Annotated in this window: 188 protein-coding genes; 17 read left to right on the forward strand and 171 right to left on the reverse strand. The window is 37.7% G+C overall.

Annotated elements, in window-relative coordinates; genetic code table 11:
- Positions 1–213 precede the first annotated feature (213 nt).
- Entirely contained in the window at positions 214–1,230 is a 1,017-nt protein-coding gene (locus tag M2139_RS00005; protein WP_280736722.1) for a branched-chain amino acid aminotransferase, read from the reverse strand.
- A 180-nt stretch (positions 1,231–1,410) separates the two neighbouring features.
- Here M2139_RS00005 and M2139_RS00010 point away from each other — a divergent pair, with 180 nt between their 5' ends.
- Entirely contained in the window at positions 1,411–2,337 is a 927-nt protein-coding gene (locus M2139_RS00010) for a mechanosensitive ion channel domain-containing protein (protein ID WP_280736899.1), read from the forward strand.
- A gap of 52 nt (positions 2,338–2,389) precedes the next feature.
- On the opposite strand, the gene M2139_RS00015 is transcribed toward M2139_RS00010, so the two are convergent.
- The 8 genes from M2139_RS00015 to truB form a co-directional block, all read right to left on the reverse strand.
- On the reverse strand, positions 2,390–3,535 hold the full coding sequence (locus tag M2139_RS00015; protein WP_280736724.1) for an N-acetyldiaminopimelate deacetylase: 1,146 nt from the start codon (positions 3,533–3,535) through the stop codon (positions 2,390–2,392).
- Between the two features lie 128 nt (positions 3,536–3,663).
- The gene (gene dapD, locus M2139_RS00020; RefSeq protein ID WP_280736725.1) at positions 3,664–4,365 is read right to left on the reverse strand and encodes a 2,3,4,5-tetrahydropyridine-2,6-dicarboxylate N-acetyltransferase; all 702 of its coding nucleotides are present in this window, start codon (positions 4,363–4,365) and stop codon (positions 3,664–3,666) included.
- An 84-nt stretch (positions 4,366–4,449) separates the two neighbouring features.
- Positions 4,450–4,911 carry a cyclic-di-AMP-binding protein CbpB gene (gene cbpB, locus M2139_RS00025; RefSeq protein ID WP_280736726.1) on the reverse strand — a complete coding sequence of 154 codons (462 nt, stop codon included), beginning with the start codon at positions 4,909–4,911 and terminating at the stop codon, positions 4,450–4,452.
- A gap of 131 nt (positions 4,912–5,042) precedes the next feature.
- Positions 5,043–5,555: a metallophosphoesterase gene (locus M2139_RS00030; RefSeq protein WP_280736727.1), complete on the reverse strand. Its 513-nt coding sequence runs from the start codon at positions 5,553–5,555 to the stop codon at positions 5,043–5,045.
- 63 nt (positions 5,556–5,618) lie between these two features.
- The gene (gene rph, locus M2139_RS00035) at positions 5,619–6,968 is read right to left on the reverse strand and encodes a ribonuclease PH (RefSeq protein ID WP_280736728.1); all 1,350 of its coding nucleotides are present in this window, start codon (positions 6,966–6,968) and stop codon (positions 5,619–5,621) included.
- Positions 6,969–7,030: 62 nt separating this feature from the next.
- Positions 7,031–7,861 carry a glutamate racemase gene (gene racE, locus M2139_RS00040; RefSeq protein ID WP_280736729.1) on the reverse strand — a complete coding sequence of 277 codons (831 nt, stop codon included), beginning with the start codon at positions 7,859–7,861 and terminating at the stop codon, positions 7,031–7,033.
- An 80-nt stretch (positions 7,862–7,941) separates the two neighbouring features.
- The gene (ribF, locus tag M2139_RS00045; RefSeq protein WP_280736900.1) at positions 7,942–8,880 is read right to left on the reverse strand and encodes a riboflavin biosynthesis protein RibF; all 939 of its coding nucleotides are present in this window, start codon (positions 8,878–8,880) and stop codon (positions 7,942–7,944) included.
- 39 nt (positions 8,881–8,919) lie between these two features.
- Entirely contained in the window at positions 8,920–9,843 is a 924-nt protein-coding gene (gene truB, locus M2139_RS00050; RefSeq protein WP_280736730.1) for a tRNA pseudouridine(55) synthase TruB, read from the reverse strand.
- A 225-nt stretch (positions 9,844–10,068) separates the two neighbouring features.
- On the opposite strand from truB, the gene M2139_RS00055 reads away from it, so the two are divergent.
- Both M2139_RS00055 and M2139_RS00060 read left to right on the forward strand, forming a co-directional pair.
- Positions 10,069–11,187 carry a carbohydrate kinase gene (locus tag M2139_RS00055; RefSeq protein ID WP_280736731.1) on the forward strand — a complete coding sequence of 373 codons (1,119 nt, stop codon included), beginning with the start codon at positions 10,069–10,071 and terminating at the stop codon, positions 11,185–11,187.
- Entirely contained in the window at positions 11,184–12,095 is a 912-nt protein-coding gene (locus tag M2139_RS00060; RefSeq protein ID WP_280736732.1) for a pseudouridine-5'-phosphate glycosidase, read from the forward strand. The genes M2139_RS00055 and M2139_RS00060 overlap by 4 nt, the downstream gene beginning before the upstream one ends.
- 177 nt (positions 12,096–12,272) lie before the next feature.
- Here the strand turns inward: M2139_RS00060 and rbfA are convergent, their stop codons facing one another.
- The 12 genes from rbfA to M2139_RS00120 form a co-directional block, all read right to left on the reverse strand.
- Positions 12,273–12,620 carry a 30S ribosome-binding factor RbfA gene (gene rbfA, locus M2139_RS00065; RefSeq protein ID WP_280736733.1) on the reverse strand — a complete coding sequence of 116 codons (348 nt, stop codon included), beginning with the start codon at positions 12,618–12,620 and terminating at the stop codon, positions 12,273–12,275.
- Between the two features lie 33 nt (positions 12,621–12,653).
- Complete coding sequence (infB, locus tag M2139_RS00070) at positions 12,654–15,446, reverse strand: translation initiation factor IF-2 (protein ID WP_280736734.1); 2,793 nt, start codon at positions 15,444–15,446, stop codon at positions 12,654–12,656.
- A gap of 12 nt (positions 15,447–15,458) precedes the next feature.
- A complete protein-coding gene (locus M2139_RS00075; protein WP_280736735.1) occupies positions 15,459–15,761 on the reverse strand; it encodes a YlxQ-related RNA-binding protein in 303 nt (100 codons plus the stop codon).
- Complete coding sequence (locus M2139_RS00080) at positions 15,754–16,050, reverse strand: YlxR family protein (RefSeq protein ID WP_280736736.1); 297 nt, start codon at positions 16,048–16,050, stop codon at positions 15,754–15,756. The genes M2139_RS00075 and M2139_RS00080 overlap by 8 nt, the downstream gene beginning before the upstream one ends.
- Before the next feature lie 27 nt (positions 16,051–16,077).
- On the reverse strand, positions 16,078–17,199 hold the full coding sequence (gene nusA, locus M2139_RS00085; RefSeq protein WP_280736737.1) for a transcription termination factor NusA: 1,122 nt from the start codon (positions 17,197–17,199) through the stop codon (positions 16,078–16,080).
- Between the two features lie 22 nt (positions 17,200–17,221).
- A complete protein-coding gene (rimP, locus tag M2139_RS00090; protein ID WP_280736738.1) occupies positions 17,222–17,695 on the reverse strand; it encodes a ribosome maturation factor RimP in 474 nt (157 codons plus the stop codon).
- Positions 17,696–17,880: 185 nt separating this feature from the next.
- A complete protein-coding gene (locus M2139_RS00095) occupies positions 17,881–18,672 on the reverse strand; it encodes an FxLYD domain-containing protein (RefSeq protein WP_280736739.1) in 792 nt (263 codons plus the stop codon).
- A 99-nt stretch (positions 18,673–18,771) separates the two neighbouring features.
- Entirely contained in the window at positions 18,772–23,124 is a 4,353-nt protein-coding gene (locus tag M2139_RS00100) for a PolC-type DNA polymerase III (RefSeq protein ID WP_280736740.1), read from the reverse strand.
- Positions 23,125–23,285: 161 nt separating this feature from the next.
- The gene (locus M2139_RS00105; protein WP_280736741.1) at positions 23,286–23,885 is read right to left on the reverse strand and encodes a class I SAM-dependent methyltransferase; all 600 of its coding nucleotides are present in this window, start codon (positions 23,883–23,885) and stop codon (positions 23,286–23,288) included.
- An 87-nt stretch (positions 23,886–23,972) separates the two neighbouring features.
- Complete coding sequence (locus M2139_RS00110) at positions 23,973–24,380, reverse strand: Rrf2 family transcriptional regulator (RefSeq protein ID WP_280736742.1); 408 nt, start codon at positions 24,378–24,380, stop codon at positions 23,973–23,975.
- A gap of 78 nt (positions 24,381–24,458) precedes the next feature.
- Positions 24,459–24,716, reverse strand: a complete 258-nt coding sequence (locus tag M2139_RS00115) for a TfoX/Sxy family DNA transformation protein (RefSeq protein ID WP_280736743.1) — start codon at positions 24,714–24,716, stop codon at positions 24,459–24,461.
- 22 nt (positions 24,717–24,738) lie between these two features.
- Positions 24,739–25,179, reverse strand: coding sequence for a MerR family transcriptional regulator (locus M2139_RS00120; protein ID WP_280736744.1), 441 nt, complete (start codon positions 25,177–25,179; stop codon positions 24,739–24,741).
- 148 nt (positions 25,180–25,327) lie between these two features.
- On the opposite strand from M2139_RS00120, the gene M2139_RS00125 reads away from it, so the two are divergent.
- A complete protein-coding gene (locus tag M2139_RS00125) occupies positions 25,328–26,356 on the forward strand; it encodes an aldehyde reductase (protein ID WP_280736745.1) in 1,029 nt (342 codons plus the stop codon).
- 67 nt (positions 26,357–26,423) lie between these two features.
- On the opposite strand, the gene M2139_RS00130 is transcribed toward M2139_RS00125, so the two are convergent.
- From M2139_RS00130 to M2139_RS00195, 14 genes are all read right to left on the reverse strand, one after another.
- Positions 26,424–26,879 (reverse strand): VOC family protein, encoded by a 456-nt coding sequence (locus tag M2139_RS00130; RefSeq protein WP_280736746.1) that lies wholly within the window; start codon positions 26,877–26,879, stop codon positions 26,424–26,426.
- Positions 26,880–26,913: 34 nt separating this feature from the next.
- Positions 26,914–27,747 carry a helix-turn-helix domain-containing protein gene (locus tag M2139_RS00135; RefSeq protein ID WP_280736747.1) on the reverse strand — a complete coding sequence of 278 codons (834 nt, stop codon included), beginning with the start codon at positions 27,745–27,747 and terminating at the stop codon, positions 26,914–26,916.
- 18 nt (positions 27,748–27,765) lie between these two features.
- A complete protein-coding gene (locus M2139_RS00140; RefSeq protein WP_280736748.1) occupies positions 27,766–28,446 on the reverse strand; it encodes a hypothetical protein in 681 nt (226 codons plus the stop codon).
- Between the two features lie 26 nt (positions 28,447–28,472).
- On the reverse strand, positions 28,473–28,691 hold the full coding sequence (gene dmpI / locus M2139_RS00145) for a 4-oxalocrotonate tautomerase DmpI (protein WP_280736749.1): 219 nt from the start codon (positions 28,689–28,691) through the stop codon (positions 28,473–28,475).
- Between the two features lie 21 nt (positions 28,692–28,712).
- Positions 28,713–29,666, reverse strand: coding sequence for an alpha/beta hydrolase (locus M2139_RS00150; RefSeq protein WP_280736750.1), 954 nt, complete (start codon positions 29,664–29,666; stop codon positions 28,713–28,715).
- Between the two features lie 134 nt (positions 29,667–29,800).
- Positions 29,801–31,246, reverse strand: coding sequence for a 6-phospho-beta-glucosidase (locus M2139_RS00155; protein WP_280736751.1), 1,446 nt, complete (start codon positions 31,244–31,246; stop codon positions 29,801–29,803).
- A gap of 9 nt (positions 31,247–31,255) precedes the next feature.
- Entirely contained in the window at positions 31,256–33,103 is a 1,848-nt protein-coding gene (locus M2139_RS00160) for a beta-glucoside-specific PTS transporter subunit IIABC (protein ID WP_280736752.1), read from the reverse strand.
- A gap of 135 nt (positions 33,104–33,238) precedes the next feature.
- Complete coding sequence (locus M2139_RS00165; RefSeq protein WP_280736753.1) at positions 33,239–34,072, reverse strand: PRD domain-containing protein; 834 nt, start codon at positions 34,070–34,072, stop codon at positions 33,239–33,241.
- A gap of 335 nt (positions 34,073–34,407) precedes the next feature.
- A complete protein-coding gene (locus M2139_RS00170; protein ID WP_280736754.1) occupies positions 34,408–34,707 on the reverse strand; it encodes a GNAT family N-acetyltransferase in 300 nt (99 codons plus the stop codon).
- A 48-nt stretch (positions 34,708–34,755) separates the two neighbouring features.
- A complete protein-coding gene (locus tag M2139_RS00175; protein ID WP_280736755.1) occupies positions 34,756–36,579 on the reverse strand; it encodes a recombinase family protein in 1,824 nt (607 codons plus the stop codon).
- Positions 36,580–36,643: 64 nt separating this feature from the next.
- A complete protein-coding gene (locus tag M2139_RS00180) occupies positions 36,644–36,790 on the reverse strand; it encodes an SHOCT domain-containing protein (RefSeq protein WP_348522584.1) in 147 nt (48 codons plus the stop codon).
- Positions 36,791–37,198: 408 nt separating this feature from the next.
- Positions 37,199–37,426: a helix-turn-helix domain-containing protein gene (locus M2139_RS00185; protein WP_280736756.1), complete on the reverse strand. Its 228-nt coding sequence runs from the start codon at positions 37,424–37,426 to the stop codon at positions 37,199–37,201.
- The gene (locus M2139_RS00190; RefSeq protein WP_280736757.1) at positions 37,419–37,847 is read right to left on the reverse strand and encodes a sigma-70 family RNA polymerase sigma factor; all 429 of its coding nucleotides are present in this window, start codon (positions 37,845–37,847) and stop codon (positions 37,419–37,421) included. The genes M2139_RS00185 and M2139_RS00190 overlap by 8 nt, the downstream gene beginning before the upstream one ends.
- A gap of 255 nt (positions 37,848–38,102) precedes the next feature.
- Positions 38,103–38,522: a pyridoxamine 5'-phosphate oxidase family protein gene (locus tag M2139_RS00195; protein ID WP_280736758.1), complete on the reverse strand. Its 420-nt coding sequence runs from the start codon at positions 38,520–38,522 to the stop codon at positions 38,103–38,105.
- 95 nt (positions 38,523–38,617) lie between these two features.
- Between M2139_RS00195 and M2139_RS00200 the strand changes: the two genes are divergently transcribed.
- A complete protein-coding gene (locus M2139_RS00200; RefSeq protein WP_280736759.1) occupies positions 38,618–39,559 on the forward strand; it encodes a YafY family protein in 942 nt (313 codons plus the stop codon).
- A gap of 40 nt (positions 39,560–39,599) precedes the next feature.
- Here M2139_RS00200 and M2139_RS00205 read toward each other — a convergent pair whose 3' ends face one another.
- The 65 genes from M2139_RS00205 to M2139_RS00520 all read right to left on the reverse strand — a co-directional run bounded on the left by M2139_RS00205 (position 39,600) and on the right by M2139_RS00520 (position 102,509).
- Positions 39,600–40,511: a conjugal transfer protein gene (locus M2139_RS00205; RefSeq protein WP_280736760.1), complete on the reverse strand. Its 912-nt coding sequence runs from the start codon at positions 40,509–40,511 to the stop codon at positions 39,600–39,602.
- Positions 40,512–40,527: 16 nt separating this feature from the next.
- Entirely contained in the window at positions 40,528–41,535 is a 1,008-nt protein-coding gene (locus M2139_RS00210; RefSeq protein ID WP_280736761.1) for a bifunctional lysozyme/C40 family peptidase, read from the reverse strand.
- Positions 41,532–43,685 carry a hypothetical protein gene (locus M2139_RS00215; RefSeq protein WP_280736902.1) on the reverse strand — a complete coding sequence of 718 codons (2,154 nt, stop codon included), beginning with the start codon at positions 43,683–43,685 and terminating at the stop codon, positions 41,532–41,534. Before M2139_RS00215 ends, M2139_RS00210 begins: the two co-directional genes overlap by 4 nt.
- Positions 43,686–43,831: 146 nt before the next feature.
- Entirely contained in the window at positions 43,832–46,282 is a 2,451-nt protein-coding gene (locus M2139_RS00220; RefSeq protein ID WP_280736762.1) for an ATP-binding protein, read from the reverse strand.
- Complete coding sequence (locus tag M2139_RS00225; protein ID WP_280736763.1) at positions 46,266–46,661, reverse strand: conjugal transfer protein; 396 nt, start codon at positions 46,659–46,661, stop codon at positions 46,266–46,268. The genes M2139_RS00220 and M2139_RS00225 overlap by 17 nt, the downstream gene beginning before the upstream one ends.
- A gap of 61 nt (positions 46,662–46,722) precedes the next feature.
- Positions 46,723–48,906, reverse strand: a complete 2,184-nt coding sequence (locus M2139_RS00230; RefSeq protein WP_280736764.1) for an AAA family ATPase — start codon at positions 48,904–48,906, stop codon at positions 46,723–46,725.
- A 78-nt stretch (positions 48,907–48,984) separates the two neighbouring features.
- Positions 48,985–49,485 carry an antirestriction protein ArdA gene (locus M2139_RS00235; RefSeq protein ID WP_280736765.1) on the reverse strand — a complete coding sequence of 167 codons (501 nt, stop codon included), beginning with the start codon at positions 49,483–49,485 and terminating at the stop codon, positions 48,985–48,987.
- Between the two features lie 11 nt (positions 49,486–49,496).
- Positions 49,497–49,718 (reverse strand): hypothetical protein, encoded by a 222-nt coding sequence (locus tag M2139_RS00240; RefSeq protein WP_161900620.1) that lies wholly within the window; start codon positions 49,716–49,718, stop codon positions 49,497–49,499.
- A gap of 3 nt (positions 49,719–49,721) precedes the next feature.
- Positions 49,722–49,841: a DUF3789 domain-containing protein gene (locus M2139_RS14265; RefSeq protein WP_348522585.1), complete on the reverse strand. Its 120-nt coding sequence runs from the start codon at positions 49,839–49,841 to the stop codon at positions 49,722–49,724.
- 62 nt (positions 49,842–49,903) lie between these two features.
- Complete coding sequence (gene mobT / locus M2139_RS00245; RefSeq protein ID WP_280736903.1) at positions 49,904–51,100, reverse strand: MobT family relaxase; 1,197 nt, start codon at positions 51,098–51,100, stop codon at positions 49,904–49,906.
- 169 nt (positions 51,101–51,269) lie between these two features.
- The gene (locus M2139_RS00250; protein ID WP_280736904.1) at positions 51,270–52,667 is read right to left on the reverse strand and encodes an FtsK/SpoIIIE domain-containing protein; all 1,398 of its coding nucleotides are present in this window, start codon (positions 52,665–52,667) and stop codon (positions 51,270–51,272) included.
- A 60-nt stretch (positions 52,668–52,727) separates the two neighbouring features.
- Positions 52,728–53,153, reverse strand: a complete 426-nt coding sequence (locus M2139_RS00255) for a hypothetical protein (RefSeq protein WP_280736767.1) — start codon at positions 53,151–53,153, stop codon at positions 52,728–52,730.
- Between the two features lie 68 nt (positions 53,154–53,221).
- Positions 53,222–53,596: a YdcP family protein gene (locus M2139_RS00260; protein WP_280736768.1), complete on the reverse strand. Its 375-nt coding sequence runs from the start codon at positions 53,594–53,596 to the stop codon at positions 53,222–53,224.
- Positions 53,597–53,615: 19 nt separating this feature from the next.
- Positions 53,616–53,930, reverse strand: coding sequence for a YdcP family protein (locus M2139_RS00265; RefSeq protein WP_280736769.1), 315 nt, complete (start codon positions 53,928–53,930; stop codon positions 53,616–53,618).
- Positions 53,931–54,111: 181 nt separating this feature from the next.
- Positions 54,112–57,990, reverse strand: a complete 3,879-nt coding sequence (locus M2139_RS00270; RefSeq protein ID WP_280736770.1) for a SpaA isopeptide-forming pilin-related protein — start codon at positions 57,988–57,990, stop codon at positions 54,112–54,114.
- 506 nt (positions 57,991–58,496) lie between these two features.
- Positions 58,497–58,868 carry a hypothetical protein gene (locus M2139_RS00275; protein WP_280736771.1) on the reverse strand — a complete coding sequence of 124 codons (372 nt, stop codon included), beginning with the start codon at positions 58,866–58,868 and terminating at the stop codon, positions 58,497–58,499.
- Between the two features lie 20 nt (positions 58,869–58,888).
- The gene (locus M2139_RS00280) at positions 58,889–61,717 is read right to left on the reverse strand and encodes a DUF4268 domain-containing protein (protein WP_280736772.1); all 2,829 of its coding nucleotides are present in this window, start codon (positions 61,715–61,717) and stop codon (positions 58,889–58,891) included.
- On the reverse strand, positions 61,717–61,932 hold the full coding sequence (locus tag M2139_RS00285) for a helix-turn-helix transcriptional regulator (RefSeq protein WP_280736773.1): 216 nt from the start codon (positions 61,930–61,932) through the stop codon (positions 61,717–61,719). Before M2139_RS00285 ends, M2139_RS00280 begins: the two co-directional genes overlap by 1 nt.
- Before the next feature lie 140 nt (positions 61,933–62,072).
- Positions 62,073–63,644, reverse strand: a complete 1,572-nt coding sequence (locus M2139_RS00290; protein WP_280736774.1) for a recombinase family protein — start codon at positions 63,642–63,644, stop codon at positions 62,073–62,075.
- Positions 63,644–64,060 (reverse strand): recombinase, encoded by a 417-nt coding sequence (locus M2139_RS00295; RefSeq protein WP_280736775.1) that lies wholly within the window; start codon positions 64,058–64,060, stop codon positions 63,644–63,646. The genes M2139_RS00290 and M2139_RS00295 overlap by 1 nt, the downstream gene beginning before the upstream one ends.
- Positions 64,060–65,619 carry a recombinase family protein gene (locus M2139_RS00300; RefSeq protein ID WP_280736776.1) on the reverse strand — a complete coding sequence of 520 codons (1,560 nt, stop codon included), beginning with the start codon at positions 65,617–65,619 and terminating at the stop codon, positions 64,060–64,062. Before M2139_RS00300 ends, M2139_RS00295 begins: the two co-directional genes overlap by 1 nt.
- A 53-nt stretch (positions 65,620–65,672) precedes the next feature.
- On the reverse strand, positions 65,673–65,894 hold the full coding sequence (locus M2139_RS00305; protein ID WP_280736777.1) for an SHOCT domain-containing protein: 222 nt from the start codon (positions 65,892–65,894) through the stop codon (positions 65,673–65,675).
- A gap of 153 nt (positions 65,895–66,047) precedes the next feature.
- The gene (locus M2139_RS00310; RefSeq protein ID WP_280736778.1) at positions 66,048–66,956 is read right to left on the reverse strand and encodes an N-acetylmuramoyl-L-alanine amidase; all 909 of its coding nucleotides are present in this window, start codon (positions 66,954–66,956) and stop codon (positions 66,048–66,050) included.
- The gene (locus tag M2139_RS00315; RefSeq protein WP_280736779.1) at positions 66,953–67,363 is read right to left on the reverse strand and encodes a phage holin family protein; all 411 of its coding nucleotides are present in this window, start codon (positions 67,361–67,363) and stop codon (positions 66,953–66,955) included. The genes M2139_RS00310 and M2139_RS00315 overlap by 4 nt, the downstream gene beginning before the upstream one ends.
- An 86-nt stretch (positions 67,364–67,449) precedes the next feature.
- Positions 67,450–69,915 carry a glycosyl hydrolase family 18 protein gene (locus tag M2139_RS00320; RefSeq protein ID WP_280736780.1) on the reverse strand — a complete coding sequence of 822 codons (2,466 nt, stop codon included), beginning with the start codon at positions 69,913–69,915 and terminating at the stop codon, positions 67,450–67,452.
- The gene (locus tag M2139_RS00325; protein WP_348522588.1) at positions 69,912–70,427 is read right to left on the reverse strand and encodes a hypothetical protein; all 516 of its coding nucleotides are present in this window, start codon (positions 70,425–70,427) and stop codon (positions 69,912–69,914) included. The genes M2139_RS00320 and M2139_RS00325 overlap by 4 nt, the downstream gene beginning before the upstream one ends.
- A gap of 124 nt (positions 70,428–70,551) precedes the next feature.
- The gene (locus M2139_RS00330; RefSeq protein WP_280736782.1) at positions 70,552–70,692 is read right to left on the reverse strand and encodes a hypothetical protein; all 141 of its coding nucleotides are present in this window, start codon (positions 70,690–70,692) and stop codon (positions 70,552–70,554) included.
- The gene (locus tag M2139_RS00335; RefSeq protein WP_280736783.1) at positions 70,661–71,170 is read right to left on the reverse strand and encodes a hypothetical protein; all 510 of its coding nucleotides are present in this window, start codon (positions 71,168–71,170) and stop codon (positions 70,661–70,663) included. Before M2139_RS00335 ends, M2139_RS00330 begins: the two co-directional genes overlap by 32 nt.
- 10 nt (positions 71,171–71,180) lie before the next feature.
- The gene (locus M2139_RS00340; RefSeq protein ID WP_280736784.1) at positions 71,181–71,648 is read right to left on the reverse strand and encodes a helix-turn-helix transcriptional regulator; all 468 of its coding nucleotides are present in this window, start codon (positions 71,646–71,648) and stop codon (positions 71,181–71,183) included.
- 70 nt (positions 71,649–71,718) lie between these two features.
- A complete protein-coding gene (locus M2139_RS00345) occupies positions 71,719–71,913 on the reverse strand; it encodes a hypothetical protein (protein ID WP_280736785.1) in 195 nt (64 codons plus the stop codon).
- A gap of 13 nt (positions 71,914–71,926) precedes the next feature.
- Positions 71,927–74,437 (reverse strand): phage tail protein, encoded by a 2,511-nt coding sequence (locus M2139_RS00350; RefSeq protein WP_280736786.1) that lies wholly within the window; start codon positions 74,435–74,437, stop codon positions 71,927–71,929.
- Positions 74,438–74,443: 6 nt separating this feature from the next.
- The gene (locus M2139_RS00355) at positions 74,444–75,217 is read right to left on the reverse strand and encodes a distal tail protein Dit (RefSeq protein ID WP_280736787.1); all 774 of its coding nucleotides are present in this window, start codon (positions 75,215–75,217) and stop codon (positions 74,444–74,446) included.
- Between the two features lie 14 nt (positions 75,218–75,231).
- The gene (locus M2139_RS00360) at positions 75,232–77,835 is read right to left on the reverse strand and encodes a phage tail protein (protein ID WP_280736788.1); all 2,604 of its coding nucleotides are present in this window, start codon (positions 77,833–77,835) and stop codon (positions 75,232–75,234) included.
- Positions 77,836–78,040: 205 nt separating this feature from the next.
- On the reverse strand, positions 78,041–78,424 hold the full coding sequence (locus M2139_RS00365; RefSeq protein ID WP_280736789.1) for a hypothetical protein: 384 nt from the start codon (positions 78,422–78,424) through the stop codon (positions 78,041–78,043).
- Between the two features lie 3 nt (positions 78,425–78,427).
- Positions 78,428–79,018: a major tail protein gene (locus M2139_RS00370; RefSeq protein WP_280736790.1), complete on the reverse strand. Its 591-nt coding sequence runs from the start codon at positions 79,016–79,018 to the stop codon at positions 78,428–78,430.
- A 4-nt stretch (positions 79,019–79,022) separates the two neighbouring features.
- Positions 79,023–79,364 carry a hypothetical protein gene (locus tag M2139_RS00375; RefSeq protein ID WP_280736791.1) on the reverse strand — a complete coding sequence of 114 codons (342 nt, stop codon included), beginning with the start codon at positions 79,362–79,364 and terminating at the stop codon, positions 79,023–79,025.
- Positions 79,361–79,792, reverse strand: a complete 432-nt coding sequence (locus M2139_RS00380) for an HK97-gp10 family putative phage morphogenesis protein (RefSeq protein ID WP_280736792.1) — start codon at positions 79,790–79,792, stop codon at positions 79,361–79,363. Before M2139_RS00380 ends, M2139_RS00375 begins: the two co-directional genes overlap by 4 nt.
- A complete protein-coding gene (locus M2139_RS00385) occupies positions 79,779–80,120 on the reverse strand; it encodes a head-tail adaptor protein (RefSeq protein WP_280736793.1) in 342 nt (113 codons plus the stop codon). Before M2139_RS00385 ends, M2139_RS00380 begins: the two co-directional genes overlap by 14 nt.
- Complete coding sequence (locus tag M2139_RS00390) at positions 80,117–80,428, reverse strand: head-tail connector protein (protein ID WP_280736794.1); 312 nt, start codon at positions 80,426–80,428, stop codon at positions 80,117–80,119. Before M2139_RS00390 ends, M2139_RS00385 begins: the two co-directional genes overlap by 4 nt.
- A 23-nt stretch (positions 80,429–80,451) precedes the next feature.
- Positions 80,452–81,636, reverse strand: a complete 1,185-nt coding sequence (locus M2139_RS00395; protein WP_280736795.1) for a phage major capsid protein — start codon at positions 81,634–81,636, stop codon at positions 80,452–80,454.
- A 15-nt stretch (positions 81,637–81,651) separates the two neighbouring features.
- Positions 81,652–82,401 carry a head maturation protease, ClpP-related gene (locus M2139_RS00400; RefSeq protein ID WP_280736796.1) on the reverse strand — a complete coding sequence of 250 codons (750 nt, stop codon included), beginning with the start codon at positions 82,399–82,401 and terminating at the stop codon, positions 81,652–81,654.
- A complete protein-coding gene (locus tag M2139_RS00405; RefSeq protein ID WP_280736797.1) occupies positions 82,319–83,665 on the reverse strand; it encodes a phage portal protein in 1,347 nt (448 codons plus the stop codon). The genes M2139_RS00400 and M2139_RS00405 overlap by 83 nt, the downstream gene beginning before the upstream one ends.
- Positions 83,662–85,263 carry a terminase TerL endonuclease subunit gene (locus M2139_RS00410; protein WP_280736798.1) on the reverse strand — a complete coding sequence of 534 codons (1,602 nt, stop codon included), beginning with the start codon at positions 85,261–85,263 and terminating at the stop codon, positions 83,662–83,664. The genes M2139_RS00405 and M2139_RS00410 overlap by 4 nt, the downstream gene beginning before the upstream one ends.
- Before the next feature lie 110 nt (positions 85,264–85,373).
- On the reverse strand, positions 85,374–85,553 hold the full coding sequence (locus tag M2139_RS00415; protein WP_280736799.1) for a DUF5049 domain-containing protein: 180 nt from the start codon (positions 85,551–85,553) through the stop codon (positions 85,374–85,376).
- Positions 85,546–85,773 carry a DUF4314 domain-containing protein gene (locus M2139_RS00420; RefSeq protein ID WP_280736800.1) on the reverse strand — a complete coding sequence of 76 codons (228 nt, stop codon included), beginning with the start codon at positions 85,771–85,773 and terminating at the stop codon, positions 85,546–85,548. The genes M2139_RS00415 and M2139_RS00420 overlap by 8 nt, the downstream gene beginning before the upstream one ends.
- A complete protein-coding gene (locus M2139_RS00425; RefSeq protein ID WP_280736801.1) occupies positions 85,757–86,452 on the reverse strand; it encodes a virulence protein in 696 nt (231 codons plus the stop codon). The genes M2139_RS00420 and M2139_RS00425 overlap by 17 nt, the downstream gene beginning before the upstream one ends.
- A gap of 86 nt (positions 86,453–86,538) precedes the next feature.
- Positions 86,539–88,380, reverse strand: coding sequence for a DNA cytosine methyltransferase (locus M2139_RS00430; protein WP_280736802.1), 1,842 nt, complete (start codon positions 88,378–88,380; stop codon positions 86,539–86,541).
- Positions 88,373–89,608, reverse strand: a complete 1,236-nt coding sequence (locus M2139_RS00435) for a site-specific DNA-methyltransferase (protein ID WP_280736803.1) — start codon at positions 89,606–89,608, stop codon at positions 88,373–88,375. The genes M2139_RS00430 and M2139_RS00435 overlap by 8 nt, the downstream gene beginning before the upstream one ends.
- Complete coding sequence (locus tag M2139_RS00440) at positions 89,608–90,390, reverse strand: S-adenosylmethionine synthetase N-terminal domain-containing protein (RefSeq protein WP_280736804.1); 783 nt, start codon at positions 90,388–90,390, stop codon at positions 89,608–89,610. The genes M2139_RS00435 and M2139_RS00440 overlap by 1 nt, the downstream gene beginning before the upstream one ends.
- A 2-nt stretch (positions 90,391–90,392) precedes the next feature.
- Complete coding sequence (locus tag M2139_RS00445; RefSeq protein ID WP_280736905.1) at positions 90,393–90,935, reverse strand: P27 family phage terminase small subunit; 543 nt, start codon at positions 90,933–90,935, stop codon at positions 90,393–90,395.
- A 120-nt stretch (positions 90,936–91,055) separates the two neighbouring features.
- A complete protein-coding gene (locus tag M2139_RS00450; protein WP_280736805.1) occupies positions 91,056–91,415 on the reverse strand; it encodes an HNH endonuclease signature motif containing protein in 360 nt (119 codons plus the stop codon).
- Between the two features lie 131 nt (positions 91,416–91,546).
- Entirely contained in the window at positions 91,547–91,954 is a 408-nt protein-coding gene (locus M2139_RS00455; RefSeq protein WP_280736806.1) for a DUF1492 domain-containing protein, read from the reverse strand.
- 64 nt (positions 91,955–92,018) lie between these two features.
- The gene (locus tag M2139_RS00460; protein WP_280736807.1) at positions 92,019–93,377 is read right to left on the reverse strand and encodes a DEAD/DEAH box helicase; all 1,359 of its coding nucleotides are present in this window, start codon (positions 93,375–93,377) and stop codon (positions 92,019–92,021) included.
- Positions 93,358–93,654 carry a VRR-NUC domain-containing protein gene (locus M2139_RS00465; protein ID WP_280736906.1) on the reverse strand — a complete coding sequence of 99 codons (297 nt, stop codon included), beginning with the start codon at positions 93,652–93,654 and terminating at the stop codon, positions 93,358–93,360. Before M2139_RS00465 ends, M2139_RS00460 begins: the two co-directional genes overlap by 20 nt.
- Before the next feature lie 122 nt (positions 93,655–93,776).
- A complete protein-coding gene (locus tag M2139_RS00470; protein ID WP_280736808.1) occupies positions 93,777–96,020 on the reverse strand; it encodes a phage/plasmid primase, P4 family in 2,244 nt (747 codons plus the stop codon).
- A complete protein-coding gene (locus tag M2139_RS00475) occupies positions 96,017–96,442 on the reverse strand; it encodes a DUF4406 domain-containing protein (RefSeq protein WP_280736809.1) in 426 nt (141 codons plus the stop codon). Before M2139_RS00475 ends, M2139_RS00470 begins: the two co-directional genes overlap by 4 nt.
- Positions 96,429–96,647: a hypothetical protein gene (locus M2139_RS00480; RefSeq protein ID WP_280736810.1), complete on the reverse strand. Its 219-nt coding sequence runs from the start codon at positions 96,645–96,647 to the stop codon at positions 96,429–96,431. The genes M2139_RS00475 and M2139_RS00480 overlap by 14 nt, the downstream gene beginning before the upstream one ends.
- Before the next feature lies 1 nt (position 96,648).
- Entirely contained in the window at positions 96,649–97,314 is a 666-nt protein-coding gene (locus tag M2139_RS00485) for a Rha family transcriptional regulator (RefSeq protein WP_280736811.1), read from the reverse strand.
- Between the two features lie 82 nt (positions 97,315–97,396).
- The gene (locus M2139_RS00490; protein WP_280736812.1) at positions 97,397–99,388 is read right to left on the reverse strand and encodes a DNA polymerase; all 1,992 of its coding nucleotides are present in this window, start codon (positions 99,386–99,388) and stop codon (positions 97,397–97,399) included.
- 61 nt (positions 99,389–99,449) lie between these two features.
- Positions 99,450–99,605, reverse strand: coding sequence for a hypothetical protein (locus tag M2139_RS00495; protein ID WP_280736813.1), 156 nt, complete (start codon positions 99,603–99,605; stop codon positions 99,450–99,452).
- Positions 99,606–99,618: 13 nt separating this feature from the next.
- Complete coding sequence (locus M2139_RS00500) at positions 99,619–100,185, reverse strand: DUF2815 family protein (protein ID WP_280736814.1); 567 nt, start codon at positions 100,183–100,185, stop codon at positions 99,619–99,621.
- Between the two features lies 1 nt (position 100,186).
- Positions 100,187–101,329, reverse strand: a complete 1,143-nt coding sequence (locus tag M2139_RS00505) for a DUF2800 domain-containing protein (RefSeq protein WP_280736815.1) — start codon at positions 101,327–101,329, stop codon at positions 100,187–100,189.
- Complete coding sequence (locus M2139_RS00510) at positions 101,319–101,687, reverse strand: hypothetical protein (RefSeq protein WP_280736816.1); 369 nt, start codon at positions 101,685–101,687, stop codon at positions 101,319–101,321. The genes M2139_RS00505 and M2139_RS00510 overlap by 11 nt, the downstream gene beginning before the upstream one ends.
- On the reverse strand, positions 101,653–101,853 hold the full coding sequence (locus M2139_RS00515; protein ID WP_280736817.1) for a hypothetical protein: 201 nt from the start codon (positions 101,851–101,853) through the stop codon (positions 101,653–101,655). The genes M2139_RS00510 and M2139_RS00515 overlap by 35 nt, the downstream gene beginning before the upstream one ends.
- A gap of 140 nt (positions 101,854–101,993) precedes the next feature.
- The gene (locus M2139_RS00520) at positions 101,994–102,509 is read right to left on the reverse strand and encodes a hypothetical protein (protein ID WP_280736818.1); all 516 of its coding nucleotides are present in this window, start codon (positions 102,507–102,509) and stop codon (positions 101,994–101,996) included.
- Positions 102,510–102,942: 433 nt separating this feature from the next.
- Here M2139_RS00520 and M2139_RS00525 point away from each other — a divergent pair, with 433 nt between their 5' ends.
- The gene (locus M2139_RS00525; protein ID WP_280736819.1) at positions 102,943–104,127 is read left to right on the forward strand and encodes a hypothetical protein; all 1,185 of its coding nucleotides are present in this window, start codon (positions 102,943–102,945) and stop codon (positions 104,125–104,127) included.
- Positions 104,128–104,166: 39 nt separating this feature from the next.
- On the opposite strand, the gene M2139_RS00530 is transcribed toward M2139_RS00525, so the two are convergent.
- The 25 genes from M2139_RS00530 to M2139_RS00650 form a co-directional block, all read right to left on the reverse strand.
- A complete protein-coding gene (locus M2139_RS00530) occupies positions 104,167–105,447 on the reverse strand; it encodes an LlaJI family restriction endonuclease (protein ID WP_280736820.1) in 1,281 nt (426 codons plus the stop codon).
- A gap of 16 nt (positions 105,448–105,463) precedes the next feature.
- Positions 105,464–107,134: an AAA family ATPase gene (locus M2139_RS00535; RefSeq protein WP_280736821.1), complete on the reverse strand. Its 1,671-nt coding sequence runs from the start codon at positions 107,132–107,134 to the stop codon at positions 105,464–105,466.
- A 4-nt stretch (positions 107,135–107,138) separates the two neighbouring features.
- Positions 107,139–108,197, reverse strand: a complete 1,059-nt coding sequence (locus M2139_RS00540) for a DNA adenine methylase (RefSeq protein ID WP_280736822.1) — start codon at positions 108,195–108,197, stop codon at positions 107,139–107,141.
- Entirely contained in the window at positions 108,190–109,830 is a 1,641-nt protein-coding gene (locus M2139_RS00545; RefSeq protein WP_280736823.1) for an N-6 DNA methylase, read from the reverse strand. The genes M2139_RS00540 and M2139_RS00545 overlap by 8 nt, the downstream gene beginning before the upstream one ends.
- A 23-nt stretch (positions 109,831–109,853) precedes the next feature.
- On the reverse strand, positions 109,854–110,066 hold the full coding sequence (locus tag M2139_RS00550) for a type II toxin-antitoxin system prevent-host-death family antitoxin (RefSeq protein ID WP_280736824.1): 213 nt from the start codon (positions 110,064–110,066) through the stop codon (positions 109,854–109,856).
- A 215-nt stretch (positions 110,067–110,281) separates the two neighbouring features.
- Positions 110,282–111,166, reverse strand: coding sequence for a GIY-YIG nuclease family protein (locus M2139_RS00555; protein ID WP_280736825.1), 885 nt, complete (start codon positions 111,164–111,166; stop codon positions 110,282–110,284).
- A 259-nt stretch (positions 111,167–111,425) separates the two neighbouring features.
- Complete coding sequence (gene rlmD / locus M2139_RS00560; protein WP_280736826.1) at positions 111,426–112,799, reverse strand: 23S rRNA (uracil(1939)-C(5))-methyltransferase RlmD; 1,374 nt, start codon at positions 112,797–112,799, stop codon at positions 111,426–111,428.
- A 142-nt stretch (positions 112,800–112,941) separates the two neighbouring features.
- Positions 112,942–113,322 carry a RidA family protein gene (locus tag M2139_RS00565; protein ID WP_280736827.1) on the reverse strand — a complete coding sequence of 127 codons (381 nt, stop codon included), beginning with the start codon at positions 113,320–113,322 and terminating at the stop codon, positions 112,942–112,944.
- Positions 113,323–113,466: 144 nt separating this feature from the next.
- On the reverse strand, positions 113,467–113,898 hold the full coding sequence (locus M2139_RS00570) for a Fur family transcriptional regulator (protein WP_280736828.1): 432 nt from the start codon (positions 113,896–113,898) through the stop codon (positions 113,467–113,469).
- A 406-nt stretch (positions 113,899–114,304) separates the two neighbouring features.
- The gene (locus M2139_RS00575; RefSeq protein ID WP_280736829.1) at positions 114,305–115,801 is read right to left on the reverse strand and encodes a PASTA domain-containing protein; all 1,497 of its coding nucleotides are present in this window, start codon (positions 115,799–115,801) and stop codon (positions 114,305–114,307) included.
- Complete coding sequence (locus M2139_RS00580) at positions 115,794–116,468, reverse strand: ABC transporter ATP-binding protein (RefSeq protein ID WP_280736830.1); 675 nt, start codon at positions 116,466–116,468, stop codon at positions 115,794–115,796. Before M2139_RS00580 ends, M2139_RS00575 begins: the two co-directional genes overlap by 8 nt.
- A gap of 242 nt (positions 116,469–116,710) precedes the next feature.
- Entirely contained in the window at positions 116,711–118,204 is a 1,494-nt protein-coding gene (locus tag M2139_RS00585) for an ABC transporter permease (protein WP_280736831.1), read from the reverse strand.
- Between the two features lie 189 nt (positions 118,205–118,393).
- Positions 118,394–119,080, reverse strand: coding sequence for an ATP-binding cassette domain-containing protein (locus tag M2139_RS00590; RefSeq protein ID WP_280736832.1), 687 nt, complete (start codon positions 119,078–119,080; stop codon positions 118,394–118,396).
- On the reverse strand, positions 119,080–120,336 hold the full coding sequence (locus M2139_RS00595; RefSeq protein WP_280736833.1) for an FtsX-like permease family protein: 1,257 nt from the start codon (positions 120,334–120,336) through the stop codon (positions 119,080–119,082). Before M2139_RS00595 ends, M2139_RS00590 begins: the two co-directional genes overlap by 1 nt.
- A gap of 449 nt (positions 120,337–120,785) precedes the next feature.
- Positions 120,786–122,309: a PASTA domain-containing protein gene (locus M2139_RS00600; protein ID WP_280736834.1), complete on the reverse strand. Its 1,524-nt coding sequence runs from the start codon at positions 122,307–122,309 to the stop codon at positions 120,786–120,788.
- On the reverse strand, positions 122,302–122,976 hold the full coding sequence (locus tag M2139_RS00605) for an ABC transporter ATP-binding protein (RefSeq protein WP_280736835.1): 675 nt from the start codon (positions 122,974–122,976) through the stop codon (positions 122,302–122,304). The genes M2139_RS00600 and M2139_RS00605 overlap by 8 nt, the downstream gene beginning before the upstream one ends.
- A gap of 30 nt (positions 122,977–123,006) precedes the next feature.
- Entirely contained in the window at positions 123,007–124,443 is a 1,437-nt protein-coding gene (locus M2139_RS00610) for an ABC transporter permease (RefSeq protein WP_280736836.1), read from the reverse strand.
- A 156-nt stretch (positions 124,444–124,599) separates the two neighbouring features.
- A complete protein-coding gene (locus M2139_RS00615; RefSeq protein WP_280736837.1) occupies positions 124,600–125,691 on the reverse strand; it encodes a HAMP domain-containing sensor histidine kinase in 1,092 nt (363 codons plus the stop codon).
- On the reverse strand, positions 125,682–126,350 hold the full coding sequence (locus M2139_RS00620; protein WP_280736838.1) for a response regulator transcription factor: 669 nt from the start codon (positions 126,348–126,350) through the stop codon (positions 125,682–125,684). The genes M2139_RS00615 and M2139_RS00620 overlap by 10 nt, the downstream gene beginning before the upstream one ends.
- A gap of 102 nt (positions 126,351–126,452) precedes the next feature.
- Positions 126,453–127,379, reverse strand: a complete 927-nt coding sequence (locus M2139_RS00625) for a manganese-dependent inorganic pyrophosphatase (protein ID WP_280736839.1) — start codon at positions 127,377–127,379, stop codon at positions 126,453–126,455.
- A 308-nt stretch (positions 127,380–127,687) separates the two neighbouring features.
- The gene (gene pflA, locus M2139_RS00630; RefSeq protein WP_280736840.1) at positions 127,688–128,452 is read right to left on the reverse strand and encodes a pyruvate formate-lyase-activating protein; all 765 of its coding nucleotides are present in this window, start codon (positions 128,450–128,452) and stop codon (positions 127,688–127,690) included.
- A 120-nt stretch (positions 128,453–128,572) separates the two neighbouring features.
- A complete protein-coding gene (pflB, locus tag M2139_RS00635; protein ID WP_280736841.1) occupies positions 128,573–130,819 on the reverse strand; it encodes a formate C-acetyltransferase in 2,247 nt (748 codons plus the stop codon).
- Positions 130,820–131,102: 283 nt separating this feature from the next.
- Complete coding sequence (parC, locus tag M2139_RS00640) at positions 131,103–133,565, reverse strand: DNA topoisomerase IV subunit A (RefSeq protein ID WP_280736842.1); 2,463 nt, start codon at positions 133,563–133,565, stop codon at positions 131,103–131,105.
- Positions 133,566–133,621: 56 nt separating this feature from the next.
- Positions 133,622–135,688: a DNA topoisomerase IV subunit B gene (parE, locus tag M2139_RS00645; protein ID WP_280736843.1), complete on the reverse strand. Its 2,067-nt coding sequence runs from the start codon at positions 135,686–135,688 to the stop codon at positions 133,622–133,624.
- Between the two features lie 472 nt (positions 135,689–136,160).
- Entirely contained in the window at positions 136,161–136,586 is a 426-nt protein-coding gene (locus M2139_RS00650) for a CoA-binding protein (protein ID WP_280736844.1), read from the reverse strand.
- An 87-nt stretch (positions 136,587–136,673) separates the two neighbouring features.
- Here M2139_RS00650 and plsY point away from each other — a divergent pair, with 87 nt between their 5' ends.
- Positions 136,674–137,309 (forward strand): glycerol-3-phosphate 1-O-acyltransferase PlsY, encoded by a 636-nt coding sequence (gene plsY, locus M2139_RS00655; RefSeq protein WP_280736907.1) that lies wholly within the window; start codon positions 136,674–136,676, stop codon positions 137,307–137,309.
- A 36-nt stretch (positions 137,310–137,345) separates the two neighbouring features.
- Here plsY and M2139_RS00660 read toward each other — a convergent pair whose 3' ends face one another.
- The 17 genes from M2139_RS00660 to M2139_RS00740 form a co-directional block, all read right to left on the reverse strand.
- Positions 137,346–138,221 carry an aldose 1-epimerase family protein gene (locus tag M2139_RS00660; RefSeq protein WP_280736845.1) on the reverse strand — a complete coding sequence of 292 codons (876 nt, stop codon included), beginning with the start codon at positions 138,219–138,221 and terminating at the stop codon, positions 137,346–137,348.
- Positions 138,222–138,308: 87 nt separating this feature from the next.
- Complete coding sequence (gene codY, locus M2139_RS00665; protein WP_280736846.1) at positions 138,309–139,100, reverse strand: GTP-sensing pleiotropic transcriptional regulator CodY; 792 nt, start codon at positions 139,098–139,100, stop codon at positions 138,309–138,311.
- A gap of 42 nt (positions 139,101–139,142) precedes the next feature.
- Positions 139,143–140,534: an ATP-dependent protease ATPase subunit HslU gene (gene hslU, locus M2139_RS00670; protein WP_280736908.1), complete on the reverse strand. Its 1,392-nt coding sequence runs from the start codon at positions 140,532–140,534 to the stop codon at positions 139,143–139,145.
- Positions 140,535–140,553: 19 nt separating this feature from the next.
- Positions 140,554–141,102 (reverse strand): ATP-dependent protease subunit HslV, encoded by a 549-nt coding sequence (gene hslV, locus M2139_RS00675; RefSeq protein WP_280736847.1) that lies wholly within the window; start codon positions 141,100–141,102, stop codon positions 140,554–140,556.
- Between the two features lie 82 nt (positions 141,103–141,184).
- Entirely contained in the window at positions 141,185–142,084 is a 900-nt protein-coding gene (gene xerC, locus M2139_RS00680; RefSeq protein WP_280736848.1) for a tyrosine recombinase XerC, read from the reverse strand.
- 230 nt (positions 142,085–142,314) lie between these two features.
- Entirely contained in the window at positions 142,315–143,619 is a 1,305-nt protein-coding gene (gene trmFO, locus M2139_RS00685) for an FADH(2)-oxidizing methylenetetrahydrofolate--tRNA-(uracil(54)-C(5))-methyltransferase TrmFO (protein WP_280736849.1), read from the reverse strand.
- A gap of 80 nt (positions 143,620–143,699) precedes the next feature.
- Entirely contained in the window at positions 143,700–145,778 is a 2,079-nt protein-coding gene (topA, locus tag M2139_RS00690; RefSeq protein ID WP_280736850.1) for a type I DNA topoisomerase, read from the reverse strand.
- Between the two features lie 259 nt (positions 145,779–146,037).
- On the reverse strand, positions 146,038–146,898 hold the full coding sequence (gene dprA, locus M2139_RS00695) for a DNA-processing protein DprA (RefSeq protein ID WP_280736851.1): 861 nt from the start codon (positions 146,896–146,898) through the stop codon (positions 146,038–146,040).
- An 83-nt stretch (positions 146,899–146,981) separates the two neighbouring features.
- Positions 146,982–147,749: a ribonuclease HII gene (locus M2139_RS00700; protein WP_280736852.1), complete on the reverse strand. Its 768-nt coding sequence runs from the start codon at positions 147,747–147,749 to the stop codon at positions 146,982–146,984.
- Positions 147,739–148,605, reverse strand: coding sequence for a ribosome biogenesis GTPase YlqF (gene ylqF, locus M2139_RS00705; RefSeq protein WP_280736853.1), 867 nt, complete (start codon positions 148,603–148,605; stop codon positions 147,739–147,741). Before ylqF ends, M2139_RS00700 begins: the two co-directional genes overlap by 11 nt.
- A gap of 287 nt (positions 148,606–148,892) precedes the next feature.
- Positions 148,893–149,168: an HU family DNA-binding protein gene (locus tag M2139_RS00710; protein WP_280736854.1), complete on the reverse strand. Its 276-nt coding sequence runs from the start codon at positions 149,166–149,168 to the stop codon at positions 148,893–148,895.
- A 244-nt stretch (positions 149,169–149,412) separates the two neighbouring features.
- Positions 149,413–150,723: a ribosome biogenesis GTPase Der gene (gene der / locus M2139_RS00715; protein WP_280736855.1), complete on the reverse strand. Its 1,311-nt coding sequence runs from the start codon at positions 150,721–150,723 to the stop codon at positions 149,413–149,415.
- Between the two features lie 313 nt (positions 150,724–151,036).
- Positions 151,037–152,257 (reverse strand): 30S ribosomal protein S1, encoded by a 1,221-nt coding sequence (rpsA, locus tag M2139_RS00720; protein ID WP_280736856.1) that lies wholly within the window; start codon positions 152,255–152,257, stop codon positions 151,037–151,039.
- A gap of 298 nt (positions 152,258–152,555) precedes the next feature.
- Entirely contained in the window at positions 152,556–153,227 is a 672-nt protein-coding gene (gene cmk, locus M2139_RS00725; protein ID WP_280736857.1) for a (d)CMP kinase, read from the reverse strand.
- A 71-nt stretch (positions 153,228–153,298) separates the two neighbouring features.
- Complete coding sequence (locus M2139_RS00730; RefSeq protein WP_348522589.1) at positions 153,299–153,838, reverse strand: SAG1386/EF1546 family surface-associated protein; 540 nt, start codon at positions 153,836–153,838, stop codon at positions 153,299–153,301.
- Between the two features lie 92 nt (positions 153,839–153,930).
- Positions 153,931–155,349 (reverse strand): RecQ family ATP-dependent DNA helicase, encoded by a 1,419-nt coding sequence (locus M2139_RS00735; RefSeq protein WP_280736859.1) that lies wholly within the window; start codon positions 155,347–155,349, stop codon positions 153,931–153,933.
- Positions 155,342–156,364 carry a helix-turn-helix domain-containing protein gene (locus M2139_RS00740; RefSeq protein ID WP_280736860.1) on the reverse strand — a complete coding sequence of 341 codons (1,023 nt, stop codon included), beginning with the start codon at positions 156,362–156,364 and terminating at the stop codon, positions 155,342–155,344. Before M2139_RS00740 ends, M2139_RS00735 begins: the two co-directional genes overlap by 8 nt.
- A gap of 132 nt (positions 156,365–156,496) precedes the next feature.
- Between M2139_RS00740 and M2139_RS00745 the strand changes: the two genes are divergently transcribed.
- Entirely contained in the window at positions 156,497–156,745 is a 249-nt protein-coding gene (locus M2139_RS00745) for a ferredoxin (protein WP_348522586.1), read from the forward strand.
- A gap of 79 nt (positions 156,746–156,824) precedes the next feature.
- On the opposite strand, the gene tnpA is transcribed toward M2139_RS00745, so the two are convergent.
- From tnpA to obgE, 5 genes are all read right to left on the reverse strand, one after another.
- Complete coding sequence (tnpA, locus tag M2139_RS00750; protein WP_280739524.1) at positions 156,825–157,280, reverse strand: IS200/IS605 family transposase; 456 nt, start codon at positions 157,278–157,280, stop codon at positions 156,825–156,827.
- Between the two features lie 210 nt (positions 157,281–157,490).
- Positions 157,491–159,356: a carbohydrate-binding domain-containing protein gene (locus tag M2139_RS00755; protein WP_280736862.1), complete on the reverse strand. Its 1,866-nt coding sequence runs from the start codon at positions 159,354–159,356 to the stop codon at positions 157,491–157,493.
- Positions 159,357–159,373: 17 nt separating this feature from the next.
- Complete coding sequence (locus tag M2139_RS00760; protein WP_280736863.1) at positions 159,374–160,060, reverse strand: DUF4956 domain-containing protein; 687 nt, start codon at positions 160,058–160,060, stop codon at positions 159,374–159,376.
- 45 nt (positions 160,061–160,105) lie between these two features.
- Positions 160,106–160,894 (reverse strand): polyphosphate polymerase domain-containing protein, encoded by a 789-nt coding sequence (locus M2139_RS00765; RefSeq protein WP_348522587.1) that lies wholly within the window; start codon positions 160,892–160,894, stop codon positions 160,106–160,108.
- Between the two features lie 136 nt (positions 160,895–161,030).
- A complete protein-coding gene (gene obgE, locus M2139_RS00770) occupies positions 161,031–162,344 on the reverse strand; it encodes a GTPase ObgE (protein WP_280736864.1) in 1,314 nt (437 codons plus the stop codon).
- Positions 162,345–162,724: 380 nt separating this feature from the next.
- On the opposite strand from obgE, the gene gap reads away from it, so the two are divergent.
- Entirely contained in the window at positions 162,725–163,735 is a 1,011-nt protein-coding gene (gene gap / locus M2139_RS00775) for a type I glyceraldehyde-3-phosphate dehydrogenase (RefSeq protein ID WP_280736865.1), read from the forward strand.
- Positions 163,736–163,888: 153 nt separating this feature from the next.
- On the opposite strand, the gene M2139_RS00780 is transcribed toward gap, so the two are convergent.
- The 7 genes from M2139_RS00780 to pcrA all read right to left on the reverse strand — a co-directional run bounded on the left by M2139_RS00780 (position 163,889) and on the right by pcrA (position 173,366).
- Positions 163,889–164,479, reverse strand: coding sequence for a hypothetical protein (locus tag M2139_RS00780; protein WP_280736866.1), 591 nt, complete (start codon positions 164,477–164,479; stop codon positions 163,889–163,891).
- Between the two features lie 136 nt (positions 164,480–164,615).
- Positions 164,616–165,650: a diacylglycerol kinase gene (locus M2139_RS00785; protein ID WP_280736867.1), complete on the reverse strand. Its 1,035-nt coding sequence runs from the start codon at positions 165,648–165,650 to the stop codon at positions 164,616–164,618.
- Positions 165,651–165,661: 11 nt separating this feature from the next.
- A complete protein-coding gene (gatB, locus tag M2139_RS00790) occupies positions 165,662–167,092 on the reverse strand; it encodes an Asp-tRNA(Asn)/Glu-tRNA(Gln) amidotransferase subunit GatB (protein ID WP_280736868.1) in 1,431 nt (476 codons plus the stop codon).
- Positions 167,092–168,561 carry an Asp-tRNA(Asn)/Glu-tRNA(Gln) amidotransferase subunit GatA gene (gene gatA, locus M2139_RS00795; protein ID WP_280736869.1) on the reverse strand — a complete coding sequence of 490 codons (1,470 nt, stop codon included), beginning with the start codon at positions 168,559–168,561 and terminating at the stop codon, positions 167,092–167,094. Before gatA ends, gatB begins: the two co-directional genes overlap by 1 nt.
- A complete protein-coding gene (gene gatC, locus M2139_RS00800) occupies positions 168,561–168,866 on the reverse strand; it encodes an Asp-tRNA(Asn)/Glu-tRNA(Gln) amidotransferase subunit GatC (RefSeq protein WP_280736870.1) in 306 nt (101 codons plus the stop codon). The genes gatA and gatC overlap by 1 nt, the downstream gene beginning before the upstream one ends.
- A gap of 192 nt (positions 168,867–169,058) precedes the next feature.
- A complete protein-coding gene (gene ligA, locus M2139_RS00805) occupies positions 169,059–171,086 on the reverse strand; it encodes an NAD-dependent DNA ligase LigA (RefSeq protein WP_280736871.1) in 2,028 nt (675 codons plus the stop codon).
- Between the two features lie 15 nt (positions 171,087–171,101).
- Entirely contained in the window at positions 171,102–173,366 is a 2,265-nt protein-coding gene (gene pcrA / locus M2139_RS00810) for a DNA helicase PcrA (RefSeq protein WP_280736872.1), read from the reverse strand.
- A 221-nt stretch (positions 173,367–173,587) separates the two neighbouring features.
- Here pcrA and M2139_RS00815 point away from each other — a divergent pair, with 221 nt between their 5' ends.
- From M2139_RS00815 to M2139_RS00825, 3 genes are read left to right on the forward strand one after another with little or no spacing between them, the layout of a single operon-like run.
- The gene (locus tag M2139_RS00815; RefSeq protein ID WP_280736873.1) at positions 173,588–174,355 is read left to right on the forward strand and encodes a DeoR/GlpR family DNA-binding transcription regulator; all 768 of its coding nucleotides are present in this window, start codon (positions 173,588–173,590) and stop codon (positions 174,353–174,355) included.
- Positions 174,356–175,267, forward strand: coding sequence for a 1-phosphofructokinase (gene pfkB, locus M2139_RS00820; RefSeq protein ID WP_280736874.1), 912 nt, complete (start codon positions 174,356–174,358; stop codon positions 175,265–175,267).
- Between the two features lie 21 nt (positions 175,268–175,288).
- Complete coding sequence (locus tag M2139_RS00825; RefSeq protein WP_280736875.1) at positions 175,289–177,184, forward strand: fructose-specific PTS transporter subunit EIIC; 1,896 nt, start codon at positions 175,289–175,291, stop codon at positions 177,182–177,184.
- 133 nt (positions 177,185–177,317) lie between these two features.
- On the opposite strand, the gene M2139_RS00830 is transcribed toward M2139_RS00825, so the two are convergent.
- Positions 177,318–178,604 (reverse strand): hypothetical protein, encoded by a 1,287-nt coding sequence (locus M2139_RS00830; RefSeq protein WP_280736876.1) that lies wholly within the window; start codon positions 178,602–178,604, stop codon positions 177,318–177,320.
- A gap of 144 nt (positions 178,605–178,748) precedes the next feature.
- Between M2139_RS00830 and M2139_RS00835 the strand changes: the two genes are divergently transcribed.
- Complete coding sequence (locus tag M2139_RS00835) at positions 178,749–178,904, forward strand: SPJ_0845 family protein (RefSeq protein ID WP_280736877.1); 156 nt, start codon at positions 178,749–178,751, stop codon at positions 178,902–178,904.
- A gap of 62 nt (positions 178,905–178,966) precedes the next feature.
- Here the strand turns inward: M2139_RS00835 and M2139_RS00840 are convergent, their stop codons facing one another.
- From M2139_RS00840 to M2139_RS00870, 7 genes are all read right to left on the reverse strand, one after another.
- Complete coding sequence (locus M2139_RS00840) at positions 178,967–179,197, reverse strand: hypothetical protein (protein WP_280736878.1); 231 nt, start codon at positions 179,195–179,197, stop codon at positions 178,967–178,969.
- Positions 179,198–179,211: 14 nt separating this feature from the next.
- Positions 179,212–179,784 carry a flavodoxin family protein gene (locus M2139_RS00845; RefSeq protein WP_280736879.1) on the reverse strand — a complete coding sequence of 191 codons (573 nt, stop codon included), beginning with the start codon at positions 179,782–179,784 and terminating at the stop codon, positions 179,212–179,214.
- Positions 179,785–179,837: 53 nt separating this feature from the next.
- Positions 179,838–180,419, reverse strand: a complete 582-nt coding sequence (gene yihA / locus M2139_RS00850) for a ribosome biogenesis GTP-binding protein YihA/YsxC (protein ID WP_280736880.1) — start codon at positions 180,417–180,419, stop codon at positions 179,838–179,840.
- A gap of 86 nt (positions 180,420–180,505) precedes the next feature.
- Positions 180,506–181,756 carry an ATP-dependent Clp protease ATP-binding subunit ClpX gene (gene clpX / locus M2139_RS00855; protein ID WP_280736881.1) on the reverse strand — a complete coding sequence of 417 codons (1,251 nt, stop codon included), beginning with the start codon at positions 181,754–181,756 and terminating at the stop codon, positions 180,506–180,508.
- Between the two features lie 235 nt (positions 181,757–181,991).
- Positions 181,992–183,275: a trigger factor gene (gene tig, locus M2139_RS00860; RefSeq protein WP_280736882.1), complete on the reverse strand. Its 1,284-nt coding sequence runs from the start codon at positions 183,273–183,275 to the stop codon at positions 181,992–181,994.
- Between the two features lie 151 nt (positions 183,276–183,426).
- Entirely contained in the window at positions 183,427–184,377 is a 951-nt protein-coding gene (locus M2139_RS00865) for a hypothetical protein (RefSeq protein ID WP_280736883.1), read from the reverse strand.
- A gap of 28 nt (positions 184,378–184,405) precedes the next feature.
- Positions 184,406–184,699 (reverse strand): hypothetical protein, encoded by a 294-nt coding sequence (locus M2139_RS00870; protein WP_280736885.1) that lies wholly within the window; start codon positions 184,697–184,699, stop codon positions 184,406–184,408.
- Positions 184,700–185,172: 473 nt separating this feature from the next.
- Here M2139_RS00870 and glmS point away from each other — a divergent pair, with 473 nt between their 5' ends.
- Positions 185,173–186,981 (forward strand): glutamine--fructose-6-phosphate transaminase (isomerizing), encoded by a 1,809-nt coding sequence (glmS, locus tag M2139_RS00875; RefSeq protein WP_280736886.1) that lies wholly within the window; start codon positions 185,173–185,175, stop codon positions 186,979–186,981.
- A 72-nt stretch (positions 186,982–187,053) separates the two neighbouring features.
- Here glmS and M2139_RS00880 read toward each other — a convergent pair whose 3' ends face one another.
- From M2139_RS00880 to cdaA, 4 genes are all read right to left on the reverse strand, one after another.
- Positions 187,054–187,599 carry a GNAT family protein gene (locus M2139_RS00880; protein WP_280736887.1) on the reverse strand — a complete coding sequence of 182 codons (546 nt, stop codon included), beginning with the start codon at positions 187,597–187,599 and terminating at the stop codon, positions 187,054–187,056.
- Positions 187,600–187,694: 95 nt separating this feature from the next.
- Positions 187,695–189,044: a phosphoglucosamine mutase gene (gene glmM, locus M2139_RS00885; protein ID WP_280736888.1), complete on the reverse strand. Its 1,350-nt coding sequence runs from the start codon at positions 189,042–189,044 to the stop codon at positions 187,695–187,697.
- 132 nt (positions 189,045–189,176) lie between these two features.
- Positions 189,177–190,343, reverse strand: coding sequence for a CdaR family protein (locus M2139_RS00890; RefSeq protein ID WP_280736889.1), 1,167 nt, complete (start codon positions 190,341–190,343; stop codon positions 189,177–189,179).
- A complete protein-coding gene (gene cdaA, locus M2139_RS00895; protein ID WP_280736890.1) occupies positions 190,340–191,251 on the reverse strand; it encodes a diadenylate cyclase CdaA in 912 nt (303 codons plus the stop codon). The genes M2139_RS00890 and cdaA overlap by 4 nt, the downstream gene beginning before the upstream one ends.
- A gap of 200 nt (positions 191,252–191,451) precedes the next feature.
- Here cdaA and M2139_RS00900 point away from each other — a divergent pair, with 200 nt between their 5' ends.
- A complete protein-coding gene (locus M2139_RS00900) occupies positions 191,452–191,973 on the forward strand; it encodes a thioredoxin domain-containing protein (protein WP_280736891.1) in 522 nt (173 codons plus the stop codon).
- Positions 191,974–192,013: 40 nt separating this feature from the next.
- Here the strand turns inward: M2139_RS00900 and whiA are convergent, their stop codons facing one another.
- From whiA to uvrB, 5 genes are all read right to left on the reverse strand, one after another.
- Positions 192,014–192,946, reverse strand: coding sequence for a DNA-binding protein WhiA (gene whiA / locus M2139_RS00905; RefSeq protein ID WP_280736892.1), 933 nt, complete (start codon positions 192,944–192,946; stop codon positions 192,014–192,016).
- Between the two features lie 30 nt (positions 192,947–192,976).
- Positions 192,977–193,969, reverse strand: coding sequence for a YvcK family protein (locus M2139_RS00910; protein ID WP_280736893.1), 993 nt, complete (start codon positions 193,967–193,969; stop codon positions 192,977–192,979).
- Positions 193,966–194,850: an RNase adapter RapZ gene (gene rapZ, locus M2139_RS00915; RefSeq protein ID WP_280736894.1), complete on the reverse strand. Its 885-nt coding sequence runs from the start codon at positions 194,848–194,850 to the stop codon at positions 193,966–193,968. Before rapZ ends, M2139_RS00910 begins: the two co-directional genes overlap by 4 nt.
- Positions 194,851–195,041: 191 nt before the next feature.
- A complete protein-coding gene (gene uvrA, locus M2139_RS00920) occupies positions 195,042–197,864 on the reverse strand; it encodes an excinuclease ABC subunit UvrA (RefSeq protein WP_280736895.1) in 2,823 nt (940 codons plus the stop codon).
- Between the two features lie 45 nt (positions 197,865–197,909).
- Positions 197,910–199,904 carry an excinuclease ABC subunit UvrB gene (gene uvrB / locus M2139_RS00925; RefSeq protein WP_280736896.1) on the reverse strand — a complete coding sequence of 665 codons (1,995 nt, stop codon included), beginning with the start codon at positions 199,902–199,904 and terminating at the stop codon, positions 197,910–197,912.
- Positions 199,905–200,146: 242 nt separating this feature from the next.
- On the opposite strand from uvrB, the gene M2139_RS00930 reads away from it, so the two are divergent.
- A complete protein-coding gene (locus M2139_RS00930; RefSeq protein WP_280736897.1) occupies positions 200,147–202,324 on the forward strand; it encodes an amino acid ABC transporter substrate-binding protein/permease in 2,178 nt (725 codons plus the stop codon).
- The gene (locus M2139_RS00935; protein ID WP_280736898.1) at positions 202,325–203,062 is read left to right on the forward strand and encodes an amino acid ABC transporter ATP-binding protein; all 738 of its coding nucleotides are present in this window, start codon (positions 202,325–202,327) and stop codon (positions 203,060–203,062) included.
- Positions 203,063–203,175 lie beyond the last annotated feature (113 nt).

Raw genomic sequence — 203,175 nt, forward strand, 5'->3', positions numbered from 1 at the left:
TTGGTTCAAATGAAGTTGTAATATCCAAAGATAATTGATTTATGTTATAATTATTATGCATTTGTTTAGTCCTTTCAGGATTAAATAGTAGAAGTTTGGGGTGCGACCTGTACTTCTTTTTTATTTTACTAGAAAAAACGCATGAAATGAACGATTTTTCGTTATTTCATGCGTTTTTTGTTAGAGACTTTTGTCACAGCCCCTTTTATAATTTTAAAGTGCTACATCATAAATCCAGCCAGCTGGTGCTTCAACATCGCCATATTGGATTCCTGTTAATTCATGATAAAGTTTAGTTGTCACCGGCCCGACTTCGGTTTCACTATAAAAGACGTGGAAATTATCGCCATATTGAATCCCACCAATTGGTGAAATAACTGCGGCTGTTCCACAAGCACCAGTTTCAGCAAATTCATCTAAGTTTGCTAGATAAACATCTCTTTCTTCGGTTTTTAAACCTAAATTTTCTTTTGCTAAGTACAACAGTGAATATTTGGTAATACTCGGCAAAATTGAAGGAGAAACTGGCGTAACAAAAACATTATCTTTCGTAATACCAAAGAAATTCGCTGAACCAACCTCTTCAATTTTAGTATGAGTTAATGGGTCTAAATAAATACAGTCAGAGAAGTTTCGTTCATGAGCTTCTTGCCCTGGTAACAAACTCGCTGCATAATTCCCACCAACTTTAATCGCACCAGTTCCTTGCGGTGCTGCTCGGTCATAATCAGATACTACAAAATTAGTTGGCGTTAAGCCACCTTTAAAGTAAGGCCCTACCGGCATACAGAAAACCGTAAAGATATACTCTGGTGCTGCATGAACACCGATGCTATCGCCTACCCCAATTAGCAATGGTCGTAAATATAAAGTGCCGCCACTATCTCTTGGTGGTACAAATTCTTGATTGGCTTTAACAACTTGCATCACAGCATCAATAAATTTTTCTTCCGGTACTTCTGGCATTAACAAGCGACGCGCGCTAGTGTTCATCCGTTTACTATTTTCATCAGGACGGAAAAGATTAATACCACCATCTTTACGACGATAGGCTTTCATCCCTTCAAAACATTGTTGGCCGTAATGTAAAGCCGCTGAGCCTTCACTAATGTGCAAACGATTATCTTCTGTTAACTGCCCTTCATCCCACTTGCCATCTTTCCATGTAGAAATATAGCGAAAAGGCGTTTTTATATAAGCAAACCCTAAATTATTCCAATCGATATTCATACTTTCACCCCAAATTTTTTATTGTTAGAATTTTTACACAATTCTAACACTTTATTAGAAAATTGTCATCATTTTTTTATAAAAAATCTTAAATCCTAATATTTAAGAAACTTTCAGCTTGCAAGTTTCTTTTTTTTTATGAAACTGATAAAATTAGCCTGTATCACTTAATGTATTAAAATTGGAGGTCTTCTCTTGCAAGTTTTATTAACCGCTACAACTGATTCTAGCTCCCTTGATTTAGCTCAAGAAGCAACAAAAAAATTAAATGCTTTTCAGCGTTTTTGGCAAAAGATTGATTGGGATAGCCTTTCACTAGTCATCATAGAAAAAAGTCTTTACTTAATTTTATTACTAATTATCTTTTTACTTTTTTCTCGAATCGGAAAAAGAATTATTAATCATGCCTATAAAACTTATTTGCAAAGAAGTAATTTAAGTGAAAGTCGTGCCAAAACCATTCATACGATTATTCGTAATCTTTTTCAATACACTTTATACTTCTTTTTCATCTATGCCTTTTTATCAATTATTGGCGTCCCTGTTGGCTCCTTATTAGCTGGTGCCGGAATTTTAGGGGTAGCGATTGGTTTAGGCGCTCAAGGCTTTATGAATGACATTATTACGGGTTTCTTTATCTTATTGGAAAAACAGATGGATGTTGGTGATTATATTCAATTAAGCAATCTCAACATTGAAGGCACGGTGATTTCTGTCGGGATTCGTACCGTTCAAGTGAAATCTTCCAACGGGACATTGCATTTTATTCCTAATCGCAATATTACTACCATTAGCAATCTTTCCCGTGGCAATATGCAAGTGATTGTCGATGTGCGAATTAATCCTGAAGAAGATGTAAAAAAATGCACTACCCTAATTGAAGAACTTAATTTAAATTTGGCTGCTACCTATCAAGAAGTCATCCAAACGGGTCCGACTCTATTCGGCTTAGTTGATTTAGGAAATTCTAATTTCGCTTTACGAACCATTATGTATGTTACTAACGGTCAACAGCATTTAATAAAAGAAACTTTTTTGGCTGCTTACGTTAAAGAACTCACAGCAGCAGGTTTTACTATTCCTAATACACCGATTGCGAAAATTTAAAAAGATAATAAAAAATGACTACTCCATATTTTAAAATGGAATAGTCATTTTTTTATGCTTGATCTAAAAACGTCATAAATTTGCTGATTTGTTTCACTGCAAAAGGTAAAGCTTTTTCTTTAGGATTAAACTGTGGATGATGTAAAGCATAGGGTGAATCCACACCCAACCAAAACATCGTGCCAGGAATTTTATCTAGCAGATAACCAAAATCTTCGCCAGTCATAGCAGGCTGTGCTTCACGAAAATCAACATCAGTTTGCTTTTCCATAAAACTCATAAATTTTTCTGTCTTTTCTAAATCATTTACAACTGGTAAATAGCCTTTTTGATCTAAAGTATATTCTACTTTGCAATTATAAGAAATTTCTATCCCTTTAATAACTTCTGCAATTCTTTGTTGGGTTAGATCATTCATTTCTTGTGTTAACGTGCGAATCGTGCCTGATAAATGCGCTTCACCAGCAATAACATTGGTTGTAGTGCCGGCATTAAAAGTTCCTAACGTAATTACCGCTCCTTGAATCGGATCCACGCTACGACTGACAATCGTCTGCATTTGTTGTACAAACTGACTCGCAGCCACAATCATATCATTAGCTAACTGAGGAAAAGCAGCATGACCACCTTTACCAATAAAAGTAGCTTGAATCTCACAAGTACTTGCAAATAAAGTGCCTGTTCTGGTACTGATTGTCCCTACAGGTAGCTCAGGAGCTACGTGCAAAGCATAAAACTCATCTGGCTTAAAATCATCAGCTAACACACCAGCTTCGTACATCAGCATGCCACCCGCTTCATTTTCTTCTGCTGGCTGAAATAAAATAATAAAATTATTTTTCGGCTGCTGTAAACTGAAGTTTTTCAATAAACCTAAGGCAATCGTCATATGAAAATCATGCCCACAAGCGTGCATTTGCCCCTCATGTAGTGATTGATAGTCAGAAATTACTTCTTCAGTAATTGGTAAGCCATCAATATCAGTACGCCAACCAATCGTTTTTTCAGGATTAGTTCCTTGAATTTTGACAACAATCCCTGTCTGCCACTGACGAATTTCCATATAGTCAGTTTGCATCTCAGAAATCCATTTCATCAATAATTCATTGGTTTTAAATTCCTCTAAACCAATTTCTGGAATTTGATGCAGTTGTTGCCGCATCGCAATTAATTCTTCTTCAGTAAAACCTAATGTCATAACTTTCTCCACCTTTTATTGCTATTTGATTCTGCATTTTTCTCGGCTGCAGAACAAGCTTCTTCACTTTTTTATCTATAAAAGAGCTGAAACGATAATAATTACCGTTTCAGCTCTTTAAGTAACTATTATAGTTTGCGTAAATCTTCCATAAAATTAGTTTTGTCTTTGGTTTTTTCATCAACATCTTTAATTTTACGGGCGGGAATCCCAGCAACAACAGTATTGGGGGCAACATCATCAATAACAATCGCTCCAGCTGCCACTACCGCACCTTTACCGATATGAACACCTTCAATGACTACCGCGTTAGCACCAATTAAAACATCATCTTCAACGATTACCGGTTCTGCACTCGGTGGTTCAATTACGCCAGCTAAAACAGCACCAGCGCCAATATGGCAATTTTTACCAACCGTCGCTCGACCACCAAGAATGGCACCCATATCAATCATGGTATTTTCACCAATCACAGCGCCAATATTAATAATCGCACCCATCATAATAATCGCTTGATCACCAATCTCCACTTGATCGCGAATAATTGCACCAGGCTCAATGCGAGCATTAATTTCTTTTTTATCTAACATGGGAACGGAAGAATTGCGAGCATCATTTTCAATCACGTAATCTTCAATCAAATCCTTGTTAGCTGTTAAAAAAGCTTTAATATCTTCCCACTCGCCAAATAAAACACCGGTTTTACAATTAGTGAAATTTTGAATGGTTTCAGGAAAATCAAGGCCTTTAAGTTGCCCTTTTAGTGTTACCTTAACTGGCGTTCTTTTTTTTGAATCACCAATGTATTTAATAATTTCATAAGCATCCATATAAAAACATCCTTCATTTTTTTGTTTTTTAATAGCATAACAAAACTTCTTAAAAAAATAAACTATTAATACTTAGACAAAAAATTAGTTTCCATTAGGATAGTTTTTATCAAGTTCATGGAAAGTTCGATTGACAGCTTTTAAAACTTCTTTACGAGTGACAATCCCTTTAAAAGTTTTTTCTTCATCCACTACAGGTAGAAAAGCGGCATCTACTAATAAGTGCAATAAATCTTCTAATTCCCACGTTTCAGATAGTGTCGGAACACCAACTTCCATCACATCCGCCACGGTAAAGCCGTCAACACTTTCAATATTAATGGCTTTTAACTCTAGCATTTTTTCAACCACATCAGATAAACTTAACAAGCCAACAAAACGATCGCCTTTATCTAAAACCGGAATTTTACTATATTTGACTTGTGATAAAACCAGCAAGGCATGGTTTAAAGGATTGTTAACCATAACATTAGCAACATTATCAGCAGGAATTAAAAACGTATCTTCATTTTCTAACATAAGATTCTGGACAGCAGAACTTATCATGAAAAAAATCCTCCATTCATTTTTCAAGCAGCAGGAACTTGCTTAGTAATCAGAGCTTTTGCTCTTACTACTATATTGTACTAAATTTTTGGCTATTAACGGAATAAAAAAACTGATTTTATAATAATTTTTTATTTTTTGAAAAGAAAATGTAGCTCAGGAATTTTTTGATGATTGCGACGATAGTATTGAACTTCATAGCTTTCGTCAGTAGCATCAATGATTGCATAGGCAGGAATCATAATCTTCCCTCTTGGCTGTGAAACACTACCAGGATTTAGGAAAAGGGTCTGATTGTGCATTTCACAACCGATTTGATGCGTATGACCAAATAGTGCAATCGTCGCTTGGGCTTCTTCTGCTTTCAATTCTAAACGATTTAAGCCGAAACCAACATTAACTAGATGACCATGCGTGATAAAGACGCAATCCTCACCAGTTTCAATTGTTAAACTTTCAGGATATTGTGGATCATAATCACAATTGCCACGAACTACTTTAAATGTTTGCCACAACTCATCTTGTGGACTCAATTCAGAATCACCGCAATGAAAAAAGTAATCTATCTTTCCTTGATAAGTTGTTTGAATATCAACTAAAATTGGCCGATTTCCATGATTGTCACTAACAACTAAATATTTCATCAACTATTTCCTACCTTTCATTATAAAAACAGTAACATCCTTTTAGTCAGCATATTTAAATGCTTATGCTTCTAACCATTCTTGCCAAACTTTTTTTAGTTTTTCAACAGCTAAACCGCGATGACTGATGCGATTTTTTTCAGCTGGTAATAATTCCGCTGATGTTTTATCTAACTCAGGAATCATAAATAAAGGATCATAACCAAAACCATTTTCACCTCTAGGAATACGTCCGATTAAACCTGGCCATTCCGCAGAAACAACGAGACTTTCTTTATTAGGCGCCGCAAATACCAAGGTACAATGAAATTGGGCAGTTCTTTTTTCATCAGGAACTTCGGTTAATTCATGAAGTAATTTGGCATTGTTACTAGCAGCTGTAGCTTTTTCTCCAGAAAAACGGGCAGAATAAATTCCTGGCATACCAGCTAAAGCATCAACTTTCAAACCAGAATCATCCGCTAAAACTGGTCTTTGCAAGATTTGAGCAATGGTTTCTGCTTTTAAGCGGGCGTTTTCTTCAAAAGTTTGACCCGTTTCTTCAACATCAGGTAATTCTGGAAAATCTAATAAGGTTTTCGTTTGATAACCTTTATCCGCAAATAAATCCGCAAATTCTTGTGCTTTACCCGCATTTCTAGTCGCGATAACAATCGTTTTTTCAGGTAGTTCGGCTTGCGCCCTTTTAACTGAAGTCGGTAATAAAATTTCTTTTTGATAAGTAATTAAATCTTCAATGGCATGTTTCCCTGTTAACAACATATCGTTTAACTCACTGCCAGAAAAAGTCGCTTCTTCACCCGTTCCTTGGATTTCAACGAAATTACCTGATTCCGTCATAACTAAATTCATATCAACTTTTGCAGAAGAATCTTCAACATAATCCAAATCTGCCACACAAGTGTTATCAGGTAAAATCCCCACACTAATGGCTGCTAAATGCTCTTTAATCGGATCTTCTGTTAATAAGCCTTGTGCCATTAATTGATTAACCGCTAATTTCAAAGCTACAAAAGCGCCAGTAATGCTGGCAGTTCGTGTGCCGCCATCAGCTTGCACGACATCACAATCAATAATAATGCTACGTTCCCCTAATTTTTCTAAATCAACTACTGCCCGTAAAGAACGACCAATCAAACGTTGAATTTCCATCGTCCGACCTGTTAATTTACCTTTACTGCTTTCGCGGCGATTACGGGTATTCGTTGCTCGTGGTAACATGCTGTATTCTGCGGTCACCCAACCAGTTCCTGCGCCTCTTAAAAATGGCGGTACATTTTCTTCAATCGTAGCGGAACAAATCACTTGTGTATCACCAAAAGCAATCACCACGGAACCTTCTGGATGTTTATAAACATTCGTTTGAATCGCAATTTTTCTAATTTCTTGTGGATTTCTGCCATCATGACGCATGCATTATTTCCCCCTATTTCATATCGTTATCATTATTTTTTATATTTTATCTAATTCACTTGTTAATCAACTTTAAAAGTGTTCAGCTCTATTTGTTGAACATTAGCCTTTTCAAGCTGTAGCGAGCTGCTGGCAATTTCTTCAAAAAGTTGTGGCGAACCTGTTGTATAAAATTCCTTAGTGGGTGCTGTATTCGTGGGATTGTTAGCGATATTGAAATAATCCAATAGCATACTGACTTCACCAATCGTTTCAGCACCAGAATCAATTAGCTGAACTTCTTGCCCCATCACATTTTGAATCACTGGTCGCAATAAAGGATAATGAGTACAGCCTAAAATTAAGGTATCTAATTGCTTTTTCAAAAGTGGTTGCAAGGTTTCTGCAACGACTTTTTTAGCCACTGAAGAAGCATACTGATTGCTTTCAACAATCGGTACGAATTTCGGGCAAGCCAAACTTAAAATTTGACTATCTGGTACTTTCGTAATTAAAGCCAACTCATACGCACCGCTATTCACTGTGCCAGTGGTACCAATCACGCCAATTCGTTGATTATTAGTGGCTTTTAAAGCTGCTCGGGTACCTGGTAAAATAACCCCAACAACCGGAATTGGCAGCGCGTGTTTTATTTTCTCTAAAGCGACAGCCGTTGCTGTATTACAGGCAATAACCAACATTTTTATACCTTTTTCCAGCAAAAAATGCGTCATTTCCCAAGTAAAATCAATAACTTGCGCAGCTGGTCGTGGGCCATAAGGACAACGAGCTGTATCACCTAAATAAATGATATCTTCATTAGGCAACTGTTTTAAAGCTTCCTTAACTACCGTTAACCCACCAACACCGGAATCAATAAAGCCAATCGGTCTTGTACTTGCCAAAACTATCATCCTTTAATCTTTTTATTTTCATCTCTTTATTGTCGCTTTTTTCAGCTCATTTTTCAAGTTTTTCAGTTGGAAAATAGCGATTATCCTTCAAAATACAAACGAGTGGTTTCTTCGTCTTCTTTTAACTGTTGAATTAATGCTTCAGCACCATCAAATTTAACTTGCTCACGAATCATTTGATGCCAGCGAACACTCACTTGTTCTCCATAAATTTCTTCTTTGAAATTCAAAATATAAATTTCAACAGTTAACTCGCGATTATCACCAAAAGTATCGTTATGGCCAATCGACCCCATCGCCGGATACCACTTTCCGGCAACCTTGATTTCACAAACGTAAACAGCTTCTTTCGGTAAGCGGACTGTGCGTTTACTTTGAACATTAGCAGTAGGAAAACCTAACAAGCGGCCACGAGCTTCTCCGTGAATGACTACACCTTCTGTTTCATAAACATAGCCTAATAGTTCATTCGCCATTTCCATAGCGCCTTGCGCCAACATTTCGCGAATCCGCGTGGAACTAACTTTTTCGCCAGCCACTTCTTTTTTATCAACTGTTACAATTTCAAAGCGACCTTTTGCATATTCAGGTAAGTGAGCAATATCAGCTATCTCTTTTGGCCCATAAGTATAGTCAAAGCCAGTTACCACTACTTGTGCCTGTAAAGCCACAATATACTCATCCACAAAGTCTTGTGGTGGCAATTTAGCAAAAGCTGAAGTAAATTCCACTTCATATAAAAAATCTACGCCTAAATCAACCATTTTCGTTTCTTTTTGTGAAAGGCTCGCTAAATATTTCTGCTCTTCTGCTTGTAGTTTTTTAAATACAATTGATGGATGGTGATTAAAAGTCATTAAAGCTAACTTCAAGCCCCGCTCATCAGCAATTTTTCTACCTTCATTAATTACTGCTTGATGTCCTAAATGAATGCCATCAAAAAAACCTAGTACTAACACCACCGGCGTTTGAATAATTTGTTCTTTTCTATAAGGGTGGTGAATTTTGACCGTTTTCATCATATAAACTTCTTTCTAACAGGTTTATTATTTTTCTATTTATAAACTATTTCTTAAAACTTTACTTGGTTTCAAAATATTAACTTTCGTTGGATGTTCTTTATAAACACTCACCAATAAATCTTGATAAAATAAAGCTACTTCCTCTTGATAATCTGCTTCAATTCCTAAAATAGATTTAGCTAGCGGCACGCCATTTTTAACTTTCTCCCATAATTCAAGGCTTAAATCAACTCGCGGAAATTCTGCCATAGCAGTTTCAATCGGCAATAAAATATCGTCAATCCTTTGATTTTCCATTGCGGCTGCAACTTCGGCTAAAGTTTTAGCTTGTTCTTTCGTAAAGCCACCACTGGCAGTTCTTGTTAAATCTGACATGTGAGCTGCTACTCCTAATTTTTTACCAGTATCAACAGCCAATGTTCTAACATAGGTACCTTTACCACAAACGACTTCAAAGCGCCAAGATTGTTGTTGCTTTTCAGGTAACCAAACAGCCGCGCCAATTCTGCGGAAACTTTCAATTTTAGCTTTTCGCTGTGGGCGTTCAACCGTTTCACCATTACGAGCATATTCATAAAGACGCTTGCCATTAACTTTAACCGCTGAATACATTGGCGGAATTTGCGTAATTTCACCAATAAAACTGGCCATCACTTCATCAATTTCAGCTTCAGTAAAGGGTTGTTGTAAAGAGGTTATTTCCACAATTTCGCCGCTAACATCTTCGGTCGTCGTTGAAAAACCAAGCATGATTTCCCCTTGATAAATTTTACCGCTATCAGTTAAATATTCAATCACTTTGGTCCCCTTACCAATACAGATAGGCAGCACGCCATCAACATCAGGATCTAAAGTACCACCATGACCAACTTTCTTCGTTTTTAAAATTTTTCTTAATTTAAAAACACAATCGTGGCTTGTCATACCACGCTCTTTCCATAAAGGTAAAATTCCGTCCATTATTTCTCCTCATTCATACTAAAAAATCTAGCTACATATAGAATAAATGTAACATATCTCCTCGTTGATTTCACCTATTGACATCACTTTTAAGAAAGTAATCATATTTTTCAAAAAAAATTCAATTAAAATCAATTGACTATTGTTAGTAAAAGGATTACAATACTTTTAAACATTTGTTTTTAACTAAAAACTTTTGTCCTTTAACAGAAATGAGGTGAATTCGTGAAATTGAATATCTCTCTTAATGAAAACGAAGAAAAAGTCTTGGCTTTAATTAAAAATAATCCTTTTATCCCCCAGCAAGAACTAGCCAATCAAGTGGAATTGTCTCGCTCGGCAGTGGCTAACATCATTTCAAGTTTAGTGGAAAAAGATTATTTATTAGGAAAAGCCTATGTTGTTAATGAGAATCAGCAAATTGTCTGTATTGGTGGCGCAAATGTCGATCGTAAAATTCACAGTCAAGCTGCAATTCAGCCTTATACTTCTAATCCCGCTAATTCCAGCCAAAGCGTTGGTGGCGTTGCTCGAAATATCGCTGAAAACCTTGGTAGACTCGGTTGGCCAGTTGCTATGCTAACTGTTGCTGGCAAAGATGCTGATTTTAATTTGATTCGACAAGAATCTGAGCATTATATGGATTTATCCTTTGTCGAACAAAAAGAGACTGTCGCTACCGGCTCTTACACTGCCGTTTTAGATGATACTGGCAATTTATTTGTTGCTTTAGCAGATATGGATGCTTATCAATTATTAACACCAGAGCTATTCAAGTCAAAAGAAAAGCTTTTACGTAATGCTAAATGCATCATCGCCGATTTAAATTGTTCTTCAGAAAGCTTAGAATATTTATTAACTTTCGGCAAAGAATTACAAAAACCAGTAATTTTTATCCCAGTTTCTTCTCCTAAAATAAAAAATCTACCTAAAGATCTATCTGGTCTTACTTGGTTAATCACTAATTGTGATGAGTCTGAAACTTATTTTAATTGCAAAATTAAGTCACAGGCAGATTGGCAACAAGTCGTTGAAAAATGGCTGGCTTTAGGCATTGAAAATGTGATTGTTACTAAAGGAACTGACGGTGCTTTAGCTGGCAACCAACAAGGTGAACGCATCCATCAACCTGCCTTAACAGTGGAGCATTTAGTGGATGTAACCGGCGCTGGCGATGCTTTTTGCGCCGCAATTGTTGATGCTTGGCTAGATAATCATTCCTTAAAAGAAGCTTTACAGCAAGCAACTGTTAACTCAGTTAGAACGATTGAATCAAGTTTTACCGTACGTCCTGAATTATCAAAAAATCAATTATTAAATGACATGGAGGAATTAATAAAATGAAAGAATATATCGTATTATCAGAAGAAGTAAAAATGGCTAAAGAAAAAGGTCTACCAATCGTTGCATTAGAATCAACAATCATCTCACACGGTATGCCTTATCCTCAAAATGTACAAACAGCTCGTGAAACAGAAGAAATCATTCGCAAATATAACGCTGTTCCTGCAACAATTGCTTTAATCGACGGCAAAATTAAAATTGGGTTATCTGATGAAGAATTAGAAATGTTCGGTAGCAGCCAAGGCGTTGCAAAAGTTTCTCGTCGTGATATGGGTTACCTTTTAGCAACAAAACAATTAGGTGCTACTACCGTAGCAGCAACGATGATTTGTGCTGATTTAGCTGGTATTCGTTTCTTCGTAACTGGCGGTATCGGTGGCGTTCACCGTGGTGCCGAAACAACAATGGATATTTCTGCCGACTTAGAAGAATTAGCTAAAACTAATGTTGCCGTAATTTGTGCCGGTGCGAAATCAATTTTAGATTTAAACTTAACAATGGAATATTTAGAAACAAAAGGTGTACCGGTCTTTGGTTATAAAACAGATGTCCTACCTTCATTCTTCTCAAGAACAAGTAATATTAAATTACAATACAACATCGATAACCCAGAAACTGTAGCTAAAGCTATGAAAGCCAAATGGGATCTTGATCTTGATGGCGGTGCAATTATTGCCAACCCAATCCCAGAAGCTTATTCAATGGATGAAGCCTTCATTAACGGCGCTATCGAAGAAGCCCTTAAAGAAGCTGATGAAAAAAATATTGCTGGTAAAGACGTAACACCTTTCTTACTTGGTAAAATCAAAGATATTACAGACGGTAAGAGCTTAGAGTCTAACATCGCATTAGTAAAACACAATGCTGAAGTTGGCGCACAAATCGCTGTTGCATATAACAATTTATAAAATAAATATTTATTAGAAAAAAACCGCAAATTTGCGGTTTTTTTTACAGTTATTATTCGACCTACTCTTAAATGCTTTACAACTAATAACTAAAAGAGAATAAAAAATTAATAATTAAAAAATCCGTAACCCTAACTTAGCAAATCAGCTAAGCTTGAGGTTACGGATTTCTTTGTTTTAATCTTTATTTAGATTTCTTAGTAATTCATCAATGTGATTACCATATTTTACTGATTCATCCATTTCAAATAATAACTCAGGGGTTTTGTAAAGCGTTAAAGCTTGACCTAATTCACGACGAATTAAACCTTTGGCTTTCTCTAAACCATCTTGAGCTTTCTTTTGATCAGAAGCTAAATCAGAAAGCAAGCTATAATAAATAGTTGCTTGTTGTAAATCACCAGTTACGCGGACATCAGTAATTGTAACGTCCTGCACACGGGGATCACGAACTTTTTTTCTTAAAATTTGATTAATCTCTTTGAGAATTTCTTGACCGACTCGGCGATCACGATAATTAGCCATCTTTCGGCCTCCTTATTTTATAGTCAAATGATCCTAATCGTTTTTAATTTCTTCCATAACATAGCCTTCGATTACATCGTCAACTTTTAAGTCGTTGAAGTTTTCAACCATGGCACCACATTCAAAGCCTAATTTCACTTCTTTCACATCATCTTTGAAGCGTTTCAAGCTAGCTAATGTTCCTTCGAAAATAACGATACCGTCGCGAATCACACGAACGCCACTCTCTCTTTGAATAGAACCTTCAGTTACGTAACAACCAGCAATTGTGCCGACTTTAGAAACTTTATAAAGTTCCCGAACAACCATTTGACCAGTAATTTTTTCTTCAAATTCAGGATCAAGCATACCTTTCATGGCTGTTTCGATTTCATCAATAGCTTTATAGATGATTCGGTGTAAGCGAATATCAACTTCTTCACCTTCAGCTTGTTGTTTCGCTTGTGGTGTTGGACGAACATTAAACCCGATAATAATCGCGTTACTTGCTGCGGCTAAAGTAACATCACTTTCATTAATTGCTCCTACTGCTGAGTGAACAATTTTAACTCGTACGCCTTCAACTTCAATTTTTTGTAATGAAGCGGCTAAAGCTTCAGCAGAACCTTGAACGTCGGCTTTAATAATTACATTAACGTCTTTCAATTCGCCTTCTTTTAAGCTTTCAAACAAGTTATCTAATGTTACCCGGCTACTTGCAGCACGTTGTTCAAGTAAAGCCCGTTTGCCACGTTCTTCACCTGCTGCCCGTGCAGTTTTTTCATCTTCAAAGACTACGAAACGATCACCGGCTTGTGGTACATCGTTCAAACCAGTAATTTCAACTGGTGTTGCTGGTCCAGCAACTTTATCACGACGACCTAAATCATTAGTCATTACCCGTACACGACCGAAAGTATTACCGACAACAATTGGATCTCCTACATTTAAAGTTCCTTGTTGAACTAATAAAGTAGCAACTGGTCCTTTACCTTTATCTAGGCGCGCTTCGATTACAGTTCCGATTGCGCGTTGTGTTGGATCAGCTTTTAAGTCTTCCATTTCAGCAACTAATAGAATCATTTCTAATAATTCTTCAATATTTTGATTGAATTTAGCTGAAATTTGCACGAAAATTGTATCGCCGCCCCAATCTTCAGGAATTAAACCATGTTCACTTAATTCTTGCATCACGCGGTCTGGGTTAGCACCAGGTTTATCAATTTTATTAACTGCTACAATAATTGGTACATTGGCAGCTTTAGCGTGGTTAATCGCTTCAACTGTCTGTGGCATTACACCATCATCAGCAGCAACAACTAAAATTGTGATATCAGTGATACTTGCGCCCCGCGCCCGCATACTTGTGAAGGCCGCGTGTCCTGGTGTATCTAAGAAAGTAATTGGTTTGCCGTTAATATCAATTTGGTAGGCACCAATATGCTGAGTAATTCCGCCAGCTTCGCCACTAGTTACGCGAGAATTTCTTAGCGTATCTAACAAGGTTGTTTTACCATGGTCAACGTGCCCCATAATCGTAACAACTGGTGGACGAGAAACTAAGTTTTCTTCTTTTAATTCTTCTGGTTCAAAGAATTTATCAATATCAGCGATATCAATTTGAATTTTTTCTTGTGCTTCCATGCCGTAGTCAACCGCTAATAATTCAATCGTATCTTTATCAAGAGATTGATTTTGGTTAACCATTACACCCATCATAAAGAGTTTTTTGATGATTTCAGCTGGCTCGCGATGAATTTTCTTAGCGATATCAGCCACGTTCATACCTTCAGTATATTCTAAAACATCTGGTAATTCTCTAAATTTACGTGGTGGCACAGCAGGTTTTTGAGATTGTGGTTGCTGTTTGCCTTTTTTACCTTTTTTGTTAAAACGATTACGATTTTGGTTGTAATTGTTATAGCCGCCACGTTGTTTTTGTTTATTTTCACCAAAGTTCTTTTTCCGTTCGTTAGCAGCTGCATTTTCAGTTGCTGGACGAGCTGGTGCTGTCGTATTTTGCGGACGGTTTTGAACTGGCGCATTATTTTGTGGACGATTTTGTCCTTGATTGTTCTGTGGACGATTCTGTTGCCCTTGTGAATTTTGTGGTCTGTTTTGACCTTGGTTCCCTTGCGGACGATTATTTTGATTCTGTCCTTGTGGGCGATTTTGATTTTGACTCGTTTGATTTGGTCTGTTTTGTTGTGTCATAGGGCGATTAGTCTGTTGTCCTTGCTTTGAATTTTGGTTCTGACTTTGTTGGTTACGGTTTTGATTTTTAGCTTGGTCCCCTTTAGCATAGGGTTGTCTAGGTGCAACTGTTTCTTGTTTCGATAAGTTAGAAACTTGTTGTCTTGCTCTTTCCAATGACTTAGCAGCTACACTTGGATCTCTTTGTGGTTCGCTTGCTTTTTGAATTGGTTTTTGATTTGGCTTTTGATTTTGAACAGGTCGTTTCCCTTGTTCTTGTGGTCGTTGATTTTTATTTCCAGGTTGTCCATGTTGAACTTTACCATTTTTATTAACTGAAACTGCTTTTGTTTGGTTACGATTAACAAAATTAGGATTGTTCAGAGAACTTCTCCCTTGGATTTTTTTCTCTTTTGTGCCTTGTTGCGTCGCATTTTGGTTAGCTGGTTGTTGTTTTGCTGGTTTTTCTTGCACTGACTGATTGCTAGTAGTTGGCTTTTTACCAAAAGCTCCTTTTAGCTGTGTTGCTTCCGCTTCAGAAATAGCTCCCATGTGATTTTTCACAGACATCCCCATTTCTTGTGCTTTCGTCACAATATCCTTGCTAGACTTATCTAGCTCTTTTGCAAGTTCGTAAATTCTTATTTTCCCCATGCAATCACCTTCCTAACCTTGAATTAGTTCCTCAAACTTTCTCCCGAAGCCTTCATCAACGATAGCAATAATCATACGCTTTCGTCCGATTGCTAGGCTTAGTTCGGTTTCATCAAAAGTAAAATTGATTGGAACTTTATAATAAAGACATTTATCTGTAAGTCTTTTTCTTGTATTTTCACTGGCGTCATTCGCTACAAAAACAAATTTTGCTTGCTCTTTTTGAATGGTTTTAATTACCATTTCTTCACCAGTAACCAGTTTACCTGCACGCATGGCAAGTCCTAAAAAATTCAACACTGCTTGTTTATTCATTACCAAATAGCTCTTTTCTTGCTTTTTGATGAGTGACATAATCTAACAACTCTTGATAAAATTCATCTGTTAAAGTTGTTTCTAAGACTCGATCAAGGATTTTTTTATCCCAAGCTTTTTGGACTTCAGCAGGCTCGATAGCCACATAAGCACCACGTCCGGGCATTTTTCCAGTCGGATCAATTGAAACAACGCCTTCTTTAGAACGAGTAATGCGAATCAGTTCTTTTTTTGGTTTCATTTCACCAGAAACAACTGATTTACGTAAAGGAATTTTTCTTTTCTTCATTGATCAGCCCTCCTATATCCTTAAGCTTTATTCTTCTGTATCAAAGACTTCTTCTTCAATAATTGTTTCTACAACTTCTTCAGCAACTTCAGCTTCATAAGCGGCATAAAAATCAGCCATATCAGATTCAGATTTAATATCAATTTTATGATTTGTTAATTTAGCTGCTAAACGAGCATTTTGTCCTCGTTTACCAATCGCTAATGACAATTGGAAATCAGGTACGACAACGGTACAAGCTTTAGGATTTTCTTCATCAAAGATAACATCCACTACTTGGGCTGGATTTAATGAATTAGCGATAAAGACTGCTGGGTCTTCATTCCATTCAACAATATCCATATTTTCGCCTTTAAGTTCATTAACAATTGCTTGCACACGTTGACCTTTAGGACCTACACAAGTTCCTACTGGGTCAATGTTTTCATCATTAGAACGAACCGCAATTTTTGAACGGTCGCCAGCTTCACGAGCGATGCTAACAATTTCAACAATTCCTTCATAAACTTCAGGAACTTCTTGTTCAAATAAACGACGTAATAAATCTGGATGACTACGACTTACAAAGACTTGTGGGCCTTTAGAAGTGTTTTCTACCCGAGAAACGTAAACTTTAATCCGATCATGGGGTTGATAAAACTCATTTGGCATTTGGTCTTGTTTAGAAAGAACAGCTTCGATTTTACCTAAATTTACATAGATATAACGATTGTCTTGTCTTTCAACAATTCCTTGCATAATATCTTTTTCATATTGGCTAAATTCATTGTAAATGATAGTTCTTTCAGCTTCACGAACTCGTTGCAAAATAACTTGTTTAGCTGTTTGCGCTGCAATCCGACCAAAATCTTTTGGTGTTACTTCAAAACGAATTTTGTCACCAATTTCATAAGCCGCATTAATTTTAATCGCTTCTTCTAAAGAAATCTCTAATTGTGAATCCATTACTTCTTCGGTAACTTCTTTAACAGAATATACATGGATGTTGCCTTTTTTATTATCAAATTCTACTTCAACATTTTGGGCTTGACCATAATGTCTTTTATAAGCAGAAACTAAGGCTGCTTCTAAAGCTTCAATAACGATTTCTTTTCCAATTCCCTTTTCAGCTTCTAAAGCATCTAAGGCATTTAACATTTCTTTACTCATTTTCTCTTATTCCTCCACCGGTTTAAAATTGAATCGCTAAACGAGCTTTTGCAATATTTTTTCGATTAATTGTCAATTCTTTTTCTCTAGTTTTAATACGAATCTTCAACACAAGGCTTTCTTGGTCAAGACTGACTAAAGTGCCTTCTAATTGCTTCTCACCTTCAACAGCTTGGTAAAAAGAAAGATGAATATACTTATCAATAGCATTTTGATAATCTTTTTCTTTCTTTAAAGGACGCTCTGCACCAGGAGAAGAAACTTCTAGAAAATAGGCTTGAGGAATTGGATCAGGTTCAATGCTATCTAGTTTCTCACTGAGTTGTTCGCTAACAAAGACGCACTCTTCAATATCAATGCCACCTTCTTTGTCGATATACACACGTAAAAACCAGTTTTTACCTTCTTTAACAAATTCTACTTCTACCAGTTCAAAATTTTGTTCTTCCACGATTGGTAACACTAAATCAGTAACTGTTTCTACTACGCTACTCAATTGTTTCCGCCTCCTTCTGTTGAGTTCCGTATTTCCATTAAAAAGAGTGAGCGAAAAATCCGCTCACTCACAATTAGTATCATTACCAAGGATTAGTATATCATAGATTTAAAGATAACTCAATGCTGGAAACCGCTAAATAAGTAAGTGGCTTACCTATTCAACAGGTTAGCTTATTTTGTATGTTAATAAACATTTGGATTAACAATTTCGTAACGAGCTATGTCTTTGTCAAACATAAACTCAAATTTCACTTTCTGTCCCTTTGTCCAATTAGCCGCATTAATGTATTGAGTACCAATAATTACATTATCAGCATCAAAAATACTTACTGATGCTGAAAAATTCATAATATCTTTAGAAGTTGTATTTTCAACAACAGCTTCATAGTTTTTCCAAGTATCATCATATTCTTTTGGAACATAATTAAAAACTACAGATGCCAATAATGCTTCTAACTCTTTATTAAAAGTAATATCCTTTTTAACTTCATTACCTTTAGCTCTCAAGTCTTCGAGAGTTGATTGATATTTTTCATCAAGAACTACTGAATAATTATCTGTAATGTCTAAAAGTAACTCTGTCCGATTAGCATAATGTTGATTCCATTCATCATTAAAAGAATCAGCGCCGTAATTAGAAATAGTTTCTATACCAGAAGTCAGCTCATTAATATAGCTTAAAGCTTTTTCTTGTAATTTAGAGTCTTCAAATTTTTCGTCTTTAAATGCTGCTAGTTCATCTAATTCCATTTGAGTTGCTTTTCTAAGACTTTCTTTTTCATTATCAGTATAACCGCTCGCTACATAGTCCCATCTAGTTTCTAACCCTTTAGCAATTGATTTTAAAAATCTACTGTCTGCATAATTTGGTCCTGTTGATTCTGTGGTTTCTGTTGTAGCCTTTCCTGAAGTACAACCAGACATCACAAATAACAATGTCAATAAAGCAAACCCAAACTTTTTCAATTTATTCATTTTTTTCTCCTTGTATTCAATAAAATTTTCTCAAGTAGTTTAACATATTAATAAAAATATTGCACTATTTTATATAGTACCTCATCTAGTTTCTATTTATTAAAGCATATCAAAAAGTGACAATTGATTTTCATCCGGCAAATCTTTTAATACACCATTATCGTTCATATACTCTATTAATGTTTTGGAAACTTTTCCCCGGGTAGCTAAGTCTTCTTTTGATAGAAATTCTTCTTCTTCCCGTGCTGCAACGATTTGTTTCGCCACGTTTTCTCCCAAACTCGGTACTGCTCTAAATGGTGCAATTAATTTATTACCTTCAATCACAAAGTTTTTCGCATCAGATTTATATAAATCAATCATGCCAAACTCAAAACCTCGCTCCAACATTTCATTAGCTAACTCTAGTACCGTTAACAAATTCTTTTCTTTAGTAGAAGCTTCAAGACCTTTATCAGTGATTTCTTGCATGCGAGCTTTAACCGCCGCCTTGCCTTTCGACATAGCAACTAAATCAAAATCATCTGCTCGAACTGAGAAATAAGCACAATAATATAAAATTGGGAAATAAACTTTGAAATAAGCCACCCGCAAAGCCATCAATACATAAGCTGTCGCATGGGCTTTCGGGAACATATATTTAATTTTAGAACAAGAATCAATATACCACTCAGGCACATTATTTTCTCGCATCGCTTTTAAATAAGTTTCCCGCAACTCATCATCAATTTTATTCCATTGACCTTTACGCACTGTCTCCATAATTTTGAAGGCCATACCACTTTCTAAGCCAGCATGAATCAAGTAAACCATAATATCATCCCGACAACCGATTACTTCAGCAAGGTTGGCTTCACCACGCCGAATTAATTCGTCAGCGTTACCTAAATAAACGTCGGTCCCATGGGAAAGCCCAGAAATTTGTAGTAGTTCCGCAAAAGTTGAAGGATTAGTTTGATCTAACATCCCCCGAACAAAACGCGTCCCAAATTCAGGGATTCCTAAAGTTCCTGTTTTTGAATAAATTTGCTCTGGGTCAACGCCTAAAACTTCAGTTCCAGAGAAAATCCGCATCACTTCAGGATCATCAGCTGGAATCGTTTTAGGATCAATCCCTGATAAATCCTGCAACATCCGAATTACGGTTGGATCATCATGTCCCAGAATATCGAGTTTTAACACATTATCATGAATGGAATGGAAATCAAAATGGGTAGTTTTCCATTCGGCATTTTGATCATCAGCAGGAAATTGAACAGGTGTGAAATCATAAACATCCATATAATCAGGAATTACAATAATCCCCCCCGGATGCTGACCCGTTGTTCGCTTCACGCCAGTGGCGCCTTTCGCTAAACGATCAATTTCCGCTGAACGAATTTGCATATTATTATCTCGTTCATAACCTTTAACGAAACCATAAGCTGTTTTATCGGCAACCGTACCAATAGTTCCTGCCCGATAAACATACTCTTCACCGAAAAGCACTTTTGTATAGTCATGGGCTTTCGCTTGATATTCACCAGAGAAATTTAAATCAATATCGGGTACTTTATCTCCGTAAAATCCTAAGAAAGTTTCAAATGGGATATCGTGACCATCTTTAAAGAGACGAGTGTCACATTTCGGACAATTTTTCTCAGGCATATCAAAACCAGAACCATATGTTCCATCTTCATAAAACTCAGAATACTGACAATTCGGACAGTGATAATGTGGCGCTAACGGATTAACTTCCGTAATCCCCGTCATAGTGGCAACAAAACTAGAGCCTACCGAACCACGAGAACCTACCAAATAACCGTCTTCCATACTTTTATGCACCAGTTTTTGTGAGATTAAATAAATTACTGAGAAACCATTACCAATAATGGAATCCAATTCTTTTTTCAAGCGTTTTTCAACAATATCTGGTAAAGGATCCCCATATAATTCTTTGGCGCGATTATAACTTAAATCCGTAATTTCTTGCTCAGAACCGGGAATTTTTGGCGTATATAATTCATCTTTAACAGGGATAACTTCTTCACAAGCTTCCGCCAATTGATTTGGTGCTTCCACCACAATTCTTTTGGCTATCTCTTCTCCTAAAAATTGAAAAGCGGTTAGCATCTCATCTGTCGTTCTAAAATGCACAGCCGGTAAGGAATGCCGATTTAAAGGATTCGCTCCCCCCATAGAATTAATTAAAATTTTACGGTAAATCGCATCTTCTTCATTTAAATAATGCACATTCCCCGTTGCCACCACTGGTTTTCCTAATTCATCACCAATCGCAATCAAATTACTAATAATTTCTTCCAAATCTTTTTCAGATTTCACCATTTCTTGCTCTAACAAAGGTGCATAAACAGCTTTGGGCATCACTTCAATATAATCATAAAATTTTGCCCGCTCTTTTGCTTCATCCACCCCTTTTTGCATCATGGCTTCAAAAACTTCCCCTTGACTACAGGCTGTTCCGATTAGTAAACCTTCACGAAACTTGCTTAGTTGTGAGCGTGGAATCCGTGGTACTCTTTCAAAATATTCAACATTTGACATGGAAATCAATTTAAATAGATTTTTCAAACCGGCTTGCGTTTGCGCTAAAACTGTTGCGTGAAACGGTCGCGCCCGCTTGTAAGAGTCACCTTCACCAATATGAGCATTTAATTGATCGTGGAAAAGCATCTGATGATTTTCCATCGCTTCTTTAATAAAAATCCACGCTAAATGACCGGTTGCTTCCGCATCAAAAATAGCTCGGTGATGCTGCTCTAAGCTGACACCAAATTTTTTCGATAGCACCCCTAAACCAAAACGTTTAAAATCAGGATATAAATAACGCGCCAATTCTAACGTATCGATTACAGGATTTTCGGCATCAAGTATGCCATATTTTTGATAACTAGTGTTTAAGAAACCCATATCAAATGCGGCATTATGGGCAACTAAAATACTATCTTTTGAAAACTCTAAAAACAGCCGCAGCACTTCTTCTTCACTCTTGGAACCTCTAACCATTTCATCCGTAATACCAGTTAAATTAATAGTTGTTGCCGAAAGTGGATGACCAGGATCAATAAATTCATCAAAGCTTTCTAAGACATTCCCTTTATGCATTTTGACAGCGGCTAACTCAATAATCGTATCGTAAACCGCAGATAAACCAGTGGTTTCCACATCAAATACTACATAAGTGCCATCGCTTAAATTTTCATGAGCATCATTATAAGCAATCGGTACTCCGTCATCAACAACATTGGCTTCAATACCATAAATAATTTTCACACCGGCTTTTTTACCAGCATTATGGGCATCAGGAAAAGCTTGCGCACCGCCATGATCCGTAATCGCTATCGCTTTATGCCCCCACTTACCCGCTTGAGCGACTAAATCACCAATATTATTAGTGGCGTCCATCGTACTCATATTACTGTGAAGATGTAGCTCTACTCTTTTTTCGCCCTCTGGTGCATAATCTTTCCGCGGGGCTTTTTTCACTTCGGTAATATCATTAGCGTTCATGACTAAATCCCGCATAAAAGTGTCTTCTTGCACACTACCACGAACTTTTAACCAATCGCCAGTATTAATTGCTTCAAAAGCAGCTTCGTCATCATCACCATTAGAAAATTTCTTAATACTAAAGGAAGAAGTGTAATCGGTAACTTTCATAATAAGCAACTTCCGTTTGGATTTTAACTCTCTGATTTCTTTAGAGAAAACCATACCTTCAATTGTTACGCGCCGTTCTTCTTCAATAATTTCGCTCATTGGCGTAATGACTTCATCATTAGGAATCGTACGTCCTAGTTGCAAGGGACCACTAGCAGCAGGTCCTTGTGATTGTTGGACTTTCTTCCTTTGTTCATGATTAGCCAAATTCTCAGCCGCTTGGCGCATGAATAATTCTTGTTGCTCTCTTTGTTTTTCTTCAAAAGCAATTTGAGCTTGCTGTGCTTGCTCGTGATCAACTTCAGGAATAATTTGAAATTTTGGAAAACCTAATTGTTGATAGTAACCTTGCACTTGGGGTAAAAATTGTTGCCGCAAATAATCAATCATCGCTTCATTGCTAACCGATATCATGATTTTTTCTTCTTTAATTACTGGTAACTGCTGTTTGATGGCTTGTTGCGCCACTTTATTATCATTACAGTAGTCTTGTAAAATGACTTGCCAATAATCTTGTAAAAGACTTTCATCATAACTATTATCTTCAGTCTTAATTTTTAATTGGACTTCCGCAATTTCTTGAAAAGCTAAACTTAATTGCATCTGAAAAGAGCGGTATAAAGCAATTGGTAAAATTTTCGGAAACTGTAAAGTAAACTCCCAGATTCGCGATTTTTGATGGACAACCACACCAGCAATTTCCCCCGCCTTAATCAACGAATTTTCTCGCTCTTCAGGATTTAATTGCATTTGATCTAATAAATTATTAAACATTTCTATCTTTTGGGACAAAAAAGCAACTCCCTTCTTTTAACTTTCAGCATATTCTAGTATACCTTTTTTTCTTAGCTTTTTCATTAAAAATCAAGGCAAATTTATTTTCTTTACTACAGTAATTTTACAAGAACAGTGAAAACTAAAAAAGTAGGCTTTACAGTATCTCTGTTAACTTCTTAGCAGTCATGATATAGATTGATTCTTTCGGGCTGATTTTCTTCTCTACCTGAAAGCCAGCAGCTATTAAACTTTTTTTCCATCGTTGCCGATGAAATTCGTATTGCTAGCGGTGGTCCTTGGATTGAACTTTCTTCTTTTTCATATTCTAAACAAAGAAAATAACCGCCAGTTTTTAAAACACGATTAAATTCCTTTAATACGTTTGGCAAAGAGCTTACTTCGTGTAGAATCAAAGAAGCTAACACAAAATCCACTTCTTTCTCTGCTAAAGGCAACTCTTCAATTTTTCTTGCAAGCAATTGAATGTTTTTGATATTTTCCGCCTTAGCTTTATTATCAATCACTTCAAGCATCTGTTGATCCATATCTAATGCAAAAACCGTTGCTTCTGTTTGTTTGGCTGCGGGAATTGTTAAATAACCTGAGCCAGCCCCTGCATCAAGAATCTGACTGTCTGTTTTAATTGGTAAATGATTAATTATTTCTTCTGGTGGCAATGTTCTTTGACGCATAGCACTATCTAAAAAAGCTATTTTGGATAGAAATGCTTGCTGATTACCCCCTGGATGATTTTCTTGATGACTATGATTTGACATATGTTTTCTCCTTACTGTTTTTAATCTCATTAATTAAAGAGTGTATTTATCTTTAATTAATGTAAAAATAAAACATAACCTTAAACACTAATGAATATGGTTATGTTCTGTCGCATCTTGAACTACTTGATAAATTGTTTTTTCTGCTAAAAAAGTGGTTAAGCTAGTTTCTGCTTCTCGCATAACTTTTTGCAACTGGCAATCTTCGGAATCACTATGACAAGTAAAAATCGTCCCACTGCCTTCAATTGCTTGGGTTACATCAAGAAAAGTAATCTCTTCTTTCTTTTTCCTTAAGCTGTAACCACCATTTACTCCAGGGGTAGATTGAATAAGATTAGCTTTAACCAATTGCGTTAATATTTTTGAAAGATAAGTTGGCGACATCGCTAAATGCTGCGCTAATGGTTGTAAACTCATATTTTCATGACCTTCTTGTTTCACCATATAAGCAACAATATGAAGCGCATAATTGGTAGCTTTCGTATATTTCACTCTAACACCTCTCTTCGCGGATATTAACGACACTATTTATCTACAATAGTAAATTTCTTGCATTTTGTCAAACTATTTTTAAAATTTAAGACTATCACTAAAATTTTTCAACTCTACTTTTTTGTTTTCTGTCAGCTGATTAAATTCAATATTGGCAACAGCTCCTTCTAGTGCATAAAGGTGAACTAAACAAACTTCTGGATAATAAGCTTTAAGTTTCATAAAAGCTTGTTGTGAACCTACTTCTCTTAAATTTTCCGCTGAAGTAATTCCTACTGTCGTTAATTTTTTCTGCATTTCGGCACCAATGTTAAGCATTTCTTTTAATTCAGTCATTTTATCTGATTCCTCCCTATTTTTAAACTTTATCAAAAGCTGATTGTAAACCTAGTTGATTCTTTTCAAGAGACATCCATTTTATTTGTTTATTAATAATTTCAGTTGCATTTGGAGATTGGTAAACTTCAATTTTTTCATCAATTTGTGTTAGATTATCTTCTAAACTTTTAATTTGGCTAACAACCGCTTGACGATGTGTTAGGAGCAGCGCTTTTCTTTCTGTAACAGTCTTAGAGCCCTCCATAACTAAATTGATGTAAGTTCTGATTTCTTTAATCTGCATCCCTGTATCTTTTAAACAACAGATTGTTTTAAAAATATTAATATCCGAATCGGTAAATTCACGATTGCCAGCTTTATTTCGCGTGACAAAAGGCAATAACCCTTCTTTTTCATAATAGCGAATTGTATAGGCTGAAATATCAAATAACTCGGCTACTTCACTAATTGTATAGCTCATTTTGTAATTCCCCTTTAATAGCTATTGTAAATTTATTTACAAAAAGCCTTGACTTAGACTTAACTCTAAGTGATAGCCTAAATATATCGTACAAATGATACAATTTCAAGTTCGATTTTATCAAAAATCTTTAGGAGTGATTTATGTAATGAAAAACAAAGTATTAGTAACTGGTGGAACTGGCTTTTTAGGGCTACAAATCATTTTTCAATTGTTGCAACAAGGTTATCAAGTAAGGACGACACTACGTTCAATAGCTAGTAAAGATAAAATAATTGAAACTCTGCAAACAAACGGTCTGACAAATTTGGAACAACTGAGCTTTATTGAAACTGATTTATCAAAAAATGCTCACTGGCCAGCAGCAATGGCCGACTGTGAATACGTATTAAGTGTGGCTTCCCCAGTCTTTTTCACGATTCCAGAAAATGAAGAAGACGCCCTTCGTCCTGCGGTGGACGGCATTACTCGGATATTAAAAGCTGCTAAAACAGCTGGTGTTAAACGCGTAGTTATGACTTCAAATTTTGGTGCTGTTAGTTTTAGTAAAAAGAACGCTAGGATTGCCACTACTGAAGATGACTGGACAAATCCTGAAGAAAAAGGTTTATCTATTTATGAAAAATCTAAACTTTTAGCAGAAAAAACTGCCTGGGATTTTATCAAAACAGAAGGTGGCGCTTTAGAATTTACTACAATCAACCCAGTAGCCATTTTTGGTTCACCACTAAGCAACCATATTTCTGGGAGCTTTAATCTTTTAAAGAATTTATTTGCTAATCCTGCAAAAGCTTATCCTAATTTGCCATTAAATATTGTGGATGTAAAAGATGTAGCTGATTTGCATATTCGCGCCATGATAAGCCCACAGGCTAAAGGCCAACGATTTATTGCTACCGCTGACGGTCAAATTTCAATGTTAGAGATTGCCAATTTGATAAAAGAACAACGGCCTGAACTAGCTGATAAAGTTTCTACCAAAACCCTATCATCTACTCTGATTCGTATAACCGCCCTATTTAATCAACAAGCAAAAGAAGGTGCGCTATTTTTAAATATGAGCCGCAATGTCAGTAATGAAAAAGCGAAAAAACTTTTAAACTGGCAACCGACAACTAACGAAGAAATTGTCCTTAAATCCATTGATAGTATGGTAAAATACGGGATAATTAAATAAATTCATGCAAAAAAAGGAATCAACTATAAAAGTTGACTCCTTTTTCTTTGCTAAAGATATTATTTTTCTACACAAATCCCATTACATATTCAGCTGGATACATGGTAATTTCTGCTGTTTCTGCAACAGTTAAACCTTGTTTAAGGCAATTTTTGATTACCGAATCCATACTTTCCGCAATTTCGATGATATTTTTATCAACATCATAAATTCTAATTGAGCGCTGTTTCCAAGGATACGCCTTTAGGTTATGCAGAAAAGTTACTTGGGGATTTTCTTTAAACCGCTGCTCGCACTCCTCAATATCTACTACTTCAAAATACAATTGAAAATTATTAGCCCTTTGAAGTTTTTTCAAGGGTTGACCAACTATCCCTTCATAATTCGCTTGTAGCGATAACCCATTTTCAAAAGCTGCGTGTTCTCCCAAATCCATCGTAACTGTTTGCTGTAAAATGTCTTGGTAGAATTTTTTGGCTTTTTCAATATTCTCAACAATCAGTAAAGTGCCGCCAAATTTCATGATTCATCATCCTCTCTTCAAATGAATTATAAAACTAGAACTTAGCAACTTCACTGTAAAAATCGGACATATTTTTACGATATTCTTGTGGTGTAATACCACAAACAATTTTGAAATCTTTAATGAAATGCGAGCTATCATAATAACCTAGCGCAACAAATATTTCCATCAATGATTTTTGTGCTTGATTCAGCAGCCGTAAGGAATGATTGACTCTGACAATTCGCGAAAAAGCCTTCAAACTTATCCCTAAATACTGATTGAAAAATCTATTTAACTGGCGTTCACTGTATGAAACCCTTTGAGAAATACTTTTTGAAGTCAACTTCCCTGAGTTTTCCGTAATCAATTGAATTGCGGCTGTCAATTCAACAGGATATTTTTCTTGAATATTATCTGCTAATAATTTTTCAACCTTAACAAACAAACTTTCTGCCAGTTCTTCTTTTAAGAAAAATTCTCTGAGAGTCTTATCTATTAAAGGATTTATCGTTGCCAAAGAATCAATTGTATTTAATAATTGATTTTGCTTAATACCACTAAAAGGAAAAAAGCCCGCTGGTTGAAATTCAATAATGAAAATAACATCACACTTATTAGCGATTTCCCCCACTTTTTTTGGTTCCGTTGTTGCCCCAAAAAGCATATGCTGTAAACCACTTTCATTATGATAATAAACTAAAGTCACACTGCCATGAGGCATAATCGTATACTTATCAGAAATGCTCTCTTCATCAGGAAAAGATAACGTAAAATTAGAAATCCACGGTCTTAATTCCTCACAAGGTAAAGCATAGACAAATTTTTCACTACCATCAATAATTTCTCTTTTAGGGTTGATAGCATTAAGACTTTCTTGTTTAATCATAAGCTTTCTCCTTTATTACTAAAAAGCATTCCACAATAGGCAAAAGACTACCACACAGCCCCAAGCGTTTTTAGTTTTTTCAGAAACCTCTACCATTCCGTAAACAAAGATAAAGGTTGTTAAAATTTCAATCAAACCCCAAAAAGAGGTGCTGAAAAGGTGAAATAAAATACAAATAAGTCCACAAGTAACCCCGCCAACATTGATTTTATGATTAGGATATCGTTGATTAATTTTTTGACTAATTACAGCATAATTAAAACCTTCAAAAAATCCCCAAGCTAAAGCAACTAACAGCATTCCGATAATTTTGACAGGTAAAGAACTTGCCAATAGCTCTGGCGTAACCATAACAGATAACGGCTGATAGCCACTAAATTGTCCAGACACGACAATATAAATAATATAAGGAATATAACAAAGAGTTGTACCTATGATTGAAAGTAACGCTCCTTTTTTCCATAAGCCAAACTCCGAAAATTTTTCTTTCCGATAGAAACAAACTGCTACAATACCTAGTCCAGCCAGCGAAAATTGCATCAAAGAAGCAACTACAGTGCGTAAAAGAATCGTAACTTCTTGATTTTTGATAAACGCTAATAATGGCTGACTAAAAACTGTACATATTATAAATCCAACTAGCGTAGCTAAAGCAATAATCCAAATATCCTTATCTAACTTTTTTTCATTATCCTTCATTGTCTAATACTCCTTTTAAATAGCCCTTAATTTTCAAATTTAGTTTTTTCTTTATATTCGGCTTTGATTTTATCAATACTTTTGCCGCCAATACCAAAATTAGTGTCATCTAATTCCTTAATTGTAATTGAAAAAAATTCTTGGGGAACATTCATAATTTCAGAGGAAACTTCTGTTAATTTAGCAATTAATTGTTCCTTTTGAGCAATTGTTAAATGGCCACTTTCAATTGTAATATAAGGCATTTTCTATCTCCTTCACATATTTTATAATTTATCTGCCAACGCTGCTTTGTTTTGTAAAACATCTTTACACAGAATATCTCGCATTTTTTCTGGTTCTTCAAAACACGGGCTATGAGCTGAATTTTCAAAGGTATAAAACCCAATAAGTGGTGCTTTGATGGTCTTAGCAAATTCTTTTGCCAGCGCATAAGATACTTGATAATCAAATTGCCCCTGCATGATATAAATCGGCACCTCAACTTCAGGTACTTCTTTTATAAGATTCATTTGCAAAACAGTTTCCCAAAGATATTTGACTGAAAAAGAATTTCCCTGCATAAAACGAACTTTTTCTTTGAAAGTATAACCTTTAAAACGTAATATCATTTTCATAATCGGCATCATGCCAATTCCTAAATCCATCATTCCTTTACTTCTGAGAGCAAGATAGTCATTGCTAATTTCAGCACCTTGGTCAATCGGAAATTGCTTAAGCTTACGAACCATTTTCTGATTGCCACTATTTTGAAATTCATTCAACATAAAAGTATAGGCTAAACGTTCTGATTCTGCTTGCTGACTCACCTGTCCGATACCGATATAGGCGTGAAACAATTCAGGCTTTCTTTGAATTATCATTATGCCCAGCAAACTTCCCCACGAATGCCCCATAACATAAATTTTTTCTTTTCCAAATCGCTCACGTAAATAATTAGTCACTACTATTGTATCCGCAATTATTTGTTCAAGTGTCATGCTTTCTTTGGCAATATTTTTTTGATACGAAAGCCCACTACCACGCTGTTCCCACCAACAAACGGTAAATAAATCCTCCAGCCCTGTAGGATTATCTAAATTGAAAGCAATCTCTGGTGTGCCCGGCCCACCATGCAAAAATAGCAATACAGGATTTTCAATATTCTTGCTTTCAATAAACATACCTTGTTGACTATTATTAACATTTAAAAAGATTTTTTCTTTCATACTTTTTCTCATTTATTTATGCTCTCCATTTTTGTTTAGTTTCTTACAATTTAATACTACCATATAAAATAAATTGAGCTACAATAATTTAAATACAAAAAAAGACGTTTCCTTTTACAGAAACGTCTTACTCGTTCATATTTTTGTTAGTCTTTTATCATTCCATTTGTTGCAATAATTTTTTTATACCAGTCAAAAGAATCTTTTTTGATTCTCTTGCGCGTTCCTTTTCCTTCATCATCTAAATCTACATAGATAAAACCATAGCGTTTCGACATCTGCCCTGTTCCAGCACTAATTAAATCAATACAGCCCCATGGCGTATATCCCATAACTTCTACACCATCTTTAAGAGCTTCTTCAATTGCTTCAATATGCTGTCTTAAATAATCAATGCGATAGCTATCATGAATCTTTTGATCTGCTTCAATTTTATCAACTGCTCCTAAGCCATTTTCCACAACAAATAGTGGTAATTGATAGCGATCATAAATTGTATTCATCGTGATTCGTAAGCCAAAAGGATCGATAATCCAGCCCCATTCACTTTTTTGTAAATAGGGATTTGAAAGGCTAGCATAAATATTGCCATCAGTTTTTTCTGATTCTGAACTTGAATCAAGTTCTTTATCGCCTGTAACTACTTTTGTAGAATAATAACTGAAACCAACAAAATCTATTGTATTTTTCAGATTTTCAATATCTTCTGGATTAATATCCAACTGAATATTGTTTTCTTCAAAGATACGTTTGCTATATGAAGGATATTTCCCTCGCACTTGAATATCAATAAAGAAGAAACCTTCCCGATCCATCATTTTAGCTTCCCAAATATCTTGAGGATTGCAAGTATTAGGATAAGCTTCACCAGCTGCTAACATACAACCTACTTTATTTTCACTATCAATTTGATGAGCGGCTTTTGTTGCTAAAGCTGAAGCAACTAATTGGTGATGAGCCGCTTGATATTGAAGTTGTAAAGGATTAGCTACCCCATCAATATTCATGCTACCGCCCATAAAAGGTACCACCATTAAAATATTAATTTCATTAAAGGTAATCCAATGCTTTACCAGACCTTGATATCTTGCAAATACCGTTTTTGCATATTTAACAAATAAATCAATTACTTTTCGATCTGCCCAGCCATTATATTTTTCATATAAAGCCATAGGCGTATCAAAATGGTTAAGAGTAACAACTGGTGCAATCCCATATTTTTGGCACTCTTTAAAAACATCTTCATAAAAAGCCAAGCCTGCTTCATTAGGTTCTGCTTCTTCTCCAGTAGGAAAAATACGGGGCCAACTAATTGACATACGCAGACATTTAAAACCCATTTCCGCAAATAAAGCAATATCTTCTTTATAGCGATAATAACCTTCCACGGCTTGATGACTAGGGTAATAAGTATACTTTTTTGATAAAGCAAGCTCTGGATGATACATAGCATCGATTCTACAGTTTTTTATATTGGGCAAGCAATCAATCGGTCCTAACCCTTTACCGCCTTCAGCATAACCACCTTCATATTGATTGGCAGCAATTGCACCGCCCCATAAAAAATCTTCATTAAACATATTTTCTTTCATCTTATCCACCTATTCTATTTCAAATAAATATTCGCCCACTGCGACTTGTTCTTTAGTTGTTACTTTCGTTTGATTATCTTTTTGAGCATTAGTAACAACTACCGGAGTAATGATAGAGATTCCTTCGTTAGTAATGAACTCTTTATCAAATTCTAACAACACATCACCTGGTTTGATGATTTGTCCTTTTGTTACTTTTAGAGTAAATCCTTTTCCTTGTAATGAAACGGTATCTAAACCAACATGAATTAACAATTCAATGCCGTCATTAGAAGTAATCCCAATGGCATGATTGGTTGGTGTTACCATTGTTACACTTCCGTTAAAAGGTGATATTACTTGATTATTTTCTGGTAAAATCGCTACACCCTTCCCGACAACTTCTTTGGCAAAAATTTCATCTTCAACTTCTGATAAAGGAACAACACTTCCTTGAAGTGGTGATTCCACAATAATCCCAGTATTATCTACAATCTTGATAGCTTCAACAGATTGGCTTTTTTCAGGTTGATCTTCCCAGTTTAAAAGCATGGTTCCAATAAAACCAATAACAAAACTTGCTGTAACACCGATAATCGCCCACATAAAGTTACTTGTACCTTTTTCAATATAAGAAGGAATCGCTGTAATCCCAGGAATCCCGAAACCAAAAGCTTTAACAGTAAATGTCCCAAAAATTCCACCACCAACAGCACCACCAAGAATCGCTGCATAAAATGGTTTTTTGAAACGTAAAGTTACACCATAAATCGCTGGCTCTGTAATCCCAAATACAGCTGAAATCGCAGCTGAATAAGCAATTGATTTAGTTTTGCTATTTTTAGATTTAATTGCTACCGCTAAAGTTGCGCCACATTGTGCTAAGTTTGAAACTAAACTCATCGGCAATAGCACCGTATCGTAGCCTAAGCTACCTAAACTCGCCAAAGTTGAGGGAATAAAGGTATGTTGCATCCCTGTAATTACAATAATTGATAAACTTCCCCCCATTAAGAAACCTGCAAATGGACCAGCCACATCAAATAAGGTTGCAAAGAATTTTTCAACAAAAACACCAATTGTATTACCTAATGGTGCAATTGCAATCAAGGAGATTGGAGCCATAATTAATAAAACAATCAGTGGTGTAAAGATGATTCTCACCACTGCTGGGATAAATTTATCCACCCATCTATAAACATAACTTAATAACCAAACGCTAAAAATAATCGGTAACACTGAAGAACTATAATTTAAAACCTGTAATGGTATCCCTAAAAAAGTAATTGCACTTACTTCTCCAGCAGTAGCCAAAGCAATAAAACTTGGATATAGTAATATTCCTGCTAAGGCTAAAGAGATATATTCATTAGCTTTAAATTTCTTAGCAGCCGAATTAGCAATTAAAAATGGCAAATAGTAAAAGGCGGCATCAGAAATCATATTTAATACAAAATATTCATTCCCTGCGACATTTATTAAATTGAAAGTTGTTAAAATTGCCATAATTCCTTTAATTAAACCCGCACCAATAATTGCTGGTAATATCGGGGTGAAAATCCCCGCAATCACATCCATAATGGCTTCTAATGGTTTTTGTTTCACTTTATTTTCAGGAGCAGCTTTTTTTATTCCCCCTAACAATGCCAGTAGTTCGTCATGGACTTTAATTACTTGATTACCAATTACTACTTGATACTGCTCGCCAGACAAGCGAGTATCAATCACTGCATCCATCTTTTTAAGAGCATCTTCGTTAATTTTACTTTTATCTTTTACTTGAAAACGTAATCTAGTGATACAATGCCAAGCTTCAACAATATTGTCTTTGGCGCCCATATTTTCTAAAATTTCTGTTGCTACTTTTTTATGATCCACTTTTCCTCATTCCTTCTTCACTTATTTATCAAAAAAACCACCCAAATATAGCGTGAGAAATACGGCCGTAATTTCTCGCTACACTCAGGTGGTGCCTGATCGAATCAGTAACACTCCTTGTTCATTTTATGGTATTTATTGACTCTCTTGAATCAATCTCTCAATGTGTAAAACTAAATAAATAATTTCTGTTTCACTCACGCGCCAATTATAAATTTCTGATAAGTACTCTGCAATTTTTTGAGCACATGCAAAACTTTTTTCATGTTTGGTTGAAATCGTATCATATAATTCATGATTTAATACTTCATCTGAATGAATTTTTTCTTTTTGGCGAATAACAAAGTAACGTAAATGAGTCACAAATCGCGAATAATTCATTCCTAATTCATTAATTGAAATATGATAATGATAGTTAACGATATTGATGATTTTACTAATGGTTTCAGTTAAACGCATCGTATAATCCATATCGGTATTTTCAAATTGAGCATTAATAATATGCATTGTAATAAAAGAAGCTTCTGCATCAAATAAAGTAATATCATACTTTTCTCTAACCAGTTTTAAAGCTAATACACCGACTTCATATTCTTTCGGATATAAATGAGGAATTTCCCATTGTAAAGGATTTTTCACTTCTATCCCTCTTTCAACTCTCTCAATGGCATAGCGAATATGGTCAGATAAACTGATGATAGCGATGTCATTTACTTTCTTATCCAATTTTTCATCGGCTAATTTTATAATATCTTCAGTTATATCGATGGCTTGTGAAGATATTGTGCTTAAGATTTGAGATAAACGATCTTCTTTTTCGATAACAAATTTTTTCTGAATCACTTGATCAACAATTACATCGTCTTTTTTCTTTTTAAAACCGATGCCTGTACCAAATAAGACCACTTCTTTTCCATTTTCGTCAATCGCCAAAATAATATTGTTATTTAAAGCTTTCAATACTTTCATAGTTTCACCTTCTTTCTGTAAAAAAAATAACCAAAAAGCAAAATACTATATTAGTACTTAGTTTTTGGTTATGCCTGATCTAGTCAGTGACACTCTATTCTTATATGCCCATGATAATTTAAATAATTAAAATTGTCAATCATCAATTATAATTATTTTAGATTCATGAGAAATTGCATCTTCAACTATACTCTTTGTGATTATAAGAATTTTTTTAACACATATAATTTGATATCATCGGCAAAACCATCTATTTCGCCACAAATCGAATACCCTTGCTTCACATAGAAATGTGGCACTTGAAATGAATAGGTTGTTAAGTGAGATACACGGCATCACGCTGCCTTTGCTTCAGCTTCGATTTCAGCTAATAACCGAGTAGCTATTTGCTGTCCCCGGTACGCGTCATCAACCCAAAGCACCTCTACTTCAAAGGAAGAAAGATAGGTAGAACCTAATGCTCCGCCGATTATAACATGATTTTCATCTCGTGCCACCCTAACAATTTCAATATCCGGCACTTTGAGCTTACCAGCTGTTTTATCCATATTACTTTCTAATAAACCATTAATCCGCACAGTGCTGAGAAATTCCGCTTTAGTACAATTAGCTGATATCGTGATGCTTTTTGACATAGACAGCTATACCTCCTCAATATAAAAATGAAATAATTGTGAAAGTATCTAAAAATAAGGCTTGATAAGCCTTATTTTTTTTCTAACAAAGTCACACATTCCACATGTGTGGTTACTAGCATGTGAACACAGTTTATTATCCTCGTCACTTGCTTGTGAACACAAATCAGTATCCATTGTAACAATGTCATTTGACTTCTTCGCATTCTTTCGTTTCGGTTTAAACTTACCGCCATCTTGGCTGTCTGTCAATCCTGTTTTGTAAATGAATACGAGTTTATGAGGGTCAATCGTGCCGTCTTCTTCGACACCACCCACAATTACTTTTTCGACAATGCTTTCAAAAACATAGCGGTCAAATTTATCAAGGACTTGGTTGTTTTGCAACGTCTTTCTAAATTCAGCCAACCGCTTTTTCATAGTATGTTCGTTATCCAAGGAATTTTCTAAAGATGTACGTTCCTTCAATAATTCATCTAGCTTCAAGGTTATTTCAGTGAATTTCATCTCGTAAGTTTCTTTGTCGATTTTTTCATCTAATCTCATATCAACAAGATTATTCTTTTTCTTATCTAAGGTCGCAATCTTCTTTTGGATTTTATTAAACTGTTTCTCGACACTACTTTCATTCAGTGTTTCATCTAGTTTTTTCAAGAAATCTTCCAATATATCCTTATTGCCATTGCACAACTGACGATAGCTTTCGACAAAGGCTTTTTCTATGGCTTCTTCTGGGATTCCCTTACTATGGGGACAATGTTTCTTTCCCTTTTTCGTAGATACAACACATTGCCAAATATCTTTTTTATATTGGCTACTGCTGTGCCACTTTCTTCGTGTAAGTGTTCCTCCGCAAAATCCACATTCCAACATACAACTAAAGGCATATTTACGACTATACTTTTGACGTTTTACAGTGCCGTCATTTGAAGCGTGTGATCCTCTCTGAATACCACGCTTCTTTAGTATCTCTTGAGCTTTCTCAAAAACTTCCTCTGTGATAATTGGTTCGTGATGATTTCTCAAATAGAACTGGTCTTCTTCACCATAATTGGCAAGTCGGCGTTTAGAGATAGGGTCAACTGTAAATGTCTTACCTAATAGTATATCTCCTTTATACTTTTCATTTTTGATAATGCCTAAGACTGTTGATTCAGCCCAATTACTACTACCACGCTTTGTCTTATATCCAAGATTTTCAAGTTCTCTCCCAATAACACTTCCGCCTGCTCCCTCTATATATCTATTAAAAATATACTTCACGATTACAGCTTCTTTTTCATTGACAGAAATACTTTTATCCTCTGGGTGATAATCATAACCAAGGCAACCTTGGAATCCAACCAACTCACCACGGCTCATCTTCATTTTCAAACCCTTTTTAACATTGGCAGATATATTTTCTACTTCCTGTTGTGCTACTGAACTTAGAACTACAAGTAACAATTCACCATCCATAGTTAAGGTATTGATTTTTTCATCTTCAAAATAAACCGCAATATTCCTTTCCTTTAGCATACGAACATATTTCAATGTATCAAGCGTATTCCTAGCAAACCTTGAAATAGACTTGGTTATCACCATATCCAGTTCGCCGTTCATACAATCGTTAATCAGCCGTTGAAAATCTGTCCGCTTATCAACTTGTGTTCCTGTGATAGCTTCATCAGCATAAATATCCGCAAATACCCAATCCTTATTCTTCTTGATTAGATTTGTATAATAGGTAACCTGTGACTTATAACTGTTTAGCTGGTCTTCGGAATCGGTACTAACACGACAATACGCTCCTACTCTCAACAATTGAAGACTATGGGTTTTATTTCTGTCTGTTATTGTACGATTCGCTTTAATAATTTCTATTTCTTTCATAAATATTCACCTCTCTTTTGTATTCCTTTTATAGTGTTTATTATAATGCGAATCAAGATACAATTCAAGCAGTAATATTAGAAACAATCCCATAGTCCTTTTTTAGTCGCTGTTCCATCTTCTGATATTCCTTATCGTTTATTAGACCTTTATTGTAAAGCTGTTTTAACATAGCCAATTGCATACTATATTCTAACAACTGCATTTTCATAAATCAGCTCCTTTCTTTTTGGCAGTCTTCATACACAGCCAGATGGTCTAGGAGAACCCACAGGAATTTCACCTCTGCTCAAACTCGGAGTAGCTACCCAATGCGGTGAAGCGTTCAAGGTAGGAGTATCATTATAGCAATCTATAAATCACGGCTACTTCAATTTCCAAGATTGAAGATTGTAAATCAAATAGGTGTCGCTCGTTCAAAAAAAGTCATGGCGTATTTGCTTACACAGCTTATTACAGATTGAATGTATCTGGCTATGCTATTCAGTTGTCAAAGAACGAATCGGCGTTTATTTGCCTATCAAGGAGCACAATGGCTTGTGGAACTTGATAGACAAATAATTTTTAATAGTTCCCCATGCACCAACGCATTTTCTTGACACATGGGGAGGGATATTTGTTAAATCAGCTCAAAATTTAAAATCGCCATAATCAGCTTGGTTTCCAATGTCCGTTTGATTTCTGGCTCAACATGAATGTAGGGATTGCCAAATTCATCAAACAAGGTTTTCTGTGAGAGCTTAATCATGTAATGTTCAAAGTGCTTTAAAATCTGGTTCATAGCCATAACATCGCCTTGAACCGCCAACACAATGATTGGGAATGGTAATACGTTCTGCTTATTCATTAGTGTGTTCCTCCATAAATTTCCGTAATTCGTCCAGAGCATTTTCTTTATGATAATGCACGGTACTTTGAGCAAGATTCATCATTGAAGCAATGTCTACTTCTTTCATATCCAGAAAATACGAAAGAAGGATAATGTCTTGCCGTCTTTTTGAAAGAGATTCTAATGCTTGTGCAATCAAAATATTTTCAATCGGTATCTCGTAATCAAACGCTGTAAAGAAGATACATTCGACTTCATAGTTATCCAGACTACATAGCTTTGCTAAATCGTCTGGTGTAAGTACTTCCAAAGAAACGAAACGTTTTTGCCAACGTCGATTATCTTCATAAATAGTTCTTGCTTGATTTCGTAGGACTGTTTTACAGAAGCTATCAAATTGATGTGCGATAGTCTTTTCATAATCAGAAATATTCACCATAAGATTCACCCCCTTCCGCTCTGCAAAGGCGAGCTATCCTTTGCTCACTCCTATCACTGACGAGAGGGGGTAAATTATCGAAAAATCAGAAAAAAGTTTAAAAAAATACACACTTGAACCTTTCGGTAAAAATGTGTATGGATTAAGTATTTAAGTTTAATTATTAATAAAAACATAGCAGTACCTCCTTAGTGAGCTACTGCTATAAATCCGTTATAAATCAGCCCTATAACTAACAAGTTTAGTTTTGATTATTTACAACTTGAGAGTTTTACTATTCGATAAATCTAAAGTAACGGTTGCTGTTTTAAAGTGTATTTCATATACTATCAGTGATTTTCCACCATATTCTATCGTTTCTCGATAATCAGGTATCTTCTCGCAAAAACAATCCGCCAAATCAAAAATAGTTTGCTTGCTCTTGATAGCAGTTCCTCTTGCTTTTATATGTTCATTTTCTTTTTTGGGAATTGTTGTAAAGGCAACATTCTGGTTTTGTTTCATTTCTTTTACTTTGTCGTTATTTTTAAACGTTGCAAAGTACACAATATTATTTTCGGGATTGAAATAATAATTGACGATTCTAACATTCGGAATGCCGTCTGTTCCAACGGTTGCCAAAGCAAGGTCAGTCTGTTCTGCCATCATTTTTTGAAATTCTTTTAGTGTATCCATAGAAATCCTCCTTTTGTTATTGATACACACATAGTATAATATAAAAAGGTGTCAGAATATGATACCATTCAAATAAAGTAAGGAGGTTTAAGTGAATGCGTAAATCTACACGATTGAATGATATGATGATTTTTCTAAACGATAAAATTTTTTTTAACTTGAAAGATATTATGCAAGAGTACGGAATATCTAAAAGTACAGCAATTCGAGATATACAAGCTTTAGAAGAAATCGGTATGCCCATATTTTCAGAAGCAGGGAGAAACGGAAGATATGGGATTTTGAAAAATAGACTTCTTTCACCAATTATTTTTACTGTTGATGAAATGTATGCTCTTTATTTTGCTATGCTTACTTTGAACGCTTATGAATCAACTCCATTTCATTTAAGTATTGAAAAGTTAAAGAAAAAATTTGAAACCTGCTTATCTTATGAACTTATTAGTAATATTCATAAGATGGAACGTACGTTAAGTCTTGAGGGAACTAAACATTATAACAGTAGCCCATTACTAAAAGATATTTTGGAAATGGCAGTGAAAGATACGGTGTGCTGTATCTCTTACAAAAAAAGCGAGTCTATATCAGAAGTACATGTGCAGTTTTTTGATGTATCTTCATCTTTTGGCCAATGGTATGTTACAGGCTTTAACCATGATAGGCAAAGAGTGCAAGTTTTCCGTTGTGACAGAATTATTGATATTTCAGAAAGTGAATGCTACGTATCGAAGCCAAGAGAAGAGCTTCTAAATTATTCAACAAACATATTCAAGTCTGAAAATGCTACGGATTTTGAAGTTCAAATATCAGATAAAGGAGTAGATTTGTTTTATAAAGAAAATTATCCGTCTATGGAATTAGTTAAATGCGATGGACAATATAAAATAAGAGGATTCTACAATGTAGATGAAGAAAGATTTATTGCTGATTATTTCCTCTCATATGGGAAATTGATTAATTCTATCTATCCAGAACAGTTAAAAATCCTCGTATTGGAACGTGGAAAGGAACTGTACCAGTATTATGAGAATCTATAATAATAAGGCGTACAATGTTGAGAGCTGTACGCCTTGGGTATTATTTTATAATCTTCCAATTCTCGGCTTTCTCTAGCACTAATTCATACTGTGAGAACTGTGTCACTTTAGTTTCTTGTTCTAAGTATTTCACGGTCACAATCGCCGTCACTTTATTATCTTTCATAGCATAGACAGGATTCACCAATTCCACAAATACATAGTCCTTATTGATAGTAGGTAAAGCGTTACTGCTGACATAGTATGCCAGTTCCTTATCGGTAGCCTTTGGATAGAGTTTGAAAAATGTTTCTAAAAAGCTGTTGATTTCTTCACTCATCATAGCGTCCACTGTGCCATCACTTTCTACCTGCTTGGGCTTGTAGTTGGATTTTTCTGGTTTGCTACTCATAGTTGGGTTTTGCACAATTACCATATCACCAGCCTTATCCATGTGAACAATTACAGTATAGGTAGATAGCACATTCTTCTTGGCTTCACCCTCGGTTAGTTGCTGTTCCACCGAGAATAACACCTTAAAGTCGGTGTTGTTTACCTCTGACACATTCCATATCTGCACCTTTATAACTGCGGAACTGGTTGGAATATCCACTCGCACCATATCAGCGTTTAATAGCTGTAAATCCTCTGTAAGATAATGCTTTAAGCGTTCATTACGCTTATCAATGGATTCTTGGCTTTGTTTCCATGAGAAGTATTCACTAGCGAAAGATTCCACATAGCTTTCCACCTTATTGGTATCAACTATCTGTTTCTCAATGACTTCTTTCTCATGGACGGTGTGCATATCAATAGCGGTGAAGTTCTTATATACCCCAAAGCTAACACTACCAATGAGTAGCACCCATAAAGCGATTGTCAGCTTCTTATGCGTTCCTATTTTGATAGTGTGGGGCTCTTTTTGTTTCTTCGGTTTCGGTTCTTTTTTGGTTCGCTCGATTTTTAGTTTCATCTTATCAAATCCTTTCTTATCGGTTTATCACTCGACCAGCTCCAATTAAATGAGCTTGCCAATAACTACTGTTCAAATCGGCATAACCAATCGGATCACCTGCGTGAAACATTTGGTTATTGCCTACATAAATGCCTACGTGCGTAACATAACTACCTGCGTTATAGGTAGAGTGAAAAAATACCAAGTCGCCAGCTTTCGCTTCGGACATGGGGATATGCGTTGTTGCGTCATATTGTGCTTGGGCGACACGAGGTAACTGGATTCCAGCTTTGCCATAACACCACTGGACAATGCCAGAACAATCAAAGCTGGTACTTGGTGACGAACCGCCAAAGACATACGGATAGCCCTCGTATTTCAGAGCTTCATTCATGATGGCTTGGACAGTTTCATCATCAAAGTGGGCTGGACTTAGGTATTGCTTTACCAACATGACATAAAACATATTTCCATAGTTGTACCGCCAACCCCCATTGATAGGGATTGCGATGGTGTTCGGATAATTCACTTTCTTGCCACCAGCCTTATCCCTAGAAAAACTTTCTGCCTGTGCAAAGGTATATTTCTTGCCGTTCTTCACCACATAGTTTAGGAATACACCACCATAGTTATAACTTTGAATCACGGAATCAATGTCACAGCCAAGGCTTTCGGCACTGGCTAATAATTCACTGAAATACTTACAGCCTTGTTTGATTGATTCCTCGGTACTCAAACTATTAGGCGGTAGTCCAAGGGATTCACTGGATTGCATAACATCTTCGGCAGTACCGCCAGATTCCACCTGCATAATTGCCAGAATGTAATTAACGTATTCCTCAATGCCAAATTCCTTACAATATTTCACCACCATAGGCTTGTGTTTCAATACTTCCGCTGATACATTTAGACCACCATTTTCTAAATCAAACCCACCACTGGAACTATCGTCAGAATCCGCAAATACCACCACCATAAAAAACAGTAAGCCAAAGAACAGGGAGAACACCATACCAGAGATAGCCACATATTTTAGCTTCATTTCTTACGTCCTCTGGTTGTGGTTTTCTTCGTCATTCTGGTTGTCTGTTTCGTAGTCGATTGATTCTCCTTTACTTGATTTACTCTGGTTGATTCCTTTGGCGTTGTCGTCCAATTATCAGACGGACGGTTCTTAATCACTGGCGGTTTTGGTGGGTGTTTGTCAACCTGCCCATTCTCACGGCTAATGGTTGGTGTACGACCAGTGCTTTCCGTTTTTGGCGTTGGTGGTGTCGCTGTCACAGGTCTAGTCGGTTTGCTTTCCGTGGTTGCTGGTTTTGTTCTAGTATCAGTGGTAGTTGGAACAGGCTTATTCCGATTCTCATAGTCACGCTTATACTGACGTTGACGCATAGAATACATAGGTTCAGTCTTATCTGTAGCCTGCTTTGCCTTATCCAGTTCAAGGCGTTTCTGTGCAAGATTGGCTCGTTTCTGGTTACGGTTTTCGGCTCGTTCTTCTTGTTTTTGCTTTCTGGTTTCCGTCACCGATTGGGTAAAGTCTGACGCATTTTGTACAAGGTCACGCTTGCCCTTATGAAGTGCATACTTCACGTTGGTAGGAGCGTTTTTCACTTGCTCGGTCATATCCTTGGCTTTGTCTACCACACGATTTTTGATGTCCATGACTTGACCTGTTTTCTCACCAGCTTTTTGTCCCATAGAGCGAGGGTCGCTTGTTGGCTTCGCCGGATTTCTTCTTGTAGTTGAACCACCGCCAGCGGTAGAATCGTTTGTTCGTTCAAGGTTGGCTTTCGTGGTTTTCGCTGTGGTATCTTTGGGCGACTTGCTACTTGGGGATTTCCCAATGGCGTGATTGACGCTTCGTTGTAGTTTCCTTGCTTGGCGGTTCATAAACATACGAGGTCTACGGAACATACGCCGACCGACGTTCTGGGAATCATTTCCTTGCAGGGCAAACATACTCATGATGTCACCTAACTTAAAGTAGATTCCAGCAAATGTGACTATCTGTAAAAACATAATCATAAAGAATGGTGAACTGGCAGAGATACTATAAAGCATGGTGGAAATACTAAATGCCACCGTGATAATCAGCGTAATACCAGCTCGTGTCATAATCACATTGAATAACTTGGTGATGACTCGTTTGCTCATACCCTCAAAACTGGGAATCATACTTAGTAAAAAACTTATCGGTAGGAACATGGTAAAGATGATAAAGAGTACCTGCGAAAATATCATGATTCCAGTCAGCAAGAATACAAATATTGAGATTCCGATATTGAAGATAAAGAGGAAGAATACCGTACCAAGTCTAGAAATGGTATTCGTAATCGTGAGATTTTTGTTGTCCTTATCCTCGATTTCTTCAATGACAATATCTTCTCTATCTTCGCCGTTGTTGGTGTCTGGGCTGGTGGATAGTAAACTCTCCACACGATCAGCACCAAGAGCGTCAACGTCGGTTGAACCGAATTGTAAGAGTAGCCACGGTTGTTTTACTTGTACCGAAAACAAGCTGTCACGAATCATATCGACACTATCTTTACCTTGGCTGTTGGTATCTGGTAAGACAATCTTAGTACCCACATCAAGGCTGGCATTACTCACATCTTTGGAAAAGTCATTAATCTTTCCAATATAGTCTGGAGCATAGGCAATAAATGAAGCCGATACGATAAAGACAACCACAAAGTTTAAGACTGCTCGGACTGCCTTGGTAGTTTCTCGCTTCAATAGTCCTGTGTACGCAACGTAGATTCCTAGAACCAGAATCAAGATAAGTAAGAATCCTACATAAAAGCCAGAACTTGAAAAGCCAGCTCGTGTCACACCAGCTATCGTTTGAATATTTTTACCGATAGAATCCGCCGTCTTACCTACGAAATCTAGGCTGTATGCTTCTTGTACCAAGTAGCCTGTGGCATTAGATAAGTACAATGAGATTGTCCAAATAAAATTGGTAATGGCATAAAGCCCATACATCACACTTTTGCCTAAACCGTCCGACCAGTTCCACGGTAGCCAGCCCCAGCTATTATCAACGTAAAAATCTAGCTGGTAATTCGATAGCCCATACTTGGAATACTCATTAGCCGTATTGATAGTATCGTCTACCAGACCAGTCGCATGAACTACCGTACCAACGCTGGCAAGCATAAAGATAACGGCAACTACTGCGACCATTGCTAAACTTGCGAACCTCAAAATCTTCTTGGGTAAGGGCTGTTGCTTTCTTGCCTGTTTTTTCTCGGCTTTCTTTTGAGCTTTTTTTTGAGCTTTTTTCTGTCGCTTAATCAATCGTTCCTTTCGTTTACTTTCTTTGACTGTCATTATTCCACCTCATTTCTCACAGGAGGTCTGGTATCAAAGGCATGGAGCAGTTCTTCAAAGATTGGGTGGAACTGGATAACCCCTACACGACCATACAAATCGGAAATCAAACACTGTCCGTTTTCCAATTCTCGTAGCCGTTTTTGGTTGCTTTCATCTTCCTTATCCACACCGAAGAACTCTAGCGTTTTCTTAATTTCCACTAAGTCCGTAGAACGGAACGCAAATTTCAGACCGATATTGTTTTTCATTTTCTCGTCCAGTAAATCGTCCGCATTTTGGGTAACAAAATAGACCCCAGCGTTCATGGCTCGTCCAGCTCGGACTAGCTTCATGGAAAGGGTCTTTCCTTGGGCGACTTGCAAGAAGCTCCACGCTTCGTCAAGGTCTACGATTTTAAAGATGGAACGGTCAGAATGAATAAAGTCTAGGGCAAAGGTACTAATGACAATGAGCATTGCCACACTTAATAATTCCATTGTTGTGTATTCCTCAAACGAGGTGTCAGCATCTGGCAGTACCAAATCCGCTACTTGAATGATGTTCAGTTGTTTCTCTAAGCTGATGGACTGTTTTACATTGCCGTCACTAAATAGCAGGTGTGCAAAATCATAATCCACAAAACTTTCGATATGGTCGGCAATGCTATTACTAATAGTGGTATCTTCCTTGCGAAGTTCATCAATGACTAATAGTAATCCACGTTGTTTACTCTGGGTGACGTTCCGAATGGCTTTTCTAAGCACAGGGAATTTGTCACTATCCCTTGATGAAATGCCAGTAAGGAATGTGAGAATATCAATCGCCAGACTTTCCGAATCTTTTTTGCGTTTCAGAATCACATATGGGTCAAGTAAGCCTTTGTTTTCCTCATCGCTGGTAAGGTTGACGATATTAATTTCATGGGCGATTTCTGGCAAGGTTTCTTTCCAGTTGCCACGTTCCGCTTTGGGGTCAACAATGACCGCTTGACCGCCAAATAGTACAGCATAATAGACCAGCGTATTGTTACTAAAGGATTTACCACCACCCAGCGAACCAAGAAACGCCGACGCTAACGCATTGGTGACTGAACCTTTTACTCCTTGGCTGGCAAGGCTTGGTTTTAAATAAATGTTTCGACCAGTATCAAGGTTATAACCGACGTAAATCCCCTCGGTTTCTCCTAACATCTGGGTCGCTCCAAAACCAAGTCCAGCCAAAAAATCAGAAGTCACATACTGGATATAGTCATTTAAGTATCGTTTGGACGCTGGGATAAATTCGCCGTGTAGTCCCAACATATCCCCAAAGGGACGCACGAGTTTAATAGATAAGTCGTCGTAGAAGTCTTTGACTTCATCACACCGTCTTTTCAACTCGTCGAGATCCTTTGCGGATACTCGGATAACATAACTCAACTTATACATGGATTCTTTGCTTTGGTCTAAGCTACTTTCCAGCTCATTCACCGAATCCAAAGCGTCCACCACATTAGAACTGGTTTCGTTCTCACTTTCCCAAGCATGGCTATCTAAGTCTTTCAGTTCTTTCTTTTTATTCCGAACGGTAGTCAGTGCCTTTTTATTAGCGACGATTTCCACATTCATGCTGGTGTCGATAGGAAAGGTGAATTGTTGTTGCTGATAGTAGAAGATTTCACTGCTTGGGAAATCCAGCTCACCCACAATGGAGTTAATGGTGAAGTAAGCAACATAGGTTGTCGTATCCTCATGTTCCAATCGTAAGTACCGTTGATTTTCTTCAATCAAGCAACGAGTAGGTTTTAGAATATCGTATTTCTTTACCATCACTTCCTTATTGCGGTAGCGTTTTGGCAAATGATATTCATATTCCTCATAAGGTGTGCCAGTTTGACCGTAGAGGTGTTCAATGATATAGCCAAAGTCGTTTTTATCCAGCTTGCGGATTTTAAAGCGTCTGGAAATTTTACTTTCCAGCAAGTGTTCCATCTTAGAAAATCGGTCAATTTCATCATTGCTCATAGATACAAAGTCGCCCATCAGTTTGTGATTGACACCGTGAATAAATTCTTCAAAGGCTTTCTTGATTTCTGCACCAATGCTTTTGATGGATACTTCTTGGTCGTTCAGTAATAACTTAAAGCCAATAAAAAAGCGATAGTCTACTTGATTGTCACCAATCATAGAAACTAACGCTTCTGTTTGTTCATCAATTTTTTTGTGAGCTACTTCTTTCAGCCGTCCAGTGACTTCCTGCTTTGAGCGTTCTTGCGTTGCTCGAATGCTGGATTCCGTCGCCAGTTGTAAGGCATGGATTTTTCCATCACGGTTTTGAGCGATAAGTTGACGGAAGTTATCATGCACTTGGTACTTTTCATCTGGACTTAAAAAGCTGTAATTGTAGGGTATCAACTCATAGTAGGCGAAGCACTCGCTGTCATGGTTGAACACCAGGTTATTTTCAATATATTTAATTGGGTACGCCATAATACATTTCACTCCTTACTATGGTGATGGTTTCATATAACCGTTGATTGTGTAGTTTTACAGGTTTTCCTGCATAGGTGACCTTTGGTTTCACCATGTAGGTAATAATAGATTTCAGGAATCCATAGGGCTTTTTCCCATCAAAGGTTTTCTGGCTCATAAACCATGTCAGTCCAACAGGGATTCCCACGTATTTTAGTAATGCACCGTCAATCATGGATAACGGCGGTAAGTTTCCAAAGAGTATCACCAAGAATAACGACACCACAAACCATGTCATTTGGGTAAAGGTGACAGGGAATGGAAGTTGCAAATCATTGATGGCATAAATGACCTTTTCCACCGACCAGATAGAGGTATAGCTTTTGATTTTTTTCACTTCATCACGTCCTTTCTGTTTTTACATAGAAAAAGGAGCCACAATTGCGACTCCCCGTCTATTAATCTGAAATTTTCATCATCATTTTGTAATGTGGCTCATGACCTAGTTTTTTGAATATCAGCTTAAAAATTTCTTTGTAATTGTCAATATTCTCATAATCGAAAGTGATAACAAAATCATCACTAATAAAATGCGAGCCATCATTTATACATGAAACAAGGGATTTACATACCAACTTGTCTTGTCCATCAAACTCATCAACACATTTCTCATAGTCAACATCTCCAATAATTTTGAAATAATATTCTAGTATTCTTCGCATAGTGTTAAAAGAGGTGACGGTAGATAAATTATCTTCTGATAATTCTTTCCATAATAATTGATATGTTGATTCTATAGGGTTATCTGGGCATTCAATAAAACTAGAAGTATTATCTGTTTTCCTTATAATACCAAATAGAACAGCATTTGGAGAGTAACTATCTCTACTGCCTAAAAAGGTTACTTCTTTATGGAAATATACATTGTGTGTAAGAATAAACGTTTGTAAAATGCCATTTTGACCCTTACGACAATCATTTAGCAGATTCTTAACTAACGTACTAACAATAAATAAAACATTACTATCTAAACTAGAAATAGGGTCATCAATCACAATAACTTTTTCTGCTGTAATACCTGTCTTTTCTTGACTACCATACACTAAGTGGTAAAAATACAAGAAAGTTATAAAATTATATTCACCCTCACTAAGAGTATTTTTAGCATTAGTACCATCATCTCTGACAATTTCATACGTTCCTTTAAGTTGTGGATTCTCCTTTAAGCTAAAACCTTTAAAATCAAATTTTTCTAGTAAGTTATTAATATCTGTAACGGTTGGAGCCACACTAGTCAAAGAATCTTCAATGGCTTCAATTTGTGATTTATTATCTCTAATTCCCTGCTTTAAAGTGCGGATTTGCCCGCTTATTGAAGTTTTTGCATTTTCTTTACCTCGTACAAAGGTTAGATAAGATTCTATATCTACTTTTAATTCTGAAACAATGTATTCCCACAGTAGATTGATACATTTTTTCTTTTCTTGCTCTCGATTTCTTACAATCTCATTATTTGACTTAATAGCGTCATTGAATAAGTTAATTATGTCATTGATTTCTACAAGTAAATCTTTAGCAGTATCTATTGATATTTTATTTGAGGGAGATTTTTTCTTCTTGCCTAATTCTTCAAGGTTTAACGCAATCAAGTTTTCCAAGAGTTGGTATTTCACTTCTAAATCAGACACATCAATAATTGATATGTCCGATTCAATAATTTCCTTTATTCTAACAAGTACCTGCGAATAATAATTACTATACTTTGTAATGAAGTCATTTAAAATTTGGCAATCTATTTCGTAGGCTTCATCAAAATAGTTTTCAATTTCTTGTTTCAACTCGTTGCTAATTTCTTGCTGACAGAAAGGACACTTTTTCTCGTCATTGTTCATATATCCTAAACCTTGGCGAACCCAATCACTGCTATTTAATAAGTCAATAAGTTGACCTATTGGTGAATCGGTGCTTCCAGTAATAACTTTTGTCAATAAATCCGATATCTCATAAGTTAAACTTCTTGCCACATCAATAGTTGAAAATAGTGAATGAATTGTACTGTTTTGGGAATAGGCAATATTGTATTTTGCTTTTAATTCCTCTAATTCAACAACAGTAATCTTATCCCATTTTTCATAGACAGATAGACATTCAGCAGAAAATTTTTGCTTGCTATTCCGATATCCTACGAGTGCCTTGCTAAAACTCCCTCCAATTGCCTGTTGTATTGTCCAACTTTTTTCTGCAAGTTCATCCCTTTTCGTTTCAATATCACCATCAAAACCTTTAATAGTTTCAGTTTTAGTATCAATAAGTGTTTGCTTATCGCTATTTTCTTTTTGTAACGATTTCAATTGTTCTTGTTGTTCAATCGAATCTTGTCCTAATGTGAAAATTCCCTTTAGGTTTTCGGATTGCTTAAAATTGTCTTCGACAAATTGTCTATTATAGACAAGTGTCCTCACATCATCATTATGACTAACTTTTACCTCACAAGTATCTGGAAGCGACTTAGAAGCTAGCAATTTTGAAATAGTGGTTTTTCCGCTACCGTTGCTACCGTAAAAAAAATTCAGTTTCCTAGGTGTTATTTCAACAGGATTTGTGTATGTAGCGATATCGTGAATCTTAATTTTTTCAATCAATTTTCTATCCCCCTCATCAAAGTTTATATTCACATTATCCTACAAATTTCACTATCCTACAACATTATATAACAAATATTATCCCATATATTCAAACACACCATGAGAGGTCACAAGGTAGTTGCCCTCGATTTCCATATCACGACCAAGAGATTGATAGTCGATATAATTTTGTAGGTTGCTTGGTACTTCCCCAAGCTGTCCAGTTTCTTCCACATAATAACGTGCGACATCTTCCATAGAATCGCAATCGCTATAACATTGAATATCCTCTACGTGTTCCAGCAATTCTTCCAAAGAGCCAAACCACATACCTTGAATTTCTTTTAGTTCATCAAAGATAGGTGAACCATCTAATTCCATTACCAGCTCACACAGACGGTTGATTTCACTAATGGACGTATATTCGCTGATTTCAAAGGGCAGTTCGTAATCGTGAATGGCGTATTCTTCATACTCACCATTTAAGCCGATACGTTCTTCCATTTCTTCGTAATCAATGGGAGGGGTGAACCATGCTCCTACCAGTTCACCCTCGTTGTACTTGCCAAGATTGGCAATATAAACTTGCATTTCCATAGTTACACCCCCTACGCACCGATAATCTGGTTGAATAGACGAAGTAGTACATCTTTCACACCGCCAGCGTTGAATACTAGACCTACGGCAATCAAGGCGATAATCACAAAACCAATCAGCTTTGAGAATTCACGCTTGAATCCTAAATACAGACCAATCACCACAATAGCTAATAGCACCAGTGATTGAGCGTTGTTTAAAAACCAGTTGTAAAGATTTTGTCCAAAATTCATTCTTCATTCCTCCTTTGAATTTCTTCTAGTTGCTTGTTTACTAATCTGCATTAGGCACATCAGCACTACACCAATAAGGACACCTAACCCAATCAGTAGAAAACGGCTAATCAGTAGCCACATAAAATCCTCCTTTCCATCAAAAAAGCGACCTCTGTCTTAGAAGTCGCAAGTTACGCTATCCGCTAGACAATCACCTCCTCTGCGGATAAGTTTTGCTGTTTAATTAGTTTTTCGTGTTTCTCGGTAAGTTTGGCTTCCTTTATCATTTCTGGCAGAACGCTCGTTTCATTTAATACATCAAGAATATTGGTTACTTTAAGCGTGGGTGCTACTTGATGGCGTAACCAGTTGAGCGTTCGCTCATAGCTGTATGGTTCTGGTTTGGTGGTTAAGCGTAATTCACCTCGATTCTTACCATTGAAGCATTCCCAGCGTTCGTTTGTTTTCCAGTCACTACGGCGTTTGTTATCCACTTTATCCACAAATCGGATATACCGATTGATAATACGAAATGCCGTTCGTTCCGCATTTTCATATTTCAATAAATCTTCGATAGCTTTCGTGGCTCGCTCATTTTTTAAGCGAATCTCAAAGCGGTTCTTCACTTCTGATTCATCAAGTGGGGTATTGTTCTTGACGTATTGCTCGTAGTCTTTTTCGTAGATACAGAAGTAGACCTCACTTTTCAATGAACCAATGTAGAGAGTGTTTCCCATGTCTGGCTTTTCGTCACGGTGGACTAACTCACCGCTACGATAGTTTTTAAAGCTACGAAAGACAGAGATACATTCTTCTTGCTTACATTTCCTTGCCAGTTCTGGAATATCTAAGATTCCTACCTTGTCATTGATGGCAAGGTCTACTCGCTTGAATACGGCTTTGACATTTAAGCAATCTCGGAAGAAGTCATACCAGCTACGGTGCTGTGCCAGCAGGAAGTTTTCATACTGGCGACAACCTTTTCCTTTCAGTTCCAGCAACACACCTTTGGTTAAGTCATGGGAACAAAGCACCATGACATCACCGAAGCGGTAATGCTCTGGATAGGAGTAGTAACCGAAATCTTCATGAATCATGTAGTCAATATTCAGCCGTAAAATATCATGAATGACAAAGGCGACATTATCTGTGGGAAACCGAATCCGTACATAGTCGAATAACATTTCTAAGGGGTTATCTGGATTGAATCGTTCTAATGATTCCAGTAAGTCTTCTTTAACTTGGGTAGTTGGAATTACTTTTCCTGTTTCAATATCCGATAGATACTGACGAGTGATTCCAGAAGCTATTGCCAGCTTGTTTTGCGATAGTCCATAAGTCAGCCGTTTATCCTTTAGTTCCTCAATCCAAGTGGGTTGTTTCAATCGCATTCCTCCAATCAAAAAGGCAGGTGTCAACTTTTAGGGTCTAGTTGACATCTGCCGTAAAATCGTAAATCCCTTGTACTGTCTGGGATTTTCTTATTAAAATCACTGTTTCTTAGTGTTTTTGTGCCCCCCTGTTAGGTATAAGGGGCTAGTCGCTTGGCGTGGCTGACGCCACACCAAGTCAACGCTCGTCTGCACCTGTGGCTTGCACTTCGTCCGCCACTGGCACAGTCGGCGTTCTGGTGGTTATATTTCCTATATTTTTTAGGAAGTCATATTTCTTTGGTACAAGCGGGGTGTAAAATTCACTGATGACACTTGTTCCAACATCTACATAGCCACGCCCTTTGATTGGCTTTAAGAAAAACTGCTTTTGCACGTCTGAACCAAACATCATGCCATATCCTAGCTCACTCATACGCCCAAGAGCAACACGGAAGTTGAACTGGTCACGAATCCCATCGCCTAAATATTTTGCATCTGGACGCTGGCACGCTAAGATTAAAAAGAATCCTGCTTGTCGTCCAAGCATGACGATCTGTTTTAACTTATCGACCACCTTGGTACTCTCTTTTCCCAGCATATCCATAAAAGCGACATACTCATCAAAGATAAGAAAGTTTGCTGGCAAACCTAAGTAAGCGTAGTTTTCACCAGTCTTATAGTTGGGGTGACGTTTCATTTCCTCACTACGAGCCAGCATATCTTCATAGAATCGGATAATACAATCCATCATATCGTCTTTGCGGTAGTAGACGTTATCCATCACCGTTTCAAGGTCAGCCAAGTCAGCGTTCTTTGGGTCTAAAATGTATAACTTGGAATCGGTACGCAATAAGGCTTCAATAATGGTAAGGATAAAGTAGGTCTTACCGCCACCAGTACCACCAGCGATTAACATATGGGGCAATGAATCATACGCCCAATAGACGTTATCCATTAGTTTTAAGTGTCCACCTTTGGCGACTACTTCATCAATGGCAATACGGCTGTTAATGGTATCGTATAGCAGGGTGTATTCCACGTAGGATTCCTTTAGCTCTTTGTCTACCAACTCACAGAATAAGCCTGTTTCCAGCTTCTTTTCTAACTGTAAAAGTTGGTCTTGATATTTTCCCATCGTAATTTCCACGTTGATATGGATAAGCCCATCTTTCAAGTAATAGTACATCTTAGGAAAGTGGCTTATTTTCTCTTTGGTTTTAGAGCTCGGCAGGTCTTTGAAGAATCCATCATCTTGAACCTGTTCGGATTCATACCAGCCATTTTGAAGTACCATGAGAGCCAGCTTTTGGCGGTGTTCCAGTTGCTTCACAGAATCAATGCGGTATCGGTAGTAAAGAAAACCGATAAGTAGACATACAAAAAGGGCAGTGATTACACTACCCCAAAAGTATGGTCTATGAAGTTGATTGGTAAAGCTGTCAATCGTGATAGTCTGCCAATCCATTGTCATGAGTGGCAAAAGATGAAATGGTGTAAGCACTAGTAAGAAAATGAAGCTAAATCCTGCTAGGGCTGTATGATAGACTAGGTTTTTATCGCTAGCACGGATTCGTTTGCCTTTGTATTTAAAGATTGTATCACTCCTTTCAGTACGTAAAAAGGCAAATAGACTTTTTCACTATTTGCCATTACATTATTTTATTCGTTTAACTTTTACTTTAGTTCCTGCTACGTGCATATATGTTCCAGAAAAACCTTCATAAATTACAACATCAGGAGAATATTCATATTTATATTCATATTTGTATTCGGCTTGTTTCCATTTCTGTCCATTCATTAATACATATGATGTTTCACCCTCCCAACCTTTAAATTCACCATTAATTTTAGTTTCAATAGCGGTATTTAGTTTCCGTACTTCGATTTTTTCATTAGCTACAGATAAATAGTATCGTCCATGTTCTTCTGTAATGATAGCTTCTGGTCTGTATGCATAATGATACCAATACTTATAATGAGCTTGTATCCAATACGTACCATTACTCATTTTAAATATCTGTTCATCATCAAATCCTTCAAATTCACCATCTAATTGACCTTGGTATATTATTCTACTCATTTTTTCTCCCTTCATAGTGTTATAAGATAGAATAATTATACAGCAATTTTTAGTAAGTGAATAGATGATTATTTTTTATCTGAATTTTGTTTCGGTAGGGTTGGCTGATTGCCAGCAAATTTTTTTAATACAATATCATCCGCCTTGATATACCAGTCCACATCAGCCCCCATGTAGGTGGCAGACGCTACCGTATCCGCTACTGGATTGATAAGTTCCACCTCGGCGTTATAGTCAAAATTTTTCTCGCCAGCAGAAGCAGGGATACTCACTTGAATCATACGACCTTGTTCTTTCGATTTAAGGTCATAAGTCCGTTCTTTTATTTGTTCTGTTACATTGCCCTCCTCGTCAGTGATACGGACTTCACGGCGTAGAGCGGAGAACTTCAATAATCCAAATGTCTTTTCTTTTTCAATAACAATTCCTTGTGCTAATCTCATATATTTTACCTGTCCTTTCTTATGCCTTTACCATATCATCAGCGTGCATGATGTAATTGGTAAATCCTCGATTGCCAATCTTATAACCCTCGGCAGTAATCTTAGGATTAATCAAGCGGATTTTATCTTCTGATTCAAAATGCTTTTCTCCAGCTTCGACAGGTAAGACGACCACAATATCGTCTGCACGCTGAACCGTTGAATATAAATTGTAGCTTCGTGAGAGAATGGTCTGTTTGCCATTAATGCGGCGTTGTTCGACCTTGCCCTCGCCAGCGTATTCTAATGCTCCAAAAGTCTTTTCCATGTTGGGAATGACATGTTTTAATTCCATATAGTTTTACCTCGCTTCTTTCTGTTTTTATATAGTTGGTTATTCAGTTGTTAGTGACAGTATTTAAGCTGTCGGAGAACGGACAGGAGATATAACTTCTCAATCCTTTCATGTATTTGGGGATAGAAAAACGCAAGGGGTAGTCATTGTTCATGACTGATCCTTGCGTGAGACGTTTCCTTTATTCCGCTTTTGCTTTTTTACGGCGGAAGTATAAGACACCGATTGCCGTAGCGGATACGGCTAAGCCAATCAAGGCGAAACCGATATTGCTGGTATCGCCAGTCTTTGGTAATGAGCGGTCTGGTGTTGCTGGGTTTTCAATTTTCTTATTTGTCATTTCGCATTTCACAACCTTTCCATTTTCTTTGATTTCAAACTGCATAGGGGTTTCATCTAACTGGTAGCCTTTCGGAGCGTCGAACTCTTGGAAATAGTAGATTCCCTTTGGTAACTGCTCGAAAGTAAAGATTCCTTTATCATTGGTACGACCCTCAACAATCACATTCTTTTCTTTGTCTATGATACGAACGCCTGTATCTGGTAAAAGTTCCCCAGTGGATACATCTTTTTTGGTTAATTCCGCTGTACCTTTGATAAGGTAGTTCTTGACCTCAAATAGAATCGTAGCTTCTGTTTCTTCTGATGAAGCAGGCTGTTCACCAAGTAATTCATTTTCGGTATTAAAAGCCTTGATACCCTCTTTGGTCGATTCAATACGAAGCACATCTTTGGATGCCAAGTATTGGTCGGAAGAAGAAGCCATTTCTTTTAGATAGAATGTGCCCACTGAAATGTTTTTAAAGACACCTAAACCATCTTTTGTGATAGTGACTTCCTGTAGGACTTCGCCATCTTTGTTTTTTAATGCAAATACTGCACCAGTACCCAAAGCGTCATAAGCAAACTCCACGCCTGTTTCTTTATCAAAGTGAGCTGTTTCATTCACTTTCTTGATTGTAAATCCGTTGAAATGTAATTTATTTAAAATAGGATTACGTGTAATCTTTTGCATAGTTTCACGACCATAAGCCACCGTATCTTGATAGATATGGATAGGGAACGTCGCATGGTTGTTTTCAGCGGTAAATTCAAAATCATATACGGTATCATCAGCCACATGGGAAGAACCAGCGTCAATCTCTTTTAAGTAGTATTTTCCTTGTGGTAACTGCAAGTCAAAGGTTGCTTTTCCATCTTTGACAGCTTGATAAGCAATCAAAGCATTTTCTGGTACTTGGATAGTTTCGGATACGTTTCGAGTTTCACGAGCGAAGATACCAAAGACCTTGTTATTACCTTTGATAGCTTCAATCTCTGGCTGGTTATTGTTCCAGCTAGAAATAGATTCTTCATTTTTAAATAATTGAATATCTAAGGATTGGAAGTCATTGGTTGCCGTAATAGAAGTAGAAGTCAGTTCTACTAATTGTCCAGCATATTTCAACTCAAATGAAATCGGTCTGTCATCTAAGATAAAGCCGTTTGGAGCTGATACTTCAATCGCTTGGTATTTTCCAAGGTACAATTCTGGCGATTGCCATTCGCCGTTTTCATCAGTGGTAATGGTAGCGACTGTTTCGCCTTTTTTAACCCGAACCGTACCATCATTGGTTTTAATATCCTCAACCGCTTCAATACGGTAGGTAACCTCTGCGGTTGGTTTATACTCATAGACAAACTCATACACTTTTCCATAATCGGATTCTTTCACCCTCACATCAATCGGTGTCTGTCCAGTCTTTTCAAGGGTCACGATTCCTTTTTGGGATTTATCCTCAAAGTGAATTTCAATTAGACCACTATTTGAGCCGTCAACTTTGAATTTGGATGGTTCTTTGGCTAAAACATATCCTTCTGGTGCTTGGACTTCGATTAGTTCGTAATCGCCATATGGTAATGCTTCTGGGGTAATTAAGTAACCCTCTTCATTGGTAAAGAATGTATCTGTTTCGCCATCTTCGTTGAATTTTGGCATAGATACCAATTTCCCTGTTTGCATACTTTTAATCTGGAAGCCAGCGTCACTTCGTGGAATGGTTTTGCCAGTTTCAGCGTCTACCTTAACGACTTTTAGCTTTTCTTCAATGACCTTATTTTCAATGGCATAGTGATGGGTTTCATTCTGCTCACGAATGGTTACCTTGAAAGCTTTAGCTGGCTCGTAACCCTCTGGGGTTTTAGTTTCCTTAACGGTGTAGCTGTCATAAGGCAAGTCCGTAAATTTCAAATAACCCTCTTTGTCGGTCAATCCTTTTTGAACCAGTTTTCCAGTGGTATCACTGAATACGGAAAATTCTACATTTTCCAGTGGCTTGATTTCTTTCTTATTTAATAGATAGCCTAGTTTTCCTTTCCAGTCGTAGTTCCCAAACTTCACAAGGTCAAAGCCACCAGTAATTACAGTTTCTTTCACAGTAGTGATATGAACCGCTGTTTCTACGGTTTGACCTGCGTATTTCAGTGTAAATGGGTGTTCGTCTTTATCAATCAAATATCCCTCTGGAGCTTTTGTTTCAATCCAGTAGTAATCATCAAGGTAAAGACCTTGCACGGTCGCTTTGCCGTCTTTGATAGTGACTTCTTTCATCACTTTATCATCAGAAGTACGACGTAATTCATAGACTGCACCATCTAACTTCGCACCGCCTTGTGGTTTTGAGCCTGTTTTGGAATCCTCTTTGATTAAAGTAGCATTTCCTTTTTGTTCCTGTTCTTCTTGTGCAATCGTAGCAGACGTGATTTCCACGGTTTGACCTGCATACTTTAATTCAAATGGAATCTTGTTTTTATTTAGCAGATAACCGCTTGGAGCTTTGGATTCCAAGGCATAGTATTTGCCTAATTTCAATGGGGAAGAAGTGGCGTTCCCATAGACATCAGTTGTCATAGAGGTTACTTTTGTGCCATCTTCTTTGTAAATATCATAAACTGCACCTTGTAAAGAGTAGTATTTGTTCAACATAGAAGAACCGAACTCTTTACCAGTCTTAGTTAATAGCACCTGTCCAAGCTGTTCTTTATTGTTCAAGGTCACGGACACTGTAGTGTTTGGTTTGATAACTACTTTCTTGATTTCGCCTTTGTTAAAATAGCCATTCGGAGCGGTAACTTCGGTTACAGTAACAGTCGTTCCCTCTGGAATATCATTGATAGTCGCAAAGCCGTTTGAATCCGTCACGATCTTCTTAGACGTGCCGTCGTATTCAAACTTCAATTTAGCATTTGGTAAAGGTTTGCCAGTTTCTTCATCAATCTTTGTGGCTTGAATATTTCCAAGATGAATCACATCAACCTTGACCGTAGCTTGTTTGGAACTTTCTAAATGGAACTCAACCATAGACTGTTCATGTGGTTTCTTGTAAACAATCGACGTACCGACTTCATTTTTGGGTACTTTACGGAATGTAATAATACCGTCATTGGAATTAGCATTTGGTATAATTTTCAGGCTATTTCCATTGTGGTTCGCTGTTGCATTGGTAGTGTTGGATTCCATTGGCATATCACTTAGGACACCATTAGAATCGATTAATGTGATACTATCGCCAACCGTTACAGATATCGACTGACCGTTAAATGAGGGTAAGGTATCATGTTTATTTACCAATGCCATAATTTCAGCTTTACGCTGATAATAATTTGGAATTGTGGACGAAACATACTGGTCGCCAAGTTCTTCCCATATCATGACTTGGGTTACGGCATAATCATAATGGTTCTGACCTGTAGCAGTATAACCGTAGTAGGCAATCTTGGATAATAAATCCTTTTTTGCATTTACGTAGGTTTCTGGAACAAATCCCTCGCCACTATTAGCAGGCACACCAGATTCAATACAGAATACTTTTTTGCCGTCCATTTTTAACACGTATACATTATGGGTAATGGCATAACCAGTGTTAGGACTAACACCTGTATAATAATATTGCGTTGGTTCATCTAATTTCAATGAACTAGCATGCACAGGTAATACATTTGAGAATAATGTTCCGCATAAGGTCACTAAGACCATGATGAAACTTACTACTTTTGGTGGTATTTTTGATTTTGTTTTCATACTCATTTCCTTTCATTGTTTTTCTCTTTTAATTTTGGGTACAAAAAAAGACGCTTCCTTTTACAGAAACGTCCAATTCAAACGAGTAAATAAAAACTATCTACTCCAATATTTAGTTTTTATTTGTTGCGTTCCCACTTACTAGGTCTATAACGACTGACACATTGATGTAGTCACGAATCTCCTTATTTCGGATTTTATCACCATCACCAGTAAAGACGATATGTTTGTAAAACTGCCTAAAATTAAGGATTTCCAGCCTTAACATCGTTGTAGCAACACTATTGTCTCCACATGGCTCGAGCGGGTCGCTTTAATAGCACTTCTAGTGCCTAACTCCTTATTTCTTGTGGTAACAAGTCAAAGAAATCCATTGTATTTGCGTGAACAAGTCAAAGGCAAAATCCCTAGAAAATGCCTGTATTTCAGTAAATAGGTCAAGGGCGATTTTAGGGAAGTTCTCGTTCTTTTTTGCTTGGCTGTTTGTAATGGGTCAAGGGGGGTTCTTATAATAAGTTTTCGCTAGAAAGCAGCATCAATCTGCCTAGAGCTAAAATAAACCACTCACGGTTCTTTGGCTCCAAGATTTCTGCCCCTGTATATGCCCAATGATTGAAATATCGCCACCTTGAATAAATCGCTGACCCCAGTAAGTTAATATCAACCACAGAATCAATAATTTTTGTAAGCTCTCTATCATCGTACACTGCACTGCCATACTTTGTTTCAAAGGCCTTTCCACAATCCATTTCAAAACAGAGAGCATCGCAATCATCAGCCATAAAGCGATCGACCAATTCTATGTAATTGATGTCTTGGTCACGAAACTTATCGCTCCATTTGACAGCAAAGTTATGTATCTGCGTCATATCTGCCACTGTGGTACACCTCCATTCACTCAATTTCTCTTTGCTAAGTCAATCCTTTTTGATGTCAAATCTACCGATATAACCTCATATCCCGCTGCAACAATTGCATTTGCCATAGTATGTGTTTTCGATGGTTTCCAGTAAACAGGGTAAGTATATGCTGATCTGCACAGTTCGTTTCCGATAATATTTTCGACTTCTGCAAAGGTCAATGCAATCTCGCTTTTACCACATGACTCCAAATACTTTTTTATTGCTGAAAACTTCTCACCGAATGGCTCTTCATTATCTAACTCATCGGCAGATACAAGTGCTTCCACCAATGAATCAAATTTTTCAAGCATCCATGCGAATAATTCATCTTGTTTTTCAGGATTAAAAATATCGGCTTCACGCTTGAACATAATTCTCTTTGCATTACTCTTTTCTCTGCTTGAATACCAGTCTAGCTTATCGCCAAAAACATCTTCTATCTTTTGCTTTTTACTTTCCAGTCTTGAAAAAACATCAGAATTCTCAGCATAAATTAAAATAGCTAAAAACTTACTACGCGTAATAGTAAATTCGATATGCAAATCAGCAGTTCCTACAGACACTGCATACCAACCATCGAACGATGGTTTTCTAAGTGCTACCGTGTCTCCATAGCCTTCCTGACTGCAATAATCAACAAAGTTTGTCCAGAATTTTATTCTTTGATTTTCAAGTTCCGTACCACCAGCAATGTGTTCTACTGCTTTAGGAGATTTTTTATTGACAGCATCAGTTTCTTCTGGTTCTTCTTTCTCAATTTCATGCGGAATCTCTCTCCCGTCCACTGCAAATGAAACATACACCAACTTTTCAAGCTGATCTTTATTAAAACTGAATTCCCATCTGTTTTCCATAAATTGCAACAACATCTTGCTACGCTTATGTATTCTTTCCGCTGTCCAGTCTGTTTCTTTTGAAACTTCAATTTCGGAATGGGAACCGTTTTGATATCCTCTTCTTCCCGTAGATTTAGAAGTTTTCTTATCTTCAAAGCTATCATTCTGCAAAGCTGAGTTAATGCTTTGCGATAACGGCAATAAGTTTCCTAGTGCGCATGATAGCAACTCGATTTCCTCATCATCAAACTGTCTGAACTGATTTCTCCAATAATACTTAGTTGGTGTCTGCGGAAGAATATGTTCAATAGATACTTTGTCTTTTTCTGTTTTTGTAAACATCTCCCAGCTAACCTTGTCTATATTATATTTCTTTGCCAAATGTGATTCATATTCGTATAAAAAGTACTTGATAGAGTTCCAATAATAGAACCCTCCCATATTATCAAAATGCTTTTCAATTTTTGTAACAAAACTCGGTAGGGCATATTCGATATTGGCATTGGTAGTTTCATTGATATCATCTATTAAATCATCAATATCCATCTGTTGTAAATAAATGCTACGTGCAGCACGGTAGTATTCACTGCTTCTAAATGTTGCATTATAATAACCAACCCTAAAGCAGATAAACAAAAATCTCTCTACTGCTTTAAATACTTCTACACGTTTTTCTGCAGGCAAATCTCTGCGACTGATGATTACCATAACAAGCGGTCTGAAGTGACCAATACCAATACGATTCAAACGGTCAACCCAGATTTTTTCATCGGCCATCAAATTATTACTCTGCATAGGGAAGAAAGTGTCATACCAGTATTTAGCCATATTCTTAAGACTATTTACGTAGTCTGCGATTTCAGTAGGTACTAATTTTGAAACTTCTATGGTTTCCGTTTCTGTATTATCTACATCATCTTCCTCTTCGTAATCTGTGTTTATAACATACCCCTTTGGCAATTCGCTCATAAGAACAGTTTTCTTTTCAAATATGTTCTTAGCAGAAAACTTATTCAGCAGGAAACGAATATAGTCATCGCCCTTCCTTCTGGAATAAGTAAAATATATTGTCCAATGTGCTCTTAAAAAATCGTCATCAGAAAGAGGAACATTTTCATTTCTGCCAAGTTGAAAGTATATTTCCTTCCACGCATCATTGATTTGTTTTCTCAGGTGGGACTTCTCCATCTCATCGAATTTTTCGTCTGAATACAGTGTAGTAAGATATATAAGCCTGTTTTTCAGCAACTCCAGATTCGTCAGTTTCTTGCCACGATTATTCATGGTTTCAAAAGCCACAAAAACATCATAATCATCGTCTATCTCATGTATATTGAACATCAATCTCAATGTGAGTTTCAAATAGAGATTATTGATTCCTTCAATCCTATCGTTTTCATAGAGAGCCGTTAAGTTCTCCCTAAAGAAACTCTTTGCAAATTTGAGATTTTTTGTGTAATAGGTTTCATTGACCGTACCGGAATACGGCTCACCAAAGATCTTATACCTTAAGTAATCCGCACTCGGATTGTCCACCTCATAACCAAACAAGTATGTTGTAATCTGGTTCATTGGTGGTCTGCTTTGATAGATATATTTAGCCACTACATCTTTCAAGGTGTCATATCCAAGTACGATTTCATCGTCTTTCTTTCCTTTATTTTCATCCAGCTCTCTCACAAAACAAATTATTTCATTCAGTAAAATTACGAAAGTAGTCAAACGTTGCTGACCATCTACAATGTGACAAGCCTTAAATCCTTTACCTACCATCCAGAGGTCAGAACCCCAATCCTTTGTCTCTTTTCGTTCAAGTGATTTTAAAGACAAAAGTCCTGTATAATGATATCTATCCTGTTGTAAGTTAATCAGGTCATCCCAAAAATCCGCAAGTTGGGACTGCTGCCAAGCATAGCCCCTCTGATAGTCCGGAATTCTAAAAAGTCTGTTTTGAAAAAGTAAAGAAAGCGATTGTAATTCATTTGCCATTATTCCGCACCTCTTTTCACATAAGTAAGTTCAATATCATACCCCAAAGCCTCAAGCATCTGTACGAAAGTCTTGTTCACCACACCGTCCCGCTTTTTGATGATGCGATTCACATACTGGCTTGTCGTTCCAATTTCTTCTGCAAGTTGTGCTTGAGTTATCTCATGCTCTATACATTTAACCTTTACGTCTACTTCAATATTGTTTTTAATCATCTTCGCACTCCTGTTCGTAACGCTTGATTATTTGTAACACAAATTAGATGATTTATTATACCATACTTCTCCCCAAAAATCAATGCCCCGACAACCACGAAAAAGCACCCTGCCATAGCAGAGTGCCGAAAAAATAATTTTTACCCTTTAATCTCAATCTTTATCCCCGACTTGAACAGGAAGTCCAAATGGTCATCAAATACTGTGATTTTTTGGGTCAGCTTGCGAACCAACTGCTCATCGTAGGCGGTGACACGTTTTGGCTGCGATTTCAAGTATTCAATCATCTCTTCTATACGTTCTTTGCCTGCGTTATAATTCACATTATTCGCTACCTGCTCTTCCTTTTCTCTTTGCAAAGCGTATATCTTATCGACCACCTTGGAATAATCCTCTGACGCAGTGGTTAGCTTTACAAGAAGTGTTTGTTGTTTTTCGATTTGACTCTCGATACGTTTCAGTTCCTCGCTGTGAGCATTACCGAGCACTTCGGAGATGTTAGTTTCCAGCACCTTTATGGCTCTTTGCTTTCCGCCAAGTACCTTATTGATTGCCTCAAGCACCAAGTTTTGAAGTTGCACCTCTGTGAGCGTTCGTGCTGGACATTCTACCCCCGGTGCGCTAAGCCTAGTCACGCACCGCCAAACAATCTGCTTTTTGCCACGATTATTCCAATGGGTTCTACGATACATATCGTTGCAATGTCCGCAAAAAACAACGCTCGATAGAGCATATTTACTACTATAGACTCGCTTTTTGCCGTCCATTCCACTTCGAATATTCGCTCTGCGTTTTATCTCTTCCTGAACTCTTGCAAATAGTTCTCTTGGAATAATCGCTTCATGGTCGTTGTTCACGTAATACTGGGGAACAGTGCCGTCATTTGCAACTCGCTTTTTTGTAAGGCAATCCACTGTATAAGTCTTTTGCAAAAGTGCATCGCCCATGTATTTTTCATTGGTGAGAATCTTTCGGAGTGTGCTTGAGTGCCACTTTGGGTTGCCTGCCGCTGTCAAGATTCCATCGGATTCAAGTCCTGACGATATTTCCTTATAATTTGCCCCATCAAGATATTCACGATAAATGCGTTTGACAATCTCTGCTTCTTCTGGAACAATCACAAGATTTTTATTCTCGTCCTTTGTATAGCCTAAAAAGCGATTATGATTCACCTGCACAATGCCTTGTTGGTAGCGAAACTGAATCCCTAGCTTAACATTTTGCGATAAAGACTCGCTCTCTTGTTGAGCAAGGGAAGCCATGATGGTAAGCAGAACCTCGCCTTTAGAATCCATCGTGTTGATATTTTCTTTCTCGAAAAACACCGCAATATTTAACGCTTTCAGTTGCCTGATATATTTTAAGCAGTCAATCGTGTTTCTTGCAAAACGACTGATTGATTTTGTGATAATCATATCTATATTTCCGATTTTGCATTCTTCTATCATGCGATTGAACTCATCTCGCTTTTTGGTATTCGTGCCAGAAATACCATCATCGGCAAATATACCTGCAAGCACCCATTCAGGGTTATTTTGAATAAATAGCGTGTAATGCTCAATCTGTGCTTCATAGCTACTTGCTTGCTCATCGCTGTCAGTTGAAACACGGCAATAGGCAGCCACTCTTAATTTTATTTTTTCTTCCGTCTTGGTTTCTTCCACTTTCCGATTTAACCTCGGTGGAAAGATTGTTACACTTTTTTCTCCCATCAAAACCACTCGCTTTCTATCATGCTGTAGGCATATTCAGCTTGCTTGAATGGATCATCAAACATAATCTCCCGTGACCTAAAACTAAACTTGGTAGGTGCTAGTATCGGCAAATCTTCTGTGGCTTCATGAACTCTCCCAAGTTTAACCGCACGATGTTCTCGCTCTAGCTGTGCCTTTTGAAAAGTTTCCTCATCAATAATGGCAGGATAATATTCTGTACCCATATATTTTTGGTTTTTTAGCATTCTGCCTGCACTACCGTGAAATGTATCAATTCCTGCTTCAAGGGCGGCTGTTCTTAGTGTCATTCCGCAGATATAACCATCAAATAGTTTTTGCACCCGAGCGGCCTTCTCCTTGTCGATATAAGCTTTCCCATTTTTAATTGTATAGCCAAATAACGTAGTTCTCATCAAACCACCATCCTTTCCCTGAGCGTAATTCCACAGTTTAATCTAAATCCAACCTCGCCCCTAGAGAATATAATCACACCATTTACAAACCTTTTGAAAATCTCCTCGTCATAGATTGTTTTCATTTCGGATTTTGAGCAGTGTGCAAAAAGGTCTCTTGCTGCTGAGAGGTAGGTAACTCCTCGGTTTTGATTATGCAAATAATCTTCTCTCATTTGAGCCAAGGTTCGCAGTTCCTGTTCAATGTCTGCCATACTTCGGCTGAAAATATCCTGACTGAGCAAATTCTTATGAAAATGTTCACGCAGAAGTTTTTCACGCTCCTTGATTGCGTTATGTTGCTTTTCAAAATCGCTCTGCTTTTCGGTATTCATATAATTCAAATCTTCGTCTAAGCCCTCAAGTAAAGGGGTTAGAACTTCCTTATAGCCAAAGGTCAGCTTGTTCATCATTGTCGTAAATGCGGCTTTGATTGCATCATCTCTGACATAGAGCATGGAGCACTTGGTCTTATCATCAAGGTGTGTCCCACAAGTCCAAGCAATATATTCTTTTCTGCCTGTGTAGTGGGTTCTGCGTTTCATAATTGCTCCGCATTCGCCACATTTTAATATTCCAGAGAAGGCATAGCGCCTGTTGTATTTCTGCGTACTTCTACTAATGTTCTTCTCATCGGCTCTGCGTCTAATCTCTTGCCCTGCTAATTCAAAAATCTCATGGCTGATAATCGGTTCGTGATGATTCCTGCAGTAATACTGCTGTTCCTCTCCGTTGTTGGTGTGGCGAGTAAAACGATCATCTGTATAAGTCTTTTGAAAAATGGCATCGCCTGTGTACTTCTCATTTTTGAGCATTCCACGAATGGTTGTACTATTCCACTTGCCGCCTTTCTTGCTTTTAATTCCTTCCTCTGTCAACTCTCTAGCAATTTGCGATGAGCCTTTTCCATTAATGGTGTCATTGAAAATTCGTTTGACAACCTCTGCCTCTTCTGGAACAATCCTCATTTCACCACTATCGTTGATGTAACCGTAAGGCGGATAGCTGATTACATAAGTGCCTTGTTCAAATCGCTTCTGAATTGACCACTTATTATTCTTTGAAATGGAATGGGATTCTTCCTCCGCCATGCTACTGAGAATAGAAAGAATTAGTTCGCTCTCCATCGTCATGGTATTTAAGTTCTCTTTTTCAAAATACACAAAAACTCCATGTTCGATTAAAAAGCGTACCATTTCAAGGCAATCCACTGTGTTTCTAGAAAATCGACTGATGGACTTCGTGATGACCAAATCAATCTCTTTTCTTTCACAGGCATCAAGCATCTTCAATAGTTGCTTTCGTCTTTCTATCTTTGTTCCAGACTTGCCTTCATCGTAATACAATCCTGCATACTGCCACGCAGGATTGCTTTTGATATAAGTTTGATAGTGTGTTTTTTGAGCTTCTAGGCTTTCGAGTTGCTCATCGCTATCTGTAGAAACACGACAATATGCAGCGACCTTTAGTTTTTTATTATCGTTTGACGATTCGCCGCCGATTTTTGTAACTTTTGCCACCTTAAACACCTCCCTTCGTTAGTGTGACATATTACCGCCAAACTCCTGATATATCAAGCGTTTGTGGGCATTATTGATGTCAATTCAGGAGAGAATATCTCAAGATTTAAAACCGTGATTTTGTCTAGTTCTGACAAAGAAATCAACCCCTTTTGAGCCATATCTCTTAGCATTTGCTGTGCTACGATATAGTCAAATTCATTTTGTAATTGCTCCCTCGTTATGATGAGTGGCTCATCATCTAAATGTGCCAGTTTTTTAATATCGACCGCCATAATGTCAACCTCCATTTCCGAGTTGTAACCTCTAATAGTGAAAGGACATTAAGGAGTACTTTAAGAACCAAAAAACGAAAATTTGCGTCTATTCAATTCACGGCAAAAAAATAATGCCTGCTCACACTCCGAAGAATGCAAGCAGGCTTATACTTAATTAGGAATCTTCAATTTTTGACCGCTGTAAATGACATTAGAGGTAAGTCCGTTCAGTTTCACAATCTCTGTGTATCTCGTTCCATTGCTAAGTAATTTCTGTGCGATGCCCCAAAGAGAATCGCCTTTGACAACGGTGTATTCTTTGTAAGTAGCAGCGGTAGGATAAATCTTTGTGCCGCTTTCATCAAATACAAAGTAACCATCATTTTTATCTGCTTGTGCTTTTGCATTGCTTAACACCTTATACGCACCAATCTGTGATTTCTTATCGTTCCAAGACTTGCGAACACGATAATAACCTGACGATGGTTTGTCCGCAGGTGATGCAGAAGTATCATTAGACATTTTCGCTTTCACATCTTTACGGAAAGTGTCCATCGTGTAAGACATACCAAGCTGTTGCCATAAATGTTCTGGGTCACCATGATTTGATGCAATTCCTCGTTTGTAACCCTCTGCATGAGAGATGATTACTCCATCAGCCAACGGATCAAGATTAAACTTTTGACAAAGGTAAGAAAAAAGTTCCACTGCTGAGTTATAAGTTCTTGTTGCCACAGCCTTTGCAGTCGCTGTATCAGAGCAAGTAAATGTAGCACCACCAGTATATTTAATACAAACAGGTTCACACATCTCAATTCCGATATGCGTGTTATTGGAATCACCACCGCCATGCCAACCACGATGATTCCAAGGTAAGGTCTGATAGATGATGCCGTCATTACCATCAATAAATCCATGAACACAGGCACGGTCATAACTAGCCCTATTCCAACTGTTGATAAATACTGAGGCTTTTGGCTGCGGGCAACCTACCGAGTGGAGCATTAATCCTTTTACCGTTATGGTTCGACCTGCCGTATAGCATGGATTTTTCGTTAAAATGCTTTCTACGATTTTCATGAATTGTTTCCTCCTTTGTCGTGCAATTGTGCGAGGATATCCTTTAGCTTCTGCGGTACTGGCAATCCAAGATGCGTAGAGTTTTCAAGCAATGAAATGCCCTCGTTGGAGAGATAAAAGAAGATCACTGCAGTGCGCAGAACTCCACCTTGTCCAAGAACATATACATCAAGAATATTGCCAATACCGACTAGGGCGAAAATTAGTACCTTTCGGCAGATACCCTTGAATCCAACTTCGCTTGAAAGATTTTTGTCAGCAATGGCACACATCACACCTGTGATATAGTCGATTGATACAAAGGCGATGAGGGCATAAAGAAAGCCATCTGCACCGCCTAAAAACCAACCAAGGAATCCTCCTAGTGTGGCAAAGCAGATTTGAATATAAGACCAGATTTGTTTCATGTTGTTGTTCCTCCTGTAAGATTATTTTTGTGTATTACAAAACGCCTGCCATTTCTGACAAGCGTTCGTATCAAGTATAGTTTCAGCTATATTTGTTTTGGCAGTGCCTGCCACAGCCGCATATCCTCTTGACCGAGTGACCAGAACGCCACACCCCGCAGATTCCAGCGGTAGGCGGCTTCATTCGCCCAATAAACCAAGCTATCTACATCTTGAAAATAGCAGATTCCAAAACCATCTGAATCACCGAAGAACAACCTTGAAATCCAAACATTAATATCCCTCGGTGTCACCAGTGCTGTATAATCACCGCCACAGGCAACAGGGATAATATCGGAGTGGAAGAAGTCATAATCCATAGAAATATCTTCACTGCGAGTGGCAGTTTCCTCCACATCAGAATTGACGGTGAATACTTCAAATTCATTATCCCAAGTGACGTTATTGCGGGCAATCCTTCCATAGCTTTTTGAGGTACCATCAGGCATGGTCACATCGAATGCCTCATACGGCTCATAAGTCCATGCATCACCCAAACGGAGCAGCTCACATTTAATCTGCCCATCAGACTGTATCCCCGCATAACCACTTGTTGATGAGATATTTGCCGTAAAACGCAGCGTATAACTGTTACCAGAATAGACTTTTACGGTATTGCCACGCTTTCGTATTTCAACGAGGTACATATTGGGATTGGTGCGGATATTGGCATCAGTGGTGCGGGAATATTCGCCCTGCCAACTGCCAAGGAGCGTACTGCCTTGATAGAGTTCGATTCGCTGATTATTAATGTTGATACAGCAGAATACATTTCCAATGAAAACACCCGCTCGACCAGTGCCATTTGATGGGAAAGCTATTCTCGTCCTTAAATGCACATCGGTAAAGCCTGAATACTTCCACGCAAGCTGACCACTGCCTTCAAGCTGTGAGTAAACTCGGCTCGTGGCATATTCATCACTTCGCCAAACCTTCCAACTGCCTGAAAGCGTTGTCCAGTAACTATCAGGAATCGGTGGATTATCTCTGAAATCCTCATACCAAGCCAGTGCGGAGTCAGGCTTTCTTCGGAGAACCTCTGTTGTCAATCGAAACCCCTCTGCAGGTGCCCTCATAATCCCGTCCACATCTTTGAAATGGCGAGGCGATAATCCAAAGGTGGCATTGCCTGCCCATGGTTTCTGCAAAGATGCGTTGCACACTCGAAATCCATAGAAAACCGAACCCGGCACGCCGCCAGTAATCACAATGGTGTGCTGTCCTGCAGAAAGGGTACGCTTTGTTGCCAAGGTTCGCCAGTGGCTTGTTTTCCAATACGGCCACCACAGACGGTTTTCACTAAAGGATACTGCCGTGCCGTCTAAAGTCAGATTGATGCCATTCTTATCCCAAAAAGGAAACCCGATTTTAACAGCCACGTCATAAACACCTGCTGTAGAAATCGTAAAATTATAGGTAGCCGTGCTGTTAGCTGCAACAGCCACCGAGGTATCGCCGATAATCATATTTCCTGTGTAACTGTCAGGCTTACCGTTGCGGTCAATATAAATCGTGCCAAACTCGGACTTTTGCTCTTTGCCGTAGCAGGTCAGATAATTACGGCGGTTATAGGTTTCGCCTGTGATAGGAGCATTTCTTGCAACAGCATCTTGCCCTTCCATGTAGTCATACACAAAAGGCAAAATCCACGGCACTTTATCGTAATCATCCCAATAGGCAGCGAAAGGAATATATGCTTGTCGGTCGGCAAAATGATAGCCGCCGTTCATCCAAATTTCTGATGCGTAGTAGGTGTTGGACGTTCCACGATAGGTCTTGCCAATATCCTCTGGTTTCTGATAAATCTGCCACTCCCATCCGTAAGCAGGTAGCCCCATGAATATCTTTTCAGGATTCATTACCCTTGCGGCATAGTCATACGTTCCCTCAAGCCAACTGCGTGGTGAAACAGGACCGGGAGCAGAACCCGCCCAAGCCATGCCGTAACTCATAATGGATGCGGTATCGCAGTAATTATTGAGGTCAGCGTACACGCACCAATTTTCTCCACCGACTGAACCCTGCACACCTGTCATGCCGGGCAGACAGATATTCATCAGCTTAGTGCGGTCATAAGCTTTGACGGTGTTGTAAATATCACGAAAAAGAGCATTTGCCGCATCCTTATTTTCATAGCCACCGCCACGCTCTAAATCAATATCCACACCAGAACACCATGGGTATTTCTGCATAATACGGACAATTTCCGTGAGGAACTTATCCTTTGCACCATTTGTATTATTGCGAAGTGCAGTGAAAATAGAGGCCGTGCCGTGGTTCATGATAGTCAGCAGCCAATTGATATGCGGCCATTTGTTGATGTAGGGCATCATACCGCTGATGGAAGTTCCTGTTTCGCTGATTGTTCCTGTGATATCCACTTCAAATGTAAAAATGCCGACTGTGTCAAAACAATCTCCATGATTATTCAGTGCTTGGAACATTCGAGAATTGCCCATGAACGACCATATCATGCACTTTTTACCCTTGAGATAATCTCGTTTATTACTCATAGGCTGTGATCTCCTTCCATCATTTCTTTAAACTCAAAATACACCCTTGCGGATTTTCCTTTTTCAAGCTGAACTTGATGCTTATCATCATGAACGGCTGTATATTGGTAGAATCCATTTTTCGGTGTGGTATTGCCATTTTTAAGGCATCTACGCTCCGATGCAAGCAGAGCGAATTCATCGCCTGCATTTGCTGAAAATAAAAATACAGCCTCGTGAGAACCTGCCCCTTGTGACAGCTTAATACTTCCTGCCGCCATTGCTTGATTGGGGTAAATGTAGCAATCAAGTCCTGTGGTAGTTCCACCGCTTGTATGCAAAACCAAGGTATCGCCAGATCGAACCACGGCATTGAAATACCTAACAGGATTCTCACTGTTCTTCAGCATGGTGATTGTGTGAGGTGTGTAGCCAGTAAGTCGAGAGCCTTCTTGTAGCTGTAGGTCGGTGAAATAAATATCGCCAGTACAATCAGAGATGAGCGGTCGGATGGTAACGCTGACCACTCGCATATCCTCACGGGTCTTTATGCTTTCGCTGAAACGGATGAAGTTATTAATCTGCACTGGCATCACCTCCTAAAAATGCGCAGAAAAAAGCACTCTACTGAGAGAGTGCTTTGGCAGGATTTATAATTTAGTATTCTGCTTGATCCTCGTTTTGAAACGATGATGTTAATTCCATCATTTTCTGAGAATAAGTATCACCATCGATTTCTTCATCTGAATATTGTCGCATCAATTCATCAATTTGACTCTTCAATTCCGCTCTGTCCATTTGGATTTCCTCCTTCCGAGTCCTCGTTCAATTCTTCTTGACTCTCATTGTCTGTATATTTTGCATAATTTCTTTCACCACATTTTTTGCAGATAATATAGGGGATGTTTTCCTCAGGAACCAATTCTGATTCTGTCAAGGGTTCTCCACAATGTTCGCATATTCCGATATTAGGAATTTTAATAATATTTTTCTTTTTGAGGAGTCGGTAAGCTACATATCCACCTGCGGCTGTAATTGCAGCTATGATTAAGGTCGGAATAATCCATTTGCTCTTCGTGCTAATTTTCACCGTCTTTGGAGGATGGGTAGTAGTATTCGATGATAGTTTATGTATTATTGTTGACTCAGAAACAGGAACTCTTGACATCCGCTCTCCAACTTCTCGTGTTAAGCCTTGGGGAAATTTGAAAGAACCCGTTATATATCCACCATCAGTGTATTGATTCCCAAAAAAGGGATGTGTTGCTCCTGCCATATGACTCCTCCTATTTTAAAAGTTTTTTCATCCAATTTGTAGAGCTACCAATTATTGCGCCTATTATAGGAATAACAATCGGCATTGATTTTATAAGCACATTGAAAAGTGCATCAAGTTTTGCTGTTGGAGTTCCTCCTGCGGCAGATGCTGCGACAGTACCTACAACTTCTTGAACCTTTGAATAATCATCTTCATCAAGCCTATCTTCACTATCTAACAAAAGTGCCACAACCTTATGGAGAACTTCATTCTCTTGGTTTTTTTCTATTTCAGAATCAATAACTGCTCGAATAGCAATATACTGAGTGAAGTTCATAGAAGATTTTTGGTTTTCAAGATTACTAATGGTTTGCTTCGTAACACCTATTTTGTTTCCTAAAGTTTCAGCAGTCCAACCCGCTATTTTTCTGATTGCTGAAAGGTTTTGCTGTAATTTTCGTATTTGCCTGTCTCTTTCATCAAAATCATTTGTCATGGTATCGCCTCCAATGATACAAGTATAACACATAATCTTTACCTTGTCAATATATTTTACAAGGTAAAAATTATCCATCTAAAGTCCACTGAATCTCACAAACATGACCAACCCATCCAGTAGCCACTGAACCTGCTTGCAGCATAATATCCGTAAAGTACACCTCACCAGTACAATCCGTAATACAGAGCCGAATAGTGATGGAACGGAGTTTGCCGTAACCCTTGGGCGAGGCATCTCTTGCGATATGCTGAAAATATGCCATAGTCACCATCCTCTCAAAATAAATCAATAAATCTTGTTTCTGTAGTTCCGTCCTCATATTCAAACACTACCTCTATGCCAACCTGCCCATTCGTACCTTTCTTCAAGTTCTCTGAGCCAATCTGCGCTGAAATCGTGTAACTTCTCCTTGATGCAGGATAGACTGTCTGTGCAATGCTCTTTGTGCCGGATACTCCAGTTGCTTTAAAAGATGCCGTACCGCTTACACCATTTTCCGCATCCACTTCAAAGCCTGAGTTCTGCCAATACGCAAAGCCGTTGTCAGCACGAGAATTACGAAGATGATTGAACGGCACCATGTCCTTAACCTCCTGCTGAACAACCAAGGATTGGTCAAGCTGATCAGCAACCACATCGGTGGAGGAATCACCAAGTTCACGAAGTTTACTGGATAATTCCAGCACCGTTTTCCATGGTTCTTGCAGATTGTATTGCCTGCGGATGACACGGGTTTTAATCGTCATATCCAAATCTCTATCATCCACTGTTACAATATCGCCAAGTGACCACTGCTCATGCTCATAGCCAGTCAGCACCGATAAATCCATCGCTGAAAGCACATAGGATACACGAGGCTTTGCATATTCGGCAAGACGCATATTGGCAAACTCAAGCATCTGATAAGGGTTTGTGAAGTTGGAGCAATCCAAAGTTGATACCCTGACTTCGCTTGAATAAGTGTAGTCCTCTACATATTCTTTGCCGTCGTTGATGGATGCAAAAGTTATTCCATCTTTTCCATAGGCGTAGAGCCGAGTAACAAGACTTCTGGTGTCAACCACTCGCTTAATGCTGGTGAGGTTTTTCTTGTAAGCAAACAATGCACCGCTGTCCTTACCGCTGAATGTCAGCAGGCTCACCAGACGGTTTCGGCTGTCAAAAACCAAATCGCCGCCATGAATGTTCTGCATCTGCCGCAAAATAGCGAGGGCATTCTTTTCCTCACAAGTCCAAGTCCGAAGTGTACTGACATTCACTGTTCCAATCGACCAACCTGTGCCTTGCAAAGCATAACGCATCGCTTCATCGGCACGAGCAGCATTGAATTCAGTCGGTTGTTTTTCAGCAGAGTAAGTCAGATCATAAAAGGCAGCTTCTGCATACACCGAAGTCAAGATACTGCCATCCGATGCCTTTTCATCCGTCAGCGTTCGTACTCGATAGATTTCATCTGCTATCTGCACTTGCTTTTCATTATCCAAAGACACGCGCTTGCCATCATTGAAGGGAATCTTGAAATCCAGAGTATCTGCACCGTTGACTTCACCAGTGGCGATAATGTCATAGGCATTTTCAAGCACGGACTCCCATGCACCATTGGTATCAAGCACCACTGGACGAGCAAATCCCAGTCGCTCATACGGCGATTTTGGAATGTCATGTAGCTGAATATCAAGCAAGCGTGGAGTTTGTTTTGTGTCTGTTGTAGTCAGCGTAATGCGAAAACGGATAAACTCACGATTTGGAGATTGCAATTCTCCATTTGTGCCGACAGCCTGCCACATAGACCAGTCCGTCATGTTGTTTGATGTCGAAGTTTCTATCAGCGATATTGCCGTTACTCCTGCAACATATTCAGAACTTACCGAAACACGACCAGAGCCTGCCAAAGCACAAAGCGTAGCCGTGGTTTCTAGCACACCACTTTCAGCATAGGCGGTATCCGTTCTCTTTAATAAAACACTGCCTGACTCAGTGAGTGCATCCACATCAGCAGTAGAATCCGCACCATTAGCAAGTAGTGATTGTCTGAAATACTGTGTGAAATCATCAATACTTAGCTGTGAGTTTGTTTCAAAAAACCAATCCTCCACACCGCCTGCATACCAATAAGTGTTTGTGTGCCTGCCGATTTCAATATTCGCCACACAAGAGCGGTTGATTTCACCTGTGAATGTTCTAAGCGGTGCAGTCCACAACGTTCCGTCACTGCGGTCACCGAGGATATATTGCGAGGTCTTGTTTGCCACATCAATAATCGCAGCCATGAAATACCAGCCATTGTTCTTCATGGTGAATGATGGTGTTTCCGTCTGGTCAAGTATTAGCGATCCAGATGAATTATAAATCATCATACGAGGCCGGCCACTAAAAAGGGAAAGATACAAAATCGGCTGCCCCGGACCGTTGCGGGTATTGAATATTGGTGTATAGGTGTTACCAACTGAATAAGTTGTTGGGTTTATCCAACCGCCCACCACGACTTTATCGCCCAAATCTGAAAAGAAACTGCCGTCATTGGTAGCAATGAGATGCGTTTTCTCCGTAGTAGGGTTACTGATATTCATACGAAAGTATCTGCCGTGAAAGCCGTCACGAAGTCCTGCTGTTGTTCCAGACCAACCCGATACTGTAAGATGTCTTCCGTTACCAGATGAGTCCGCAAGCTGTGAATTGCTATCAGGTTCTGATTCGTTGAACCTCCACATGGCAGAAGTATGCTCAGTGATTGGAAATTCTCCTGTGAAATCTTCCTGTATTGTTAGAATTGATTTAATCGCCAAAATTACTCACCTCCATCTGCTTTGTGCCTGAATTTTAAGTTCCGTAAAGGTTGCCCCTACGGTTGATATTTGAATAGTGTTGATACCTTTTGAAAGCACAGGGAAATTCAACTCCTGTAAGCAAGGCAGACCGTTTCGGAGCGTTTCACCCGCAGAATCCACTACCTTTGCCGTCACTTTGCCTGTATCAATTACCAGTGTTTCAGTTGATGCCAATGCCCCAACGATGCGTAATTCCTCATTATTGGTGATCAGCGAAACATAGCTTGATGTACCAGATGGAATCACTCCCTTTAACAGATACACAGGCTCGGAGTCGGTATTGCCCTTACGTCTGCGAACCTCGTGACTGCCTGTTGCAGTTAGCGTATATGCTTCATCGGTTAAAGCATAAGCGTGAGGGTCAGGGCAGACAAATTTCAAATCAAATGCCCCTGCCGATAAAATAAGCCGTTCACAGTCCACCGCCTCGGAAAGTCTGGCAGTAAAATATCTATCTGGAACATCATCAAAAATCACTTGCTTTGCTCCATGGGCAGGGTCGAGCCACTCTGCCATATCATCAAGCACCGACACAAGTGATGCGAAGTTATACATCGGATTGATATTACACCGAACGGTTATAACACGCTCGGCACTATCACTGCCAAAGTCAGCAACCCCATATTTGCCGGGGATACTAACAAACGAGTTACGCAGCGAAGGAGATGCCTGCCAGCTTGTAAGCCTTGCTTTTATTTTCATACTTTGCGAGGATATTCCGTTATATATAAATCCCATCTTATTGGCACCTCCTATGCTGGACTAAATTGACCTTGTGCTCTTGAGCTGGTCTGCATTAAGTTATATAGTTCCTGTGAAATTCTGCGGATATCGTCCTCACTGCGAACGATCATTTGTTGAACCGTAATGAGTGAACCTGCAATTCCCACAGATGTCGCAGGACTTGTCATTACCCCACCAACAGTCGATGTATCAACAGAAAAGTTTGTCGGCAAAGCTGTGCTCATATCCTCAGCAAGGCTATGCATAACATCATCAATGTCAGCTGCCATACCCTCAGCCGCTTTTACGGCTTCATCGCCATTATCTTCAATCGAGCCTGCAAGACCTTTTACAAGCATTTCACCAATCCAACCCATTTCTCTTGACGGAGAGCGAATGCCAAAGAAGTCGCAGATTCCGTCCCAAATAGATGAAATCCAACCAGACACCTTATTCCAAAGCCAAGATGCAAGCGACTGAATACCTTGCCATAAACCTTTGACGATATTTCCACCAATCTCTGTGATTTTGCCCATGCTGTTTGTGAATGCCGATACGATGCCGCTTATAATCTGCGGCACAGCTTTTACAATCTCCACAATAATCGTTGGCAGGTTCTTAATCAGTGCTACAAACAGCTGAACACCTGCCATGATAATTTTATCAATGTTACCCACCAAGGCATTTACGATGCTTGAAATGATTTGTGGGATAGCATTTACGATGGTAGTAATGATAGTCGGCAAATTCTGAATCAGCGACACAAGCAAATCAATGCCTGCCTGAATAAGCAGCGGAATGCTATCAAGCACAGCAGTTAATATGCCATCAATAATGAGCGGAATCGCCTCTACAATTGCAGTAATAATTTCAGGCAAAGCCGAAATTAGCGAAGTCAAAAGCTGAATACCTGCGTCAATAATTTGCGGTATTGCACCGATGATAAATTCCACAAGGGAAGTAATAATTGCAGGCAGTGCTTCGATTAGCTGTGGGATTGCCGCAAGCAAACCCTCTGCTAATCCAAGAATCAATTGCAAAGCGGCATCTAGTATCATCGGCAGATTGTCAAGTAACCCTTGAACAATCGTAATAATCGCATTTACAGCAGTAGGTATCAGTTCTGGCAGTGCCTCGCCTAAGCCTTGCACCAAAGTTGCAATTAACTGAACAGCCGCCTCGATAAGTAAGGGCAGGTTTTCAATAATCGTATCAACAATCATAATAATTGCATCTACCGCTACGGGAATCAGTTCAGGAAGTAAGGTTAAAAGTGTATTTAACACCTGTGAAAATAAATCCGTTACTGTCTGAATGAGCGTTGGAAGTAAATCCATCACCGCTGTTAGCATAGCGTCCACAGCAATCGGCAGAGCCTTAACGATATTCTCGATAATAGGGGTGATGTTCTTCATCACATCTCCAAACGCACCAACCACATTATTGCAAAGCTGTGCTATATCTGCATCAGCATTGCCAAATCCAACAACCAAGTTGCTGATAGCAGAACTAAGCGAATTAATTGAGCCGGAAATGGTATGCTCCGCTTCAAGTGCAGTTGTTCCTGCAATACCCATACTTTCCTGCATTACATGAATGGCTGAAACCACATCGGCATAGGACGAAATATCGTATTTGATGCCGCTGATTTTTTCAGCATCTGCAAGCAGTCGTTCCATTTCGCTTTTTGTTCCGCCATAGCCAAGCTTGAGGTTATCAAGCATGGTGTAATTCTGCTTTGCAAAACCTTGATAGGCATTTTGAATTGCTGACATATCCGTACCCATTTTGTTGGCATTATCGGACATATCGGTAATTGCCATATCTGCATATTCCACCGCTTTTTCTGTGTCACCGCCAAGCGACTGAATAAGGCTTGCAGAAAATGAGGTGACTGTTTCCATGTAATCATTTGCGGAAAGACCTGCGGTTTTATATGCATTTGATGCGTATTCTTGCAGCTTTAATGAAGAATCCTGAAAAAGGGTATCCACACCGCCGACAAGCTGTTCGTAATCAGCATAGGCAGAAATGACTTCTTTACCAAGCTTGATAGCGGCTGCACCTGCCGCTACTGCAACAGCACCCATTGCGGCACCAATGCCTTTTAAGACACCGCCCAGTTTCTCAAATTTCCCACTGCCTTTATCAGCAGAATCAGCGGCATCATCAATTTCCTCGCCCATATCATCAGCACTGTCAGTGACATCGTCCATTTCACGACTCATATCATCAAGTGCATCTTCCGCATCGTCATAGTTAGCGGTTGCCTCTTCAAGAGCAGAATTGTTATTATTCAGTTCACGCTCCATATCGTTGAGAGTTGCGGTCGCATTGTTAAGCTGAATCTGCCAATTCTGCGTTCTGCGGTCATTCTCGCCAAAGGAGGTAGCGGCATTTTCAAGAGCGGATTTAAGTGTTTCGATTTTTTCTTTTTGTGTGTCAATCTCTTTGTTTAGAACTTGATTTCTTGCAGTGAGAGCCTGAACGGATTTATCGTTTTTATCAAACTCCGATGATACAAGTTTCATTTCAGAGCCTAAGACTTTAAACGATTGATTGATTTCAGATAAGGCTTTCTTGAACTCTTTTTCGCCCTCAAGACCGATTTTCAAACCAAAATTGTCAGCCATGCGTTAACCTCCTCTCGCTAGATTCCGTCTGGAATAATGTCATCAATAAAATGCTCACGTTTTGGACGAGCCAGTCCGTTATACTGCTTATGGCACTCCCATAAATCAAGGAGCAAACCAAACGGCATCAGCCAAAACTCATCTCTAGAAAGATGAAGTACGCTGATGCCGTAATAGAAAAGTCGAGTAAACAGTTCTTCATCTGTTACTCGACCACCACGTTTTTTGGATCTTGCTCACTCTCTATATTTCGTTTTGCACCTTTATAGAGTGCTGTCATAATCGCTTCTTTGTACTGTGCCAAATCGGCAGGGGTGGTGAGTATTTCCACCTCGTCCTCTGTGAGCAAGTCCTTTTTATTGTCCTTGTTCTTAATGTTGTGAATCAGAATGCTTTGGTTTGCCAAAATGGTAATCAACCATACGATTTCAGAAAGTGCCATTTCAACATTTTCAGATTTCATTAGCTTATCGCCTAAGTTTTCAAGACCACCGTATCTTGCAGCAATTTCTTTTGTTGCTCTTGTGGTGAGAAGAAGTGTGAATTCATCTCCACCAATTAAAATAGTTGCACTACGTTCGTTTTCCATCGCTTAACCCTCCTCTGCAAATGCAGGTTCATAAACTGCCGTATACCAACTGCTGATAACAGATGGGGTAACACCTGTATCGCCCTCAGTGACTTCTGCTTTCCATGGATGTTTACCGCTTGTATCAGGCTTATTTCTGCGAAGAACAGTACCCTCAATAGTCGGAGTGGAAAAGGTAATGCTGTCACCTTTGGTTGCAAGGTTTGTGGCAGGCACACCGAATTTCACTCGGTATAACCAATAGTATCTGTATTTCCCATTTGATTTCCTTGCACGAAAGCCAACAGCCACAGGACTGCCACCGTCCTCGCTTGCAGAAATTACAACGTTGTTATTATCCACCGATACACCAGTAAGAGCGGCGGCAGTTGCTGTTCCTATATCATCAACGCCAAGAGAGAGCGTACCGCTTTTAAATTCCTTGATGATTTCTGATGCACCATCATCAGCATAAAGAGTCGCCTCGGCAAGTTCAACCGATAATTCAGCTGAGATTGCCTTAGCCAGCTGAACAGGCGTGCCATAGGTTTCTTCTTCGTTTTCGCCCTCAGTAATAGGGGCATAATAAAGTTTATCAAGACCAATTGTAGCCATAGATTCATTCCTCCAATTCGTAATATTTTGCCACGTCCACATTGTAGTGGTGGTAGCCAGTGTCGGTTTCATAACCGATATATTGTCGTGCTGTTACTGTAAAGTCAGCTTTTAATAATGCCCGCACGATAGTATTTTTCGCTTTTGTGTAATTGCCTTTTGAATACAGGGAAATTCGCACTTCCTGCACGTCAATTTTAGGTTCGTTATCTGCATGAAGTTCAAATATATCATTCATAGGAACAAGGACGATATATTCCGATGGAGCATTGTCAGAGAATATCCCAGTTTCAAGGGGAATTCCAAGCGGCTCTAATGTGTTTTGTAAATCAGATAAAATGCTCATCTTTTATCGACCTCCTCCTCAAATTTGTTTTGCATGGCAGTAATGCATTCATTCTTTGATGCACGTTTTGCAGGCTTTAAGAATGGCTTTGCAAGCTGACCGTGTTTTCCGTATTCGATGATGTTGGCTATTTTAGCGTTAGAATCACCATCAGAACGAGGTTCAGCAAAACCTATTTTGATATTGTGATTGCCTTGTTTATCCATCTTGACAGTGGTCATACCTAAAGCCGATTCTAATTCACCCGTGGAGCGTGATTCGTATTTTGTGCCTTTGCCGATTACAGCAGAAAGGTTGCTTTTTGTTCTTGCAAACACAACCTCACCACCAGTTTCAAGTACAGTTTCAGCAATAGAATCAAAATCACTGCCAACCTTAGAAATACGTTCTAAAAATTCATCAGGCATTTTAATATCAACTTTTCCCATTCGTTGCCACCACCTTTTTCGCAAGTACCTCGATATACATTCCACGTCCTTTGACGTTTTCCACGGACGTGATATGAAAGCGTTCTCCGTCGCATTCAATGAAATGCTCAGTAGTTATAGTAAGATTAGGAATTACGCGAAAGCGGAATAAATCAGTTGCTTCTGAAAAAGCGGCGAGATTTGCCCACCGCACACTTCCGTGCCGACCCTCTCGGTAAACCCTAATTGTAGCAAGTGTTGTTTCTTCGCTTACTGTAAATCCCTCGCTGTCCTTCGTTGTTACAATCGCCTTTATATCAGCAAAGACGTTCATTTTGCCAAAACTCATACCTGCCACCGCCTATCTAGTCGGAGCAGAAGATTAACCGTATTCCAAACTTGAGCACTTGCACCAACGTTATCAGCAAAGAAACCACCAGTTGAGCCATCTCGTGATTCATAGAAATGGCTCGCAAGCATAATGATAGCTTGTTCAGTGGTTGCAGGCATTGTATTTTCGCTATAAAACCCTTCTGCAATATGCTGATAGCTTTCCGCATAAGAAACAGCGGCAGTGATGAAACTTAAAAGCAATTCATCATCTACCGCATGATCGAGTATTAAATTCTGTTTTACTTTAATTAGTAAATTGTTCATCACTGCCCGTTCCTTTCTTTAGTTTAAGACCCGGCTTTCATTTTGAGTAGCTGAATACCCTCTGGCAGAATAACCTTACCGTCAACACGCTCGGTTGCAACATAACCAATCTGCCCATTTGTCGCATAAAGTTCGTTAAGTCTTTGCACTGTTTTTCCTGCACGATCGCCAATCCAGTAATTATCAAAATCACCAAAGGCAATAGCAAGAGCACCTGCCGCCACAGTTGGAGCATATGGACTGGTATAAATCTCATAGCCAAGAAGTCTATCAGGCTGACCCGCCTGAACAGATGGCTGCCATAAATACGCACCATTGCTGTCCTTTAGCTTACGAAGAATAGAAACAGTTGCATCGTTCATAAGGAATTTTGCGTTTCTGCGGTATGGAGATTTGAGTGCATACACAAGAGCGATGATTTCATCAACGGTAATTGCAGTCGCACTTGCAGCAGTAACACCAACTGTACCGCCATTTGCTGTAAAAATACCAGTCGGCTGATTTGTGCCAGTGCCAACGCAGAAAGCCTGCTCCTCAGCAATGCCAAAAGCACGAGCGAATTCTTTGGCGATATAGCTTTCAAGGTCAAAAGCACTGTCCTGTAAAAGTTCTGTGCTGACACGAACAAGGTCAGTTAGTTTAAACGCATCAATCTGCTTTTGCCCAAATGTAGGATTGCTTTCAGTGTAGGCAGCATTTTCCGCTGTCCACTGAGCCACAGAATGTCCAGTCGCAATCGGAATTTTTCTGTCATTGTGGGTAGTGATTACTTTCGCAAGCTTACGAATAACGTTTTCCTCATCAAGTGCCGACACAATTTGATGTTCAAATTCTTCTGGCACAAGAAAACCACCGTCTACATCAGGAGTAGTGGCAAGCACATTGTGGAGCGGTGCTTTTCCACGAAGATGCAAAGCGAAATCCTCTTTGTACGCATTTGATGCACGACCGCCTTTTTCTTTTTCAGCACTTGCTGGCTTTTCGGTAATTGGTTGATTTATAGGCTTTGAAAGTTCCTGTAGAGTCACATCTCTGCGTTCCATTCGCCTGATTTCGTTGGTTAAATCACTCAGTTCCTTTTCCATGTTGGTATAGGTGATGTCATCATCGGTTGAGAGAACACCTTTATCATTTCTGTGGGTGTCGAGGAAACCCTCCATAGTTGCCCACAACTTTGCACGTTTTTCACGCATTTCTACAATATTCATACTAAAATACCTCCGTTAAATTTGATTTTTGTATAGGCTTAGTTTCAGTTCATCAACTGATCGCCCAGTGGGTTTTGTGGCAGTTGCCACAGGTTCTTTTTCTTTTAACTTGTTTAATAGATTAACAGCTACTGCCTTTCTCGAAAAAGCATAAGCAGGAATTGAGGTGGATTTCTTCTCGTCCTCAATAATTCCATCAGCAAATCCAAGTTCAATCGCTTTGTTTGCATTCATCCAAGTTTCACTGTCCATCAGATGTGAAAGTTTGGCACGAGATAGACTTGTCTTGATTTCATAAGCGTTGATGATGCTTTCCTTTACTTCATCAAGCATGGAAATTGCCTTTTTCATATCCTCATGGTCACCCATAGCAAGGGTCGCAGGGTTATGAATCATCATCAGTGCTGTTGGTGCCATAAGCACCTTTGTGCCAGCCATTGCAATAACAGACGCTGCACTTGCCGCCAAACCGTCAATTTTTACAGTCACATCGCCTTTGTAGTCCATCAGCATAGAGTAAATCTGACTTGCCGCAATGCAATCGCCACCGGGCGAGTTAATCCAAATGGTGATCGGGGGTGCGCCTTCGCACTTGCCAGTTCCGCTAAATAGTTCCTCGTGAAAGAGTTTCGGTGTCACATCATCGTCAAACCAACTTTCCTCAGCAATTGTGCCGTAGATTTCAAGCACTCGGTCTGTAATTTCTTCGTTTTCTTGATTTAGTGTCTTTTGGCTCTTCCAACTCCAGAATTTCTTGTTCTTCATCAGCTTCGTCCTCCTTTCCATCGTCAGTAGGTATATTTGCAAACGCTCCTGCTTTATCAAGTGGGAGCATATTGCCATTAATAAGATAAAGGTCACCACCACTTTCGGCGGGAATACGGTCGAGATTTTCCAGTTCTCGTATATCATTTGCACTCATCCAACCGTTCTGCCTTGCTGTGGCATAGCCATTCATACGGCTTTCATAATCGCCACGCAGTAGCCCCTCAACATTAAATTTGAAAAAATACTCCTGTTTCTCAGGCTCTGTAAAAAGAATGCGAGAGAGGGATTGTTCCCAACGGACAATCCAAGGGTTTAAGGTGTACTTCACAAATTCAAGAGATTGCTGTTCTATATTAGAAAAGCTCGACTTTTCAAGGTCACCGACCATATGCGGTGGCACTCTGAAAATTCGAGCAATTTCATTGATTTGAAACTTCCTTGTTTCTAAAAACTGAGCCTGTTCTGGCGAGATAGAAATAGGGGTATATTTCATTCCCTCCTCAAGCACAGCAATTTTGTTTGCGTTCCCACTGCCGCCAAATTGTGACTGCCAAGCTTCACGCACTTTGTTTGGGTCTTTAATCGTTCCCGGATGTTCAAGCACACCACCGGGAGCCGCACCATTTGCGAAAAACTTCGCTCCATATTCTTCTGTGGCAATGGCAAGTCCTATCGCATTTTTCGCCATCGCAATGGGCGAGTAGCCAACAAGACCATCAAAACCAAGTCCGGGGATATGAAGAACATCAGAAGATGCAAGTTTCACTGTAAAGCTGTTTGTTTTCATGGTTGGTGCATCATCAGAGGAACGGTTGTATAAGTAGCATATCTGTCCGTTTTCATCTCGATCCACTGTCATTTTGTTTGGCATAAGCGGATAGAGAGCCACAATATCGCCTTTGCCATTACGAATAATCTGTGCGTAGGCATTGCCCCATAAAAGTAGATGCGTCATCAGCGTTTCCCTGAACACAAATGAACTCATCTCAGGGTTCGGTTCATCATGAAGCAGACGATACAGTGGGTGGTCGATTGCCTTTTCTTTTCCATTGTCGCTGTATTTGTATAAATGAAGTGGCAATTCTGCCACCGTTTCTGACAAAATTCGCACACAGGCATAAACAGCAGTCATCTGCATGGAAGAACGCTCGGTGACAGCTTTGCCAGATGTGGTGCTGCCCATATAGAAACTATATCTGCTGCCTGCAGTCGCATTGGTAGGCTTATCTCTGGATTTAAATAGTCCGCTAAATATACTCATATAAATAAAATCCCCCTTTCGTCATATACACTTGCTCCGTTGTCATTCCCGCACCGAATTGCTCGGTCAAGTGCCATGATAGTTGCCACAGCACCGTCAATTTTCTCAGTCGATTTCTCTTTATCTGGCTTAATATTTCCTGCGGGGTCAGTACGGATAAAGATATTATCCATCATCCAGCGAAGAACAGGATGCCCGCTATGAGCAAGCTTTTCTTCAAGTACCAGTTTCATCAATTCCTTAGTTGGCGGTGACATATCCTTAAAGCCTTGACCGAATGGAACAACTGTAAATCCCATGCCCTCAAGGTTCTGCACCATCTGCACAGCACCCCAACGGTCAAAGGCGATTTCACGAATGTTGAACTTTTCGCCAAGGCTCTCGATGAATTTTTCAATGTAGCCGTAATGAACCACATTTCCCTCGGTGGTATTAAGAAAACCTTGCTTTTCCCACACATCGTAAGGCACATGGTCACGATTGACACGCATCGACATATTTTCTTCTGGAATCCAAAAGTAAGGAAGTACCACATATTTATCTTCTTCATCGACAGGAGGGAACACAAGCACAAATGCTGTAATATCCGTAGTTGAGGAAAGGTCAAGTCCACCATAGCAAACTCGCCCCTCTAAATCTTCTTCAGAAACAGCAAAGGAGCATTTATCCCATTTTTCCATCGGCATCCAGCGCACCGCTTGCTTTACCCATTGATTCAGCCTTAGTTGTCTGAATGAATTTTCTTCCGCAGGATTTTGCTTTGCCGATTCACAAGCGGATTTTACTTTATCCAAGCCAACTGTAATGCCAAGTGAGGGATTGGCTTTCTTCCACACCTTTGGATTTGTCCAGTCGTCAGATTCACTTGCACCATAAATGACAGGATAGAATGTTGGGTCAATCTTTCTGCCATCTAAAATATCCAGTGCCTTTTGGTGCGTTTCATAACAGATGGATTTTGTATCACTGCCGGCAGTAGTAATCAGAAAATACAGCGGCTGCATACGAGCATCGCCGGAGCCTTTGGTCATAACATCAAACAGTTTTCGGTTTGGCTGAGTATGGAGTTCATCAAAAACCACACCATGAATATTAAAACCATGCTTAGAGTAAGCCTCGGCAGACAATACCTGATAAAAGCTGTTTGTCGGTTGATAAATTATTCGCTTTTGTGAAGCAAGGATTTTCACTCGCTTTGAAAGTGCAGGACACATACGCACCATATCAGCAGCCACTTCAAAGACGATAGATGCTTGCTGTCTGTCAGCGGCACAGCCATACACCTCGGCACGTTCCTCAAAATCACCACAGCATAGGAGCAGTGCCACAGCGGCGGCAAGTTCTGATTTGCCTTGTTTCTTTGGAATTTCAATGTAAGCGGTATTGAATTGGCGATATCCATTCGGCTTAATAACCCCAAATACATCGCGGATAATTTGCTCCTGCCAGTCGATAAGTTCAAACGGTTTGCCTGCCCATGTGCCTTTGGTGTGGCATAGGCTTTCTATAAATGCAACTGCAAAGTCAGCTGATTCAGAAGAATAGTGACTGTCTTTTGCTTTAAATCTTGTTGGCTTGTATTTCTTTAGTTTTCGCAAATGCCGTCACCTCCTCAAAAATGGTATAAAAATAGCCGCCATCTTATACGATGCGACTGTGTGTACGAGGAACAGAGCCTTTCGGCTTAGTTCCAATGTTGCTATTGAATTTAGTTTTCCTCGCCAGTTAGGATAAAGTGAGTATACTCATTTCGGTGTTCTTCAAGGTAAATCACCAGTTCATAGAACTTCATTTCATCTGCTAATTGCTGAACTATATGGATATCAAACATATTTGTAATACCTGTTTTACGAATGGCAAGAATCTGCTCTTTAATTTGCTCAGTCATTATCAACCCTCCTGCAAATATCCTCACCATAGACCACATGAAGTCCACAGCCGTTATCCCACTTCACCATGATTGAGCCGATATCATCAACACCTTTAACCGTACCTTTTGTACCAATCGGCGGTGCTTGAACATCGTCCATTTGAACAAGTTCAACCCTTGCTCCTACAGGATATTTTTTACGGAGCGATTCAATTATTTCACTACTTGGTATTCTCATTGTCGCCCTCCTTGAATTTGTAGGCTGATGAGCCTGTGAAATTCCTGAGCAGAACTTTGCGTTCACCTTTGTATTCTTCGCCAATAAAGCCAAGTCGGAGCAAAAAGCAACGGAAAGCGTATTTTTCATTCTCGACAGGCTTTTCGGTGGAATTTACTCGCTTTTGATTTTTCGCCATCTCACAAAGTGCATGAATAAAGTGAGTATAGGCTCTAACCAGTGCGGCATCGCCATGTAGTGAAAACCAAGGGAAGCCGACTTTTTCTTCGTCAATGTCGATTGGCAATTCCTCAACACCAAAAGCCTTTTTGATTAGGCTTGCTTTTGAGTCGATTAGCTTTTGCAAATTTTCTAGGCTGCTGTCAGTGAAGTATTCCCTTGGCATTGCCACTGTTAGCCCCACATCTTCGCTGTGTTGGAGTTCTTCGATGGTTGAGGGATTATTGCTTTCTTCAGCTGCAAAGCCTTTCTGGGCAAGTATTTCAAGCAAGCTTTCAATTTCATCGCTGTCTGCTCTATCATCAAAGATTAACGTGCCATTTTTGTCTACCTTAAAATAGTCAATTTCGTATGCCATGCTTGGCATTCCAAGATACTTTGACTTTGTGCCTGTGATTTCGGAAATGGCTGAAACTAGAGCCTTTCGCTCGTTTCCTGTTACATTAAATTTCACTTCCATGCTGTGTACCTCCTTTAATTTGGTATGTACATATTCGCTCTAAAGGCACATAATAGCAAGCTACATTAGTACAGAACTAAAGGCGATTATTCTTCCTCGTTGTGTGTATAGTACACAATCCCAGACAACACGAAAACCACATTATTTAGGCAAACTCCATTGCCCCACATCTTATACTCAGCAGAATCAGAATGAGGATTTTTCAGCCACTTAATGATTTGATTATCTGATTTCGCTTTCTTTCCATTAATGCGAGCATGAGTTTCAAACACATCTCGCCAAAAAGCAATATCCTCATCGGTAGTGTTTTCAGTTCCTAAATCAGCACACCAAAAGTCTGGAAAACCTTGCAGCCTTGCACATTCGGTAGGGGTCAGCCTGCGAACAGTGTATGCCACATCATTCACACAAGGCGGGTCTTTGTAATCTCTTGCAGCAAGTGTTGGTGACTTTTCTTCGTTTATCTGCATAAATGAGCCTGTGGTCATTGAGTAGCTTGGAACAGCCACAGCACTTGGACCTTGTGCGTTTAGAGTAGAATTAACACCATCTTCTGAAATTCCCATTTTCCTTGCGAAATTCTGCCCACAGTTATAGCTTTCTCTGTCGATGGCATATACTACAGCGTGTTTATCGGTCGTGTTCAATGTAAAAGATGCATCTTCGTTTATCCCATCGCCATTAGGACCGTTCTCGTCTTTGCGTCCAATCATAGAGCCTTGCAGTGCATAACTTTCCACAACAGCAATGCCGCCTTGGTTGCAAGAGGGGTTTCCACCGCTAGAATCAATCGTTCGAGAGGTATCGGCTTTATATATCCCACTGTGAGGGTTATCTGATTTCATGGAGTTACTATCTTTAGAACAGATGCCATAAGCTTTTGGTACAAATACCGTTTGGTCATTGTTACAGCCAAGCGTTGCTGACTTATCATCTTGTATCAACACACCTTTACCACCGCCATCACAACCACAGCGAATCTTTAATGTTTTTGGAGTATCATCAACCACAAATGGCTGATTATTACCGCCAGTTCCAAAAGTGGAGAGGACAGTTTGACACACATCACCCAGTTCCTTATACCTGCAATCCTGTGAATGGTTTTCAAACACTAGTGGTGGATGGTGGCTCTCTGCACGGAGGGTACAAGTGACATCATCTGTCACGTTCATTCGGTTTCCACCCTGATCATTTAAGCAGAGGCTTGATGCTCCAGTGCAAGCCTTAACACCGTTGGTAGTTCTTTGCCACGGGCCGATGCACGATTTAGAATACCCTGACACGCCCTCTGACTCAAATAGTATTTTTCCGGCACATTCACCTGCAAAATCTGCGACAAGGTAGATGCGTTTTCTTCGTTGGGGAACTCCCCAGTATTGCGCATCGAATGTTCGCCATGCAACGGAGTAATCAGTTCCCAATATTTCTCCGCTTGGCTGCCATTTGTCAGCTTTAGGAATAGATACGGTTTCGTCCGGGGCAAGACCTTCTTGTTTAACTTTGCAGATTTCTTCAAGGACTGCTCGGAAATCTTCTCCTTTGTTTGAAGAGAATGCTCCCGGCACGTTCTCCCACACGATATATCTTGGTTTTTGTCCATTCGTAGCACACCTCATTTCTTTTACAATTCTAATCGCTTCATAAAAAAGACTGGAGCGAGAACCGTCCAGTCCTGTTCGCTTGCCTGCCACGGACATATCCTGACAAGGCGAGCCGAACGTAATAATATCAACAGGCACTATATCGCCACCATTCATTGTAGAAATATCGCCATAATGCTTGATTTGTGGCATTCGCTTGGTAGCAACACGAATAGGAAACGGCTCAATTTCCGATGCCCACAAAGGGGTTATACCAGAAATTAAGCCGCCTAATGGAAACCCTCCCGAGCCGTCAAATAGACTGCCCAAAGTTAATTTTTCATTCATTGCTTACCTCCAATTCACTGTATTGATAGGTAAGACCATCACGAACCACCGAGATATGCTCGGAAGTTCCCACTTGCTCCATATATCGCTTGATGATAACATCGCAGAACTTTTCATCAAGTTCTATGGTGTAGCAACAGCGGTCTGTTTGCTCACAGGCAATCAGGGTAGAACCACTGCCACCAAAGGGGTCAAGCACGATACAGTTACTCATACTTGAGTTCATAATCGGATATGCAAGCAGCGGAATAGGCTTCATGGTAGGGTGGTCACCATTCTTCTTTGGCTTATCAAACTCCCATACAGTCGTTTCTTTTCTGCCTGTGTACCATTGATGTTTGCCTTTCTTTTTCCAACCGTAGAGAACAGGCTCATGCTGCCATTGATAAGGACTTCTGCCAAGCACAAGGCTTTGTTTCTTCCAAATACAAGTGCCAGAAAGATAAAATCCTGCATCTGTAAATGCTTTTCTAAAATTCAATCCTTCCGTATCAGCGTGGAATACATAAATACTTGCATCATCAGCCATCACAGATTCTGTATTGGTAAATGCATCAAGCAAAAACTGATAAAACGCAGTATTCTCCATGTTGTCGTTCTTGATTTTCCCCGCACTGCCCTCATAGTTCACGTTATATGGCGGGTCAGTAATTACCAAATTCGCCTTGCTGCTATTCATGAGTATTTCAAAGGTATCTTTCTTTGTTGAGTCACCACAAACAAGCCTGTGCCTGCCAAGCGTACAAACATCACCAAGTTTGGTTATGGGCGGTTTCTTCAGTTCTTCCTCAACATCAAAATCATCATCGTGAATACCGTCTTTGAGTGTGTCTTTGAACAAATCATCAAGTTCTGCAGGCTCAAAACCAGTAAGAGAAATATCGAAATCTGCACCCTGTAAATCGGAGATGAGCAGAGCAAGTTTATCCTTATCCCAATCACCGCTGATTTTGTTAAGTGCAACATTAAGTGCCTTTTCTTTATCCTCGTCCAACTCAACCACAACGCACTCGACCTCTGAAATACCCATATCAATAAGGACTTTCAGCCGCTGATGTCCGCCGACAACCTTGCCCGTGGTTTTGTTCCAAATCACTGGCTCGACATAACCAAACTGCTCAATGGAGCGTTTCAGCTTTTCGTATTCTGTATCGCCCGGCTTTAAATCTTTTCGAGGGTTATATTCTGCAGGAAGTAGGTCTTTTGTATTCTTTTTCTCAATTAACATCAAAACAGCCCCCATTCTGCAAACTTCTCAAAACCACCGATAGATGCGATATATTTTTTTGCAATGGCTACAATTTCCGAATACGATTTTCCGTCAATCTCGGTATCACCAATTGCACAGCAAAGTTGTACTGGACTTCCTATTTCTTGTGCTTTCAAAAAAGCATAAATATTTACCGAAACATCAGCCTTAGATAAATCCTTGCCATGAAGTCCGCCACCTGTTACGGAATCAGCCATATCAGAACCAAGCTTTCGATTGGTAGCACCAGTATCAACATCAGTGCCGCCAGTCCAATCACCTAGAGGATTGATTGTTGCAAAGGGATATGACTTTTTCAATTTTTCGCTTTTGGCATTGCTCTGGCAGATGATGAGATTTGTTTCGTCAAGAATATACTTTCCGTCATATGGGTATTTCTCATATATTTCACGAGCAATTTTTGAAAGTGCAGTTTGCTCGTTGGTGAGTGGCATACCCTTAAATATCCCATTATCGCCGCATTTAATTTGTGTCACTTGGTTATCAGATAAATGCTTATCTTGCGGAACAATCACGATATCACACTTCACATTTCCTGCAATACGCTTAATGGCACTTTTGATTTTGTTCTTATTCAAATCAGCTGAGGTTTCAATAATCGCATGGCAGATACCGTGACCAATCAAAACCTCAACTGCAATTTTAGGATTTTTTTCTGCTTTATACGCAAGGTCAACAATGGCCCCTGCAATTCTATCTGCCACCTTATCTGGGTGGCTAGGGTTTACTTTTTCTATCATCGTTATTTTCCTTTCCTCGCTCTAAGTAGTCGTTCCATCACATCATCTTGCGGATTTGCACCTGTATATTCCGATGTACAGTTTTCACGGACGATTCCGTAAATCTCTGACCACAGACGATTCGCTTGTGTCATGTATTTATCCGCTATGGCAACATATGGACTTTGAATTGCCGCACCTGTTGTTGGGTGCTTTGCCAAAAATCCAAGTTCACTCGTTACCGATTCACATTGAATCCAACGAGCAGAAGCCATAGCGTATCGTTCAATTAGCTGTGGAGAAATGAGAGTGGCACATCCTCTTATAGACAGCCACTCCCATGTGTTTTTATATATTTCAGCGGCACAAAGCTGTGAACCGTCTTTTTGTTTTGCCGATAAAAATTCAGATGGTTTCGGCATATCCTGCCCCTCTAAATCTGCAGCGCTATCTTTGAAATCAATGACAGTCAGCTTGCGTTTGCCGGGGTTACCATCTGCGATTTTTTCTGTAATTGGCTTTTTCGGTCTGCCGCCTGAACCGGCTTTTGGACCTCTTGTTCCCATAAAAAATTCACCTCTTTTCATGTTAGGGGTATTCCCCTTAAAACTTATGCGATTTTGTGCGTGTGACCCCACGCCGCTGCCCGCTATATTAGCTGTAGAGATTGAACCCGCCCCTCCTTGTCACTTTCTAATCTGTCTATCACCAATTTCAAGATGAATCTTGTTGTGACAAGAACGACAAAGCGACATCAAATTATCTTTGCTATGTTGTCCTCCTTGGGATACAGGTAGCTTGTGATGAACCTCGGCTGCTATGGTTAGCTTACCATCATGCTCACAGCGTTCACACAACGGGTGCTGTGCAATGTAACGGTCACGGATTCGTTTCCACGCACGGCCATACTTACGGTTGGTGTCAGGACTGCGTGAGTATTTGTTGTAGCGTTTACGCTCTAGCACCTCGTGTTCCTTACAGAATCTACCCTCAGTCAAGTTAGGGCAGTTCGGGTGAGAACACGGTTTCTTTGGACTTCTCGGCATCGTTTCACCTCAATTCTTGGCATAACAAAAGCCCTGCAAGATTTCTCCTGCAAGGCTTGGTTTGTATTCTCTTTTGCCATTCTAATAATAACATAAGAGGTTACTCTCATTCTATCACATTAACTCTCATGTTACTGTGGCACTACAATTTCCTTTAATGCCGCACTATGCATTCGATGTATGTGCTGCATGGAATAATTCATATCCACAGCAATCTGCTCCCATGAGATAAAGCACAGGTATCGTTTTTCCAACAGCGTCTGGTACTCTACATTTGGCACGGCTTTTATAACACCCATGATTCCACGCTTCAGTTCTACAAGAGCATTGATGTCCATATTGATTTCTTCCTGCAAAGAAACGATCTTGATTACGGCATCTGCCATTTTAGGACCACCACGGTTTGGATTTCTCGGCATATCACTAATGACTGCACTGCAGCTTGTGGCTAAGTCATTTAGGGATTCTATCTGCTGAAGTTTGGAGCGAATGCGTTCATCCAAGTATCGTGCCTGCAATAAGTATTCTTTTTCAGTCATATCCTTACCTCCGATTTTTAGTCCACTCGGATTGGCTTGGATTGTCATAGGTTGACTCTGATTTTCATAGATTGGCTTTCACGGCATCAATAAGTGCCGATTGTGTTGTGTTTTTAGTCTGCAAGGCTTTTATAATCTGCTCATCAATTGTGCCAGCGGTTAAAATATGCTGAACCACCACTGTTTTTGCTGATTGACCTTGCCGCCACAGCCTTGCATTTGTTTGCTGATATAGTTCAAGCGACCACGTTAAGCCAAACCAAACAATAGTAGAACCGCCACTTTGAAGATTCAGTCCATGACCTGCACTTGCAGGGTGGATAAGAGCCACAGGAAGTTCGCCATTGTTCCATCTGCTAATACTATCGGAAGAATCAAGCTTTGCAAAAGAAATATGCAGTTCATGCAGTCGCTTTTCAATTCTTGTAAGATCATGCTTGAACCAATATGCCACAAGCAGTGGTTTGCCGTTTGCTGATTCGATAATGTCCTCTAAGGCATCTAACTTGCGACCGTGAATTTCGATTATGTTTTCATCATCTGAATATATCGCTCCATTTGCCATTTGTGATAGCTTTCCTGAAAGGGCGGCGGCATTAGCAGCAGTGATTTCACCATTGGGGAGATTTAGTACCAGTTCAGATTTCAAATTATCGTAGGCTTTTTGTTCCTTTGGCGATAGCTGAACTTTATATTCACTGCTGATTAGTTTTGGCATTTTCAGATAGTCTGTCGATTTCATTGAAATGCTGATATCTGATATTTGCTTGTAGATTGCATCTTCGGCATATGGCAGAGGTTTGTAGCTAAACACAATCTGTCCATTTCGTTTATCAGGGGTGAAGTAAGCGCTTCGATACTGACCAATAAATCTGCCAAGCCTTGCTCCCATATCTAGTAGTTTAAATTCTGCGAATAAATCCATAAGTCCATTACTGCTTGGTGTTCCAGTCAGTCCAACAATGCGTTTAATTTTTGGCCTTGCTTTCATCAAAGCCTTAAATCTCTTTGATTGATAGTTCTTAAAAGATGAAAGCTCATCAATTATCACCATATCAAAATCAAATGAGATTCCGCTTTTCTCAATCAGCCACTGCACATTTTCACGGTTGATGATATAAATGTCCGCTTGTGCTTTTAAAGCTGAAAGTCGTTCTTGCTCTGTGCCGACAGCGATAGAATATTTAAGGTTTTGCAGATGCTCCCATTTTTCGATTTCGGCACTCCATGTATCTCTAGCCACTCGAAGTGGGGCGATAACAAGAACTTTATGGATTTCAAAGCTGTCAAACAACAGATTGGAAAGAGCCGTCAGTGTGATTGAAGTTTTCCCTAGTCCCATATCTAGTAGGACGGCACAAACAGAGTGATCCTCAATGTATTTCGTTGCATACTGCTGATAGCTATGTGGTTCGTATTTCATCAAGAATCCCTCCAATCTGTTCTTTGTTCTCCAGTACATAGACCCTAAACCCAAGTCGCTGTAACATCTCATGCCTTGCAATTTGTAATGGACGAGGAGTCTTATTTGGTGCTTTCACTTCTACAAAAGCAATCTTGCCTTTTGGTAGTAGCACTAGGCGGTCGGGCATACCATCAAATGCTGGACTAATAAATTTAAGTGCGATACCACCCATATCTTTAACCGCTTTCACGAGTTTTTGTTCTATTTCTTTCTCTCTCATAAATATCTCCTGAATATGAAAAGGTGGAGGTCGATGGAAGTCATTTCTATAAACTTCTTATAAGAGATTTTTTCTTAAAAAACCACCCTAAAGGGGTTTTATAATACGACCTCCTACGACCTCCACCTTTTTGTTTTTTAGTTATCAAGAAAGTCCGATTTTAGACGAACTCCACAAACGAAATTTCCTTGCTTTCCTTTTCGTCTTTCAAATCCTGCATTTTCAAGACCAGTATAAAAGTCAGTGGTACTTCTAGTGTATTCGCCTGTTCTAGAACAGTAGGTTCGGTACTCCTGATAAAACTCTCCTGACTTTTGCTGATAAGAAGCATCTACTTCACAGCAGTCCTCAATAAAAATAGAAATCCAGTCATTATTATCACGATAGCGATTGATGGCATCTTCTACTATCTTCGGACGTTCCAAATTGAAGTTGTTACGGATGGCTTTCTTTGCACCGTCAATAATCCACGAAAGAACTGCACCGCCTGCTTTTTCAGCTAAATAATCTGAATAATTCTTGATGTCAGATTTGCCTTCGATCTTTGCATTAAACGGAATAACGATAAGTCTCCTCCATGTACCATCATCATTTGCACCAACTCTTGGAAGATGATTTGTATACAAAACAAGAGTATGAGTCGGCACATATTTAAACGGATCTTTATACTTCTTTTCAGCAGATATTTCATCGGTGGAACACAGCTGTTTTACAACGGAAGTATTAAGCCGCATACCTTCCTCAAGTTCTGCCGCAATGACAAGTCGTTTTCCTTTAAGCTCCGCCATCTCAGGCTTAACATTCCGTTTACAACCTACCGTCAGGGCATCGGCGGATATTGTTCCACTATAAGTCCCAAGCACCCTCGCTATTGTGTTCCAAAACGTTGATTTTCCATTGCTACCCTCTCCGTATGCGATAACCAATGCTTCTACATACACCTTGCCGATTACCGAAAGCCCTACAATCTGCTGAACATAATCAATTAGGTCTTTATCACCGCAGAAAAAGCTGTCTACAGCATCAAGCCATAACTTCATGTTTTCATCGTCTGGAGATGCCACAGTCATTTTCGTAATGAGATCCTCAGCGCTATGTTCTTTGGCAACTCCGTTTTCCAAATTGTAAGTAGCACTTGGTGTGTTTAATAAATATTCCTCACTATCAAAATCTGTAATATTCTTTAGTAGCATTGGTTTTGCCGCTTGCAGTGCAGAGGTTACATATTTCATATCTCTGCGTTTCATGACAAATGCCCGATAAGCAAGTGCCATGACATACTCCTTAAACGCTTTTTCGCTAACAGAGTCAATCGCTTTTTCTAATGCTTTACCACCAGTGGTAATTATGTCTTTGTCCACACCAGCATCAAGCAGTGCTTTCTTTGCCTTCTCTAATGCTGTCAGTGCCTCTTTAAGCTGCATATCAAGAAAATCCTCACAAGCACCAATCGCCATTTGCTTCGATTCTACCCAGCGTGTTCCGTCATAACGCATATAGTCCGTAGAATCGGTGTAAACTAATTCTCCTACATATTCACGAGATAGTACCTTTGCTTGTCCGATATCCGAATAATCCTCTGGCTTTAAGCTGTATCCCTTGTTGTAATCATCAGGAGGAATGTATCCCAACTGCTTTTCAACTCTTTTACCGAACTTCACGGCACTATGCCAAATAGCATTTAATTCATCATCGGAAAGTGGTGGGGAACAATACTCTGCTTTTTCAAGGTAAACTTCATATGCTTTTTTAGTATTGCCATAACGCTTTATGAGTCTGCCTGCAATGTGGCTCATCGTGTTATTGCGAGAACCTTCACCGATGCTCTCAGATTCAGTATCAAAATTTGCGAAAGCTACTTCATCCAGAAAGTCAATGATTGATCTGCTCCCTTCGTGCCATATTATTTCATTGGAACTATGGCCAAAGATAAATCTCGCAGCATCCAAGGCATTATCATCCAAAAACGATGCTACATCGTGTATTCTTCTTTTGAGTTCTGCACACTGCTCTGCACTACCAATCGGCTCATGTGGGAAATAAATATGATGTCTTGGACGTGCTGATTTACTACCCTTTTGCCTGCCGTCGTTGCGGCTTGGAACAACAATATAGGAAACATCAGGGAACAATTCCTCGTACATTTCTGGAGTAATCCAATCTTCTTGATTGTCTGAATGGTCATTATCACAATCCATAACATCTACATCACCACCGATATAATCGCTTGAACTTCGGTGGAAATTTCTATATTCGGCACAAACATGATCTCTTGTGGCAGCGACCATCATATCCGTTTCATTGCTAACCACCATTTTGTTAGGATATAAGCTATTCTGGGCATTACCTGTATAGTTTGCAGTATATATTGTAAATTTCACTCCGCCACCTCCTTCAAATCACTGCCGAAATATCGCAGTCTGTAATTTTTTCTCTTGGCTCTCCTGATTTCAGCATCCATTCCGGCTGATATGGTTTCTCCAAACACCCACACCTCGCTGCAATGGCTCATCAGCACATTTCCAAAATGCAATCCCATTTCTCGTTCGGTCATATCATTGTCATTGAGGAACTGCGGAAACAGTAAATGCGGAGCAATGGGGATATACCCCTGCTCCACAGCATAGCGGCTGTACTTTCGTGCATTGGCAATGTTCACAGCAACATCTCCCGAAAACGGGGAGCATACATACACCATTGGTCTGTATGCTCTTGCCGCCTTCGTTTCTTTTTCGATATTGGATAAGGCATCGTAGGTAGTCGGATCGGGATAACCCTCACTGTTAAATCTACTTACACTCACAGGATCTACCTCCCATCAGTTTTTTGCTGCAATCTCCACACAGTACCGCTGTACCAAAAAGGTCAACGTCACCATCAGCAAATACCTCTGCAAGATCGACTTGCACTTCGTTCCCACAATGTGGGCAATGGCAAAATACATTCTCATCATTAATTTCAGCAGAAACCTCCAGTGCATCATTTAACTGTTCTTTCACATAAAACATCTTATTTCTCCTCCTCCAATTTGGTTTTGTACCATTCCAGATGGCGTTTGCGGTCTTCATAATTCGGAAACGCTACAAGCAGTCCCACATCGACCTTCTGCAAAGTTTCCAGTGTTTCAATCTGTGCTTTTGACAAATATGGTCTAATGCTTTTGCCTTTTTCGATGCCGTTTGCAAGTCTGAACTGTTTTGCGGTCATACCCAGCACGATGCGGTTTAACATATCGCATTCATTGCTGAAGTGGTAAGGTTTCGGTGCATCGTGGAGCAACTTGATGTTTGCCGTAAGAAGCGGGAACTCCTGTCTTGCCGACACCAGTGTTTTAATGAAATTTTCCATCTCATTGAAACGCTTGATGTACAGTTCCTTGAACCTCATTGTTTTTTGCCCTGTGTAACCCATAACGAGCATTGTAAATCCATCACGGGTCATTTGATAACAAGGCAGCTTTCTTCCAGTGGAATCCTTGTAGAAATCTGTAGCAAAGTTGTTTTTAATGAACTCCTCACTCAACCCAGATTTGGGGGCAGTGATTTTTGTAATATCTCTGAGAACATGGTCATGCCTTTTCTCAAAGAAATCTGCTACAAACAAGCTGTCCACCCTTGCTGTGTCATGGTTGTCGGCAAAAATGCCGTATTCGTCTTTTGGTATCAATTCTTTCATCAAAATACCGTCCTTCCAAAAAAGTAGGGTTTCGCCCTCTAATAGTGAAAGGACAAAACCCTGTACTTTAAGAACCATATTTCTAATCTTTTTTGTAAAAATCACATTCAAAGCCGTCAGCACAAAGAACCAGACCTTCTATCCACGGGGGAGTTCTGCCCATTTGTTCGCAGATAGCGTCAACGGACACGTCCTTGCTACATTCAATAATGATTTCATCATGCACATGACCGCAGATAAAGCAATGAGACAGGGTACGCATGGAATATGCCAGAATATCTCTGCTGATTGCCTGCACGATATTCTCCACGAACTTGGGACCGTAACTTTCGATGCGTTCCCATTTCTTTGTACCGCCCACACCCTCGTAGGTCACAGACTCACTGCCAAAACGATTCTCTCCCATGCGTGGTTTCACATAGGAAAGCTGTCTGCCGCTTGGCAGAAGAATAAACAACATTCCGCTTTGGTAGAAAAAGCGAATGCCGTGGGTTTCTGTGGTCACTCTGTTTTTGACAGTATTCTTCACACAGCGGTCGACATCCCACCAAAATCGCACGATGTTTGGATTGGCGGCCCTCCATGAATCCACAAGCGGCTGGAGTTCTTCCTCTAAAAGTCCCATATCTAAAGCACCCATCGCTTTTAAGGCACCGACCGAACCACCATATCCGAGAGCCAATTCTGCGATTTTGCCCTTCTGACGGAGATGCCCGTTGACACCATGCTTTTCCACAGACACACCAAACATAGCAGAAGCCGATGCACAATAGATATCCCCGTTATTCTGAAAGACTTCTGTTCGCCAGCTTTCCTTTGCTAAATGAGAAAGTACCCTTGCTTCAATGGCAGAGAAGTCCGCCACCACAAATTTCATCCCGGCTCTCGGCACAAAGGCTGTACGGATTAGCTGTGATAGAGTGTCGGGGATATCATCATATAAAAGTTCCATCGCATCATAATTTCCAGACTCCACAAGTCCTCGTGCTTGTTTTAAATCTGTTATATGGTTTTGTGGTAGATTTTGCAGTTGAATCAATCTGCCTGCCCATCGACCAGAACGATTAGCACCATAAAACTGGAACATTCCTCTGGCCCTGCCGTCCGCACAAACTGCATTCTGCATCGCCTGATACTTCTTTACAGAGGACTTGGATAACTGCTGCCGCAATGTCAGAACCTCCGCCAGTTCCTTTGGAGCAGTCTTAACCGCCTGTGCCACTTCCTTTTTGCCAAGGCTGCCCATCTCCAGACCGTTATCTGCAAGCCACTGCTTCATCTGCACCACAGAGTTGGGGTTATCAAGGTCGGTCAGTTTCTGCATTTTTTCTGACAGTTCCGCTTTGGACTTCGCATCAAAAGCAATGGCATTTTCCACTACATCCATATCAAGGGCAATGCCACGGTCATTGATTTCTTGGTCGAGATGATATTCCTCCCATACGAAATCCGGCACAGGATATTTTTTCAGCCTGTCCTGTATGGACATTTCCACCTCTACATCCCGCTTGTTATAGAACTTGAACAGATTCCACTTTTCCATATCATGCTCCGACAGATTGCGCGTCCTGCTGCCGTTGACCTTAGTCGGCTTGCAAGGAACACAAAAGTAGCGAATGAGGTCTTTGCCTTCCTTCAGCTTCTGTTCCTCTAATCCAAGCACCGTGCCAGCCCCGGCAAGAGATAACGGCAGTCCCATGTATGCCGACCATATCATGGAGCATTTCCATGCCGCTGGATTAAGATAATCTCCCACAGTGTCCTCATTTATGCTATAACTGCAAAAGCACTGCGAATAGTTCCTTTGCAGCCATACCGAAAGACAGACTCTCTCGAAAGCCGCATTAAATGCCCACTTTGTGACGGCATCATCCGTCAGTGCCGTAATAATATCCATCGGTAGTTTCTCTCCCTGTGCCAGATCATAAACCACAACCTCACCACCGTTGACAGATACACCAAACAGCAGGATTTCAAAGTTAGGAGACTGGGCATAACGGTATACCCCACACTTCTGCAAATCCACATCGCTGTAACTCTCAATATCAATCGAGAGCGTTTGTATTTTTTCCATATTGTCACCATCCTTATATAAGCAAGGCGGCGAAGAATGCACCTCCGCCGCCCGCTGTCATTTACTCTGCCTTATCAGCAGACTCTTCATTTTTCTTGCGCTTTTTCTCCTTGTGAGTGTCAATTGCGCACTTGATGATGAATCCTACATTTGCAATGAGGGTACCCATCACAGCACCGAAACACACAGAAAGCATCATACTTTGAACTGTTGTCATGTTGCGAATCCTCCTATGCTAGAAAATCGTCATCAGTATCAGTTGCAAAATCATCCTCTGCACGGCTCTTTCCGCCAAGCGGCTCTCCATCCTTCATCTTCTGAAGGTTGTTCAAACCGCAGGCAATACCCTTATTGCCATTGGAGTTGAAGGCATAGAAATTAATGCTGGCACGGCCATATACACCGCTGTATACCTCGCTGCGGTCGATGATAGGCTGACGGTCTGCATCTACGATACCCGGAGCAGATGCACTGTTGGCATTGACGAAGTAGCAGTTTGCGTAGGCTTCATCATCAGGTCTTTCAAGATCGCCGTCACGAAGCGGAGTCTTGAGGATGGAAAGTGCAGGCACGGTCTTGCCATTTCCCTTCAGCTTGGACTGACCTTCCTCATATGCAGACTGGATAGCCTCCTTGATTTTGTTGACCGTTGCGGTATCGTCCTTCGGAATGATAAGGCTCACGCTGAACTTCGGTGCGCCGCCGTTGATAGACTTTGGATCCCAGATGTTTGCATAAGACCATCTTGTATTTACTCCTGTGATTACCTTTGTTGGGTTGATATAATTCTTTGACATATTAATTTTCCTCCTTAAAATCGTCTGCTGCTTTTGCAGCATTGTTTATGTTCATAGCCTGACGTTTATCCGTCATAGGTACTAAAGTTGGCTTGCCCTGTGGCTTATGAGTACAAGCTGAAAGCAATTCTTCAAATTTTGCTTTGCCGAGCAGTTTAGTCATTGCAGTAATACCCAAAACTTTATGCTCATATGGGTCATATCCTGCATCTTTAACTGTTTCTGCTACTGCTGTTTCATTTACATACTTCCGATTAGAGCGACCTTCGACAATTTTCCAGTCTTTCCACTCCTTGCCGCTAACGGCCTGTCCTAGAGCATATTCCTTGATATCGCCTACCCAAGACACCAATGCATCCGCTTTTGAAAGAATGACTTCTATCTCATCATCTTCAAGGACACTCGGCATCTCAAAATCGTAACGCGCAAGTTCAAGGTTGTGTTCGGCTCTCTTACGGCAAGTGGCTTTTACCTTACAGAACTGACAGTGGTCTCCGGCTTTGTATTCGCCTTCGCCATTTGACGCCAGCTGTGCTGTAGGACTAAGCACCTCATCCGCCCATTTCAAAAGTTCTTCCTTGGAAATGGTGTATGTGCTGACATTATCCCTTCTCGGCTGGAAGATGGTCATGGTCACCGAGTCAATATCGTAGATGCCGTCAAACAGCTGTAAAGCGCCAAGTGCATAGCACATCATCTGTGGATTCTTTTCTGCATCTACTAAAATGCCGACACCATATTTGAAGTCGATTACCGTTAGCATTTCATCCGATATGATGACACAGTCCCCAGTCCCAAAGCCCTCTGGTACCCATTTTGAAAAATCAAGGTGCTGTTCAATCAGAACAATGGGGTCCTTGCACTTCTCCTTTGCTGCCGCAAGCTGCTCCATCACATACTGAACATACATATCAGAGCAATCTGCCATTTCCGCATCAAAAAAGCTAAGGTTTTCTGTGGGGTCTTTTGATTTTAGTCCTAGTGCTGTTTTTAGCTTATGTTCGCTAAGCGTATGAGCATCTGTACCTTGCATAGCAAACTCACTTACGGTATCCTTTGTTTTTGCACAGGCTAACGCAGACGGGGGACACGCTAACCATCTTTTACTTGATGATGCTGATAATACTGCGTGTTTATTTGGCATTGCCAAGCACCTCCACTTCCGCAAGCAGTGCTTTGTATTCTGCCGGGTCTACCTCAGACAGCTTGTCGGCACCATGCTTTGTGAGGATTGCTTTTACCTCTGCCGTAAATCCTTGACGGGATTTATCCGCACACACTGCTCTAACATCTTCCAGAGTCAGCGGCTTTTCTTCCTTCGGCTGTGAATCCAGCTTAGGTTCATCGGCTGCCTTTTTCTTCAGTGTAGCTTTCTTTGCAGGCTGTTTTTCCTCCTCTGCACCGCTGAACATATCAGCCAGACCTTCCGAAATACCAATCAAGGCTTCTCCACATTTTTGAAGTTCATCAACGAGCATGGACAATTCGTTTGTCTTTCCCATTTGGACAACCTCCTTCCGTATTCAATTTTTCTCTACCGCCGACAATAGAAATCCTGTCAGCAATTCGCCTTGACACAACACTGATTGCAATTAATACATCAGATAACTCACGATTGAGTTCCTGACTGCTACAATCAGTTGTGCCTACTTTGCATCGGTTTGTCATACATTTACCGTCCTTTCCGAGGTGCTTTGTTTGCCCCTCTGAAAGTGAAAGGACATTTAATGATGTTTTAAGAACCAGATTTCTAAAAATTTTTTTGTTCCACCACATATAAATGCAGTGGAACAAGTAGGGAAGAACCCTTATTCAAAGTCTGTTAGCACGGACTTAAGCTTTACGAACAATTTTTTCTTTCGCTTATTGACACCTCTTTGGCTCATAGCGATAACTTGTCCGATTTCTTCCTCTGTATGACCTTGGCTATACATCATTGCGATGGTTCGGTCGATTTCTTCAAGTTTGTCTAAAGCCTTATGCAATTCTTCAAGCATGGCTTTCTTAATGACAGTTTCTTCTAGGTTAGAGGTATCAACAACTTCATATTCTGTGTTTTCCCATAGTTCATCTAGCGACACGGCTCCTAGCTTATCTGGAGATGTTGCGAGTTCCTGTCGCTGTCTGCGCTTGTCCTCGGCCCATAGCGGACGCATATATTCATAATATTGCTCCTTTGTGGCAGGAACCATAATCACACGAACTCTGCGATGTCCGATTCTTGTCCATTCCACGTCAGCGGGATTGATACCGAAATCCTTAATCGTTGTGCTGTTTACTTCCATTGGAATGTAGTATTTTTTGTTTGTCTGTAGATTGTCCATAATGTAGACCCTCCTTCGGTCTTAAACCGAAGTGAGAATCCACGCAGGACTTCCCATAATAATTGGCCATAAGAATGAATCCTCACTTCTTAACTGGCCAACCGTCCCAGTGGGTTGACTGATATTTACTTGTGTCCGTTTCGCCGCTCTGGGCATCGCTGATCAGGCGATGAACTTTGAAACGGGGTGAGTGAGAACAGTCTCTACTATATATAAAAGTGGAGTTGTCCTTCACTGTCTTTAGTATAGTGAATCCCAGATAGTAAGTAAATTTCTGATATTATCACTTACTTTTTGGCTTGCAATGACGCTGAACCAGCTTGAAAAAAGCATTTATAAGTGTTATAATTAAGTTATCACTTATTTAATCACTTACTTTTTGGCATAAAAAAACCCCTCTATGAGGGGAAATGGAATATAGGAGCAAATTAATATGACAGACTTAGACAATTTTTTTAATCTTAGCAACGATTACTTTTCTTTGAGTTGCAAAAAATGTACATTTGAAATAGAAGAAACTTTAAAAACTGATGAAGATGCACATAAAGCACTTATGGTTTATCCTGTGAATAATGAAGGCTTAAATTATGCCTTTAGCGGGAAACAAGGCTTATGTTTAACAACCCCACATGGTTCAATTCAAAACGAGAACATTCTTGGCAAATTGATATCACTTCCCGGAAACAATGCCAAAAAGGTACTTCACTTTTTTGAAGAACACGGATATTTACTTCCTATTTCTACTGAAGGAACTGAAGTTGATGTTGTAGCACTTGTAGAAATACTCAATCGAATCAAAGCCACGGTTCTTCTTATGGCTGCACTGGAAAATCCATCACTTGATCATGACCGAATTCTGCATTTAGCTCTGTATTTATTGCTAGGAAAGCAAGTCACGCTTAATGGCACCTCACAAATTTCATATACAACTTATAGACATCCCTTCCATGACAACATTAAAAATCAGGTAGCTGTCGATTCGTTGCAGCAATCCTCTGATGCGGAGTCTATTACAATAAAAGATATGATTTATGCTCCGTCATATGGATTGAATGCTGATGAATATGATGATATCTCAAACGGTGAGACATTCACGTATGATTATCCTGGGATTAACGATACTCTATATCGTCACCTTGCTATTGCCTACAAACAGAATAATATCCAGTCCAAGAATCTCAGACTTATTGTTGAGTTTTTATTCCACTATATGCATTCTGTTGGCATTATAAAAATTGTCACTTTAGATGGCGGCATCGAATACTATGGAACCCCAAATCATAATAGATTTGATGAACGGCTTAAATTAGCTGTTGTGCCTTTTGCACGTCTTATTCTGAGTGGAGAAATAAATTATAATACTCGAAGTATTAAACCTTTTTATAACCCCAATTCACTTGAACCATCATGGAAGGCTCCATCTTTACTTACTGCACTATATTTTTCTGCTTTTTATATGAAACCGGGATCCGAAATATACAGGAAATGTGCTAATCCATCTTGCGACAAATATTTTCTGGTTAAGACCTCCAACAGCAGGAAAAAATATTGTTGCGATAATTGCCGGAATGCAAATAACCAGCGGTCACATCGAATCAAAGTTCAAAAGGGCAAATAAAAAAATCTGCAAACAGCCAATCTCTGTTTGCAGATTTTTTTATTCAGCCTTTTCGACTTGAAATGTATTTACGTTTTCTTGCAATGCATCCTCAATAAGCTTCGACATCTTCAAAATCTTACTCTTGTGAGAACCATAATAGTTATTCATTAAAAAGCGAATATCAACTACAATTCCTTGCACCCGCTCATAATTGTGATGGCCATATTTCCAATCACTGTCGGCCTCGCCAATGTGTGCGAAATACTCGTCTATACCAAAAGGATTCTCTTTCTTATTATATGGCATCAGAAAAGCATTAAAAACCGGGACATCATCTCCATACTTTTCTTTAAACTTCTTGTGGCTGTATATATACTCGCCATATGTAATCTGCTTATTAATTGATGTTGATTCGGGCAAATGCGAGGGAATGCCGGTAACACCATGCCGGTAATACTTAGCATCAAGCACATATATTTTTCCATTACAAAGCATAATTGTATCCGGTTCTAATGCATAATTACGATGTGCATTACCATATTTCAAGTGCCATGTTGTTCTAGGGAAGTATTCTTCTTTTTCTTTTATTCCAAATACGGTATCTATGAGTTTTTCCCATACATACTCAAATCTATCTGTCCCAAAATAAAACTGTTTATCATCACTATTTTCATCTAAGTATTCCAACATAGAAATCATTGCTTCAAACAGCAATATATCTTTTTCTAAATGGGTAACTGCAAGCTTTTTCTTCAACACGCTAAGAAAAAGAGGGATGTTTCTTTCGATATGAGGATCTGGTGGAACATCTGGCATAAACAACCATCCCATCTGCACGAAGCTTTCATGGACACAATATTTATGAATCATCGTTATTAGATTTTTCTCATTTGGAGTTGAACCCTTAACTGTATACTTGTCAAAAAAGGGAGTACCATCCTCTTGGAAAAAGCTTACATTTCTACGCAGTGATGCTGCAAAATCTATTTTTCCTCTGTCACTGGTCTTACGAATCATGTCCTTTTCTGTGTAATATGAATGCTGCTCTAAATAGTATCGGATAATATTCATGTAGGCATTGATTGGAAAATTCACGGACTGAGGTGCTTCGAATTTCTGCATAGCCAATACTTTGTCCTTTGAATCTGTAAATTCAGCTAACACAGAAATCAGTTTTAGGATATCATCCCTAATATCCTCTTCGTTATCGGGTATGCGATATCCCATTGGAAAATAGACCATCGCTTGATTCGCATCAGCTTTAATCCCGACAAATCTATCACCATCGCCATTTTTATTTACATGGCATCGAACCTTTAGGTTTAAGCCTAAATCCAATGTTGATCACCTCGCTTTACAATTCCTGTGTGTTTTCGCTTTCATCATCTAGAACCTCATTAGATTCTGTAGTGACTCCTTCCAGAATCATTTTGCGCAGGTTCTCATTGAACACACGAAAACGCTCATTTTTAGTCTTCTTTGAATCCATAAATCCAGCAATAACTTTTTCAAGACTGCTAAACTGTCTTGTGTTAAATGTGTCTTGATGAGAAAACTTAAAAGCATCGTCCCACAAATATTTAAGGACTTTTTCTGCAAACCTGTTGTTATTATGTTCGATTTGGATTCTCTCTTTCTCTCCCATACCATCATTGACAGGTTGCATTTCTAAATCAGATGCCGAGATAAAATATGCTCCAAGTCGCTTATCCTCAGAGGATGTGATATTATTTCTGCGTAAAATCTCCTCATTAATCGCCTCACAGAACTGTTTCCAAGATACATCTGTATCTAAAATCAGTTTGTCGGCAAATTTATGATTTGCAAATGAATTCGGAATCATTCGCATAATCCATCTTCTTTGAAAAGCAGTATCCAATGTGAACACATTTTGATCAGAAGTATTCATTGTACCCAAAATAGACATATTAGCAGGAATCCTAACCTTATGCTCCTCATCACCATAAACGATACGAGCAACATGGGCATTCGTTATTCCATATTCACTTGTGCCTCTCTTGTACAGAAGATTACCAGTTTCATCAAATTCATCTTCATCTTTTCTATCAAGAAGCTGGAATATCTCTCCGAATATTGCAGGGGCATTCCCGCGATTTATTTCTTCCACAATCAAGTAATAGGATTTCTCTGGATTAGAATATGCCCGTTTTAACAACTTAGTAAATGGACCCGGCATAAATTCATATCTCACTTTATCATCATCTTTTACAACAGGTAAAATCTGACCAACAAAGTCAGAATACATATAATCAGGATGAAAAACCAAACGTTCCATGCACTCTTCGTTATCACAGTACTCATGCTCTATTGTCCAGCTTTTACCAGAGCCAGGGACACCGTATAAAAGTACATTACATCCAGTTGTCGCTCTGTTGCTTTCCTCAATTGCTGGAACATACTCCCCAAATGGATTGATTGCATCATTAATAAATTGCAACTTATAAGCATCCATGTTTATTACATCTCTGCGCTCACCACTAAAAATGTCTTCCAAACCGATATTATGTGGCCAATTTTCTGGCATTTCTATCGCATTTATAAAGCCAGCATAGTATCGTCTATAGGTAGTCCTAATGATAAGTATAACGAGATTATCAATGATTCCTGCAAAATCACCATATGAAGTGTATTCGCCATCATCACCTTTACTCGGTTCTGGAAAACCATTACCCAAACTCCATGCTGGATGCTTATACTTCATATTCTGCCGGCTTATGCGATAGTTGTTACGTCCTTTTCGAGGTGCAAATTCAACAAATGCACATTGATTCTTTAAATCACCTAAAACATAGGCATTAAAGGTATACACGGATCTTGCTTCATCCGACAACGGACTGTTTGCCACCTCTGCACAGGAGAGAAAATCAACAATCTTATCATTAGAAATTCCAGCCGCCTCCAAGTACGTCTGTCCGCCACCTCCTTCAGGCTTATCAATATCATAAAGTTTTTTGAAATCAGACGGATTGATTTTTCTGTAAAATATCCTATCAATGTACTCCATTCACCTATACCTGCCTTTCTATTGAAATCAAATATTCCTTTAGTTTCTTTGGCAACTTGCTGTCATTGCTTCTAAAACGATTGTAATCTATTTCTTGTACTTTGACATCCCCAAACTTGCTAAAGCACTCTTCTAACTGTTTTAAGGAAAACAATCCATCCTCACTATAGCTAATCAGAAACTTTGGACAATGCATATCTCCTAAAATTTTCTCAAACGATTGTAATCCCCGTGTTTTAGTACATAATTTTGAGTGCTGTTCCCACCAGTCACGCAAGCCACTTTTGCCGACGGCATCAGGAAAATCTCCTCGTGCGATGGTTTCTAAAATATGATAATTTGCAGCATACTGCCTTTTCATGTACGGAGGGTCAATGTAGCACAAATCTGCTGTGATGGTTGCTGCCAAATTCTCTGCGAATCCCAATTTAACCATGTGACCTGTTAGATTCTTTGAATAAAACTCTACAGGTTTTAATTCAATCTGTGTGTTTGCATTTTTCTTGAAATCAGCCAAAAAGTATCCATAAGTTCCAGATATATTGGCAACTTCATTAACTGCCATAATCAGAGTGTGCTTTAAGAGAGATTCCTCTACTTTGCTTACAGAACCATTATCAATCCACTCATTAATTTTTTCCCTGACTGCATCAATCTTCTTTGCATTTTCTGTAGTGAAATATTTCCGTGGCTCACATCCGTTTTGCGGCATTCCTCCCGGAGAAAACTCTTTAAAAAAGAATCCTTCTTTAGGTTCAATGTCATTCAAGAAAGCCAGAGCTGCCACATAAGAATCTTTCTCATTTGGGTTTATTATCCCTTGATTCACAAGACCTACAAAGGAAGGTGCTGAATCTAAACACAGACTAACTATTAAATGATGGTAAGAATATGTCATTACATCAGATGCAACAACTGAGTATCCTGCTTTTCTTAATTCTAATGCAACTGTACCAGTTCCTGCCATAATATCGGCCACTGTCCCTGTTTTTCCAATAAGCTGCTCTACTTTTTCAAGGATGTATGGAGTTAGCTTTGATTTATTTCCAATATACCTATACATCTTCTACCTCAACTTTCATATTGTTAATCGCACTTAAGTCAGGCAGACGATTCATCTCACCATAAATCATATTGCATTCGGCATCTGACAGACCATACTTCTTCATAATCAGTTTCTCTAGCTGGACATCTTTGCTATATTCATATCTATGAGCTAATTCAGATGCGACCTCTATAATTTTTCTATCCAACTCGCTGTTTTCAAACTCCCTGATAGGTAGCGAATAGATAATTTGCTTAGTAAAGTAGGGGTGTGACTTCCATTCATTTTCTCCATATGCCTTCAAATAGAAGTAGTAAACTACACGTGAATTCAGCAATGCCAGATAATACTCCAAAGGTGCTTGGTGCTGACTATCTTTGAATTTTAAAATATATACAGTCTGGCTTGTCATACTTCCAGTATAATCAATCGATGCATATATTCCAAGGCCCGTTTTTCTTACTAACAATTTAGGTGGAGTGTACATTGTGCGATTTTTATAATTTATTCCGGGAATGTTTGATTTGATATAAAATTCTCCTGTTATTCCATACCTTCGAATATTCTCGCCAACATAAATCTGAACCATCTGGGGTGTTTGTTCTTTGGACACAACGTTTTGAACACTGCTATCTGTAACCAAAATTTCACTTCCACAATTAGTACATTTTTTCTTGCCTTCCGCCAGCTGAGATTTTTTATATCCCTGAGCATATCCACAAGAAGGGCAGAACACAACCTTTCCAGTTTTCGATATTTCAACACCGCGCCCAAAAATAAATGTTTTCTCCCAGTTTATAGAATGCGCCTTTATCTTCGACAGCAATGTTTCTTCATCTGCGTGTGTGTCAACATCAAAATTGCAGGCTGCATTTTCAGAAAAACGTCTTTGTAGCACATCGTGCACCCCCTCATTGTAAAAATTAAAGAGGCTCAAATCTGAGGTCAAAAACTTTTTTCGTTCTTCTGTAGTAAGTCTAAAGCAATGGGTTACAGAATGATCCGTTGGGTCTTCTTTTCTGCAAACAACAACAGTAGTAGCTCTATTCACTTCTTCAAATATTTTTTCGCCCAATCTGGCTATTACCTTGATTTGTGTTTTCTCCGTCAGAAATCTTCTAAGTTTCTCGTTTTGCGCATCAAACAATGAATCGGGAATGATAAATGAAAAGTATCCACCATCATCTAATAAGTTATAAGCCAATTCCACAAAAAGCACAAAGCTATCATATTGTCCTGCAGTCAATGAAAAACCCGCATTTTGTAATTCTTCACGAGAATATATTTTCTCGGAACTCCACGGCGGATTTGCAATTATCGCAGATATTCCCTTAAATTTATTCCTCCAATATTTCGCTGTTTGCTTCTTCACTTTTCGAGGAAGAATTGAATCATTATACTTAATTTCAAAATTCTCGGTCGAACCCGCTATCGCTTCCTTATCAACGTCTATGCCAAAATACTTCGCCGTTCCATTAAAATATTTTTTTGCAGCACACAGGAGAGCACATTCACCACACGCAGGATCTAACACTGATTTTATTTCTGTATTTGTCGCTTCTGCCTCTCTATATAAAAGTTCCGCTGCAAACTCAGCCAATCTATTCGGGGTGTATACAACACCGTATTTTTTAGCAACTATCTCCGCCACCTCCTTAGTCATGCTTTGAATACTCAGAACTCATTGATATCAATTCCTTTCGCAAGTAGTCGCTCATAGCGTTCATTTGACATAACAACAGCTATGGGTTTCCCATTTTTATTTATATAAGCTGCTTTGTCTTCTTCAACCAATTTTCTTATTAGTTTGGAAGACTGTCCACGATTAAACTCCCCAATATTCAAATGTTCCATCGGTATTTTAGGTTTCATTTTTACATCCGCCAATATCAGCACCTCCTTGAAAACACTAAACTTTCTCCTTTTAATTATAGCATAAACGAGTTGTAATTACAATCCCTTTTAAAATTATATTACTAATTATTTTTATAACTGTAATAGTAATTACTTTTTGTCTCTCAATTAAGAATCACTAGATGCCATAGAAAAAGTGCAGGTTTTCTGAATTAACAAAAAACCTGCACTTTTTTCTATGCTACATTCTAATTTTGACTATTTTCAACATCTTTCAAAATCTTACCCTCATCCGTTTTCCATTCAATATTCCCATTCGCTGATGCACCGAGTACAAAAGCAGCTGAACTTGATGGCGATTTGAATAATATCTCGTTTCTTATAATGCCATTCTCATCTATATTATCCTTATTGTTTTTTCTCTCGGTTTTCACATAGTCTGGGCAACTTGGAACAATATCCGCTCTAATTTTGCTACCAGCTAAAACAACAAAACCCTCACTTGTTAGCTTGCCCTTTGCATCTGCACCGCTACGTCTTATGTAAAAAATCATATTATCGCTTTCTGCACTATCGCTATTCGGAGCAACCGTTATTTTAGAGTCTGTAAGGGATTCAAATACCTTATGCCCGAGCGTACCCATAATTATTTTTGCATAATCAATGAATTCTTCGAGCTCGCTTTCCTTTTCCTCTGTAATATTACCGGGTGTAGGGTCATTGCCGTTTTTTACAACATAACGTTCTGTCTCTTTAGCGATATTTGTAAATCTATTTTCAAGATAGCTTATCTCTGTGGGTCCGAAAGAGTTATTTGAAGTTGTGAACACCACCGCTTCCGTCCAGTAATCCTTTTCGGGATTGCGTTTATGCTCTTGCAAGCGATATAGTATTCCTTCGCCATTTTTACGAACGCCAGCCTGTCCGATATAAACGACACTTTCACCTGTTTGATCAGATATTCCGAAGAGAAAATATACGCCACTTTGCGAAAGGTCATCACGCCCCTTACAGCTATCAAGCTTTGTGCGTGGGATTTTATAAGCAACTCCCGTCCAATTAGCAAGAGTGCATTTCATTCTGCCATTTGGTTCTCCATCCATCAAAAATAAATTTATACTTTTCCCTCGCATATCTTCTCAAACCTCTTTTCATCTATTTTCTCACATACGTTTTCGTGTCTCCGATTGCTGTCAACATTCTCCTACACTCACACTATGTCAGTAGTCCTATGCACTCACCAAGCCATAACCCAATAATCGGTCAACCCTTGTAATCACTCACTTTGAGTGCATTCGGCTATTGTTTTTTCGATATTCAACCACTTATCAAAATCCCATAGCCATTTTTCATTTGGGGGAAATGCCGTGTTTACGGGGTTTATCGGCACTTTTACCCCTCAGTTCTCGTTATCAACATGACACACTCAACATGATGAGTTTGTGGGAATAAATCAATTGGTTGAATTTGCTTGGTTGTATAGCCTAATTGGTCAAATTGCTTCAAATCTCTTGCCATAGTTGCTGGATTGCAAGAAATGTAAACCACTTTGTTGATTTCTGCCTCAGCGATGGAATTGATAAAGCTGTCTGTTAAGCCTTTGCGAGGCGGATCCACAAAAACAACAGTTGGCTTAATGCCATCAGCTAACCATTTTTCCAATGATTCTTCAACCATACCGACTTCATAAGTAGCATTTTCGATGTTGTTCAGCATTGCATTTTTCTTAGCATCAGCTACAGCTTCAGGAACGACTTCCATACCGTAAACGTGCTTAACTTCCTCTGCTAATGACAAACCAATTGTTCCGATACCACAATAAGCATCTACAACGATATCATCTTTAGTTAATTTGGCTAAATCAATGGCTGTTTGGTATAGTTTTTCAGTTTGTAAGGTATTAACTTGGTAGAAAGATTTACTAGATATTTGGAATTTTTTCCCTAAAAGCGTATCTTGAATTGATTTTTTACCAAATAATAAAATTTCTGACTTACCTAAAATAACATTTGTCGCTTTTTCATTGACATTTTGAATCACCGAAACGACTTCTGGAATTTCAGTAGCAATCACTTTTGCTAGTTCCTTACCTTTAAAGAATTTTTCGGTCCGAGTAACTAAAGTCACCATCATTTCATGGCTATAGTGACCACGACGAATAATAATATGACGCAAGAAACCAGTATTTCTTTCTTCACTATAAGGTTTGATATTGAATCTTCTTAAAATTTGTTTGATTACTTGCAAAGCTTCATCAATTTTAGGATCTTGAATCATGAAGTTTTCAATCGGTACGATGTTATGAGAGTTTTTACGATAAAAACCTAACTCTAAACGGTCATCCACTTTTCGCACAGGGATTTGTGCTTTATTGCGGTAGCCCCATGGTTCAGCCATGCCGATTGTTGGTAGTACCTTAATTTCAGGCAGTTTAGCAATTTTTTCAAGATTTTGAACCACTTGTTGCTGTTTAAAAAGTAGTTGTTTTTCATAAGCCAAATGACCTAGTGGCGCAATACCTGTTCGTAATAAATCAAATTCTGCCATTGGTTGACGATCTGGGCTTTCTTGCAACCAGCTTAAAACTTTGGCATAACCAAAATTTTTACCGGTTTTTAATACGTGAATTTTAACTTCTTCACCGACTAACGCATTTTCGATGAAAAGTGGATAGCCGTCAACTTTAGCAACCCCTAGTCCTTCATAAGTTAAATCGATAATTTTTGTTGTTAATCGTTGATTTTTTTCTACTGGATAAGTTTTCATTAGTAACCGCCTTAATTTCCTCAATATTTTCTTTTTCATTCTAAAGAATCTATAACTGAAAAGCAAATAAAACTTTGTAATTCTATAGAAAAACTCAGCTTAGTTATGTGTTGCCCACTAACTAAGCTGAGTTTTAATAACTTTATGCTTTAACTGAAGCAATAATTTCAATCTCAATCAAAACATCTTTCGGTAAACGAGCCACTTCAACAGCTGAACGCGCTGGGAAAACTTCTCCAAAAGCTTGCGCATAGACTTCATTAAAAGCCGCAAAATCGTTCATATCATTTAAGAAACAAGTTGTTTTTACAACATCATCAAAAGTTGCGTTGGCTTCTTTTAAAATAGCAGCGATATTTTTCATCACTTGGGCTGTTTGTTCTTCAATGGTGGTACCAATAATTTCACCACTAGTTGGATCCAAAGGAATTTGTCCTGAAGCGAATAACAAGCCGTTAACAATTTTTCCTTGAACATAAGGTCCAATAGCTTGTGGGGCATGATCTGTGTGTAATATTTTCATGATTTCTCTCCTTGAAATATAAAGTTAAAAGTTTAAATCAATCATAGCAAAGCTGCTTTCAAAAGTCTAATGACAATTGACTTTTCTTGCAATAAGCATAAAAAAATTCCCTTTGACAAAAATCAGGGAATTTTTTAGATTCTGCTAACCTTTTTGTTGGCAATCAGGACAATCTCCATAAAGCTCTAAACGATGTTCGTTAATTGCAAAATTAGTCAAACGACTGGCTGCCATTTCAACATCTTCTAAACTTGGATAATGAAAGTCGACAATCTTACCACATTTTTGACAAATTACATGATAGTGGCGCTCAGTACTAAAATCAAAATGGCTTGACGCGTCGCCATATTTCATTTCATTAACTAAGCCCAAATCCGTTAATAAACGTAAATTATTATAAACCGTTGCCACACTCATATTAGGAAAACGTTCCTCCAAAGCATGATAAATATCATCGGCAGTTGGATGGTTATGATAAGTAACCAAATATTCAACGACCGCATGACGTTGTGGGGTAATCCGAATATTTGCTTCTTTTAAAGTGTCAATCGCTTTAGTAACAAGCTGGTTATCCATTTTTGACACGCTCCTTTTTTAATTTAAAAGCCTCTGATAGCTACTATCCCTATTGTATCTGGTTCTGCTTAGTTTGTAAACATTATAAACTAATTTTTTTAGTGATTTTTACTTAAAAGTTTCGCAATTGTTTCTTTTTTCTAAATTAAAACTTAATAAATCAAGAATTTCCTATATGTAAAGTTAGGTTATTTTCCTATTAAAAAAGTTAATTGAGAATTACTTCGCAAGGAATTCTCAATTAACTAATTTTCTTATCACTAATAAAGTTATTTTAGCGCTTCGTAATAGTTCCGCCAATTACCGTCAGCTAGATAAATATTATTGCTAGCAAATAGTAAGTCATTTTTTTCATTATAAAATATTTCAAAAACCACCATAAATTTTCTTCACAGTGGTTTCAAAGTTAATCTGTTTCTTCTTTTAACTGATCAAGTTCATCTGTTAAATCAATCGGTTGTTTCTGACTTTCAGCATTAGCAGGAGCAGCATCATATTGTGGTATTCCTTGTAAATTCCCCCGACTAATATCGACGTAAATCGTATACTGAATCGGAATGTATTGATTAACCACATTCGTACCAACTACCATTCCTTTGGTTTCTGCCGAATCTACATACCGGACTTGGTAAGTGATATTGGCACCTTTGGAAGTAAATTCATCATAAAAATATTTTGGCAAATCTCCTTCTATTTGTGTTCCACGAATATCTTTGAAATATGGTTTGCCTAATGAATAGGTTACTTTAATATTTAAATCATCTTTACTAGTTAAAGCTGTACCCGCAGGAATGCTTTGAGAGACTAATTGTCCATAGGCAATATCATTTGAATAAATACTCTTCACTTGAACTGTTAAACCAGCCCCTGCTGTCGCTGCATCTTCAAAAGAAAAATCACCAAAATTAGGCACAACAATTGCTTTCCCAGTAGAAATACTAACGGTCATTTCATCTTTTTTAGCAACTTTTTCTCCTTTAGTAATACTTTGAGAGATTACATTATCAGGTGCAATAGTATCCGAGCTTTCTTCTTGATAAGTAATTTTTATCTCATTTTTCTTACTCCAAGTTTCAACTTCTGCTTTGGCTTTATTAACAAAATCAAGCACTTCAATATTTTTTTCGTAAGTTTCAGGACCTTTTGAATAATAAATTTTAACCTTCTCTTTACGACGATAATTTTCACGAGTAGTGTCTTTGTTATTAAATTCAACTCTGATTCCTTGACCTTTTTCAACGGTATCATTATATTCTTCAATGATTGATAAGTTATCCGCTTTATTCATCGCTTTCCACTCATCAGCCGAAGCTTTTGACATGGTTAAAAAATCTGGCAAAGGTAACGTGGCATCTGGATCCGGGCCTTTACTAGCAGTTATTTGAATCGTGCTGCCTTTTTTGATTTTTTTATCGGCTAGTTGTTTTTGACTAATTACTTTATTGGTTGCAATTGCTTCATCATACTCTTGAATAAGCTCCAACTTTAAATCATTGTCCGCCAACCAATTGCGGGCTTCCGAAACTTCTTTATCAACAAAATTCGTCAGCTTAACGTGGGTCATTTGATAATAGCCAAAACTACCTGCCACAACCACTAAAACTGCCAATAAAGCAATTAACAAGCGATTTCGTCGCTGTTTCTTTTTAAAAGTAGGATCAATTTCTATATCTTCATCTTGTGAATCCCGTTTATTTTCTGTCGCAACAGATGCTTTAGGTTTAGCTGTTTTTCTTTTTGGCTTTGCTACAGTTGGTTCTTTAGGTGCAGTCGCTCTTTTTTTAGCTCTTGAAGGTAATGGTTCTGTCGGCTGTTTATCAGCTGGTTTCTCTTGAGAAAATTGTTTTTGCTTTTCAGTTTTCCCATAATTATCTTTATCGAAGTTAGATAGAAAATCACCCATGGCGTTTCAACACACCCTTTTTAAGATAGTAAGTGCGATCAGACTGTTTAGCAATTTCATTTGAATGCGTAACGACAATCACACATTTATTATGATTCTCTGCTAAATCTTTAAAAATCGCTACAATCTCTTCTTCCATACCTTCATCTAAATTCCCTGTTGGTTCATCGGCTAAAATAATATCGACATTTGTCGCTAAAGCTCGTGCAATTGCTACCCGCTGTTGTTCCCCACCTGATAAGCGATTCACTAAGCGATCGGCTTTGGTTTTATTGATGCCAATATAATCCAGCAAGTTATAAGCGACTTCTTTAGGATTATCTGGCAATTTATTATCAGTAATCGACATCGCCACTAAGACATTTTCAACCGCTGATAGATAAGGTACTAAATTATAACTTTGGAAAATAATACTTACATAATTTCGACGATATCTTTCATAGCCGAGACTCTTGATATCTTTCCCACGATAAAGGACCTTGCCACTTTTCGGTTCATCTAAAGCACTAATCAAAGAAAGGAACGTGGTTTTACCAGAACCAGATTGACCTAAAATAGTATAAAATTTTCCCCGCTGGAATTTTATAGATGTTTCTTTCAAGATATTTCGACGACGGTCACCATCTTGATAAAAGTAAGTCACATCTTGCGTTTCTAAAATAGCCATAATTATTCCTCCTTGCTCATAATAAGGTATTAATTTTTCTGTTGAAAAATTAGTTCGATTTTCGCGCCGTATACCATTCAACTAGCTTGATACTTAAGTAAGTTGAACTGGCAATCCTTGCTCATATCAAGGTATCAATTTTTCTGTTGAAAAATTAGTTTGATTTTCGCACCGTATACCATTCAACTAGCTTGATACTTAAGTAAGTTGAACTGGCAATCCTTGCTCATATTAAGGTAGTCTTACATCATAATCTTCTTAGGATTTAAGCGTAAAATATATAACAGTGGTAAAATTGCAGAACCTAAAACTGTTAGTAAGCCGACAACTAAGAAGGAAATAATATAACTAACAGAGAAATTAACTTGATAAGCTGCTTGTACATCTTCAGCTGTTAAAGAAATATTATTCATCAATGCTGTTGGATCATGATAAAAGCCATTCATGTTAGAAACATTCGTAGCTAAAGCATCACTTCTTAACAAGGATTCAGAAACCATTTTTCCTAAGAAATTACCGGTCACTAAAGATAAACACATGGCTACTAAACTAATTACTAATAATTCAATAATAACTTGTAATAAAACATTTTTACGTTTTTCTCCTAGAGAAAGATAGATTCCTAATTCGTGTTTACGATCTCGTAAGAATAAAATAACTACTAATGAGATAATTACTAAAGCAGCAATAACCGCAATAATTACCACATAACCAGCAATTTTAGACATTTTCTGCAAACTACCGCCAACTTCATCAAATTTATCTGTTGAAACAACAACTTTTTGATATTTAGGAACTAAATTGTTCGCTTCTTCTTTAAAAGCATCAGCATCTTCTGGTGATTTCAAAAAGTAAGTTGGTATGGCATAAAAGTTATCTTCTTCTGTAAAATCAGAGCCATCATCCTTGATATACAATTCTGGTTTAATTTCTTTAATTTTTTCTAAATCTAAATTAGTCAACTCTTTAATCACAGAATTCGGCATATAAAAAGTATTGAGTTGCATCATATCAAAATAAGGATCGTTATTCATGGAATTTTTTTCATCATCACTAGTTTTTGTTTCCAATTTTATTGGATCATATAAACCAACTACCGTTATCGCAAAATCATTTATTTTATTTTTCTCTATTGAGCCATCTTCTTTATAATCATCCAGATTGGAATCAATAATAAATTCATCTCCCAATGCTAAACCATTTTCTTGAGCAAAACTATTAGAAACAACTGCTACATATTTTTTAGCAGAAATTTCTTCATCCGTAAACGTGCGACCATCGGTTAAAACAACCTTTTTCTCTTTAAAAGGGATTGGTTCTTTTAAATTAGTACCATTTGCTAATACCATTTTTCCGATACCTTCATACATGTCAGCTTCCTCTTCAGGCATACCAACTGTTTTTAAATCAGTCACAGAAAAATAGCCCTGGATAGCATAATCATATTCTTTAACATAAGGTAGCTTACCAACTTCATTAATTTGCTCTTCAGTTAGATTTTCATACATTACTACTTCATCTGAAGATTCTTCTTGCATTTCTGTTTGCCAATCATACTCAATCGTAGCTACTGCTCCTAAATCAGCCTTGACTTTCTTCTCAACATTGGCTGTTGACTGCTGAATTGCAATTGCACCAGCAATTACATTCCCTAAAATAAAAATAACTAAAAATAAAATAGTTGATTTCCCTTTACGTCTAACAACACTTGCCCATGCTCTTTGAATAAAATTCATAACTCCTTGCCCTCCTTCAGGTTACTTACTATTTATAGATTGACTCGCTTTTTAAATTTCCCCAGTATTCATTATCTCTAACTAAAATTCTACTTATTAGTAAGTTTACCACAAACTCTTCAAAAATATTTAGCTTTCCAGCATAATAAAATAAAAAAATAGCAATTTTTCAGAAATAAGAAAATTTTCTTACAATTTTTGAAAAACGTTGGTTTTTTCACCAATAAAAACTAACTTTCCGTGATTTAAGCCCCAATATTCGTCAGCATATTTAGCTAATTGTTGATGACTGGAAGTGATGATTATCGTCAATTGTCGTTGTTTCATTTCCTCGTGCAAATAATCAATAAAATCTGCCTGCAAATCCTCAGGTAGATCATCTAATAAATCATTGGCTACAATAATTTGTGGCTTTCTCACTAAAAGTCTAGCTAAAGCATATCTTTTTAAAACTAAAGATTCTTGTTTTTGAAAAGACTGATTGGCTTGTTCTTTTGTGATGCCAAATTTAGCTAAATATTCATAACAGCTAACTTTATCAAAATTTTTTTCAACAACTTGGCGATAGATTAATAAGTTTTTAACTAAGGACTGTTTGCTTAACCCTAAATAATCGGTTAAGTAAATCGCCACTTGATCCTTACGATAATTAGCAAGGGTTTCGGCTGTTAAATTTTCGCCTTGATAGCGTAAACTTCCTGTATTAAATAAATCCAAGCCACCTAATAAAGCAGTTAATAAACTTTTTTCTTGTGAATTATTCCCAAAAATAAAAGAAATTTTATCTGCTGGAAAAGTTGCCTTCAAATTATCTAATAACAAGCGTTCTTTTTTTTTAGAATAATAACTAGCATTTTCTAAAGAAAATAAATTCATTAACGCTCACTTCCTTCCTGAATTAAGTCCGTTAATTGAAAATTTCGGGTATAAAACATTAATCGGAAATTTAAAACTAAACTATAAAGAATAGCTAAGGGAAAAATAAACCAATAAAAAGTCACCCTTATAGTAGGTAAAGTTATCTCTTTAACTAGATTTACCGCATAAACAGTTGAAGAAACAACTGCTTGTGAGACAGCCAAGCCGTTACTAAGTGATTGTTGATTAAAGAATAGGACAGCTGCAATTTTTTCAGCAAAAAAGAAATTGATTACATAACTAACACCAATTGCAATAATCACTAATAGCAGCGATTCTGCTAGCTGATTTTCTACTAATTGCTTGCGACTAATTCCAATACTATAGTAATAACGCATTTGATAACTGCGCTCTTGCCATGATAATAAAGAACATAAGAAAAAAGTTAATAAACTGATTAATAGCGTTACTAGCCATAGGGTTAAAGTTAATTGCTGGTTTTTCTTTAAATTTTGTGTTTCTATCTTCCCTAGTTCTTCATGATTTTCTACTTGATATGAACGGGGTAATTTCTTTTGATAAAGTTCTTTAACAAATTTTTGGTAATCTCGCGAATGATAAAGCTGAAACTCAACATTCCAAGCTATTTCACCAGCCTGTTCTTTCGGGAAAAGATACTCGCCAGCCGCTAATGGTACACTAATAAACGCTGTATTATCAAGGAAATCACTGATAATTGCCGCCACTTTTACTATCTTCTTTTCCCCTCGCTGAGTAAGCAATGTAAACTGATCCCCCACAGAAAAATTATTGGCCTCAGCTATGTAATTATTGATTAAACATTCATCTGCAGCTAAATCAAGGTTGCCAGCAATTAATTGCGACTGAAAATTTGTGGTATACTCTTTCATTTCGCTAAAAGAAACCGCCACGCGATTTTCTGCTAAATTAGTGCTACCGTTACTTTCTGGAATTTCAATCCCTTCAGCTTCCATTAAAGTAAAGCCACTTAAAGTACTATCTTTTACATATTCAGAATCAAGAAACTGTTGAATTAAAGGTAAAGTTAAGGCTTTGGCTTCTTGATTATCAAAGTCATAATTATATAAACTCACTTGTGATTGATAGCTTTCTTCAATTGCTAATTGTTCTTTACGGAAACTGTGAAAAAGACTCCAGAAAAAAATTAAGCAAGTAAAGCTTATTAATAAAAAAATAAGGGCTAAAAAATGAAATTTTTTATTTTGCGAAAAAAATAAGTTAGTCCTTTTCAAAATAAAGCCTCCTTTATAATTTATTTATGTGTTTTCTATTTTACTTTGGTACAGAACGAAGGCGCTTCGTTTTTCTTATTGTCTAACTAATCGCCTTTGCACCACTCAACAAAGTGAAAATAAAATTCGCGGTATAAAACACCGCTATAATTTGATTTTGCACTTTGCTCGGGTGCAGAACGAAGGCGCTTCGTTTTTCTTATTCAACTATACCAAATGTTAGTAAGGCAAACTAGTGCATTTTGTTGATATTGTCGATATCATAAAAAAGTAGAGATAAATTTGTTTATAATTATCTTGTATAGACCCAAAACTCACGCTTTATTTAATAATCTAAATTCTTAAATAGCGTATGCTTTTACGATACTGGAATCTGCGGATAATTAATAACTTGATTTATCTCTACTCTATTTTGAATAAGTTAAGTCATTTTTATTAGACCAATTAACTTAGTAAGAAAGATTGCCTAGACTTATATCAATGGTGATGGTTGCTTCTAAACCTAAATATTGATTTACAGGACTCATGCTTACGATACTGCCTTTTGCCGCAGCTGAATCAACGTAGCGAACAGTATAACGAATATTCGCTCCTTTGGCTTGATATTCATCATAAAAATATTTTTGTAAATCTCCCTCTACAAAAGTTTCCCGCAAATCTTTGATATACGGTCGCCCTGCTGAATAAACAACTTTGATTGTATCTGTGTCCTTAACCGTCAATTCCGTGCCGACTGCTACATTTTGTGAAATTAATTGACCGTAAGAAACAGTTTCACTATAAATGCTTTTCACTTGTAAATTTAAGCCTGCACCTGCAGTCGCTGCTTCTTCAGGTGTGTATTCTGCAAAATCCGGTACGATTTTTGCTTTACCAATTGAAACTGCAAAAAGAATTTCATCTTGCTTGGCAACTTTTTCATCAACGGGAACATTTTGAGCAATAATATTATTTTCCATAATCTCGTTAGATGGTAGCTCTTGATAGCTAGCTTTAATTTCATTTTTCTTAACCCATGCTTCAACTTCTGTTTTAGTTTTATTGACAAAATCAGGCATTTCAATATTTTTTTCAAAAGTTTCTAAGCCTTTTGAAATATAAAGTTTAGCTTTTTCTTTTCTTTGATAAGTTTCTCGCGTAGTTTCTTTGTTATTAAACTCTAAACGTAAAGGTTGCCCTTTTTCAACATTTTCATGATACTCTTCAATAATACTAAAATTATCTGCAAGCTGCTCTTTTTTCCAAGCTTCCGCTTCTGCTTTAGTCATGGCTAAAAAATCAGGCATCACAATGACTTCTTCGGGATCTGCACCTTTACTAGCAGTTAATTGAATACTGCTACCCTTTTTGACTTTTTTATCAGCTTTTTGCTTTTGGGAAATAACTTGATTAGCAGCCACTTCTTCACTAAACTCTTGAACTAAGTCTAGTTTTAATTTATGTTTGCTAAGCCAAGTACGTGCTTCTGATAACTCTTTTCCTTGAAAATCAGTCAGTTTTACATAAGTCATTTGATAATAACCAAAAACAACTATTAGTAAGCTTAACAAAATTCCTCCAACAATGATTTGGCGCTTTTTTTGTTGGCGTTTTTTAAAAGTCGGATCAAACTCGCTCTCTTCTTCTTGAACTTGCTGATTGCGACTAGCTCTAGTTAATGGTTCAACAGCTTCATTAAGCACTACTGCTGAAAAACTTTCCTGTTTGCTTTGTTCTTCAGAAGCAGCCAGCGATTCAGTTATTTGATTTGCAGAAGACTTTTCACTATTTGTGATTTGTTGGCGAATGGCTGTAGTAATATCAGCTGGCGGAATTTTATCTGCTTGCACAGCTTCAGAGTCTTTTAAAGGACGGTTGAAACGATGTTGAAAATCAGTTGCTTCTTTAGCTTCTTTAGTCTCAGCATTAGCTTTTGCAGTTGCTTGTCGTTGTTGATATTTATCTTTATCAAAGCCAGATAGAAAATCACTCATAATGTTTCAACTCACCTTGTTTAAGATAAAAAGTTTCATCAGAAAATTTAGCAATTTCGTTAGAGTGAGTCACGACTATTACGCATTTATTGTGGATTTCTGCTAAATCTTTAAAAATTTCGACAATCTCCATTTCCATTCCTTCATCTAAATTCCCCGTTGGTTCATCAGCTAAAATAATATCTACGTTAGTTGATAAAGCGCGGGCAATCGCAACCCGTTGTTGCTCTCCACCAGAAAGCTGAGTGACTAACCGGTCGGCTTTGGTTTTATTGATGCCAATATAATCCAATAAATTATAAGCCACTTCTTGATGATTACTCGGCAACTGATTATCGGTAATTGACATCGCCACTAAGACATTTTCCACAGCCGTTAAATAAGGAACTAAGTTATAGCTTTGAAAAATTATACTAATATTATTCCGACGATATTTTTCGTAACCAATCTTTTTAATATCTTGACCTTTATATAAAATTTCACCAGATTTCGGTTCATCTAAAGCACTGATTAATGAAAGAAAAGTTGTTTTACCAGAGCCGGATTGCCCTAAAATCGTATAAAATTTTCCTTGTTCAAAATTGATAGATGTTTCATCTAAAATTTTCCGTCGGCGTTCTCCATCTTGATAAAAATAACTGACTCCCTTAGTTTGTAAAATTGTCATAATTTCTCTTCTCCTTTAGTTTTTATTTCACTACAGCATAATTTTCTTAGGATTTAAGCGTAAAATATACATTAATGGCATCAAGGCAGAGCCAAAGACGGTTGCTAAACCAGCCACTAAGAAAGTCAAAATATAGCTAAGTGAAAATTTCACTTCATACGCATTTTGCACATCTTCAACTGAAAGTGATGGCATATTAGTTCCACCAGTTGCAATAATCATTCCGCCACTACTAGCAGCATTGCTTGTTGCAGCTAGAGCATCACTTTGAATTAAAGATTCAGAGACCATTTTCCCTAAGAAATTCCCTGTTACTAAAGAAAAGCACATAGCAATTAAACTAATGATTAACAATTCCAGAATAATTTGCAGTACAACATTTTGACATTTTTCACCTAATGATAAGTAAATCCCTAACTCATGTTTACGGTCTCTTAAAAAGAGCACCACTACTAAAGAGATAATTATTAAAGTTGCTAAAATCGCAATCAATACCACATAATTAGCGATTTGTGATAATTTTTTAACACTACCACCAACTTCATCAAAGCGGTCTGTTGAAGCGTTAATTTTAGTGTATTCTGGCAACAATGGTGTTACTTCCTCTTTAAATGCCTCGACATCTTCTGGTGAATTCAAGACATAAGTAGGTGTGCCACCTTCTTCATCTGAGCCTTCATTTGAATAGGCTTTATTCATAGCTAAATTATTCGCTTTGGCTGCTTCATTCGAACAATACAAAGTATTTAGCTGGGTATTATCAAACATAGCGCTTTGCATATCTTGCTGCTCCCCAGCTTTTTTCTCCAATTTTTCTTGTTCAAAAATCCCGATTACTTCCACTTGATAATCAGTCAATTTTTCTTTTGCCATAGTGCCATCTTCTTTAAAATCCATCCAATGAGCATCTAAAGTAAAATTATCTCCTACAACTAAACCATTTTCTTCGGCAAATTTATTAGAGACGATTACTTTTAAATTATCACTACTCAGTTCTTCTGGCGTAAAACCGCGACCATCCACTAACTTCAAGCCACTACTTTTAAAATCCATCGGTAGCTCTAAATTCGTACCTTTTAAAGTTATAGGATCAGCTGCTGACATCATTTCACTATTGGATAAGCTGACTGTCTTCACTTGGTTACTAAAAGCATAGCTTGAAATGCTATATTCAAACTCTTTTACATAAGATAATTCGGCAATCTTTTTAACTAAGTCTTCTTTAGGATTTTCAATGGTAAAAGACATATTATCTGGATTATCTTGCATATATTTTTCAAAATCAGCTTCAATAGTCGCAATCGCACCTAAATCGGCCTTCATCTTTTTCTCGACATTAGCTGTTGATTGAGAAATTGCGATTGCCCCAGCAATTACATTCCCTAAAATAAAAATGACTGCAAATAAAATAATAGACTTCCCTTTTCTTCTAAAAACACTCGTTAAACCTCGCTGTAAAAAATTCATTATGTTGCTCCTTTCAGTTTTTAAATCTTTCAACGAAGTAAGCATAACAAAAGTGATGTTAACTGAATGTTAACTTTAAAATTTTTTTGAATCCAAAAAAATCTGAGAAAAACTGAATAACCAGTCTTTCTCAGATTTTAAAAGTTAATCTTTTTTTTACGCACTGGGAAAACTTAAACAAAAAGTTGAGCCTTGATTTTTCTGACTTTCTACAAAAACAAAGCCTTGGCATAGATCACAAACATGCTCTACCACTGATAAACCAATCCCATAACCATCTTGTTTTAAACCCTTTACGCGATATTTATGGTCGAAAATGTGTTTTTGTTCTGCTGCATCAAGTCCTAAGCCTTGATCGGTAATTTTAATAATTACTGAATTTCTTTCTTGTTGCAAGGAAACTAAAATCGGCCGATTTTGACCATATTTAATGCTATTACTTAATAAATTTGAAACAGCGCGATAAATCCAACGATACTTAGCGATAATCATCAAATCAGCTGTCTCATCAAATTCAAAGTTAATTGCTGGATAAAATTTTTGGTAAGCATCACAAACTTCCGCACAAACAAAAGCAACATCAACTAATTCCGTCGTTTCATCATCATTACTAGTTAAAGTTAAAATGTCATCGACGCTGCTTGTTAGCTCATCAATTAACGCTAATTCTTCTTCAGAATCCTCTTTTTGCTCTAAATTGGTACGCAACACAGCAATCGTATTTTTTTGATCATGTGTTAAATAGCTACTTAAACGCTTAAAATCATCAAAATTCCCAGTCGCTGTATCCCGCAAATGATTTAAAGCTTGACCAATTGGATCTTTACCAGTATTTCGTTCATCTAAATCTTCCACTCGTAATAACTCATCAATTACGGATAAAGTCTGTCTTTTATAAATCCCACGAATAATCATCCATAAAATAATAGTTACGGCAATTACAATTAAACAAATTAACGTTAAAACTAAAGGCAAATTACTAAAAAATGATTGATAATACAATTTGTTTAATTCTTCATTATTAATTAGCAAATCGGTATTTACATTTAACTGCACTGAATTAGTCGTATCCATAACCAATTTATCGGCTGGCGAAACCGCGTAAAAATCAGTACCAATCGTAGCTGCTACATCAACAGTTTGAGCGCTCTTCTGCCAAAAATAAAAGCCCCCCACAATCACACAAGTGGTAACGATTGAAAATAAAGCAATCACCACACCAATTCTTACATTAGCTTTCATTCCCATAACTGATACCCCTTTCCTCTGATTGTTGTTAAAATTTCTTTATTAGCAACTTGCATCAGTTGTTTTTTCAAACGTGCTAAGTGAACTCTTAAAACTGAAGAAAAAGGATCAAAATCCTCATCATAAATATGTTCGGCAATTTCTTCAGTAGAAACAACCGCCGGATGCTTTTGCCCGATATATTGTAAAATATCGAATTCTTTTGGTTTTAATTTAATTACTTGATTTCCGTAGCAAACTTCTCGCTTAATCGGATTAATCTCTAGTAAGCCAACTGTGATGGTTGAAACTGTTCGCCCATGAAAACGGCGAATCACTGCTCGCATGCGGGCAACTAATTCCACTAATTCAAAAGGCTTAACAATATAATCGTCTGCTCCATCATTTAATCCTTGCGCCCGTTCAGTAATTTCGTCGCGAGCAGTAATAATAATAATTGGCGTTTCAATCTGATTTCCCCGCAAAAAGCGTAAAATTTCTAAGCCATCTTTATCAGGTAAGTTTAAATCTAATAAGATAACATCATAATCAGTAATATAAGCTTTTTCTTCTCCTTCAAGACCTAAAAAAGCTAAATCCACGGAAATATTTTCTTTGCTTAAGCCTTTTTTTACAGATTGAGCTAACAACTGATTATCTTCAATAATTAAAACCCGCACGAAATCCCCTCAGTTCATTTTATAATATCTTCATTTAAACATAAGCAAGTTAAAAAAAACAAGGAAAATTTTAAGCAATTTCCCTTGTTTCTATCAATTAGCTTAATTAAAAGCTGCTGTCAACTGTGGTACAACTTGTTTTTTACGAGAAACTACGCCTTTTAAGAAAGCTCGTTGATTATTTAAAGTTACACCAAAAGCTTTTTCTACTTTATCTAAATCACTACCTACAACCAATAATTCAGAATCGCTATCCAAAATATTAGTAATGACTAAAACAAATAAATCATAATGATTGGCTTGGTTACTTGCTACCATAGCATTTGTTAACTCTTCTTGACGGTTTAAAACTTCTGCTAAATCAACCGTGTTAACTTGAGCAATCCGTACTGTTTTATCAGCCATTGGGAAGCTTTTAGCATCTAAATCTAATAAAACTTCTGCTGATTTATCACTTAATTTGGTGCCAGCTTTTAACATTTCTAAACCGTAAGCTTCTAAATCAACTGTTGCAATAGCTGCTAATTCTTTGGCAGCAACCACATCTTCTTCTGTGCAAGTTGGTGATTTAAATAATAAAGTATCAGAAATAATTGCAGATAACATCATGCCAGCAATTTCTTTAGGAATTGTAACAGCATTTTCTTTATAAAGCTTATTAATAATTGTGCTTGTACAGCCAACTGGTTCAGCACGATAATAAAGGGGATTAGCTGTTTCAAAGTTAGCAATCCGATGATGATCAACAACTGCTAAAACGTTCAATTCCGCAATATCAGCCACACTTTGTTGAAATTCGTTGTGATCCACTAACATCACATCAGTTGTTTCATTAGCGATAGTTTCCACAACCCGTGGAGCATCTACAGCAAAATAATCTAAAGCATATTGTGTTTCTTCACTAGGATTACCTAAAGCAACTGCTTCCGCATCTTTGCCAAGTGCTCTTTGTAAATTTGCATAAGCTAAAGCTGCTCCAATTGCATCAGTATCAGGGTTTTGATGACCAAAAACTAAAATTTTAGACATAAAATTTGCTCCTTATTCATTTTATAGTATTAATTTTTCTTAGAAAAATTAGTCCGATTTTCATGCCGTATATCATCCCACTAGCTTACTAACTTTGTAAGTGGGACTGACATCCTTATTCATTTTATAGTATTAATTTTTCTTCGAAAAATTAGTTGTTATTCAAGTCGTTTCTTATCATACCAAAAAAACGTCAGAGGGTCAAAAAAGATTTAATTAGCAACTATTTCGCTAGCGCCAATCTTCACCATAGTAAAAAATACGGACAAAAAGATTTTCACTTTTGTCCGTATTTTATTTTGAAACTATTAACGCTCCATGTATTTTGTATAGTCATTAACATGAAGTAACTTTTTAGCGTTTTGTACCCGCTCATCTGTTGGTGGTTGTAAACCTTTTAAGGGATATGGCATCTCTAAAACATCCCATTTGTATTCCCCCATCGTATGATAAGGTAAAACTTCCACTTTATCAACATTCTTCAAAGTTTTAATAAATTCACCTAATTTAGCTAATGGCTCATCAAAATCAGTCCACTCAGGCACTAAAACATGGCGAATCCAAACCGGTTTATTGATTTCAGAAAGATAGGTAGCCATCTCCAAAATATTATCATTTCCTAAAGAAGTTAAGGCTTTATGTCCTTCAAAATCAATATGTTTAATGTCAAAAAGCAATAAGTCTGTATACTTCATCAACTCTTGAAATTGGCTGAAAAAAGGTTCTTCTCTTGTAAATGGCTGCCCACAAGTATCAATCGTAGTATGAATATCTAAGGCCTTAGCTTTTTTAAACACTTCAGTCAGAAATTCCATCTGCAACAAGGGTTCGCCACCACTAACCGTGATACCACCTTTTCCCCCCCAATAAGAACGGTACTTCAAAGCTTCTTCAATCACTTCGTCAGGCGTAACAACTTTTCCGCCAGAACCGATTTTCCAAGTATCAGGGTTATGACAAAACTTGCAACGCATCCGACAACCTTGTGTAAAAACAATAAAACGAACGCCAGGTCCATCCACTGTTCCAAAATTTTCAGTAGAATGAATTCTACCTGTGATTGTCTCTGCCATCTTTATTCCCCATTTCTTCGATAAAATATTACTTTGGATAAAAAGACTGCTTCCCTCAAGCAGAATATTCTTACTGAGAGAAAGCAGCCTCCTTTAATTCATTTTGATAGTAAATTACTATTACATTCTGTCATGAGAAGTTCTTGAAATAACATCTGCTTGTTGCTCAGGAGTTAAGTCACGGAATTTAACAGCATAACCAGACACACGAATTGTCAAGTTAGGATATTTTTCTGGATGAGCTTGTGCATCTAATAGTAATTCGTTAGTAAATACGTTAACGTTCAAGTGGTAACCACCTTTATCAAAGTAGCCATCAAGGACATTACGTAAGTTGTTAATACGAGTTTCATCATCTTTACCTAAACCATTAGGATTGATTGTTTGCGTATTAGAAATTCCATCTAAAGCGTTAGTGTATTCTAAACGAGCTGTTGAGTTTAATGAAGCCAACAAGCCGTTTTTCTCACCTAAGAATTTACCATCTTGATAAGAAGGGTTAGCACCTGGAGCCAATGGTTTACCACCACGACGTCCGTCAGGAGTGTTACCAGTTGCTTTACCATAAACTACGTTAGAAGTAATTGTTAATAATGATAATGTTGGTGTTGAATCACGGTAAGTATGTTGACGTTTAATTTGAGTCATGAAGTATTCAACAATCCAGTTAGCCATTGCATCAGCTTCTAAGTTATCATTACCGTAAGTTGGGAATTCATTTTGTGGTACATAGTCAATTGCCATACCATCTTCGTCACGAATAACTTGAACATTACCATGTTTAATTGCCATGATACTGTCAGTTGCGTGAGAAATCCCAGCAATACCAGTTGCAAAAGTACGTTTTAAATCACTATCCATAAATGCTAATTGTGGTGCTTCATAAGCATATTTATCATGCATATAGTGGATAACATTTAATGTATTTACATATAATTCAGCTAACCAGTCTAAGATATCTTTATAACGGTCCATGAATTCATGGAAGTCAATTGTATCACCAGTCATTGGGCGGAATTTAGGTGCAACTTGCATCTTAGTTTTTTCATCCACACCACCGTTGATTGCATATAAAACAGCTTTCGCTAAGTTAGTACGAGCACCAAAGAATTGCATATCTTTACCCATTACAGTTGCTGATACACAACAAGCAATCGCACAATCGTCAGAACCCCAGTTAGCACGTAATAAATCATCATTTTCAAATTGGATAGAAGAACTTTCTTTAGCGATTTTAGCTGAGTAAGTTCTGAATCCTTCTGGTAAATGAGAAGAATACAATACTGTTAAGTTTGGTTCTGGAGAAGGACCCATGTTTGTTAATGTATGCAAGATACGGAAGTCATTCTTAGTAACTAATGAACGGCCATCTAAGCCCATACCAGCGATTGATAAAGTAGCCCAAATTGGGTAACCAGAGAATAATTGATTATATTCTGGCGTACGCGCAAATTTAACCATACGTAATTTCATGATTAAGTGGTCAATTAATTCTTGAGCATCAAACTCAGTAATAAGACCAGCTTCTAAATCTCTTTGGATATAAATATCTAAGAAAGCAGAAATACGTCCGATAGACATAGCTGCACCATTTTGAGATTTAATAGCACCAAGGTAACCGAAGTAAACCCATTGAATTGCTTCTTGAGCATTTTTAGCTGGTTGAGAAATATCGCAACCGTATGAAGCTGCCATTTTCTTCAAGTCATTTAAAGCACGGTATTGTTCAGTAATTTCTTCACGTAAACGAATTACATCGTCAGTCATTACTTTATTACCAGTGTTATCATGATCTTTTTTCTTTTGTTCCATCAAGTAGTCAATTCCGTATAAAGCGATACGACGGTAGTCACCGATAATACGACCACGGCCATAAGCATCTGGAAGACCAGTAATAATTTTGTTTTTACGAGCTAAACGCATTTCGTTTGTATAAGCATCAAAAACACCTTGGTTATGTGTTTTACGCCAGTCAGTGAAGACTTTTGTCATTTCTTCATCAACTTCGTAACCATTTGATTTTAAGGCATTGTTTGCCATGTTAATTCCACCAAAAGGTTGGAATGCTTGTTTTAAAGGCACATCAGTTTGTAAACCGACGATTTTTTCTTCTTCTTTAATTAAGTAGCCTGGAGCATGAGAAGTCAATGTTGCAGGGATATTGTTATCCATGTCATAAACACCATTTTTTTGGTGTTGTACTTCAAATAATTCTTGTAGTTTTGTCCATAATTTATCAGTACTTGGCGCGATTGGCTCTAAGAAGCTGTCATCACCTCTATATTCAGTGTAGTTTCTTTGAATAAAGTCACGTGTATCTACACTTGTTTGCCATTTTCCGCTTTTGAAGCCATTCCATTGTTCCATCAGTTGGGACCCCCTTAATTTATCTGTTAAGACTATAACAGGTTTACAACGGAATTATAACACAGTTTTTTTTAGTTTGCAAAGAATTAGTAGGACTTTTTTTACACTTCTAATCCATTTTTTATATTCATAGTAGAAAGACTGGTAAATCAATCTTTTGCAAGTATGTTTTTTTCTATTTTTTTATTATGAAAGGAATTTTTGAAAAAATGTGACAAAACAGACTAGAAAAGTGTACTAACACAGTTTTCTAGTCTGTTGTAAATCACTATAACAGTTTTATTTATTCTTCTTCCGTCTCATTCATTCGCGGACTTTGTTCTAACCAAACGTAGGCAATACCACTCGAGATTTTTTCATCTATTGCAAAAGAACCGTTGGAAGTACGATCACCGATTGGAATTTCTTTTTGAACTAACCGTTTTTCTTCACCGGTATTGGCCATTAAGATTAAATCATCCGTCGTTGATTCTTTCATATAAATCACTCGATGAGGATTATTTTTAAGCTCTCGCAAGACCATCAAACCACGTTTGGCACGACCTAATTGGGTAATTTCTTGTGCTAACATCCGTTTAACGGTACCACGTTGACTCACAATAACAATTGGTGTATCGCCTTCTGGATAAACCAAAATGCCGCCAACCACATAGTCGCCTTCTTTTAAGTTCATAGATTTTACGCCGGCTGCCTTCGCCCCTACCACCGGTACTTCATACAATGGATAACGTAAACCAAAACCACGATGACTCACTAAAAAGACATCCAACTCATCACCGTTATCAGTTAGATAAACGGCAACTAATTCATCACTATCTTCTTTAAACTTCATGCAAGTTGCTGGGCGAGTTTTGTAAGTTCGCCAGCTTTCAAATTCAGTCATTTTTGTTTGTTTAATTAAACCGTTACGGCTAATAAAGACAAAATTTTGTTTGGCTGAGATTTCTTTATAAGGAAAGACTGCGATAATTGATTCATCAATCGATAAGTTTAAAATCGTTTGTGAAATATGCTCACCAATATCTTTCCATTTTAAATCAGGCAATTCATGAACAGGACGATAAATCATATTTGCTTTGTTGGTAACAAATAATAAATGATTTAAAGTATTTTGCTGCCCACAATATAAAATGTGATCGCCATCTTTCATCCCTAATTCTTCTGGTTTAGAAGCACTGTAAGAACGCAAGCTACTACGTTTAACATAACCTTCACGAGTAACAGCTACCACCACTTCTTCATCAGCAACTAAAACAGTCGTATCAATTTTGATCTCTTGAATTTCATCTTCAATTTGGGTTAAACGAGGATTACCATATTTTTTCTTAACTTCACGTAATTCTTGCTTCAACACTTTTAAAAGTTCATTTTCATCAGCCAGAATCATTTCTAAATGTTTAATGGTTGCTGTTAATTCAGCTGCTTCTTGTTCTAATTGCGTAATATCCGTATTCGTTAAACGATATAGTTGCAACATCACAATCGCTTCAGCTTGTTCTTCGGTAAAAGCAAACTCAGCGACTAAATTATTTTTCGCGTCTTTTTTGTCTTTACTATTACGAATAGCTGCAATAACTTTATCTAAAATAGATAAGGCTTTAATTAAACCTTCCACGATATGGGCTCTTTTTTGAGCTTTACTTAATTCAAAATGGCTACGCTTAGTGATGACATCTTTCCGATGGGCAACATAGCTATTTAAAATGCGTAGTAAACCAACTTGTTGTGGCGTTTTATTGTCAATCGCAACCATGTTGAAATTGTAGTTGATTTGTAGTTCAGTATTTTTAAACAAGTAGTTTAAAACACCTTCTGCGTTGACTTCTTTCTTCAATTCAACGACAATTTGCAAGCCAGTCCGGTCACTTTCATCACGAACTTCTGCGATACCATCAATTTTTTTAGTCAAACGGATTTCATCCATTTTTTTAACTAAAGTGGCTTTATTGACTTCATAAGGGATTTCGTTAATGACAATTTGTTGTTTGCCACCCTTAATTGTTTCAATCCAGGTTTTCGAGCGAACGATAATTTTCCCTCTACCAGTTTCATAAGCTTTCTTGATTTCCTCTTTCCCTTGAATAATTGCCCCAGTTGGAAAATCAGGACCAGGAATAAATTCCATCATTTTTTCTAGCTTCGCTTGTGGGTGATCAATTAAATAAATCGTACCATCAATCACTTCGGCTAAATTATGGGTTGGAATTTCAGTTGCATACCCTGCTGAAATCCCTGTTGAACCATTTACTAATAAATTAGGATATTTAGCTGGTAAAACAGTCGGTTCTTTTTCCGTATCATCAAAGTTCCATACAAAATCAACGGTTTCCTTTTCAATATCTTTTAAAAGTTCACCACTCACTTCGGATAAACGAGCTTCCGTGTAACGCATCGCAGCGGGTGGATCACCATCCATACTCCCGTTGTTCCCATGCATTTCAATCAAAACTTCCCGTAATTTCCAGTCTTGACTCATCCGTACCATAGCTTCATAAATACTACTATCCCCATGAGGATGATAATTCCCCATAATATTCCCGACAGATTTGGCTGATTTACGAAAAGCCTTATCAAAGGTATTATGATCTTTATCCATGGCAAATAAAATTCGTCTTTGAACTGGTTTTAAACCATCACGAATATCTGGTAAAGCACGCTCTTGAATAATATATTTGGAATAGCGACCAAAACGATCGCCCATGACATCTTCTAATGTTAACTCTTGAATTTCTTGTCGTTTTTCCACAGGATTTCCCCTTCTTTTCCTACGCTCATTGCTACTTTATTGATTACTACAAAATGCTATAAATTATCAAAAAGACTAATTTCTTCTACAATGTCAGCTTTTTTATCTATGTCTGTTACTTGGGTTTCATCGGGTACCATTGATTCTTCATGAATCACGTGAACCCCTTCGTCTTCTTTTTCTAAAATACTACCATCTTCTTCCAAAGTGAAACGAACATGTTTTTCAATCCATTTTCGTCGCGGTTCAACTTTATCACCCATCAACGTGCTTACCCGACGTTCCGCTTTAGCGGCATCGTCAATACACACACGAATTAACGTGCGGTGCTCTGGATCCATAGTCGTTTCCCACAGCTGATCGGCATTCATTTCACCAAGCCCTTTATAACGCTGAAGCATGTAGCCTTTACCGATTTTTTCAATAACCGACTGTAACTCATCATCCGTCCAAGCGTATTCCACCACTTGCTTTTTGCCAAGGCCCTTAGAAACTTTATATAAAGGTGGTAAAGCAATATAAACTTTGCCAGCTTCAATTAAAGGTTTCATATAGCGATAAAAGAAAGTCAATAGCAATACTTGAATGTGGGCCCCATCGGTATCGGCATCGGTCATGATAATTACTTTATCGTAGTTACAATCTTCTACCGTAAATTCAGGTCCTACCCCTGCGCCAATCGTATAAATCATCGTATTGATTTCTTCATTTTTCAAAATATCTTGCATTTTCGCTTTTTCGGTATTAAGAACTTTACCTCGCAGCGGTAAAATCGCTTGGAATTTCCGATCTCGCCCTTGCTTAGCTGAACCGCCAGCAGAATCTCCTTCCACTAAATAAAGTTCATTCTTTTTAGGATTTCGTGATTGCGCTGGCGTTAATTTACCAGACAATAAAGATTCGCCTTTTTTCCGTTTTTTACCATTACGGCTTTCTTCACGGGCTTTACGAGCGGCTTCTCGCGCTTCTCGCGCTTTAATCGCTTTACGAATTAGCATTTGGCTAATTTCACTGTTTTCTTGTAAATAAAAGCCCATTTGCTCGCCAACAACGCTATCTACCGCATTTCTCGCTAATGGCGTACCTAATTTACCTTTTGTTTGGCCTTCAAACTGCAGTAAAGTTTCAGGAATCCGCACAGATAAAACAGCTGCTAAACCTTCACGAAAGTCACTACCTTCTAAGTTCTTATCTTTTTCTTTTAAAAGCCCAACTTTTCTAGCGTACTCATTATAAGCTTTCGTCATAGAAGTTTTCATGCCGACTTCATGGGTACCGCCATCTTTCGTTCGCACATTATTTACAAAAGATAAAACATTCTCAGAATAACCATCGTTATATTGATAAGCTAGTTCGACCTCAATGCTATCCTTACTACCTGAATAATAAGTAACAGGGGTTAAAGTATCTTTTTCTTCATTTAAATAAGTAACAAATTCTTTAATACCCTCTTCATAATGATAAACTTCCGAAACTTCTTCTTCGCCTCTTAAATCATTGAGAATGATTTTTACCCCACGTAAAAGAAAAGCTGATTCTCTTAAACGCTCAGATAAAGTATCGAAAGAAAAATTAATCGTTGTAAAAATCGTATCATCTGGTAAAAATTTAACCGTCGTACCGTTTTTCTTTTTCGTTTTACCAAGACGTTTTAACGTACCCGCAGGTTTACCGCCATCTTTAAATTTTTGTTGATACTCTTGACCGTCGCGAACAATCGTTACTTCTAACCAAGAAGAAAGAGCATTAACAACACTCGCCCCTACCCCGTGAAGACCACCAGAAGTTTTATAACCTCCTTGGCCAAATTTACCACCGGCATGCAAAACGGTAAAAATAACTTCAGCAGTTGGTTTGCCAGATGCGTGCATCCCCACTGGCATCCCACGACCAGAATCGACAACACTAATACTATTATCTTTATGAATCGTGACTTCAATCACATCACCATAACCAGATAGCGCCTCATCTACTGCATTATCAAAAATTTCATAAACCAAATGATGCAAACCACGGCTATCAGTCGAACCGATATACATCCCCGGACGTTTGCGAACAGCTTCTAACCCTTCTAAAACCTGGATTGAAGCATCATTATACTCATTCGTTATTTTCTTCGCCAAATTAATACTCCTCGCTTAAATAAACTCATTCAATGGATTCACTTATAAGTTTCCATTACCTATAATTTTGACAATCAACAAAAAACACCGATTGCCACAGCATTTCTATCATACGCTAAAATCGACAAAAAAAAAAGACTTGAAAATTATATTTGTGAAAAAAAGCGGAATGGCTTGTTCTGCACCCGAGTAAAGTGCATAAAGAAATTATAGTGGCGTTTTCTGCCACGAATTTTTTTATCACTTTACCGAGTGGTGCAAAGCCATGCAGCTAGATTACGAAAAAAAGCGAAGTGGGCTCGTTCAACTCTCGAGCAAAATGCAGAATCAAATTATAGTGGCGTTTATTGCCACGAATTTTATTCTCATTTTGTCGAAGAGAGTTAGCCCACATAGCTAGATTAAAAAAGTGAAGTGCCTTGCTCTACATCCCCCCCGATAAAGTACAGAACAAACCACTTCCACTTAAAAATTAGCCAACTAAATTCGCTAACTCGACTTTAATACAACGATTCATAACTACGTCTTTCTTACCAGCTTTAGCTAAAATCTCAGCAGCCGCTTCGCTTTCCAGCCCTAATTGCGCCCAGAAAACTTTTGCATCAGTTTCAATAAACTCTTCAGCGATTTCTGCTAAAAACTCGCTTCTGCGGAAAATATCCACAATATCAATGGTTTCTGGCACTTCTTTGATGCTAGCGTAAACTTTTTCGCCTAAAATTTCTTCGCCAGCTAAAACCGGATTAACAGGTATCACGCGATATCCCTGATTTTGCAACAACTCAGCAATTTTATAGCTGATTCGCTCAGGTTTATTACTTAAACCAATAATCGCAATTATTTTAGCTTCTCGCAAATATTGATTAATTACTTCTTGTTTAGGATTTTGAAAACTCATCTTAAATCTTCCTTTCTATTGAGCCTATCTGATATTCATGTTAAAATTATGCTATTCTGAATTAAAAGGTAGGTTTCGTAAATTTTGATAAAAACTATTTTACTATTTCTGGCTGCCTACTTGTTAGGCTCCATTCCTTCCGGTGTCTGGATTGGAAAAATTTTCTTCAAAAAAGATATTCGCCAATTTGGCAGTGGCAATACCGGAACAACCAATACCTTTCGCGTATTAGGAAAAAAAGCTGGGATTGTTGTTCTCTTTATGGATATTTTAAAAGGGACTTTAGCGACTCTAATTCCTACCATTTTTGGTCTTGAAATTAATCCCTTACTCTTTGGTGCTTGTGCCATTTTCGGTCATATTTTTCCCATCTTTGCTAATTTTAAAGGCGGAAAAGCTGTAGCAACTAGTGCAGGCATGTTACTTGGCTACAATCCAGTTTTCTTTATATTCTGTGCTGCTATTTTTGTGATTAGTTTATATCTTAGTAGTATGGTGAGTGTTGCCAGCATGGTAACCGCCGTTTGTACTACATTAGCAGCGATATTTTTACCCTATATCGCTCCCTGGATTTTGCCCAAACAAGATATGTTGTTAATCATTATCGCCGTCGTCGTTAGTGCATTTATTTTCTACCTACATCGCACAAATATTCAACGAATTAAAGATGGCACTGAAAATAAAGTTCCTTTTGGTTTAAACAAAAAGAAAAAGGCTAAATAATTGTTAAAAAGCGGCTAGCTAGCCGCTTTTATTTTTTTATTTCAAAGTAATCGCATATTCTGTCGTAAATTCTTCGTTCGCTGCTAAATGATTAATTGCATACTTTTCATTCAGTTCACCAGCAAATTCAACCGTATCTGCTACACCACACCAAGGTTCAATACAAACAAACGGTGCTTCTTTAGGATAAGGCGACCAAAGTCCTACATGGTTCATGCGATTAAATGACAGTGTAACACTATGAGGTGATTTTTCGCTACGAATCGTATAGGCATTTAAATCCTTCGTTTCATAAACTAGCGCATCTTCAACAAAAAGGTCTCTTGTTAGCATAATATTATTGTTAGTTTGACCTAAAGTCCGTCTTTCTAAATCTAAATACGGTCCTTTTAAAGGTACGCGAATCCGCGTTCTTTTAGGAGAAAAATTCAAATAATAATCTTCAAAAGTTAAAGCTTCCGTTAGTGGCACGTTAAACGCAGGATGTCCCCCTACAGAAAAATGCATTTCTTCAGAACCAGTATTTTTCACTTGGTAAGTGACTAAAATCCCTTCGCCACCTAAACGATAAGAAACAATTAAATCAAAATCAAAAGGATAGTTCTTTTTCGTTTCTGGACTACTTTGCAGAATAAAACTGATTTCATCGGCTTTTTGTTCCAATACAGCAAATTCCATGTCTCTAGCAAAACCATGTTGTCCCATTTGATAAGTTTTTCCTTGATAACGATATTGATCATCTTTTAAGCGACCAACAAAAGGAAATAAAACTGGGGCTTGGCGACCCCAAAATTCAGGATCCCCTTGCCATAAATATTCTAGCCCGCTTTCTTTTAACACTAAGCTGGTTAGTTCGGCACCGTGAGTATTAAACTTGGCAACAATTTGTGGACTTTCAATTGATAATTGCAAAAGTAGCTCCCCCTTTTCAAATTGGATTCAGCAAGTAACTAAATTAGAAGCACACGTTACTTGCTGAAAACACTTATGATTTATTGATTAATAAGAATGTTTGAACAATTCTTCTTTAAAGCGACTATTTAAAACTTTTAAATAAGTCCCTTTCATGCCTAAGGAACGTGATTCGATAATTCCTGCAGACTCTAATTTTCTTAAAGCATTAACAATTACCGAACGTGTAATCCCAATTTTATCAGCGATATTAGAAGCAGTTAAACGACCTTCATCACCATCTAAAGCTTCAAAAATTGCTTGTACAGCTTTTAATTCACTGTAAGATAATGTGTTAACCGCCATTTGTACTGCAGTTGAACTACGAACTTCATCTTCAATATTGCGAGATTTTTGATATAAAATCTGCATTCCAACTACTGTTGCTCCGTATTCAGCTAAAACCAAATCAGCTTCATCAAAAACTTGATCCATTCTTGATAAAATAATTGTTCCTAAGCGTTCTCCAGCACCAAAAATAGGCACAACCGTCGTTAAACCATTAGGATACTGACTTCTTAACTCTTCTGGAAAAGCTGTCATGTCGCTATCAATTGGAATATTTGCTGCCGTTTTAACTAAAACCGCTACGTCATCCGTATATGATTTAGGAAATTGCTTTTCAACAAACATTGATTTTACCCGTTCATTATTGACATCATGGCGTTCGTTATAACCTAATAAAACCCCATTATCACTAATAATATAGGCATTACTATCTAAAATATCCCCTAAAGTTAAAGCAATTTTATCATACGGTAAATCTGTCGTCATATCAAAAGCATTTTTCTGTTGTAACAATTGATTAATTTGTCTCGTTTTTCCCAATAAATCCTGCATTGTTTTCACTCCTTGTTCATTTTTTTGTATTAAATTTTAATTTTATAAAATAAAGCGGCTTAAATCTTCGTTTCTTGCAATGGAAACTAGTTTTTCGTCAACATAGGCTTCGGTAATTGTAATTTCACCCATTTGCATATCAGGGGCTTCAAACAATAATTCTTCCAGTAATTTTTCTAAAATCGTATGCAACCGGCGAGCACCGATGTTGTCGGTGTCACGATTGACATCAAATGCGATTTGAGCGATGCGTTCAATCGCTTCTTTAGTGAAAGTCACTGAAACATTTTCGGTACCGATTAAAGCAATATATTGTTTAATTAGAGCATTGTTTGGTTCCGTTAAAATCTTAACAAAGTCTTCAGTTGTTAAGTCTTCTAATTCCACGCGAATTGGGAAACGTCCTTGTAATTCTGGAATTAAATCACTTGGTTTTGATAAATGAAAGGCGCCTGAAGCGATAAATAAAATATGGTCGGTTTGAATCGCGCCATATTTAGTATTCACTTGTGAGCCTTCAACAATTGGTAAAATATCTCGTTGAACACCTTCACGGGAAACTTCGCCAGATTGTTGTGATTTGGAAGTGATTTTATCAAATTCATCAATGAAGATAATACCGTTCGCTTCGGCTAACTTAATCGCTTCACTGTGAATATCCGCATCATTGACTAATTTCGCTGACTCTTCTTTAACCAGTAACTCTTGTGCTTCTTTAACAGTTACTGTTCGTTCAACTTTTTTCCGTGGGGATAAAGCACCGATGGTTTCGTTAATATCAATACCCATTTGTTCTAAACCATTGTTCATGTTAGGCATCGTTTTTTTCGGTTCTTCAATTTGAATAGTTACTTCACGATTATCCAGTAAACCTTTTTCTAATTGCTCTAAAACCGTTTTACGATTCACGCGAATTTCTTCGGTTACTTCTTCTTGCGGTTCATTTGGTTGTTGGGCATTATTAAACATTTGCATCATTTGCTCTAACTGATTATTACTTTGCTTTTGTTCCTTTTTAAGACCCGGAACTAAAACTTTTACTAAGCGTTGATTGGCACGTTTTAAAGCATCTTGATAAACATTGCTGTATTGTGCTTTTTCTACGATTTGAATGGCATTTTCAACTAAATCTCGCACCATTGATTCTACATCGCGGCCAACATAACCGACTTCAGTGAATTTAGTTGCTTCAACTTTTACAAAAGGCGCTTGCACAATATAAGCTAAACGTCGGGCAATTTCGGTTTTACCCACACCAGTTGGGCCGATTAGTAAAATATTTTTTGGGGTAATGTCTTGTTGCATTTTTTCATCTAATTGTAAGCGACGATAACGATTCCGCAAAGCCACCGCGACAGATTTTTTTGCTTCATGTTGACCAACAATATATTCATCTAGTTCTTTAACTATTTCTTTGGGTGTTTTTTCATTCATCATCATTAGCAAAACCTCCCTATAATTCTTCCACAATGATATTGTGATTAGTGAAAATACAAATATCAGCGGCAATTTCTAAAGCATTTTTTGCAATTTGTTCAGCGGTTAAATCTTTATCTCCATAGCGTTTTAAAGCACGCGCTGCAGATAATGCAAAATTCCCGCCAGAACCGATTGCTAAAATACCATCATCGGCAGTAATTACTTCACCAGTTCCTGAAACCAATAGCATTTCTTTTTTATTCATAACAATTAACATAGCTTCCAATTTTTGCATGGATTGTTGGGTGCGCCACTCTTGAGCTAACTCCACCGCTGCCCGTTGTAAATTGCCATTATATTCATTTAATTTACCTTCAAATTTTTCTTCTAAAGTAAAAGCATCTGCTACACTACCTGCAAAGCCGACAACCACTTCATCATTATAAATCCGGCGCACTTTACGAGCGCTACCTTTCATAACGACAGATTCTCCCATTGTTACTTGACCATCGCCAGCCATAGCAAATTTACCATCTTTTTCTACTGCACAAATCGTGGTAGAGTGAAATTGTGATTTAACCATCTATTATTCTCCTCGCTTATTCCTTATTATTTAAATTGAAATAAACCAACTAGCTAGTCCTTTTACAAATTTTCCTTTTTACTTATGCTCGCGGGTGAAAGCTGCGGTAATTTTTTTGCAAGCTTTCTTTTGTTACATGAGCATAAATCTGCGTTGTTGATAAATTAGCATGGCCTAATAGCTCTTGAACCGTCCGCATATCAGCACCATTATTTAGTAAATGCGTGGCAAAAGTATGCCGCAACATATGGGGATGAATATCACTATCCAAACTGCTTTTTTTTATCAATTGATTTAAAACATACTCAATTCCAGTCGGCGTAATTGAATCCCCACGATGATTGACAAAAACTAAATCATGTTCCTTATGGTATTTGTTCATTAAAACTTGACGGCCATCAGTTAAATACTGTTGTAAAGCGTCTGCTGCAAAAGAGCCTAGCGGTACGTAACGTTCTTTATCCCCTTTACCGTGAATCAGCATAACTTGATTTTCAAAGTCGATAGCTGAAATGGGTAAATTTGCACACTCGCTAAGACGAATTCCTGAACCGTACAAAACTTCTAACAAAGCTTGATTTCTTAAATCTAACGGCTTCTCTCCTTCGGCACTAGCGAAAAGGGCTTTCATTTCATCTTCGTAAAAAAAGCGTGGTAAACGTAGATTCTTTTTCTTTAAATGCACATAAGAAAAGGGATTTTCTTCAATCACACTTTGTTTTAACAAAAATTGATAAAAAGAACGTAAGCTGGCAATTTTTCGGCCAATTGAGTTACGACTATATTGTTTGTCATATAATGCTGCTAAATAAACTCGCACATCAAAGTGGTCAATCGCGACAAAATCTTCAGTCCCGTTTTCTTTTAAAAAGACTAAAAAATTTTCAATATCTTCTTGATAAGCCGCTTGTGTTTTTTCAGAGTAGCCACGTTCAACTAGTAAATAACGATAAAATTCTGCTGGCCAATCTTTTTCAACCATTTTGTCAACTCCGCGTTTCATTTTTTATATCACATAGTCACTCTAGCACAAAGGTATTCAAAAAACAAACCAATTGTCAGAATTTAATCATTATCTAAAACAATTCGAATTATTTTCACTATTTCATCATAATTCTGCTATTTTTCTTAATAAAAACTAAATGTTTTTCGCTTACAAATAAAAAAACTACAAGAAGTCTCCTAAAGAGATGAACTTCTTGTAGTTTGAATTTAAATCTTTTCTTTGACTGCTTCACAATGAGCTAACGCCCGTTCAGCAATTGCGGCATAACGTTCTTTTTTATCTCTAATTCGTGTTGGTAACTCAGGGAATAAACCGTAATTAGCATTCATCGGTTGGAAATGTTTGCCTTCAGCGTGAGTGATGTAATAAGCCATACTACCAATCGCTGTTTCTCTTGGAAATTCCACTGGTTCTGTTCCTTTAGCTAATTTAGCAGCGTTAATTCCCGCTAACAAGCCGCTGGCGGCACTTTCCACATAACCTTCTACTCCAGTCATTTGGCCAGCGAAAAATAAATCACTGCGCTTGCTAGATTGATAAGTTGGCAATAATAATTCTGGTGAATTCATAAAACTATTGCGATGCATCACGCCATAACGGACAAATTCAGCATTTTCTAAACCGGGAATCATTTGGAAGACCCGCTTTTGTTCTCCCCATTTTAAATGTGTTTGGAACCCAACAATATTATATAAAGAAGCTGCCGCATTATCTTGACGTAATTGAATCACGGCATATGGGCGTTTGCCTGTTTTGGGATCTTCTAAGCCCACTGGTTTCATCGGACCAAATAACATTGTTTTATAACCTCTTTGAGCCATAACTTCAATCGGCATACAGCCTTCAAAATATTTTTCTTTTTCAAAAGTTCGCAAAGGTGCCACTTCAGCATTAATCAACGCCTCATGAAAGGCATCAAACTCTTCTTTTGACATTGGGCAATTTAAATAAGCGGCTTCCCCTTTATCATAGCGGGATTTCAAATAAACTTTATCCATATCAATGGAAGATTTTTCAATAATTGGTGCCGCAGCATCATAAAAATAAAAACCTTCTGAACCGTTAAACTCTTGAATCGCTGTTCCTAAAGCCGCTGAAGTCAACGGACCAGAAGCCACTACCGTAATTCCTTCAGGCAAGGCGGTAATTTCTTCATGAACAACCGTTACTAAAGGATGATTTTTAACTCGTTCAGTAACTAATTGTGAAAAATCATCTCGGTCAACCGCTAAGGCGCCCCCAGCTGGAACCGCCGTTTGATCTGCCGAACCAATCACAACTGAGTTTAAGCGGCGCATTTCTTCTTTTAATAAACCTACCGCGTTAGCTAAGCTGTTGCCTCGTAAAGAATTCGAACAAACTAATTCAGCAAAATTTTCTGTTTGATGAGCATCGGTCATTTTAACTGGCCGCATTTCATATAATTTTACCGGAACGCCAGCTTCAGCAATTTGCCAAGCCGCTTCACTGCCAGCTAAACCAGCACCGATTACATTAACTGTGGGATACATCTTTTTCCTCATTTCATATAAAATCGGTTCATTTTCCCAAAGACTTGAAATAGTTTTTGGAAAAACGAACCTTTCGTTTTTTATTTTTGAACGGCTTCTTCATAGTCGCCATTAATACAAATGACTTGTTTGCCACCTTTAACTTTTTTCTCCACTAAATATTTACCACATTTCGGACATTTACGACCGACTGGTTTATCCCATGAAGTAAAATCACACTCTGGGAAGCGAGAGCAACCATAAAAAATTCGATTCTTTTTAGATTTTCGCTCCACTACTTGGCCTTTTTCACAAACCGGACAAGTTACGCCAATTTCTTTAATAATTGGTTTCGTGTTGCGACAATCGGGGAAGTTACTACAAGCATAAAATTTGCCGTAACGACCTAATTTGATCACCATTGGATGACCACAAAGATCACAGTCAAAGTTAGCTGGTTCATCTTTAATCTGAATTTTTTCGATTTTTTCTTCCGCTTCAACTAATTCTTTTTCAAAAGGTCGATAGAAGCGGTCGACAACTTTAACCCATTCTTCTTTGCCTTCTTCAATCTTATCAAGGCTACCTTCCATCTCAGCGGTAAAGTGAACATCAACAATTTGTGGGAAGAAATCAACGATTAAAGTATTGACAATTTCTCCTAATTCCGTTGGTTCAAAACGCTTTTGCGTTAATTTGACATAGTAACGCCGTTGAATCGTCTCTAACGTTGGCGCATAAGTTGACGGACGGCCCACACCATTTTCTTCAAGAGTGCGAATTAAAGTCGCTTCACTAAAGCGTGCTGGCGGTTGAGTAAAGTGTTGTTTTGGTTCGATATCTAATGATTGAACCACATCGCCAACGACTAATTCTGGTAAAATGTTTTCTTTTTCCTCTTTACCATCATCCCGGCCTTCAATGTAAACTTGCATAAAACCTTTAAACTTAATTTTTGAACCATTGGCAATAAAAATCACGCCGTTTTGGTTTAAAGTCACTTTCATCGTATCCATCACAGCTGGTGTCATTTGGCTAGCGACAAAACGCGACCAAATCAAGTTGTACAATTTCAATTGGTCTTTATCTAAATATTGCTTCATTTCATCAGGGGTTCTTAAAGTGCTAGTTGGGCGAATCCCTTCATGGGCATCTTGCGCTCCTTGTGCGTTTTTAACCTTACGGCCCCCATGAGAAGAATATTCCTCACCGAATTTCTTTTGGATGTATTCAGCCGCTTCACCTTTGGCGCTATCAGCAATCCGCGTTGAATCGGTACGCATATATGTGATTAAACCAACTGTGCCTTGTTTCCCTAAAGCAATACCTTCATATAATTGTTGGGCAATCATCATGGTTTTACGGGTTCTAAAATTCAGTTTACGAGCAGCTTCCTGTTGCAAGCTACTAGTAGTAAACGGCAAAGCTGGATTGCGTTTGCGTTCTTTCTTTTCAACCTTCGTAACATCAAAATCTTTACCAGCTAAACGCTGAGTAATTTCTTTAACACTTTCAGCCGTTGGTAATTTTTGTTTCTTACCATCGACACCCCAGAAATTTGCTTTGAATTTTTTCTTTTCTTTTTTGAAATTTCCGTCTAAGCTCCAATATTCTTCAGGAACAAATTCACTAATTTCTTTTTCCCGGTCAATAATAATTTTTAAAGCTACTGATTGAACACGACCAGCGCTTAGACCTTTTTTAACTTTTCGCCATAAAATCGGACTGATAGAATATCCCACTAAACGGTCTAAAACCCGTCGTGCTTGTTGAGCATCCACTAAGTCAACGTCAATACTACGAGGTTCTTTAAAGGCCGCTTTCACAGCATCTTTAGTAATTTCATTGAAAACTACCCGATTTTTATCTTTTAAATCTAAACCTAGTAAGAAAGCTAAATGCCAAGCAATTGCTTCTCCTTCACGGTCCGGGTCACTTGCGAGAAAGACTTTTTGGGCTTTTTTAGCCGCTGCTTTTAAACTTTTAATGACATCGCCTTTACCGCGAATTGAAATATAATGAGGTTCGTAATTATTTTCAACATCAATCCCCATTTTACTTTTAGGCAAATCACGAACATGTCCGACACTGGCAACTACTTTATAATTTCTTCCTAAATACTTTTCAATTGTTTTAGCCTTAGCTGGTGATTCCACAATAACGAGATATTTATAGGCCATAAATAATGGTTTCCCCTTCCGAAACTTTTTCTTCTATATAATATATAACTTAAACTTATTTAACCAATCACTTGTTTCTCAAGGTGACGATATAAATCGTATGTAATCATAGCGATTCAAAAAGTATTTGTCAAGAAAAGCTTTTTAAAGATTTAAAAAAATTTAGCAGTTAAGAGAGAAAAACAGCTGTTAATGAGCGTTATCAAAAGTTTTTTCAATAATTCACTACTATTTTATTAAACTTTTAAAAAAATAGCTTTTATGTTCTAAAATATTCAAATTCATCAATAATATCGCCAATTTCCATGATACACTTCGCTCCATCTTGAATTAACTCTAAACATCCCGTTGATTGACCACTTAAAATATCACCAGGAACTGCAAAAACTTCTCGTCCTTCTTCGCTGGCCAACTGAGCAGTAATGAGCGAGCCACTTCGTTGACGTGCTTCAATCACACACGTTCCCCAAGTTAAACCAGCAATAATCCGATTGCGCATGGGAAAATGATATTTCCTTGGTGGCACACCATCAGGATATTCTGATAACAACAGATGCTCTTGTTTAATTTTATCTTGCAACGCTTGATTTTCCTTGGGGTAGCAGCAGTCAATGCCATTGCCAATTACCGCAATCGTCTGACCATCATTAGCAATCGTCATCTTATGAGCTAAGCCATCAATCCCTTTAGCTAAACCACTTACTACGACAAAACCGCAAAATACCATACCTGGAATTAATTGTTTCAAGACTTTTTGACCATAAGTAGAGGATACTCTTGAACCCACCACCGCCAAACTTCTTTGTGCTAATAAAGATAAATCCCCTTGGTAAAATAACAAAACTGGCGGATTATTGATTTCCTTTAATGCTTCAGGATAAATTTCATCTAAAATCGTAAAATAAGAGCGAGTATTTTGCTTTACCAATAAGTCAGCTTCTGCAAAGGATTCTTCAAAAATTGCTTTCGTCCGAAACAGTTTAGCGATTTGAATCATTTCATTCATAGATAAAGCTGTTCTTTGATTTTCTAAACAATAATTCAAAAGTTTAAGTCGCCCAATATTACTAATTCCTTGACAAAACATCAATTTTACTAAAAATGCCTTTAATTCTTCCATAACAAAAAAACCTCTTTTCCAAAAATAGTAAAATAGTCCTCTTACTATAAGATTTGCAAAAAAAGGTTGATTTCATTTTTTATTTATAAATAATTTTTAATTGGTGCAAAAGTTTTCCGATGAATCGGTGTAATACCTAATTTTTGAATACCAGCCAAGTGTTCTGCTGTGCCGTAACCAGCATTGCGGTCAAAACCATAACCGGGATACTGTTTATCATATTCAACCATCATGTGGTCTCTGGTAACTTTCGCAACAATACTCGCCGCCGCAATTGAAATCGAGCGAGCATCCCCTTTAATCAAATTCTCTTGCGGGATACCGTTAGCTAATTTCATAGCATCAATTAATAAAAAGTCAGGTATTTCGGGCAAATTATCAATAGCTTGTTGCATCGCTAACTTAGTTGCTTCGTAAATATTAACGTCGTCAATCACTTCTGGACTAATAATTCCCACGCCAATTCCTAAAGCTTGCTTTTCGATCTCCACTAATAAAGATTCTCTTTTAGCTAAAGAAAGCTGTTTAGAGTCATTAACTCCCACTAAATCTACATTTTGTGGTAAAATAACCGCCGCCGCAACAACCGGACCCGCTAAAGGTCCGCGGCCAACTTCATCAATGCCAGCAATAATTTGATAGCCTGCTTGCCAATTTTGTTTTTCAAAGAGTAGCATTTCTTGATAATGAGCAGCTATTTCCGCTTGTTTAGCAAGCCTGTTTTGCCACTGCTGAAGGGCTTGTTGCACGCCCTTGCGCTCATCGCTTTGCCAAAGAGCTAAGCGCTCATCAGCTGCATCATTAATTGTTTGCAGCTGCTTTTTAATTTCACTAATTGATTCACTCTTCATCTAAACTAACCTCAGCTTCTTCATAGCGATCTAAAGTAAAACCGCCTAACTTGCCATTACGCAGTTCGTGAATAAACATTTCACTGCCCCGTTCATAATTATCTCGAAAACCACGTTTTTCAGTAATTAACATCAATAATTCTGCACCAGGTAAGAAAGTATCTTCCTCAGTTAGTTTATAGCGCACTTGTAAGTTTTCTGGATAAAAACGACTGAAAAATTCTAAGCCATAAATAGCTAAATCATCTAAATGTAACAGTTGATCTTTAATTGCACCAGTTAAAGCTAATTTTTTACCAATTTCGGCATCATCAAATTTAGGCCACAAAATCCCTGGCGTATCTAACAACTCCAAATCAGTCCCCATTTTCAACCATTGCTGACCTTTTGTTACGCCGGGTTTATTGCCAGTTTGAGCGATTTTTTTGCCAACTAAACGATTCATTAATGTTGATTTACCAACATTAGGAATCCCGATGACCATCGCCCGAATCGCTCTTGGCTTCAAGCCACGAGCTTTATCCCGTGCAATTTTTTCTTTTAAAGCAACTTTGGCTGCTGGAATGATTTTTTTCGTACCTTGATTATCGTGGGCATTAATCGCTAAGGCCGCATATCCTTTGGCGATGAAAAACTGCACCCATTTTTGCGTTTGTTGCGGATCCGCTAAATCGGCTTTGTTTAACAAAACCAAGCGCGGCTTTTGTTGAATAATTTGATCTAACATTGGATTTCTTGATGCCAAAGGTAACCGGGCATCCACTAGTTCAAAAACAATATCTACAAATTTTAATTTTTCCGAAACTTCTCGTTTGGCTTTAGCCATATGGCCCGGAAACCATTGAATTGTGGTCATGATTGTACTCCTTATTTCCGTCATTTTTTATGTTAAATAGCTTGTCTTTAATCAAATAAAGACAGCTTTTATTAAATACTAGATTAATTAAACTATTTCCTATTTTAACATATTAAGCCAGGCTTATGAAATTATCATTTGTAAAATTATTGGTAAATGAATTCAAAAATATATTTAAAAGATAGCAAAATCTTTTCATTTCTGCCCCTTCTCTGTACCCTTTTATAACTTTCAACTTGTTACAAAGCAAAAGACCCCTTGATAATCAAGGGGTCTTTCTAACTGTCTTATTTAACAGCATCTTTTAACGCTTTACCTGGTTTGAATGCAGGCACTTTGCTAGCTGGAATTTCAATTTCAGCACCAGTTTGAGGGTTACGACCTTTACGAGCTGCACGAGCACGTACTTCGAAGTTACCAAAACCGATTAATTGAACTTTTTCACCGCTTGCTAAAGCGTCTTGAATTGAAGAAAATACAGCATCTACTGCTGCAGTTGCATCTTTTTTAGTTAAGCTAGTAGCTGCTGCAACTTTTTCGATTAATTCTGCTTTGTTTGCCATGGATTGATTCACCTCCTCGACAATAAATTGTTGATGTAAAACATCTCAGATTGTACTCTCTTCGAGTGGTCCAAAAAGAGTAAGCAAATATTGATTTGGTTCAATATTCTGTAACAACGATAGCATAAGAACCTTACAATAGCAAGGTTTTAAGGTTTTTTTTGTTAGTTTTTTTCTTTTTCTACATAAAATTCTCATTTTATCAAATTTTCTTTTACAAAAGACTAGTTTTATGATAAAATGCCTATTTTCTCCGACGTGGAATAATTTTGATTGGTGTTCCTTCAAAAGCAAAAGCTTTACGAATTTGATTTTCTAAGAAACGCGCGTAAGAAAAATGCATCAATTCTTCTTCATTTACGAAGATTACAAAAGTTGGTGGTTTCACCGCTACTTGAGTTGCATAAAAAATCTTCAAGCGTTTGCCTTTATCGGTTGGTGTCGGATTAATCGCTACGGCGTCCATAATAATATCATTTAAAACTGCAGATGGTACCCGTAAGTTTTGGTTGTAACTAACTTCACTAATTAAAGCTGGTAATTTATTTAAGCGCTGTTTGGTTACTGCTGAAACAAAAATAATTGGCGCATAATCTAAATAAGAAAATTCATCACGAATTTCAGTTTCAAAATCACGTAAAGTATTGGTTTCTTTTTTTACCAAATCCCATTTGTTAACAACGATGACCATGCCACGGCCCGCCTCGTGAGCGTAGCCAGCTACCCGCTTGTCTTGTTCACGAATACCTTCTTCAGCGTTAAGCACCATTAAAACAACGTCAGAACGGTCAATTGCACGCATCGCACGCATGACACTATATTTTTCGGTGTTTTCATAGACTTTTCCGCGTTTACGCATGCCGGCAGTATCAATCATTAAATATTTTTGACCTTCTTCATCAACGAAATTCGTATCAATGGCATCTCGCGTCGTTCCTTCAATTTCTGAAACAATTACACGGTCTTCCCCTAAAATAGCATTAATTAATGAAGATTTACCGACATTTGGACGGCCAATTAAACTAAATTTAATGATGTCTTCTTCTTCGGCTTCAATTTCATCGGAAAAATGTTTAACTGCTTCATCTAAAACATCCCCTAAACCTAAACCATGGCTACCTGAAACAGGGAAAGGTTCTCCTAAGCCTAAACTATAAAATTCATAAATTTCATTACGCATCTCAGGATTATCTACTTTATTAATCACTAAAATAACTGGTTTGTTGCTTCGATATAACATTTTAGCAACCATTTCATCCGCATCAGTAATACCTTCACGACCACTGGTCACAAAAAGAATAACATCGGCTTCATCAATCGCAATTTCTGCCTGATATTTAATTTGTTCCATAAATGGTTCGTCACCTAAATCAAGTCCACCAGTATCAATTAAACTGAATTCTCGACCTAGCCATTCACCTTTAGCATAAATACGATCTCGCGTAACCCCTGGTGTATCTTCAACAATTGATATTCTTTCTCCGGCTATTCGGTTAAAAATTGTCGATTTCCCCACATTAGGACGACCAACAATAGCTAATGTTGGATTTGCCATATTGCTTCACTTCCTCTATTTATTCTAAATTGCGCATACAAACTTACACTTGATTACCTAAAAATAAAGCGCCTAACAGTTCTCTACTATATAATAATAGATGAAATTTGAAAAAAATTCACCTTTAACTACTAAAAAAACTGATTATTATTGATTTTATTACTTTTTTCAACAATAAAAAACTCTCAAAAAGCAGATCATATAAATTTCTTTGCAACTTTCCTTAGTTTAACGAAAGTTCCATTTGGTTGCAAGGAAAAAAAGATGGTAAAATTCAAATTTTACCATCTTTCATGACTATTAATTTGTTAGTTTACTCTTCTTCGCCAGCATCTTTCAATGCTTGACCAAGAATATCTCCCATTGAAAAGCCAGTTGATTCTTCTGGAAGTTCATAACTTCCTTCAGTAACTTCTTCAACTACTTGTTCTGTCTCAGTTTTTTCTTCCAAAGCTTTAATGCTTAAAGCAATTCGGTGTTCGCTAGGATTAAGTTCCAAAACTTTCACTTTAATTTCGTCGCCTTCTTTAAGTAACTCATGAGGCGTTGCAATATGTTTGTGAGAAATTTGTGAAATGTGAACAAGTCCTTCAACCCCAGGGAAGACTTCAACGAATGCCCCAAAGCTTGTTAAGCGTTTAACCACACCATCTAGAACACTGTCAACAGCCGCTTTTTCTTCCACTTCAGACCAAGGTTCTGATAAAGTAGCTTTAATTGATAATGAAACCCGTTCTGTTTCAGGATTAACTGAAAGAATTTTAACAGTTACTTTGTCGCCAACTGCTAAAACATCACTTGGTTTCGCTACATGAGTGTGTGCTAGTTCAGAAACGTGAACTAATCCATCAATCCCACCTAAATCAACGAACGCCCCAAAGTCTGTTAAACGAGCAACAGTTCCTTCAACAACAGCGCCTTCAGTTAAGTTAGCCATTACTTGATGTTTTTTAGATTCTTTCTCAGCTTCTAAAATAGCTTTGTGTGAAAGAATTAAACGATTTTCAGAAGGTTCAATTTCAACAATTTTGAAAGTTAAAGTTTTTCCTTTATAATCAGAAAAATCTTCAACAAAGTGATCAGCTACCATTGAAGCTGGTACGAAACCACGTACGCCTGCATCAACAACTAAGCCACCTTTAACAACGTTGGTAACTGCTGCTTCAATAACATTGCCTGCTTTGAAATCTTCTTCAATTTTTTCCCAAATCTTTTTCGCATCAATCCGGCGTTTAGATAATAAATAATTGCCGTTTTCTTTGTCTTTACCGACGATTGGTGCGATAACTACCAATTCCAGCACATCTCCAACTGAAACAACTTCAGAAATATCCTCAATTGGTAAAGTTGATAATTCTTTAGCAGGAACTACGCCTTCAACACCAGCGCCTTCAATTCCTACTACAATTTGTTTGTCTTCAATGACCAAAACTTCTGCTTTGACAACATCTCCAACGTTTACTTCTTGGAAACTACTTAAGGCATCTTCCATAGTTTCTCCCGCTAAATCTTGCTTTTGTTCAAATTCTGTCATGACAAATATCCTCCTAAACCAACAAATTAATCACACTACTTACATCAGTTTATAGCATTTTCACAAAAAAATAAAGCGATTTCTTATTTTTTTGTATTATAAAATAGATTTTTATAGCCTTAGGCAAAAATAAAAAAACAAAAAAATTTTTTTATTTTTTTAAATAGCACTTTTTTTGAAAAAAATTCTCAATTCTATAAAATCTTTTCAGCCGATTTCCTTTTCAAAACTAGCTTACAGAGCTTTTATAAATAACAAAAAAACAGCACTTAACCAACATTTATCAAAAAAAATAAATTTATATACTTTTTTTGAAAATAATCTCTTTGATAGCAGCAACAACCTCAATTACAGAGAGTCCTGTCGTATCTAATTCAATCGCATCTTCAGCTTTCACTAAAGGTGAAATTTCTCGGGTAGAATCTAAATGGTCTCGCTTTTGAATCTCTGCTTGCAACTGCTCTAAAGGCGTATTAATTCCCTTAGCTAAATTTTCTTTATAACGACGTTGTGCCCGTTCTTCCACGCTAGCAATTAAGAAAATTTTCACTTCAGCATTTGGCAACACGGCTGTGCCAATATCACGGCCATCCATCACCACGCCGCCATTAACGCCATAGGCTTGCTGTTTTTCTACTAATTTTTCTCGCACAATTTTTTGCGCAGATACTTCAGAAACTGCATTAGTGACCTCGGGCTGACGAATCGCTAAAGTCACGTCTTCTTGATTGGTAAAAACTAACTGCCCCTCATCCGCTTGTTTAAAAGAAATTTCGTAGTTATCAATTAATTCCGCCAATTTTTCCTCATCAGAAAAACCAACTTGATTTTGAATCGCTAAATAAGTTACCGCGCGATACATTGCGCCGGTATCCAGATAAATATAATTAAAATCTTTTGCTAAAATTTTGGCAACTGTACTTTTACCAGATGAGGCTGGTCCATCAATTGCTATACTGATTTTTTTCATTCAATGACCTCTTTTATGATTGATTACAAGAAGATACAGCCTCCTTATAGAAAGAGGCTGTATCAAGTTTTTTATTTAATACGTAAATATTCACCAGGTAAAAGTACATAGTATTCATCAATACCATTTAAAGAATATAAAGTATCTACAGAAATACCATTGCGTTCCGCAAAAGCATAAGGTCCGTCGCCCGCATAAATTTCAGCGTATTCTGCTTCGCCCTCTTCTTCTAAACCATCCTCAGCTTGTGGGTCTTGGTTTTCAATTGGATCTGAATAACCATTACCTTCACCAGGGATTCCTTGATTGTCCACAGAATCGGTTGAAGGATCAGCGATTGCTGGGTTGGTTTCAGAAGAAACCACTAATGATGAACTAGTTGTTGATGTCGCAGCAGTCTTCGGCTCGTTAAATGAATTCTTAAAGATATAATAAGCTACAAAAAGTACCGCAATAATTAAAAATAGCATAATTAACATTGACGTTAGGAAAAAAGTGTTACCTCTTTTTTTCTTGCGTTGTTGCATCCTTGAAGACTTTGTTTCATACTCGGTGTCATATATAGTCTGCTCCCAAGGTTCAGTTGCTCTATTTTTTTTCTGATCGTTCATTTTGCTCACGTTATTCTCTACCTCCCAAAATACTGTCACTTGTCATTATAGCATATTCCTTTTATTTGTGGTTTCTAAATTACAATTTTATTTTATTCTTTAAAAATTTTTTCTAAAATTACTTGCCAAGCTTCATTTTCAGTTGAAAGTTTTGTTGGTTTGGCTGGTTTTTCAGCTAATAGCAGCTGGCTTTGATGATAATCACAACACTTTTCAGGAACTTTCGTTATTTTTTCAGCAAAATGCTTTAATAAAAATTCCCGGCGACAGTTTTCTTCATTAATATAATTTAAGACTGTCAATAATTGCTGGCGTTTTTCTGCTTCGTGAATTTTTAAGCGTTGCATAAGTTCAGTCGCAGCACCGACTTCCTCAGCTTCTGCAAGCCATTTTTGCTGCAACTCTGAAAGTTCCGTTTTTTCAATATTGAGTTCACCTTGCAAGAAATCGCTAAATAGCTGGCGTTCTTCCCGCAAGTTTTTTTGAAAATAGTAATGAACTTGTTCATCATGCTGCTTGTACAATAAAATTGCTTGGCTAGCTTGGCCATCACGACCGGCACGACCAATTTCTTGCAGATAATTTTCAATGCTTTCTGGCAAATCATAATGAATAATCGTGCGAATGTCGCCTTTATTAATCCCCATGCCAAAAGCGTTAGTTGCCAATAACCAAGTTAATTCTCCCGCTAAAAACTGCTGTTGTAATTGGCGCCGCTGCCCGCTAGCTAAGCCACCATGATAATAACCAATTGAAAATTCTCCTGAAAAAATTTGGTACAATTCTTCAACCTTTTTACGGGTACTGCAATAAATAATTCCTGGTGCTGCTACAGTTGAAAGAATTTCCCGCAAGCGTTGCTCTTTTTCAGCAGTTTTTTCTACAAAATAACTAATATTTTGTCTTTCAACCGATTCTCTGACTAAATGAAAACTTTTATGAAATAATAATTGCTTAATATCCTCCGCTACTTTCGGTGTCGCTGTGGCGGTTAATGCTAAGAGTAATGGTGAATTTAACTGCTGTAAAATCCCGCCTAATTGGCGATATTCTGGTCGAAAATCATTGCCCCAAATTGATAAACAATGAGCTTCATCCACTACAAATAAAGCTAACTGTAACTGTTGAATCTTTTTAAAAACGGCGGGCTGCCTTAACATTTCTGGACTAATAAAAATAAATTTATAGCTGGCTAAATTTTGCAGTAACCAATTTTTTTCAGGCTGAGATAAATTACTATTCAAAGCAACAACTGCTTTTTCACCCAGTTTTTGCAACTGACTGACTTGATCTTCCATCAAAGAAATCAAAGGCGAAACCACCAAAACTGTCCCTGGCAATAAATAGCCAGTTAGCTGATAGCATAGCGATTTGCCTTTACCCGTTGGTAAAATTGCTAGCGTATCTTTACCACTAAGCAATTGCTGAATAATCTCCTCTTGCCCTTCGCGAAAGTGACTAAAATGAAATTTTTCTTGCAACACTTGATATAGCTGAGCTTCATTAATCACTAGTTTCACCCTCACGAATTTCTTGAATTTGATAAAGTCGAAAAGTAAAATAATCAACTGCGGAAATTTCAGTAACTTCTCGATATTGCAGTTCTCTGATTGGTTTGGTTAAGGTTATTAAAGGCTGTGTATTTTCCCAGGTTAAAAATTTTTCATAAGGAAAATCTTCATCAAACAACGCCCACTCTAACAAATGATCGTAAACTGTCCCTTTAGCTAACCGCCGCTTTTTTTGAACCGTTTCAATAGTATCCCCTGCTAAAATCAACGATTTCGTGGCTATCATACTTTGGTTATAGCGTTTTTGCAAAATCGGTTGAACTAACTGATAAGTTAGCGACGCCTTCATTTGCTCTAGTAAAAAGAGAAAATGATGAATCGCTTGTTGCTCTTGCAAAAATTGTCGTTCTTTAGCGCTATCAGCTAACAATTGATAAGCAGTTTTGCCAATTCTGTTAACCCCAGAAAATTGCCTCGCTAAAAAATCAGCCTCAGCTTGTGGCATTTGCTTAAAGATTTGCGATAACTCTTGAGGGAACTTCTTGATTACCGTAATTTTTGACTCAGTTTTTAACCAAAATTTAAGTTGCTGCCCTAAAAGAAAGTTCGTTTCAATCGGTAAATAATCATTGCGGCCTGCTTGTAAATAAGAAACTACCTGCACCGCAAATTTAACTAACTGCCAAGCTTCGGTAGCACTACGACCATATTGAAAAAAATTCAAATGGTTTAAAGCTAGCTTCTCCGTTAATGCCGCTTTTTCCTTGGCACCTTTTACAGTTAACAGATAACCCTCAGCGGTTACCAATAAATATTGTTGGTCCACCCATTCTGCCAATTGCTTTTGGTAAGCTACTTCCGATAATTTAGGATACATGCCAAAGACAGATAAATAATCATTTAAAAATGCCGCCATTAAACTTGAAGCTGAGCGTTTACCTTTTAAAACATGATAAAAAGAACGTTCTTTCAGCTTGCTCTCTTCAGAAAACAAAGTTAAAATGAATTTATCCATTAGCTCTCTCCCATTTTTATAAAATGTTGCGTTGCAACAATTTAATTATACCTTATTTTGATAACAGAAAGGATGACAAAAGTTTGAATTTTTTTACTCTTTTTAGAAAAAAGAAACTTTGTCAAAAAAATAATGATTAACTGCCAAATTATCCCAGAAAAATGTATTGCTTGTGGCTTATGCCAAGTGATTGCTCCTGCTATTTTTGATTATACTGATGAAGGCTTAGTGCTTTTTACTACAAATCAAACAGCTAAAACAATGAATTTTCCTCTTGAAAATCAAGCAAAACTTAAGCATGCCGCCAAAAAATGTCCCGTGCGGGCAATCGTTATTAATCAGCACCACCCTTCAAAAGGGTGGTTTGCTCTGGGGCTATAAGCCCCTAAAACCGGCCAGCGCCTAAAGACGCTGGCTTTGCCTCTTTTGCCCACCTCTCAAGAGGTGGCTGTATCACTCTCTAACCCTTAAAAGGGTCGTCATATTCTCTGACACTCAATTTATCTAATGCTATATCATGTTTTTCTTGTTCTTGAATGTACTTCTTGATGGTCGCCTCATTCAATCCTACTGTACTTACATAATATCCTTCTGCCCAAAAATGTCGATTTCCGAACTTATATTTCAAATTTGCATGCTTATCGAATATCATCAATGCACTTTTTCCTTTTAGATATCCCATAAAACTTGATATGCTCATCTTCGGTGGTATACTCAACAACAGATGAACATGATCGGGCATCATATGTCCTTCTATTATCTCAACACCTTTATATTTGCATAATCTCTTTATTATCTCTTGAATAGTTGCTCGGTATTGATTGTAAATGATTTTTCTTCTATACTTTGGTGTAAATACAATGTGGTATTTACACATCCACTTTGTATGGGCTAAACTATTTGTTTTATTAGCCATTTTTATCCCTTCCTCTCGTTTTCAATATGGCCTGAACAACTATATTTTAACGATTGAAGGGACTTTTTGGTATAACCTTTTGTTTTCCACCCGCATAGCAGGTGGTTTTCTGTTTCGCTCGTTTCACTCACTCAACTGACTAAAGTCAATAATAAAAAAACTCAGTTAGCTCAATTTTTAATCAAGCTAACTAAGTTTATCAATTTTAGATTATGCGGGTGGTTCTGCTTGCAAATCCTCTTCAGGATTTCTGTTTGGTGGATTAGTCGGCCGTTCCCCGCTAGGATGACCACCACCACCTGCCACCATAGAAAGATTCCCTGATGTTGTTACGTTATCTGTTAAAAGATAGCTTCCTAATGCTTGCTTATCATAAGTAATCGTGACTTCTTTATCAATTTCAAAAGAACTATCACTAAGAACTAAATAAGTAAAAGTATTTTGTGGTGTGTAAGTAAGCCATTCGTCATTATCTGTCTGAATTGCTAAACTACCACCAGCTTTTTGCTGATTCTCCAAAGCGACTGCTAAACTAGCTTGTTGTGAATCTTCATTAGGTGTTTGCGCCATATTAGCTGTACCGATACCTAATAGCTGGCCACCAGATAATGTGAACGTACCATTATAATCTAATACGCCATTGCCACCGCTAACGGGCCCATCAACAATTAATAAGCCATCAGTCATTTCTACATCACCATTACTGTCAATTCCATCACCGTCAGAAACAACTACAGTGGTTTTTCCGCCAGCAATTATAATTTTTTTACTACTATCAGCAGTCATTCCACCGCCCATACCACCTTTAGGGCCAGCTGCAAAACTGTCTGCTCCGAAGTTGCCTGTAGTCGTTTCTTCATCGCTACCACCACCAGCATTTAAACCATCATCAGTCGCATGAACAACGAGACTACCGCCTTGAATTTCAATGATAGAAGCTTCTAAACCTTCATAGGATTCAGTAACGTTTAAAACGCCATCGTTTATTAATAGCTGTTGGTCTGCGTGTACCCCATCATCACCACTGGCTAATTGAAGCGTGCCACCATTAATCACAACATCTTGGTTGCTGTGTAAACTATCATCTGCCGAATTAATCTCGAACTCGCCATCATCAATAATTAAGGAACTTCCTGCTTTAATTCCTTTATAACTTTCCGTAGTTGTTAAATTTTCACTATCAGCACCATTAACCGTCGTTATCGTTACTTTGCCAGCTGATGCAGCAAATTGGCTTTCAGCTTGGATACCGTCATTTCCGGCTTGAATGGTAAACTCGCCACCATCCAAAGCCAACCAACCAGTTTCAGCTTCTGTTCCATTGACTTGAATCCCATCGCCAGCTGCTTCAATTGTAAAGCTTCCCTCCGCAATTGATAAAGAATCTTTCCCTTTAATGCCGTTGTTGGTTGCCTTTATTTCAAAAATACCACCTGTAATCACCAAATCATCTTTGCCGCGAATACCATTGTTATAATTGGCATTTACAATTAATTTTCCGCTACCATTAATTGTTAAATCATCTTTACTGTAAAGAGTAGCATCAGGTTCGTCTTCCTCAGTAGTAGCAAAATTATAATTTTCACCATCAGTTAAGGTATTGACACTGCCTTCAGCTAAAGTCACCATCACTTGTTCTGCTTGTTCCACATAAATTGCGGGAAAATCATCATTGGTAATTGTCGCATCTTTCAAAACAATTTGAACTTTATCTAAATCTTTATCTGCTGAAACTTGAATCATCCCTTGATAGCTGCCACTAATAAGGTAAGTTCCCCCGCTGTCAATGGTAATAATGCCGTCTGCTTCACTGGCACCACTTCCTGTGATTTCTGCTGAAGTTTCTTGCAACTGAATCTTAGTTGCTGTGGCTTCGTCATAAGAGCTATCAAAATCGCTTGTTTGATAGCTACCATAGCGCCCGGCTGTTTTAGTTAAGCTTGTAGCAGTTGACAAACTCGCAGTTTCCGAAGTTTCTGTCGCTTCTGTGGTGCTATCTGTGGTGACCTCTGCTGATTGGCTACAAGCAGTTAATGTTATTGCGACTAAACTCATTAAAAATTTGTGTTTTTTCATAGCTATCCTCCTCAATTCTATAATTCATCTTTATTTTTTGCTACTTTACCAGAGATAATTGGTAAATTGCCGTTTCTAACGCGGATGGCGTCAATTAACATTTTTTCTTTTTGAATATCTTTCAATTTGACTAAATAGCGTAATTCATAAAGAGAACCCATAGTTGTGGTGCGTACCGATTCACAAGTTGCTTGATAAGTATATTCAGTAAATAAATCATCAAATAAGCCTGGATAATCTAAATCTTCTGGAATCGAAATTCGTAATTCTCTTTCCGCAACTTTTTGCTTTTCACCAAAATGAGAACCATTCAATAAAAGATTAAAACCCGCTACAATTCCAGAAAATAAGATAATATAGCCAACATAACCCATGCCTGTCGCTAAACCAATCCCCATTGACCAAAAAATTGAAGTAATTTCTCTTGAGCCACCTGCTACAGAACGAAAACGCACCAAGCTAAAAGCACCTAAAACCGCCATGCCGGTACCTAAATTACCATTGACTAACATAATCACCAACTGCACTAAAACCGGCATCACCGCTAAGGTCACTACAAAATTTTTGGAATAAATATTACGATACATATGAACCAAAGCTACTAAAATCCCTAAAATAATCGTTGTTGCCGTACAAAGAATTAAACTTCTTAAAGTAACCGCCACACTATTTCCGCTGGCATCAAATAATAAACTAGTTAACATTTTAAAACTCCATTTCTACTGATATATTTTTATTTAAAACTTAAACTAAATCACTTGAGATAGTTTTGCTTTTTCTTGGGTAATAATTAACTTTTCTTCTTGCTTTATTACACTTTTACTTTCTTTAGGATAGATATAGCGCTGATAAGTTTGGGCATATTTAGAAAATGATATTTTGTGAATGTTTAATTGGGAGAGTATTTGCGTAAACCAAACTGGATAAGCGCCCATCGCCTTGACCTCCATTAAAATCGCAATTTCTGGTGCCACTAATTTTCCTTGGCAGCCTTTAAGTAAATCCAACTCTTCTTTGCGATAACGAATATTGGCATCAAAGGTAATCCGAAAATCCGATTCTTCATCGTCAATTAAATGAAACGCACAGCGATCATAAGCGATTAGTACGCTAGGTTTTAGTTGGTAGCGAGCGAGCACCCAATCAATTTCCTCTTGAATCTGCTTTTCTTTGCCCGTAATTAAAGGATATGTTTGAAAGTTTTGATGATAATTTTGAGCTTGTTGATAATTTAAAGCTAAGCGTCTTTTATAAACCACTCCCTGAATTTTTTTCTTCAACTCTAAAAATACTTGAGAATTTTCATTAGGTACACCATAACTACGCAAGCGAAATTTTTCTTTGTAGCGTGGTTTCTCCATTGAATGACGAATTAATTGATAATCTTCCGTATCATAATACAAAGACAATATAGTATGTAGACCATATTTATCTTCTGACATATATGGTTGAATTGCTTTTATCAATAAGTCATAAGTTTCAAAAGATAACCCATATTTATTCTCTTTCCGTTGAAAAACTTTTTTTAATTTCACCATAATTTATTTCATCCTATTCTATAAAGTAGTTATAAAATAGCTAACGCAGCTTAAATGAAACTTAAAAAAGCCCTCCTAAGTAACCTTAGGAGGACTTTTTCCGAAAAAATTCATATTTCTTTCAAAAATTAATCATTTACTCAACGAATTCAAACTCAAAATTACCAATTCTAACAATATCGCCGTCTTTAGCGCCACGAGCCCGTAAAGCTTCATCAACGCCCATGCCCCGCAACTGCCGCGCAAAACGCATTACAGTTTCATCATGGTCAAAATTAGTCATTTGGAATAATTTTTCAAGTTTTTCACCAGAAAGAGTCCAAGAAGCATCGGCTTCCCGATCAATGACAAAACCAGCATCTTCTGCTTGGTAGCCATAATTAACCACATCTTCTTCAATTTCTTCATCATATATTGGAAATTCTGGTGTAGTTTCCAATAAATCAGCAGCAGCATTCAATAAATTGTCAATTCCTTTACGAGTAACCCCAGAAATTGCAAAAATCGGTATATCATCTGCAAATTCATCCATTTTTTCAGCAACAATTTTTTCTTTAAATAAAACTAGATTTTCTTCTGCATCAGGCATATCCATTTTATTAGCAACAATAATTTGTGGTCGTTCTAACAAACGTAAGTTATGTTCAGCTAATTCCTTATTAATTGCCAAATAATCATCATAAGGATCACGACCTTCCATGCCACTCATATCAATGACATGTAAAATAACCCGTGTCCGCTCAATATGACGTAAAAATTGCGTGCCTAAACCTACTCCTTGAGAAGCTCCTTCAATTAAGCCTGGTAAATCAGCGGCTACAAAACTGCGGCCATCACTGGTATTTACCATTCCTAAATTAGGAACTAAAGTCGTGAAATGATAAGCGCCAATTTTAGGACGGGCAGCTGAAATAACAGAAAGAATCGTTGATTTTCCCACTGAAGGAAAGCCAACTAAACCAACATCAGCTAAAACTTTTAACTCTAACTCTAATTTTCGCTCTTGACCAGGTTCACCATTTTCAGCAATTTCTGGTGCAGGGTTTCTTGGTGAAGCAAAGCGAGTATTTCCACGACCGCCACGACCACCATGAGCAACAACTAAACTTTGACCATTTTCAACTAAATCACCGATTAAAGCACCAGTTTCTGCATCGCGAACAGTGGTACCGGCAGGAACTTTAACAAATAAACTGTCAGAACCGCGCCCGTGCATCCCTTTACTCATGCCATTTTCACCTGGTTGTGCTTTAAAATGACGATTAAAACGAAAATCTAACAAAGTCCGCAAACCTTCATCTACTACAAAGACAACATCACCACCGCGGCCCCCATCGCCACCAGCGGGTCCGCCATCTGGAACATATTTTTCACGGCGAAAGGCAACCATTCCATCGCCACCTTTGCCTGCCTTAACATCAATTGTAACTTGATCTAAAAACATGGACATTTAAACGTCCTCCATTCAATAATTTCTATCTTCTGAATCTCCACAAAATACAAAAGCCCACTTTATTTTAACGGTCAGCTTGCAATTTGTCCATGATTTCAGCAATAAAATCTCACTTATCTTTAAGGAAAGTTCTTTTCTTGTGATATGTCTAAACTTATATTTGTTAATTCCGTCATTTTATTTATGAGAAATTTAGTAAAGCTTATCTTTTGACAAAAAAACGGATCGCGAGCAAACTTAGCCTATAGGGAAAAATTTTTCTTTTCAAACTGTAGTGCTTTTCGCGAGAGCCTGCATTGATTATATGTAATTAAAGTTGCTAGCGTAAGATTTATTTTAATTTTGCAATTAGCCACTTACTATAGGAGGAATTTTTTATGACAGTAAAAGTTGGTATTAATGGATTTGGTCGAATTGGTCGCTTAGCCTTTCGCCGAATTAAAGAAGTTTCTGATGATATTGAAGTGGTGGCGATTAATGATTTAACAAGCCCGACTGTTTTAGCGCAATTGCTGCAATTTGATTCTACTCATGGCAACTATCCCGGAAACGTAACAGCTACTGAGGACGCCATTATGGTTGATGGCAAAAAGACTCGCGTTTATGCAGAAGCTGATGCCAGTAAAATTCCTTGGGTAAAAGAAAACGGCGTTGATATCGTCTTAGAGTGTACTGGTTTTTATACTTCCGAAGAAAAAGCCCAAGCCCACTTAGCCGCTGGCGTTAAAAAAGTGGTGATTTCAGCTCCGGCTGGTGCAATGAAAACCATCGTTTATAATGTCAACTGTGATACGATTACTGCTGATGACAAAATTATTTCAGCCGGTTCTTGTACCACTAATTGCTTAGCGCCAATGGCTTATTTCTTAAATAATGAATTTGGAATTGAAGTGGGAACCATGACAACTGTTCACGCTTATACTTCTACCCAAATGTTATTAGATGGACCTGTGCGGGGTGGTAATTTACGAGCTGCACGTTCAGCGGCTGATAATATTATTCCTCATTCAACTGGTGCTGCCAAAGCAATCGGCTTAGTAATTCCTGAATTAAATGGTAAATTACAAGGTCATGCACAACGGGTACCGGTAGTTGACGGTTCTTTAACCGAATTAGTTTCTATTTTGAAGAAAAAAGTAACGGTTGATGAAGTCAATGAAGCCATGAAAAAACATACGATTGACAATCCTTCCTTTGGTTATGATGATCGTCAAATCGTATCTAGTGATGTAATTGGTTCAACTTACGGTTCTATTTTCGATCCTACTCAAACCGAAATTACTACCGCCGGCGATTACCAATTAGTAAAAACCGTTTCTTGGTATGATAATGAATATGGTTTTACCTGCCAAATGATTCGCTTATTAGAAAAATTCGCTAATTTGTAGAAAAAAAGCGAAGATAGCTCTTTATTGCTCTCGACTAAAGTGCAAGAATAAAATTATAGCGACATTTTCTGCCATGAATTTCTTCTTCACTTTAATAATAAAAACTCAGTTAGCTTTTGCGATAATTGCAAAAGTTAACTGAGTTTTGTTGCTTTATTTCGCTAAAATATCCATTGAAAACATTTTTTGTTCTTCTACCATTAAAGCTAATTGCTTTTCAAATAGTAATTCATCTAAAGTTCCTTCAAACAGACAAGTTAACTCAGGAACACTCATATAATCAGATGGACGCATTAAAGATGGCTCTTTTGGCAAATCAAGAATTTCATTTTTTTGTAAAATTTCACTAACGAATTGTGAACAAAAATAATGGGTTTTTCTTGGAAAAGCAAAGCCGAATTTACATAAAATTAAGCCAATAATACTATAACGATACATTTCTTCATTATGATACATCTTTTCTACTTCACGTTTCGCTTGATGATACTTTTTCTTTGGCACTTTGATTTCATATAAAGCACAGGGCATCGCCGTACATTTTTCATAGTAGCCTTTTAACAAATTTTCCTTAATTAACCCAGCTGGTAATGGGTAATCAACTTTTTTTCGTGAAAAGCTATATAAAGAACCTAAATTCTTATCAAAAGAAATTGATGCGTGCGTATATTTATCGGCAGTCGCTAAATAAATCATTTTAGAAATATAAGTATCTGACCGTGTTAACAAAATAAAAATAGATTTCAACTACTTATCCCCCAGCAACAAAATGTGAATCCTTTTGTTTACATTCTACCGAAATTATGGGACTAAGGCAATAGTACCTTAGTCCCATTTGCAAATTATAAAAATTTTGTTTAAGTTTCTGGGAAAGAATACCCCTTTATGAAACTTTGCCATCACCATCAATATCTTCGTAAGCTAAGCGTTCCACTTCTTTGACAAACTCTTTACTGGCTTCTTCATAGCTATTTTCTTGCTCGTCAATTCCAGTGATTGCTTCATCAGGAATCGCATCAGTATTAGCAAAAAATTCAATATGCTGTTGCAAATTTTCAAAATTCATCGGTGCATTGCCACCATATTCGCCATCTAAATTAATCATCATTGGCTTTTTGTTATCATAAGTTTTGGCAAAAAGCTTGGTTGTTTTCGTATAAATAATCCGCGGGTCTTTCACATGTTTGCCGCCATTAATCATTAAAGCAATCAAATGAGCAATTTCAAAAATATTAGCGGTTTTAACGATAATCAATGAAAATTTACCATCATCCAATTTAGCATCTGGCACAATTTGTTCAAAACCACCCACTGAATTAGTTAACCCAACGAAAAACATAGAAGCATCGCCATCATATTCGCCATCATCGTATTTTAAATACATTTTAATTGGCTTCACTCGTGGCAACATTTCTGCTCCCTTAACTAAATAAGCTAAGTAACCAAAAATACTTTTCAATTCAGACGGAACTTCATAGGTTAATTCAGTTAAATAGCCACCTGCTCCAATATTGATAAAATAATTTTCATTGGCTTTACCGATATCCATGCGAACGGTTTGCTGTTTTTTAATGACTTCAGCAGCTGCTTTAATATTATTGCGCGGAATTTTTAAGGCCCGGGCATAATCATTAGTTGTCCCCGCTGGAATGACCGCCATTTTAGGACGCTTCTCTAAGGGTGCAATCCCATTAACGACTTCATTAATTGTTCCGTCACCACCGGCTGCAACTATTAAATCAAAACCAGCTTTAGCAGCTCGCGTAGCTTCATTTCTAGCTGAGTTTTCCTCTGGCGTAGTAGCATAAGCACTCGCTTCAAAGCCAGCTTCCTCTAAAGCCAACAAAATATCTGCTAAATTCTTTTTCAACAATTCTTTACCAGAAGTTGGATTATAAATGACACGTGCTTTCTTCATTACTGTCCCTCTTATCTTTTTGCTAACTCTTCTTTTAGTAATTTATTAACAATGCCTGGATTGGCTTGGCCTTTAGTGGCTTTCATAATCTGGCCTACTAAGAAACCAACCGCCCGGTCCTTTCCGTTTTTGAAATCTTCAACAGATTTTTCATTGTTATCTAAAATTTCATTAATAATTGGTAGCAATTGTGCTGGGTCAGATAATTGAACTAAACCTTTGGCTTCAACTACTTCTTTAGCAGCTCCGCCATTTTCGATTAATTCTTTAAAGACTTTTTTCGCCATTTTAGAACTAATTGTACCATCTTCAATTAAAGCAATCATTTCAGCTAAGTTTTGCGGTGTTAATTTTGTTTCTTCTAGGGCTAATTTTTCACTGTTTAAATAAGCGGAAACTTCACCCATTAACCAGTTAGAAGCTTGTTTTGCATCGGCGCCAGCTTTTAAAGTATCTTCAAAGAAATCTGACATTTGTTTAGTTAAAGTTAGCACCATTGCATCATATTCAGGCAAACCAAGTTCGTTAATATAACGTTGACGACGTGAAGCCGGCATTTCTGGTAAGCTAGCACGAACCTTTTCAATCCACTCATCTGCAATTACAAATTTGGGAATATCTGGCTCTGGGAAATAACGATAATCACTAGAGCCTTCTTTAACCCGCATCAAAATAGTTTTGTTAGTTGTTTCATCAAAACGGCGAGTTTCTTGTTCTATTACACCACCAGAAAGTAAAACTTTCGCTTGGCGAATTTCTTCAAAAGCTAAACCTTTTTTGACAAAAGTCATTGAGTTTAAGTTTTTCAGTTCAGTTTTAGTACCAAATTCTTCTTGACCATAAGGACGTAAAGAAATATTGGCATCACAACGCATGGAACCTTCTTCCATTTTCACATCACTAACATCCGTAAATTGTACGATTGAGCGTAAAGCTTCTAAATAAGCATAAGCTTCTTCAGGGGAACGCATATCAGCTTCTGATACGATTTCGATTAACGGTGTACCTTGACGGTTTAAATCCACATAAGAATAACCACCGATACCATGCATATTTTTACCAGCATCTTCTTCTAAATGCACCCGTTCAATGCGGATTTTCTTTTTCTTACCTTCTACTTCAATTTCAATCCAGCCATCATGACCAATCGGTTGATCAAACTGAGAAATTTGATAAGCTTTGGGATTATCAGGATAAAAATAGTTTTTACGGTCAAAATGTGTATCTTTAGAAATTTCACAATTTAAAGCTAACGCTGCCCGCATACCAAATTCAATGGCTGCTTTATTCATTACGGGTAAAACACCTGGGTAGCCCCAGTCAATGACGTTGGTGTTGCTATTAGGTTCTGCACCAAAATGAGCTGGCGCTGGTGAAAAGATTTTTGAATTAGTTTTTAATTCTACATGGACTTCCAATCCAATGACTGTTTCAAAATTCATTAGGCATTCCCTCCTAAAATCACAGGTTTTTGTTTATGGAAATCTGTTGCTTGTTCAAAAGCATAAGCAGCTTGATACATTGTTGCTTCATCAAAGTGTTTACCAATCAATTGTAAACCCACCGGTAAGCCTTCAGAAAAACCAGCTGGAATTGACATTCCTGGCAAACCAGCTAAGTTAACTGGAATGGTTAAAAGATCACTCATATACATCGAAATCGGATCATTGATATTTTCACCGATACCAAAAGCAACCGTTGGTGAAGCAGGCCCAATAATCAAATCATAATCCGCAAAGACTTTTTGGAAATCTTCCATAATTAAAGTCCGTACTTGACCGGCTTTTTTAAAGTAAGCATCATAGTAGCCGGCACTTAAAGAGAACGTCCCTAACATAATCCGGCGTTTCACTTCTAAGCCAAAGCCTTCACTACGAGAGTTTACGTAAACATCTTCAAGATTTTTAACATTTTCAGAACGATAGCCATAACGAATACCGTCAAAACGTTGTAAGTTTGAGCTTGCTTCAGAAGAAGCGATGATATAATAAACAGCTACCCCATATTTTGAATGTGGTAAACTAACTTCTTCCACTGTTGCCCCTAAAGCTTTGAAAGTTTCTGCCGCTTTTAAGACAGCTGCTTTAACATCTGCATGAACGCCTTCTCCTAAATATTCTTTAGGTAAAGCAATCTTCATGCCTTTAATTTCACCAGTTAAACCAGCAGTAAAATCTGGTACAGTTTCACCAGCAGAAGTGCCGTCTTTAGCATCATAACCACTGATTGCATTTAAAGTTAACGCATTATCAGTAACAGTACGAGTTAACGGGCCAATTTGATCCAAAGAAGAACCAAAAGCGATTAAGCCAAAACGAGAAACCCGACCATAAGTTGGTTTCATACCGACAATCCCGTTAAAAGCTGCAGGTTGACGAATACTACCACCAGTATCTGTTCCTAATGAAACTGGAATTTGACCAGCGGCCACAGCTGCAGCTGAACCACCAGAAGAACCGCCAGGAACTTTACTATAATCCCAAGCATTTTTAGTTTTCTTGAAATAAGAAGTTTCGGTACTTCCTCCCATGGCAAATTCATCCATGTTTAATTTACCAATTGGAATCATATCTGCTTGGTACACTTTATCCATAACTGTTGCATCATAAACAGGATTAAAGTTATATAAAATTTTAGAAGCTGCGGTAGTTAAAATATCTTTAGTTACAATATTATCTTTAATACCAATTGGTAAACCAGCTAAAACGTTGGCTTCATCAATGCCTTTAGCATCCATGTTTTTAGCAAGTTCCATAGCTTTATCTTCACAAACTGTGATAAAAGCGTCAACTTCTGGTTCAGTTTCTTTAATTCGTGCTAAAGTCGCTGCAGTTACATCTTGAGAAGTTACTTCTTTAGAAACTAATAAATTGTGTAATTCAACTAAAGACTTATCATATAATTTTTCCATTATGCACCAGCCTCCCCGTTATCAATAATTGCTGGTACTTTAATATAACCATCTTCTGATTCAGGAACGTTGCGCATTAATTCATCGCGATTCCAACCGTCAGCAGCTACATCTTCCCGCATCACATTAATTGCTTGCGCAACATTAGAAGTAAAAGGCACGCCTTCGGTATCTACCTCTTCTAATAATTCAACCATATCAATAATTTTGCCTAATTGCTCAGTAAAACCATGCAATTCATCTTGGCTAAAAGAAAGTTTTGCTAATTTAGCTACGTGTTTAACTTGTTCTTCGCTAATTGCCATTCACTTTGACTCCTTTTCTATTTTAACTTTTGCTGTTATTCAACCATTAAAATTTATTTCTCCCTATTTTATCATATTTTTCTAGTTTTTCTGTAATAATTCAGGGAATTTTTCCGGTTTTTTTATAAAATTATATTTTTATCTCATGACGATGTTACTAATTAAGCTCTTTGCTACTTATTTTACTGTCAACTAAGCTGGTGTACTTGCTTCAATCGCCGCAATCATTTGTTCTTCGGACCAAATTTCAATCCCTAAACTTTCTGCTTTGGTGCGCTTGCTACCTGCTTCTGCTCCAGCGATAACTAAATCAGTCTTTTTAGAAACACTACCAGTTACTTTGCCACCAAGGCTTTCAATAGCAGCTTTGGCATCTGGACGTTTATATTGGGTTAACGTCCCCGTAAGAACGACCGTTTTTTCTTTAAATGGTGATTCTATTTCAGCTAAGTCACTACTTCGCAAACCTTTATATTCAAGATTAAGGCCCACCACCTGTAATTCATTCAGTAGCTGATGAACTTCTTCGTTAGCAAAATAAGTCGCTACGCTATTGGCGATTGTTTCACCTAAGCCTGCAATACCAGCAATTTCTTCCACTGTCGCTTGGCTTAAAGTCATTAAATCACCAAAATATTCCGCTAAAATTTGAGCAACTTTAGCGCCGATATGGCGGATTCCTAAACCGAACAACAAACGCTCTAAAGAATTATCTTTACTAGCAGCAATTGCTTTTAAAATATTATCCGCCGATTTTTCTTTGATTTTATCCAGCGTTAACAATTGTTCTTCGGTCAATTTATATAAATCAGCAACATCTTTAACTAAACCTGTATCGTACATTTGCGCAATCACTCGTGGTCCTAAGCCATCAATGTTCATAGCATTACGAGAAACAAAATGACTTAGTCCTTCTTTTAATAAAGCTGGACATTTAGGATTGATGCAGCGTAAAGCCACTTCGTCTTCTAAATGAACCAATTCACTTTCACATACTGGACAATGTTTAGGCATTTCGTAAGGTTGACTATCCGGCTGACGTTTATCCACTAAAACGTGGGAAACTTCTGGAATAATATCGCCGGCTTTATAAATGATTACCGCATCATTTAAGCGAATATCTTTTGTGCGAATATAATCCACATTATGCAAACTAGCACGCCCCACCGTCGTTCCGGCTACTTGTACAGGTTCCATCACGGCTGTTGGCGTTACAACGCCAGTTCGACCAATCGTCCACTCAATATCAAGAATCGTCGTTTCCGCTTCTTCTGGCGGAAATTTATAAGCCGCTGCCCATCTCGGTGCTTTAACAGTAAAGCCAAGTTCTTCTTGTAAGGCAAATTCATTGACTTTAACCACTATTCCGTCAATTTCATAAGGTAATTGACTACGTTTATCATGAAATTCTTCAATATATTGCCAAACTTCTTCAATATCTTGACACAATTTGCGTTCTTGATTAACCCGAAAACCTAATTTAGCTAATTCTTGCAAAGCCTCGTCTTGTGTCGCAGCTGTTAAAGGACCGAAATCAGCCACCGTATATAAAAAAGTACTTAAATTTCGGCTAGCAACCACTTTAGTGTCTAGTTGCCGCAAACTGCCAGCAGCTGCATTACGGGGATTGGCAAAAACTTCTTGACCAGTTTCTTCTCGCTCTTGATTTAACTTAGCAAAAGAAGCTTTCGGCATATAACATTCGCCACGAACTTCTAAAGAGATCGCTTCTGTTAAAGTTAAGGGAATGGATTGTACGGTTTTCAAATTTTCCGTAATGTTTTCGCCCACCGAACCATCGCCACGAGTCGCTCCTTGCACAAATTTTCCGTCAAGATATTTTAAAGAAATGGATAAGCCATCAATTTTCAATTCACAAATATAAGAAACTTGGCGCTCCAAAGCTTTTTCAACTCGTTGATTAAAGGCCAAAAGTTCTTCTTTATTAAAAACATCATTTAAACTATACAAAGGGACTTCATGAGTTACTTTTTCAAAGCCGGCTAAAACCTTGCCTCCCACTCGTTGTGTTGGTGAATCTTCGGTAATAAATGCCGGATATTCTGCTTCTAAATTTTCTAATTCTTGATATAACTGATCGTATTCAAAGTCCGCAATCGTTGGTTGATCAAGAACATAATATTCATGAGCATATTTTTTCAGTAAAGTCTGTAATTCTGCGATACGCTTTGCAGCTACATTTTTTTCTACCATAGTCATGCAAACCTCACTTTTTTATATTTTTTCAATTGGTGCAAAAGCAGCTAAAACTCGCTTAATACCTTGTTCCGGAAAAGCAATATCTAATTCGATATCTTTAGCTGTGCCACCAAGCCGCACAACCGTGCCGATTCCCCACTTTTTATGCTTCACTTTACTACCGACTTGCCAATCAGCATTTTCGCCACCCGTGGCTATCTTACTTGTCGTTGCTGGTTTAGCAGGCGTAGCAAAACTAGTTGTTTTTGCAACATTGTTTTCTTTAAAGACTCGTGGATTAAAGGTTTGTGCCGGCGCAGTTGTTGTAAAAGCTTGACCGAAGTTTTCTAACAAGTCCTCATCAATTTCATCAATAAAGCGGGAAGGCCGATTATACTGGGTACGACCATATAAAGTCCGGCTATAAGCATTGGTTAAGTATAACTTTTCTTCCGCACGGGTGATCCCCACATACGCTAAACGGCGTTCTTCTTCCAATTCGCTTTCTTCTAACATCGCTCGTGAAAGTGGGAAAACACCATTCTCCATACCAATCAAGAAAACAATCGGAAACTCAAGGCCTTTAGCAGCATGTAAAGTCATTAAAGTAACTTGGGATGTTTCTTCTTCTAAAGTATCTAAATCAGAAACTAGCGCTAAATCTGTTAAAAAGGTCGTCAGTTTATTTTCATCGGTTATTTCAGCATCGGCTTCTTTTTGTGCTTCAAATTGTTTATCAAATTCTTTCGTCACTGATAAAAACTCTTCTAAGTTTTCTAAACGAGTTTGGGATTCTAAATTATTTTGCAAAACTAATTCAGCTCGATAACCACTGCGCTCTAAAGTTTCTTCAACTAATTCAGTCATGGATAAATAAGGAATCATTTTAGTGATTTGTTGAATCATTTCATAAAAACCAGCTAATTCTCGCCCCGCTTTACCGCTAATATTCGCTAGTAAACTTTGCCCGGCTGCTTCTAATAAAGAATAATCTTGAAATTCGGCAAAATTACGTAACTTTTCAACGGAACTTGGTCCGATTCCCCGTTTAGGTACATTGATAATTCTTTCAAAACTCAAAGAGTCTTGCGGGTTTGCCATAATCGTTAAATAAGCCAAAATATCCTTAATTTCTTTACGATCATAGAATTTGTGGCCTCCTACCATCTTATAAGGCATATTAGCTTTCAGTAAAGTTTCTTCAATCACCCGTGACTGCGCATTGGTACGATATAATACCGCAAAATCACCGTACCCTCGTTGATTTTCTTGCATTTCTTTTTGAATTTGACCAACAATAAAGCGAGTTTCATCCCGTTCATCTTCCCCGCGGTAATAAATGATTTTTTCCCCGGGTTCATTTTCGGTCCATAAATCTTTTTTCTTACGGTTACGATTATTTTCAATTACTTGATTGGCAGCTTTTAAAATATTTTGGGTTGAGCGATAATTTTGCTCTAACAAAATTACGGCAGCCTCAGGATAATCTTTTTCAAAATCTAAAATATTTTGCATATCTGCGCCACGCCAGCCATAAATACTTTGATCTGCATCCCCAACTACGCAAAGATTTTTAAAGCGATCTGCTAATAAATTAACTAAAGTATATTGCGCGTGGTTCGTATCTTGATATTCATCCACATGAATATAGCGGAATTTATTTTGATAATAACTCAAAACTTCCGGTTTTTCTTCAAACAAACGAATCGTTAACATAATTAAATCGTCAAAATCCATCGCTTGATTGCCTAACAGCTCTTGTTGATAGCGGGTATAACATTTCGCCACCACTTCATCGTAATAACTACCAGCTAATTGACTAAAAACTTTCGGAGTATGCAAGCTATTCTTAGCGTTGCTAATTGTCCCTAAAATACTGCGAGCATCATATTTTTTCGGATCAATATTTAATTCTTTCAAAATCCGTTTCATTAAAGTTTGCTGTTCAGAAGGATCCACAATCGTAAAATTACGATTATAGCCAATATGATCCACATCTCTTCGCAAAATTCTAACGCACATGGAGTGAAAAGTTGATACCCAAACATCTTCGCCACCATGACTCAAGATGCGATTCACCCGCTCTTTCATTTCTTTGGCAGCTTTATTAGTAAAAGTAATCGCTAAAATATTCCAGGGATTAATTTCTTTTTCTTCTATTAAAAAAGCAATTCGGTGAGTTAAGACCCGTGTCTTACCACTACCAGCGCCAGCCATTAAAAGTAATGGTCCTTCTGTATGTAAAACCGCATCTTTTTGGCGCGGATTCATTCCTTGCAACAATTCTTGTGTGGAAGCCATGAAAAACGTCCTTTCTTCTTTTCAATCTTTTCTATTATAGCAAGATTGCTACAATAATTAAAGGTCATAGCAAAACTTATGTTCTAAAAAAACACCCCACTCAAAAAAATGTTTTTGAATGATGTAAAATCAACAAGCGAATGTTTTTGGACGTTTTCTACCGTTTTTTGTTGATTTATAAAGTAAATCATGCTATGATACTTTATGAGGAGGCGGTGCAAATGCTTACAGAGGAACGTCGTGAAAGAATTTTACAACTTTTAACAACACAGACAATCGTTAAAACTCAAGATTTAATGCAGCAACTAGATGCTTCAGAGTCCACTATTCGTAGAGATTTACAAGAATTAGAGAATGAAGGTTTACTGGAACGTGTTCATGGTGGTGCTAAAATCAATCAAAAACTAGCTTTTGAACTAAATATGCAAGATAAATCTTCCAAAAACAGTCAAGAGAAGAAAAAAATCGCTCAACTAGCCGTCGCAGAAATTCATGAAGGTGATGTCATCTACTTAGATGCTGGCTCAACCACGCTAGAAATGATTCCCTTGCTACAAGGAAAACAAATTACGGTTGTTACTAATTCTGTTGGCCACGCCGCTCAATTAGTCAATTTGAACATCCCCACTATGATTTTAGGTGGCAATATTAAGTTAACAACGGATGCAGTTTTAGGTACAACTGCCATTCAACAGTTAAAACAACTACGCTTTAATAAAGCTTTTTTAGGCATGAACGGCGCTGATAGTCAATTTGGCTTTAGTACCCCTGACCCTGAAGAAGCTGCTGTGAAACGGGAAGCTATGGAAGCTTCTAAAAAATCTTATGTTTTAATTGATGCCACTAAATTTAATACCATTACCTTTACTAAAGTTTTAGATTTAGAGTCAGCGACTATTTTAACAGACTATTGTCCACCAGAATATTTAGCAACTTTTGCAGCCACTACTACAATTAAAGAAGCTAATTCAGTGGAAGGAGGAAAATAAATGATTTATACCTTAACCCTAAATCCTTCGATTGACTTTATTGTTCATGTGAAAGATTTGCAATTAGGGGAACTCAATCGCATGGAAAAAGATTTCAAATTACCTGGCGGAAAAGGTATTAACGTTTCGCGAATTTTAAGTAGAATGGGGATTGCTTCAACCGCTCTAGGTTTTTTAGGCGGCTTTACTGGTGATTTCATTCATGATTGGTTAGTTCAAGAAAAAATCAATACTGACTTTACAAAAGTTCAAGCCGACACTCGCATTAATATTAAATTGAAATCAGCAGCTGAAACGGAAATAAATGGTTTAGGCCCAACTATTTCTGAAGCTGAAATTCAAAATTTAAAAGCTAGCTTAGCTAAAATTACTAAAGACGATATTGTCGTTTTATCAGGCAGTTATCCAAGTAGTTTACCGCAATTTTTTTATCAAAGCTTAATTGAAATCATTAAAGAAAAGCAAGCTACCTTTGTCATTGATACTACGGGTAAAGATTTGCAGGCGGTTCTCCCCTCACAACCTTTATTAATTAAACCGAACACTCAGGAGTTAGCCGAATTATATCAAACAACTTTAACAACGATTGCTGACATTATTCCTTATGGTCAAAAATTATTAAAAGCTGGCGCGCAAAATGCCATTATTTCAATGGCTGGTGATGGCGCATTGCTTTTTACCCCAAACGGAACTTATCAAGCGAATGTGTTAAAAGGAACCGTTAAAAATTCCGTGGGTGCTGGCGATTCAATGATTGCCGGATTTATTGGTAGCTATTCCCTTAATCAAAATCCAGTCGAAGCTTTTCGCTGGGGCGTAGCCTGTGGTAGTGCTACCGCCTTTTCTGACGATTTAGCCACGGCTACTTTTATCGAAGAATTATTACCAAAAGTTGAAATTACTAAACTTTAATGAAAAAAGGAGGAAAATAAAATGAAAATTACTGATTTATTAGTTAAAGATGCGATGATTATGGACTTGCAAGCGACTGATAAGCAAGGAGCCATTGATGAAATGGTGGCAAAAATGTATGCAGCGGGTAGAATTTCTGATATTGATACTTATAAAGCGGGGATTTTAGCTCGTGAAGCGCAAACTTCAACCGGTTTAGGTGATGGCATCGCTATGCCTCATGCTAAGAATGCTGCTGTTAAAGAAGCAACGGTGCTTTTTGCCAAAAGTGCTAAAGGTGTTGATTATGATGCTTTAGATGGTCAACCCACGTATTTATTCTTTATGATTGCTGCTCCAGAAGGGGCTAACGACACTCACTTGCAAGCTTTAGCAGCACTATCTCGTCAGCTAGTTAATGCTAATTTCGTTGCCAAATTAAAATTAGTAAAAACTCCTGAAGAAGTTCAAGCCTTATTTAATGAAGCTGAATTAGAAAAAGCTCAAGCAACAGAATCAGAAGCAGTTGTTAGCGAAAATCAAAAATATATTGTTGCCGTAACCGCCTGCCCAACTGGAATCGCCCACACTTATATGGCAGAAGATGCTTTAAAACAAAAAGCTAAAGAAATGGGCGTGGCAATTAAAGTTGAAACCAATGGTTCTGAAGGCATTAAAAATCGCTTAACTGCCGAAGAAATCGCTAAAGCGGATGCAGTAATTATTGCCGCAGATAAAAATGTTGAAATGAACCGTTTTGATGGTAAACCTTTAGTTAATCGTCCAGTTAGTGATGGCATTCGTAAAACTGAAGAATTAATCACTTTAGCTTTAAGTGGTAAAGCCCCTATTTATCATGGGGATAATAACGCCAGCAATGAAAACGATAATCAAGCTGAAGGTTCTGTCGGTCAAAAAATCTATAAAGATTTAATGAACGGTGTTTCCCATATGCTACCTTTTGTTATCGGTGGTGGGATTGCCATTGCACTTTCCTTTATGATTGACCAACTGTTGGGCGTGCCGCAAGATTCGTTAGCTAGCTTAGGAAGCTACAACCAACTTGCTAGTTATTTTAATCAAATTGGTAGTGCCGCTTTCGGCTTTATGTTACCTGTCTTAGCTGGTTTTATCGCTTCAAGTATTAGTGACCGCCCTGGTTTAGTGGCTGGTTTTGCGGCTGGTGCCTTAGCTAATGCGGGCGGCGCTGGTTTCCTTGGTGCTTTAATCGGCGGTTTTATCGCCGGCTATGTCATTGTCTTTTTACGAAAAGTCTTTAGTGGTTTACCAAAATCGCTTGATGGTATTAAAGCCATTCTCTTCTATCCGGTTTTCGGTTTGCTAATTACTGGTTTCTTAATGTTTTTAGTCAATATGCCAATGAGTGCCATTAATACCGCTTTTAACAATTTCTTGACCAGTTTAAGTGGTGGTAACGCCGCTTTGCTAGGGGCGCTACTTGCAGGGATGATGGCGGTTGACTTAGGTGGACCAGTTAATAAAGCCGCTTATGTTTTCGGTACAGCAACTTTAGCTACTACTGTCGCTGATGGCGGTAGCGTGGTAATGGCAGCAGTTATGGCTGGTGGCATGGTACCACCATTAGCAATTTTCGTAGCTACTCGCTTGTTTAAAAATAAATTTTCAAAAGATGAACAAGATGCTGGTTTAACCAATATTATTATGGGGCTATCTTTTGTAACTGAAGGCGCGATTCCTTTTGCGGCGGCAGATCCATTAAGAACCATTCCAAGTTTCGTGGCTGGTTCAGCAATTGCTGGCGCTTTAGTTGGTGGTTTTGGGATTAAATTATTAGCGCCCCATGGTGGTATTTTCGTAGTTTTCCTATTAAGTAATCCTTTCTTATATTTACTTTTCATTTTAATTGGTTCTATCATTTCTGGTGTTTTACTAGGCTTATTGAAAAAAAGTAATTAATTTAACTAAAAACTAAAAAACAGCTTCTTCAATTGATAAGTTTCCCAAAAGACTTTGGGTTAATCATCAATGAAGAAGCTGTTTTTACTTTCAACTATTAACTGAATTTCGGTTGTTGCAGACGTTTCATATTTTATTGACTTAAAAATAAAACTTGTAAATGATTTTCCCCTTTTTTCAAATCAAGCCGAATACCTTCCCGCATCTTTTGAGTTCGGCCGATTGTCACATCAGCTAAACGCTCTTTTAATGGCGTTAAAGGTAAAGAATCGAATTGCTCTTCCGGGATAAATAGTTGTAAAATTGGCGTATATTTTTGATATTGCTCATCTTTCACTTTAATCTCTAAGTGGGAACGAATATAGTATTCATAAGCTGCTAATCCCTCATCTAAGGTCAATTGCGGATTTAACACTTTGTAATTCATCATCCCGGTACCCTTTTCATCTACCCAAGGAAAATAAGCCTGAGCATTTAAAGCGCCAAAAACCCGGCGCTCACCATAAGCTTCTTTAATTAAATCATAGCTACGGGTTACAAAATGCGTGGCATTACTTTTAGGCACAGGTTGCAAACGGCTATTTTGATATTGAACCGTTTGTAAACAGTGGTCACGCTTCGCAAATTCAATAAAAGGCTCTTGCAAAATTCCCACACCATTGTTCCAGACAATTTGATTAAAGCCCATTTGACTACGAAATAATTCCTGAAATTGCCGATTAGTAGGATGCTGCCAATTAAAAGGATTGGCAAAAAGCACCACTTCAATCAGTTGATTTTCCAACTCTTTCACAGAATCCACTTGTTGAACATCCAAAAAGATTTCTTTTAAAAACAAAGAATAATAGGCTTTAGTAAAATACATCTTCCAACAAGAAGTTAAGCATAACTCTTTGTAAAAAATATCATAGCCGGCTAAGTGATTGCAATCAACAATAACTTCCCCAGTTAAAGCTTTCATTTTAGGTAGTTTAGCCGTTTCCTCAGTGCTTTCAAATAAACCGCGTTTACTGATTTCTGGCGTATTATTCATTAAATATTCTTGATAACTGCGGACGTAGCCGTATAAACCCTTCTTTTGTAAACGTTGAATTTGATAATCAGTCAATAAATTCTGCTGGTGTTGATAAATTTTTTCGTTAAGGATTATTTTTTCTAATAACTTATCTTCTGAAAAATAAATCATCAGCGCGTTTTCCTCATCCCCAACAGTTAACCACTGCTGATTGATGCTCTGACTATCTGCTAACAACGCTTGCACCAGTTCTAATTCAAAAAGTTCCGTTGGGCCATCAGCTAATTGAAAGAAAGTTGGCTGAATCAACAAGCGTGCTAAAACTAACCAATCTTGACTGTAATTTCGTAACTCTTCCTCAGTTAAATCAATCAATTGATTCACTAAATAAATTTGATTCTCCATCTTTTTCACATCCTTCAAAAAGCTTTATCTCACTCTTATTATAACGAATTTTTTCACAAGTACCTAATTATAACCACTTTGCCAACGACAGTATTTTCATTTTAACATTTTTCGTGGTAAAATAAACGGGCGGAGGTGAAAAACATGGCTCTAAAATTTGAAAAAACTGATGATTTAGATAAATTATTTGCTGAGTTTGCAATTGATCCTGACAAAATTGTAGCACCTGATGAAGAAATCAACCAATTCTTAAAACCTAATCAAGAGGAAGAAGAAAAAAAGAAAAAAATTATGAAATAATTAGCAAAAAGCACAAATGGGTAGTCATCTACTCACTTGTGCTTTTTTTCGTTTCAAATAGGCTATTTTCTGTTTACCAACTTTTCGTTACCTCTTTTAAAATTGCCTGTCACTTTTGCTAAAGCCAGTTGGATTTCTTCATCTGTCCCGTGATTCAAGCGTTTTAAAAAACGACTAGCTTTTTCCCCTTTAAGAATCATTACTTGTTTACCGTAGTGATAAATAAAGACTTTGCCATCATTTTTCTCTTCAAAAGTAAAGGCCTTTTCGGTAACTAATTTTTCTAGGCTCATAAGTAAACTCCTTCTTACTCTCCTAAAGACTCTTCTAGGTATAGCTGATTTAATCTAACGGCTAAATCTTCAGCTTTTTTTAATGCTACCAAGTCATTTTTTGCTGCTAACTTACTAGTGTTTAGAGAAAAAATCTGACCAATGCAAGTTGTTTTTAAATGCCTAAAAATAATTTCTGCTGTTTTTTCGGCGTTAACAGTCGTTCCATCACCAGCACCAACAATTATTAGTACACCGTTCTTCAACTTATTTACCAACTCTTTTTCTTTAAAAAAGCGTGAAATCCAAAAATATTGAAATCTGCTGCACATGCTTATTAAAGAATCTGACAATTCAGAAAAATATAACGGAGAAGCAATAATCACGTTATCATACTCATTAATCTTTTGGTATAGCTCTTGCATTTTGTCATCTAAGCGACAAGTGGCTTTTTTCCAGCATTGACGACAATCATCACAAGGTTGGATTTGATCATGATAAGCTGAAAAAACATCAATACTACCATCTAAATTTTTACACAGTTCAGATAATAACGCTGCCGTATCTCCTTTTCTATGAGGAGAACCATTTAAAACAAGAGTTTTCATTATTCATCCTTCACACCTTTACTAGAGGTTAACATTATGTTTGGTTATTATTTCTATAAATAAGATTCAATTGCCTGCCAAGCTTCAGTTTTACCAGCTTTTGTTTCGGAAGAAAACATGACAAATTGATCGTTATTATCAAAATCTAAAGCTTTTTTGATAATACTTTCGTGTTTATTCCATTTTCCCCGAGGAATTTTATCAATTTTTGTCGCGACAACAATTACTGGAATTTCATAGTATTTCAAAAACTGATACATTTGCACATCTTCTTTCGAAGGTTCATGGCGGGCATCAACCAAAGAAACCACTGCTTTCAGCTGTTCTCTTTGAGTCATATAAGTTTCAATCATCTTGCCCCATTTAGCTCTTTCGGTTTTTGAAACTTTAGCGTAGCCATAACCAGGCACATCCACAAAATGTAATTGGTTTTCAATTAAATAAAAGTTTAGCGTTTGGGTTTTTCCTGGTTTCCCAGATGTCCGGGCTAAATTTTTACGGTTAATTAAAGTATTGATAAAAGAAGATTTTCCCACATTAGAACGGCCTGCCAAAGCAATTTCTGGCAAATTAGTTTCTGGATATTGTTTCGGTTCAACCGCACTAATAATTATCTCAGCATTATGTACATCCATCATTTTTCCTCCTTGCTCATATTTTTCTACGAAAAAAAGACAGAAGCTGTTAAGCACCGCTTTCTGTCTTTTTTAAAAACAAATCATTAGCCGGCTTTTTTCGTTTCGCCACTATAGTAAATAGTTGGTTCACCTTCACCGTCAGCTGCTGCTTTATTGATGACAACTTTTTCAATCGTATCATCTGATGGAATATCAAACATGATGTCCATCATAATATCTTCAATAATTGAACGTAAACCACGGGCACCAGTATTGCGCTCAATGGCTTTGTTAGCAATCGTTTCTAAAGCGGCTGTTTCAAATTCCAACTCAGTATCATCAAGAGCTAATAATTTTTGGTATTGTTTTACTAAAGCATTTTTCGGCTCAGTTAAAATTCGTACCAAATCTTCCGTTGTTAATTTATCCAAAGCAGCCATTACTGGTATCCGACCAATAAATTCTGGAATCAAACCAAATTTCAATAAATCTTCAGGAATGATATGTTGCATAATGCTTTCATTCTCATCCAATTTTTTATTTGTTGTTCCAAAACCAATTGTCTTTTCACCAAGGCGGTTTCTAACAATCGTTTCAATTCCGTCAAAAGCACCACCAACAATAAATAAAATATTGGTTGTGTCGATTTGAATAAATTCTTGATGAGGATGCTTTCTGCCTCCTTGAGGTGGCACACTCGCAACCGTACCTTCTAAAATTTTCAGTAAAGCTTGTTGCACGCCTTCACCGGAAACATCTCGGGTGATTGAAACATTTTCGCTTTTACGAGCAATTTTATCAATTTCATCAATATAAATAATCCCTTGTTCAGCTCGCTCAACATTATAATCAGCGGCTTGTAAAAGTTTTAGTAAGATGTTTTCAACATCTTCCCCAACATACCCCGCTTCTGTTAAGCTCGTTGCATCAGCAATTGCAAAAGGAACATTTAATGTTCTAGCTAAAGATTGCGCTAAAAATGTTTTACCAGAACCTGTTGGTCCGATTAAACAAATATTACTTTTTTGCAATTCCACATCATCATGATGCTCATTTTCTTGCTGATTCACTCGCTTATAATGATTATAAACAGCTACTGACAAGGCGCGTTTCGCACGCTCTTGACCAATCACGTACATATCTAAAATATTTAGGATTTCTTGAGGTTTAGGAACTTCAATCATCACATTTTCGTCTTCATCATAAAACTCTTCATCAATAATCTCTTTACACAAATCGATACACTCATTACAAATATAGACACCAGGTCCTGCAACGATTTTCTTTACTTCTTCTTGCATTTTTCCACAAAAAGAACAACGAACTGTATCGCTTCCGTCAGTGTTATCGTACACACCTTCACCACCTAACGCATTTTCGATTTAAGCTTTTAAATCTTGCTCTATCATATCATAGAAAACCAGAAAGAAAAAGACTTTGCCAGCAACTTAATTAATTTTGTCTACGCTATTAAAGACTAAACAAATAAAAAAAGTAGCAACATTCCAAAGTCATTTCTTTAGAGCATATCAGTTAAGAAAGGACTAAGCAGTAGTTTTTTTCAAAACTTCTTGCTTAGTCCCAAAAGTCTTAGACTTCTTTAGCAGTACTTGTAATTAATTCAATCGCTTTTTTCATGTTAATGTCATGAGCTAACATATCTGGTGAAAGTACGTTTTGTACTTGCTCAACTGGCATACCATATTGTTCAGCTAAATCTTTAACTTCTGCTTCAAGTTCAGCTTCAGTTGCTTCAAATTTTTCAGCTGCTACGATTGCTTCAAGAACTAAGTTAGTTCTAACGCGAGCATCCGCTTCGCCTTCAAATTGTTTATGCAAATCAGCTTCTGAAGTACCAGTAATTTGGTAATACATTTCAGGATTGATTCCTTGACGTTGCATGTTACCTAAGAATTCATTCATGGCACGGTGAACTTCATCGTGAACCATTTCATGTGGTAATTCTACGATTTCTGCATTGTCAACAGCTTTTTGTAAAGCTTCTTCGTCGCGAGCTTCTTCAGCTGCGTCCTCTTTTTGTTCAGTTAATTCTTTAAGATATTTTTCTTTTAATTCTGCTAAAGTTTCAACTTCATCGTCAATATCTTTAGCAAATTCATCGTCTAATTCAGGTAATTCTTTAGCTTTTACTTCATGGATTTTAACTTTGAAGATTGCTTCTTTACCAGCTAAGTCAGCTGCTTGGTAGTCTTCTGGGAAAGTAACGGTAACATCTACGTCTTCGCCAGCTTTATGACCAACTAATTGTTCTTCAAAACCAGGAATGAATGAACCTGAACCAAGTTCTAGTGAATAATTTTCACCTTTACCGCCTTCAAACGCTTCATCTCCAACAAATCCTTCAAAGTCGATAACAGTTGTATCGCCTTCAGCTGCTGCTTCGTCTTCTTTAAGTACTAATTCAGCATTAGCTGCTTGTTCTTTTTGCAAACGTTCTTCAACGTCTGCTTCAGAAACTTCACGGTCTTGTTTAGCAACTTCTAAATCTTTATAATCGCCTAATTTAACTTCAGGTTTTACGATTACTTCAGCACTGATTTCCCAAGGTTTCCCTTTTTCCATGCTTTCAACATTGATTTTTGGTTGCGCAACTGGTGTAATACCAGCTTCTTCAACTGCTGCTTCATAAGCGGCTGGTAAAGCTGCGTTTAAAGCATCTTCAAACAATGCTTCTTCGCCGTACATTCTGTTGAAAACAGCACGGGTAACTTTTCCTTTACGGAAGCCAGGAACATTTAAGTTTCCTTTAACTTTATTAAAGGCAGTTGTTAAGCCTTTTTCGATTTCTGAACTTTCAATAGAGAATGTTAGCACACCATCGTTTGTGCCTTTTTTTTCCCACTTAGCAGTCATTAAATTTCCCTCCGAAATATCTATTAATTTTATGATACATACATTATTTTCTGCATACCTTTAAATAGTACACTAAGCCTTGAAAATTGTAAACATTTTTACAATGGAAGATTGCTTTTTTTCGCCGATATTGATTAAAAATTGCTATTCTTTAATTAAAATTTAAGGTAAACTCCCGCAATTTTTGTTTTTGAGCTTGCAAAGCTTGACCAGCAGGTGAAAAAAGCAAAGCTTCATCGACATCTGCCAACTGATAATCCGCCAAGTAACTAGCAACGATTAATTGTGGCTGCGTAAAGACTTCATCACTAAAAGGATATACAATCGCAAAATGTAGCTTCAACTCATCTAATAAGGCTGGTAGCATCACCGGATTATCATCTTCAAGGGCTTCCCTTAAAAGCTTCGCACTAGCTAAATAATTGGCTACCTCAGCTGGCATGGTCATGGCTTTTGGTAAAAGAGTTTTGATTTCACCGTTGTACCAAAGAAAGTCGATTTCTTGATTAGCAGCGATTTCTACTAAATCTTCTACCAAGCGTAAGCGACTAAAATAATTTAATTCTGGCTGAATCAATAATTTGCGGCTCACTTGGATGAATTTTTCATAAGGTAATTCTTTTAATTCTTTAATACGGGCAAATTGCTGATTAAGACTAACTGTTGCTAAATCATCAGTCAGAGTTAACAAACGTTGAATCCGCTGTTTTTCAAATTTCAAAACATAAGCTTCCGCTTCGGCTAATTGTTGCTGCGCTATCGTTAGAAAATCTTCGTATTTTTCTTGCCGTTGAAAATATAACAGCCATTTGCGCGCTTCTAAAAACTGCCGATTTAAAATTAACAATTGCCAATAAGTTTTAAAAGTGTCCGTTTCAGCTAAATATTCTTGAGGAAAATCGCCTGCTAAAGTATAAGCTTTTTGATTTTCGCCAACTTCGATTAACAGGTTTACCAAGATATAATTTAAAGAAAACGTCGCCCCAATTTGATAGGCCGCTTGATAATGCTGAATGGCTAGTAATAAATCGCCAGCCGCAACTGCCCCCTCCCCCAAACGTAAAAAATCTTCATAATCATTGGGGAACTCTACTTGCTTCATAAATAATAGCTCCTACTTTTTTTATTTTCTAATATAAATTACGAATAATCAGCGCTTGTTCTTCACTAGTTTCGCCTTTATCAACTGCTTTGGCTTTTTCTTTTAAAGAATAGCCAACAAAAACATCTTGAGAAACCGGATCAGCAATCTTGAAACGCAAGACAGATTCTACCGAAACAGCTTCCGGTGAAATCTCTTGTACGCTATCCCAGCCAGTATCCAGAAAAATTTTTGTATCATCCGTTAACTGATGCACTTGCTCCAACTCAACAAGTTTAGCTTTTAATTCTTTTAAAGTAATTACTGGTGCTTGATTTTCCATAGTACGACCTCCACCATTCATTTGAAATATTTAGTATTCCTATTATACCGAAAAAACATCAAAATTGCTTATTTTTATATCAACTGACAAGCAAACTTACTACAATTTTATAAATTCTGCTTCTAGCGAAATGACTAGACCAATTATTCAAATATTTAAATTATCATTTGACAAAACGAGATGAACAGATTATCATTATTAATGTTTCTGAAAATAAAAAAGCAGGAGGTTTGTTAGACCAATCGGAATAGCGCCTGCCCGATGATTCGTCGGGGACGAGGAAAGAGTTTATCGAAATATTCGGCGGATGGCTCTAGGGACTGCACTCTACAGATAGATCTAAAAACTTTTCGAAAGAAAAAAACAAAAAATCTATCCCGCAGCAGAAACACAAAAATCAAGCTTTACTTAATAAAAGATACGCTTTTTTAAGTAAAAATACTAAAAAATAGTCGAAAGTAGGATTTTGATTTATGTGTGGAATAGTCGGAATTATTGGAAAAGAAAATGCAACCGAAGTGCTCCTTCAAGGATTGCAAAAATTGGAATATCGTGGTTATGACTCCGCTGGCATTTTTGTCAGTGACGGTGCTCATAATCATTTAATTAAATCGCAAGGCCGCATTAAAGACTTAGCTGAAAAAATCACGCCAGTTGTAACAGGAACTATCGGTATCGGGCATACTCGATGGGCAACTCACGGTGTGGCTAACGAGGTCAACGCTCACCCTCACACTTCTGAAAATCAACGCTTCGTTTTAGTTCATAACGGCGTGATTGAAAATTATTATCAACTGAAAGAAACTTATTTACAAGGGCAACAATTTCAAGGAGAAACCGATACAGAAATCGTTGTTCATTTAATCGAAACTTTAGTTAATCAAGGTTTGACCACCAAAGCAGCTTTCAAAAAAGCTTTAACTGTCATCGCTGGCTCTTACGCTTTTGCTTTAATTGATAAAGAAGATTGCCAAACCATTTACGTCGCTAAAAATAAAAGTCCTTTGCTAATCGGCTTAGGCGATAACTTTAACGTAATTTGCAGTGATGCCATGGCTATGTTGACGGAAACTAATCAATTTCTTGAAATCAATGATGGCGAAATGGTGATTGTAACTGCTACAGCTGTTTCCATTGAAAACAGTGAAGGTCAGCATCTTACCCGCGAAGCTTTTACAGCCGAAATTGATTTAACTGACCTTGAAAAGGGAACTTATCCTTACTATATGTTGAAAGAAATTGAAGAACAGCCAACTGTTATCAGAAAAATTGTGCAAACTTATACAAATCAACAACAAGAAATCACGATTGATGAACAGCTCCTACAAGCAATGGCGGAAGCTGAGCGGATTTATATTATCGCTTGTGGAACTAGCTACAATGCTGGCTGGGTGGGCAAACAACTCTTTGAAACCTTAAGCGAAACGCCGGTTGAAGTTCATTTAGCTAGTGAATTTGGTTATAATCTGCCTTTACTTGCTAAAAAACCTTTCTTTATCTTTTTAAGTCAAAGTGGCGAAACTGCTGATAGTCGCCAAGTATTAGTTAAAATTAACCAACTACAGCACCCGGCATTAACCATTACTAACGTCGCTGGCTCTACCTTATCCCGCGAAGCTCAATATACACTGTTGTTAAACGCAGGGCCAGAAATCGCAGTAGCTTCTACCAAAGCTTACACTGCTCAAATTAGCGTAATAGCGCTTTTAACGAAAGCCTTAGGTGAAAAGAAAAGCATCCCTGAAGCTTATGCTTTTGACATCTTGCAAGAATTGAGTATTGCAGCTAACGGCATGGAAGCAATCATCACTGAAAAAAATTTGATTAACCAGCTAGTGATAGAATATTTAGCGACAACCGGCAATGCTTTTTATATTGGCCGCGGTTGTGATTATTATGTATCTTTAGAAGCCGCTTTAAAACTCAAAGAAATTTCTTATATTCAAGCAGAAGGTTTTGCAGCTGGCGAATTAAAACACGGCACGATTGCCTTAATTGAAGAAGATACGCCCGTCATTGCTCTCATCACTAATCCGATAACTGCACCTCATACACGTGGAAATCTGCGAGAAGTTGAAAGTCGTGGGGCTAAAACTTTGGTGATTGCAACTGAAGAATTAGCTATGGCAACAGACCAAATTATTTTAGCTAGCGTGCATCCACTTTTATCAGCCTTAGTTAGTGTGGTGCCTACCCAATTAATTGCTTATTTTGCTACTTTACAACGGGGTTACGATGTTGATAAACCCCGCAATTTAGCAAAATCAGTTACTGTGGAATAAATAAATTGTAGTAAAATAGCCAATTGCTTCGTCAACGGTCTCGACAAGCAATTGGCTATTTTCAATGTATGTTTAAAACTCTGATTTTAAAATACTATAAACATTCATATCATGAAATCTTTCGCGGAAGAAAACCGCTGCTCGCTCAGTTCCCTCAAGCGTAAAACCACAACTCATCGCCACGCCATTACTTCCCATGTTTTCAACATCAGCCCGCAAGATAACCTTATTCAAACTCAGGTCTTCAAAAGCAATCCTTAAAACAGTTTTGACACATTGAGAAACAATCCCTTTACGAGTAGCAGTTGAATGAATCCAGTAACCAATTTCCGCTTTTTTATATTCTTGATTAATAAAATGTAAATCAAGGCAACCAACAATTTCATCTTGATAAGCAATTAAATACATCCGATCTGTTCCTTGCGCACAGCCAGTTAATTTCATTTTCAAAAAATCCCGTTCATCTTCAACTTTCGTTGTAGTGTTAATAAAATCTAAAAATTCTGCTAAATGCTCACGATCGCTATCAATCAAATTAAATATCACTTCGGCTGATGTCAATTCTGGATGAACCAAACAAATTTCCTCAGTTACTTTTAAGCTTAAATAATTTTCCATTGTTAATCCTCCTTTTAAATAGCAACATTATTTTTAATTACAAAAATTCCCTCCAATTTAGCAAAGTAGACACTTAAAATTGAAGGGAAATTATTTTAATCTAAACCAATTTCGCGGCGAACAACAGCAGCGATTTTTTCTACATAGTAATCAACTTGACCGTGAGTAGGCGCTTCAGCCATAATTCTTAGCAGCGGTTCCGTTCCTGAAGGACGTACCAAAATGCGACCTTCTCCATTCATTTCAGCTTCCGCTTCTTCAATCACAGCTTTAATTGCTGGCACTTCCATCGCACCATTTTTATCAGAAACTCGAATGTTAACTAATTCTTGTGGGTAAATTGCCACTTCAGCTGCTAACTCAGATAATTTCTTACCAGTTTGTTTCATAACATTTAGCAATTGAATCCCTGATAACATCCCATCACCTGTGGTTGTGTAATCCAAGAAAAGAATATGACCTGATTGTTCCCCACCAAAACTGTAATCATTCTTACGCATTTCTTCTACTACGTAGCGATCCCCAACTTGAGTAATCACATCTGCCATGCCTTCTGCTTCAACCGCTTTATGAAAACCTAAATTACTCATCACGGTCGTAACAATCGTATCTTTTTTCAAACGATTTTTTGATTTTAAGTATTTACCACAAATAAACATAATTTTATCGCCATCAACAATATTTCCCAACTCGTCAACTGCAATAATGCGATCGCCATCGCCATCAAAAGCTAAACCAGCATCAGCACCTTTTTCTAAAACAAAAGCCGCTAAAGCTTCGGGATGAGTCGAGCCAACCCCAGCATTGATATTTAAACCATCTGGATTCGTTCCCATTGTGTAAAAATCAGTTTCTAAATCAGCAAATAAGCGATTAACTGACGTTACGGTTGCGCCATTGGCAGCATCTAAACAAACTTTAATGCCCGATAAATCATTAGGGATTGTTTGCACTAAAAATTGTGAATACTTCAATAAACCTTCTGGAAACTCATCAACAGAGCCTAAACCTTCGGCTGATGGGCGTGGCAATTCATCCACTTCCGCATCTAATAAAGCTTCAATCTCTAATTCTTGCGCATCCACTAACTTAAAGCCATCAGCCCCAAAGAATTTAATGCCATTATCTTCTGCTGGATTATGTGAAGCTGAAATCATAACACCCGCTGAAGCTTTTTGAACTCTTGTTAAATAAGCCACACCCGGTGTGGAAATCACACCTAATTGGAAAACTTCAATTCCCACCGATACTAAACCAGCGATTAAAGCTTGCTCCAACATTTGACCAGAAATTCTGGTATCTCTACCGACTAAAACCCGTGGTCGTTTTTCTTCGTGCTGACTTAATACATACCCGCCACAACGTCCAAGTTTAAATGCTAATTCAGGTGTCAACTCTTTATTGGCTACGCCTCTGACACCATCTGTACCGAAATATTTACCCATAATTAAAACTTCGCTCCTTATTTCTAGTTAAACAAACTTATCCTAAAAGTTAGCAATTGAATCATCCTTTTGATTATTCAATCATAAAATTGTTTGCTTATCTGCCTAATTCATAATCATTAATTTAAAAGCTTATTCCTCTTCATTAGGAATTGCTTTTGCTATATCTGACGATTCAACAACATCATTACTTTCAGCACTGCTCTCACTAGTTTCAGGTGTTTCTTCCTTAGTTTCACTAGTTTCTGGCGGTGTGTTAGAGTGTTCGTTGTCCCCACCACTATTAGCAGGTGGTGTATTTGAAGAATTACGACTCGGTTCCTCTGATTCGCTATTAGAACTATTCTCAGCTGAAATCGGTGTAATCGTCACTTGAATAATTGTTGGTGAAACCCGATAATTCCCTGTTGGGATAGATATTGAACGAGTAGTAGTCGTTACTACACCAGAAACATCAATCGGAATCACAATTTCATCAATGCCAGCTAGCACCGATTTCGCTCCCATAATCGTCACTTTTTCTTTAGATAAAGTAATTCGGTGAGTTGGTGTTTCAGGTGATTCTTCACCTTTTATGCTAGCTTTTAAAGCCACTTCTTTTTTAGGTGATTTCAAATGAACTGCTACCGTTACTTGATTTGGATTTGCTAAAATACTTAAAGGTTGTCCATTGGCATCCAAGGCTTCGACATTTACTGTTTCAGAAAAATCTTCATCCCCAGTTTTTGATGGATCGACAATAGCCACTACCCGCTTAATCGCAGCCAAGGTATCTTCACCAGTAATGATTTCCACTGACAAAGGTGAAACGGTAATATCATCAATTTCAAAACCCTCTTCCAATGCCTCAGAAGAAATAACGGGCTCTACCTCAACCTTTTGAGAAACACGTTTTTCAATGGTAACAGTCACCGTCAAAGGTTCAACTTCAGCCGAAACAGCACTGCTTAAATTTTGAGCTCGCAAAGGAACTTCAAAAGTTCCTTCTTCCAAATCGGTTAAATCAGCCACCAATTTGAAATCACGAGTATCTTCGTTGACTTCAGTATCTAACTGAACACGATTAGCACTTGATAAACGTACTGTCGCAGTCGTTTCATAGCCATGAACATAGTAATCATTAGAATCATAAACTAAACTAATCGGAATATTTTGAATGGTCTCCTGATAAGTTTGATTATAAACGCGATCTTGTAAAGAATTTCCGTTGGTATTTAAAAATAAAATTACACTAAAAAGTAAGGCTAATAAGCGAGAAGTAAAATCAGCTTCTTGCCATTTTTCAATCAGCTTTTTCATTTGCGTTTCCCTCCTAAATGAATAAATTCATCTAAGGCTTTACGGAACCAAGCTGATGTTTTTAAAGAAACAGATTTATTTTCAAACTGCTCTTCGCCAAATAAATAATCATGTAAAAGTTTACGATAAGCCTCTTGGGATAAATCCGTTAGAAACTCATTATTAACGGTAATACTAACATTCCCGGTTTCTTCAGAAACAATAATCGTTAACGCATCACTGACTTCACTAATTCCCACAGCTGCCCGATGCCGAGTTCCAAATTCTTTAGGAATTAACATACTTTCAGAAAGGGGTAAATAAGCACAAGCGGCAGCAATTTTATCATCTCTGACGATTACGGCGCCATCATGTAAAGGGGTGTTGGGGATAAAAATATTAATTAATAATTCCCCAGAAACATCTGCATCTAAAGGAATCCCTGTTTCGATATAATCATCTAAACCAGTATTGCCAGCAATCGCAATTAAAGCTCCGATTTTTCGCTTCGACATATATTGAATAGCTTTATCATAGGCTGCAATCATGCGTTCATCTTCTTGCGCTTCTTTTCGTAAAGGGTTGATTAATAAGGAACTGCGCCCCATATGCTCCAACCCGCGACGCACTTCGGGCTGAAAAATGACAATCGTAGCAATTACTCCATAAGTAATGACTTGGTCCATCAACCAAGATAGAGTATGCAGTCCTACATACTCAGCAACAATTCTAATTAAAATAAAAACGGCAACACCTTTAATTAGCTGAACAGCCTTTGTTCCGCGCATAATTTGAATTAATTTATAGACAATAAACCAAACAACTAATATATCAAGAATGTTTATCCAAAAATTTAAACTTAGAAAATTATCATTAAATAATGATTCCCAGTGGCGTAAATCAAACCAGCGACTTAAATCAAATGACATAAAAAACCTCATCTCCATTTAATAGGATTTCTAATAAGATTATAACATAGTTTTGTGAATTTTTTTCGATAAATCATTAGGAGTTTTCACATATTTGACTTTTTAACAGCAAGATAACTCTTTTATAGAGCTATTTCTGGCAATTTCTTTTAATAAGCAGTAAAATAATTTTAATTAAGAAAATAGCTGGAGGTGTCTTTATGGATATTTCAAAAATTGATACTACAAATTTAAATTTAAAAAACGGTATAAAAATTGGTAGCGACACAGCCAATAAGCAAATCATTGAGTTCATTAACGTTAGCTGTCCTTATTGTAAAAAATGGTTTTTCGATTCCTTAGAGATTTTGCAAACCGCCGTAACAAATGGTGAAATTCAACGGGTGATTAAATTATTTGATAAAGAAAAAGCCAGCTTGCAAGCCGGTAACGTGATGCACCACTATATTAACCAAACAGATTCACAAGCAGCTTTGTTCACTTTAGAAAAACTTTACACTACTCAATCCCAATGGAAAAACTTACCATTAGAAGAAGTTAGCATTTTTGCTGAAAAAGAATTACATTTAACTAAAGAACCGCATCACACTCAAACAGCGACCGCGATAATCGCTGAAGCTCAACAAGCTAATATTCAATTTGTTCCGACCTTAGTGTTGCAACAAAATATCTTTGATGAAAATATCACGCAAGCAGCATTATTAGCGTTAATTAAAAAATAAAAAAAGTTGTGACTCGCAAAAAAAAGGAGTCACAACTTTTTTATTGACCGTTTCGTAAATTGTCGGCAAACTCATTAATTTTACGAATGCGATGATTAATGCCGGATTTTGAAATCATCCCTGAAGGAATAATTTCCCCTAGTTCTTTCAAACTGATTTCAGGATGCTCCAATCTCAGCTCAGCAATTTCTTGCAACTTCTCTGGTAAAGCTTGCAAACCTACCGTATTTTCAATAAAGCGAATATTTTCAATTTGCTTAGAAGCCGCATCAATCGTTTTATTCATATTAGCCGTTTCACAATTAACTAAGCGATTAACGGAATTGCGCATATCTCTAACAATTCGCACATCTTCAAATTTCAACATGGAACTAGTGGCGCCGATTAACACCAAGAAATCAGCAATTTTTTCCGCCCCTTTTAAGTAGCAAATATAACCATTGCGCCGCTCTAAAGTCCGGGCATTTAACTCATAATAATTTAACATTTCACAAACATCATCATTATGCTCTTCGTAAAGGGAATAAATCTCTAAATGATAACGGCTCGTTTCAGGATTATTAATTGAACCAGAAGCCATAAAAGCTCCCCGCAAATAAGAACGCATTTTTTGAGCATTCCCCATAATCTCATCAGAAACATGACTGTTAAAAATCAAGCCATCCATAATATCTAAATCTAACAAGATTTTTTGCGTATCTTGTTTCAAGCGAACAATGTAGACATTATTTTTTTTCAGTTTCATCTTTTTCCGTACTAAAAGCTCACTTTTTACATCGTAGTGGTCTTTTAGCAAGGTATAAATTCGGCGGGCAATCGCGGCATTTTCTGTTTGAATATTTAATACAAACTGTTGATTATTTAAACTTAAAGAACCGTTCATGCGAATCAAAGCTGCCAACTCTGCCTTAGCATGCTCTCGATGAACTTCAAGACCAGTTAATTCTTTTTTCACTTCCGACGCAAAGGACAAGCCCTACACCGCCTTTCAGCTCACTAATTATTATTTTCTCACATCATAAATTAAGCGCATTAGCTCATCAACAACTTTATCGCCATCATGGAAAACCCCACCATCTCGCAATTTCAAAAAGTCAGCAGAAATCACACGACAGCCTTGCTCTCTTAAACTTTGAAAATCATGAATGACTTGCACTAAATACTCATCATAAATCTCGGGATCCATATAATCTTCCGGAACCGTTTCAGTATTAACTAAAACTGTATCAATATATTCTGCTTGTAGATGCTCATGTAATACGCGAATATGATCGGCGTCAGTAAAATGTTCCGTTTCACCTTTTTGCGTCATGATATTACAAATATAAACCACTTCAGCCTTCGTTTCTTTGACAGCTTCACCAATTTCAGAAATAACTAAGTTAGGTAAAATACTAGTGAATAAACTCCCAGGACCTAAAACAACCATATCGGCTTCCATAATACTATTAACAACTTTGCGGGCAGCGCGTGGTTCTTCTTCATCTGAAACATTGGTCACGTAAACATGATCAATCGTCTTGCGATCCAAAGCAATTTTAGATTCTCCGGCTACAGAAGTGCCGTCTTTAAAAACTGCGTGTAAAACTAACGGCTGCTCTGAAGAAGGATAAATCCGACCATTCACATGCATCATTTTTGAAAGCAACTGAATAGCTTCATAAGTGCTACCTCGCATTTCAGCGACTGCCGCAATAATTAAATTACCAATCGCATGATTCGCTAAAAATTTATCTTCCTTTTTAAAACGATATTGAAAAATATCTTCATATAATTGTGGCATATCAGATAAAGCCACTAAAATATTCCGCATATCTCCTGGCGGCGCAATATCAACTGAGTCTCGCAACTCACCACTACTTCCACCATCATCAGCAACCGTCACTACAGCAGTAATATCGGCACCTTCTTGACGTAAACTATTTAAAATAACCGGCAAACCCGTTCCTCCACCAATCACGACAATCTTCGGTTTACGAATACGATATGTTTTCATGAACGGTTCACCGTTTCCTTCCTTTTGTCCTTATCGCGATGAGTGATATTGACTTTATAGTCAGCCGCCAAACTATTACCAACCCGTTCTGTTAAAGCCACTGAACGATGCTGACCACCCGTACAACCAATTGCTACCGTTAAACTACACTTACCTTCTTTAACGTAGCCAGGTAAAACCGTACTTAATAAATCATAAAATTTTTCAAAAAAGTCATTGGTTTCAGGAAAAGACATCACATAATCATAAACTGGTTTTTCCATCCCTGTTAAAGGACGTAATTCCGGAATATAATGGGGATTCGGTAAAAAACGAACATCCATTACTATATCAGCATCAATTGGCACACCATATTTAAAACCAAAAGAAACCATTTCAATGCGGAAACCTTGATCACTCTGAGTTTTGAAGACTTGATTGATGCGCTCTCTCAACTGCCGTGGGGTTAAAGTTGTCGTATCAATCACAATGGAAGCTTGTGTTTTTAACTCACTTAAAATCGCCCGCTCTTTCCGAATGCCTTCAGTTACTAAACCATTCATCGCCAGCGGATGCACTCGTCGTGTTTCTTTATAACGAGAAACTAATTCTTCATCTGAAGCATCTAAAAACATAATACTAGTATCAATAAAATTAGTATTTTCAATTTCAATTAACATATTCTGAATTTCTTCAAAAAACGAACGTGAGCGTAAATCAACCACTAAAGCAATTTTAGTCACTTTCCCACTTTCTTTAATTAATTCCCAAAATTTCGGAATTAAGCTTGGGGGCATATTATCAACACAGAAATACCCCATATCTTCAAAACTTTGAACGGCTACCGTTTTACCGGCGCCACTCATGCCAGTAATGATTACTAATTGTAAATTATCAGCCATTTTCGTCATCCTTTCTCTAAAAGCCGAAAAGCTAAATAAATTTTATTTATTATTGTTTCGTTAAAAATTTACTTGTCAGTACAATTCATTATAGCATTCCGGGCGTATCGTGACTAGCCATAACTTTTTAGCTTATTTTTATAATATAGAAAAAAGTTGCTTATCATCAATGACAATAAGCAACATCTTTTTTATTTATGCAAAACTTTCTTCAAATACTGACCTGTATAGCTAGCTTCGGTTGCGGCAATATCTTCTGGTGTGCCCACTGCTAAAATGGTACCACCACCATCGCCACCTTCTGGTCCTAAATCAATAATATGATCGGCACTTTTAATCACATCCAAATTATGTTCAATCACTAAAACAGTATTACCGGCATCAACTAAACGTTGTAAAACACCTAGTAATCTCGCGATATCATCTGTATGCAATCCGGTGGTCGGTTCATCTAAAATATAGAAATTACGACCATTAGATAACTTATGAAGCTCACTAGCTAACTTCATTCGTTGGGCTTCCCCACCAGATAAAGTCGTGGCTGGTTGCCCTAAAGTCACATATCCTAAACCAACATCAACAATCGTTTGCAGTTTCCGATGGATTTTTGGAATGTGTTGGAAAAATTCAACCGCATCTTCAACAGTCATTGCTAAAATATCGGCAATCGTTTTACCTTTATAATGGACTTCTAACGTTTCAGAATTATACCGCTTGCCATGACAAACTTCACAAGGCACATAAACGTCAGGTAAAAAGTGCATTTCAATTTTGATAATGCCATCACCTTTACAAGCTTCACAACGGCCACCTTTAACATTGAAAGAGAAACGCCCTTTTTTATAACCACGCACTTTGGCTTCATTCGTTTTAGCGAAAAGATCTCTGACATCATCAAAAACACTAGTATAGGTTGCTGGATTACTTCGTGGTGTCCGTCCAATTGGTGATTGATCTATATCGACAATTTTTTCAATTGTTTTATAACCAGTAATTGTTTTAAATTTACCTGGTTTGTGAGAGTTACGATTAATTTTTTGCGCTAAGGATTTTTTCAAAATCTGATTAACCAAAGTACTTTTCCCTGAGCCAGAAACACCAGTTACTGCCGTGAAAGTTCCTAATGGGAAATTGACCGTTAAATCTTTTAAATTATTTTCAACAGCACCAGTAATTTTAATTTTCTTACCATTGCCTTTACGGCGTTTTTTAGGCACTGGAATTTCACGTTTACCTGATAAATATTGACCGGTAATCGAATTTTCATTGGCAGCCACTTCAGTTGGCGTTCCCGCAGCAACGACTTCCCCACCAAATTCACCAGCGCCAGGACCGATATCAATTAAGTAATCAGAAGCCCACATGGTATCTTCATCGTGTTCCACAATAATTAAAGTATTGCCTAAATCTCGCATCTTCTTCAAAGAATCAATTAAGCGATTATTATCTCGTTGATGCAAACCGATAGAAGGCTCATCTAAAATGTATAAAACCCCTGATAAATTGGAACCAATTTGTGTCGCCAAACGAATCCGCTGAGCTTCCCCGCCAGATAAAGTTCCCGCCGCTCGACTTAGTGATAAATAATTTAAACCAACATTTTTTAAGAAAGTTAAACGATCATTTACTTCTTTTAAAATCGGCTTCGCAATCATTTGTTCTTGTTGCGATAAAGTTAAATTTCCAAAGAAATCTAAAGCATGATTAATTGATAAATTGCTAATCTCGCCAATATGTTTTTGATTAACTTTAACAGATAGAGCTTGTGGATTTAAACGATAACCATGACAAGTTTGACAAGGTAGCTCGGTCATATAAAGGCGCATCTGCTCTCTAGTAAAATCACTATTGGTTTCATGATAACGGCGATTAATATTAGTGATAACTCCTTCAAAAGGCACTTCTACATCACGAATTCCACCAAAATCATTTTCATAATGAAAATGAAAAACTTCACCATTCGAACCATGTAAAATAATTTCACGATGCTCTTCTGGTAATTTTTCAAAAGGCGTATCCAAATCAATTCCAAAACTATCGCAAGCCTGAGCTAACATTTGTGGATAATATTGTGAGCTAATTGGATTCCAAGGTGTAATCGCTCCTTCTCGCAATGTTTTTTGCGGATCAGGAATAACTAAATCAATATCAACTTCTAATTTCATCCCTAAACCATCACATTCAGAGCATGCGCCAAATGGTGCGTTAAAAGAAAACAGACGTGGTTCTAATTCCCCAACTGTAAAACCACAATAAGGACAAGAATAATGCTCACTAAATAGCATTTCTTTTTCACCAATCACATCAACTAGGGCATAACCTTCTGCTAAGCGTAAAGCTGCTTCAAAAGAATCAAATAAACGAGAACGAATGCCTTCTTTTACAACAATTCGGTCGATAACAATCGCAATTTCATGCTTTTTATTCTTTTCTAACTCTGGGACTTCTGAAATATCATAAGTTTCTCCATCCACGCGAGCCCGCACATAACCTTCTCTTTGAATCATTTCAAAGACTTTTTTATGTTGGCCTTTTTTACCATAAATAACTGGCGCTAAAATTTGAATACGGGTACTTTCAGGTAACTCTAAAACTTGATCAACCATTTGTTCAACTGATTGACTGGTGATTTCCGTACCATCGTTAGGACAAATTGGATGTCCGACACGGGCAAACATCAAACGTAAGTAATCGTTGATTTCGGTAACAGTTCCCACCGTTGAACGGGGGTTTTTACTGGTTGTTTTTTGATCAATTGAAATAGCTGGACTTAAACCATCAATACTATCAACATCAGGTTTATCCATCTGGCCTAAAAACTGCCGCGCATAAGAAGAAAGACTTTCTACATAGCGACGTTGTCCTTCCGCGTAAATTGTATCAAAAGCCAATGAGCTTTTGCCAGAACCAGATAACCCAGTCACCACAACCATTTTATCTCGGGGAATTGTTACATCAATATTTTTTAAATTATGTGCTCTTGCACCATGAATTACTAACTTATCATTGGCCATGCTTGAAACTCCTTTTATCGTAAAATAATCTATTTCTTTTATAAATTAATTGCCAGCTTTCAATTCTAAAATTGTATCTCGCAAAGTTGCTGCTCGTTCGAAATCTAAGGCTTTAGCTGCTTCCTTCATTTCTTTTTCTAAGTTCAACAAGACAATTTCTTTTTCTTCTTTGGACATTTCGTCGTATTTCAAATCAGTTCGATAATCGCTGCTATCTTCCGCTACTTTAGTAATAGCGATTAAGTCACGAATTTCTTTGATAATCGTCTTAGGAACAATGCCGCGCTCTTCATTGTAAGCTTCTTGAATCGAACGCCGACGAGCGGTTTCATCAATCGCTTTTTGCATAGAATCGGTCATCTTATCAGCGTACATAATGACTTTACCTTCGGAATTTCGAGCAGCCCGACCAATTGTTTGAACCAGCGAGCGTTCACTTCGTAAGAAACCTTCTTTATCCGCATCGAGAATTGCTACCAATGAAACTTCTGGTACATCTAAGCCTTCTCGCAATAAGTTAATACCGACTAAAACATCGAACTCGCCTAAACGTAAATCGCGAATAATTTCTGTTCGCTCTAAGGTTTTAATATCGCTATGCAGATATTTAACTTTAATCCCTAACTCTTTAAAGTAATCTGTTAAATCTTCTGACATTTTTTTCGTTAAAGTTGTCACAAAGACCCGTTGATTTTTAGCAGAACGTTCATTAATTTCCCCAACTAAATCATCAATTTGTCCCATAATCGGTCGCACTTCAATGACCGGATCCAATAAGCCTGTTGGACGAATAATTTGCGGAATCACAATATCTGTTTGTTCAGCTTCATAAGGTCCTGGTGTGGCAGAAACATAAACGATTTGATTGACCCGCTCTTCAAATTCCTCTAAACGCAAAGGACGATTATCCAAGGCCGACGGCAAACGGAAACCATAATCCACCAACATTTGCTTACGAGCTCGGTCGCCGTTATACATCCCACGAATTTGTGGCATCGTTACATGGGATTCATCCACTACCATTAAAAAGTCATCAGGGAAGAAATCAATCAAGGTATAAGGTGGCTCCCCTTCTTTTCGTCCATCCATATGACGAGAATAATTTTCGATCCCAGAAGTGTAGCCCATCTCTAACATCATCTCAATATCGTAATTGGTCCGTTGTTCTAAACGTTGCGCTTCTAATAATTTATTTTCACTTCGTAAAACAGCTAAGCGGTCCGCTAATTCCTGTTTAATATTAGCTACCGCTTCTTCCATATGGTCATCATTAGTCACAAAGTGGGTTGCTGGAAAAATTGCGACGTGTTCGGTATCTCCATAAACTTCACCAGTTAAAGCATCTACTTCGCGAATCCGTTCAATTTCATCACCAAAAAACTCCACTCGTAAAGCTCGTTCATCACGTGAAGCAGGGAAAATTTCCACCACATCTCCCCGTACCCGAAAACGTCCCCGTTGAAAATCAATGTCATTGCGCTCAAATTGAATCGCCACTAAATTACTTAATAACTGATTACGCTCCAATTCCATCCCAGTTCGCAAAGAAACGACTTGTTCTCGATACTCATCTGGGGAACCTAACCCGAAAATACAAGAAACTGAGGCGATTACAATAACGTCATTCCGCTCTAGCAATGCACTAGTGGCAGAATGGCGCAGCTTATCAATTTCGTCATTGATACTTGAATCCTTTTCAATATAAGTATCACTGGATGGTACATAAGCTTCTGGCTGATAATAATCATAATAACTAACGAAATACTCCACAGCATTATCGGGAAAGAATTCTTTAAACTCTCCATATAATTGGCCTGCTAATGTTTTATTATGGGCAATAATCAAAGTGGGCTTATTGACCTCTTTAATTAAATTTGAAATTGTATAAGTTTTCCCCGTTCCAGTAGCTCCTAATAAAATTTGCGCTTTCTTATTACCGACAACGCCTTCCACTAATGATTGAATCGCCACTGGCTGATCGCCAGCTGGTTGATATTTTGATACTAAATTAAAGGTATGGGAGGTATTTCTCTCAAGCATTCCATTTGCCCCCTCAACTATTTTTTTAAGTTTGAATAAAATCTTCAAAAACTTGGCTTCATTATTATACCATACCGAACATACTTTCGCTATTGTTAGAACTTATTTTTTACACGTGAGATTTTCTAACATAAAAAGTTATCTTTTTATACAAATTTTCTTAAGTTTTTAGGTTTTTGCTTTTTTTATTTAAAAAAAAGGCTTATAATTCACAAATATCAGGAATTATTTGGAGGGATATTATGAAAAACAAGTATTTAGCGGGGAAATTGATGGCGATTCTAATTGTTATGTTAGCTTTTTTCACTAGCCAACCAGTCCACGCAGAAGAAAACACCACTTATAAGATAGGTACGGATTTAACTTTCGCTCCTTTTGAATTCCAAAATAGCGACGGTGAATATATCGGCATTGATATTGATTTATTAAACGCAATTGCCGAAGCCGAAGATTTCAACATTGAGCTGAAAGCCTTAGGTTTTGATAGCTCGATTCAAGGAGTTCAAGCCAATCAATTAGATGGTATGATTGCAGGTATGAGCATCACCGAGGAACGCAAAAAAACTTTTGATTTTTCCGAAGCCTATTTTGATAGCGGCTTACAAATGGCAGTGAAGAGTGATAACACCACTATTAATAACTACCAAGATTTAAAAGATCAAACTGTTGGTGCTAAGGTGGGTACCGAAAGCGCAACTTTTTTAGAAAATAATCAAGCGAAATATGGCTACTCAATTAAACTTTATGATGCTGCTGATGCTCTGTATGGCGCAATTAATAATGACACAGTAGTAGCAATTTTTGATGATTATCCAGTTTTAGGTTATGCCATTACTAATGGTCAAAATTTAAAATTAGTCGGCGAACCGGAAACCGGTAGTTCTTATGGTTTTGCCGTTAAAAAAGGCGAAAATCAAGAATTATTAGTAAAATTCAACGCTGGTTTAGCAGATTTAAAAGCTAGTGGAAAATACGATGAAATTGTCGCAAAATATATTTCTTCAGGCACTACGACAACAACCAGTAAAAAAACAAAACCACAAGCGACTGGTAAAAATTATAAAATTGGTACTGATTTAACTTTTGCTCCTTTTGAATTTCAAAATCAAAGTGGTGAATATATCGGCATTGATATTGATTTGTTAACAGCTATCGCTGAAAATCAAGGTTTTACTTTTGAACTACGACCTTTAGGCTTTGACTCTTCTATTCAAGGGGTTCAAGCCAAACAGCTTGATGGCATGATTGCTGGGATGAGTATTACTGAAGAACGTAAAAATACTTTTGATTTTTCAGCATCTTATTTCGATAGTGGCTTACAAATGGCGGTGAAAAGTGATAACACTTCCGTTTCTACTTATGAAGATTTAAAAGACCAAGCAGTCGGTGCTAAAGTTGGTACCGAAAGCGCGGCTTTCTTAGAAGAAAATCAAGAGCAATACGGCTATTCAATTAAACTTTATGATGCTGCTGATGCTTTATATGGTGCCATTGACAATGGTACAGTTGTGGCGATTTTCGATGATTACCCCGTTTTAGGTTACGCCATTACTAATGGTCAAAATTTAAAATTAGTCAGTGAACCAGAAACTGGTAGCTCTTATGGATTTGCTGTTAAAAAAGGCGAAAACGCTGAATTACTAGCTCTTTTCGATGCAGGTTTAGCAGAACTGAAAGCCAGCGGCGAATACGATGAGATTTTGGCTCGTTATATTTCAACAGGTGAAGAAAATGCAGTTACAGCAGAAGCAGCTGCAAAAACAGTGGATGAATCAACACTAACCGGTTTAATCAAAAACAACTACAAAGCCCTACTTAACGGTTTATGGAAAACTATTTTACTTTCACTCGTTTCTTTCCTTTTAGCTTTAGTTATCGGTGTGATTTTCGGATTATTTAGCGTTTCACCAATTAAAGCATTACGAGGTCTAGCGACTGTTTATGTGGATGTGATTCGTGGGATTCCCATGATGGTTTTAGCCTTCTTTATTTTCTTTGGCTTACCAGGAATTTTACCCTTTACCATTCCTGATTTTGTTGCTGGTGTCATCACTTTAACCTTAAATGCCAGTGCTTATATCGCTGAAATTGTTCGTGGCGGAATTAACGCGGTACCAGTCGGACAAATGGAAGCTTCCCGCAGTTTAGGACTTTCTTACAATCGCACCATGCAAAAAATTATTTTGCCACAAGCGATAAAAATTATGATTCCCTCATTCGTTAACCAATTTGTTATTTCTTTAAAAGATACAACAATTATTTCTTCAATCGGTGTCATTGAGTTGCTGCAAACTGGTAAAATTATTGTAGCTAGAACTACGCAAAGTACGCAAGTTTACTTTATCATTGCTGTCATGTATTTAATCTTAATTACAGCATTAACTAAGCTAGCTAAAGTTTTAGAAAAGAAGGTGAAATAAATGGCAGAAAAAATCTTAGTTGAAAATTTAGTTAAAAAATATGGTGATAACACCATTTTGAATAATGTTAACGTAGCAATTAATGAAGGTGAAGTCGTTTGTGTCATCGGCCCTTCTGGTTCTGGTAAAAGTACCTTTCTTCGTTGTTTAAACCGCTTAGAAGAACCTTCAAGTGGTGATATCATTATCGACGGCGCTCATTTGATGGATAAAAATACCAATATCAATTTAGTGCGGCAACATATCGGAATGGTTTTTCAACATTTTAACCTTTTCCCCCATCTATCAATTTTAGAAAATATTATTTTGGCGCCAATGGATTTGAAAAAACAAAACCGTGCCGAAGCAGAAACAAAAGCTCGGCAGTTATTAGAAACAGTTGGTTTAGAAGAAAAATGCGATGCTTATCCAGACAGTTTATCTGGCGGCCAAAAACAACGGGTAGCTATCGCTCGCGCCTTAGCCATGAACCCAGATATTATGTTGTTTGATGAACCAACTTCAGCTTTAGACCCAGAGATGGTTGGCGACGTTTTAAACGTTATGAAAAAATTAGCTAAACAAGGCATGACGATGGTAATCGTCACTCACGAAATGGGTTTTGCCAAAGAAGTTGCTAATCGCGTAATGTTTATTGACAGCGGGAATTTCTTAGAAGATGGCACCCCCGAACAAATTTTTGAAAATCCCAAAAATGAACGAACCAAAGACTTTTTAGATAAAGTTTTAAATATTTAAAAAAACACCCCAACTTTCTGTACCGACCCCCAAAAGTTAGACCAAAAATCTAACATTTGGAGGTCGGTATTTTTATGGCTAAATATAGTTTTGAACTCAAATTGAAAATAGTT

It is taken from the genome of Enterococcus sp. PF1-24 (genome assembly GCF_029893325.1).
GTDB lineage: Bacteria > Bacillota > Bacilli > Lactobacillales > Enterococcaceae > HY326.

What these genes read in the sequence shown, in the direction of transcription:
- M2139_RS00005 (WP_280736722.1), bottom strand. Translation starts at nt 1,230, where the DNA reads ATGAATATCGATTGGAATAATTTAGGGTTTGCTTATATAAAAACGCCT.
- M2139_RS00015 (WP_280736724.1), bottom strand. Translation starts at nt 3,535, where the DNA reads ATGACATTAGGTTTTACTGAAGAAGAATTAATTGCGATGCGGCAACAA.
- dapD (WP_280736725.1), bottom strand. Translation starts at nt 4,365, where the DNA reads ATGGATGCTTATGAAATTATTAAATACATTGGTGATTCAAAAAAAAGA.
- cbpB (WP_280736726.1), bottom strand. Translation starts at nt 4,911, where the DNA reads ATGATAAGTTCTGCTGTCCAGAATCTTATGTTAGAAAATGAAGATACG.
- M2139_RS00030 (WP_280736727.1), bottom strand. Translation starts at nt 5,555, where the DNA reads ATGAAATATTTAGTTGTTAGTGACAATCATGGAAATCGGCCAATTTTA.
- rph (WP_280736728.1), bottom strand. Translation starts at nt 6,968, where the DNA reads ATGCGTCATGATGGCAGAAATCCACAAGAAATTAGAAAAATTGCGATT.
- racE (WP_280736729.1), bottom strand. Translation starts at nt 7,861, where the DNA reads ATGATAGTTTTGGCAAGTACAAGACCGATTGGCTTTATTGATTCCGGT.
- ribF (WP_280736900.1), bottom strand. Translation starts at nt 8,880, where the DNA reads ATGAAAACGGTCAAAATTCACCACCCTTATAGAAAAGAACAAATTATT.
- truB (WP_280736730.1), bottom strand. Translation starts at nt 9,843, where the DNA reads ATGGACGGAATTTTACCTTTATGGAAAGAGCGTGGTATGACAAGCCAC.
- M2139_RS00060 (WP_280736732.1), top strand. Translation starts at nt 11,184, where the DNA reads ATGAAAGAATATATCGTATTATCAGAAGAAGTAAAAATGGCTAAAGAA.
- rbfA (WP_280736733.1), bottom strand. Translation starts at nt 12,620, where the DNA reads ATGGCTAATTATCGTGATCGCCGAGTCGGTCAAGAAATTCTCAAAGAG.
- infB (WP_280736734.1), bottom strand. Translation starts at nt 15,446, where the DNA reads ATGGGGAAAATAAGAATTTACGAACTTGCAAAAGAGCTAGATAAGTCT.
- M2139_RS00075 (WP_280736735.1), bottom strand. Translation starts at nt 15,761, where the DNA reads ATGAATAAACAAGCAGTGTTGAATTTTTTAGGACTTGCCATGCGTGCA.
- M2139_RS00080 (WP_280736736.1), bottom strand. Translation starts at nt 16,050, where the DNA reads ATGAAGAAAAGAAAAATTCCTTTACGTAAATCAGTTGTTTCTGGTGAA.
- nusA (WP_280736737.1), bottom strand. Translation starts at nt 17,199, where the DNA reads ATGAGTAAAGAAATGTTAAATGCCTTAGATGCTTTAGAAGCTGAAAAG.
- M2139_RS00095 (WP_280736739.1), bottom strand. Translation starts at nt 18,672, where the DNA reads ATGAATAAATTGAAAAAGTTTGGGTTTGCTTTATTGACATTGTTATTT.
- M2139_RS00105 (WP_280736741.1), bottom strand. Translation starts at nt 23,885, where the DNA reads ATGTCAAATCATAGTCATCAAGAAAATCATCCAGGGGGTAATCAGCAA.
- M2139_RS00115 (WP_280736743.1), bottom strand. Translation starts at nt 24,716, where the DNA reads ATGACTGAATTAAAAGAAATGCTTAACATTGGTGCCGAAATGCAGAAA.
- M2139_RS00120 (WP_280736744.1), bottom strand. Translation starts at nt 25,179, where the DNA reads ATGAGCTATACAATTAGTGAAGTAGCCGAGTTATTTGATATTTCAGCC.
- M2139_RS00125 (WP_280736745.1), top strand. Translation starts at nt 25,328, where the DNA reads ATGAAAAACAAAGTATTAGTAACTGGTGGAACTGGCTTTTTAGGGCTA.
- M2139_RS00130 (WP_280736746.1), bottom strand. Translation starts at nt 26,879, where the DNA reads ATGAAATTTGGCGGCACTTTACTGATTGTTGAGAATATTGAAAAAGCC.
- M2139_RS00135 (WP_280736747.1), bottom strand. Translation starts at nt 27,747, where the DNA reads ATGATTAAACAAGAAAGTCTTAATGCTATCAACCCTAAAAGAGAAATT.
- M2139_RS00140 (WP_280736748.1), bottom strand. Translation starts at nt 28,446, where the DNA reads ATGAAGGATAATGAAAAAAAGTTAGATAAGGATATTTGGATTATTGCT.
- dmpI (WP_280736749.1), bottom strand. Translation starts at nt 28,691, where the DNA reads ATGCCTTATATTACAATTGAAAGTGGCCATTTAACAATTGCTCAAAAG.
- M2139_RS00150 (WP_280736750.1), bottom strand. Translation starts at nt 29,666, where the DNA reads ATGAGAAAAAGTATGAAAGAAAAAATCTTTTTAAATGTTAATAATAGT.
- M2139_RS00155 (WP_280736751.1), bottom strand. Translation starts at nt 31,246, where the DNA reads ATGAAAGAAAATATGTTTAATGAAGATTTTTTATGGGGCGGTGCAATT.
- M2139_RS00165 (WP_280736753.1), bottom strand. Translation starts at nt 34,072, where the DNA reads ATGAAAGTATTGAAAGCTTTAAATAACAATATTATTTTGGCGATTGAC.
- M2139_RS00170 (WP_280736754.1), bottom strand. Translation starts at nt 34,707, where the DNA reads ATGTCAAAAAGCATCACGATATCAGCTAATTGTACTAAAGCGGAATTT.
- M2139_RS00175 (WP_280736755.1), bottom strand. Translation starts at nt 36,579, where the DNA reads ATGAAAGAAATAGAAATTATTAAAGCGAATCGTACAATAACAGACAGA.
- M2139_RS00180 (WP_348522584.1), bottom strand. Translation starts at nt 36,790, where the DNA reads ATGAAAATGCAGTTGTTAGAATATAGTATGCAATTGGCTATGTTAAAA.
- M2139_RS00185 (WP_280736756.1), bottom strand. Translation starts at nt 37,426, where the DNA reads ATGAATAAGCAGAACGTATTACCATTCCCAATCATTGTGTTGGCGGTT.
- M2139_RS00190 (WP_280736757.1), bottom strand. Translation starts at nt 37,847, where the DNA reads ATGGTGAATATTTCTGATTATGAAAAGACTATCGCACATCAATTTGAT.
- M2139_RS00195 (WP_280736758.1), bottom strand. Translation starts at nt 38,522, where the DNA reads ATGGATACACTAAAAGAATTTCAAAAAATGATGGCAGAACAGACTGAC.
- M2139_RS00200 (WP_280736759.1), top strand. Translation starts at nt 38,618, where the DNA reads ATGCGTAAATCTACACGATTGAATGATATGATGATTTTTCTAAACGAT.
- M2139_RS00205 (WP_280736760.1), bottom strand. Translation starts at nt 40,511, where the DNA reads ATGAAACTAAAAATCGAGCGAACCAAAAAAGAACCGAAACCGAAGAAA.
- M2139_RS00210 (WP_280736761.1), bottom strand. Translation starts at nt 41,535, where the DNA reads ATGAAGCTAAAATATGTGGCTATCTCTGGTATGGTGTTCTCCCTGTTC.
- M2139_RS00215 (WP_280736902.1), bottom strand. Translation starts at nt 43,685, where the DNA reads ATGGTCGCAGTAGTTGCCGTTATCTTTATGCTTGCCAGCGTTGGTACG.
- M2139_RS00220 (WP_280736762.1), bottom strand. Translation starts at nt 46,282, where the DNA reads ATGGCGTACCCAATTAAATATATTGAAAATAACCTGGTGTTCAACCAT.
- M2139_RS00235 (WP_280736765.1), bottom strand. Translation starts at nt 49,485, where the DNA reads ATGGAAATGCAAGTTTATATTGCCAATCTTGGCAAGTACAACGAGGGT.
- M2139_RS00240 (WP_161900620.1), bottom strand. Translation starts at nt 49,718, where the DNA reads ATGAATTTTGGACAAAATCTTTACAACTGGTTTTTAAACAACGCTCAA.
- M2139_RS14265 (WP_348522585.1), bottom strand. Translation starts at nt 49,841, where the DNA reads ATGTGGCTACTGATTAGCCGTTTTCTACTGATTGGGTTAGGTGTCCTT.
- M2139_RS00255 (WP_280736767.1), bottom strand. Translation starts at nt 53,153, where the DNA reads ATGAGTAGAATAATATACCAAGGTCAATTAGATGGTGAATTTGAAGGA.
- M2139_RS00260 (WP_280736768.1), bottom strand. Translation starts at nt 53,596, where the DNA reads ATGAGATTAGCACAAGGAATTGTTATTGAAAAAGAAAAGACATTTGGA.
- M2139_RS00265 (WP_280736769.1), bottom strand. Translation starts at nt 53,930, where the DNA reads ATGGAATTAAAACATGTCATTCCCAACATGGAAAAGACTTTTGGAGCA.
- M2139_RS00270 (WP_280736770.1), bottom strand. Translation starts at nt 57,990, where the DNA reads ATGAAAACAAAATCAAAAATACCACCAAAAGTAGTAAGTTTCATCATG.
- M2139_RS00280 (WP_280736772.1), bottom strand. Translation starts at nt 61,717, where the DNA reads ATGGCAAATGAATTACAATCGCTTTCTTTACTTTTTCAAAACAGACTT.
- M2139_RS00285 (WP_280736773.1), bottom strand. Translation starts at nt 61,932, where the DNA reads ATGATTAAAAACAATATTGAAGTAGACGTAAAGGTTAAATGTATAGAG.
- M2139_RS00290 (WP_280736774.1), bottom strand. Translation starts at nt 63,644, where the DNA reads ATGGGAGAAAAAAGTGTAACAATCTTTCCACCGAGGTTAAATCGGAAA.
- M2139_RS00295 (WP_280736775.1), bottom strand. Translation starts at nt 64,060, where the DNA reads ATGAGAACTACGTTATTTGGCTATACAATTAAAAATGGGAAAGCTTAT.
- M2139_RS00305 (WP_280736777.1), bottom strand. Translation starts at nt 65,894, where the DNA reads ATGGCGGTCGATATTAAAAAACTGGCACATTTAGATGATGAGCCACTC.
- M2139_RS00310 (WP_280736778.1), bottom strand. Translation starts at nt 66,956, where the DNA reads ATGAAAATCGTAGAAAGCATTTTAACGAAAAATCCATGCTATACGGCA.
- M2139_RS00315 (WP_280736779.1), bottom strand. Translation starts at nt 67,363, where the DNA reads ATGAAACAAATCTGGTCTTATATTCAAATCTGCTTTGCCACACTAGGA.
- M2139_RS00320 (WP_280736780.1), bottom strand. Translation starts at nt 69,915, where the DNA reads ATGAGTAATAAACGAGATTATCTCAAGGGTAAAAAGTGCATGATATGG.
- M2139_RS00325 (WP_348522588.1), bottom strand. Translation starts at nt 70,427, where the DNA reads ATGCGAGTGGTCAGCGTTACCATCCGACCGCTCATCTCTGATTGTACT.
- M2139_RS00330 (WP_280736782.1), bottom strand. Translation starts at nt 70,692, where the DNA reads ATGGACAGAGCGGAATTGAAGAGTCAAATTGATGAATTGATGCGACAA.
- M2139_RS00335 (WP_280736783.1), bottom strand. Translation starts at nt 71,170, where the DNA reads ATGGCAGGAGCAACACATCCCTTTTTTGGGAATCAATACACTGATGGT.
- M2139_RS00340 (WP_280736784.1), bottom strand. Translation starts at nt 71,648, where the DNA reads ATGACAAATGATTTTGATGAAAGAGACAGGCAAATACGAAAATTACAG.
- M2139_RS00345 (WP_280736785.1), bottom strand. Translation starts at nt 71,913, where the DNA reads ATGGCATATTTTCAGCATATCGCAAGAGATGCCTCGCCCAAGGGTTAC.
- M2139_RS00355 (WP_280736787.1), bottom strand. Translation starts at nt 75,217, where the DNA reads ATGGGATTTATATATAACGGAATATCCTCGCAAAGTATGAAAATAAAA.
- M2139_RS00360 (WP_280736788.1), bottom strand. Translation starts at nt 77,835, where the DNA reads ATGGCTGACAATTTTGGTTTGAAAATCGGTCTTGAGGGCGAAAAAGAG.
- M2139_RS00365 (WP_280736789.1), bottom strand. Translation starts at nt 78,424, where the DNA reads ATGGAAAACGAACGTAGTGCAACTATTTTAATTGGTGGAGATGAATTC.
- M2139_RS00370 (WP_280736790.1), bottom strand. Translation starts at nt 79,018, where the DNA reads ATGGCTACAATTGGTCTTGATAAACTTTATTATGCCCCTATTACTGAG.
- M2139_RS00375 (WP_280736791.1), bottom strand. Translation starts at nt 79,364, where the DNA reads ATGAGCATTTTATCTGATTTACAAAACACATTAGAGCCGCTTGGAATT.
- M2139_RS00380 (WP_280736792.1), bottom strand. Translation starts at nt 79,792, where the DNA reads ATGGGAAAAGTTGATATTAAAATGCCTGATGAATTTTTAGAACGTATT.
- M2139_RS00385 (WP_280736793.1), bottom strand. Translation starts at nt 80,120, where the DNA reads ATGAGTTTTGGCAAAATGAACGTCTTTGCTGATATAAAGGCGATTGTA.
- M2139_RS00390 (WP_280736794.1), bottom strand. Translation starts at nt 80,428, where the DNA reads ATGAACAATTTACTAATTAAAGTAAAACAGAATTTAATACTCGATCAT.
- M2139_RS00395 (WP_280736795.1), bottom strand. Translation starts at nt 81,636, where the DNA reads ATGAATATTGTAGAAATGCGTGAAAAACGTGCAAAGTTGTGGGCAACT.
- M2139_RS00400 (WP_280736796.1), bottom strand. Translation starts at nt 82,401, where the DNA reads ATGAAGAACAAGAAATTCTGGAGTTGGAAGAGCCAAAAGACACTAAAT.
- M2139_RS00405 (WP_280736797.1), bottom strand. Translation starts at nt 83,665, where the DNA reads ATGAGTATATTTAGCGGACTATTTAAATCCAGAGATAAGCCTACCAAT.
- M2139_RS00415 (WP_280736799.1), bottom strand. Translation starts at nt 85,553, where the DNA reads ATGACTGAGCAAATTAAAGAGCAGATTCTTGCCATTCGTAAAACAGGT.
- M2139_RS00420 (WP_280736800.1), bottom strand. Translation starts at nt 85,773, where the DNA reads ATGAGAATACCAAGTAGTGAAATAATTGAATCGCTCCGTAAAAAATAT.
- M2139_RS00425 (WP_280736801.1), bottom strand. Translation starts at nt 86,452, where the DNA reads ATGGAAGTGAAATTTAATGTAACAGGAAACGAGCGAAAGGCTCTAGTT.
- M2139_RS00430 (WP_280736802.1), bottom strand. Translation starts at nt 88,380, where the DNA reads ATGAATGAAAAATTAACTTTGGGCAGTCTATTTGACGGCTCGGGAGGG.
- M2139_RS00435 (WP_280736803.1), bottom strand. Translation starts at nt 89,608, where the DNA reads ATGTTAATTGAGAAAAAGAATACAAAAGACCTACTTCCTGCAGAATAT.
- M2139_RS00440 (WP_280736804.1), bottom strand. Translation starts at nt 90,390, where the DNA reads ATGATAGAAAAAGTAAACCCTAGCCACCCAGATAAGGTGGCAGATAGA.
- M2139_RS00445 (WP_280736905.1), bottom strand. Translation starts at nt 90,935, where the DNA reads ATGGGAACAAGAGGTCCAAAAGCCGGTTCAGGCGGCAGACCGAAAAAG.
- M2139_RS00450 (WP_280736805.1), bottom strand. Translation starts at nt 91,415, where the DNA reads ATGCCGAGAAGTCCAAAGAAACCGTGTTCTCACCCGAACTGCCCTAAC.
- M2139_RS00455 (WP_280736806.1), bottom strand. Translation starts at nt 91,954, where the DNA reads ATGACTGAAAAAGAATACTTATTGCAGGCACGATACTTGGATGAACGC.
- M2139_RS00460 (WP_280736807.1), bottom strand. Translation starts at nt 93,377, where the DNA reads ATGAAATACGAACCACATAGCTATCAGCAGTATGCAACGAAATACATT.
- M2139_RS00480 (WP_280736810.1), bottom strand. Translation starts at nt 96,647, where the DNA reads ATGTTTTATGTGAAAGAACAGTTAAATGATGCACTGGAGGTTTCTGCT.
- M2139_RS00485 (WP_280736811.1), bottom strand. Translation starts at nt 97,314, where the DNA reads ATGAAAGAATTGATACCAAAAGACGAATACGGCATTTTTGCCGACAAC.
- M2139_RS00490 (WP_280736812.1), bottom strand. Translation starts at nt 99,388, where the DNA reads ATGGAAAAAATACAAACGCTCTCGATTGATATTGAGAGTTACAGCGAT.
- M2139_RS00495 (WP_280736813.1), bottom strand. Translation starts at nt 99,605, where the DNA reads ATGACAACAGTTCAAAGTATGATGCTTTCTGTGTGTTTCGGTGCTGTG.
- M2139_RS00500 (WP_280736814.1), bottom strand. Translation starts at nt 100,185, where the DNA reads ATGTCAAAGAATTATATCAACCCAACAAAGGTAATCACAGGAGTAAAT.
- M2139_RS00505 (WP_280736815.1), bottom strand. Translation starts at nt 101,329, where the DNA reads ATGCCAAATAAACACGCAGTATTATCAGCATCATCAAGTAAAAGATGG.
- M2139_RS00510 (WP_280736816.1), bottom strand. Translation starts at nt 101,687, where the DNA reads ATGGGAAAGACAAACGAATTGTCCATGCTCGTTGATGAACTTCAAAAA.
- M2139_RS00515 (WP_280736817.1), bottom strand. Translation starts at nt 101,853, where the DNA reads ATGACAAACCGATGCAAAGTAGGCACAACTGATTGTAGCAGTCAGGAA.
- M2139_RS00520 (WP_280736818.1), bottom strand. Translation starts at nt 102,509, where the DNA reads ATGGACAATCTACAGACAAACAAAAAATACTACATTCCAATGGAAGTA.
- M2139_RS00525 (WP_280736819.1), top strand. Translation starts at nt 102,943, where the DNA reads ATGACAGACTTAGACAATTTTTTTAATCTTAGCAACGATTACTTTTCT.
- M2139_RS00535 (WP_280736821.1), bottom strand. Translation starts at nt 107,134, where the DNA reads ATGGAGTACATTGATAGGATATTTTACAGAAAAATCAATCCGTCTGAT.
- M2139_RS00540 (WP_280736822.1), bottom strand. Translation starts at nt 108,197, where the DNA reads ATGTATAGGTATATTGGAAATAAATCAAAGCTAACTCCATACATCCTT.
- M2139_RS00555 (WP_280736825.1), bottom strand. Translation starts at nt 111,166, where the DNA reads ATGCGAGGGAAAAGTATAAATTTATTTTTGATGGATGGAGAACCAAAT.
- rlmD (WP_280736826.1), bottom strand. Translation starts at nt 112,799, where the DNA reads ATGAAAACTTATCCAGTAGAAAAAAATCAACGATTAACAACAAAAATT.
- M2139_RS00565 (WP_280736827.1), bottom strand. Translation starts at nt 113,322, where the DNA reads ATGAAAATATTACACACAGATCATGCCCCACAAGCTATTGGACCTTAT.
- M2139_RS00570 (WP_280736828.1), bottom strand. Translation starts at nt 113,898, where the DNA reads ATGGATAACCAGCTTGTTACTAAAGCGATTGACACTTTAAAAGAAGCA.
- M2139_RS00575 (WP_280736829.1), bottom strand. Translation starts at nt 115,801, where the DNA reads ATGGGTGATTTTCTATCTAACTTCGATAAAGATAATTATGGGAAAACT.
- M2139_RS00580 (WP_280736830.1), bottom strand. Translation starts at nt 116,468, where the DNA reads ATGGCTATTTTAGAAACGCAAGATGTGACTTACTTTTATCAAGATGGT.
- M2139_RS00585 (WP_280736831.1), bottom strand. Translation starts at nt 118,204, where the DNA reads ATGAATTTTATTCAAAGAGCATGGGCAAGTGTTGTTAGACGTAAAGGG.
- M2139_RS00590 (WP_280736832.1), bottom strand. Translation starts at nt 119,080, where the DNA reads ATGAATTTATTTTCTTTAGAAAATGCTAGTTATTATTCTAAAAAAAAA.
- M2139_RS00600 (WP_280736834.1), bottom strand. Translation starts at nt 122,309, where the DNA reads ATGAGTGATTTTCTATCTGGCTTTGATAAAGATAAATATCAACAACGA.
- M2139_RS00605 (WP_280736835.1), bottom strand. Translation starts at nt 122,976, where the DNA reads ATGACAATTTTACAAACTAAGGGAGTCAGTTATTTTTATCAAGATGGA.
- M2139_RS00610 (WP_280736836.1), bottom strand. Translation starts at nt 124,443, where the DNA reads ATGAATTTTTTACAGCGAGGTTTAACGAGTGTTTTTAGAAGAAAAGGG.
- M2139_RS00615 (WP_280736837.1), bottom strand. Translation starts at nt 125,691, where the DNA reads ATGGGAATGAAAGCTAATGTAAGAATTGGTGTGGTGATTGCTTTATTT.
- M2139_RS00625 (WP_280736839.1), bottom strand. Translation starts at nt 127,379, where the DNA reads ATGTCTAAAATTTTAGTTTTTGGTCATCAAAACCCTGATACTGATGCA.
- pflA (WP_280736840.1), bottom strand. Translation starts at nt 128,452, where the DNA reads ATGGCAGAGACAATCACAGGTAGAATTCATTCTACTGAAAATTTTGGA.
- pflB (WP_280736841.1), bottom strand. Translation starts at nt 130,819, where the DNA reads ATGGAACAATGGAATGGCTTCAAAAGCGGAAAATGGCAAACAAGTGTA.
- M2139_RS00650 (WP_280736844.1), bottom strand. Translation starts at nt 136,586, where the DNA reads ATGAGTTTTCAAAATCCTAAACAAGAAGTAATTAATCAATATTTGCGA.
- codY (WP_280736846.1), bottom strand. Translation starts at nt 139,100, where the DNA reads ATGCAGGATTTATTGGGAAAAACGAGACAAATTAATCAATTGTTACAA.
- hslU (WP_280736908.1), bottom strand. Translation starts at nt 140,534, where the DNA reads ATGAATGAAAAAACACCCAAAGAAATAGTTAAAGAACTAGATGAATAT.
- hslV (WP_280736847.1), bottom strand. Translation starts at nt 141,102, where the DNA reads ATGGTTAAATCACAATTTCACTCTACCACGATTTGTGCAGTAGAAAAA.
- xerC (WP_280736848.1), bottom strand. Translation starts at nt 142,084, where the DNA reads ATGGTTGAAAAAGATTGGCCAGCAGAATTTTATCGTTATTTACTAGTT.
- trmFO (WP_280736849.1), bottom strand. Translation starts at nt 143,619, where the DNA reads ATGTATCCCACAGTTAATGTAATCGGTGCTGGTTTAGCTGGCAGTGAA.
- topA (WP_280736850.1), bottom strand. Translation starts at nt 145,778, where the DNA reads ATGGCCTATAAATATCTCGTTATTGTGGAATCACCAGCTAAGGCTAAA.
- dprA (WP_280736851.1), bottom strand. Translation starts at nt 146,898, where the DNA reads ATGGAAGAATTAAAGGCATTTTTAGTAAAATTGATGTTTTGTCAAGGA.
- M2139_RS00700 (WP_280736852.1), bottom strand. Translation starts at nt 147,749, where the DNA reads ATGAAGAGTGAATCAATTAGTGAAATTAAAAAGCAGCTGCAAACAATT.
- ylqF (WP_280736853.1), bottom strand. Translation starts at nt 148,605, where the DNA reads ATGACCACAATTCAATGGTTTCCGGGCCATATGGCTAAAGCCAAACGA.
- M2139_RS00710 (WP_280736854.1), bottom strand. Translation starts at nt 149,168, where the DNA reads ATGGCAAACAAAGCAGAATTAATCGAAAAAGTTGCAGCAGCTACTAGC.
- der (WP_280736855.1), bottom strand. Translation starts at nt 150,723, where the DNA reads ATGGCAAATCCAACATTAGCTATTGTTGGTCGTCCTAATGTGGGGAAA.
- rpsA (WP_280736856.1), bottom strand. Translation starts at nt 152,257, where the DNA reads ATGACAGAATTTGAACAAAAGCAAGATTTAGCGGGAGAAACTATGGAA.
- cmk (WP_280736857.1), bottom strand. Translation starts at nt 153,227, where the DNA reads ATGAAAAAAATCAGTATAGCAATTGATGGACCAGCCTCATCTGGTAAA.
- M2139_RS00730 (WP_348522589.1), bottom strand. Translation starts at nt 153,838, where the DNA reads ATGAACGATCAGAAAAAAAATAGAGCAACTGAACCTTGGGAGCAGACT.
- M2139_RS00740 (WP_280736860.1), bottom strand. Translation starts at nt 156,364, where the DNA reads ATGGATAAATTCATTTTAACTTTGTTTTCTGAAGAGAGCAAGCTGAAA.
- M2139_RS00745 (WP_348522586.1), top strand. Translation starts at nt 156,497, where the DNA reads ATGATTAACTGCCAAATTATCCCAGAAAAATGTATTGCTTGTGGCTTA.
- tnpA (WP_280739524.1), bottom strand. Translation starts at nt 157,280, where the DNA reads ATGGCTAATAAAACAAATAGTTTAGCCCATACAAAGTGGATGTGTAAA.
- M2139_RS00755 (WP_280736862.1), bottom strand. Translation starts at nt 159,356, where the DNA reads ATGAAAAAACACAAATTTTTAATGAGTTTAGTCGCAATAACATTAACT.
- M2139_RS00760 (WP_280736863.1), bottom strand. Translation starts at nt 160,060, where the DNA reads ATGTTAACTAGTTTATTATTTGATGCCAGCGGAAATAGTGTGGCGGTT.
- M2139_RS00765 (WP_348522587.1), bottom strand. Translation starts at nt 160,894, where the DNA reads ATGGTGAAATTAAAAAAAGTTTTTCAACGGAAAGAGAATAAATATGGG.
- obgE (WP_280736864.1), bottom strand. Translation starts at nt 162,344, where the DNA reads ATGTCCATGTTTTTAGATCAAGTTACAATTGATGTTAAGGCAGGCAAA.
- gap (WP_280736865.1), top strand. Translation starts at nt 162,725, where the DNA reads ATGACAGTAAAAGTTGGTATTAATGGATTTGGTCGAATTGGTCGCTTA.
- M2139_RS00785 (WP_280736867.1), bottom strand. Translation starts at nt 165,650, where the DNA reads ATGAAGAAAGCACGTGTCATTTATAATCCAACTTCTGGTAAAGAATTG.
- gatB (WP_280736868.1), bottom strand. Translation starts at nt 167,092, where the DNA reads ATGAATTTTGAAACAGTCATTGGATTGGAAGTCCATGTAGAATTAAAA.
- gatA (WP_280736869.1), bottom strand. Translation starts at nt 168,561, where the DNA reads ATGGAAAAATTATATGATAAGTCTTTAGTTGAATTACACAATTTATTA.
- gatC (WP_280736870.1), bottom strand. Translation starts at nt 168,866, where the DNA reads ATGGCAATTAGCGAAGAACAAGTTAAACACGTAGCTAAATTAGCAAAA.
- ligA (WP_280736871.1), bottom strand. Translation starts at nt 171,086, where the DNA reads ATGACTATGGTAGAAAAAAATGTAGCTGCAAAGCGTATCGCAGAATTA.
- pcrA (WP_280736872.1), bottom strand. Translation starts at nt 173,366, where the DNA reads ATGGCTTCCACACAAGAATTGTTGCAAGGAATGAATCCGCGCCAAAAA.
- M2139_RS00815 (WP_280736873.1), top strand. Translation starts at nt 173,588, where the DNA reads ATGCTTACAGAGGAACGTCGTGAAAGAATTTTACAACTTTTAACAACA.
- pfkB (WP_280736874.1), top strand. Translation starts at nt 174,356, where the DNA reads ATGATTTATACCTTAACCCTAAATCCTTCGATTGACTTTATTGTTCAT.
- M2139_RS00825 (WP_280736875.1), top strand. Translation starts at nt 175,289, where the DNA reads ATGAAAATTACTGATTTATTAGTTAAAGATGCGATGATTATGGACTTG.
- M2139_RS00830 (WP_280736876.1), bottom strand. Translation starts at nt 178,604, where the DNA reads ATGGAGAATCAAATTTATTTAGTGAATCAATTGATTGATTTAACTGAG.
- M2139_RS00835 (WP_280736877.1), top strand. Translation starts at nt 178,749, where the DNA reads ATGGCTCTAAAATTTGAAAAAACTGATGATTTAGATAAATTATTTGCT.
- M2139_RS00840 (WP_280736878.1), bottom strand. Translation starts at nt 179,197, where the DNA reads ATGAGCCTAGAAAAATTAGTTACCGAAAAGGCCTTTACTTTTGAAGAG.
- M2139_RS00845 (WP_280736879.1), bottom strand. Translation starts at nt 179,784, where the DNA reads ATGAAAACTCTTGTTTTAAATGGTTCTCCTCATAGAAAAGGAGATACG.
- yihA (WP_280736880.1), bottom strand. Translation starts at nt 180,419, where the DNA reads ATGGATGTACATAATGCTGAGATAATTATTAGTGCGGTTGAACCGAAA.
- tig (WP_280736882.1), bottom strand. Translation starts at nt 183,275, where the DNA reads ATGACTGCTAAGTGGGAAAAAAAAGGCACAAACGATGGTGTGCTAACA.
- M2139_RS00865 (WP_280736883.1), bottom strand. Translation starts at nt 184,377, where the DNA reads ATGAAGCAAGTAGAGTTCCCCAATGATTATGAAGATTTTTTACGTTTG.
- M2139_RS00870 (WP_280736885.1), bottom strand. Translation starts at nt 184,699, where the DNA reads ATGGAAAATCAAGCACCAGTAATTACTTTAAAAGAATTAAAAGCTAAA.
- glmS (WP_280736886.1), top strand. Translation starts at nt 185,173, where the DNA reads ATGTGTGGAATAGTCGGAATTATTGGAAAAGAAAATGCAACCGAAGTG.
- M2139_RS00880 (WP_280736887.1), bottom strand. Translation starts at nt 187,599, where the DNA reads ATGGAAAATTATTTAAGCTTAAAAGTAACTGAGGAAATTTGTTTGGTT.
- glmM (WP_280736888.1), bottom strand. Translation starts at nt 189,044, where the DNA reads ATGGGTAAATATTTCGGTACAGATGGTGTCAGAGGCGTAGCCAATAAA.
- M2139_RS00890 (WP_280736889.1), bottom strand. Translation starts at nt 190,343, where the DNA reads ATGAAAAAGCTGATTGAAAAATGGCAAGAAGCTGATTTTACTTCTCGC.
- cdaA (WP_280736890.1), bottom strand. Translation starts at nt 191,251, where the DNA reads ATGTCATTTGATTTAAGTCGCTGGTTTGATTTACGCCACTGGGAATCA.
- M2139_RS00900 (WP_280736891.1), top strand. Translation starts at nt 191,452, where the DNA reads ATGGATATTTCAAAAATTGATACTACAAATTTAAATTTAAAAAACGGT.
- M2139_RS00910 (WP_280736893.1), bottom strand. Translation starts at nt 193,969, where the DNA reads ATGAAAACATATCGTATTCGTAAACCGAAGATTGTCGTGATTGGTGGA.
- rapZ (WP_280736894.1), bottom strand. Translation starts at nt 194,850, where the DNA reads ATGGCTGATAATTTACAATTAGTAATCATTACTGGCATGAGTGGCGCC.
- uvrA (WP_280736895.1), bottom strand. Translation starts at nt 197,864, where the DNA reads ATGGCCAATGATAAGTTAGTAATTCATGGTGCAAGAGCACATAATTTA.
- uvrB (WP_280736896.1), bottom strand. Translation starts at nt 199,904, where the DNA reads ATGCTTGAGAGAAATACCTCCCATACCTTTAATTTAGTATCAAAATAT.
- M2139_RS00930 (WP_280736897.1), top strand. Translation starts at nt 200,147, where the DNA reads ATGAAAAACAAGTATTTAGCGGGGAAATTGATGGCGATTCTAATTGTT.
- M2139_RS00935 (WP_280736898.1), top strand. Translation starts at nt 202,325, where the DNA reads ATGGCAGAAAAAATCTTAGTTGAAAATTTAGTTAAAAAATATGGTGAT.